Raw genomic sequence first — 230,686 nt, 5'->3', positions numbered from 1 at the left:
TACGCCGAGGCCGCCGCCGCGCTCGGCGTCCCCATCGGCACCGTGCGTTCCCGCCTCTCCCGGGCCCGTACGCGCCTGCGCAAACTCGCCGCACAGGAACTACAGAAGAACCGGGAACCGCTTCCGCGCCCCGGACAAGTACAGGGCGGCCGCACCCGCGCGGCCCGGTCGTACGAGTCGCACGAGGAGACGTACGGATGACCCGCAAGTTCTGGAAGCGGACCGAGCCCCTGGACCACACGGAGCCGGACCGCACGGAGCCGGACCACGCGGAGCCGGACCACGCGGAGCTCGCCCGGCTGCTGCCGGCCCCGTCCGCCCCCCGGATGCCGCTCGACCGTCAGCTGCTGTTCGAGGAGCACCTGTTGAACGAGATCCGCACCCACGACCCCGCTCCGGCGCCCGCTCCCGCACCCAAGGCCGCGAAGCGGCCGGTTCGGCGCACCCTGCTGATCGCCGTCCCGGTCACCGCCGCCGTGCTCACCGCCGTCGTCGCCGTCGGCACACTGACCAGCGGCATCGACAGGCCGCGTGCGGCGGCTTCGGTGGAGGCGCCCGTCGTGCCGGTCGAGGAGGGCAGCGCCCTCCAGCTCGTCTCGACCGTCCAGCAGCTCGCCGCCGCCGTGAGCACCCAGCAGATCCCGGTGCCGAAGCCGGGCCAGTTCATCTACGTCAAGAGCAAGGTCTCCTACCTGTCCTTCTCGCACAACGGCGACACCGACGAGCACCGGACGTGGGTGCAGCCGCTGCACCAGCGCGAGGTCTGGAAGTCCCCCGACGCGCTCAAGGGCTGGCTCGACGAGCCCGGCTACCAGGACGAGGGCGGTATCACCCTCGACAGCGACGGCCCCCACTCCAAGCCCGAGAACGGCCAGGACATCCCGGGCGAACCCCGCCGCCTCTCGTACAACTGGCTCAAGACCCAGCCGACCGACCCGGACCCGCTGCTGAAGTCGATCTACACGACCGTCAGCGGCCCGCGCGACCGGGACCAGCAGGCGTTCGAGACGATCAAGGAGATCATCAACGAACAGCTGGTGCCCGCCCCGAGCGCCGCCGCGCTCTACCGGGCCGCCGCGAACATCCCCGGCGTGGTCGTCGTCCAGAACTCCCAGGACGCCGTCGGCCGCACCGGCCTCGCCCTCGCCCGCCTGGACGAGCAGAGCGGCGAGCGCCTCGAACTCGTCTTCGACCGCACGAGCTTCACCTACCTGGGCAGCCGCGGTGTCCAGATCAGGCAGGTCGGCAGCATCAAGCCCGGCACCGTCACCGAGCGCACCGCCGTCCTGGAGCGCGCCGTCGTCGACGCCCGCAAGGAACGCCCCACGACGGGCGGCACCGCCTGAGCGGAGCCCACGGCGGGGGTCGGGGGACCGGTTTCCGGTCCCCCGACCGCCGGCCCCGGCCCTCGGCCGCTCCGGCAAGCGCGGCCGGACAACAAAAAAGCCGGTCGGCCCGACGTGGAGTCGGGCCGACCGGCCTCAATGGGTCGATTGACCTTTTGTGCGCGAGGGGGGAGTTGAACCCCCACGCCCTTTCGGGCACTGGAACCTGAATCCAGCGCGTCTGCCTATTCCGCCACCCGCGCATCTGGGTGATGAGCTAAAGCTTAGCCCATCCGCGAGGGTGCTCCGTACCGGGTTTCCGCGCAGGCCAGGGGCCGTCAGACGAGGCGGTCGACGATCCAGTCGATCAGCACACCGGAGATGTGACTGTGCTCGGTGTTGTCGGTGTCGAACGCGACCTCGTCGAGGTGACCGCGCTGGAGGTCGGCGTCGGTGATGGCGAGGTTCGGCTCGACGTCCCACTTGACCGGGTCGAAGGCCAGGGCCGCCGCGCTGACGGACGGCACGAAGGCGCCACTGCGGTACTCGTCGGCGATCTTGGCCTTCAGCGCGTCCGCGACCTTGCCGAAGGAGTCCAGCGTGCCGCCGGGCACACCGTCCAGCGCCGGGACCTCCGTCGTGGTGCTGCGGCGCAGCTCCAGACCGAGGTGCATGCCGCCGATCGCCTTCTTCTCGCCCCTGTCCGCCTGGAACCGGGCGGTGGCGCTGGCGATCAGGGCCTGCCAGTCGAACGCGACCTCGCCGGCCGGCAGCGGACGGCCGATCCCGTCGCGCCGGCCGTTGGAGACGCCCAGCTTGCGCGGGCGCTGCGGGAAGTTGCCGACGCGCTCCAGGTCCGCCAGGAACTCCTTGCGCAGCTCACTGGCCGTGGCCACCGGGCCGGAGTACTTGGAGTTCTCGACCCAGGCCCAGAGCAGCTGCTGTGCGGCGGGGCTCCGGATCAGGTCGGCCTGCTTGGCGCCGTCCGGCCCGGCCGGGGTGAAGTCCTCGAAGAAGTAAGCCATCTGCTGGAGGACCAGCGGGATCCAGGCGCCGTTGTGCGGGGAGTCGAAGGAGAGGTAGGTGGCGGTCTCGTGGTCGGCCTCGCCGGACTCCATCTTGGCGAGCGCGTAGCGGGTGATGATGCCGCCCATGCTCACCCCGCCGACGGTCAGCGGAATGTCGCTCTTGCGCTCCGCGATCGCCTGCCGGATCGCGGCGATCGCGACCTCGGCGTTGGCCTGAATGTGGGTGTGCCGCTCCGTGAAGCCGAGCACGATCACGTCGAAGCCCTGACGGAGCAGCTGGTCGAAGAAGCCGGCCTTGCCGTCGTAGGGCTGGTTGAAGTAGGCGAACAGGCCGGGGAGGTCACTCTCGCCGTAGTTGAAGCCGTCGGCGAAGATGAAGGGCCGATTGAGGCCGAACTTCGAGTTGGCGAGGTAGACCGCCGCCTTGCCCGTGGCGGTCTGACCCTGGTAGGGCGCGCCGGTGAGCTCCCAGGTGAAGTCGGGCTCGCGCCCGGCCGCGTTGGTGGCGCTCAGCGAGCTGGAGAACCAGACCTCGGGCTTGAGGGAGGCGGCAAGATCCGCCAGCTCCTCCCGCGAGGGCTCCGCGCCTCCGTCCCGGAGGGTGAGTGCAACGTCGATACGGGCTTCCTGTGCCATGTCTACCGCCTCGGTCGAGTCGAACAGGGGTCATTCGTGCACACCGAGTGAACGTAACGGTTTGATTACACACTCCGCCAGCACCGGACCGTTAGTGTTCGAAACTTGTTGGACGGGATCGCCGGCGACCGAAGTTGACAGGCCGGACGCGCCTGATGGGTCTGATGCGCCGAACGGGTCAGGAGGGGAGGTCACCGGCCCGGACGGCCGCGACGAAGGAGTGCCAGGCGGAGGCGGCGAAGACGAGGGCCGGGCCGGCCGGGTCCTTGGAGTCACGCACCGGAACGACGCCGGGGAACCCGGGGGCCACCTCGATGCACTCGCCGCCGTTGTCCCCGCTGTAGCTGCTCTTCAGCCAGACAACATTGTTGAGATCGGTCACGGTTCGTCCTTCGCAGGGAAGTCGCCGGCCCGGACGGCGGCGAGGAACGACTGCCACGCGGAGGTGGCGAAGACGAGGGCAGGGCCGTCGGGATCCTTCGAGTCACGCACCGGGACGAGACCGAGGAATCCTGGGGCCACCTCGATGCAGTTGCCGCCGTTGCCGCCGCTGTGACTGCTCTTCAGCCAGGCCGCCAAGTTGAGCTCGGCGTTCGGCATACCGGTACTCCTCCATCGCATCGGCGATCAGCACGCGAGAGTCGCGCACCGAGAGTACATCGCCGCGCACGAGGTCGAAGTCGCATCGATGTCCCGCCACGATCGCCGGCGCATCGCTGAAGTGCCCCCGATAGAGGCTCTCCGAGTAGATCCACTCCTTTCCGTCCGGCATCACCAACAGGAACATCGATGTCGTGGGCAACCGCGTCAAGGACATGCCGAAAGGCGCCACCTGAACGCTGACGTTGGAGGCTTCGCCCACCGAGAGCAGATGTTCCATCTGACGCCGCATGACTCCGGGGCCGCCGACGACGCTCCGAATCACGCTCTCGTGAAGAACCACGAGCAGCAGCGGGCCACCAGCCTGGAGATAGCGCCCCTGCCTACTCAGCCGGGCTGCCACCCTCTCCTTGACGAGAGCTGGGCTGTCGCGGACATCGCCGAGAGAGAACAGGGCATGCGCATAGTCCTCACACTGGAGCAGTCCATTGACCCTGGCGTACTGGAACGCCCTCACAGCCACCGCTTCGGCCTCCAGATCGACGTACTTCTGGAACCAGTCCGGGTGCTCGATGTCCGCCTGCCAGTCCACCCGGTCCCAGAGCTTGACCAACAGACCTCCCATCTGGAGCAGCTCGTCACAACTCGCCACCGTCTCGGCCTGCATCGGTCGCTGACCGCCCTCGGCACGGGTGACCACCGTGCGGTCGCAGTGGACCAGCTTGCCCAGTTCGGCCTGCGTGTAGCCGGCACGCTCCCTCGCGAATCGCAGGGCTTCACCGAACATCACCGCCGGGCTCGACGTGGGCCCGGCATCCGCCTTCCGATGTGACACGTCCTGCCCCCTCATGTGTCGCGCATCGCTGCACCTGGAATCGGCCGTCACCGTAACCCGCAGGCCCGATGATGGAGACCGGAACGCGATCGTTTGCTTGCGCAGCGTGAGGCCGTGCGCCCCTGTCGTGAGCCGCTTCCACTCCCCCACCAGCACCGGAGGTTGCCTCGCCATGCCCAAGAACTGCCCCGCCCCTCCCCCGGCCTTCCCCTCCCGCCGGCCGCGCGAGTTCGCCGCGCGGCTGGAGTCGCGGACCGGCTCCACCCCGCTCGCGCGGCTGCTGCTGCGGGCCTACCTTGCCGGGCTGCCGCGCGGTGAACGCTTCTGCGACGTCGGCGAGTTGCTCCTCGGGGAGCTGTTCGCCAACGCCGTGCAGCACAGTGAGGCGCCGCCGGACCGGCTGATCGAGGTGCGCTTCGCGGTGACCGGCGACCGGCTGCGGATCGAAGTGCACGACGCGGGTGCGGGCCGGCCGTCGGTCCGCGCCTCCTCCGCCGAGGAGGAGGGCGGTCGTGGCCTGTTCCTCGTCAACGAGCTGGCCGAGCGCTGGGGTTGCTGCCTGCGGGCCGGCGGCGTCGGCAAGTTCGTCTGGGCGCTGGTCGCTCCCGCCCCCGGCTTCACCGAACTCGCCTTCGGCCGCGCCGCCGGGGTCGTCGCGGTCTGACGCGCGGCGCACGCCGGGCCCGCGCGCATCACGTTCCCCCCAACGTGGGGTTTGGCTCAACCGACCCGCAGCAGCGCGCCGATACCCCGTCCGACGCAAGTCCCGGACGGGGTGGCGGCGCTGAGGGCTGCCACCCCGTCGACCGGCCGACGTTCTCCGGGCCCACCGGATTGAACGTGATCACCTTGGGTAGCACCGTCCCCACCGAACGTATCCAGTTGCAAGGGGACCCCGACCATGGCCGATCAGCAGCACACGACACCGGAGGCGCCGGCACCGTACGCGGAGGCCGATCTCCTCCTGCACGGCGGCGAGATCGTGACGGTCGCCGAGCCGCCCACCGCCGAGGCGGTGGCGGTGAAGGACGGCGTCATCGTCTTCGTCGGCGGCCACGCCGAGGCGGTCGACCGCTGGCACGGCCCCCGGACGAAGGTGCGCGACCTCGGAGGCCGGGCGCTGCTCCCCGGGTTCATCGATGCGCACGGCCATCTGGGCGGCATCGGGCTCCAGGCCACCATCGCCAACCTGCTGGCCGATCCGGACGGCGACGTCACCGACATCGCGTCCCTCCAGGAGAAGCTGCGGGCCTGGGCGGAGACGGAGGTCGGGCAGGAATCCGAGTGGATCATCGGCTTCGGCTACGACGACGCGATCCTCACCGACGGGCGGCACCCGACCCGGGACGACCTGGACGACGTGTCCACCACCCGGCCGGTGCTGGCGATCCACCAGTCCTTCCACCTGGGCGCGGTCAACTCCCTGGGGCTGGCGGCACTGGGCTACGGCGCGGACACCCCCGACCCCGAGGGCGGCGTCATCCGCCGCCGGGAGCTCGCCGTCGAACCGTCGCACGGCGAGCCGAACGGGGTGCTGGAGGAGACGGCCTTCAATCCCGCGTCAGCGGCGGCGCTGGGCGGTCTGCCGGAGGCCGTGCAGCTCGGGCTGTTCGCCAAGGGCGCGGAGTCGGCGGCGTCCTTCGGCTTCACCACCGTCCAGGAGGGCGGGACGACGCTGACCAACCTCGCCGCGCTGCGCGAGATCGCCGCCGCCGCGCCGTTCGAGATCGACGTCGTCGCCTACGCCCGCGCCGACCAGGCCACCGCGGCGGTGCTGGACCGGGATGCCGACCGGGACCCGGTCGGCGCGAGCCGGGAGTACGTGAACGGCGTGCGGGCGGCGGGCGTGAAGCTGTACCTCGACGGCTCCCCGCAGGGCCGGACGGCCTGGCTCACCAAGCCGTACAAGACGCCGCCGGACGGGCAGCCGGACGACTACTGCGGCTACCCGACCGTCCCGGACGACGCAGCCGTCGTCCGGCAGGTGCGGACGGCCTACGAGCAGGGCTGGCAGGTGCTCGCGCACGTCAACGGGGACGCCTCGATCGACCAGTTCATCGGCGCGGTCAGGGCCGCCACCGCGGCGGCCGGGCCCGGCGACCGGCGGACGGTCGCGATCCACGCGCAGACCGCCCGCGAGGACCAGATCAACGACTTCGCGTTGCTGCGGATCATCCCGTCGTTCTTCTCGATGCACACCTTCTACTGGGGCGACTGGTACCGGAAGACCGTCCTCGGCGAGGAGCGCGCGGCGACCATCTCCCCCGCCCGCTGGGCGCTCGACCGGCGGATCGCCTACACCTCGCACCACGACGCCCCGGTGGCGCTGCCCAACTCGATCGCGATCCTCGCCAGTCAGGTCACCCGCCGGACCCGCACCGACCAGGTCGTGCTCGGCCCGGAGCAGTGCGTGTCCGCGCTGGACGCCGTCCGCGCGATCACCATCAACGCCGCCCACCAGTACTTCGAGCAGGACAGCAAGGGCAGCATCGAGGTCGGCAAGCTGGCCGACCTGGTGGTCCTGAGCGCCAACCCGGTCACCGTCGACCCGGAGAAGATCCGGCACATCGAGGTCGCCGAGACGCTCAAGGCGGGCCGCACCGTCCACCCCGTCGACGCCGCACGTGCCACCGCCGCAACGCCGGAGCGGACTCCCCCGCTCGACCACCACTGGCACTGCAACTGCTGACCCGCGCGCGGACCGGCGGCGCAGCAGGGCGCCGCCGGTCCGCGCTGCGAGTCCGGCACCCTCAGTCGTCGCCCTTGATCTTCTTCATGGTCAGGTGGGAGTCGACCCGGGTCACGGCCGGCAGCCCCATCAGCCGGCCGGTGAGGAAGGTCTCGTAGGCGGCGTGGTCCGCCACCGCGACGCGGACGAAGTAGTCGGGGCGGCCGAAGAGCCGGCGGAACTCGACGACCTCCTCGTAGGAGGCCACCGTCGTCTCGAACTCCTCCACCGTCTGGAGGTCGTTGACGCCGATCTCGACCGCGACCACCACCTCGAAGCCGCGGCCGGCGGCCGCCGGGTCGATGCGGGCCCGGTAGCCGGCGATGATCCCCGTGTCCTCCAGCCGCTTGACCCGGCGCAGGCAGGGCGGCGGCGTGAGGCCGACCCGCCTGGCCAGCTCGACGTTGGTCAGCCGGCCGTCCTGGCGCAGATGGAACAAAATATCGCGATCGACGCTGTCGAGCGTCATTCTGTTGCTCATCGGGCCGCTCCCAGGCAATAATTGGAAACCATATTACCTGGATTTCGTTCTAGCATTTCTCTTATGGATTCCTCGCCCGCCGGACTGCTCACGCACCCGGCCCCACCCCCCGCGTCCGCTCCCGCGCCGACGCCACCGGCCCGCGCCGACCTGGTCGCGGCGCTCCGGGACTCCAGCTCGGTGGGCCTGGGCCTGTTCCCGCTCGGCATCGCCTTCGGCGTCCTCGTCGTCCACGCCGGCCTGAGCTGGTGGTGGGCCACCGCGTTCACCGCCCTGGTCTACGCCGGGTCGCTGGAATTCCTGCTCATCGGGCTGGTCGTCGCCGTCACCCCGCTCGCCCAGATCGCACTGACGGCGTTCCTGGTCAACTTCCGCCACGTGTTCTACGCGCTCTCGTTCCCCCTGCACCGGGTGCGGGGGCGGTTCGGCAAGGCGTACAGCACCTTCGGCATGACGGACGAGGCCTACGCCCTGACCACCGGCGAGACGGCGAAGTCCTGGAGCAGCCGGCGGATCATCCTGCTCCAGGTGCTCTGCCAGGTCTACTGGGTGGTCGGCGCCACGGCCGGCGCACTGTTCGGCGCGCTGGTGCCCGCACGGCTGGTCGGGCTGGACTTCGCGCTCACCGCGCTCTTCGTCGTCCTGTCCGTCGACGCCTACCGGGCGCGGCGCGACATCCCCACCCCGGCCCTGGCCCTGGTCTGCGCGCTCACCGCACGGTTCGTCCTCCCGGACCAGATGCTGCTGGCCGCCACCGGCCTGTTCACCGCCGGACTGCTGGCCCGGTACGCCCTCGCGCGGCGACGCCCGGCCACGGCCGCGGCGGTGCCCGCACCCGCACCCGCCACGAAGGAGCCGGCCCGTGCCTGACACGCCCTACCTGCTGGCCGCCATCGGCGTCTCGGCCGCCGTCACCTGGGGCCTGCGCGCCCTGCCCTTCGCCGCGCTGGCACCGCTGCGGGCCAGCGCCGTGCTCCACCACCTGAGCGCCCGCATGCCGGTCGGCGTGATGGTGATCCTCACCGTCTACTCGCTGCGCGCGCTGCCCCTCGGCAGCCCGTTCCGGGCCGCGCCCACCGTGCTCGCCCTGGCCGCGACGCTCGGTCTGCACCTGTGGCGGCGCAACGCCGTCCTGAGCATCCTGGGCGGCACCGCCGTGCACGTCGCCCTTGCGAGCACGCTCTTCGCCCACTCCTGACCGGAGCCCCTGAGGCCGAGCAGCACCGGAGCCCCGGGCGGGGCCCGTCCGCTACGTGGCGGCCGCCTCCAGCGCAGCACGCCACACCGGGCTGTCGACGTAGTGGTTGTCGTACTGCTCCGAGGAGTCCTTGATCTCCTGCGGGCTCGCCGCGCATCACGCGGCCGAGCAGGCGCAGGTAGTCGAAGCGCGGCATGCCGGGCGTGAAGGTGAACAGCACGTCGGCCACGGAGCCCGTGGAGGCCGCGAAGGCGTGCGGGGTGTGCGGAGGGACGAGCAGGAAGTCGCCCTCGCCCAGCACCTCGCCCTTCTCGTCCACCAGCACCCGGAGCGCGCCGCCGATGACGAAGAACATCTCCGAGGCCCGGGTGTGGAAGTGGGCGGGGGCACCGACCGCACCCTCGGCGAAGGAGGACCGGTAGCTCGTGAGCCCGCTGCCACCCGTACCGAAGTCGGCCAGCAGGGTCATCACACTGCTCGGGTCGCTGGCGGTCTCGGCCTCGGCGGCACGGGTCAGAACGGGCTTCGGCGTGGCGCTGCTCATGGTGTCTCCCCTGGCCATCGGCCGTTCCGACGTTCCCTCCCGGCCTTGTGATCACCACTCCAGGCTCATAAAAGACCCCGTACATGGTTCACTTTCAGGCCATGATCATGGGTCAATTACCGAGGGCGGCCCGCCTCGCGGCGAGGCTCCGCTCCAGGGCGGCACGGCGGTCCGGCCACTCCTCGGCCGTGATCGAGAAGATCGCGGAGTCCCGGAGGCGGCCGCCCTCGCCGGGGGCCCAGGAGCGCGACCAACTCCGCAGCACGCCCTCGAAGGTGGCCCCCGCCGCCTCGATCGCGGCGCGGGAGCGGGCGTTGCGGGCATCGGTCTTGAGATCCACGCGGCCCACCCCCCACTGCTCGAAGGCATGCCGGAAGAGCAGGTACTTGGCCTCCCGGTTGAGGCCGGTGCCCTGCGCCGAGGCGGCGAGCCAGGTGAAGCCGATCTCGACCGCGAACAGCCGGCCGTCGTCCGGGAGACGGCGCGGGCCCAGGAAGGCCGTGGCGCCCATGACGCGGCCGGACGCCCGGTCCACCTGCGCGTACGGGGCGACCTCCCCGGCGGCGGCGCGGGCGAGTTGGGCCTCGATGTAGCCGCGGGCCTCCCCGACGCCCGGCACCCAGGTGAAGTCGTACGACCGGCGGTCCTCCCCCGCCGCGGCGGCCAGCCCGGCCTCGTGGCGGTACTCCAGCGGCTCCAGGCGCACCAGGGCGCCCTCCAGCACCGGGCCCTCGAACGTCGGACTCATCACTCATCACTCCTTGCGCGCCGGCCAGATCGGCCACTTCGGCCACTTCGGCCACCGGAGCGGTAGCGTCCCAGAGCCTCCGCGCCCTGTCGCCCGCATTTCCGGCGGGCCTCGGACGACGCCCCGCGCGGCACGGCGCGGCAGGGCACGGCCGGGCACGGCAGGGCGTCGCAGGACCGTTCGGGCAACGGCTCCTGCCTTCGCGCACCTGCCCCGCTGCCCTGGCAACGGGGGGTATCCCCCCGGGCCGTTTCGGAGGCTTCCCTCAGCGCGCAGCCATGGAATCGCAGGCAATGATCAGTTCCACAAGGCAAGAAGCAAGCCGCAGTACGCAAGTTGAGGGGTAACAAGCATGACGAGGCACCGGAAGCGCATCGGCCGGCGGGGGCTGCTGGTCACGGCGGTCGTCGCCATGGGAGCGGTCCTCGCCCCCGTCGCGGCCCAGGCGGCCCCCGCCGACCCGGCGGACACCGCGGGCACGACGGGGGCGGGTAGGAGCCCGCTCCGCGCACTGGAGCAGGCGGCCCACCCGCTGCGCTCGACCGAACCCGGCGGGAGCACCGCCGACCTGCGGGCCCTGGGCGCCATGATCGGCGACGCCCAGGTGGTCGGACTCGGCGAGGCCACCCACGGCTCGCACGAGTTCTTCACCATGAAGGAGCGGATCTTCCGCTACCTCGTCGAGGAGAAGGGCTACACCACCTTCGCCCTGGAGCTGAGCTGGTCCGCCGGGCTGCAGATCGACGACTACCTCCAGACCGGCAAGGGCGGCGACGCCCGCAGCGTCGCCAAGAAGGCCCTCGCCAACTCCCCCTGGGACCGCGAGGAGTTCGTGAGCCTCATCGAGTGGATGCGCGACTACAACCGCCGCCACCCGGACCGCACCGTCCACTTCATGGGCGACGACCTCGGTGCGCCCTCCCTCGACGACGCGTTCTTCGCCCGGATCACCGACTACGTCCGGCAGAACCACCCGCAGGCGCTCGCGCGGCTCAACGAGCTCTACACCGGCCTGCGCCCGATCGACGACGCGTTCGCCTACCTGGGCAAGCCGCTCGCCGAGCGCCGGCAGCTCGCCGACCGGGCCCAGCAGGCCCTGGAGCTGGTCGGCAGCCTGCGGGGCTCCGGCGGGGCGGCCTTCGACTGGGCCGAGCAGAACGCCCGTTCCGTCGCCCAGACCACCAAGTTCTTCACCATCGACCCCGGCGACCAGGCGACGCTGCCCGACTTCGAGCGGTTCCGCGACGAGGTGATGGCCCAGAACGTCACCTGGTGGCGGCAGCACACCGGCCACAAGGTGCTGCTGTCCGCCCACAACGACCACGTCGGCCGTGCGTCCGGCGATCCCGGGCTCTACCCGAAGACCCAGGGGGCGTTCCTGCGGGACACGATGGGCCGCGCCTACGTCCCGATCGGATTCACCTTCTACCAGGGCTCGTTCCTGTCGAAGGACACCGCCGTGGGCGGCGAGTGGAAGAAGTTCACCGACGGGCCTGCCACGGCCGAGATGAACGAGTACACCCTCGACCAGGTCCGCGGGCGGGACTTCTACCTCGACACCCGGACCGCCCCGGCCGCCGCGAAGGCCTGGCTGAACGTCAACCGGCCCACGCGCAACTACGGCACGCAGGCCCCCTACCCGCCCGGGAACATCGCACTGGCCAAGTCCTTCGACGTCCTCATCCACCTCCACGACGTCCGCGAGGCCGACAGGACCCCGTGACGCCTCCGACCCCGCCGGGGCCCGGTGGCGCGGACGGTGGTCGCCCCCGCCGTCCGCGCCGGGCCCCGGCGGGGACCGCCCAGCCACCGGCATGCCGCCACCCGCTACTTGGCGGCCGCCTCCAGCGCGGCACGCCACACCGGGCTGTCGACGTAGTGGTTGTCGTACTGCTCCGAGGAGTCCTTGATCTCCTGCGGGCTCGCCTCGCCGCGCATCACGCGGTTGAGCAGGCGCAGGTAGTCGAAGCGCGGCATGCCGGGCGTGAAGGTGAACAGCACGTCGGCCACGGAGCCCGGGGCGGCCGCGAAGGCGTGCGGGGTGTGCGGCGGGACGAGCAGGAAGTCACCCTCGGTCAGCACCTTGACCTCGTCGTCGACGAGCACCTGGAGCGCGCCGCCGATGACGAAGAACATCTCCGAGGCCCGGGTGTGGAAGTGGGCGGGGGCACCGACCGCACCCTCGGCGAAGGTCGACCGGTAGCTCGTGAGCCCGCTGCCACCCGTACCGAAGTCGGCCAGCAGGGTCATCACACTGCTCGGGTCACTGGCGGTCTCGGCCTCGGCGGCGCGGGTCAGAACGGGCTTCGGTGCAACGGTGTTCACGATGATCTCCCCTGATCGAACAGCGGCCCCGGCATTCCCCCGCGGCCTTCTGTCTACGACTCTAGGCCTCTGAAAGACCTGGTTCATGGTGCAGTTTCCTGCGGAATTCATGGGTCAATTCCAGCTGGTCGGGCCTCGGCGCCGGGCGTCGGCGCCGGGCGTCGGCGCCGGGCGTCGACTCGGGTTCAGCGGTCCAGGGAGATGGCGTTCTTGGCCCGCTCGACGGACTCCTCCGACGCCGGCCCACCCGGGTTCTCGGTGGCGAGCGCCTGGTTGGCGAGGACGAAGGGGCGCATCCGCTCCTCGTACCGCTGGTACGCCGCCCGGTGGTCCTCGCCGGCGGTGCGGGCCCGGCCGAGCTCGTCCGCCAGCAGGTAGGCGCCGACCAGGGCGAGACTGGTGCCCTGGCCGGAGAGCGGCGAGGCGCAGTAGCCGGCATCCCCGAGCAGGACGGTACGGCCGGCCGACCAGTGCTCCAGGCGCACCTGGGCCATCGCGTCGGCGTAGAAGTCGGGGGCCCGGTCCAGCGCGGCCAGCATCCGGGGCGTCTCCCAGCGCAGGGCCGCCATCCGCTCGGCGACGAGCTTCCGGCTCTGCTCGGCATCCCGGACGGCCGGCTCGGGGCTCTCCCAGCCGAAGGTGACCCGCAACTCGCTGTTGCCGCGCACCGGGTAGATGCCGTAGCCGGCGTCGCCGTCGCGCTGCCAGACCTGCCAGTCCTCCAGGCCGAGGAAGTTGTCGGCGCTGAAAATGGCGATGTGCAGGCCGAGGTGGTGCAGGTACTGCTCCTCCGGGCCGAAGGCGAGCCTGCGGACGCGCGAGTGCAGGCCGTCGGCGCCGACCACCAGGTCGAAGGTGCGCGACTGCCCGTGCTCGAAGGTCACGTGGACGCCGTGCTCGTCCTCACGGAGGTCGGTGACGGTGTCGCCGTGGACGAACTCGACGCTGCGGTCGGTGTGGTCGTGCAGGATCTCGACGAGGTCCTCGCGGAGCAGCTCGACGTCGTCGCTGTCGAGCCGGCCGCTGCTGTAGGTGGCCTCGGTGGAGCGGTGCACCTCGTTGCCCTCGGGGTCGAGGACGGACATGCCGCGCATCCGGGTGCGGACGGCGCGGACCTGCTCGGTCACGCCCATCCGCCCGATCACGTCGAGGGCGACGCCCCTGATGTCGATCGCCTGGCCGCCGCGGCGCGGGGCGGGGGCGAGTTCGACGACGGTCGGTGCGAAGCCCTGGCGGTGCAGCCAGAAGGCAAGCGCGGTGCCGGCGATGCCGCCGCCGGAGATGAGGACGGTCTTCATGAGGGCTCCCCCGTTGATGGTGTTCGTACGTGATCGTGCGTGTTTGTGTGTGTCCGTGCGGCCGGGCCTGAGGGCTCCGCCTGTGCGGCGGTGCCTTCCCGGTCGTGCCTGTACGCTGTAAGCAAGGTGAATGTACGACGTAAATTCAGGCCTTCGCAAGGGCCTGACCAGCAGGAAAAGGGCCCATCTGCCCTAGCACAGAAGGCCTGTGGCGAGCATCGGCGCTGGTAGGGTCTGAACTAGTACAGGGGCGGACAGCCGCGAAAAAACATCCCCGGAGGAGTTCGGCAGCATGGCACCGCAGACGGATCCGCCCTTCCAGCGCATCGCCGCCGACCTGCGCCGGCGCATCACCTCCGGCGAGCTGGCCCCCGGCGACCGCGTGCCCTCGACCCGGCGGCTCGCCCAGGACTGGGGCGTCGCCCTGGCCACCGCCACCAAGGCGCTGACCGTGCTGCGCCTGGAGGGCACGGTCGAGGCCCGGGCGCGGATCGGCACCGTGGTCGCCGGGGGCGGCGCTCCCGCAGCGGGCAGCGCTCTTCCTGCGGTCGGTGACCGCTCCCCGCTCGTCGACCCGAGGGCGAGCACCGATCCGGGGCCGGGCGGTGCTCCGCTGCCGGGCGCCGCCCCCGAGGGAGAGTTGAGCCGCGAGCGGATCGTCCGCGCGGCCCTGGAGCTGGCCGACGCCGAGGGGCTGGCCGCGCTCTCGATGCGCGCCGTCGCGGCCCGGCTCGGAGTGTCCGCGATGTCCCCGTACCGCTACGTCACCAGCAAGGAGGAGCTCGTCCTGCTGGTGGCCGACGCGGCCTTCGGCGAGGCCGGCTACCCCGCCGAGCCGCCCGCCGGCTGGCGGCCGCGGCTGGAGCTGGGCGCCCGCACGCTCTGGTCGCTGTTCCGCCGCCACCCGTGGCTGGCCCAGATCAGCCCCGTCACCCGGCCGCTGGTGCTGCCCAACCTGATGGCCCACGCCGAGTGGGCGCTCGCCGCTCTGGAGGGCCGCGGTCTGGACGCCACGGCGGTACTGGACACCCACGTGCTGCTGTTCAGCTACATCGAGGGCATCGCCGTCAACCTGGAGCGCGAGACCCAGGCGCGGGCCACCACCGGGCTCTCCGAGGAGCAGTGGATGGACAGCCGGCTCCCCGCCCTCGGCGCGCTCGTCGCCTCGGGCCGCTTCCCCGCGTACAGCAGGCTGATGGCGGAGCTGGCGGACGGCTACGACCTGGACCTGGACGCCCTGTTCGAGTACGGCCTGACCAACCTGCTGGACGGGCTGGCCACCCGCCTCGGCCCCGCCGACCCGACCGCCGCCCAGGGCTGACCGGCCCGCCTCACCAGCCGCACCTCACCGCCCGCGCCTCACCGCCCGCCGTCGCGCAGCAGCAACAGCTCGCACCCCCGGCCCCGGGCACCGTCCACCCAGGCCGGAAGGAGCTCGGCGAGCAGCCACTCGGCCTCCTCGACGTCGTCCTCCCCGCCCGGCAGCACGGCGCTCCCGGCGTCGATCCCGCCCGGATCGAAGCCCGCCAACTCCTCGTGAATGAGGTCGAGTTCGGCGCGCCCGGCGAGTACGGGGAAGGGCCACGGATCGTGCCCGGGCGCCGCCTCCCGCCACGGGAACGGCCAGGGCCGCCCCCACAACCCGGCCAGGTTCACCAGCCCCCAGGCCCGGAACGCCCCCGCGAGACCGTCCCAGCCGCGCCCCGGCAGGACGGCCGAGCCGAGCGACTCCCCGAGCACCGGGCCCAGCAGCTCCAGCACGCCCGTGTACCGCGAGGGGAGCGCCGGGTCGAGCCGCCCGGCCACCAGCTCCCGCAGCACGGGCTCCGCCTCGCCGGGCCCCGCGACACGGAGCAGCCGGCCGCCCTCGCGCAGCTCCCCGACCGCGGTGAGCGCCCTGCGGACGAGTCGGTCGTCGCCGGAGCCGGCCACGGCGAGCAGGGCATCGGCATCCACCGCGAAGGCGGAGAGGTACTGGTCGGCCACGCCGCCAGTATGACGGCCGGTCACGACAGCGCCCTGGTCCCGCGCCCACGACGCCCCGGCCCGCACCCGGCCGGACGGACGGACGCAGAGACGCACGGACGGCAGGACGGACGCCGCGCTACCCCGCGTCGCGGCCGCGGAACGCCCTGCGGTACTCGCGCGGAGCCACGCCCACCCGCGCCACGAAGGCGGGCCGCAGGGACACTGCCGAGCCGAAGCCGCAGCGGACGGCGACGGTGTCCACCGGGAGGTCCGTCTCCTCCAGCAGGCGCTGGGCGGCGAGCACCCGCTGCTCCAGCAGCCAGCGCAGCGGCGTGGTGCCGGTCGCGGCGACGAAGCGGCGGGCGAAGGAGCGTTCCGACATCAGCGCCGCCCCGGCCATCCGGCGGACCGTCCACGGGCTGTCGAGTGCGGCCAGGATCTCGGCCCGGGCACCGGCCAGCGTGTCGTCCACCGCGTCCTCGGGGACGGGGGTGGGGATGAACTGGGCCTGGCCGCCGGTGCGGAACGGCGCGGTGACCATGCCGCGGGCGATGGTGGCGGCGGTCTGCTGGCCGTGCGCGGCCCGCACCAGGTGCAGGCAGAGGTCGATGCCGGCCGCCACCCCGGCGGAGGTCCAGAGGCCCTCCTCGCCGGTGAACAGCACCTCCGGGCGGACGTCCACCGCCGGGAACCGGCGGGCCAGTTCACCGGCGAGCGCCCAGTGGGTGGTGGCCGTGCGGCCGTCCAGCAGGCCCGCCTCGGCGAGCACGAAGGCGCCCGCGCAGAGCGAGGCCACGGTGATGCCCCGCCGGTGCACGGCGCGCAGCGCGTCCGCCACGGCGGGGTCGCGCGGCGGGCCGTGCAGGCTCTCCATGCCCGGCACGACGACGAGGTCGCAGTCGAGCAGCGCGTCGAGCCCGGAGTCCGGCACCCGTTCCAGCCCGCCGCCGAGCCGCACCCGCGCGCCCTCCGGCCCGCAGACCCGCAGGTCGAAGGAGGGCAGCCCGGGCCGGCTGATCCGGTTCGACCAGACCTCCCCGATCACCGCGTAGTCGAAGGCCCGGACACCGTCGAAGATCAGGCAACCCACCGTCCGCATGGCAGGATCGTATCGATGGGTGGCAGCAGCGCCCATCACGGCGTCCGGCCGGCCCGCCGCAGGATGGACGCATGACGAACACCAGTGCATTCGATGCCCCGCTGACCATCGACCCCGACGCCGTCCTGGTCGTCATCGACGTCCAGAAGGGCTTCGAGGACAGCGCGTTCTGGGGCGAGCGCGACAACCCCGATGCCGAGCAGCGGATCGGCGAGCTGATCACCGCCTGGGAGACCACCGGGCGCCCGATCGTGGTCGTGCAGCACGCCTCGGCGGGCGGCCCGCTCGCGCCCGGCACCCCCGGGTACGAACTGAAGGACTTCGTGGCCGCGGTCGAGCCCGCGCTGCACATCACCAAGCAGGTCAACAGCGCCTTCTACGGCACCCCGGACCTGCACGCCTGGCTCCAGGAGCAGGGCGCCCGGCAGGTGGTCGTCGCCGGGATCATCACCAACGTGTGCAACGAGACCACGGCCCGGATGGCCGGCAACCTCGGGTACGACGCGGTGTTCCCGGCCGACGCGATGCACGCCTTCGACCTGACCGGCCCCGACGGCGTCACCGTCCCCGCCGCCGAACTCGCCCGCGCCACCAGCGCGGTGCTGCACGCGATGCGGTTCGCCAAGGTGGTCACCACCGCGGACGTGGTGGCGGCGCAGGCCGCCCGGACCGGGGCGGTGGTCAGCTGAACAGCGCGTCGTAGGCGGTGCCCTCCGCCGCGTTGAGCAGCACGATGCCGTGGTCCGGCCCGGTGGCCACCTCCCGGAGCCGGGCCAGGGCCGCGGCCGCGGTGGGGAGTTCGAGCCCGAGGGCGGCGGCCGCGGCGTCCCGCTCGGCGAACAGCGCGGGCGCGTCCTCCAGGTACCACTCGCCCGCCTCGGCGCTCTCGTGCGCGCTGAAGGTCCGGCAGTCCCGCCACCACGGCACGGCCAGCAGCAGCCGGACCAGCTCGGGCACGCCGACGGCCACCAGCGCGGCGCAGCCCTCGGAGTCGGCGTAGAGGACGGGCCGCTCGTCGCCGCCCTCCCCGCAGAGGAAGTAGGTGCCGCCCGCGCCGTCCCCGCCGATCGGCTCCAGCGGCTCGCCGGACGCGAGGACGACCTCCTCGACGTGCTCGGTGCCGTCGAGGTCGAAGTCCGCCGTGCAGCGCAGGAATTCCTCGGCCGGATCGCTCTCCCGGACGGCCGCGAGCAGTGAGTTCGTCATGGCCGCCACCCTAGGACGCACGTCCGACACCCCGCGCGGGCCCCACCCATCGCAGCAGCGGCAGGACGTGGCCGTCCAGGGTGCCGGTGCCGCCGGTCACGAGGATCGCCGGGTTCGTCATGGTCGTCCCCGATTCGTCCCGGCCGGGAGTCGATCTCCCGGCCGCAGCCGTTAGGTTTCGTGGTTCTGCACGTTCGAGGTTCTGCACCTTCGAGGTCCTGCGACTCGCGTTCCTGCGACTTCGAGGTCCTGCGACTTCGAAGTCCTGCAGCTCCGACCCGCGGCGACGAAGGAATGTGACACGGTGGATGAAGACGTTGTGCCGGCCGGCCGCTCGGACCCCGGCCGCACCGAGCGGTTCGAGGAGCACCGGCCGCACCTGCGCGCGGTGGCGTACCGGATGCTCGGTTCGATCAGCGAGGCCGAGGACGCCGTCCAGGAGGCGTGGCTCCGCTACGACCGCACCGACACGACCGGCGTGGAGAACCTCGGCGGCTGGCTGACCACGGTGGTGAGCCGGGTCTGCCTGAACCTCCTGCGCTCGCGCGAGCAGCGCCGCGAGGACTCCCTGGAGCTGCGCATCCCCGATCCGCTGCTCGCCCGCGAGGGGGTGGTCGACCCGGAGCAGGAGGTGCTGCTGGCGGACTCGGTCGGACTGGCGCTGATGGTGGTCCTGGAGTCGCTGTCGCCCGCCGAGCGGGTGGCGTTCGTCCTGCACGACCTGTTCGCCGTGCCGTTCGAGGAGATCGCCCAGCTGATCGAGAAGACCGCGGCCGCCACCCGGCAGCTGGCCACCCGGGCCCGCCGCAAGGTGCAGGGGCAGGCGCCCGCGCCCGACCGGGACCTCGCCCGGCAGCGGGTGGCCGTCGACGCCTTCTTCGCCGCCACCCGCACCGGGGACTTGGAGGCGCTGCTCGCCCTGCTCGACCCCGAGGTCGTGCTGCGCTCCGACGGCGGGGCGGCCCGGGCCCGGCAGACCGTGGTGCTCACCGGCGCCCGGACGGTGGCCGGCCAGGCGGTCATGTTCCACGCGCTCGCGCCGTACGCGCGGCCGGCGCTGATCAACGGCGCCGCCGGCGTCGTGGTGATCGGCGCGGCCGGCCGGCCGGTATCGATCATGGCGTTCACCGTGGTGGACGGCTCGATCGTGGCGATCGACGTGCTGACCGACCCGGAGCGGCTGAACGGGCTCGACCTGACGGCCTTCCAGGAGTAGCCGGGCCGTCGCGAACGCGGACCGCCCCCGCACGGCATCCGTGCGGGGGCGGTCCGGGTCCGTCCGGCGGGGGCGGGCTCAGCCCTTCTTCGACAGGAAGTCGTAGGCCCCGGCGGCGACGTCGTCCAGGTACGGTCCGGCCTGGTACAGCGGGTCACCGGTGTGCTTGCCCACCGACACGTTGCTGACCAGGACGGGCTTGCCGTCCCGGACGGCCAGCCAGCCACCACCGCTGGATCCGGCGGTCATGCTGCACCCGATCACCAGCATCGGCGGGCGCGAGGGCTCGTACGAGAGCCGGCCCGGCCGGCCGCTCTCGCAGTGGTTCAGCTCCATGCCGTCGAACGGCGGGGCGGCCGGGTAGCCGTACTCGCTGATGCTCAGCTGGTCGCGCGGAGCGTTGAACCAGACCGGCAGCGCGCCGCCGACCGTCTCCTCCAGCGACTTGCCGCCCTCGGCGGGCTTCACCCGGACGATCCCGAAGTCGTAGTGGGTGGCCGCGTCGCCGCTCTTGCCGCCCTCGGCCTTCCACTGCGGGGAGGTGACGGCCTGCGTGCCGCTCCAGATGCCGAACGGCGCGTACTGGGACTCCGGCGCCTGCTTGCCGCCGCTCAGGGCGGCGCTGCTGTTGAACGCCGGGATGAAGCTGATGTTGCTGTAGAACGCGCCGCCCTTGCCCTGGTGGACGCAGTGGCCGGCGGTCCACACCAGGTTGCTCTTGCCGGGGTGGGCCGGGTCGGCCACCACGGTCGCGGAGCACTGGTAGTGGTTGAGGCCGGCGGCGGCGTTCGGGCCGCTGCCCGGCTCGTCGGCGAACAGCTTCCCGTGCACCGCGGACTTGGTGTACGGGTGCGCCACCGCCTGGGCGTTGACGGTCTTCGGCAGCGGGTCGTTGCCGTTGTCGGCAGGCTGGGCGGGCTGCTGAGCCGGCGGCTGCGCGGGCTGGGCCGGCGGCTGCGACGGCTGGGCCGGAGCCTGGGCGGGCTGCGACGGCTGCGCCGGCGCCTGCGACTTGGGCGGCGCGGCCGGCTGCGAGGCCGGCTGCTGGGTGCTGGACGGCTTCGGCGGCGCCGCCGGGGTGTTCGGGTGCCCCGGCTGGGTGGGCTGCCCGGCCGGCGGCTTGGCGCCCGGCGGCGTGCTCGCGGGCGCCGGGGCCGGCGGCTGGCCCGGCTGCGACGGCTGGGCGGGCGGCTGGGCGGGCGGGGCCGCCGGCGGCGCGATCGGCTCGTCCGGCTTCGCCTGGAGCAGCTTCTCCAGCGTCCAGAAGCCCTGGGCGGCGGCCGGGAGGGCGTAGTCCTTCGCCCACTTCTCCCAGTCGTCGAACTTCCACTTCTTCAGGTCGTCGAGATTGGCCGGGAGGCCGAGGTCGGGTGCGCCCGCCCCCGCGGTCGCGGCGGCGTCCGCCGAGCTGTTGTCCGGCCCGCAGGCCGAGGTGCCGAGCAGCGTGAGCGCGAGCACCGAGGCGCCGAGAACGGCCCGCACGGAACGCCTGGTTCTACCTGACGATGACATGAACTTCTGATCCCCCTGTGTGAAAACGCGCGGCGCCGTCAGAGCGGCGGCGCGGTGCGCGGGGGAGTATGCCACTGTCCGTCAGGGCCGGGGGTACCCGCCCCCGCTAGCGGCCGACCGAGCCGTCCAGCTGCTCCCGGATGATGTCGGCGTGGCCGGCGTGCCGGCCGGTCTCCTCGATCATGTGGACCAGCAGCCAACGCATCGACGGTGCTTCGGCGTTGGGCCGCAGCGAGCGGACGCCGGGCCGGTCCAGGTCGGCGGCGGCGGCGGCGACCTCGTCGGCGCGGGCGATCGCCGCCCGGTAGGCGGCGACCGACCCGGCCACCGTCTCGTCGCCGGGCGAGGGTGCGTCGTCGTCCCACAGCTCGACGTCGTCACCGCGGTAGGCCCAGAGGAACCAGTTGAGTTCGACCGCGGTGAGGTGCCGGACCAGCCAGAGCAGGCTGGTGCCGGAGGCCACACCGGGGCGGCGGGCCTCCTCGTCGGAGAGGCCCTCGGTCTTGCCGATGACCGCCTCGCGCAGGTAGCCGAGGAAGGTCAGCAGGGTGGTCGGCTCGTCCGCGTTGAGGCCGGGCGGGCGGACGTCGGAGCGCCGGCGCGCGGCATCGTTCTCGGTCACGCCGGCCAGGCTACCCACAGCGCGGCCCTGACGGTCCGTCCGCCCACCTGCCGGGCCGAAAACCGCCCCGGGGGACGCTCCGGGCGCGGCTCACCAGCCCTGGTTGTGCAGCCAGTCCGCGAGGTGGCGGGCGCACTCGTCGACCGACTCCTGCCAGGTGTGGACGGCACCGTCCCCGGCCTCGTCGCTGACGTGCTTGACCAGCCGGACCGGCAGGCCGGCCCGGTGGGCGACAGTGGCGACGGCGTACCCCTCCATGTCGACCAGGTCGGCGTGCTCGGCCAGCCGGTCGCGGGCGGCGGCGGAGGAGACGAAGAGGTCACCGGTGGCCAGGATCGGGCCGTCGCCCTTGCCGACCACCAGCGGGGCGCCGTAGGTGCGGCCGGTGAGCGCCAGCAGGGCGGGGCTGTCCAGGTCGTGCTGGATCACCTGGGTGACGGTGTGGGTGCCCTCCCAGCCGGGGCGCAGCGCGCCGGCGGTGCCGAGGTTGAGCACCTCGCACGGCCGCTCGCCCTGCGCCAGGACGGTCGCGAGCGCCGCCGCGGCGTTGACCTTGCCGATGCCGGTGAGCAGGACGGGAAGCCGGTCCCCGAGGTGGACGGCCTCCTCCCGGACGGCGACGACGACGAGCGGGCGGTCGGCTGAGATCGTTCCCATCAGGCGCATACCGCCATGGTACGGACGGCCCCCCGCCGGAGGCCCGCGGAACCGGACCCCTCCCCTCCGGCTGTCACGGGAACCGCATAGGGTGCATCCCGCGTCGACCCGATCGCCGCCCGCCCCGCGCCCGGGGAGGGAGGGGCGGCCGACCCCGCAGTCGCACCGAAGGACACCGCCGGACGGCGCCACCGGACGGCACCGCCGAAGGACACGACCGGACGGCACCGACCGCGGCCGGCGGCCGGGCACGGTGATCGACAAGCGGTACGCGCGCGCAGTACCCGGAGCCGGTGCCCGTCCACGGCACCCGGCGATGCTCAAGATCGGCGCAAGTGGGGTGTGGCCGCGGGGAGCGACGGCCATACTGCTGGCAACGGCCGGGCCCGGACGACGGGCCGGGCCACAGGGGAGGGTGAGGCAGGTGGCGACACCGGTACGTACGAAGGGGCCGGGCGCAGTGGTGCCGGCGGGGCCCGGCGGCACGGCCGCCGCGCGGGGGCGGGGCCCGGTGGCCCGGATCGGCCGGGCCACCCGGACGGCACCGGGCCGGCTGCGGCTGGCCGGCGCGCTGCTGGCCGTGGTCACCGTCGCGTTCGGCGTGCTCACCGCCTGGCAGGTCAACTCGCGGGCGCAGGCCGCCCAGCGGGTGGTCTCGTACAGCCAGCCGCTGAGCCAGGCGGCCGCCGACATCCACCGCTCGCTGGCCGACGCGGACACCACGGCGGCCACCGGCTTCCTGCTGGCCGGCGCCGAGCCGAAGGCCGTCCGGGACCGCTACGAGCAGGACCTCGCGACGGCGTCCCGGCTGATCGCCGAGGCCGCCGCGCGCACCACCGCCTCCTCCCCCGCCCAGGGCTGGCTGGCCACCCTCAACCAGCAGGTACCGGTCTACGCCGGCCTGGTGGAGACCGCGCGGGCCAACAACCGGCAGGGCTACCCGCTCGGCGGGGCCTACCTGCGGTACGCCTCGGACCAGATGCGCACCGTGCTGCTGCCGGCCGCCGCCCAGCTCACCGCCGCGGAGAACCAGGAGCTGGACGCCGACTACGCCGCGGCCAGGGCGATCCCGTGGGCCGCCTACGGCCTGGGGGCAGTGGCCCTCACCACGCTGGTCCTGGTGCAGATGGTGCTGTTCCGCCGGACCAACCGGGTGTTCAACCCGGGGCTGCTGGGTGCGACGGCCGCGGTACTGGCCGGGGTGCTCTGGCTGACCGTCGCCGGGCTCGGTGCGCGCGACGCGCTGCAGGACAGCGCCCGCAACGGCGCCACGCCGCTGAAGGCGCTCAACGCGGCCCGGGTGGACGTCCTGACCGCCCGGCTGGCGGAGAACCTGCACCTCGTCGCCCGGGGCTCCTCCGGCATCTACGCCGACCTCTGGGCGAAGACCACCACGCACCTGTCCGACGGCCAGGACCTCCCGGTCGACCGGCGCGGCGGCACCCTCCCGGAGGCCTTCCGGCTGGCCCCGGCCGATGCCCAGAAGGCCGTCACCGTCGCGTGGAGCAAGTACGACGAGTGGCGCGAACGGCACCTCGCGGCGAGCAAGCTGGAGAACGTCGACGCCGACTACCAGGCCGCGCTGGACGCGACGGTGACGGTGAAGGAGGCGGACGTGCCGAAGACCGCCGACGCCTCGTTCAACGTCGTCGACCAGCAGCTGGCGCTCGCCGCCGACACCGAACTGGAGCAGTTCCGGCGGGCGGCCGAGGGCACCGACGGGGATCTGCGCACCGCCGCCGTGGCGGTCGCGGTGCTGGCCCTGGTGGCGGCCGCCGCGGCGGCCCGCGGCCTCGGCCGACGACTGGCCGAGTACCGGTAGAGGGGGGACGGACACGATGCGCGAGGGAACGGCGAAGACCCGGTCGGCCGTGGCGGTGGCGCTGCTGGCGAGCTGCGCGGCGGTGCTCGGCGCGGGCGCCCCGCAGGGCGCGGCCCTGGCCGGCGCCCCGCTCCGGCCGGCGCAGGCACCGCAGCAGGAGCAGGCCGGCACCGACTGCGACGTCTACCAGAGCGTGCCGCCGAGCAGCGAGGACGGCCCGGCGGTGAAAGCGATCAAGGCGAAGCGGAGCCTGGTGATCGGCGTCGACCAGAACAGCTTCCGCTGGGGCGCCCGCAACCCCACCACCGGCCAGATCGAGGGCTTCGACATCGACCTCGCCCGGGCCATCGGCACCGCGATCATGGGCGACCCGGACAAGGTGACGCTCAAGGCGGTGCCCACCTCCGGGCGGATCGACTTCATCCAGCAGGGCCGGGTCGACCTGATCGTCCGGACCATGACGATCAACTGCGACCGGCTGCAGCAGGTCGCCTTCTCCAAGCCCTACTTCAACAGCAGCCAGCGGGTGGTGGTGCCGCGCACCTCCACGGCACGAACCATCGACGAGGCGGTGGACGGCAAGACCGTCTGCGCGGCGACGAGCTCCTCCGCCGAGATCGAGCTGAAGCGCCGCCCGAAGGTCGCGAAGATCGTCTCGGTGGAGAACCACCTGGACTGCCTGGTGCTGATGCAGCTGGGCAAGATCGACGCGACCATGACGGACGACGGTCTGGCGGCCAGCCAGGCGGCCCAGGACCAGACGGTCCGGGTGGTGGACGGCGAGGTCCAGCCCTCCGTGATGGGCGTCGCGATGCTCAAGAACAGCCCCGACCTGACGGCCCGGGTGAACCAGGTGCTCGCCGACTACCACGCGAACGGCGGCTGGCAGGCGAGCTACGACCGCTGGCTCAAGCCGTACATGCTGAACGACGCCGAGCACTACTGGCCGGTCCGGCGGTGACGGCGGCCGCGTCATGACGGGCCCTTGACGACCGGGCCCCGCCCCGCCGCGGGGACGCAGGCTAGGGTCGTCCGGGGCCACGCGGCCGGCCGGGCGGGCCCGGCGGTCCAGGGCCGCGGAGCCCCGCGGGACGGATCAGGACCAGGCAGCACCCAGCAGGGCCAGGCAGTACTCAGCAGCACCGGGCAACGCTCGACAGCACCCGGCAGCACCGCGCACGACCAGGACGCGACGAGGAGGGGGAGACGACGTTGGCAGCTTCGGCCGGCCCGGTACTGAGCCGGGAGGAGGTGGACCGCGCACTGACGCGCCTCGGCGCCGAACGCGACGCGGTCGAATCGGCACTGCTCTCGCTCCAGGACCACCCGGGCCTGCGGCTGATCGACGGCGCCGAGCTGGCGGGCCGCACCCAGGAGCGCTGGTCCGTCGCCGGGCAGGGCCTGCCGCTGCTCTGGGCGCTGTTCGACCGCTACTCGGAGGCGCTGGCCTCGGCCCGCGCCGTCCGCGCCCGCCGGGCCCGGCCCGGTTCGGCCGAACTCGCCGAGCTCAGCGAGCTGCTGACCGGTGACGCCGTCACCGTGCCCGGCGGCTCGCTGCCGGACGGCCCGCAACTGCTCGGCGCACCGGCCAAGCTCGTCCAGCGGGTCAGCCTGGACGAGCTGATGGCCCGGATGAACTCCTGGTACGCCACCGTGCTGGAGGTGGTCAGCGCCGCCGACGCCGTCTGGTCGGCGCTGCCCGCCCGGATCGACCTGCTGCTGGCCGAGCTGCGCCGGGTGCAGACGCTGGCGGGCTCGCTCGGCGTGCACCCGGGCAGCCACCCGCTCGCCGACGACCTCGCCGGGCTGGCGGCCGACCTCGCCGAGCTGCGGGCCGAGGTGCGCACCGACCCGCTGGCGCTCTGGCGGCCGGCCCGGGTGCCCGCGCAGCGCGGCACCGTGCCCGACGGCACCGCACTGGCCACGCCGTCCGGGGTGGTGGACACCGAGCGGTTCGACCGGGCCGGGCGGGCGCTGGACGGCGTCCGGCTGGAGCTGGAGGACGTGCTCCGCCTGCGCGACGACGCCGAGGAGCGCCTCCAGGGCGTCGGCGACCTGCTGCAACGGGCCGACGCCACGCTGGCCGAGGCCCGCCGGGCGCGCGGCGAGGTGCTGGCGAAGATCGCCGCCACCGAGGTGCCCGCGGTGCCCGGGCCGGCCTCGGCGCTGCGCGAACGGATCGTGCTGGCCCTGGAGTTGCGCCAGAGCGGGCAGTGGCACCGGCTGGCAACGCTGCTCGACGCCCTGGAGGACGCGGCAGCCAAGGAGCTGAACCGGGCCCGCCGCGCGCTCACCGAGGTGACGCAGCCGCTGGCCGTCCGGGCCGAGCTGCGCGGGCGGCTGGACGCCTACAAGGCGATGGCGGCGCGGCTGCGCGTCGCCGAGGACCCGGAAGTGGTCGAGCGGTACGAGAAGGCGCGCTGGCTGCTCTGGAGCGCGCCGTGCGACCTGCGGGCGGCGGCCGCGGCCGTGGCCCGCTTCCAGCAGTCGCTGCGGCCGGCCCCGGCCGGGCCGCCGCAGGCCGGGGGGCCGGTCGACGGGCAGGCACAGGAACAGGAACTGGGGAGCTGAGGTCATGGACGAGGCGTGCGGACGGCCGGAGTGCACCGGCGACGGGACGATCGACGAGGACGGCTACTGCACCGAGTGCGGGCTCGCGCCGGCGGGCGCGGTGTCCGTCCGGACCGGTGCCGGCTCCGGCACGACCGGCTCCGGCGCGACCGGCTCCGGCAGCGGCACCACCGGCTCCGCCACGCCCTCCGGGCCGGCGCCGGGCGCCGTCGGCCCCGGCTCGCCCTGCCCGCGCGACTGCACCGGCACCATCGACCCGGACGGCTACTGCGACGAGTGCGGCCTCACCGCCCCCGGCGGCGACACCGGGCTCACCCAGCCGTACATCCCCTCCGCCCGGCTCTCCGCGGACTCCTCACGCACCGGCTCCTCGCGCACCGGCTCGGCCCGCTCGATGTCCGGCCGGTCCCGCTCGCACCGCTCCACCCGGACCGGCAGCAGCCGTTCGGTGTCGGTGCGCAGCAGCCGCGGCAGCGTCAGCGCGGGCACCCGCAACCGGCTGGGCGCCGGCCTGGTGACGGTGCCCACCGTCCCGGCGGCCGACCCGACGCTGGCCGTCCTGACCGACCCGCAGGTGCCCGAGCGCAAGCGGTTCTGCTCCAAGTGCGACACCCCGGTGGGCCGGGAGAAGAACGGGCAGCCGGGCCGCCCCGACGGCTTCTGCACCAAGTGCGGCACCCCGTACTCGTTCACGCCCAAGCTGCGCCGGGGGGACTTGGTCGGCGGGCAGTACGAGGTGGTGGGCTGCCTCGCGCACGGCGGACTCGGCTGGATCTACCTGGCGGTGGACCGGCGGGTCAACGACAAGTGGGTGGTGCTGAAGGGCCTGCTCGACACCGGGGACGAGGACGCGCTCGCGGTGGCCGTCGCCGAGCGGCGGTTCCTGGCCGAGGTGGACCACCCGAACATCGTCCGCATCATCAACTTCGCCGAGCACCCGGACCTGCGGACCGGCTCCACCGACGGCTACATCGTGATGGAGTACGTCGGCGGCAAGTCGCTCAAGGACATCGCCAACGAGCGCCGCACACCGGACGGCCGGCGCGAGCCGCTGCCGGTGGAGCAGGCCATCGCGTACGCGCTGGAGGCGCTGCCCGCGCTCGGGTACCTGCACGGCCGGGGCCTGATCTACTGCGACTTCAAGATCGACAACGTGATCCAGAGCGGTGACGCGCTCAAGATCATCGACATGGGTGCCGTCCGCCGCCTCGACGACGACGGACCGATCTACGGCACCATCGGCTACCAGGCCCCCGAGATCGCCACCGAGGGCCCCTCCCCCGCCTCCGACCTCTACACCGTCGCCCGCACCCTCGCGGTGCTCAGCTTCGACTTCCAGGGCTACAGCACCACCTACCGCGACTCGCTGCCCGGCCCGGAGTCCGTCCCCGTCCTCGCCGCGTACGAGTCGTACTACCGCTTCCTGGTCCGCGCCACCGACCCGGACCCGGCCCGCCGGTTCGCCTCCGCCGAGGAGATGGCCGACCAGCTCACCGGCGTGCTGCGCGAGGTGCTGGCCCTCCAGGACGGCCGCCCGCGGCCCTCGCTCTCCACGCTGTTCGGCCCGGAGCTGCGCGTGGTGGACACCGAGCTCGTCCGGCCGGCCCTGCGGCCCGACGAACTGCGGGTCACCGCACTGGACCCGGCCGCCGCCGCACTGGCCCTGCCCGTCCCCCGGGTCGACCCGGCCGACCCGAACGCCGGCTTCCTCGCCACCCTGCTCGCCACCGACCCGCACGAGGCGCTCGCCGCCCTGGCCGGCGCCCCCGCCGACTCCGTCGAACGCCGGCTGCGCGAACTCCGCGCCCACCTCGAACTCGGCCACCGCGCCACCGCCGAGAAGGCACTCGCCGAGCTGGACCGCGACCACCCGGACGACTGGCGGGTGGTCTGGTACCGCGGACTGACCGCGCTGGTCGGCGCCGCCGACCCGGGGAGCAGCGCGGACGGACGCGGCGGATCCGCCGTGCCCGGGGAGGCCGGCCCCGCCGGGGAGGAGACCCCCGCCACCCGGGCGCTGCGCGCCGCCGCCGAGGCCTTCGACGCCGTCTACGACGCCTTCCCCGGCGAGAGCGCCCCGAAGCTGGCCCTCGGCATCTGCGCCGAGCTGCTCGACGACGGCGGCGACGCGGCCGAGTTCTACCGCCTGGTCTGGAGCACCGACCACGCGTACCTGAGCGCCGCCTTCGGGCTGGCCCGGGTCCGCCTCGCCGGCGACGACCGGGCCGGCGCCGTCGCCGTCCTCGAATCGGTGCCCGCCACCTCCAGCCAGTTCACCGCCGCCCGGATCGCCGCCGTCCGCGCCCGGCTGCGCGAACGGCCCGCCACCGACCCGCTGGGCGAGGACCTCGGCACCGGCTCCGAGCAGCTGACCGCGCTGCGGCTGGACGACCGCCGCCGCGAGGAGCTCTCCGTCGAGGTGCTCGGCACCGCCCTCCGCTGGGTCGTCGCCGGCTCGGCCGGGGCCGAGAAGGCCGGCGGGACGACCGTGCTCGGACGGCCGGCCGTCGAACGGGAACTGCGGTTCGCGCTGGAGCAGTCCTACCGGGTACTCGCCCGGTTGGCCGACCGGGCCGAGACCAGGATCGAGATGGTGGAGCGGGCCAACCGTGCCCGCCCCAGGACATGGGTGTGACCAATGCCGCAGCAGACCGTGTGCCAGAGCTGTGCCGAACCGCTGGAGCCGGAGGATTCCTATTGCGGCTCCTGCGGGGTGGGCCGGGACGGCCGGCCGGCCCCGGGCGCGATGCCCGCGGGCTGGTCCACCGCCCGGGGTGACGGCGGCGACCGCACCCCCGGCGGCCACCGCCCGGCGACCGGGCCGGACGGGCCCGCCGTCCCCGCCCAGGGCGGGCCCGCCTGCGTGCACTGCGGCCTGCCGCAGGTCTCCGGCGACGGCTACTGCGAGGCCTGCGGCGGCGCCCAGCCGCGCCCGCGCGACCACATGGAGAAGGCGCTGGCCGGCGTGGCCGGGGTCAGCGACCGCGGCGTGCGCCACCACCGCAACGAGGACTCGTTCACCGTCGCCGCCACCTCGCTGCCCGGCGGCGAACCCGTCGTGGTGGCCGTGGTCTGCGACGGTGTCTCCTCCTCCGACCGGCCCGACGAGGCCTCCGAGACCGCCGTCGATGCTGCCTCGGAGTCGCTGCTCACCGCGCTGGAGGCCGGCCAGGAGCCGACCGCGGCGATGCGCCGGGCGATCGCCGACGCGGCCGCCGCCGTCGCCGCCCTCGCGGTCGACGGCACCTCCCCCTACCGGCCCGACGTCAACGCCCCCGCCTGCACCTACGTCAGCGCGATAGCCGCGGGCGGCCGGGTCACCATCGGCTGGGTCGGCGACACCCGGGCGTACTGGATCCCGGACGACCGGGTCGCCGCCGAGCCGTTCCGGCTCACCCAGGACGACTCCTGGGCCGCCCGGATGGTCGAGGCCGGCCTGATGGGCGAGGCCGAGGCGTACGCGGACCCGCGGGCCCACGCCATCACCGGCTGGCTCGGCGCGGACGCCGAGGAGGTCGTCCCGCACACCCTCGACTTCACCCCGCACGTCCCCGGCGTGCTGCTGGTCTGCACCGACGGCCTCTGGAACTACGCCGAGGCCGCCACCGACCTCGCCTTCTACGTCCGCCCGGACGCCCGCACCGAGCCGCTCGCGGCCGCCCGGGCCCTGGTGAAGTTCGCCGTCGCGGCCGGCGGGCACGACAACATCACCGTCGCCGTGCTGCCGATCGACCCGCCCGCCGGGCCGGCCGGCGCGGACCGGGCCGACGACCCGGCGGCCGAGGACGCCCGCACCGCCACGGCGCTCGACCTGCCGGTGATCCGGCCGGGCGCGGCCGGTGGCGACGACGAGGAGGACCACGACCCGACGCTGCCGGACCTCCCGGTGATCGGCTCGCCCGCCGCCCCGCTGCCGCCCGCCGCCCCGCTGCCGCCCGCCGGGCCCGTGCCGCCCGCACCGCCGGCCCCGCCCGCGGTGCCGCCGCAGCCGCCGCGCCCGCCGCTGGGCTGACGCCCGCCCCCACCGACCGTACGCACCAACGACCACCCGACGGGAGCCACCGGCCCATGGCAACACTGGCTAAGCCGAACCTGCCCAGGTTCGACGTGGACATCTTCCAGAACGAGTACCTCGCCGACGGCGCCCGCGAGGTGAACGCCATCGTGACCGTCACCGCGACCGGCGGCGGCACCTCCGGCGGCCGTCCGCTCGGAGTCGCCGACGCGGGGCCGCTCGGGGCCGGTGCGCAGTCCGCCGCCGTGGTGATCATGGTGGACTGCTCCGGCTCGATGGACTACCCCGCCAGCAAGATGCGCGGCGCCCGGGAGGCCACCGCCGCCGCCATCGACACCGTCCGCGACGGCGTCGCCTTCGCCGTCGTGGCCGGCACCCACGAGGCCCGGGACATCTTCCCCGGTGACGGCACCCTCGCCATCGCCTCGGACGACACCCGCGGCCGGGCCAAGGAGGCGCTGCGGCGGCTCACCGCGGCCGGCGGCACCGCGATGGGCACCTGGCTCGCCAAGGCCGACCAGCTCTTCCTGACCCGCCGCGACATCGCCATCCGGCACGCCATCCTGCTCACCGACGGCAACAACGAGCACGAGTCGGCGGTCGACCTGGACCGCGCCATCGAGCGGGTCTCCGGCCACTTCACCGCCGACTGCCGCGGCGTCGGCACCGACTGGCGGGTCGACGAACTGCGCAAGATCTCCTCCGCGCTGCTCGGCACCGTCGACATCGTCGCCGAGCCCTCCGCACTCGCCGAGGACTTCCGCTCGATGATGACCGGCGCGATGGGCAAGCAGGTCGCCGATGTCGCCCTGCGGATCTGGACGCCCGCCAACGCGGTGGTGAAGTTCGTGAAGCAGGTCGCCCCCGCGGTGGAGGACCTCACCGGCCGCCGCACCGAGGCCGGGCCGCGGGCCGGCGACTACCCGACCGGCTCCTGGGGCGACGAGAGCCGCGACTACCACGTCTGCGTCGAGGTGCCGGCCGCCACCGTCGGCAACGAGATGCTCGCCGCCCGGGTCAGCCTCGTGCTGCCGCCGCAGACCGGCAGCACCCCCGAGGTGCTCTCGCAGGGCCTGGTCAAGGCGGTCTGGACCGACGACCTGGCCTCCTCCACCCGGATCAGCCCGCAGGTCGCCCACTACACCGGTCAGGCCGAGCTGGCCTCGTCCATCCAGGAGGGCCTGGAGGCCCACCGGGCCGGGGACGTCGACCGGGCGACCGCCAAGCTCGGCGCCGCCGTCCGGATCGCCCACGCGACCGGGAACGAGGGCACGTTCAAGCTGCTTCAGAAGGTGGTCGACGTCGTCGACCCCAAGGAGGGTACGGTTCGGTTCCGTAAGAACGTGAGCGAGGCCGACTCGATGACCCTTGAGACCCGGTCGACCAAGACCGTCCGTGTGAAGAAGTGACCGCTGAAGAAGCCGACCGGGCCGGGGCCCGGCCGGACGCTGCCCCAGCTGGCTGGAATTGAGGGGGACCTGATGCCGATCTGCCCGAGGGGGCATGAGTCGCAGGCCGAGGACTGGTGCGACTTCTGCGGCTTCCCGATGACGCCGCCGCCGCCCGTCCCGCCGCCGCCGGGCTCGCTCCCGGGCGCGCCCGGGGCGCACGGCACGCACGGCGCGCCCGCGCATCCCGGCCACGGCCCGCACGGCGGTCCGCCGTACGGCGGACCGGTGCAGCCGGGCCCCGCACCCGTGCCCGGACCGGTACCGCCCGGCCCGCCGCCCGCCGGCCAGGGCTTCCCGGACCTCACCGAGGGCCTGGTGGTCTGCCCGATCTGCCGCAGCCCGCAGACCGGGCGGTTCTGCGAGGAGTGCGGGTACGACTACGACCTCTCCGCGCCCTCGCACCGCCGGCCCCCGGCGGCCCCGGTGCCCGGGCCCGCCCCGGCGCCGGCCCCGCTGAACATCCCGGCCGCGTACGGCGGCCCGCAGCAGCCGGGCCCGGGCGCCCAGCAGCACGCGCCGCAGCCGTACCCGTCGGAGCAGCCGTACGCGCCGGAGCAGCCGTTCCCGCCGGCCCAGCCGCAGCACTCCCAGCAGCCGCAGCAGCACGCCCAGCCGCAGCCGGCCCAGGGCGGGGCGGCGTCCGGCTACGGCTACCCGCCGGCGGCCGGCTCGCCCTACCAGGAGACGCCCTACCAGGAGCCCGGCTACCCGGCCCCCTCGTACCCGGAGCCGTCCTACCCCGAGCCGTCCTACCCGGAGCCGCTGCCGCGCGAGGACTCCGGCCCGGTCTACGCGCAGCCGGGCCCGACCGGGCGCGGCGGTGAGTTCGGCACCTCGTTCAACCTGGCCCCGCCCGTCCCGCCGCAGCCGCAGCCGCAGTCGCCGCAGCAGGCCCAGCACCAGCAGGCCCAGCACCAGCAGGGTGCGCCGGGCCAGGGCGCGCCGCAGCCGGAGGCGGTCCGGGCCAACTGGATCGCCGTGGTCTCGGCCGACCGCGACTACTTCACCGACATGATGGCCCGCAGCGGGCCGGAGGCGGCGGGCCTGTTCTTCCCGCCGTACTGCCCCGAGCGGCGGATCCCGCTGACCGGCCGCGGCCAGCTGCGGATCGGCCGGCGCAGCCAGCACCGCGGCACCGTGCCCGAGATCGACCTCTCCGTCCCGCCGGAGGACCCGGGCGCCTCGCACCAGCACGCGCTGCTCGCCGAGCAGCCCGACGGCAGCTGGGTGCTGGTGGACCAGGACTCCACCAACGGCACCACGATGAACGGCGGCGGCGAGTCGGTCACCCCGCACACCGCGATCCCGCTGAACGACGGCGACCGGATCCACATCGGGGCGTGGACGACGATCACCCTGCACCGCGCCTGAGCCGTCCGCGCAGGCCACGCAAGTGCTCAGGGCCGGGCGGGAGTTCGACTCCCGCCCGGCCCTGCCGCGTCCCCCGCGCCGGCAGCATCCAGCCGGCCCGGACCGCGAATCGCGCGCGCGGACGTGCACAAGTCACCCCGCTGCCCCTACCCTCAGGGCACATGACTGCAGCTATATCCGCCGACGGTATCCGTCAGCGGTACGGGGATGTTCAAGCCGTTGACGGAGTGTCACTCACCGTCGAGGCCGGAGAGTTCTACGGAATCCTGGGGCCGAACGGCGCCGGGAAGACGACCACACTGGAGATCCTGGAGGGGATCCGCAAGCCCGACGAGGGCCGGATCGAACTCCTCGGGCTGGCGCCCTGGCCGCGCAACCCGAAACTGCTGCCGCGCATCGGCGTGCAGTTCCAGGCCTCCGCCTTCTTCAACAAACTGACGGCGCGGGAGACCATCCGTACCTTCGGCTCCTTCTACGGCGTCGGGCCCAGGCGGGCGGACGCCATGCTGGAGCGGGTCGGCCTGACCGAGTCGGCCGGCGTGATGACCGACAAGATGTCCGGCGGCCAGGCCCAGCGCCTCTCCATCGCCTGCGCGCTCGTCCACGACCCCGAGCTGGTCTTCCTGGACGAGCCCACCACCGGCCTCGACCCGCAGGCCCGGCGCAACCTCTGGGACCTCCTCCGGGCCATCAACGCCGAGGGCCGCACCGTCGTCCTGACCACCCACTACCTGGACGAGGCCGAGGTGCTCTGCGACCGCGTCTCGGTCATGGACCACGGCCGGATCCTGAAGACCGGCGCGCCGGCCGCTCTGATCCGCGAGATCGACGACACCGTGCGGATCAGCGTCGAGTCCGGCCTGCTGACCGCCGAGCGGGCCGGCGAACTGCTGACCGCCGTCGACGCCGAGGTCGTCTCGATCGAGGACGACGGCGTCTCGCTCGTCGTCGCCACCCACCTCCCGGCCCCGGTGCTCTCCGTGCTGGCCGAGCAGAACGCGCTGCGCGGCCTCGAAGTCCGCGGCGCCACCCTGGAGGACGTCTTCCTCCAGCTCACCGGACGGGAGTACCGCGCATGACCGCCGAACAGACCGGGACGGCGGCCGTGCCGTCCCAGCGGAAGCCCGCCACCACCCCCTCGGCGCCCGACGGGCAGCCGGAGCGCGAGCGGGTGAGCGCCTTCGCCAGTCTCTCCCGGGTGATGCTGGTCGCCTTCCTGCGCGACAAGTCCGCCGTCTTCTTCGTCCTGCTCTTCCCGCTGATGTTCCTGCTGCTGTTCGGCACCCTGCTCAAGGGCGCCAGCAGCCCGCACGCCAAGGTGGTGCAGGTCGGCTCCGTCCAGGTCCTGGACGCGGTGCAGGGCGACGGCCGGGCCGAGCTGGAGAAGGTCCTGACCATCAGCCGGAGCGACGACGAGGCCGCCTCGCTGGAGAAGGTCCGCAAGGGGGACCTCGACGCGCTGATCAAGCAGGGCCCGGACGGCAAGATCGAGCTTCGCTTCAGCGCCGCCGACCAGGTCCGGGCCGGCTCCGTCCAGGGCATCGTCAACTCGGTGGTCCAGCAGGCCAACCAGGCCGCCAGCGGAAAGCCGCCGGCCTTCACGCTGGACGCGAGCCGGGTCGAGGACGAGTCGCTGAAGCCGATCCAGTTCCTCACCCCGGGCCTGCTCGGCTGGGCGGTGGCCACCGGCGCGGTCTTCAGCGCCGCGCTGACCCTGGTGTCCTGGCGGCAGAAGAAGGTGCTGCGCCGGCTGCGGCTGGCCCCGGTCAGCGCCGGGGCGATCGTCTCCTCCCGGATCGCCGTCTCGGTGCTGACCGCGCTGACCCAGACGGCCATCTTCCTGGCGCTCGCCACCACGCCGTTCTTCGGGCTCAAGCTCACCGGCAACTGGTGGCTGATCATCCCGCTGGTGGTCTGCGCGACCGTCGCCTTCATGTCGATCGGCCTGCTCGCCGGGGCGATCGCCAAGACCGAGGAGGCGGCCAACGGCATCTCGCAGATCATCGTGCTGCCGATGTCGTTCCTCTCCGGCTCCTTCTTCCCGACCGACGGCATGCCGGGCTGGCTGAAGGCCGTCTCCGAGGCGCTGCCGCTCAAGCACCTGGTCAGCGCCTCGCAGACGGTGCTCTCCCGGGGCGGCGGCGTGATGGACGCGCTGCCGACCATGGGCGGCCTGCTGCTCTTCGCCGCCGTCTTCACCGCGATCGCCTGGCGGCTCTTCCGCTGGGAGGACGCGTAGCCACCACCGGCGCCTAGCGCACCCGCCGACGCGCGGCCCAGCCGCGAACGCGCAGCGGCCGCGCCCGCGCCCGCGCCCGCGCCACCGGCCCACATCACCGGCCCACATCACCGGCCCGCGGGGCCGTACGCCGGGAGTCCTGGTCCTCAGGCCCCGGTGTACGGCCCCGCCGGTGTCTGCGACCATGGTCGGGTGAAAGAGATCCGGCGTGGCACGCTCAGCGAGGAGACCTTCTTCGACCAGGTCGGCGGCGAGCCGACCTTCCGGCGGCTGGTGCACCGGTTCTACCAGGGCGTCGCCGAGGACGAGTTGCTGCGGCCGATGTACCCCGAGGAGGACCTCGGCCCCGCCGAGGAGCGCCTCGTCCTCTTCCTGATGCAGTACTGGGGCGGCCCGCGCACCTACAGCGAGCAGCGCGGTCACCCGCGGCTGCGGATGCGGCACGTGCCGTTCCGGGTGGACCGGGCGGCGCACGACGCCTGGCTGAAGCACATGCGGGCGGCGGTGGACGAGTTGGCGCTGCCGGCCGACGCCGAGCGTCAGCTCTGGGACTACCTCACCTACGCCGCCGCCTCGATGGTGAACACCGAGGGCTGAGCGGGCCGGGCACGGCAGCCCGGCGGCCGGGGCGGGCGCTGCGCGCCCGGGGTGTCCGGCTCAGCGCAGCGGGCTGAGCCCGAGGCCGGCACCGGGCGCGGCCGCCGTACGGACCGCCACCGAACCGGCCGGGGCGCTCAACCGCAGCCAGCCACCGGCCCGGTGCACGGTCAGCAGGGCGTCCGGGGTCAGGAAGCCGATCACGTAGGCCGCGTGCGCGGCCCGCAGCGGCAGCTCGGGCAGCACGGTCACCGGCCGCGACCAGATCTCGTCGGCGAGTGCGTCCAGCACCGCACGGGTCCGGTGGTGGGCCGGCACGGCCTCGCTGCGCTCGCGGAACTCCCGGACGGCGGCCATCAGTTCCGGGTGCACCCGCTCCACCGGCGGCTCGCCGAGCAGGCGCCAGCCGGTGCGCGGCGGGAGCAGACCGGCCCAGGCCGGGCCGGTGACGGGCGCGGGCAGGGCGACGGTGTTCGCCCGGTCGTCGAGGCCGTCCAGCAACTGTCCGGCGGAGACGGTCCGGTCGACCGGCCCGCCGAGCCCGGCCAGCCGTGCGGTGCGGATCGCCAGCGCGCCGGATCCGCCCAGCGGCAGCCGCCCGAAGACCGCCACCACGCCGTCGTCGCCGTCCGGCCGCGCCACTGCCTGCAGCCGTACCGCCGCCGCCCGGTCGAAGCGGAGCAGGCGGACCAGGAAGGCGCTCAGGTCGGCGGCCTCCCCGGTGTCGGCGAGGGCGAGGGGGGCGGTACCGGTCAACGCGTGTCAGCTCGAATCCGTTGTTGTCGGGTGGTCGTGAGGGGCCGGTGCGGGGACGGGGCCGGTGCGGGGCCGGCGCCGGGCCGGGCCCGCGGCCTCAGGCCGCCGCGCCGACCGGCTGCGCGTCCCGGCTGCGCTCGCCCTCGGCGCGCTCACCCCCGGCGCGCTGGTCGGTACCCCGCTCGTCCGTGTAGCGGCCGAGGAACTCCCGCTCCACGGCGCTGATCCGGCGCGGCCGGCCCTCGGCCAGGTCGTAGGGGACGACCACGGTGGACGCCCGGACGTAGACCGTCTCGGTGCCGTCCTCGGCGGTGTCCTTGATCTCGTAGGCGACGGTCAGCGAGGCGACGCCGATCTTGGTCACCCAGGTCTCGATGGTGACCGGCTCGGGCCGGTGCACCAGCGGACGCTTGTAGTCGATCTCGTGGCGGGCCACCACCGAGCCGCCCGCGAACTCCCCGGCACCGGCGGCGGCGGCCTGGGTGAACATGAAGTCGATCCGGGCCTCCTCCAGGTAGCGCAGGAAGACCACGTTGTTGACGTGCCCGAAGGCATCCATGTCGGACCAACGCAGCGGACAGGCGTAGATGTGGCGTGCCACGGGTGTTCTCCTCGACGTCCGGTGACCCGCCGCACGGCTGTGGCGGTGGGCCGCGGCCCGGCAGGCCGCCCCCGGGGGGGGCAGTCTGCCGGGCCGTTGTGACGGCTGGGTGTCAGCCTCGGGTCAGCTTCTTGTAGGTGGCCCGGTGCGGACGGGCGGCGTCGGCGCCCAGTCGCTCGATCTTGTTCTTCTCGTACGACTCGAAGTTGCCCTCGAACCAGAACCACTTGCTCTCGCCCTCGTAGGCGAGGATGTGGGTGGCCACCCGGTCCAGGAACCAGCGGTCGTGGGAGATGACCACGGCGCAGCCGGGGAACTCCAGCAGCGCGTTCTCCAGCGAGGAGAGGGTCTCGACGTCGAGGTCGTTGGTGGGCTCGTCGAGGAGCAGCAGGTTGCCGCCCTGCTTGAGGGTGAGCGCCAGGTTCAGGCGGTTGCGCTCACCGCCGGAGAGCACGCCGGCCGGCTTCTGCTGGTCCGGGCCCTTGAAGCCGAACGCCGAGACGTAGGCGCGGGACGGCATCTCGACCTGGCCGACGTTGATCCAGTCCAGGCCGTCGGAGACGACCTCCCAGAGCGTCTTCTTCGGGTCGATGTTGGCCCGGCTCTGGTCGACGTAGCTGATCTTGACCGTCTCGCCGATCTTGACCTTGCCCGAGTCCGGCGTCTCCATGTCCTGGAGCATCTTGAACAGGGTGGTCTTGCCGGCGCCGTTGGGGCCGATCACGCCGACGATGCCGTTGCGCGGCAGGGTGAAGCTCAGGTCGTCGATCAGGACCTTCTCGCCGAAGGCCTTGTTGAGGTTCTCCACCTCGACGACGATGCTGCCCAGACGCGGGCCCGGCGGGATCTGGATCTCCTCGAAGTCCAGCTTCCGCATCTTGTCGGCCTCGGCCGCCATCTCCTCGTAACGGGCGAGGCGTGCCTTGGACTTCACCTGACGGCCCTTGGCGTTGGAGCGGACCCACTCCAGCTCCTCGCGGAGCCGCTTGGCACGCTTCGCGTCCTTCTGGCCCTCGACCTTGAGGCGCGACTGCTTGCTCTCCAGGTAGGTGGAGTAGTTGCCCTCGTAGCCGATGGCGCGGCCGCGGTCGAGCTCCAGGATCCAGCCGGCCACGTTGTCCAGGAAGTACCGGTCGTGGGTGACGGCGACGACGGTGCCGGCGTACTTGGCCAGGTGCTGCTCCAGCCAGTTCACCGACTCGGCGTCCAGGTGGTTGGTGGGCTCGTCGAGCAGCAGCAGGTCAGGGGCCTCCAGCAGCAGCTTGCAGAGCGCCACGCGGCGCTTCTCGCCACCGGAGAGCTTGGTCACGGCCCAGTCGCCGGGCGGGCAGCCCAGCGCGTCCATGGCCTGCTCCAGCTGCGCCTCGAGGTCCCAGGCGTTCGCGTGGTCCAGCTCCTCCTGGAGCTTGCCCATCTCGTCGAGCAGGGCGTCCGAGTAGTCGGTGGCCATCAGCTCGGCGATCTCGTTGAAGCGGTCGAGCTTCCCCTTGACCTCCCGGACGCCGTCCTCGACGTTCTCCAGGACCGTCTTGGTCTCGTCGAGCGGCGGCTCCTGGAGGAGCATGCCGACGGTGTACCCGGGCGAGAGGAAGGCGTCGCCGTTGGAGGGCTGCTCCAGACCGGCCATCATCTTGAGCACAGTCGACTTGCCGGCGCCGTTGGGACCGAGGACGCCGATCTTCGCTCCGGGGAGGAAGCTGAGCGTCACGTCGTCAAGGATGACCTTGTCGCCATGCGCCTTGCGCACCTTGCGCATCGTGTAGATGTATTCCGCCACGTGAGATCGCTCCGGCGTCGTCGGGAGTTATTCGGCTTGCAGCCTTCCATTGTGCCGCACCCGGCCCGAACCCCCGAACCGCCTGCTTTGCCCCACTGGGGTATCCGGCCGTTCCCGACCGCGGCACCGCCCGGCCGCCCGGCCCCGGAGCGGGCCCGCCGCGGCCCCGCCCGCCGTGCGTCGCGCCCCCTCTCGTCGTGCGGGAGGGGGCGCGGGCGGTGGCGCAGAGCCTGCCCCGGACGCGACTCGGCCCGGCCCCCCGCAACAGGTGCGGGGAGCCGGGCCGGGGCGTTTCAGGCCCTCACCCGCTCAGGACCTCGGCGTGCGCGGTGTGCGCAGTGCCTCCAGTGGCGCAGTGCCTCAGGCGGCGCAGTGCCTCAGGCGGCGCTGCGACCGTGGCGGCCGCGGCGGCGCAGGACGAAGACCGCGGCACCGCCGGCCACGACCAGGGCACCGGCGACACCGGCGAGCACCGGGGTGGCGTCATTGCCACCGGTCTGGGCCAGACCGGTGGTGCCCGGGGCCGGGCTGGTGGCGGCCGGGGCCGGGTGGGCGGCCGTGCTGGTGGAGGTGGCCGACGGCGTGGCCGACGGGGTGCCGGTCGGGGCCGGCGTGCTCGGGGTCACCGAGGCCGACGGGGTACCGGTCGGCGTGGTCCCGCTGGTGACCTTGCAGTCCAGGATGCCCTTGAACTCCTTGGAGAAGCCGTTCGGGCCGGTGACGGTGATGTCGTAGGCGGTGTCCTCCGCGACCGGGACGACGACGCTCTCGACCTTGCCCGGCTGGACGGTGATCGTCTTGCCCGGCTTCACCGTGACGTCGGCGGCCTCGTCACCGCCGTTGGCGACGGAGACCTTGACGCCGTTGGCGTCGCACTCGACCTGCGCGGTGCTGTCCAGCAGCGCGCCCTTGCCCTGCTTCCAGGCGGCCTTGGCGGCGTCGACCACGCTCAGCTTGGTGGAGCCGGCCAGGATCATGGTCTGGCTGTGCTTCGCCGGGGTGTAGCCCTTGCTGAGGAAGACGCGGCCGCTGGGCACCACGGTCTCGGCGTTGGCGGTCACGGTGGCCGTGCCGTCCGGGGTGCCGGCCGGCACGTCCAGGAACAGCTGGGTGTCCTTGGCGATCGGGCCGGTCAGGTCGTTGACCGCCTTGCCGTCCTTGTCGACCAGCTTCACCTTGTCCTTGGCGTCACCGGTGACGGCCAGCTTCACCTCGGAGGCGCTGGAGTTCACGGTGAACGGACCGAGCTTGTTGCCCGGCTTGCCCGACACCGAGTCCGGCGTGAGGCTCAGCGAGGGCTTGGGCTCGGCGGCGATGCCCTTGTTGTTGTCGCTGACCAGGTAGTCGCGCAGCTGCTTGGCCTGCGGGTCCTTCGGGACGGCGTTCTTGCCGTCCGAGAACTGCCAGATCGCGGCCTGGGTGCCGGCGGCGGCGTCCTCCTTGGTGAACTCGCCCTTGACGCCGGCCGCGGCGGCCAGCTTCGTCAGGTCGGTGACCTGCGGGTACGAGTTCTCCAGGATCCAGCGGATCTTGGCGGCCGCCGGGGCCTTGTCCTTGCCGCCGAGCGAGCTCGACTTCCAGTCCGACTCCTGGTACTCGACCCCACTGGTGATGTCCACCGGGTGGTCGATGTCGATGCAGTACGTCCGGATCTCGCCGTTGGGCGTCTTGAGGGTGAACAGACCACCCTGGAGGCCGTGACCGTCGACGGAGATCTCGCCGGACTCCATGGTGGGCTGGATCACTGCCGTGACGCCTGCACCCGGCGCGTCGGCCGCGGTCGCCGTACCGGCCGCGAACAGGCCTCCGGCCAGCGCAATGCTGGTCGTGAGCATGACAGTGGAGATGCGGGGAAGACTCCGCCCCTGACTCTGGAACATCTGTGATCCCTCCGGGCCGGGCCTTGCCGATGGGCAGCCCGCCTTGCATTGCCGCGCCCCCTGTGGCGCTGCTGCACGTGTGTGAACCAGACGAATCCTATTGAGCCCCGGAGTCCCGCAAACCCCCATGCGAAATCAGGACGATACCGTATCTGTATCGTTATCAACCCTCCCACTATCGTCACAAGCTGACGATCTGCCAGAAAGTCTCGAAGTTTCGGTTATCCGATCCGGGATTGCCGCGTACGGGCACAACAACCGTCTCGACCAACATATTTGTCGACAGTTGAGACGCCTTCCGGTCAGGCCGGGGCCACCAGGACGTCACTGCCGATACCCCCACCGTCCACCCGGACCTCCGGCTCCGCGCCCCCGGCCTTGACGCCCGCCGTGACGCCCGCCGTGACACCTGCCGACGCCAACGCCGAGGCCTTCCGGGCGTGCAGTACGTTGGCGATCCACCCCGGCACCGCCTCGTCGGCGACCCCCTCGCCACCTCCCGGAGACCCGCCCCGCATGCTCGCCGCCCACGTGAAGGCCGCGGTGCCGCGGCTGAGATCGTGCCCGACCGACCGGGCGTCGATCTCGACCCGGCTGCGCCTGGCCGAGCCCTCCGTCCACTCGCGCACCCGCAGACGACCGCTCACCAGCACCGGATCGCCCTTCGACAACGAGTCGTTCAGATGACCCGCCAGCGCCCGCCACGCCGTCACCGTCACCCACTGCGTCTCGCCGTCCACCCACCCCGCCTTCTCCCGGTCGTACCGCCGCTCCGTCGACGCCAGCCGGAAGGTGGCCATCGGCACCCCGCCGGCCGTCTCCGCGTAGCTCACCTCGGTCGCGACATTGCCGATCACCGTCACCCGGGTCTCGTTCACAGAACACGCTCCGTTCTCTCCGATGCACCGTACGGAATCGACCGGTGCGAGTTGAGAGTGCGCTTCCCGGGAAATTCGCACCAGGGAGTTCGGAAATGCTGTGGACAACTCGGGCCTGTGGAAAACCGGCGTCACTCGCAGGGGTGAATTTCAGCCTTCCGGCGCCAGTTTCGTCCGGGTTCCGCCCCAGATCCTACGGGGCCATGACAACAAACGATCCGGACCCCGCCCCGCCCGGACACCCCCAGGGGTGGACCGATCGACCGTCCCCGCACGTCATCCGACCGAACGAACCCGAATAGGACCCCCCACCCGCTGTGACGGTGACACTTTCTCCGTGCCGAATCCATAACGGGTGAGGCGGCAGCCCCGTAACGACTGCACAACGTCCGGCGCCGAAGACCGTCAGACCGCTGCACGTACGGCCTTCACCTGCGATTATCGGACCGCTCCACCGAGGCCGACACACCCGCAACGGTGTTGTTACGCCCGGCCGAGGAACTGGACACCCTTATCCTGTCCCCTGACAGGGCAAGGGCCCCAACCCCCAACCCCCACCCTCAGGTACGGGGCCGGACAGCGGACGCCGCACGCGCTCGCCGCCCGACCCCGGCAACGGTCACGCCCGCCAGGGCGCCGTCCGTCCCGCCCCCATAGCTCAGCGGATAGAGCACCCGCCTTCTAAGCGGTAGGTCGCAGGTTCGAATCCTGCTGGGGGCGCACTGCCCGAATTCCCGCAGGCCACCACCCCGGTGGGGCCTATGCCCGGCCCCGTCACCGGGAAGCCGAACGGAAAAGGCCGCACACCGAACGCACATAACTCGTGACAATGCGTGGTGCACCCCGCCGGAATCGTTCCCGCAGGAAACACCGGCACCTCCCGCCCGAACCACCGGGCCCGGCGAACGAGTCGGCCCCGAACGGAATCCCCCGGCGAATCCGCCGGACCGCCCGCGCCCCGCACAGCCACCCCGTACAGCCACCCCGCGCACCGCACCCCGCACCGGGCCCGGCGGGCGTTCGCGCAACTCCGCCCGCCGAACCGGCAGTGAATCGCCGGACCGCCCGCTCCGGCGGCCGTGGCAGGATGCCCGCATGACGTCAATCCGAAAGGGCCATGCCGCGTAGGCGCCCGAGGGCCGTCCGCGTCGAGCGGTGGCGGCCGACGAGAACAGGTGCGCCGACCCCCGGGGTTCGGGGGGTGTCCGCACCGACCCGGGCGGCCGTTCGCCGGACGGAGGAGCGGTACCTGTGGCCCGGTGCCGTCGCCACGGCGCTCGCCCGGTACGCGCACCACGTCCGGGCGCCCGGCTCACTCCTGATCACGGACGAACGGCACCTGTGGCCCGGGGCGGTGTCACTGGCCCGCGACCGGGAACAACGGGCACCGGACCCCGGGCCGGTCCTGTTCGCGCCGTGCCGGTGCACCGGGTGCGGTCTGCTCGAAGCGCGCGACACCCTGGAGGAGGCACTGCGCCGGCTGCCCGGTGGAGCCCGACGGGATCTGGCCCGCGTCGTCGGGCAGTTGGACCGCCGGCTCCTGCGGCGCACGCTCCACGGCCCGCGGGGCGATGTCGTCCTCGCCTGGACGACGGAGGCCTGGTGGTGGCAGTTCCGCTCCTGACGGCGCCGCCCCGCGGGCGGGCCCCGGACGGACCCGCGGACGGACCACCGCGGGCGGGCCTACGGGAGCGGGACGGCCAGGCCCGCGAGGTAGGCGTCGAGCAGTTCCTCCTGCCGGGCCGGCGGGAACTCCTCCGGCGCGAACAGGACCTGCACCACCAGCCCCAGGACGAAGGCCTGCGCCCCCGCCGCGAGCTGCGCCGCGGGCGGTGCGGCAGGCAGCTCCCCGAGCTGCTGCGCGGTCGCGACGTGCTCGGCCAGCAACGCGCGGGACCGGGCGTACCGCGCGGCGTGCGCCGCGGCCAGCTCCGGGTCGGCCAGGGCGACGTCCCACGAGCCGACCCAGATCCGGTTACCGGCGGTGGCCGGCCCGTCCAGCGGGAGGATGTCGAGCAGGGCCGCCCGCAGCCGGGGCAGCCCGGCCGGCGGCGGGGCGCTGCCGTCGACGGGTGCGGTGCGCCGCGGCCGGGCGAGCGAACGCCGGTCCAGCTCGTCGAGCGCATAGGCCACCAGGGCCCGCTTGTGGGGGAAGTAATGGGTCAGCAGCCCGGTCGAGGCGCTCATTTCGGCGGCCACCGCGCGGAGCGTCAGCCCCTCGAAGCCCCGCGAGGAGAGCACCCGCCAGACCGCCTCGGAGACCTCCAGGCGCCGGGCTTCATGGTCTCCACGGGCTGGCGTCATAGGGGCTATCGTACATACCAAACGTTTGTTATGTATGTAGCGACCACCACGCAAGCCCTCGCCCGAAAGGCCCGCCGATGTTCTCCGTCCCGCTCGCCGACAACGCCGAGCTGCGCCCCCTGGAACCGTGGCAGGCCGCCGAGTTCCTCGCCAACATGGACCGCGCCCGCGACCACATGAACCCGTGGATCACCTGGGCGCACCGCTCCACCGATCTGGAGTCCGCCCGCGCCACCCTGCAGGGCTACGCCGACCGGCAGGCCGCCGACAGCGGCCGGCTCTTCGGGATCTGGCTGGACGGCACGCTGATCGGCGGCACGATGTTCGTGAGCTTCAGCGAGGCGAGCGGCGTCGCCGAGATCGGGGTCTGGACCGAGCCCGCCGGCCAGGGCCGGGGGCTGGTCGCGGCCGCCGTCCGCCACCTGATCGACTACGCCTTCACCACCCGCGGCCTGCACCGGATCGAGTGGCACACCTCCCCGGCCAACCTCCGCAGCCGGGGGCTCGCCCAGCGGCTGGGCATGACGCTGGACGGCACGCTGCGGGAGACCTTCAAGGTCAACGGCGTCTTCCAGGACTCGGAGATCTGGTCGATCCTCGCCCACGAGTGGAAGCCCGCCACGCCGACCGCCTGACCCGCAGCCCGTGCACCCGGCGCGCCCGGACCGCCCCCGGTGCACCGCACCGGCCGCCCGGCGCAGCGCAGGGGGCCCGGCGGACCGAAGTCCGCCGGGCCCCGTGCCGACCGGCCCCCGACCGGCCGGGCTCAGGCGGCGAGCGCCTGCTTCTCGGCCTGGTCATCCGCCGCCCGGTCCTCCGCCACCGGCGCCACCGCCGCCCGCGGCAGCCGGAGCGCGAGCACCAGGACCAGCGCCATCACCCCGGCCGCCGAGCAGAAGACCACGTCCACCGCGTCGACGAAGCTGCCGACCGCGTGCACCCGGGCGGCGCCGGTCAGCCGGCCGACCGAGCTGAGCGTGGTGCCGGGCTCGCCGTTCTCGAAGACCCGGGCCAGCACGGTGCCGAAGAGCGCCGCGCCGAGCGCGCTGCCGAGCGTCTGGAAGAACCGGATGCCGGTGGTGGCGACGCCCAGCTGGTGGGCCGGGGCGGAGTCCTGGACGACGCTGACGAGCTGGCCGATCAGCTGCCCGAGGCCGACGCCGAGCAGCACCAGCTCGGCCCGCACCAGCCAGAGCGAGGTCTCCGGGCCGCTGAACCCGAGCAGCAGCAGGGCCACGGTGGCACAGGCCGCACCGGAGGCCAGGATCGTCCGCACCTGCACGCCCCGCCCGGTGAGCCGGTTGACCACCAGACCGATCACCGTCATGCCGAGCGCCATCGGGAGCAGGTAGAGGCTGGCCGAGGTGGCGGCGACGCCGCGGGCGATCTGCAGGTAGAGCATCACGTACATGATCGCGCCCATCAGGCCCATCCCGACCAGGCCCTGGACCGCGAAGCCGATCCGGATCTCCGGGATGCGGAAGAGCGAGAGCGGCAGCACCGGGTCGGCGGCGGTGGCCTGCCGCCGGAGGAAGAGCCCGAACGAGGCCAGCGTCCCCAGGCCCAGCAGGACGATCTGCGGCGACGTCCAGCCGTAGTCCTTGCCGCCCCACTCGGTGACCAGCAGCAGCCCGGTGGCGAACGCGGCGGCGAGGGTGGCACCGAGGAAGTCCAGGCCGCGACGGCCGGCGCCCTTCGGGAGCTTGAGCAGCACCGCGGCACCGATCAGGACGAGCAGGCCGAACGGCAGGTTGACGTAGAAGATCCAGCGCCAGTCGAGGTGGTCGGCGAGCAGCGCGCCGATCAGCGGGCCGAGGGCCATGCCGGCGCCGCCGACGATGCCGCCCATGCCTCCGCCGCCGCCCTTCTCCTCCTCCGGGTCCTTGAGCTGGGCCATCACCACCATGGTGACGCTCATCAGCCCGCCACCGCCGATGCCCTGGAGGGCCCGGAAGGCGATCAGCTGCTCCATCGACTGCGCGGCCCCGCAGAGTGCCGAGCCGACCAGGAAGGTGCCGACGGCGCCGAGCAGCACCCGCTTCGCGCCGTACAGGTCGCAGAGCTTGCCGTAGAGCGGCAGCAGTGCGGTGGCGGCCAGCGCGAAGGCGCTGACCAGCCAGGGCAGCCGGTCGACGCCGTGGACGGGGTCGAGGTCCCGGACGATCGGCACGGTGGCCGCCGAGACGATGTTCATGTCGAGCACGGCCAGGACGATCGTGATCAGGCAGAGCAGCATGCCCAGTTTGCGCTGCGGCTCCGTCATCAGCGCTGCTGTCGGCGCGGTTGCGGCCATCGGAAGTCCCCCCACGGGTCGCGGAATTCGGGTGATCGGGCAGAGGCGGAGCCGCACCGGGTGGGGCGCTGCTCGGTGGCACGGCTTCACCATGACAGGGTTTTTTGACTCGGTCAATTCTTTGCCCTGACCAATCTTCCGACCCAGTACATGCTTCTACCGGGTCAATGTTTGATCCTGGTACAGTCAGCCCATGGTGAAGAGCAACGGGGCCGCCGCCGACGACGGGCTGGGCCTGCGCGAGCGCAAGAAGCGTCAGACCGCCATCCGGATCTGGCGCAGTGCGATCACCCTGTTCGCCGAGCGGAGCTTCGACGAGGTCTCGGTCGCCGAGATCGCCGCCGCCGCCGACGTCTCGAAGATGACCGTCTTCAACTACTTCCCGTCCAAGGAAGACCTGGTCATGTCGCCGATGGAGCAGCACGCCGGCGAGCCCGCCCAGGTGGTCCGCGAGCGCGACCCCGGCACCTCGGTGGTGGCCGCGCTGCGGGCCCACTACCTGGCGGCGCTGGCCGCCTTCGACCCGGCCACCGGCCTCAACGACGACCGGTTCACCCTCGACGTGGTCCGGCTGATCCACCGGACGCCCAGTCTGGCGCTGCGCGCCACCACCTCGTTCAACCACACCGCGAGCCGGCTGCTGGCCGACGAACTGCTCGCCCAGGACCCGGACGGCGACCGGATCCGCGCCCGGGCGGCCGCCGCGCTGCTGCTCGGCGTCCGGACGACGCTGACCACCGAGAACCAGCGCCGGGTGCTGGCGGGCGAGCCGGCCGCGGAGGTGCTGCCGGAGGCCGTCGAGAACGCCCGCCGCGTCTTCGGCCTGGTCGAGCACGGCCTCGGCGACTACGGCGCCGGCCCCGCCTGAGAGAGTGTCCGCACCACGAACTCCGGAGGTGCGCATGGACCAGCCGCTGCTCACGCGGGACCGCTCCCCGCTGCCCACCCACGTCGACGGGCTGAACGCCTGGACCGGCGAGGACGGCGTCGCGGTGCTGGCCTTCGCCCGCCCGCACCGGCGCAACGCCGTCACCCTGGCGATCTGGCACGCCCTGCCCAAGGTGCTGCTCCGACTGGCCGAGCAGCCCGGCGTGCGCGCCCTGCTGGTGACCGGCGAGGGCGGCACCTTCAGCGCGGGCGCGGACATCGAGGAGCTGGCCGCGGTCTACGCCGAGCCGGACCGGGCCGACGACTACCACGCGGTGAACGTGGCCGCCGAGGAGGCGCTGGCCGCGTTCCCGCACCCCACCGTCGCGGTGGTCCAGGGGGCCTGCGTCGGTGGCGGGTGCCAGCTGGCCGTCGCCTGCGACCTGCGGTTCGTGGCCGAGGACGCCCGGCTGGGCATCACCCCCGCCAAGCTCGGCGTGGTCTACCCGGCCGTCCCGACCCTGCGGCTGGCCCGGCTGGTGGGCCCGGCCCGCGCCAAGTACCTGCTGTTCTCGGGCGAGTTGGTGAGCGGCCGGGAGGCGGTCGGGCTCGGGCTCGCCGAACGCGCCCTGCCCGGCGCCGAACTGGACGCCGGGGCCCTGGAGTTCGCCCGGCTGCTGACCCGGCGCTCGCCGCAGACGATCGGCGCGGTCAAGGCCGCGCTGGGCGTCCCGCCGGAGCAGGCCGCCGAGGCGCTGCAGCCGTGGGAGCGCCGTTCGCGCGAGGCCCCGGACGTCCACGAGGGTCTCGGCGCGTTCCTGGAGGGGCGCCCGCCCCGGTTCTGACCCTCGCGCCCGCCCCGGTTCTGACCCTCGCGCACGGCCCATGACGATCGTCCGATCGACGGTCCCGGCCGGCCCACCGACCCGATCCACCAGGAGCGCCGCGCACGATGACCACGCCGACGACCGCACCGACCACCACACCGATGACCCCGCCGATGACCCCGCCGACACGCAGCACTGTCTGGGCCCGCCGGGTCACCGACGGCATCGAGCCGAAGAACGTGATCATCGCGATGCTGCCGCTGCTCGGCGTCCTGCGCCACGGCTGGCGGGGGCTCGGCTGGGCGCTGTTCGCAGCGGTGTTCACCGCCGTCGTCCCGACCCTGTTCATCCGGCGCGGAATGCGCAGGGGCACCCTGGAGGACCGGCACGTCGGCCACCGGCAGCGGCGGCTGACGGTGCTCCCGTTCATCATGGGGTCGGTCCTGATCTGCTTCGCGGTGATGCTCGGGCTGGACGCCCCGGCCGACCTCACCGCGATGGTGCTGGCGATGTTCGCCTCACTGGTGCCGATCCTGGTGATCACCGTGTGGTGGAAGGTCTCCGTCCACACCGCGGTGGCGAGCGGCGCCGTCGTCTGCCTGGCGATCGCGCTGGGCCCGTGGTGGCTGCTGCTCGCGCCGGTGGTCGCGCTGATCGGCTGGTCCCGGGTGGCGCTGCGGGACCACACCACCGCGCAGACGATCGTCGGCGCGGTGGTGGGCGCCCTCACCGCCGGGCTCACCTTCTGGGCCGCCCGCTAGGTCCTGTCGAGCCCTGGGGACGGCCGCCGGGGACGGCCCGGCGCGGCCGGGGCGGGTCAGCGGATCGGCATCCCCGAGACCGCCCGGGCGATCACCAGCCGCTGGATCTCACTGGTGCCCTCGAAGATCGTGTAGATCGCGCTGTCCCGGTGCATCCGCTCCACCGGGTACTCGCGGGTGAAGCCGTTCCCGCCGAGGATCTGCATCGCCTGCGTGGTGACCCACTTGGCGGTCTCGCCCGCGTACAGCTTGGACATCGAGCCCTCGGCGGCGGTGAACGGCCGGTTGTTGGCGGCCATCCAGGACGCCCGCCAGACCAGCAGCCGGGCCGCGTCGATCCGGGTCTTCATGTCGGCCAGCTGGAAGGCCACGCCCTGGTTGTCGATGATCGGGCGGCCGAACTGCTCCCGGGTCTTCGCGTAGTCGAGCGCCACCTCGTACGCGGCCCGGGCGATCCCGATCGCCTGCGCGCCGACGGCCGGCCGGGAGGCCTCGAAGGTGGCCATCGCGGCGTTGCCCCGGCCGCCCGCCCGCTTGACGCCCTCGCGGGCCCGGGCCAGCCGCTCGTCGAGCTTCTCCTTGCCGCCGAGCAGGCAGTGGCCGGGCACCCGGACGCCGTCCAGCACCACCTCCGCGGTGTGCGAGGCGCGGATGCCGTGCTTCTTGAACTTCTGGCCCGGGGAGAGGCCGGGGGTGCCCGGCGGCACCACGAAGGAGGCCTGGCCGCGCGCGCCGAGTGCCGGGTCGACGGTGGCCACCACCACGTGGACGGCGGCGATCCCGCCGTTGGTGGCCCAGGTCTTGGTGCCGTTCAGGACCCACTCGCCGGCGGCCTCGTCGTACACGGCCCGGGTGCGCAGCGCGGAGACGTCGGAGCCGGCGTCGGGCTCGGAGGAGCAGAACGCGGCCACCTTGACGTCGTCCGGGGTGCCGAACATCTGCGGCGCCCAGGTGCCGATCTGCTCGTCGGTGCCGTTGGCGAGCACCGCGACGGCGGCCAGCGTGGTGCCGACGATGGAGAGGCCGATGCCGGCGTCGCCCCAGAACAGCTCCTCCATGGCGATCGGGATGCCGACGCCGGACGGGTCGAAGTACTGCTGGGCGTAGAAGTCCACGGAGTAGATGCCGAGTTTGGCGGCCTCCTGGATGACCGGCCAGGGCGTCTCCTCCCGCTCGTCCCACTCGGCGGCGGCGGGGCGCATGACGTCGGCGGCGAAGCCGTGCAGCCAGTCGCGTACGGCGAGCTGGTCCTCGCCCGGGTCCAACGAGAACGTGCTCATGAGGCATACCTCCGGTGCAAGGGGCGACCGCGGAAAAGCGTGGCCACGCCGGGTGTTACCCCGGGTAACATCGAGGGAGTCTGCTACTGATTGGTAACCGATGTCAACGCCCAGGACCAGGAGCAGCGCATGTCCGCAGAGCCCCGCCGCGAGCAACTGCTCAACGCCGCCGACCGGGTCGTCCAGCGGGACGGTCCGGGCGCCAGCATGAACGCCATCGCCGCCGAGGCCGGGATCACCAAGCCGATCCTCTACCGCCACTTCGGCGACCGGAACGGCCTGATCCGCGCCCTGACCGAGCGTCACACCGGCGGTCTGCTGGCCGCCGTCCGGGCCGCGCTCAACGAACCGCTGGAGCGCCGGGACCGGGTCGAACACGTGCTGGACACCTACCTGGCCGGGATCGAGGCCCGCCCGCAGGTCTACCGGCTGCTCACCCACCCCGAACCGGGCGACCCGAGCGGCATCGGCCACGCGCTCGCCCCTGCGCTGCGGCAGATCGCGGAGGAGATCACCCGCGCCGTCGACAGCCAGGTGGACCTCGGCGCCGATCGCGAACTCCTCGCCGAGGCCTGGGGCCGGGGCATCACCGGCATGGTGCTGGCCGCCGGGGACTGGTGGCTGGAGTCCAGACCCTGCTCGCGCACCCGGATGGTCCAGGCCCTCGCCGACCTGCTCTGGGGCCGGCTGGCGGCCGCCGCCGACCTGCCGACCGCCGTCCTGCCCGCCCCGGCCGCCGAGGCCCCGCCGGGCACCGGCTCCACCGGCTGAGCCCCGGCCCCGGCCCCGTCCCCGGCTCCGGCCCCAGCCCCGGAGCCGCGTCCGCACCCCGCGCCGGCCCCGGCGGGGCAGCACCGGCCCGCACCCCGGCCGGTCGGTCCTCTTGTGCCGTCCATGGCAAGCCGGGCATCATCGGGCCCCACCCCCAGCCCGCGAGGCTCCGCCCGCGAGACCCTGTGAGGTCCCGATGCGCCTGCGCCGCACCGCCGTTGCCCTCCTGCTCGCCGCCACCACCGCCGTCGCCGGCGTCGTCACGGCCCCACTCGGAGCCACTCCCGCCGGCGCCGCCCCCACCGGCTCCACGGCCCCCGCCGACGACCGGCCCGGGGGCGACCGCGCCGCGTTCCCCACCGGGACGACCACCGCCGCCGACGGCCGGACCGACCTCACCGACGCGGCCGGCCGCACCCTGCGGCTGCGCGGCTTCAACCTCGACAAGTACGCCGAGGTCACCGAGCAGGACGTCAGGGCCCTGGCCGCCCAGGGCTTCACGCTGATCCGGGTGGCCGTCTCCTGGACGCGGCTGGAGCCCGAACGCGGCCGGCTCGACCGCGCCGAGCTGGCCCGGCTGCAACGCGTGCTCGGCTGGGCCGACCGGTACGGCGTACTGGCCCTGGTCGACTTCCACCAGGACGTCTACGGGCCGAAGTTCGGCGGCGGCGACCGGGGCATCCCGCTCTGGGCCACCCGCGACGACGGCCTGCCCTTCGAGAGCGACCCGGCCGACTGGTTCGCCGGCTACTTCCAGCCGGCCGTCCAGGCCGCCTTCCGGCACCTCTACGACGACCCCGACCTGCGCGCCTGGCAGGCCGACTTCTACACCCGGCTGGCCCGCGAACTGCGCGGCCACCGCTCACTGCTGGGCTACGACCTGTTCAACGAGCCGTTCGGCCCGGTGGACGGCGACCCGACCGACCCGGCCGTGCTCGCCGCCGCCTCCGCCGCCCTCGAACAGGGCCGGCTCGCCGACATGTACCGCCGGCTGATCACCGCCGTCCGCCGGGCGGACACCCGGTCCTGGCTGTTCGTCGAGCCGACCGTGCTGGTCGGCCAGGGCGTGCCCACCCGGCTGCCCGGCTTCACCGACCCCCGCCCCGGCGGCCCCCGGCTCGGCTACGCCCCGCACTTCTACGACACCGCCGTCGAGTCCGGCGCCGACTGGGATCCGGCCGGCGGCTTCGTGGAGGCCTACACGGCGGCGGTCACCGCCTACCCGGCCGCGCACCGGCTGCCGGTGCTGGTCGGCGAGTGGGGCCCGCCGAGCGCCCGGACGCCGGGCAACGCCCAGCTGGTCCGCCGGCAGGTCGCGGCGATGGAGGGCTTCGCCGCCGGCTGGACGATGTGGTACTGGTGCCGCGGCACCGGCGGTTACTGCGCGCTCGACCCGGCCGGCCACCCCGCGCCCGGGGACGAACCGGCCTTCGGCCCGTACCCGACGGCGGTCGCCGGGACGGACCCGCACACCACCGCGGACGCCGCCGGCCCCACCGTCCGGTGGACCTCCGACGGCACCGGCCGGACCACCGTGATCGCCCTGCCCGCCGCCGCGTTCCCCACCGGGGTCCGGGTCGCCGTCACCCCGGCCGGCGCCCGCGTCGAGCTCGACCAGCCGGCCGGCGAGCGGGCCGGCACCGCCCGGATCCGCCTCCCGCACACCCGTCCGGGCACCCCGGTCACCGTCACCCTCACGCCGCGCTGACCCGCTGACGCACCCCGCCGACACACCCCCCGAGGCCCGCACCGCGCCCTGGGCGGCCCGCCGTACGAGCGGGCCGCCCAGGGCCGGGCGTCAGGCCAGACCGCGGCGCGCCAGCAGCGGGCCGGTCTGCGGATCGCGCCCGACCACCGCGCGGAAGGAGTCCAGCGCGTCCCGGCTGTCCCCGCGCGAGAGCAGCTCGCGGCGGAACACCTCACCGCTCTCCCGCACGCCGCGGCCGTTGCCCGCGAACCACTCCACCGTCTCGGCGTCCAGCACCTCCGACCAGATGTACGCGTAGTAACCCGCGCTGTACCCGCCGGAGAAGATGTGCGAGAAGTACGCCGTCCGGTAGCGCGGCGGGATCGCCGCCACCGAGAGCCCCGCCTTCGCCAGCGCCGCCGCCTCGAACTCCTCGGCGTCCTCGATCTCCTGGCCCGCCGGCACGGTGTGCCAGGCCCAGTCCAGCAGTGTCGCCGCCAGGTACTCGACGGTGCGGAAGCCCTGCCCGAAGCCCTCCGCCGCGGCCATCCGCGCGACCTGCTCGGCCGGCAGCGGCTCCCCCGTCACGTGGTGCTTGGCGTAGTTGGCCAGCACCTCCGGCCGGACCATCCACATCTCGTTGACCTGCGACGGGAACTCGACGAAGTCCCGCGGCACGGCCGGGCCCGCGAAGTACGCGTAGCGGACGTCCGAGAAGAGCCCGTGCAGCGCGTGCCCGAACTCGTGGAACAGGACGCGCACCTCGTCCCAGGAGAGCAGCACCGGCTCGCCGGCCGCCGGCTTGGCGATGTTCAGGTTGTTCATCACCACCGGCCGGTGGCCCAGCAGCCGCGACTGGGTGACCAGTTCGTCCATCCAGGCCCCGCCGCGCTTGGACGCCCGGGCGTGGAAGTCCCCGAGGAAGAGCCCGAGCGAGCCGCCGTCCTCCTCGAACACCTCGAAGACCCGCACGTCGGGGTGGTACGCCACGAGGTCCGGCCGCTCGGTGAACGTCACCCCGTACGCCAGGCCCGCGGCGAAGAAGACGCCGTCCCGCAGCACCCGCTCCAGCTCGAAGTACGGGCGCAGCGCGGCCGCGTCGACCTGGTAGGAGGCCTGCCGGACCTGCTCCGAGTAGTACGCCCAGTCGTGCGCGGCGATCTCCTCGACGCCGTCGGCGGCCGCCAGCCTCGCCAGCTCCGCCGCCTCCCGCCGGGCGTTGGCCACCGCCGGCGGCACCAGCCGGGACAGCAGGGCGTCCACCGCCCCGACGGTGCCGGCGGTCTCGTCCGCCACCACGTACGCGGCGTGCGTGTCGTACCCGAGCAGGCGCGCCCGCTCGGCCCGCAGCGCGGCCATCCGGATCGCCAGCGGGCCGTTGGTGCCGGCCGCGCGCCCCAGCGAGGCGGCGAGCAGGCGCTCGCGCACCGAGCGGTCGGTGAGGGAGGCCAGCTCGGTCTGGTTGGAGAAGTTCTTGAGGCTGAGCACGTACGTGCCCTCGCGCCCGAGCGCCCGGCCGTTCTCGGCGGCGGCGGCGATCTCGTCCGGCGAGAGCCCGGCGAGCTGCTCGGCGGAGTCGAGCACCAGCGCCCGGGCCTTCGAGTCGGCGGCCACGTTCTGCCGGAACGACGCCGAGGCGGTGGCCAGTTCGGCGTTGATCCCGCGCAGCCGCTGCTGCTCGGCGGCGCCCAGCCGGGCACCGGCCCGGACGAAGGCGGTGTGCCACCGCTCCAGGAGACGCAGCGACTCGGCGTCCAGCTCCAGTTCGGCGCGCCGTCCGTGCAGGTCCTCGATCCGGGCGAAGAGCGCCGCGTCGAGGTGGATCGCGTCCCGGTGCGCCGCCAGCCGCGGGCTCGTCTCGGCGTCCACCTCGTCCACCAGCGGCGTGGTGTCGGCGGCGCACTGGTTGTCGAAGACCGCCCGGACCCGCCGCAGCAGGCCGCCGGAGCGCTCCAGCGCGATCAGCGTGTTCTCGAAGGTCGGCGGCTCCGGGTCGGCCGCGATGGCGGCGATCTCCGCGAGCTGCTCGGCCATCCCGCGCTCGAAGGCGGGCCGGTAGTGCTCTTCCCGGATCTCGGTGAAGGGCGGCAGTTCGTGGACCAGGGTGCTGGGTGTGAAGAAGGGATTCTCGGTCACTTCGCGAACCCTACGCGGTGTCACCGGCGCTGCCTACGGCCACCGGCCCGGCCGGACGGCGCACCGCGCGGGCCCCGGGCGCACCGCCCGGCCCGCGCGCCCGGGGAGCATTGTCGGACCCACCGGATACCGTCGAGGTCCCTGCCCGTCCGCCCGAGAGGAGGAGCCCCCATGGCACCCCGGATCGCCCTCGTCCCCGACCCGCACGGCCCGGGCGGCCGGCTCCAGCCCCTCGACGAGGCCGGCGCCCCGCTCGGCCCGCCCACCACCGCCCCGGACCTCGCACCCGCCGTCGCCGCCGCCGAGCGGGCGGGCACCGTGCGCTGGGTCTGGGCGGCCACCGAGAGCGCCTACGCGCCGCTGCTCCCCCGGCTCCCGGACCGCCTCGCCCGCTGCCACGACCTGCGGCTGGTCGAGGCCCTGCTGCTCTCCCACGAGGGAAGGTTCGGTGCGCCGCGCTCGCTCGGCGCCGCCTGGGCCCGGCTGCGCGGCCTGCCCGTCCCGGCCGACCTCCCCGAGCCCGGCTCCGCCGAGTCCGACGACGGCCAGGACAGCCTGTTCGCCCCCGACCGCCTGCAACTGCCGCCCGGCGCCGACCCGCTGGCCGCCGTGGTCGCCGTCCACGCCGAGCAGCAGCGCCGGCTGGCGGCGATCGACGATCCGGCCGCGCGCTCCCGGTTCCGGCTGCTCGTCGCCGCCGAGTCCGCCGGCGCGCTGGTCGCCGCCGAGATGGCGCACGACGGCCTGCCCTGGCGCGCGGACGTCCACGACCGGCTGCTCACCGAGCTGCTCGGCCCCCGCCCCACCGTTCCCGGCAGCCGGCCCCGGCTGCTCGCCGAGCTCGCCGTCGAGCTCCAGCAGTCGCTCGGCGGCAAGCCGTTCAACCCCGACTCGCACACCCAGGTGCTGCGCGCCTTCGCCGACCGCGGCATCCAGCTCGCCTCCACCCGCTCCTGGGAGCTCAAGGCGGTGGACCACCCCGCCGCGCACCTGCTCGTCCGCTACAAGGAGCTGTCCCGGATCCACACCGCGCACGGCTGGGCCTGGCAGGACGCCTGGGCCCGCGGCGGCCGGTTCCGGCCCGAGTACGTGGTCGGCGGCGTCGTCTCCGGCCGCTGGGCCAGCCGCGGCGGCGGCGCCCTGCAGATCCCGCGCATCCTGCGCCGCGCCGTGGTCGCCGACCCGGGCTGGCTGCTGGTGGTCGCCGACGCCGCCCAGCTGGAGCCGCGCGTCCTCGCCGCCCTCTCCCAGGACGCCGGCCTGGCCCGCACCGCGGCCGGCGGCGACCTCTACGAGGCGCTCGCCGCCTCCGCCTTCCAGGGGGACCGCGACAAGGCCAAACTCGGCCTGCTCGGCGCCATGTACGGCCAGACCAGCGGAGACATCGGCCCGCTGCTCGCCACCCTGCGCCGCCGCTACCCGGCCGCCATGGGCTACGTCGAGGCGGCCGCCCGCACCGGCGAGGACGGCGGGCTCGTCGCCTCCCGGCTGGGCCGGGTCTGCCCACCGCCCTCCGCCGACTGGCTGGACCTCACCGAGTCCCCGGACACCGCGGGCGAGGCCGGCGGCCGCTCGGCCCGCGCCCGGGGCCGGTTCACCCGCAACTTCGTCATCCAGGCCAGCGCCGCCGACTGGGCGCTGGCCCTGCTCGCGGCGCTGCGCCGCCGGCTCGCCGCGCTGCCGGTGGCCGGCCCCGGCGAACGGCCGCACCTGGTGTTCTTCCAGCACGACGAGGTGATGGTGCACACCCCGGCCAACCTGGCCGACGCGGTGGCCGCGGCCGTCGCCGAGTCGGCGGACGAGGCCCGGCGGCTGGTGTTCGGGGACACCCCGGTCCGGTTCCCGCTCAGCACCGCCGTGGTGGACTGCTACGCCGACGCCAAGTGACGCCGGGCCGACGGGGACCGGACCGACGGGGACCGGACCGACGGCCCGCCGCCGCTCAGAGCTTGCGGAAGCCGCGCGCCTCCTCGGCCGCCGCCACCACCTCGGCCAGCGACGCACCGGTGGCCGCCGTCACCGCCGCCGAGACGGCGCCCTCCACGAAGGGCGCGTCCACCAGCACCACGCCGGGCCGCGGCTCGTCCTCCAGCACCGTGACGGCGGTCAGCACCGAACTGCCGAGGTCCGGCAGCACCACCACACCCGCCCCGCCGTCCGCCTCCGTGACGGCCCGCGCGATCAGGTCGTAACTGGTGCCGAGCCCGCCCTCCTCCGTCCCGGCCGCCACCACCACCCGCACCGCGTCCGAAGCGAGTTCCCCCAGCAGCTCGCGCAACCCGGCGGCCAGTTGCGCACTGTGCGAGACCAGGACGATGCCCACGTAGTCGCTCATGCCCCCGACCCTACGACCGCCCGGCCGCTCCGCACGAGTGGCCCGCCGCCGGCCCGCCGCCCGCGAGCCCGGGCCGCCCGGAGCGGCGGGGCCCGGGAGGATCCGCGGCCGCCCGGCCGTGTCGCAACCCCTGCCCCCGCCCCCCGTCCGGCGTAGCGTCGGGTCAGCATCGTCTGCCGAGGGAGCGAAGCGCCGTGAAGAAACTGATCAACACTCCGGAGAGCGTGCTGTCGGACGCCCTGGCCGGAGTCGCCGCCGCCCACCCGGAGTTGACGGTGGACGTGGTGAACCGGGTGATCACCCGCGCCGCCCGGCCACCGGCGGCCAAGGTCGCGCTGGTCTCCGGCGGCGGCTCGGGCCACGAGCCGCTGCACGGCGGTTTCGTCGGCCCGGGCATGCTGGACGCCGCCTGCCCGGGCGAGATCTTCACCTCCCCGGTGCCGGACCAACTGCTGGCCGCCGCCAAGGCCGTGGACTCGGGCGCGGGTGTGGTCTTCGTGGTGAAGAACTACACCGGTGACGTGATGAACTTCGAACTCGCCGCCGAGCTGGCCGCCGAGGAGGGCATCGAGGTCCGGACGGTACTGGTCGACGACGACGTCGCGGTCGAGGACTCGACCTGGACGGCCGGCCGCCGCGGCACCGGCGCGACGGTGCTGGTGGAGAAGATCGCCGGCGCACTGGCCGAACGCGGCGCCCCGCTGGCCGAGGTCGCCGCGCTCGGCGAGCAGGTGAACGCCGCCTCCCGCTCGTTCGCGATCGCCCTGACCGCCGCGACCGTCCCGGCCGCCGGCAAGCCGGGCTTCGACCTGCCGGAGGACGAGATCGAGGTCGGCGTCGGCATCCACGGCGAGCCCGGACGACGCCGGGAGAAGCTCCGCCCGGCCCGTGAGCTGGTCGCCGAGGTGGTGGAGACGATCCTGGCCGACCACCACCTGGCCGCCGGCGACGAGGTGATCGCCCTGGTGAACGGCCTGGGCGGCACCCCGCTGCTGGAGCTCTACATCGTCTTCGGCGAGGTGACCGCCCGGCTGGCCGAGCGCGGCATCACCGTGGCCCGCAGCCTGGTCGGCAACTACGTGACGAGCCTGGACATGGCGGGCTTCTCGCTCACGCTGGCCAAGGCCGACGCCCGGCTGCTGGGGCTCTGGGACGCCCCGGTGGACACCCCCGCCCTGCGGCGGGGCTGAGAGGAGGGACCGGCATGGAATTCGACACCACGCTCGCCGAGGCCTGGGTCCGCGCGACGGCCGCCGCCGTGGAGCAGGAGCAGCAGCGGCTCACCGAACTGGACTCCGCGATCGGCGACGGCGACCACGGCAGCAATCTGCAGCGCGGCTTCACCGCCGTGCTGACCGCACTGGACGGCCTCGACCCGGCCGGCCCCGGGGAGGTGCTCAGCAGGACCGGCAGCACGCTGATCTCCAAGGTCGGCGGCGCCTCCGGCCCGCTGTACGGGAAGGCGTTCCGGGCACTGGGCTCTGCCCTGCCCGGGCCGGCCGGCCCGGCCGCGCTCGGCGAGGCCCTGGCCGCGGGCCTGCAGGCCGTCCGGGACCTCGGCAGGGCGGAGCCGGGCGACAAGACCATCGTGGACGCCTGGACCCCGGCGCTGGCGGCCTACCGCGCCGCGGTGGCGGACGGCGCCGACCTGCCACGGGCGGCCGCGGCGGCGGCGGACGCGGCCGGGCAGGGGGCGTTGGACACCGTCCCGCTCCAGGCCCGCAAGGGCCGCGCCTCGTACCTGGGCCCGCGCAGCGTCGGCCACCAGGACCCGGGCGCGACCTCCACCGCCCTGCTGTTCCGCGCCCTCGCCGAGGTCACCGCGCACTGAGGCGGGCCCGGCAGGGCACCGCACCGGCCGGGCCGGCCCGCCACGGCGTACTACGGCGGCCGGTCGGTCCGGGTGATCAGGAGCAGCAGGGCGTCGTCCCGCAGCTCCCCGCCGGTGTGCTCCAAGAGGTCCGCGTACACCCGGCCGACCGCCGCCTCCAGCTCCGCCGCGGAGCGGGCCGCGCCCTGCACCAGCGGGCCGACCCGCTCCGCCAGCGGGTAGAACTCGCCGTTGCGGCGGTGCTTGGCCTCGATCACGCCGTCCGTGCAGAGCACCAGCACGTCCTCGTCGCCGAACGGCTGCCCCCAGCTGGTGGGCTCGCCGACGGCCAGCCGGCCCAGCCCGAGCGGCACCCACGGGTCGGGCGCGTCGAGGACGTGCGCCCGGCCGTCCGGGTCCACCCGGATCGGCGGCACGTGCCCGTACTGCAACAGCTCCATCACCCCGGGTGTGCGGAACTCCGCGAAGAGCGCCGTGGTGAACTCGCCGTCCGGCGCGTGCCGCTCGACGCTGGCCTCGATCCGGGCGGCCACCCCGCGCAGTCCGGCCTCGTCGTAGGCCGCCTCGCGGAAGGCGCCGAGCACGACGGCGGCGGTCTGCACCGCGCCCAGCCCCTTGCCGCGGACGTCGCCGACGGCCACCCGGGTGCCGTGCGGGGTCTCCAGCACGGAGTAGAGGTCCCCGCCGATCCGTGAGGCGTCGGCGGCGGAGACGTAGCGCACCGCGAGGTGCAGGGGGCCGACGACCGGGCCCGGCAGCCGGAGCAGGGCCCGCTGGGCGGCCTCCGCGACGGAGCTGACCGCCGCGAAGGCCGCGGCGCGCCGCATCCTGATGTGGGCGACCCAGGCGGAGAAGACCGTGAGCAGCAGGTAGCTGACCATCGCGCCGTAGAGGAAGCGTTCGTCGTTGACGTTGTCGACCTCGTCGTAGTGGCTGAGGCCGAACACCGCGACGAGCCCGAAGAAGCAGACCACCAGCAGTTCGAGCGGCCGCAGGGTGAGCGCGGCGATGGTGGGGACGACCGTCATCAGCGGCGCGAGGTAGCGGTCCTTGCCGGAGAGCAGATCGGCCAGCCCGACCAGGAGGATCGCGACGGCGGCCGGGGTGGCCCGCCGCCAGAACGGCACGTCCTGGAGGTCTGCGGCCAGCAGTGCGCCGCGGCGCCGGCCGGGCGGCAGCGCGTCGGCCGTCGGGACCGCGGGCGACTGGGCTCGGCGGATCGGGAACACATATCGAACATAACGGACGATCAACCACCCCACCCCCGCACCGGCCGCTCCCGCCCCCGCCGACCGCCCGTGCCCGGCCCACGGCCCGTCCGCCCTCGACCCGTCCACTGGGACATTCGGTACCTGTATGCCCTATTTGTCATACAGTGCGACCAAAGCGGCTACGCAAGGGAGGCCCTCACCGGTGTCCGGATACCGCAACACCCCCCGCATCTCCGACCGGCCGGCGCGCACGGCGGCCCGCCCCGCCCAGTGGCCCAGGATCTTCCTGATCGGCCTACTGCTCTGGCTCGCCACCGTCGCCGTCACCTTCGCGACCGGCAACAGCAACCTCGTCCCCACCATCGTGCTGCTCGGCAGCTTCCTCGTCCCGGCGACGATGGTGGTGTGGGCCTACGAGCGCTACGCCGCCGACCTCGGCGCGGACCGGATCCTCGCCTGCTTCGGCATCGGCGGCATCATCGGCGTGCTCGGCGCCTCCGTCCTGGAGACGTACCTGCTCTCCCCCTCCGTCTGGATGTACGTCGGGGTCGGCCTGATCGAGGAGGCGGTCAAGCTCGCCGCCCTGGTCATGGTCTGCCGCCGGCTGCGCGTGGGCGGGCTGCGGCACGGCCTGGTCCTGGGCGCCACCGTCGGCGCCGGGTTCGCCGCCTTCGAGAGCGCCGGCTACGCCTTCAACGCCGTCCTCAGCATCCAGGGCCTGTCCCTGCGGAACCTGGTCGAGACGGAGATCCTGCGCGGGGTCCTGGCGCCGGTCGGCCACATCCTGTGGACGGCCATCCTGGGCGGGGTGCTGTTCCGCGAGCGGCGCCGGGGCCACTTCCGGTTCACCCTTCCGGTCGCACTCACCTACCTCGGGGTCTCCCTGCTGCACGCGCTCTGGGACTCGACGGGCGGCATCGCGGTCTGGCTGGTGGCCCGGACCACCAGCACCGACTGGCAGCGTGCCCTCTTCGACCTCGGATACATGCCGGACCCGACGAGCCGGCAGGTCCACCTCTACACGCTGTACGACACCCTGGGGCTGGTCGTGGTCGCGCTCGGCGGCCTGCTCTGGCTGCGGATGCTGGTCCGCCGCGAACGGGCCACCCCGATCCCGGCCCAGTACCCGTCGGCGCCCGCCTGATCCGCACCCGCCCGCCTGCTCCCACCCGCCCGCACCCGCCCGCGCCGCGGCTCCCGCAGCACCGCAGCAGCGCCCCGTCCCGCGCCGCACCGCGGCACCGTGCAGCACCGCGCCCGAATCCGCCCCGCCACCCGGCGCGGATTCGGGCGCAGCGTGTTCAGGCGCATACGCTCTGCTCTCGGACCGCGCCCGCGACGCCCCGCGCCGGGGTGCGATCCACGCCACATCACCCCTCCCCTTGCGAAATACCCCGCAGGGGTATGGTGTTATCACCACAACAGCCCGGGCACGCGCCCGCGGCCGTACAGACATCCCGGAGGCCCCGATGTCCAGCACCATCACCTACACCGTGACCGGCATGAGCTGCGGCCACTGCGAGAGCTCGGTCAGCAAGGAGCTCTCCGCGCTGACCGGCGTCACCGAGGTGGCGGCCGACGCCAAGACCGGCACGGTGACGGTCTCCTCCGCCGCGCCGCTGGACGACGACCAGATCCGCGCCGCCGTGGACGAGGCCGGCTACGAGCTGGTCGGCCGGTCCGTCTGAGCCCCGGCCGGACGGCGGGGGCCGGCACCACCGCGCCCCCGCCGTCCGCCACGACCTAGGAGCTGATCCGCATGAGCACCTCCACCCCGGGCTCGACCGCCCCGGGCCCCGCCGCGACGGACGGCTCCGCGGCCGTGCGGGACCGCGTCGAGCTGTCCATCGGCGGAATGACGTGCGCCTCCTGCGCGGCCCGCATCGAGAAGAAGCTCAACCGGATGGACGGCGTCGAGGCCACGGTCAACTACGCCACCGAGAAGGCCCGGGTCGACTTCGGGCCCGGCGTGAGCGTGACCGACCTGATCGCCACCGTCGAGCGCACCGGGTACACCGCGGAGCTCCCCCCGCCGCCCGCCGCCCCCGTCGCCCCGGCCGGCGAGGCCGGCACCGGCCCGGAGCACGCCCCGGCCGACCCCCTGCTGGACCGGCTGCTGATCAGCGCCGTGCTGTCCGTCCCGGTGGTCATGCTGTCGATGATCCCGTCGCTGCAGTTCGCCAACTGGCAGTGGCTGGCCTTCGCGCTCACCGGCCCGGTGGTCGTCCACGGCGGGCTGCCGTTCCACCGCGCGGCCTGGACCAACCTCAAGCACGGCGCGGCGACCATGGACACCCTGGTCTCGCTCGGCACCCTGGCCGCCTTCGGCTGGTCGTGCTGGGCCCTGTTCTGGGGCGACGCGGGCAGGCCCGGGATGCGGCACTCCTTCTCGCTCACGGTCGGCGACACCGCCGCCTCGTCCAGCCTGTACCTGGAGACGGCCGCCGCCGTCACCGTCCTGATCCTGCTCGGCCGCTACCTGGAGGCCCACTCGAAGCGCCGCGCCGGCGCCGCCCTGCACGCGCTGCTCGACCTCGGCGCCAAGGACGTCGCCGTCCTCCAGGGCGGTCGCGAGCTGCGGCTGCCGGTGGACCGGCTCGCCGTCGGCATGCGCTTCGTGGTCCGCCCCGGCGAGAAGATCGCCACCGACGGCGTGGTCGTCGAGGGGGCCTCCGCCGTGGACGCCTCGATGCTGACCGGCGAGTCCGTCCCGGCCGAGGTCGCGGTCGGCGACGCCGTCACCGGCGCCACCGTCAACGCCGGCGGCCGCCTGGTGGTCGAGGCCACCCGGGTCGGTGCCGACACCCGGCTCGCCCGGATGGCCCGGCTGGTCGAGGAGGCGCAGAACGGCAAGGCCGCCGCGCAGCGGCTCGCCGACCGGATCTCCGCCGTCTTCGTGCCGCTGGTCATCCTGATCGCCCTGGGCACCCTGGTCGGGTGGCTGCTCGCCTCGAACAGCCCCACCCAGGCCTTCACCGCGGCGGTGGCGGTGCTGATCATCGCCTGCCCGTGCGCGCTCGGCCTGGCCACCCCGACCGCCCTGATGGTCGGCACCGGCCGCGGTGCCCAGCTCGGCATCCTCATCAAGGGCCCCGAAGTCCTGGAGACCACCCGCCGGATCGACACCGTCGTCCTCGACAAGACCGGCACCGTCACCACCGGACAGATGACCCTCCTCGCCGTCCGCACCACCGACGACACCACCGAGAACGAAGCCCTCCGCCTCGCCGGCGCCCTCGAACACGCCTCCGAACACCCCATCGCCACCGCCATCGCCACCGCCGCCACCGAGAAGTTCGGCACCCTGCCCGCAGTCGACGGCTTCGAGAACATCCCCGGCCTCGGCGTCCAGGGCCTGGTGGACGGCCACACCGTCGTCGCCGGCCGCGAGCAACTGCTCGCCGACCGGGCGCAGCACCTGCCGGAGCCGCTCGCCGAGGCCAAGCGCACCGCCGAGGCCGCCGGACGCACCGTCGTCGCCGTCGCCTGGGACGGCACCACCCGCGCCATCCTCGAAGTCGCCGACGCCGTCAAACCCACCAGCACCGAAGCCATCACCCGGCTGCGCGCCCTCGGCCTGCGACCCATCCTGCTCACCGGCGACAACGCCACCGTCGCCGCCACCGTCGCCGCCGAGATCGGCATCGCGGCGGAGGACGTGATCGCCGACGTCCTCCCCGAGGACAAAGCCACCACCGTCCGCCGCCTCCAGCACGAAGGCCACCACGTCGCCATGGTCGGCGACGGTGTCAACGATGCCGCCGCCCTCGCCCAGGCCGACCTCGGCCTGGCCATGGGCACCGGCACCGACGCCGCCATCGAGGCCGCCGACCTCACCCTCGTCCGCGGCGACCTGCGCGCCGCCGCCGACGCCATCCGCCTCTCCCGCCGCACCCTCGCCACCATCCACGGCAACCTCTTCTGGGCCTTCGGCTACAACATCGCCGCCCTCCCCCTCGCCGCCACCGGCCTCCTCAACCCCATGATCGCCGGCGCCGCCATGGCCTTCTCCTCCGTCTTCGTAGTGACCAACAGCCTGCGCCTGCGCCGCTTCCGGGCGGCCTGAGCCGGCCGGCACGCACGACGAAGGGCCCGTACCGGTACGGGCCCTTCGTCGTGCGGACGTCCCCGTCCGGCCCCGCGGCGCGTGCGGCGCCCCCGCCGACCGCCGCCGGCCGCGGAGCGGTCAGCGGCCGAGCAGCTCGCCGCCGTTGCAGTGCAGGATCTCGCCGGTGACGAACCCGGCCTCCGCCGAGGCCAGGAAGTAGACCGCGGCCGCCACTTCACCCGCCTCCCCGATCCGGCCCAGCAGCGTCCGGGCCGCCCGGCGGGACACCTCGGCCTCGTCCAGCCGCGGGCCGAAGAACTCGGTGCCCGCCACGGTGCCCGGGGCGACGATGTTGGCGGTGATGCCGGAGGTGCCGAGCTGGGCGGCCAGGAAGTGGTTCCAGGCGTGCAGCGAGGCCTTCGCGGCCCCGTACGAGCCGGCGCCGCGCAGGGCGGCGATCGAGCTGACGGTGACCACGCGGCCGGAGCCCGGCGTGAGCCGGTCGCGGACGGACTCGGTGAGCAGCACCACGGTGAGCACGTTGCGCTCGAAGTCGCCGCGCCAGCGGGCCAGCAGGGCGTGCGGCCCGCCGCCGATCACCGTCTCCCGGCTGCCGGCGTTGTTCACCAGCACGTCGATCCGCTCGGGCAGTTCGGCGAGCGCGGCCTCGACGTCGTCCGGGTCGGCGAGGTCGCGGACCAGGGGGGTGACGTTCGGCCCGAGGTCGGCCGCGGCCTGTTCGAGCACCGCCCGCCGGCGGCCGACGATCACGACCTGTTCGCCCGCCTCGGCGAACCGGCGCGCCACCTCGTACCCGATCCCCGTGCCGCCACCGGTGACTACGACGTTCCTGGCCATCTGCGCACTCCCTCCCCAGTTCCGCCGCCACGCTGCGAGGGTGCGGGGCGGTCCGTACCGGAATGCCACGATTCCTATCACGCTCGGTTGCCGTGACTGCGGGGAGGGTGACGTCACCGCCGGCGGAAGGTGTGATATGGGCCGGGCACCGCCCGCACACGGAGCGTGGCGAGAGGCAGCTCACACCCCCCGGGCGTAACTTCTCGCACCCTGATACGTCTTAGGTTGGTAGTGCGGCATTTTTTCGGTGGACGGGGACGTGACGAACGGCTTCACGTCGCCACACCCCACCACTGCCGCCGACGGGGCTCCGGCGGGCCCCGGGACGGTCGTCGACTGTTGGCGGCCTCGCGCACGGCGCCGGGGAGTGGCGAGTCTGGGACGCTTTGAGCGGCCGTCCCGGGCTGCGGCCGCCCCCGGAGTCGTGCGCCGTACACCTTCCGTCCCCGCCCGCGCGGGGACGGCGAAGGGCCCGGCCGCGTGATGCGGCCGGGCCCTTCGAGGTCCTGCACCGGTCGGTCGCCGGCGACCGTGCGCCGGCGGACCGCCCCGGGTCAGCGGGCGTCGAGCTCCACGTAGTCGCGGATCGCGGTGCCGGTGTAGATCTGGCGCGGACGGCCGATCCGGCTGGTCGGGTCGTTGATCATCTCGTGCCAGTGGGCGATCCAGCCCGGCAGCCGGCCGAGGGCGAAGAGCACGGTGAACATGCTCGTCGGGAAGCCCATGGCGCGGTAGATCAGGCCAGTGTAGAAGTCCACGTTCGGGTAGAGCTTGCGCGAGACGAAGAAGTCGTCCTGGAGCGCGTGCTCCTCCAGCTTGAGGGCGATGTCGAGCAGCTCGTCGGACTTGCCGAGCTGGCCGAGCACCTCGTGGGCCAGGATCTTGACCTGCGCGGCGCGCGGGTCGAACGCCTTGTACACGCGGTGGCCGAAGCCCATCAGCTTGACGCCGTCCTCGCGGTTCTTCACCTTGCGGATGAAGCCGTCGACGTCACCGCCGTCCTTCTGGATGCTCTCCAGCATCTCCAGGACGGCCTGGTTGGCGCCGCCGTGCAGCGGGCCCCAGAGCGCCGAGATGCCGGCCGAGATCGAGGCGAACTGGTTGGCGTGGCTGGAGCCCACCAGGCGCACGGTGGACGTCGAGCAGTTCTGCTCGTGGTCCGCGTGCAGGATGAGCAGCTTGTCCAGGGCGTTGACCACGACCGGGTTGAGCTCGTAGTCCTCGGCGGGCACCGCGAAGGTCATCCGCAGGAAGTTCTCGACGTAGCTCAGGTCGTTGCGCGGGTAGACGAACGGCTGGCCGACCGACTTCTTGTACGCGTAGGCCGCGATGGTCGGGAGCTTCGCCAGCAGGCGGACCGTCGACAGGTGACGCTGGGCGGCGTCGAACGGGTTGTGGCTGTCCTGGTAGAAGGTGGACAGCGCACCGACCACCGACGACAGCATCGCCATCGGGTGGGCGTCGCGCGGGAAGCCCTGGTAGAAGCGCTTGACGTCCTCGTGCAGCAGGGTGTGCTGGGTGATCTCGCGGTTGAACTCCGCCAGCTGGTCGGCCGTCGGCAGCTCACCGTTGATCAGGAGGTACGCGGTCTCGATGAAGCTGCCCTGCTCGGCGAGCTGCTCGATCGGGTAGCCGCGGTACCGCAGGATGCCGTTGTCGCCGTCCACGAAGGTGATCGCGGACTTGTACGCGGCGGTGTTACCGAAGCCGTTGTCCAGGGTGACCAGGCCGGTCTGCGGGAGCAGCTTCGAGATGTCGAAGCCGGCGTTGCCCGCAGTGCTCTCGACGACGGGGTACTCGTACTCGCCGTCCTGGTACCGCAGTACTACCGAGTTGTCGCTCACGTCTTCCTCACCGACGAAATGAATCCTCTTCCAAGGTGCCCTGACTGTCTCTACCATCCCCCATCTGGCGGACAGCCGCGCACCCGGGGTGGCCCGAAAGGGACCACCCCTACAAAACCTGCCGCCGCAGCCGGTACGAACCGGACAAGATCGGCACCACCCCAGGCTCTGCCGTAAATCTCTTCACGTCAAGAGAACAATAGAGGCAACCATCCGTTGGAGAATCATCCAGTGGCCAGCCGGTGATCGAGCGCGGCGTGCCTCCGACCTGCGCTGACGGTCCGAACGGCCTGCCCGATCGCCTTCCGTGACCCGACCAGCACAACCAGTTTCCGTGCCCTGGTCACAGCCGTGTAGAGCAGATTCCGCTGGAGCATCGTCCAGGCGGAGGTGGTGACCGGAATCACCACCACGGGGTACTCGCTTCCCTGCGACCGGTGGATCGTCACCGCGTACGCGTGCGACAACTCGTCCAACTCGTCGAAGTCGTACGGCACCTCCTCGTCCTCGTCGGTGAGCACGGTCAGCCGCTGGTCGTCCACGCTGAGCGCGGTCACCACCCCCACGGTGCCGTTGAAGACGCCGTTCTGTCCCTTGTCGTAGTTGTTCCTGATCTGGGTCACCTTGTCCCCCACCCGGAACGTCCGCCCGCCGAACCGCCGCTCCGCCAGCCCCTCCCGGGCCGGCGTCACCGCCGCCTGCAGCAGCGTGTTCAGACTCCCCGCGCCGGCCGGCCCCCGGTGCATCGGCGCCAGCACCTGGATGTCCCGCCGCGGGTCGAAGCCGAACCGCTGCGGGATCCGCCGCGCCACCACGTCCACCGTCAGCCCGGCCGCCCGCTCGGTGTCGTCCTCCACGAACAGGAAGAAGTCCGCCAGCCCCTCCGTCAGCGGTGGCAGCCCCTCGTTGATCCGGTGCGCGTTGGTCACCACCCCGGACTGCTGGGCCTGCCGGAAGATCCTCGTCAGCCGCACCGACGGGATCGGCCCGCCGTCCGCCAGGAGGTCCCGCAGCACCTCACCGGCACCGACCGACGGCAGCTGGTCCACGTCCCCCACGAACAGCAGGTGCGCCCCCGGCGCCACCGCCTTGACCAGCTTGTTCGCCAGGATCAGATCCAGCATCGACGCCTCGTCCACCACCACCAGGTCCGCGTCCAACGGCCGGTCCCGGTCGTACGCGGCGTCCCCGCCCGGCCTCAGCTCCAGCAGCCGGTGGACGGTCGACGCCTCCACCCCGGTCAGCTCCGCCAGCCGCTTCGCCGCCCGGCCGGTCGGCGCCGCCAGCACCACCTTGGCCCGCTTCGCCAGCGCCAGCGTCACGATCGACTTCACCGTGAACGACTTGCCGCAGCCCGGCCCGCCCGTCAGCACCGCGACCTTCTCGGTCAGCGCCAGCCGGACGGACTGCTCCTGCTCCGGTGCCAGCTCTGCCCCCGTCCGCTTCGCCAGCCAGGCCAGCGCCGCCGGCCAGTCGACGTCCGAGAACCACGGCATCCGGTCCGACTCCGCCCGCAGCAGCCGCAGCAACTGGTTCGCCAGCGAGATCTCCGCCCGGTGGAACGGCACCAGGTACACCGCGGTGATCGGCTCGCCGGCGTCCCCCGGCACCGACTCGCGCACCACTCCCTCCGTCGCGACCAGCTCCGCCAGGCAGTCGATCACCAGGCCGACGTCCACCTGGAGCAGCTTCACCCCGTCCGCGATCAGCCGCTCCTCCGGCAGGTAGCAGTGCCCCTGGTCACTGCTCTGCGACAGCGCGTACTGCAGCCCCGCCTTCACCCGCTCCGGACTGTCGTGCGGGATCCCCACCGCCTGCGCGATCCGGTCCGCCGTCAGGAAGCCGATGCCCCAGACGTCCGACGCCAGCCGGTACGGCTCGTTCTTCACCACCCCGATCGAGCCGTCCCCGTACTGCTTGTAGATCCGCACCGCCAGCGAGGTCGAGACGCCGACCCCCTGCAGGAAGACCATCACCTCCTTGATGGACTTCTGCTCCTCCCACGCCACCGCGATCTTCTTCGTCCGCTTCGGCCCCAGCCCAGGCACCTCGATCAGCCGGCCCGGCTCGTTCTCGATCACCTCCAGGGTGTCCACCCCGAAGCGCTCGACGATCCGCTCGGCGAACCGGGGCCCGATCCCCTTGATCAGCCCCGACCCCAGGTACCGCTGGATGCCCTGGATCGTCGCCGGCAGCACCGTCGTGTAGTTCTCCACCACGAACTGCTTGCCGTACTGCGGGTGCGAGCCCCACCGGCCGTGCAACCGCAGCGACTCCCCCGGCTGGGCCCCCAGCAGCGCGCCGACCACCGTCAGCAGGTCGTTGCCACCCCGGCCGGTGTCCACCCGGGCGACCGTGTAGCCGGTCTCCTCGTTGGCGTAGGTGATCCGCTCCAGCACGCCGTCCACCTGGGCCAGCTGGCGCGGCGGGCTCGCCTGAGCCGCCGGCGACTGCTGCGTCTGCCTGGCCACCGGGCCCCCTTCGTCCGTACGGGTGCAGTTACGCTCCGCACCGTACCGTCTGCATCGGACACCGGTTGCGCCGGTCGCGCGGGGCACGGTACGGGCGGGGCACGGTACGGGCGGTGGCCCGCCCGGCCCAGCGGGTGCGGCCCCCGCGGGAGCAGTGCCAGGCTGGTGGCGGATTCCACCCCGACCGCGCCCCGGACCCGACCGCGCCCCGACCGCGACGGGCAGCGGCCAAGGAGCAGTGCCGCCGTGCTCACCACCGCCTTCACCCCCGGCTCCCCCAACTGGCTCGACCTGACCAGCCCGGACACCGACGCCTCGGTCGCCTTCTACGCGACGGTGTTCGGCTGGACCTTCGCCCCCACCGAGCTGCCCGGCCCCGACCCCGACGCGTCCGACAGTCGCGGCGGCTCCTCGTCCGACGGCTCCGGACTCTTCCGCCACGACGGCCGGACCGTCGCCGCCCTGACCCCGCTCACCGGCTCCGGCTCCGGCTCCGGCTCCGGCTCCGGCTGGACGATCCACTTCTGCACGCCCGACGCGGGCCGGACCGCCCGACTCGTCGAGGCCGCCGGCGGCACCGTCCGCCCCGCTCCGCCCGGCGCCCGGGCAACCGGGTTCACCGACCCCACCGGCGCCGGGTTCGCCGTCCGGGAGCCCTTCGCCGTACCCGGCCTGGAGGCGGTCGACGGGGAGGGCGCCCTCTGCTGGGCGGAGTGCCACAGCATCGACGCCGAGGCGGCGAAGGTGTTCTACCGGGCCGTCCTCTCCTGGCAGGAGCAGGACGTCCCGCTCGGCGAGGCGATGTACACCGTCCTCACCCCCGCCGGCGGCGGCACGGACGACGCGCTCGGCGGCATCACGCAGCTCGGCCCGGAGCAGACCGCCGCCGGCACCGCCTCGCACTGGCTGCCGTACATCGAAGTCCCCGATGTGGACGCCGCCGTCGCACTCGCCGGGCAGCTCGGCGCGACCGTCCGCGTTCCCGCTACGGACGTGCACGGCGTCGGCCGGCTCGCGCAGCTGATCGACCCGCACGGTGCCGCCTTCGCCGTCATCACCAGCACGCCGAGGGACGGGTGACGACGGGTCACCGCAGGGCGACCGGGCCCGCGGGAGGCCGTCGACATGGCCCCGCACGGGGCCTGGAGGGCCGCAGGAGGCCACCGGGGCCGCATCGGGCGGCGGAAGGTCCAGCAGTCCCCTCGCTCGGGCAAGGCGGCCCCGCGCGGGCCGCCTAGGCTGTGATCATGACCGATCTGACGATCCGCCGGGCCACCGCCGACGACCTGCCGGCGATAGTGGCCATGCTCGCCGACGACCCCCTGGGCGCCGCCCGGGAGAGCCCCGACGACCTCACCCCCTACCGCGCCGCCTTCACCCGCATCGACACCGACCCGCACCAGCACCTGGTCGTCGCCGATCGCGCCGGCCGGACGGTAGGCACCCTCCAGCTGACCATCGTCCCCGGGCTCTCCCGGAAGGGCTCCACCCGGACCATCATCGAGGCCGTCCGGATCCACGCCGACGAACGCGGCAGCGGGCTCGGCACCGAGCTGATCCACTGGGCGATCGACCGCTCCCGCGAGCTCGACGCCCACCTCGTGCAGCTCACCTCCGACACCACCCGCACCGACGCCCACCGCTTCTACGAGCGGCTCGGCTTCGTCGCCTCGCACCTCGGCTTCAAGCTCACGCTGTAGTGCCGTCCTCCCGGCCTGCCGGGCCGGCCGGGAAGGCAGAGAGCCCCGCCCGGGACCCGGACGGGGCTCTCTGTCCATCTGCCTACCTGTATCCGGGCATGTTATGTGCCCGTACATGCAGAAAGACCCCCTCCGGAATCCGGAGGGGGTCTTTCTGGAATGATTGTTCGGCGGCGTCCTACTCTCCCACAGGGTCCCCCCTGCAGTACCATCGGCGCTGTGAGGCTTAGCTTCCGGGTTCGGAATGTAACCGGGCGTTTCCCTCACGCTATGACCACCGAAACACTATGAAACTTATCACCGCACCCATACCGTGACCTGGCATGGGGGTCGTTGTTTCAGAACAACACAGTGGACGCGAGCAACTGAGGACAAGCCCTCGGCCTATTAGTACCGGTCAACTCCACCCCTTACAGGGCTTCCATATCCGGCCTATCAACCCAGTCGTCTACTGGGAGCCTTACCCTCTCAAGGAGGTGGGAGTGCTCATCTCGAAGCAGGCTTCCCGCTTAGATGCTTTCAGCGGTTATCCCTCCCGAACGTAGCCAACCAGCCATGCCCTTGGCAGGACAACTGGCACACCAGAGGTTCGTCCGTCCCGGTCCTCTCGTACTAGGGACAGCCCTTCTCAACACTCCTACGCGCACAGCGGATAGGGACCGAACTGTCTCACGACGTTCTAAACCCAGCTCGCGTACCGCTTTAATGGGCGAACAGCCCAACCCTTGGGACCTACTCCAGCCCCAGGATGCGACGAGCCGACATCGAGGTGCCAAACCATCCCGTCGATATGGACTCTTGGGGAAGATCAGCCTGTTATCCCCGGGGTACCTTTTATCCGTTGAGCGACGGCGCTTCCACAAGCCACCGCCGGATCACTAGTCCCGACTTTCGTCCCTGCTCGACCCGTCAGTCTCACAGTCAAGCTCCCTTGTGCACTTACACTCAACACCTGATTGCCAACCAGGCTGAGGGAACCTTTGGGCGCCTCCGTTACTCTTTAGGAGGCAACCGCCCCAGTTAAACTACCCACCAGACACTGTCCCTGATCCGGATCACGGACCCAGGTTAGACATCCAGCACGACCAGAGTGGTATTTCAACGACGACTCCACAACAACTGGCGTTGCTGCTTCAAAGTCTCCCACCTATCCTACACAAGCCGAACCGAACACCAATATCAAGCTATAGTAAAGGTCCCGGGGTCTTTCCGTCCTGCTGCGCGAAACGAGCATCTTTACTCGTAATGCAATTTCACCGGGCCTATGGTTGAGACAGTCGAGAAGTCGTTACGCCATTCGTGCAGGTCGGAACTTACCCGACAAGGAATTTCGCTACCTTAGGATGGTTATAGTTACCACCGCCGTTTACTGGCGCTTAAGTTCTCAGCTTCGCCCCGACGAATCAGAGCTAACCGGTCCCCTTAACGTTCCAGCACCGGGCAGGCGTCAGTCCGTATACATCGCCTTACGGCTTCGCACGGACCTGTGTTTTTAGTAAACAGTCGCTTCTCGCTGGTCTCTGCGGCCACCCCCAGCTCGGAGTGCAAGACTCTCCACCAGGAATGGCCCCCTTCTCCCGAAGTTACGGGGGCATTTTGCCGAGTTCCTTAACCATAGTTCACCCGAACGCCTCGGTATTCTCTACCTGACCACCTGAGTCGGTTTGGGGTACGGGCCGCCATGAAACTCGCTAGAGGCTTTTCTCGACAGCATAGGATCATCCACTTCACCACAATCGGCTCGGCATCAGGTCTCAGCCTCAATGAGTGACGGATTTGCCTATCACTCGGCCTACACCCTTACCCCGGGACAACCACCGCCCGGGCTGGACTACCTTCCTGCGTCACCCCATCGCTCACCTAATACAGACTTGGTCCGGCGGCTCCACCACGTCCCTTTGTCCGAAGACTCCGGGCCGGCTTCACGGCCTTAGCATCACCTGGTTCAGCGTTGGCGCTTCAAAGCGGGTACGGGAATATCAACCCGTTGTCCATCGACTACGCCTGTCGGCCTCGCCTTAGGTCCCGACTTACCCTGGGCAGATCAGCTTGACCCAGGAACCCTTGGTCAATCGGCGCAAGAGTTTCTCACTCTTGTATCGCTACTCATGCCTGCATTCTCACTCGTGTACCGTCCACGACTGGTTTCCACCGCCGCTTCACCCGGCACACGACGCTCCCCTACCCATCACAGCAGGCGTTGGCCCTATATGCTGCAATGACACGACTTCGGTGATGTGCTTGAGCCCCGCTACATTGTCGGCGCGGAATCACTTGACCAGTGAGCTATTACGCACTCTTTCAAGGGTGGCTGCTTCTAAGCCAACCTCCTGGTTGTCTCTGCGACTCCACATCCTTTCCCACTTAGCACACGCTTAGGGACCTTAGTCGGTGTTCTGGGCTGTTTCCCTCTCGACCATGGAGCTTATCCCCCACAGTCTCACTGCCACGCTCTCACTTACCGGCATTCGGAGTTTGGCTAAGGTCAGTAACCCGGTGAGGCCCATCGCCTATCCAGTGCTCTACCTCCGGCAAGAAACACGTGACGCTGCACCTAAATGCATTTCGGGGAGAACCAGCTATCACGGAGTTTGATTGGCCTTTCACCCCTAACCACAGGTCATCCCCCAGGTTTTCAACCCTGGTGGGTTCGGTCCTCCACGAAGTCTTACCTCCGCTTCAACCTGCCCATGGCTAGATCACTCCGCTTCGGGTCTTGGGCATGCAACTGAAACGCCCTATTCGGACTCGCTTTCGCTACGGCTACCCCACACGGGTTAACCTCGCTACACACCGCAAACTCGCAGGCTCATTCTTCAAAAGGCACGCAGTCACGAGACACACAGCAAGCTGCATGTCCGACGCTCCCACGGCTTGTAGGCACACGGTTTCAGGTACTATTTCACTCCGCTCCCGCGGTACTTTTCACCATTCCCTCACGGTACTATCCGCTATCGGTCACCAGGGAATATTTAGGCTTAGCGGGTGGTCCCGCCAGATTCACACGGGATTTCTCGGGCCCCGTGCTACTTGGGAGTTCTTCAAACGAGCCGTACAGATTTCGTCTACGGGGGTCTTACCCTCTACGCCGGACCTTTCGCATGTCCTTCGACTACCCATACGGTTTCTGACTCGTCGACCGGCCGGCAGACCGATCAAGAAAAATCCCACGACCCCACCAGCGCAACCCCTGCCGGGTCTCACACGCTGATGGTTTAGCCTCATCCGGTTTCGCTCGCCACTACTCCCGGAATCACGGTTGTTTTCTCTTCCTGCGGGTACTGAGATGTTTCACTTCCCCGCGTTCCCTCCACATACCCTATGTGTTCAGGTATGGGTGACAGCCCATGACGACTGCCGGGTTTCCCCATTCGGAAACCCCCGGATCAAAGCCTGGTTGACGGCTCCCCGGGGACTATCGTGGCCTCCCACGTCCTTCATCGGTTCCTGGTGCCAAGGCATCCACCGTGCGCCCTTAAAAACTTGGCCACAGATGCTCGCGTCCACTGTGCAGTTCTCAAACAACGACCAGTCACCCACCATCAACAACCCGAAACGGGCTGCCTCAAGTGAGACCGGCATCTCTGAAGCAACGACCATACGGCCGTTCCCTCAGGACCCAACAACGTGCCCGACCCATCATGCGGTGCTCTGTTTTCCACGCCGAAGCAGTACTCACAGGCCCATACCTGATGTGCCGAATAGTCAACGTTCCACCCATGAGCGACCGTGCAGAACATTCGCCTGCAAGCGGCCATGTGCTCCTTAGAAAGGAGGTGATCCAGCCGCACCTTCCGGTACGGCTACCTTGTTACGACTTCGTCCCAATCGCTGGTCCCACCTTCGACGGCTCCTCCCCTTACGGGTTAGGCCACCGGCTTCGGGTGTTACCGACTTTCGTGACGTGACGGGCGGTGTGTACAAGGCCCGGGAACGTATTCACCGCAGCATGCTGATCTGCGATTACTAGCAACTCCAACTTCATGGGGTCGAGTTGCAGACCCCAATCCGAACTGAGGCCGGCTTTTTGGGATTCGCTCCGCCTCGCGGCATCGCAGCCCTTTGTACCGACCATTGTAGCACGTGTGCAGCCCAAGACATAAGGGGCATGATGATTTGACGTCGTCCCCACCTTCCTCCGAGTTGACCCCGGCAGTCTCCTGTGAGTCCCCATCACCCCGAAAGGCATGCTGGCAACACAGAACAAGGGTTGCGCTCGTTGCGGGACTTAACCCAACATCTCACGACACGAGCTGACGACAACCATGCACCACCTGTATACCGACCACAAGGGGGCGACCATCTCTGGCCGTTTCCGGCATATGTCAAGCCTTGGTAAGGTTCTTCGCGTTGCGTCGAATTAAGCCACATGCTCCGCTGCTTGTGCGGGCCCCCGTCAATTCCTTTGAGTTTTAGCCTTGCGGCCGTACTCCCCAGGCGGGGAACTTAATGCGTTAGCTGCGGCACCGACGACGTGGAATGTCGCCAACACCTAGTTCCCAACGTTTACGGCGTGGACTACCAGGGTATCTAATCCTGTTCGCTCCCCACGCTTTCGCTCCTCAGCGTCAGTAATGGCCCAGAGATCCGCCTTCGCCACCGGTGTTCCTCCTGATATCTGCGCATTTCACCGCTACACCAGGAATTCCGATCTCCCCTACCACACTCTAGCCTGCCCGTATCGAATGCAGACCCGGGGTTAAGCCCCGGGCTTTCACATCCGACGCGACAGGCCGCCTACGAGCTCTTTACGCCCAATAATTCCGGACAACGCTCGCACCCTACGTATTACCGCGGCTGCTGGCACGTAGTTAGCCGGTGCTTCTTCTGCAGGTACCGTCACTTGCGCTTCTTCCCTGCTGAAAGAGGTTTACAACCCGAAGGCCGTCATCCCTCACGCGGCGTCGCTGCATCAGGCTTTCGCCCATTGTGCAATATTCCCCACTGCTGCCTCCCGTAGGAGTCTGGGCCGTGTCTCAGTCCCAGTGTGGCCGGTCGCCCTCTCAGGCCGGCTACCCGTCGTCGCCTTGGTAGGCCATTACCCCACCAACAAGCTGATAGGCCGCGGGCTCATCCTGCACCGCCGGAGCTTTACACCACAGTCCATGCGGACCGTGGTCATATCCGGTATTAGACCCCGTTTCCAGGGCTTGTCCCAGAGTGCAGGGCAGATTGCCCACGTGTTACTCACCCGTTCGCCACTGATCCACCCCGAAGGGCTTCACCGTTCGACTTGCATGTGTTAAGCACGCCGCCAGCGTTCGTCCTGAGCCAGGATCAAACTCTCCGTGAATGTCTTCTCGACAGTGCTTAATGAAAAGCAGTCGAGCTGCACTCGCGTCGAGCGGCACGGCAACCACCGGAATAGGGCGGCCCCGCGCACTGCGTCCTCGCTAGTGTTTTACTTCAAAAGGAATCTCCAACCCCGATCAAACGATCGAGGCCGGGGATGTCAACATATCTGGCGTTGACTTTTGGCACGCTGTTGAGTTCTCAAGGAACGGACACTTCCTTCAGGCGGCTTTCACACCGGCCCTCCGGGCGCTTCGTTCTTTCGTGTTTCCAGCTTACCAGATGTTTTCGCTCCGTTTTTCCGGAGTTTCATTCATCGGATTTGCTTTCCGCGTTGTCCCCGCTCTCTCGCGGCGACTCCGAAACTGTACGGGGACGGGCCCGCCACATGCAAATCGCCCCCGCCCGGGCATCCGGGCGGGGGCGACGGGCGAGCCGTGCAGCCGGCTCAGCGGACCTCGGTGATCTCCGGGCCGCGGGCGAACGGGTCGAGCGCGGTGCCGCCGAAGCGGTTGTCGGTCTCGTCGGCGGTGGCGGCCGCCCCGCCACCGTCGGCGACCATCTGCGCGTCCTCGGGGAGCTTCAGGACGATCGGGTCCCGGGGCGCCATCGGGATCTCGCCGCGGACGACGACCGTCTGCTGGAAGACCTGCTCCAGGATCCCGGCCATCTCGGGCTGCACCGCAGCCTGGCCCGAAATGACACCGCGGAGGAACCAGCGCGGCCCGTCGCAGCCGACGAAGCGCACCAGCTGGACGCCCTGCGTGCCGTCCGGCAGCTGCACGGGGACCTGGGCCCGGAGGTGCCAGCCGAGCGGGCCCTCCTCCTCCTCGATGATGCCGCCCTGGGAGGTGATGCCGTTGGCGATCTCCTCGCGGACCTCGCCCCAGATGCCCTCCGACTTGGGGGCCGCGAAGGCCTGGAGCTGGATGGCGCTGTTGCCGAGGACCAGGGTCGCCGCGACGATCGCGTCGCCGGCCACCTCCACGCGCAGCTCCATGCCCTCGACACCGGGGACCAGCAGGCCCCCGAGGTCGACCCGGCCCTCCTCGGGGTTCTCCAGCTCGGAGTGGTCCCACGGTCCGTCCGGACGCGGGGCCGGCGGGAGCCCGACCCGGTCGGTCGGGTCCAGGTCGGTCTCGTTCTCGCTCTCGGCGGAACCTTCGACGTCATCGGCCGTCTCGTCGGCGCTGATGGCGTCGTCGGCGAGCTGCTCGACAGCGTCCTCGCTCTTCTGGCGACGACGGAACACGGTCACTGTCCTTCCCGGTCCAAGACCGATGCGAATACCTGCTCGGCTTCCTGCGAGGCCGCGGGCAGCCTAGACCGCGGCGTGGCCGCCGGTCGACCCGAACCCGCCCTCGGCTCGCGCCGACCCGGGCAGTTCGGCCACCTCGTGGAAGCGGGCCTTCTCGACCTGCTGGATGACCAGCTGGGCGATCCGGTCCCCTCGGCGGAAGCTCACCGCCTCGCGCGGGTCCAGGTTGACGACGATCACCTTGATCTCTCCACGGTACCCGGCATCGACCGTCCCTGGGGCGTTCACCAGAGCAACTCCGCAACGAGCTGCCAGGCCGGACCGGGGGTGGACGAAGGCCGCGTAGCCGTCGGGCAGCGCGATGGCGATCCCGGTCGGGAGCACGGCGCGCTCGCCGGGGGCCAGCTCGGCGTCGACGGTGGTCCGCAGGTCGGCACCGGCGTCACCGGGCTGCGCGTACGCGGGCAGCGGCAGCTCGGCGTCGATTCGCCTGATCAGAACGTCGACGGGAGGACGGGGGGTGCTGCTCAAGGGTTCACCTCAAAGGCTCGGGCGCGCTTCATCAGATCCGGGTCGTCGAGGACCTTCTCGATGTCCTCGGGCCGACCGTGCGTGGTGAAGTGTTCCAGCTTCACCTGGATGAAGAGTGCCTGCGCACGCACGGCGACCGGTCCGTCCGGGCCGCCGATCCGCGCCTCGGCGGCGCTGTAGATCTTGCGGCCGTGCACGCCGGTGATCCAGGCGCGCAGGTGCAGCACCGAGCCGACGGGCACCGGGCGGACGAAGTCGGTCTCCAGCCGGCCGGTGACGGCCGGGGCGTGCAGCAGCCAGTTCAGCGTCCCGAGCGTCTCGTCCATCGCCGTGGTCAGCAGGCCCCCGTGGGCCAGGCCGGGGCCGCCCTGGTGGGTCGGGCGGACGGTGATCTCGGCGGTGACGTCGAGCCCCTCGCCGGCCACCGCGTCGATCCGCAGGCCGCCGGGGTGTGCCGGGCCGCAGCCGAAGCAGTGCTCGTAGTGCGAGCCGAGCCGGCTGCCCGGCGCCGGGGCCTCGGGGGCCCGGGGCGGCAGCACCGCGTCCGGCGGGGGCGTGGTCGGCGACGGCGGGCGCGGCGGGGCCGTCGGCGTGGTCGGCGACGGCGCGGTGCTCGGCGCCGGCGGGGCGGACGGGGAGGCGGGGGCGGTGGAACCGGTCACGCCGCCCGACCCTACCCGCCGGTAGCCGCGCGGGGAGCGGGGGTGCCGTCCCTGCGCCGGCGTAACGGCGCCCACAATGGGGGCATGTACGACGAACGCCTCACCGTGCCGCGCTCCTGGTGGTTGCTCCCGGTCGCGATCGGGCTCACGCTCGCGTTGATCCTGCTGCGTCTCAGCGCGGTGGGCGCGCTGGTCGGGCTGGTGGTCGGCATCGCGGCCGGCGCGGCCGCGATCAGCAGCTACGGCTCCGCCCGGATCCGCGTGGTTCAGGGATCGCTGGTCGCGGGCCAGGCCCGGATCCCGGTCGACGCCCTCGGCACCGCGCACCCGCTGAGCCCCGCCGAGGCGGTGGCCTGGCGCGGCCGCAGCGCGGATCCGCGCGCCTTCATGCTGCTGCGCAGCTACGTCCCGACCGCGCTGCGGGTCGAGGTCAGTGATCCGGCCGACCCGACGCCGTACCTGTACCTGTCGACCCGCTCGCCGATGAAGCTGGCCGAGGCGCTGGAGGCGGCCCGCCGCGGCGCCCGCACCTGACGCGCTGCCGGGCAGTCCGCCCGGCAGCGCCGCAGCGAGGGCCCGGGGCGCGAGAGACCCGGCGAACGGAGAGGGACGGTTCCGCCGAAGCGGGACCGTCCCTCTTGTCTCCGTACTCCGCGAGGTGCCGCTCGAGGTGCGGCACGACACGCGTACAAGGTGCTGCGCTGGCTACTGCCTGACTCCGTACTGCCGGTGCGTCCGCCTCGACGGTCGCCGGAGCTGCCGTCCGGCCCCGCTGCCCGGGGCCGGAAGGGACGGTGTGCCGGTCTCGCTGGCTGCGAGGCCCGGGCCATGACCGCCCTCGTGCTCAGGCGCCGCAGTCCCGGCAGATCGGGTTGCCGTTCTTCTCGCTGTACAGCTGGCTGCGGTGGTGCACCAGGAAGCAGCTCATGCAGGTGAACTCGTCGGCCTGGCGCGGCAGCACCCGGACGGAAAGCTCCTCGTTCGAGAGGTCGGCGCCGGGAAGCTCCAGGCCCTCGGCCGCCTCGAACTCGTCGACGTCGACCGAGCTACCGGTCTTCTCGTTACGCCGAGCCTTCAGTTCCTCGATGCTGTCCTCGTTGAGGTCGTCATCGGTCTTGCGTGGGGTGTCGTAGTCCGTTGCCATTTTTTCGCTCTCCCCCTCCGGGTTGTGCGGTGTGTGCGGGTATCTCCAGCGCACGTAACGCATGGGGGGTCGGTCTTGTGCCCGACCCGAGGCGGAGATTTTGCCTTACTTCAAGCCCTGTTACTCAATCGACACTCAGCCAGGGGTCCGTTGGGGTGATCCGATCAAGGGCCGGAGGCCTCACGCTGGGCCATCGCCGGCCCGTGCGCGGGGCCGTCCGGCGGGCACGCACAGTGACCAATGGCCGCCCCACCGGCCGCCCGCTCCCTTGCCCACCAGGGGCGGGCGCCGATCCACCGGGCCGGATCCGATGGCCGATTCGCTCACGGACGGCAACCGGAGCGACGTCGGCCATGATCACGCTCCGAGGTCGGGCCAACCCTTGCAGCGACACGGTGTGACCTTCGTCACGTTCCGAATCTTCCGGGGCAAACCACGGAAAATCCACCCAAGCGGAGCGGCCTGATCCACGCTGTGCCGCCCCCGCCGGTTCGTGTCCGGCCGCTACCGGTCCCGGACCGGCCCACCACCGGTCCGCCACCGGCGCGCGTCGCCGGCGGACGGCGCGTGCCGCCCGCCGGCCGCCCCCGCGGCCACTCCGCCACCGGGAGACCTACCGGGAGGCCTACCGGGCGGCCTGCCGGGCCGCACGGCGGGCGAGCAGGGCCGCCTGCCGCTCGTCGAACTTGGTCGCCTGGGCGTCCAGGCCGCCGAGGAAGACGCCGAGCTCGTCCTGGGCCTGCAGGCCGTCGGGGCCGAGGCCGGAGACCTCCATGACCTTGAGGTGGCGCAGCACCGGCTGCAGCACGTCGTCGTGGTGGATGCGCAGGTTGTAGACCCCGCCGATGGCGATCTGCGCGGCGGCCCGCTCGAAGCCGGGGATGCCGTGGCCGGGCATCCGGAAGTCGGTGACCACGTCGGAGATGGCCCGCATGGCCTGGTCGGGGGCGATCTCCAGGGCGGCCTTGAGCAGGTTCCGGTAGAAGATCATGTGCAGGTTCTCGTCGTTGGCGATCTTCGCCAGCAGCTGGTCGCAGAGCGGGTCGCCGGCGTGGTGGCCGGTGTTGCGGTGCGAGATGCGGGTGGCGAGCTCCTGGAAGGCCACGTAGGCCACCGAGTGCAGCATGCTGTGCGAGTTGTCGGACTCGAAGCCCTCCGACATGTGGCTCATCCGGGCCCGCTCCAGCTCGTTCGGGTCGACGGCCCGGGTGGCGAGCAGGAAGTCGCGGATCGCTATGCCGTGCCGGCCCTCCTCGGCCGTCCAGCGGTGCACCCAGGTGCCCCAGGCGCCCTCGCGGCCGAACATGGTGGCGATCTCGTGGTGGTAGCTGGGGAGGTTGTCCTCGGTCAGCAGGTTGACCACCAGCGCGACCCGGCCGAGCGGGGTCACCTGGGACTGCTCCAGGGACCAGGCCTCGCCGCCCAGCACGCCCTCGAAGTCGCGGCCCTGGCTCCACGGGACGAACTCGTGGGGCATCCAGTCCTTGGCGACCTTGAGGTGGCGGTTGAGCTCCTGCTCCACCACCTCTTCGAGGGCCATGATCAGTCGCGCGTCGGTCCAGGCGCTGGATCCGAGCGAGGCGGTCCGCTGCACGGGGGCGATGGTCACGATCAGGCTCCTGGGGGCACTGGCACGCGCGGGACGGGCGCGCTGGGCGGGCACGTCGGGGACGCACGGTCGGGTTCACCTACGGTTGCGTAGGTTACGACACCGTAAGTTGCTCGGACCGGAAATGACAAGCCGCCCCCGCCAGGGCTTATGTCGTCTTGACAGGCCCGGCGGGGGCGGCTCGGAACGGTCGGCGCACGGAGTGCGGCCGACCCGGTCGGCGCAAGGGGGGCGAGAAGGCCCTGCGCGGGTGGTCAGGCGCCCGGAACACGCACCCGCATGGTCAGGCCCCCTCCGGCACGCGGGGTGGCCTCGACGGTGCCTCCGTGCGCCCGGACCACCGAGCGGACGATCGACAGGCCGAGCCCGACCCCCTTGTCGCTGCGGGTGCGGTCGGCGCCCTTGACCCGGCGGAACGGCTCGAAGATGTGCTCCAGCTCGTAGCCGGGGACGACCGGGCCGGTGTTCGAGACCACCAGCTCGCCGCCGCCCGGCACCTCGGCGGTGGTGATCTCGACCCAGCCGCCGGCGACGTTGTAGCGCACCGCGTTCTGCAGCAGGTTCAGCGCGAGCCGCTCCAGCAGGACGCCGTTGCCGCCGACCACGACCGGCGTGAGCGTGGCGCGCAGCTCGACCTCGCGCCGGCCGGCCTCGGCCCGGGTCTGCTCCAGGGCCCGGGCGGCCACCTCGGAGAGCTCCACCGCGCGGCGGTCGGTCAGCTCGTTCTCGCTGCGGGCGAGCAGCAGCAGGCCCTCGACCAGCTGCTCGCTGCGCTCGTTGGTGGCCAGCAGGGTCTTGCCGAGCTGCTGGAGGTCGGCCGAGGCGGCCGGGTCGGAGAGCTGGACCTCCAGCAGCGTCCGGTTGATCGCCAGCGGGGTTCTCAGCTCGTGCGAGGCGTTGGCGACGAAGCGGCGCTGGGAGTCGAAGGAGCGGTCCAACCGGTCGAGCATGTCGTCGAAGGTGTCGGCGAGCTCCTTCAGCTCGTCGTCCGGCCCGTCCAGCTCGATCCGCCGGTGCAGGTCGGAGGAGGCCACCTCGCGGGCGGTGCGGGTGATCCGGCCGAGCGGGCGCAGCACCCGGCCGGCCATCGCGTAGCCGGCGATGAAGGCGATCACCGCGAGGCAGACCAGCATGGTGAGGGACTTGCGCAGCAGCGTGTTGAGGGCGGCGTTGGAGGCCACCTCGTGCCGGCCGGCCAGCATCTGGTTGAGCTGGTCGCTGCTCATCGGGACGCCGCCGACCATGAACACCGAGGAGACGTTCCCGTTGCGGTCGAGCACGCTGAAGTCGAGCTTGGGCGGCGCCACGTCGTGCAGGGCCTGCCGGACGAAGAAGTACATCAGCAGCAGCAGCACCACGCCCGCCATCAGGAACATCCCGCCGTAGAGCAGGGTGAGGCGCATCCGGATGGTCGGGCGGAACGGCAGCCAGGCGAGCATGCCGTCACCGGGGACGTAGGTCTCGTGCGAGGCGTGGTGCAGCCGGGGCGCGCGCGGCGGGTGCTCGGGCTTCGGCGGTACGGGCCTGGACGGTACGGCGCGCGGGCCGCCGGCGGGCGCGCCGGAGGGCCCGCCGGCCGGGGGCGGGGTGGTCATGATGGTCCTCTCGGAGCGCGTCCGCCGGGCGGGCGGGCGCGGTGGGCCGGCCGCGGGGGCCGGCGGGGGTCAGATCCGGTAGCCGGAGCCGGGGACGGTGACGATCACCGGCGGGTCGCCGAGCTTGCGGCGGAGCGTCATCACGGTGACCCGCACGACGTTGGTGAACGGGTCGGTGTGCTCGTCCCAGGCCTTCTCCAGCAGCTGCTCGGCGGAGACGACGGCGCCGCCCGCCCGCATCAGCACCTCCAGGACGGCGAACTCCTTGGGGGCGAGCTGGACGGTCCGCCCGTCGCGGATCACCTCGCGGCGGCCGGGGTCGAGCGAGATGCCCGCGCGCTCCAGCACCGGGGGCAGCGGGACGGTCGCCCGACGGCCCAGCGCCCTGACCCGGGCGACGAGTTCGCTGAAGGCGAACGGCTTGGGAAGGTAGTCGTCGGCGCCGATCTCCAGGCCCTCGACCCGGTCGCTGATGTCGCCGGAGGCGGTCAGCATGATCACCCGGGTGGCCAGCCCCTGCTCCACCACGCTGCGGCAGACGTCGTCCCCGTGGACCAGCGGCAGGTCGCGGTCCAGGACCACGACGTCGTAGTCGTTGACCGCGATGCGCTGGAGCGCGGCCTCCCCGTCGTACACCACGTCGACAGCCATGGCCTCGCGGCGCAGGCCGGTGGCCACGGCCTCGGCGAGCAGCTGCTCGTCCTCGACGACGAGAACCCGCACGGTCGTTGTCCCTTCTCCAGGCCGGCCCCGGAAGCGGACGCGCGGCTCCGACGGTGGTCCCCATCCTGCCTGGTCGGGCGGTAAAGCAGCGATAAGCTGCCCCGGAGGCACGTTCGCACCGGGCGGCGCGGCGGCGGCGGGGCACGGTTCGTGGCGGGAACACTCCGCTTGGACTGTGACACAGGCAACTTTCTCGCCCGGGGAGGTTTCCTCCGCCCGGGGGCGGGGAGGACAGGTGCACACCCGCGATCTGGCTGTTGGCCGATCGCACCCACCCGCCGTGCGTTCATCCGCGCCGGCCCTGGGGCTGGGGCGTCACGGGAGCGGCCGAGGGCCGTCTCCGCGCCCGACCGGAGATCTCGACCTGCCGGATCGGACGCTTCCGCTGACCTTCGCATCCCGGGGCGGGGGACGCACGAACGTGCACGTCCGACACAGTAAGGGGGCCCGTATGGACGCCTTCACCGCCGGAATCCTGCAGCGCATAGCCAACGCCGAGCAGGACCTGCACCGCGCGATCGAGGCCGGGGACGAATTCCTGGCCGAGGTGGAGCAGTCCGAGCTGGACGATCTCCGCCGGCTCGCCGCCGAGCACGGCGTGGACACGGTGCTGGAGCGCCACCGCACCGCTGCCTGAGCCACCCGACCGACCCGACGCCGGACCTCCGGCACCAGCGGCCCTGCGGGGGCCGTGCGAAACCCAAGCCCTGGCATCCGTCGTGTGTGCCAGGGCTCTTCGCTGCCCGGGGCCGGGCCCGCCCGCAGGCGGGCCCGGCCCCGGGCCGGGTCTGCCGGTCAGCCCCGGTCCGCCCAGGCCCGCAGCCCGGCCAGCCGCTCCTGGAGCGGCTCGTAGACGCCCGGGGCGGCGGCGACGGTCAGCTCACCGTCCGGACCGTGCCCGGGGCGGCCGCCGACCAGCGCGCCCGCCTCGGCGGCGATCAGGCAGCCGGCCGCCCGGTCCCAGGGCGCCAGCCCGCGCTCGTAGTACCCGTCCAGCCGCCCGGCCGCGACGTCGCAGAGGTCCACCGCGGCGGCCCCGCCCCGGCGGATGTCGCGGACCTCCGGCATCAGCGCAAGCAGCACCTCGGCCTGCCGGACCCGCACCTGCTGCACGTAGTTGAAGCCCGTGCCGATCAGCGCCTGCCCCCACGGCGGGGCCGCGCGGACGGCGAGCGGCCGGCCGTCCAGCCGGGCGCCACGGCCCCGCACCGCCTGGAACAGCTCCCCGCGCGCCGGGGCGTACACCACGCCGACGACCGCCTCGCCGTCCAGCTCGGCGGCCACGCTGACGGCCCACGAGGGCAGCCCGTACAGGTAGTTGACCGTGCCGTCGAGCGGGTCGACCACCCAGCGGACCCCGCTCGTGCCGGGCCGGTCGGCGCCCTCCTCACCGAGGTAGCCGTCGGCCGGGCGGCGGGTGCCGATCAGCTCCACGACCAGCTTCTCGGAGGCGAGGTCCATCTCGGTGACGACGTCGACCGGGCTGCTCTTGGTGCCCGCGACGCCCAGGTCGGCGGGCCGGCCGTCGCGCAGCAGCGCGCCCGCCCGCCGGGCGGCGTCCAGGGCGACGTCGAGCAGTTCGTCGAGCAGTTCGGGGCTGGGCACGGGCTCTCCTCGGGGCGGGATCAGCGCTCGGCGGCGGCCGGGCGGGGGGCGCGCGGGTTGGGGCAGCAGGCCACCGCGCAGACGTCGTGGGCGGGGCCGAGAGCACCCAGGGCGCAGCGGGTGACGGCCTCACCGCGCTCGGTCGCGGCGCGTTCCAGGACGAGCTCGCGCACGGCGGCGGTGAACCGCGGGTCGGCGCCGACGGTGGCGGCGCGGGCGACCGGCAGGCCGAGCTCGGCGGCCCTGGCCACCGCCTCGGTGTCCAGGTCGTACTTGACCTCCATGTGGTCGGAGACGAAGCCGATCGGGACCATCACCACGGCGGGCGCGCCGTCGGCCCGCTGCGCCTCCAGGTGGTCGCAGATGTCGGGCTCCAGCCACGGGACGTGCGGGGCGCCGCTGCGGCTCTGGTAGACCAGCTCCCAGGGGCGGTCCGGCACGCCGGTGCGCCCGGCGACGGCGTCGGCGATCAGCCGGGCCACCTCCAGGTGCTGGGCGACGTAGGCGCCGCCGGGCCGGCCGCGGGCCGGGTCGTCCGGTGCGCCGGAGGCCTCGGCCATGCCGTCCGGGATCGAGTGGGTGGTGAACGCCAGCCGGGCGCCGGCCCGGGCCTGCTCGGGCAGCGCGTGCAGGGCGGCCACGGTGGCGTCGATCATCGGCTCGACGAAGCCCGGGTGGTTGAAGAAGTGCCGCAGCTTGTCCACCCGCAGGGCCGGCTGCCCCTCCGCGGCGAGCGCCGCGAGGGCGTCGGCGAGGTTCTCCCGGTACTGGCGGCAGCCCGAGTAGCCGGCGTAGGCGCTGGTGGCGAGGACGGCGATGCGGCGGTGCCCGTCGGCGGCGATCTCGCGCAGCGCGTCGACCAGGTAGGGCGCCCAGTTGCGGTTGCCCCAGTAGACCGGCAGGTCGAGGCCGTGCTCGGCGAAGTCCTTGCGCAGTGCGGCCAGCAGCTCACGGTTCTGCTCGTTGATCGGGCTCACCCCGCCGAACATGAAGTAGTGCTTGCCCACCTCCTTGAGCCGCTCCTTCGGGATGCCCCGGCCGCGGGTGACGTTCTCCAGGAAGGGGACGACGTCCTCGGGGGCCTCGGGCCCGCCGAAGGAGAGCAACAGCAGGGCGTCGTACGGCCGGGCGGCGATCGGAGCGGCGCCGGGAGGTGAGGGATTGCGCACGTCGGACATGGCACCGATCCTGCCACTGAGGGGCCGGACGGCGCCGTCGGGGCGGCACCGGGTGTCCGGAAAATACTGTTCGCCAAGGTACGTAAGCTGTGTTGACCAGCCTTGTTCCTTACCCCACGGAGCTCCCCCGTGCTCTCCACTTACCGCCAGATATTCACCGCCCCCGGCAGTCTGGCCTTCTCCTCGGCCGGCTTCATAGCCCGGCTGCCGATCTCGATGACCGGCATCGGCATCGTGACCATGCTCTCCCAGTTGAGAGGGTCGTACGGGCTGGCGGGCGCGGTGTCGGCCACCCTGGCGGTGGCCGCCGGCGCACTGGGGCCGCTGGTCTCCTGGCTGGTCGACCGCCACGGGCAGCGCCGGGTGGCCCTCCCCGCCGCCGCGATCACGCTGGCCGCCGGGGCCGGGCTGCTGCTCTGCGCCCACTTCGGCGCGCCGTCCTGGACGCTGTTCGTGTTCGCCGTCGGGATGGGCGCGATGCCCAGTGCGGGCGCCATGGTCCGCGCCCGCTGGGCCCACCTCTACCGGGACGACGCGCCCAGGCTGCACACCGCCTACTCCTTCGAGGCCGTGGTCGACGAGTTCTGCTTCATCGTCGGCCCGATCCTCGCCGTCGGGCTGGCCACCACCGTGTTCCCGGAGGCCGGCGTGCTGGCCGCCGCCGTCGCACTCGCCGTCGGCACCGTGCTGTTCACCGCCCAGCGCCGCACCGAGCCGCCGGTCCACCCCGCCGCCACCCGCGGCGGCGGCAGTGCCATCGCCAACGGCGGCCTGGTCGTCCTGGTGCTCACCTTCATCGCCACCGGCGCGATCTTCGGCTCGGTCGAGATCGTCACCGTCGCCTTCGCCGACGCCCAGGGGCACAAGGAGCTGGCCAGCTTCGTCCTCGCCGTGTGGGCGCTCGGCTCCGGCCTGGCCGGCCTCGTCTACGGCGCGCTCAAGCCGCAGGGCTCGCTGGCCAACCGGTTCTTCGCCGGGGTGGTGATGATGGCGCTCAGCATGATCCCGATCCTGCTCGTCGCCTCGACCGTGCACGGCCCGGGCGGGCTGATCGCGGCCGGCGCGGCCCTGCTGGTCGCCGGCGTCGCCATCTCCCCCACCCTGATCTCCGCGATGGCCCTGGTCGAGCGGCTCGTCCCGGCCTCCCAGCTCACCGAGGGCATGGCCTGGACCACCACCGGGCTCGCCATCGGCGTCGCCCTCGGCTCCTCCGCCGGCGGCTGGGTGGTCGACGCCTCCGGCGCCTCCGCCGGATACTGGGTACCGCTGGTCGCCGGGGTGTTCGGCGTGCTCGTCGCCCTGGCCGGGCTGCGCCGCCTGCGGGCCGGAATCGCCGGCCCCGGGACGGCCCGGTCCAGCGGGCAGACCGCCGGCGCCGAACACTGAACCCGGCACCTGCGGGCGGCGGACCGTAGACCTCGAACGGCCGACTGACTACTCTCCTCCCTACCCGCGGCCTACCCGCGGGTAGGGAGACCGCAGGGCGGGCCGGCCGCCCCGGAGCGAGCCGACGCGTTCGGCCACGGAGCAGGAGGCACCGCATGCCCCAGGCCAGTACCGCACCCCGCACCCGCTGGACCAACTGGGCGGGCAACCAGAGCGCCCACCCGGCCCGGGTGGTCACGCCGGGCACCGCGGAGGAACTGGCCAAGGAGATCCTGCGCGCAGCCGACGCGGGCCGCACCGTCAAGGCCGTCGGCTCCGGCCACTCCTTCACCTCGATCGCCTCCGCCGGCGACGGCGTCCTCGTCCGCCCGCACGCCCTCACCGCCGTCCGCGGCATCGACCGCGAGGCCGGCACCATCACCGTCGAGGCCGGCCTCCCGCTCTCCCGGCTCAACCGCGTGCTCGCCGCCGCCGGGCTCTCGCTCACCAACATGGGCGACATCGAGGTGCAGACCGTGGCCGGCGCGACCAGCACCGGCACCCACGGCACCGGCCGGGACTCCGGCTCGCTCGCCGCCCAGATCCGAGCCCTGGAGATCGTCCTCGCCGACGGCAGCGTCCGGCACTGCTCCCCCACCGAGAACCCGCAGCTCTTCCAGGGCGCCCGGCTCGGCCTCGGCGCGCTCGGCGTGATCACCGCGCTCACCTTCGCCGTCGAACCGGCCTTCCTGCTCACCGCCCACGAGCAGCCGATGCGCTTCGACGAGGTGCTGGACCGCCTCGACGACCTCACCGCCGTCAACGAGCACTTCGAGTTCTACTGGTTCCCGCACACCGACCGCTGCTCCACCAAGCGCAACAACCGCAGCCAGGGGCCGGCCGCCCCGCTGCCCCGGTTCAAGGAGTGGCTGGAGGACGACTTCCTCTCCAACATCGTCTGGGAGGGCGCCTGCCGGGTCGGCCGGCGCTTCCCCGGCGCCGTGCCCACCATCGCCTCGCTGGCCAGCCGCGCCTGGTCGGACCGCAGCTACACCGACACCGCCCACCGGGTGTTCACCAGCCCGCGCAAGGTCCGCTTCCTGGAGATGGAGTACGCGGTGCCGCGCGCGGAGGTGGCCGGGGTGCTGCGCGAGCTGCGGGCCATGGTGGAGCGCTCCGACTGGCGGATCAGCTTCCCCGTCGAGGTGCGCTTCGCCCCCGCCGACGACATCTGGCTCTCCACCGCCAACGGCCGGGACAGCGCCTACATCGCCGTCCACCTCTACCGCGGCACCGCCGAGCAGGGCTACTTCACCGAGGTGGAGAAGCTGATGGCCGCCCACCACGGCCGGCCGCACTGGGGCAAGCTGCACACCCGCGACGCCGGCCACCTCGCCGAGGTCTACCCGCACTTCGCCGACTTCACGGCGCTGCGGGACGAGGTCGACCCGCAGCGCCGCTTCGGCAACGACTACCTGCGGCGGGTCCTGGGCGCCTGAGGCCGGTCCGGCGGCCCCGGCCCGCAGCGACACCCGGACCGGCTAGCCGACCGTCGCGCCCGAGGGGGCGGCGGCCGGCGCACCGGTCGGGGCCGGCGGGTTCGGGCTCGCCGCGCCGGACGGTTCGGCGGCGCCCCCGCTCGCGGTCGCCCCGCCGGACGGCCCGGCCGAGGACCCCGCGGAGGGGCCGGCGGACGCACCCGAGGAGACTCCGGCGGACGGCGTCGGCCCCGGGCTCTGCGACGGCGAGGCCCCGCCGCTGCTCCCGGCGCCCGGGCTGCGATCCGGAACGGCCGGCGCCGAGGCACCGCCGTCCTTCCCCGGCGAGGCCGACGCGCCGCCCGTCGGTGCGCCGGTGGGGCCGCCGGACGGCCGGCCGGCCGGGGCGGACGGGTCCGCGGGCTTCGGGCGCACCGTGCCGCCCAGCGAGGTGCCGCTGCCCGCCTCGCCCTTCACCGTCGCCGACACCGGCTGCCCGGTGGCCAGTTCGAAGCCGACGATCGGCACCATCGCCAGGACGAAGACCAGCCCGGACACCGCCGTGTACGTCTTCCACGTCCACCGGCGGCGCACCCGGACCACCTGCGGTGCGTTCCACTCCGGGGAGAGCGCCGGGGAGCCCACCGGGGAGACCGGCCCGGCCGGGGCCGCTGCGTCCGCCGCGCCGGCCGGGGCCGGGAGGTCGCCCGGCACCTGGCGGAGCCCGTTCACCGCCGCCCCCGGACCGGTCCGCTCCACCGCGCCGCGCCATTGTTCGCCGGTGCGCCGGAAAACGTGCTGGAACACCGCACTTCCGGTGGTCGCCCCGACACTCACCACCGCCGCGCCCAGAATGGTTCCGTAGACGCCGAGTTCGGAGGCGAGCACTGCCCCCACCACGGTGGCGAGTGCACTGGCCGCGACCTGAGCCACACTCAGGTCAATTCGCCTGCGACCTTCCTCCTCGACCTCCCCGGCCGGCTTCGCGGCAGTCTTCTGCTCCGGCATCAACATCCCTCGGTTCGTACGACTGTTCTTCGAACAAGTCACTCCATCTTGCCCAAAGAAGGACACAAGGGACGAAAATGCGGTTCTGCGCGGGGGATATATGTGAAGATGATCACCGTGCCCCGGTCGATCGTCCTCCATCGGGGGAGCGCGCTCTTGAGATTCCCGTGAATCGCGGGAGACTTGAGCGGCGAGCCGCCCCTTTGGATGCCACGAATGGAGTACTGTTCGTAAAGCCCGAGCCCTGGGTCGACTTGTCGACTGGCCATCACCTGGCAGATCGACAAAGAGCCACGGCGCAGGCACGCACGGCGACGCCCGTCCCGGACCGTCGCGAAACACTTCGCGTGCGAGTACGGCCGGGACACCCAGGCGCGACGTCAACAGGTGACGTGGCAAAAAGGCAACCGTGCCACAGCGGCGAGCCCGGGCGTAAGCCCGACACGCCGGGGAACTCAGCAAGGTTGTGGCCAGTCGCGAGCGGGCAGGCCACACTCAGTACGGGAGCAGCGACGCAGGTGACGTCGGCAGGCACCACCCGGGAGGTAACCGTGCCCGAACTGCGGGTTGTGGCCGTCAGCAACGACGGCACACGGCTGGTGCTCAAGGCTGCCGACAGCACGGAGTACACCCTCCCCATCGACGAGCGGCTGCGCGCCGCCATCCGGGGTGACCGTCCGCGCCTCGGCCAGATCGAGATCGAGGTCGAGAGCCACCTCCGGCCGCGTGACATCCAGGCGCGGATACGAGCCGGTGCCTCCGCCGAGGAGGTCGCCCAGGCCGCCGGCATCTCCGTCGACCGCGTCCGCCGCTTCGAAGGACCGGTACTCGCCGAGCGCGCCTTCATGGCCGAGCGCGCCCGCAAGACCGCCATCCGCCGGCACGGCGAGTCCACCGGACCGCAGCTGGGCGAGGCCGTCGCCGAGCGGCTCGCGCTGCGCGGCGCCGAGAAGGACACCGAACGCTGGGACTCCTGGCGGCGCGACGACGGCACCTGGGAGGTCATCCTCTCCTACCGGGCCGACGGCGAGGGCCGCAGCGCGTCCTGGACGTACGACCCGCCGCGCCGCCTCGTCCAGCCCAACGACGACGAGGCCCGCGCGCTGATCGGCGAGAACGTCGAGCGCGAGGAGGAGTCGATCTTCCCGTTCATCCCGCGGATCGCCCGGCTCCCCCAGGACCGGCCGCTGCGCCCGATGATCGACCGACCGTCCGCCGACCGCATCATGTCCTCCCGCGAGGTGCGGGAGTCCCGCGAGGCCACCGCCGACGCGCGCGACTCCCTGACCAGCCTGCTCGACGTCGTCCCCGCCTTCCGCGGCGACCTCGCCGTCGGCGCCCCGCCGTCGATCGAACCGGTGCCCGCCGAGGTCGCCGAGGAGACCGAGGAGCCGGCCGCCGCCGCACCCGCCGTCGGAGCCGGCTCGGCCTACGCGGACATCCTGATGCCGCGCGCCGTCGCCCCGCACCGCGAACGCCTGGTCGGCACGACCGACCGGCAGGCCGAGGCGGACGGCGTCCGCCCCGGGCGCCGGGCCACCGTGCCGAGCTGGGACGAGATCGTCTTCGGCAGCCGGCGCAAGAAGCAGGAATAGCCGTCCTCGGCGAAGGGGCGGGAGGCCGGCCTCCCGCCCCTTCGCCGTGCCCGGGCTCCGGCCGCGCCCCGCCCCGCCCCGGTCTCAGCCCGGCAGGCCGGTGACCGCCACCGGTCGCCCCCCGTCGCTCGACCACTCGCTCCACGACCCCGGGTACAGCGTGGCCGGCAGGCCCGCCACCGCGAGCGCCAGGATCTCGTGCGCCGCCGTCACCCCCGAACCGCAGTACACCGCCGTCTCCCGCTCACCCGCACCCAACGCGCGGAACCGCTCGGCCAGTTCGCCGGCCGGCCGGAACCGCCCGTCCGGGCCGACGTTCTCGGTGGTCGGCGCGGACACCGCACCCGGGACGTGCCCCGCCCGCGGGTCGATCGGCTCGGTCTCGCCGCGGTAGCGCTCACCGGCCCGCGCGTCCAGCAGCAGACCCGACCGGGCCCAGGCCGCGGCGCCGTCGCCGTCCACCGTCGGCAGCTGCCCCGGCACCGGCACGAAGTCCCCGGCCTCCGGCGCCGGCACCACCTCGGTCACCGGCAGCCCGGCCTCCTGCCAGGCCGCGAACCCGCCGTCCAGCACCCGCACGTCGGGGTGCCCGGCCCAGCGCAGCAGCCACCACGCCCGGGCCGCGGCCAGCGAGGTCGCACCGTCGTAGACCACCACCGGCCGGTCCGCGCGGACCCCGGCGCGGCGCATCGCGGCCCCGAACTCCGCCGGCTCCGGCAGCGGGTGCCGGCCACCACGCCCCGGCGGACCGGCCGGCGCGGCCAACTCCGTGTCCAACGCGACGAAGTGGGCGCCGGGCAGGTGACCCACCGTGTAGTCCTCGATCCCGGGCGGGCCGCCGAGCTGCCAGCGCACGTCGAGCAGGACCGGCGGACGGTCCGAACCGAGCGCCTCCCGCAGGCCGGCCACCGAGACCAGCGGGGAGTCGTGAGAAGTCGTCATGGCGGTCATTCTCGCGCAGCACCACCACCCCGACGCTCTTTGTGCGGTCTTTGCCGGACTTTCCGCGCGGCCCGAGGGTTCGGCGCGCGCCAGGGTGGAACCATCACCCTCACGTGCACAGCTCCGTGCGCCGACCGCCCCTGAGGAGGCCCGCATGCCCGCGGTGCAACTCCGGCTCGCCCAGGGCACACCGTGCTGGGTGAGCCTGATGACCGACGACCTGGCCGGCGCCCGCGCCTTCTACGCCGAGCTGCTCGGCTGGACGTACACGCCCGGCCCCGCCCAGCTCGGCGACTACGTCCGGGCCGAACTCGACGGCGCCCCGGTCGCCGGGCTCGGCGTCCTCGCCGCGACCGGCTTCCCGGTGCAGTGGACCACCTACTTCGCGGTGGACGACGCCGACCGCACGGCCCAGCTCGTCCGCGAGTGCGGCGGCACGGTCGCCGTCGGCCCGCTGCAGGCCGAACGGGCCGGGCGCCTCGCGATCGCCGCCGACGTGTCCGGCGCGGTCTTCGGCCTCTGGCAGGGCGAGGAGCACCCCGGCCGGGAGGCCGGCCCCGAACCGGGCGGGCCCGCCTGGGCCGAACTGCTCACCCCCGACGAGTCGGGCGCCGCGGGCTTCTACGGCGCCGTCCTCGGACGGCCCGTCGCCGCGGACGGCGGCGCATCCGCCCTGCTGGTGGACGGCCGGCCGGTCGCCGGCATCCGGCCCGGCGCCGAACTGCGCGGGCACCCGCCCCGCTGGCGCGTCCACTTCGCCGTCCGGGACGCCGACCTGACGGCCCGTCGCACGGTCGAACTGGGCGGCCGGGTCCTGGTGGGCCCGCACGACGCCGGGCGCGGCCGCCAGGCCCGGCTGGCCGACCCGCAGGGCGGCCACTTCTCCGTCCTCGAAGCGGCCTGACGGCCCCCGGTCAGGCCTGCTGCTCCTCGAAGGGCAGCACGTCCGGGGAGAGCACCGAGGCACGGGCGGTCGCGGCCGTCAGCCGGCGGCGGTGGTGCCGGCGGCAGAGCACCTCGTAGCCGACCTCGTCCTCGCGCACCGAGATGTCGCCGATCACGACCTGGGCCCCCTCGACCACCATCACGCCGCCGACCGTGCGGGCGTTGTGGGTGGCCCGCGCGCCGCACCAGCAGAGCGCCTCGACCTGGAGCACCTCGACCCGGTCGGCGAGCTCGATCAGCCGCTGCGAGCCGGGGAAGAGCCTCGTCCGGAAGTCCGTGGTGATGCCGAAGGTGAAGACGTCGATGCCGAGTTCGTCGACCACCCGGGCCAGCTGGTCGACCTGCTCGGCGGCGAAGAACTGGGCCTCGTCGCAGATCAGGTAGTCCACCCGGCCGCCGGCCGACAGCCGGTGCACCACGTGCGCGTGGAAGTCGAAGCCGTCCGCCACCTCGACCGCCTCGGCACGCAGACCGAGCCGGCTGGAGATGGTCGCCGCACCCGCCCGGTCGTTGCGGGTGAGGATGATCCCCTGCCGGCCGCGGGCGGCGTGGTTGTGGTCCATCTGGAGCGCGAGCGTCGACTTCCCGCAGTCCATCGTGCCCGAGAAGAACACCAGTTCAGCCATGGGTGGAGCAGAGGCCTTTCAGAGAGGGGGAGTTCGCGCGGAGCGGGGGGTTCACGCGCGGACTTCGAGCAGGGGCACGAACTGCTCGACCGGGGTCATCGAGCCGTGCAGGCCGATCATCGCGGACTCGCCGGGCTCGTTGCGGGAGGCGACCACGGCCACGTCGTCCCGCGCGGCGGCGACCACGTCGCCGATCCGGTGGTAGACCCGGTCGTCCACCGACGGGCCGAACCAGCCGGCCGCGATCGCCTCGTCCCGGGTCGCGACCCACATCCGGTCGCCGAGCACCTCGCTCCACACCGTGTACACGTCGGCGGCAGCCCCCGGCACGGCGTACACGTGCCGGGCCCGGCCCTCGCCACCGAGCAGCGCGACGCCCGCACCGAGCTCCCAGTCCTCGTCGAAGTCGATCCGGTCCTCGGGGGCGATGTCGATCATGCCGTGGTCGGCGGTCACGTACATCGCCGAACGCGGCGGCAGCTGCCGGGCCAGCCGGCGGGCGAGCCGGTCCACCGCGTCGAGCGTCATCCGCCACTCGTCGGAGTCCACCCCGAACCGGTGCCCGGCACCGTCCAGCTCACTCACGTACGTGTAGACGAGGGCGCGGTCGTGCTCCGCCAGCCAGGCGGCGGCCCGGTCCATCCGCTCCTCACCGGTGGTGCGGCCCATGAACGTGCCGCCGGAGAGCGCCACCCGGGTCAGCGGCGTCTGGGCGAACAGCGGCGAGGACACCTGCGCCGTCGCCACCCCGGCCGCCTGCGTCCGCTCGAACACCGTCGGGTACGGCTGCCAGAGCGCCGGATCGGTGTGCGGCTGCCAACGCAGCTGGTTCATCAGGTAGCCGGCGCCCGGCACCGCCACCGTGTAACCGGCCAGGCCGTGCAGACCCGGCGGGGTGCCCGTGCCGACCGAGGCCAGCGAAGTGGCGGTGGTCGACGGGAAACCGGCGGTCAGCGGGCGGCCGGAGCCGCCGAGCGAGCTGCCGGCCAGCGAGGAGAGGAACGGCGCGTACTCGGGGTGGCGCAGCAGCAGCTCCCAGCCGAGACCGTCGACCAGGAACACCACCACCCGGTCGGCGGGCTCGATCGGCAGCGTCGCGGTGAACCCGGGCACCTCCAGGCCGGCCGCCACCGACGGCAGCAGGTCGCAGAGCGAACCGGCGCCGTACGGGGGCGCCGGAGCGGTGGCGGGGTCGAGGATCTCGAAGGCGTCGTGGCCGTCAGGGGCGAAGGACATGGCTGAGGGGCAGGCTTCCTGGCTTCGGTGGCGTCGTCGTGCGTCGGGTCTCGGCGCACGTCGCCGTGCGTCGCCGGATCAGGCCCGCGGGCCGTTGCTGATCGTCGCGTCGGACAGCGCCCGGGCGAACACCAGGGCCTGCGCGACCGTCTCCGGACCGTCACCGGCCTCGCTGACCCGCAGGGAGAGGTCGTCGGCGGTGGCCGACCCGGTGTAGCCGTGGTCCGCCTCGCAGTTCGGGTCCGAGCAGCCGGCCGGCTCCAGGTCCAGGCGCTGCACGGCGCCCCAGCCGATCGTCAGCACGACCTCGCGCGGCAGCGTGCCCGGCGTGTACGTCTCCGGGTTGGCGACCATCCGGCTCACCACCACCGAGCCGATCCGGTCCAGCCGGACGCTCTCGGTCGAGGTGGTCGCGAACGGCACCGCCGGAGCAGCGCCGTCGCCGGACTGCTCGTCGGTGTGGCTCACCACGAAACGGGTCGGGGTCAGCACCAGCACGGTCACGTGCCGGCGGACCTCATTGGCGTCGAACGTGGTCTCCTGGTGCACCAGGTAGGAGCTGATCGGCTCGGGACCCACCGCGGACTCGACCGCCTCGGACACCAGGGCCGGGTAGTAACCGCTGCGCTCGATCGCCGAGCGCAGGTCCTGAGTGGTGGTGGTACCGGTCTTCGCCATAACTCCATCCTGGCATGGTCCGCCGACGAAGCGGGCGGCACGGCGCCGAGCTTCCGGACAACAGCGCCCCCGGACAGGGCGCAACCAACGAAGGTTACAGCGTGCTCATGGCGCGCGGGCCCAGATCGCTGCGGACGGGCAGGGGCGCGATCCGCACCCGCGCCCCCAGGATCGCCAGTCCGTGCGGGGCCACGACCACGGGTTCGAGATCCACCGAGGCCACCTCCGGCAGGTCGTCCACCAGCCGGGAGACCCTCAGCAGCACCTCCTCCAGCGCCGCGGTGTCCACCGCCTCGGCACCCCGCCAGCCGAACAGCAGCGGCGCCGCCCGCACCTCGCGGATCAGTCCGGCGACGTCCTGGTCGGTGGCCGGAACCAGCCGGTGAGCCACATCACCGAGCAGCTCGGCCGGCGCACCCGCCAGACCGAAGGAGAGAATCGCGCCGACCGCCGGGTCGACGGTGGCGCCGATCACGGTGTCCACCCCGCGCGGGGCCAGCCGCTGGACCACCAGCTCGGCCTGGGCGGCCCCGCCGAGCAGCACGTCCAGCTCCCGGTGCGCCCGGCGCAGCCCCGGCTCGCCCGTGAGGTCCAGCCGGACACTGCCGAGATCCGGGCGGTGGCGCAGGTGCGGCGCGGTCGCCTTCAGCGCGACGGGGTAGCCGAGCGCCCCCGCCGCCCGGACGGCGGTCTCCTCGTCCGGGGCCGGCCGGGCCGGCGAGACGTCGATGCCGTAGTGGGCGAGCAGCGCGGCGGCGTCCGCGTCCGGCAGGGTGATCCGGGCGCCGCCCGGCTGGGTCCGCGCCGCGACGGCGGCCCGGGTGGAGAGCGCGGCCTCGACCAGGGCGCGGGCCCCGGCCTCGTCGATCCGGTCCAGCTCCGGCACCCGGGCGGTCTCCTCCGCCTCGGCCGTGCGGCGGCGCCACTGCGCGTAGTGGACGGCATGCGCCAGGGCGCGGACGGCCCGCTCGGGCGCCGGGTAGGCGGGGATGCCGCCCGGCCGCAGCCGGCTCGGCAGGCCGGTCAGCGCCAGGTGGGTGAGCATCAGCGGCTTGCCCAACTCCCTTGCCCGCTCGCCCGCTTCGAGCAGTGCGGCGGCGATCTCCGGATCGTCCGACCCCAGCTCCGGATCGTCCGGACCCGCCGGCCGGCCCCCCGCCGCAACACCCCACATCCCGGTGCCGATCGGCGGAATCGCCACGGCGATCACCGCGTCCACCGCCGGATCGTCCAGCGCCACGTTCAGCGCGATCCGGAAGTTCTCGCCGGTCGCGGCGGTCGTGAGGTCCACCGGGGTGCGCGGGCGCAGCCCGGCGCCGAGGCAGGCGTCGTGCGTCAGCAGCCCGAGCGAATCGGAGTTGCCGACCACCGCCACCCGCGGCCCGGCGGGCAGCGGCTGCTGGGCGAGCAGCTCACCGGTGTCGTACAGCTCGGTGATCGTCTCCACCCGCGTCACGCCGGCCTGTTCGAACAGCGCGTCCACGGTCGCGTCGCGCAGCCCGGTCGCGGTCGGCGGGACGGCGTGGCCCGGGGGCAGACTGCCGGTGTGCCGGGCGCCCTTGACCACCACGATCGGCTTGGCGGTCGCCAGCCGGCGGGCGATCCGGGTGAACTTGCGCGGATTGCCGAAGGACTCCAGGTAGAGCAGCACCACCTCGGTGGCCGGATCCTCCGCCCAGTACTGGAGGAGGTCGTTGCCGGAGACGTCCGCCCGGTTGCCGACCGAGGCGAAGGAGGAGACACCGAGGCCCCGGCGGTGGGCGGCCTCCAGCAGGGCGACACCGATCGCGCCGGACTGGCAGAAGATGCCGAAGCCGCCGCGCCGCGGCAGGACCGGCGCCAGCGAGGCGTTCAGCGGCCGGTCGGCGTCGGTGCTGATCAGACCGAAGGCGTTCGGGCCGACCACCCGCATGCCGGCCGCGCGGGCCTGGCGGATCAGCGCCCGCTGCCGGTCCCGGCCCTCCGGCCCGGTCTCCGCGTACCCGGCGGTGACCACCACCAGCCCCTGCACACCGTGCGCGCCGCACTCGGCGACGGCGGCCGGCACGGCGGCGGCCGGCACCGCGATCACCGCGAGGTCCACCGGGCCCGGGATCTCCAGGATCGACCGGTGCACCACCACACCGTCCAGCTCGGTGCCGGGCGGGGCGTTGCGGTTCACCGCGTAGACCCGGCGGTCGTCGTCCTTCCCGCCCGCCTCGAAACCGGCCAGCAGGTCGCGCAGCAGCGCCCGGCCGACCGTCTGCGGATGGCGCGACACCCCGAGCACGGCGACGGAGCGCGGGGTGAGCAGGCGCTGCACCGACCTCGCCTCGGCCCGGTGCTCGCGCGCCCGCATCACCGCCAGCGAGGCGGCGGTCGGCTCCAGGTCGAACTCCAGGTGCACCACGCCGTCCGCGAAACTGCGGTGCTGGGTGTAGCCGGCATCGGTGAAGACCTTCACCATCTTGCGGTTCTCCGGCAGCACCTCCGCCTGGAACCGGCGGATGCCGCGCTCCTGCGCCACCGCCGCGATGTGCTCCAGCAGGGCGGACGCCACCCCGCGGCCCTGGTGGGCGTCCTGCACCAGGAAGGCCACCTCGGCGTCGGTCCCGGTCTCCGAGGGGCGCCCGTCGGCGTCGATCCGGTCGTAGCGGACGGTCGCGATGAAGCGGTCGCGAATCACCACGGCCAGGCCGACCCGGTTGACGAAGTCGTGGTGGGTGAAGCGCCGGACGTCCTTGTCGGAGAGCCGGGGGTAGGGCGCGAAGAAGCGGAAGTACTTGGACTGGTCCGACACCTGCTCGTAGAACTCGACCAGCCGGCCCGCGTCGGCGGGCGTGATCGGCCGGATCCGCGCCGTGCCGCCGTCCCGGAGCAGGATGTCGGCCTCCCAGTGCTGGGGGTAGTCCGGCCCGGCCTGCTCGGGGTGGTGCGCGGAGGGCGGCGCCGCACCCTGCTTCGTGCCCTGCCCGGGGGTCTGCTTCGCGCCCTGCCGGGGGCTCGGCTCGGGGTGCGGTACCGCGGAGTCGTCCACATTCGTCAGGTTATCCGGCGGCGAGCCGAATGGCGTCGGACCTGCGCCCACGGCAGGGTGGAGACCGCCGCCGGCCGGGGGTTATGCCCCCGAAAGAAACAATCACAACTCCCGAACGCGGCGGCTCGAAGGGGTTGCCCCCATGCAACACTGGTCTAGACAACATGGCCGTAACCCCCGATCCGGCCATGACCAGCTTCACCGGAAAGGCACGTCTCATGGCTGAGCGCCGCGTCACCATCGGTTGGGCCGAGGGCCTGCACGCCCGTCCCGCCTCCGTCTTCGTCAAGGCCGTCACGGCCACCGGCGTGCCGATCACCATCGCCAAGCCCGGCGGCAAGCCGGTCAACGCCGCCTCCATGCTCGGCCTGCTCGGCCTCGGCGCCCAGGGCGGCGAGGAGGTCGTCCTCGCCTCCGACGCCGAGGGCGCCGACGAGGCCCTGGACCGCCTCGCCAAGCTGGTCACCGAAGGCCTCGACGAGCTCCCGGCCGCCGCCTGAGCCGTTCGTACCGACAGAAGCGCCCGGCAGTCATAGCACTGCCGGGCGCTTCTTTTCGCACATTCGATCGTATCCACACCATCGGGCGAACCGGCGAGCGAACGAGCCCCCGGACGGCGACACCGGCGGATGCTCACGGCATGACCTTCTTCGACCTCGAACGACCCGAGCACGCCTACCTGTTCGCCTTCCTCCAGGCGGACGGACACCTCGCCCGGGGAGTGGGCCACAAAGGCCGGCTCACCGTGGAGATCTCGGCGCGCGACGCCCCGATCCTCGAAGAGTTCCAGCGGATCTGCCCGTACTACAGCAGCATCCGCCAACGGACTCGCAGCACCAATTTCACGGCCTCACACACCTCCGCCGTATGGACCGTCAGCGCCCGCGCGTTCCGCGAGGAACTCCAGGCCCTCGGCATGCCGGCCGGCCGGAAGTCGGAGATCGTCGCTCCCCCGACAGTGCCGTTCTCCGAACGCGACTACCTTCGGGGCCTGATCGACGCGGACGGCTCCGTGGGGCACTATGCGGGAGGCCTCCCGTTCGTCAGCCTGACCACTCAGAGCAACGCCATCGCGATGTTCTTCCAGGCCTATGCCGAACACCTCACCGGGGCCAGTCGCACCTTCGGTCGCAACCAGCGGGACGGCATCTACAACCTCTTCTTCTCTCGCGAGCACGCCATCGCGATCCTCAGGGACCTGTACTACCCCGACTGCCTGGCACTCGCCCGGAAGCGGGCCTCCGCGGAAGACGCGACCGCTTGGGTTCGGCCACCCCACATGAGAAGGATCATCAAGCGGTCCTGGGACAGGGCCCAGGACGAGATCCTCATGGCAGCCCCGAGCATCAGGGCGGCCGCAGAACAGCTGGGCAGAACGGAACAGAGCTGCAACGTCCGCCGATGGCGGCTCAATCGCGTCGTGCCGCGACAAGAGCGTCTCCCGACAACCGGTGGGCGTGACGCCTCCGAGTGACTCGGAGGCCTCACACTCCTCGTCAGCCCTTGACGCAGACGACCTGCTTCAGGTGGGCGACGACCTCGACGAGGTCCGTCTGCTGCTCGATGACCTTCTCGATCGACTTGTAGGCGCCCGGGATCTCGTCCACGACGCCGCTGTCCTTGCGGCATTCCACGCCCTTGGTCTGCTCGACCAGGTCACTCGTGGTGAACCGCTTCTTCGCCGCCGTCCGGCTCATCTTCCGACCGGCGCCGTGCGAGGCCGAGTTGAACGCCGCCTCGTTGCCGAGGCCGCGCACGATGTACGAGCCGGTACCCATCGAGCCAGGGATGATCCCGTAGTCGCCGGAGCCCGCCCGGATCGCGCCCTTGCGGGTCACCAGCAGGTCGACGCCGTCGTACCGCTCCTCCGCCACGTAGTTGTGGTGGCAGCTGATCACCCCGTCGAAGGTGACCTTCGCCTTGGCGAACTCACGGCGGACGACGTCCTGGAGGAGCGCCATCATGACCGCGCGGTTCCTCTTGGCGTACTCCTGTGCCCAGAAGAGGTCCTGACGGTAGGCATCCATCTGCGGCGTGGCCGCGATGAACACCGCGAGATCGCGGTCGACCAGCCCCTGGTTGTGCGGCAGCGAGCGGGCCACGCCCATGTGGTGCTCAGCCAGCTCCTTGCCGATGTTGCGCGATCCGGAGTGCAGCATCAGCCACACCGAACCGGACATGTCTACACAAATCTCCGTAAAGTGGTTGCCGGCGCCAAGCGTCCCCATCTGCTGCATGGCCCGCTCGCGGCGCCACTTCACCTCGTGGGCGACGCCGTCGAAGCGCTCCCAGAAGTCGTCCCAGCCCGCCGTGGCGAAGCCGTGGAGCTTGGTGGGGTCGACCGGCTCGGCGTGGAGGCCGCGGCCGACCGGGATGGCCTGCTCGATCTTGGAGCGGAGGCGGGAGAGGTCCTCGGGGAGGTCGCCGGCGGTCAGCGACGTCTTCACGGCGCTCATCCCGCAGCCGATGTCCACGCCGACCGCCGCCGGGCAGACGGCGCCGTTCATCGCGATGACGGAGCCGACCGTCGCGCCCTTGCCCAGGTGGACGTCGGGCATCACGGCGAGGCCGTGCAGCCAGGGCAGCGAGCTGATGTTGCGCAGCTGCTGCATGGCCTGGCCCTCGACGGTGGCCGGGTCGGTCCACATCCGGATCGGGACCCGGACGCCGGGTACCTCGGTGTACGACATGGTGGCACGACCTCCAAAGGTCGGTTGGTTCAAGCCTAGGTGTGCTGCCGCGCGAAGAGTCCCGGTGCGGCTCGGGGAAGTTCTGGGGGTGGCGGCGCTCAGGCGGCCAAGAGACACAGGGCGAACAGGGAGAACGGCCTTGGGGAGCGTCGTATGGTTCGCTCGACCCGCATGGTGACCGCCTCCTCTCGTCCGTGTGTGCCGGGGACCATCTACCCACGGGCGCGGAGGGCGCTGCAAGGGGTTTAACGACGGCGGGCCCGGCGGAGCGGAGTGCTCCACCGGGCCCGGCCCGTACGGGGGTTCAGGCACCCCGGGTTCGGATCCCGCTCAGGCGCCGACCACGGTGACCTCGCCGATGCCGAGGGCGCGGACGTCGTCGGCGATGGCGGCGGCGTCGCCGACCAGGACGGTGACCAGGCGCTCCGGCGGGAAGGCCGCGACGACGGCCTCGGTGGCGGCGGCGGTCGGGAGCACCGCGAGCTTGCGGTACACCTCGGCCTGGTAGTCGTCGGGCAGCTGCTGCTCGACCTGGTCGGCCAGGGTGCCGGCGACGGAGCCCGCGGTCTCGTACTTGAGCGGGGCGACGCCGACCAGGAACTGCACGGCCTCGTCGCGCTCGGCGTCGGTGAGGCCCTCGGCGGCGAGGGTGCGCAGGATGGTCCAGGTGTCGGCGAGGGCGGGGGCGGTGGACGCGGTGTCCACCGAGCCGCTGATCGCGAGCATCGCGCGGCCGCTGCCGTCGGCGGCGGAGCGCAGCGGCTGGGCGAAGGCCCGGACGCCGTAGGTGTAGCCCTTCTCCTCGCGCAGGACGCGGTCGAGGCGGGAGGTGAGGGTGCCGCCGAGGCAGTAGGTGCCGAGGATCTGGGCGGCCCAGGCGGGGTCGTGCCGGTCGGGGCCGATCCGGCCGATGAGCAGCTGGGTCTGGACGGAGCCGGGGCGGTCGACGATGACGACGCGGCCGGTGTCGGTGGCGGTCACCGGGGCGTGGCTGCTGGGGGCGGCGTCGGTGCCGGTCCAGGCGCCGAGGGTCGCTTCGAGCAGGGCGGGCAGGTCGGTGCCGGTGAGGTCGCCGACCACGACGACGGTGGCGGTGGCGGGCCGGATGTGGGCGTCGTAGAAGGCCTTGACGGCGGCCCGGTCGATGGACTTGACCGTGTCGGCGGTGCCGCCGCGGGGGCGGGAGAGCCGGTCGGCGCCGTCGAAGAGTTCGGCGTAGAGGGCCTTGGCGGCGCGGCGGGCGGGGTTGGCCTGCTCGTGGACGATCTCGTCGAGCCGGTTGGCGACGAGGCGCTCGATCTCGTCCTCGGGGAGGGCGGGGGCGCGCAGGGCGTCGGCGAGGAGGCCGAGGCCGCGCGGGAGGCGGCTGGCGGGGACTTCGAGGGAGACCCGGATGCAGGGGTGGTCGGCGTGCGCGTCGAGGGTGGCGCCGGCGCGCTCCAGCTCGGCGGCGAACTCCTCGGCGGTGAGGGTGTCGGTGCCTTCGCTGAGGGCGCGCGCGAGGATGCCGGCGATGCCGTCGAGGCCGTCGGGCTCGGCGGCGAGCGGGGCGTCGAGGAGGACGTCGACGGCGATCAGCTGCTGGCCGGGGCGGTCGCAGTGCAGGACGGTGATGCCGTTGCCGAGGGCGGTGCGCCCGGGGGCGGGGAACGCCCACGGGCTGGGGGTGCCGGGCTCGGGCTGGGGGTGGAACGTCATGGCGGGGACGTAGTCGGTGCTCATGCGGCAGCGCCCTCCTCTTCGGTGTCGGCGGCGGTCTGGTCGTCGGCGTCGTCGGTGTCGCCGGGGGTGGGCTCGTAGACGAGGACGGCCCGGTTCTGCGGGTGCAGGCGGGCCTGGGCGACGGCCCGGACCTCCTCGGCGGTGACGTCGAGCACCTTGGGGAGGGCGTCGGCGAGCAGCTTGGGGTCGCCGAACAGGACGGCGAAGCGGCAGAGTTCGTCGGCGCGGCCGGCGACGGTGGTGAGCCGGTCGAGCCATTCGCGCTCGATCTGGGCCTGGGCTCGTTCGAGTTCGGCGGCGGTGGGGCCCTCGGCGGCGAAGCGGGCGAGCTCCTCGTCGACGGCGGTGTCGATCTGCTCGATGGTGGCGTCGCCGGAGGTCTTGACGTCGAGCCAGCCGAGGCTGGGGGCGCCGGCGAGGCGGAGCAGGCCGAAGCCGGCGGCGACGGCGGTGCGGTCGCGGCGGACGAGGCGGTTGTAGAGCCGGCTGGACTCGCCGCTGCCGAGGATGGTGAGGGCGAGGTCGGCGGCGTCGGCCTCGCGGGTGCCGTCGTGCGGGAGGCGGTAGGCGGCCATCAGGGCGCGGGAGGGGACGTCCTCGTCGATGTGCTCGCGGAGTTCGCGGCCGATGGTGTCGGGGAGGGTGCCGTCGCGCGGGGGCTGCTTGCCGTCGTGGGCGGGGATGGTGCCGAAGTACTTCTCGACCCAGGCGACGGTCTGCTCGGGGTCGATGTCGCCGACGACGGAGAGGACGGCGTTGTTGGGCGCGTAGTAGGTGCGGAAGAACGCGCGGGCGTCGTCGAGGGTGGCGGCGTCGAGGTCGGCCATCGAGCCGATGGGGGTGTGGTGGTAGGGGTGGCCGTCGGGGAAGGAGAGCGCGGTGAGCTTCTCGAACGCGGTGCCGTAGGGCACGTTGTCGTAGCGCTGGCGGCGCTCGTTCTTGACGACGTCGCGCTGGTTCTCCATCGACGCGTCGTCGAGGGCGGCGAGCAGCGAGCCCATCCGGTCGGCTTCCAGCCAGAGGGCGAGTTCGAGCTGGTGGGCCGGCATCGTCTCGAAGTAGTTGGTGCGCTCGAAGCTCGTGGTGCCGTTGAGCGAGCCGCCGGCTCCCTGCACGAGTTCGAAGTGGCCGTTGTTGGAGACGTTGGCGGAGCCCTGGAACATCAGGTGCTCGAACAGGTGGGCCAGCCCGGTGCGGCCCTTGACCTCGTGGCGGGAGCCGACGTCGTACCAGAGGCAGACGGCGGCGACCGGGGTGAGGTGGTCCTCGGAGAGGACGACCCGCAGGCCGTTGGCCAGGCGGTGCTCGGTGATGGCGATGGCAGCGCCAGTGCCTCCGGTGGAGGCGGCTGCGGGGGCCGGGTTGGCCATGCGCTCGGGTCCTTCCCGTCGTCGTTGTCGGGGGTTCGTGTGGCGTCCCCATTGTGGTGCAACGCGTGGGGGGCGCGGATGTGTCCGCGCGGACGGGGCGTTCGCCAGGGGCGGAAGAGGGGCGCTGGCCGGGACTGTCGGCGCGAGGGTCCACAATGGGGGCGCTGAGCCGTGATTCGACGCAGAGCAGAACGCAGAAGCAGACAAGACGCAAGGGAGCCCCGCCGCGATGGCCCGCCGCAGTTCGCAGACCCCGCCGCCCGGAGATTTCGAGGAGCGGATCCTCGATGTCGACGTTGTGGACGAGATGCAGGGCTCCTTCCTGGAGTACGCCTACTCGGTGATCTACTCGCGTGCGCTCCCCGACGCGCGGGACGGTCTGAAGCCGGTGCACCGCCGGATCCTTTACCAGGCCAACGAGATGGGCCTGCGGCCGGAGCGCGGGCACGTCAAGTGCGCGCGCCTGGTCGGCGAGGTGATGGGCCGGCTGCACCCGCACGGTGACGCGTCGATCTACGACTCGGTCGTGCGGATGGCGCAGCCGTTCTCGATGCGCCTCCCGCTGATCGACGGCCACGGGAACTTCGGTTCGCTGGGCAACGACGATCCGCCGGCCGCGATGCGGTACACGGAGTCGCGGCTGACGGCCGCGTCGATGGCCATGGTGGAGTCGATCCACGAGGACACCGTGGACTTCGGCCCGAACTACGACGGCAGTGAGCAGGAGCCGCTGGCGCTGCCGGCGGCGTTCCCGAACCTGCTGGTGAACGGCGCGACGGGCATCGCGGTCGGGATGGCGACGAACATGCCGCCGCACAACCTGTCCGAGGTGGTGGCGGCGGCCCGGCACCTGATCAAGCACCCGGGTGCGGACCTCGACACGCTGATGCGGTTCGTGCCCGGTCCGGACCTGCCGACGGGCGGCCGGATCGTGGGTCTGGCGGGGATCCGCGACGCGTACGAGTCGGGGCGCGGCACGTTCCGGATCCGGGCGACGACGTCGGTGGAGAACGTGACGGCCCGTCGCAAGGGCATCGTGGTCACCGAGCTGCCGTACAACGTCGGCCCGGAGAAGGTGATCGCGAAGATCAAGGACCTCGTCAACGCGAAGAAGCTGCAGGGCATCGCGGACGTCAAGGACCTGACCGACCGCGAGCACGGGCTGCGGCTGGTGATCGAGGTGAAGAACGGCTTCGTGCCGGAGGCGCTGCTGGAGCAGCTCTACAAGCTGACGCCGATGGAGGAGACCTTCGGCATCAACAACGTGGCGCTGGTCGACGGCCAGCCGCTGACGCTGGGGCTGCGGGAGCTGCTGGAGGTGTACGTCGACCACCGCTTCGAGGTGGTCCGCCGGCGCAGCGACTTCCGCCGGCGCAAGCGCCAGGAGCGGCTGCACCTGGTCGAGGGCCTGCTGGTGGCGCTGGTCGACATCGACGAGGTCATCGCGCTCATCCGGTCGAGCGACAACGCGGCTCAGGCGAAGGAGCGCCTGATGGAGCGCTTCTCGCTGTCGGAGACGCAGACGGCGTACATCCTGGACACTCCGCTGCGGCGGCTGACCCGGTTCGACCGGGTGGAGCTGGAGGCGGAGCAGGCGAAGCTGAACGCGGAGATCGCGGAGCTGACGGAGATCCTGGAGTCGGACGCGCGGCTGCGCAGCGTGGTGTCGGCGGAGCTGGCCGCGGTGTCGAAGCAGTTCGGCACGGAGCGGCGCACGGTGCTGCTGGAGGCGGGTTCGGTGCCGTCGGCGTCGCTGGCGGTGCCGCTGGAGGTGGCGGACGATCCGTGCCGGGTGCTGCTGTCGTCGACGGGTCTGCTGGCGCGGACGGCGGACGGTGAGCCGTTCGAGCTGTCGGAGAAGCGGGCGAAGAACGACGTGATCGTGTCGGCGGTGCCGGCGACGGCGCGGGCGGACGTGGGTGTGGTGACGTCGGCGGGCCGGGTGCTGCGGCTGCCGGTGATCGATCTGCCGGCGTTGCCGCCGACGCCTTCGCCGACGCTGGCGGGTGGTGCGGCGGTGGGCGAGTTCCTGCGGCTGGAGGCGGGTGAGCGCGTCCTGGCGCTGACCACGCTGGACGAGTCGTCGCCGGGTCTGGCGCTGGGGACGGCGCAGGGTGTGGTGAAGCGGGTGGTGCCCGAGTGGCCGGCCAACAAGGACGAGTTCGAGGTGATCGCGCTGAAGGACGGGGACGAGCTGGTCGGCGCGGTGGAGCTGCGGACGGGCGAGGAGGACTTGGTCTTCGTCGCGTCGGACGCGCAGCTGTTGCGCTACCCGGCGGGTCAGGTCCGTCCGCAGGGCCGTCCGGCGGGGGGCATGGCGGGCATCAAGTTGTCGGACGGGGCCCGGGTGCTGTCGTTCACGGCGGTGGATCCGGCGGTGGACGCGGTGGTGGTCTCGGTGGCGGGTGCGGGCGGCACGTTGACCGGTGAGGAGCAGAGCTCCTGGAAGGTGACGCCGTTCGAGCAGTACCCGCGCAAGGGTCGGGCCACCGGCGGGGTCCGTTGCCAGCGGTTCCTGCGCGGTGAGGACGCGCTGTCGTTCGCGTGGGCGGGCCCGGCGCCGGCCCGGGCGGCGACGGCGAAGGGCGTGCCGGTCGACCTGCCGGAGCTCGACCCGCGGCGGGACGGCTCGGGCACGCCGCTGACGACGCCGATCGCGGTGGTGGCCGGCCCGGCGTAGCCGTCCGGGGGACGTGCGGAGCCCGGGGCGGGACACCGAGTGGTGTCCCGCCCCGGGCGTTTTTGGTGAGGGTAGCCTGGCCCGCGTGAGCACCTGTGCGTCGTTGTCGAGTGAACTGTCGGAGCCGCTGGTCGCCACCGCGGCGACGGCGACCAGCTGGCTGCTGGTCGAGCAGAACGGGCCGTGGGGGGCGAAGGCGCTCGGCGAGAGCCATCTGGACGCGGCGGTGGGGCGGGCGCTGGAGGCGGCCGCGGCGGGGACGGGTGTGCGGGTGGCGCTGATCCGGCGGCCGGGGCGGCATGCGGACTGCCTGCCGGCGGCGGGGCACGAGGTGATCGTGGCGCACACGGTGCCGGGGCGGGGCTGGGTGCGGCGGGCGTCGGTGGCCGGTCCGGCGGAGCTGCTGGGGCTGGACTTCGCGGCGCTGGGCGTCGGTGACCACGGCGGGTTCGGGGCGGAGCACGTCGGCGGGCCGGTGGCGCTGGTCTGCACGAACGGGCGGCGGGACCGCTGCTGCGCGCTGCTGGGCCGCCCGTTGGCGGCGGAGCTGGCCGCGGCCGGGCACAGCGAGGTGTGGGAGGTGACGCATCTGGGCGGGCACCGCTTCTCCCCCACCATGCTGGTGCTGCCGTACGGCTACGCGTACGGGCGGCTGACGGCGGAGAGCGCCAAGGAGGTGCTGGCGGCGACGGCGGCCGGGCACATGGTGCCGGCGCGGGCGCGGGGGTGTTCGGGCTGGGAGCGCCCGGGACAGGCGGCCGAGCACGCGGTGCGGGAGGCCACCGGGGAGACCAGGGTCGACGCGCTGACGCTGGCGCAGCGGCCGGACGGCGAGGGCCGCTGGCTGGTGACGGTGCTGCACGAGGACGGCCGGGCCTGGGAGGTGGACGTGATCGAGGGGGCGAGCGAACCGGCGCGGCCGGAGAGTTGTGGCAAGGCGGCGGGGATGCCGTCGCGGATGGACGTGCTCTCGGTGCGCGGGCTGTAGCGGTCCGGGCGCACCGGCTTCGGGGGCGCGGCGGTCCCGACGGCGCGCGGGCCGCGGACGCGCGCGGGCGGCCCCGCGCCCGTGGGGGTGGGCGCGGGACCGGTGCGCGTGGGCGGCCCCGCGCCGCTGTCCACGGAGGTGCGCGGGGCCGTCACGTCGGGCGTCGGCTCAGCCGGTGGCGGCCTTGGCGACGAACTCGGTGGTGTAGGTGCGGGCGAGGTCGATGGTGGCCTCCTTGCCCTTGACGTCGGGGTGGAAGGCGGCGAGCACGGCGAGGACGGTCTTCGGGCCGTCGGCCGGCATCACGCCGTCGGTGGTGAACATCGGCAGGGTCGCCCCGATCGCGGCCGCGTACTGGTCGGCGCCGCCCTGGGCGTAGTCGGCGGGCATCTTCGCGGCGATCTCGGCGGGGGTGTGGGCGGCCATCCACCCGAGGGTCTTCACGAAGGCGTTGGCGAGCTTCTGGGTGGTGTCCTTGTTCTTCGCCACCCAGTCGGTGTTCATGTAGAGCGAGGACGAGGGGTAGAGCCCGCCGAGTGCGTCGCGCGACCCCTGCGGGGTGCGCAGGTCGTAGAGGATCTTGCCGAGGCCCTTGTCGAGGATGTTCGCGACGGTCGGATCGGTCGTCATGCCGGCGTCGATGGAGCCCTGCTGGAGGGCGGCGATGAAGGTCTGGCCGGCGCCGACGGCGATCGGGCTGAACTGGTCCACCGGGGTGCCGTTCTTGACGGCGAGGTACTTGGTGAGGAAGTCGGTGGAGGAGCCGAGGCTGGTGACACCGAGCTTCTTCCCCTTGAAGTCGGCGCCGGAGGTGATGGCGTCGGCCTGCTTGGCGGAGACGATCTCGACCTCGCCGGGGGCCTGCGAGAACTGCACCACCGACTGGACGTTCTTGCCCTTGGCCTGGAGGTCGATGGTGTGGTCGTAGAAGCCGACCGCTCCCTGGACGTCGCCGGCGAGCAGCGCGGTGGTGGCGTTGACGCCGGCCGGCTCGCTCATCAGCTCGACGTTGACGCCGGCGTCGGCGAAGAAGCCGAGGCGCTGGGTGAGCATGGCAGGCAGGTAGATGACCTTGTCCAGGCCGCCGACCATGATCTTGACCTTCGGTCCGTCGACCTTCTGCCCGGCGGGGGCGGCGCCGTTGTGGGAGGTGGAGGCGGCGTCGTTGGCGCAGGCGGTGAGCGGGAGGAGCAGGACGGCGGCGAGGGCGGCGGCAGCGGCTCTGCCGCTCGGGTTCGGGCGCATGGGTGGGGGGTGCCTCTCTGCTGCGGAACGGGGTGGGGGTCAGCGGCCGTCGCCGGAGTCGGCGGGCTTCCAGCGGAACAGCTTCTTCTCGGCGAAGGTCAGCAGCCCCTCGGTGCAGAGCGCGACGACGGCGAGGATGGTCATGGCGGCGTACACGCCGGCGGCGTTGAAGGTGCCCTGGGCGGCGGCGACGAGCAGGCCGAGGCCCTTGGTGGCACCGATGTACTCGCCGACGATGGCGCCGATCAGCGCGAAGCCGAAGCTGACGTGCAGGCTGGTGAAGATCCAGGTGGTGGCGGCGGGAATGACCACCTGGAGAGTGACCTTGCGGTTGTTCGCGCCCAGGATGCGGGCATTGGCGACGAGGTTGCGGTCCACCTCGCGGGCGCCCTGGAAGGCGTTGAAGAAGACCGGGAAGAAGACCAGTACGACGGCGGAGGCGACCTTGGAGGCCGGGCCGAGGCCGAACCAGATCAGGAAGATCGGGGCGAGCACGATCCGCGGGATGGCGTTCAGCACCTTGATGTAGGGCCCGAACACGTCGGCGAGGAAGCGGATCCGGCCGAGCGCGATGCCCAGCAGCACACCGCCGGTGACGCCGATCACCCAGCCGGTGAGGGCCTCGTAGAGGGTGTAGCCGATCTGCTCCCCCAAGGAGCCCTGGGCGGTGCCGTGGGTGATCCACTGCCAGATCTGCGCCCAGATCCTCGACGGCTGGGAGAAGTTGAACGGGTCGACGACCTCGGTGCGGGCGCACAGCTCCCAGAGCCCGAGGAAGGCGACGAGCACCGCGACCCGGGCCCCGTGGACCCGCAGTCTGCGGTGGCGGGCGGCCCGTTCGCGGGCCTCGGTCCTGGTGGCGGCGGGCACGACGGGCGTCCCGGCGACGGCCGGTGCGGTGCCGGCGGTGCCGGCGGTGTCAGCAGTGCCGGCGGTGTCAGCGGTCTCAAGCGGCACGACCCGCTCCTCTCTCGCGGGTGATGCGCACCTCTTCGCCGAGCGAGGCCCAGATCTCGCGGTACAGCTCGACGAACCGCGGCTCCAGGCGGACGGCCTCGACGGTGCGCGGGCGGGGCAGGTCGACGGTGAAGACCTGCTTGACGGTGGCCGGGCCGGCCGTCATCACCACGACCCGGTCGGCGAGCGCGATCGCCTCGTCCAGGTCGTGGGTGACGAAGACGACGGAGGAGCCCGTGCCGGCCCAGAGCTCCAGCAGCTGGTCGGACATCAGGGCCCGGGTCTGCACGTCCAGCGCCGAGAACGGCTCGTCCATCAGCAGGATCTTCGGGTCGTTGACGAAGGTCTGGGCGAGCGCGACGCGCTTGCGCATGCCGCCGGAGAGCTGGTGCGGGTAGCGGTCCTCGAAGGCTCCGAGGCCGACCCGGGCCAGCCAGTCCCGGGCCCGTTCCCGCGCCTCGGCGGCCGGGACGCCGCGGAACCGCGGACCGGCCGTGACGTTGGACAGGACGGTCCGCCAGGGGAAGACGGCGTCCTGCTGGAAGACGAAGCCGACCTTCGGGTCGATCCCGGTGACCGGCTCGCCGTACACCCGGACGTCGCCCTCGGTGGGCTCCTCCAGGCCGCTGACCAGCGTCAGGGTGGTGGACTTGCCGCAGCCGGTGGGGCCGACGACGGCGACGAACTCGCCCTGCGCCACGGTCAGGTCGAGGTCGCGGACGGCGGTGTGCAGGGCGCCGGACGGGGTGCGGAACCGCTTGGTCGCTCCGGCCAGCTCGATCGCCGGGACGGCCGGCGGGCCCGGCACCGGGGCGGCGCTCATGCGCGCACCTCGCTGCGCCCGGCGCGTGCTCGGCTGCACGCGCTCCTCCTCGTCGATCGCTCGCATCGCTCGGCCGATCGCTCGGATCGCTCGCATCGCTCGCTCATGGGTCCTCCCGGTCTGTGCTTGCTCCGGGAGGCTAGGAGCGGGCCGGGCCCCGGCGGGAGCCTTCTCGGCGTAGTGCGGGTTCTCCGCGTTGAGGGCTGTTCTGCTCCTTTTGCTTCCGCTACAACAGCGGGGGACACGGCTGACAGAAACACCTCGGAAACATAGGGTGTGCCGACCACCCACCCTGTCCGCCCGGAGACCGGCCCGCCGGCCCGCCGGCCCGCCGGCCCGCCGGCCACTGCCGAGAGGAGGCCCGGATGAAGCACCCGCGTCGCCCCCGCCGGGTCTTCGCCCAGCTGCTGCTGAGCCAGACCGTGGTCACCGTCGGCGTCACCGTGGTGACCGCCGGCCTGTTCCTGGCGCCGGTCAGCTCCGAGCTGGACCACGACGCGATGCAGCGCGCGCTGTCGATCGCCCGGGCCACCGCCGCGGACGAGGCGATCGCCCGGGCCGCCGAGGCCCGCGACTCCGTGACGGCGCAGCGCAACGCCGAGCAGATCCGGCTGGCGACCGGCGCCAGCTTCGTGGTGGTCACCGACCTGGACGGGATCCGGCTCTCGCACACCGACCCGGGCCGGATCGGCCAGCGGGTCTCGACCGACCCCGAGCCGGCGCTCGGCGGCCGGAGCGTCACCGCCATCCAGGAGGGCACCCTGGGCCGCACCGCGCGCGGCAAGGTGCCGTTGCGGCTCGCGGACGGGCGGATCGTCGGCGAGGTGTCGGTCGGCATCAGCGACGACTCGATCCGCCGGCGGCTGCTGAAGATGCTCACCGGGATCCTGCTCTGCGCGGGCGCGGGCCTGGCCGCCGGCACCGTCGCCACCCTGGTCCTGGCCCGGCGGCTGAAGCGGCGCACCCACAACATCGCGCTGGCGGACATCTCGGCGCTGCTGGTGGAGCGCGAGGCGATGCTGCACGGCATCCGCGAGGGCATGGTGGCGCTGGACGAGCGCGGCCGGATCCGGCTCGCCAACGACGAGGCGGTCCGGCTGCTCGGCCTGCCCGACGGCTGCACCGGCCGGCCGATCGACGCCGTGCTGCCACCGGGCCGGCTGGCCGACGTGCTGGCCGGGCGGATCACCGGCACCGACCTGCCGGCCGTCCGGGACGACCGGGTGCTGGTGGTCAACCGGATGGCCACCGCCGAGGGCGGCGCGGTGGTGACCCTGCGCGACCGGACCGAGCTGGAGTCGCTGGTCCGCGAGCTCGACACCACCCGCAGCCTCACCGAGGCGCTGCGGGCCCAGGACCACGAGCACGCCAATCGGATGCACACCCTGCTGGGGCTGCTGGAGCTCGGCCGGCACGAGCAGGCGGTGGCGTTCATCTCCGAGCAGTCGGGTTCGCACGCGGCGGTCGCGGCGCGGATCGCCGAGCAGGTGCAGGATCCGCACGTCGCCGCGCTGCTCGCGGGCAAGACCGCGGTGGCGGGCGAGCGCGGCGTCCGGCTGGTGGTGGCCCCGGCCGCGCACCTGCCGGACGCGGTGGTGGACCCGCGGACCCTGGTCACGGTGCTCGGCAACCTGGTCGACAACGCCGTGGACGCCCTCGCGCCGGGCGGCGGGCGGGTGGAGGTGACGCTGGCCGCGGCCGGCTCCACCCTGCTGGTCGAGGTCGCGGACAGCGGCCCGGGCGTGCCGGAGGGCCTGCGCGAGCTGGTCTTCGAGGAGGGGTGGAGCAGCAAGGACGCGCCCGCGCACCGGCCGCGCGGGCTGGGGCTGGCGATGGTGCGGCGGCTGGTCGAACGGACCGGCGGCCGGATCGTGCTCGACGACGGCCCGCTCGGCGGCGCCCGGTTCACCGTCGGGCTGCCCGAGGCACTGCATCCGGGGGTCACCGACGGCCGCACGGCCGCACCGCTCGTGGAGGCGTGATGATCGACGTACTCGTGGTGGACGACGACTTCCGGGTGGCCGACGTGCACGCCGCGTACGTGGCCAAGGTGCCGGGTTTCCGGGTCACCGGCACCGCGCACTCGGCCGGTGAGGCCCTGGCCGCGCTGGAGCGCCGCCCGGTGGACCTGCTGCTGCTCGACCACCACCTGCCGGACGAGACCGGCCTCGCGCTGGTCCGCCGGCTGCGTGACCGGCAGGTGGCCTGCGACGTGATGATGGTGACGGCGGCCCGGGACGTCTCCACCGTGCACGCGGCGATGCAGCACGGCGCCCTGCAGTACCTGGTCAAGCCGTTCACGTTCGCCGGGCTGCGGGAGAAGCTGGTCGCCTACGCACAGCTGCGGCACGCGCTGGCCGGTCCGGCCGCCCGCGAGGCCGGGCAGGACGAGGTGGACCGGCTGTTCGCCACCCTGCGCAGCACCGCGGCCCCGGCTGCCGCGCTGCCGAAGGGCCACTCGGCGCCCACCACCGATCTGGTCCTCGGGGTGCTGCGGCGGGCCGGCCGGCCGCTGTCGGCCCAGGAGGTCGCGGACGGCACGGGGCTGAGCCGCTCCACCGCGCAGCGCTACCTCAAGCAGCTGGAGCGTGACAGCCGGCTGCGGCTCACCCTGCGGTACGGCGACACCGGCCGGCCCGAGCACCGCTACGGGCTGGCCGCGCGGGCCTGACCGCCCCGGACGCGCCGGTCCCCGGCGTGCCCGTCCCCTACGTGCCGAACCCGGATGCGCCGAACCCCGGCGGGTACCGGACCGGCCGGGGTTCGGGTGCGGGGCCGCTCTGGCCGCTCAGGCCGCTCAGGCCGCGCCGGCTCCGGTGAGGGAGCGCACCTCCAGCTCGGCGTAGCGGTCCGCGTCGGCCGGCTCGGAGGAGGTGACCGTGCCGATCCAGCCGGCCAGGAAGCCGAGCGGGATGGAGACGATGCCGGGGTTCTCCAGCGGGAACCAGTGGAAGTCCACCCCGGGGAAGAGCGCCGCCTTGCCGCCGGAGACGACCGGGGAGAAGGCCACCAGCAGGACGGCCGGGAGCAGCCCACCGTAGACCGACCAGACCGCGCCGCGCGGGGTGAAGCGCCGCCAGAACAGGCTGTACAGCAGCACCGGCAGGTTGGCCGAGGCAGCGACGGCGAAGGCGAGGCCGACCAGGAAGGCGACGTTCATCTGCTGGGCGAAGAGGCTGAGCGCGATCGCGACCGCCCCGATCCCCACCGCCGCGATCCGGGCGACCCCGACCTCCTCCCGCTCGGCGGCCTGGCCGCTCGCGCCGCCGCCGCGTGCCCGCCGGGAGGCCGGGACGGCGGCCCGCCGGCCGCGGGGGCGGCGGCGCGGCCGGCCACGCCAGGCACCGGCCCAGATGTCGTGGGCGAAGGCGGCCGAGGAGGCCAGCGTCAGCCCGGCGACGACGGCGAGGATGGTGGCGAAGGCGATGGCGGAGATCAGGGCGAACAGCACCACGCCGCCGGTGCTGCCGTTCCCGCCGCCGAGCACCAGGGCCAGCAGCGGGACGGCGGTGTTCCCCGCCGGGTTGGCGTGCCGGACCTCGGCCGAGCCGACCAGGGCGGTGGCGCCCAGGCCGAGCGCGATCGCCATCAGGTAGAAGCCGCCGACCAGCCCGATCGCCCACATCGTGGAGCGCCGGGCGGCCCGGGCGGTGGGCACCGTGTAGAAGCGGGACAGGATGTGCGGCAGGCCGGCGGTGCCGAGGACGAGGGCCAGGCCGAGGCTGAAGAAGTCGAGCCGGCTGGTGAAGCTGTGGCCGTACTTGAGCCCCGGTTCCAGGTACCGCTGTCCGGCGCCGCTGTGCTGGGCGGCCTGCCGCATCAGCTCGGCGACGTCCCCGTGGAAGCGGATCATCAGCAGCACGGTGAGCAGTACCGAGCCGGCCACCAGCAGGACGGCCTTGACGATCTGGATCCAGGTGGTGGCGCGCATCCCGCCGATCGTGACGTAGATGATCATCAGGCCGCCGACCGCGACGATGGTCCAGGTGCGGGCCTCGGAGCTGTTGGTGCCGAGCAGCAGGGCGACCAGGCTGCCCGCGCCGACCATCTGGGCGACGAGGTAGAACAGCGTGACGACGATGCTGGCGCCGCCGGCCGCCGCCCGGACCTTGCGGCGGCGCAGCCGCAGCGCCAGGACGTCGGCGAGGGTGTACCGGCCGGCGTTGCGGACCAGTTCGGCGACGAGCATCAGCACGACCAGCCAGGCCACCAGGAAGCCGATGCTGTAGAGCACGCCGTCGTAGCCGTACAGCGCGATGAGCCCGGCGACGCCCAGGAACGAGGCGGCGGAGAGGTAGTCGCCGGAGAGCGCGAAGCCGTTCTGCAGCGGCGTGAAGTCGCGGCCGCCGGCGTAGAAGTCCTCGGCGGCGCTGCCCCGGCGACCCACCCAGAGGGTGATGCCCAGGGTGACCAGGACGATGACGGCGAACAGCACGATGGCGAGGTCGTGGTGGTCGCCGGTGGGGGCGACGGGGGGCGGGGTGGCGGTCCTCATCGCAACGCGTCCTGGGTGTCCCAGCGGAGCTCCAGGGCGGCCCGGTCCCGCTTGGTGCGGGCGTTGCGGGCGTAGAGCCAGGTGAGCAGGAAGGTCGAGGCGAACTGCAGCAGGCCGAGCAGCCAGGCCACGTTGACCGGGCCGGCGACCTGGCTGCGCATCACGCCGGGCGCCGCGGCCTGGGCGGCGACGTAGAGCAGGTACCAGCCGAGGAAGGCACCGCTGACGGGGAAGACGAAGGCCCGGTAGCCGAGCTTGATCGCCTGGAACGCCTCGCTGGCCTGGACGGCGCGGTACACCTCGGTGCTGCTGTCGACGACCGCGGGGGCGGCGTCCGGCAGGACGGTCACCGGCAGTACGGGCGCGACCGGCGCCGCGGCGGCCGCCGGGGCGGGCGCCACCGGCTGCGGGGGCACGGCGTCCGCGTGCGCCGACCGGGCCGCCGGGGTGTGCACCGGTGGCGGCGGCGGTGCCGGCCGGCCGGGCTGGGAGGCGGCGGCGGGAGCGGCCCACCAGTCGAATCGCTGCCCCTGGCCGGGGCTGCTCGTCTGCGGCTGTGGCACTACTGCTCCTGGACCGAGGGGTGTGCTGACCGAACCATGATGGAGGCCGGAAAACCCCGCCAACTCCCTTTGCAGATACGTTCACTCGATGAGGTGATCGATGATCCGACAGACACTCATGCGACTACTGCTGCGTACCGGTGATTCCGTGTCGGAACGCGTAGGCGACCGCCTGCGCGCGGTCCCGGACGGCGGTCTTGGCGAACAGGTTGTTGATGTGCGTCTTCACCGTGGCCGGGCTGACGAAGAGCCGGCGGGCGATCTCGGTGTTGGAGAGGCCCTCGGCGATCAGTGCCAGCACCTCGGCCTCACGGGCGGTCAGTCCGTCCGGCAGCGCGTCTGCGGCCGAACCCGGGGGGCCGGCGGCGGGGGCGGCGGACGACGGACCGGCCGCCGGGCCGGAGGCGGCGGGCCGCACCGGCGCCTGCCCCGCCAGCCGCTCCAGCAGCCGCAGCTGCACCTGGGGCGAGAGCCCGGCGGCGCCCGAGCGGACGTCCGCGACGGCCCGGGCGATCTCCTCGCCGCCCGCGTCCTTGGTGAGGTAGCCGCGCGCCCCGGCCTGCAGGGCGGGGAAGAGCGAGTCGTCGTCGGCGTACGTGGTGAGCACCACCACCTCGGTCTCCGGGTGGGCGGCCCGGATCCGGCGGGTCGCCTCGACGCCGTCCACCCGTGGCATCCGCAGGTCCATCAGCACCACGTCCGGGCGGTGCCGTTCCACCAGGGCGACGGCCTCCTCGCCGTCGGCGGCCGCGCCGACCACCTCGATGCCCGGCAGCAGCCCGAGCAGCATCACGATGCCCTCGCGCACCACCGTCTGGTCGTCGGCGACCAGCACCCTGGTCACGCCGGTGATCCGCCCGTTCACGCCGGCACCCGAAGCAGCACGCGCCACCCTCCGTCCTCCGGGCCCGCCAGCAGGGTGCCGCCGAGCAGTTCCGCGCGTTCGCGCATCCCCAGCAGACCGTACCCGCTGCCGCTGGCGGCGAGGTCCACCGCGGGTTCGCGGCGGACCGGGCGGGTGTTGCGCACCTCCAGCTCCACGTCCTCGGCCAGGTAGCGCAGTTCGACGGAGCAGCGTGCGCCGGGGGCGTGCTTGCGGACGTTCGTCAGCGCCTCCTGCGCCGTGCGCCGGACGGCGAGCCCCGCCTCGGCGGCCAGCGGGCGCGGGGTGCCCGTGACGGAGAGCCCGGCCCGCTCACGGCCCGCCAGCTCCACCAGGAACTCCCCGACCGGGGTGAACTCGCCGCGCAGCGCGGAGAGCGCCTGCCTGGTCCCGGCCAGACCGTCCTGCGCCATCCGCCGGGCGGCCACGACCCGTTCCCGGACCTGCTGCCGGTCGGTTCCGGCGTCGAGCATCAGCCGGGCGGCCTCCAGGTGGACCAGCTGGGCGGAGAGGCTGTGCGCCAGCACGTCGTGGATCTCCCGGGCGATCCTGGCCCGTTCGGCGAGCGCCGCGCTCTCCGCCTCGGCGGCCCGGGCGGCGCGCTCCTGGACGAGCAGCCGCCGGGCGGTGCCGCGCGCCTCGATGTCCAGCCGCAGCAGGTAGCCGAGCAGGACGAGCCCGCCGGCGGTGGCGATGATGCTCAGCCAGCTCGCCCAGCTGGCCGCGGTGTACGAGCCGAGGGCGGCCAGCGCGGTGAGCAGTGCGGGTGCGGGCGGCAGCCTGACCAGGGCGGTCACGGCCAGCCCGTACCAGAGCACGTCGGCGAGCAGGAAGGCGTGCCCCCCGTTGGCCAGCCAGGCCGCACCGAGCACCCCGGCGGCCAGGCAGAGCGCCGCCGCCAGGTGCTGCTCCCGGCTGGCGTGCAGGTACCCGGCGGCCAGGGCGACGGCGGCGACCAGCCCGGCCACCGCGGCCACCACCGCCCAGCCGGTGTACCTGTTGTCGGAGAACGTCCCCCAGCAGACGGTGACCAGCAGAATGGACCGGCCGAGCGCGGTGAGGATCCGCCGCGGCCGGCTGTCGGCATCGCGCTCCAGCCCCTCGCGGGAGGGCCAACGGGTCCAGTACCACCCGGCCACGGGTGCCTCCTCGAAGCTCACGGCGGTGGGTCAGCGCAGCCCTGCGGCCTGCTCCGGGGCGTCCAGCGTCCGGGCCCTCCAGTTCACCACGAGTGAGCGGACCAGCAGCAGCACCGCCAGGCCGAGCAGCAGCACGCTCCCCGGCTGGTGGACGTGCAGCGCCGAGCCGGTCCCGTAGATGCTCAGCCGGATGACGATCATCCCGGCCCAGGCGGCCACCGTGGCCCTGGTGCCCCGGGCCCAGAGCGCGCCGTCCGCGGCCCGCCAGAGCCGGACGGTCCAGCCCCAGACGGAGCCCATCGCGAGCACCGCGACCAGTCCGCAGCCGAGCAGGACGGCGGACTCCGCGGTGTGCCCGCGGTCGATCAGCTGCGGGTCGCGCAGCGCGAGCGCGCCGAGGACCAGCGGCAGCACCCAGAACCGGCGGTCGGTGTCCAGGCGCCGGGGGCGCATCTGGCGCCCGACGACCAGGGCCATCACCGCGATGACCACGGCGACGTTGAGAAAGGTGCTCATCGGACTCTCCGTCCCGAGGCTGCTGCTGACCTCTCCGACGCTACGGATCCGGCGCCTGCGGGTGATCGGAGCCCGGGTGGACCGGCGGGTGGACCCCACGGCGAAGGGCCCTCCACCCGTGGGTGGAGGGCCCTCGTCGCGCGGGGGGGCGTCAGGCGTCGATGCGCGAGCGGTCCAGGGTGGCCGCCGAGTCCACGATGAACTCCTTGCGCGGGGCGACGTCGTTGCCCATCAGCAGGTCGAAGATCTTCTCGGCCTGTTCGAGGTCGCCCAGGTTGATCCGGCGCAGCGTGCGGTGGCGCGGGTCCATGGTGGTCTCGGCCAGCTGGTCGGCGTCCATCTCGCCGAGGCCCTTGTAGCGCTGGATCGGGTCCTTCCAGCGCAGGCCCTTGCGCTGGAACTCCAGCAGGGTGGAGCGCAGTTCGGTGTCGGAGTAGGTGTAGTGGAACTTCTCCTGGCCGCGCTTGGGGTTGGTGAGCTCGATCCGGTGCAGCGGCGGCACGGCGGCGAAGACCCGCCCCTGCTCGACCATCGGGCGCATGTAGCGCTGGAAGAGCGTCAGCAGCAGGCAGCGGATGTGCGAACCGTCGACGTCGGCGTCGGCCATGAAGATGACGCGGCCGTAGCGGGCCTGGTCGATGTCGAAGGTGCGGCCCGAACCGGCCCCTATCACCTGGATGATCGCGGCGCACTCGGTGTTCTTGAGCATGTCGCTCACGGACGCCTTCTGCACGTTCAGGATCTTGCCGCGGATCGGCAGCAGGGCCTGGAACTCCGAGTTGCGCGCCAGCTTGGCCGTGCCGAGCGCGGAGTCCCCCTCGACGATGAAGAGTTCGCTGCGGTCGACGTCGTCGCTGCGGCAGTCGGCCAGCTTGGCCGGCAGCGAGCTGGTCTCCAGCGCGGTCTTCCGGCGCTGGGCCTCCTTGTGCTGGCGGGCCGCGACCCGGGTGCGGGCGGCCGCGACGATCTTCTCCAGCAGGGCCCGGGCCTGGACCTTCTCGTCCTTCTTGGCGGAGGTCAGGAAGGCCTTGAGCTCCTTGGCGACGACGGCGGCGACGATCCGGTTGGCCGCCGAGGTGCCCAGCACCTCCTTGGTCTGGCCCTCGAACTGCGGCTCGGCCAGCCGGACGGTGACGATGGCGGTCAGGCCCTCGGTGGCGTCGTCCTTGGTGACGTCGTCCTCGGCGACGCGCAGCAGCTTGCCGGCGCGGAGCGCTTCGTTGACCGTCTTGGCGAGCGAGCGCTCGAAGCCGGTGATGTGGGTGCCGCCCTTGGGCGTGGCGATGATGTTGACGAAGGAGCGCAGCGTGGTGTCGTAGCCGGCGCCCCAGCGCAGCGCGATGTCCACCCCGAGCTCCCGGGTGACCTCGGTGGGCGTCATGTGACCGAGTTCGTCCAGGACGGGCACGGTCTCCTTGAAGGTGCCCTCGCCGCGCAGCCGCAGCACGTCGCAGACCGGCTTGTCGGGCGCCAGGAACTCGCAGAACTCGGCGATGCCGCCGTCGTAGCGGAAGGTCGACTCCTCGACCTTGTCGCTCTCGGTCAGCCGCTCGTCACGGACCACGATGGTGAGGCCGGGGACGAGGAAGGCGGTCTGCCGGGCCCGGTTGTGCAGGTGCTCCAGCGAGAGCTTGGCGTCCTTGAGGAAGATCTGCCGGTCGGCCCAGTAGCGGATCCGGGTACCGGTGCGGGCCTTCGGGACCTTGCGGCCCCTGGTCAGGCCGTTGGCCGGCTCGAAGGGCGCGTCCGGGCTCGTCTCGGTGAAGATGCCGGGAGTGCCGCGGCGGAAGCTGATCGCGTGGGTGTGGCCGCTGCGGTCCACCTCGACGTCCAGCCGCGCGGAGAGCGCGTTCACCACGGAGGCGCCGACGCCGTGCAGGCCGCCGGAGGCCGCGTAGGAGCCACCGCCGAACTTGCCGCCGGCGTGCAGCTTGGTCATCACGACCTCGACCCCGGACAGCCCGGTCTTGGGCTCGACGTCGACCGGGATGCCCCGGCCGTTGTCGCGCACCTCCACGGAGGAGTCGTCGTGCAGGACGACGTCGATCCTGTCGCAGTAGCCGCCGAGCGCCTCGTCGACGGAGTTGTCGATGATCTCCCAGAGGCAGTGCATCAGGCCACGGCTGTCGGTCGAGCCGATGTACATGCCGGGCCGCTTGCGGACCGCCTCCAGACCCTCCAGGACGAGCAGGTGCCGAGCGGTGTAGTTGGAACCGTCGTCGCCGGCCAGCAGTGCGGACGGCACGGTCGTTTCGGCACTCACGCGGCACACTCCTCAGATCAAGTTCTGTCTCGTCGGTCACACCGGCCGCAGCCGGATCGTCCGCCAGTGCAGCACACCGCACCGACAGCTGTTCCCCTGCGTGTACACACCCCTCCGCTGCGTACGCAGCACGGCGGGCCGGTCCCGCGCAGCTTGTACGCGCTGCGCGAACAAGCACCGCGCCGGGCAACGGACGCCGGGGGGCCATCTCCTCCCGGTACCAGCGGTCCTGGCGGATCGTGGGGCCGGGTACAGGCTCCGGAACTGCCGTTATGCAGGCTACCGGGGCCCGGGACGGGGCTTATGCTCCAACCCAACGGAGGATTATGCTACGCGGACCTCGCACCCCATCCCGATCGGGCGTTCGAGCGACAGGCGAATCCTGGGATTCGGTAGGCATGAACCACCGGCCCCCGGGGCACGTCCTCATCAACACAGCAGAATCCTCAAAGAAGAAAAGCCACGAGCGGGAACGTTTTCGGCCTGGTTGGATGTTGACCCTGGTACGACAGCTCGTCGAGCTAGAGAAGAGGCGACGTGACTACTGTTCTGACCCCTGCGAGCCCGCTCACCGCGGCTGACCGCTGCGACCGCTGCGGCGCCCAGGCCTACCTGCGCGTCGTACTCGCCAGCGGCGGAGAGCTGCTCTTCTGCGCCCACCACGGCCGGAAGTTCGAGCCCGAGCTCAAGAAGATCGCCGTCGAAATACAGGACGAGAGCAACCGGCTCGACGGCACTGCGGCCACGGCCACCACCGACGAGCGCTGACTCGGAGCGCCGCCACAGCAACCAGCAACGGGCTGCGTCCGGTCGGGCACGACGCGCGACCGGTGGGCCGGGCGACAGGTCCCCTTCGGGGGGCCGGTCGCCCGGCTCTGCTGTTTCCGGCCCGCCCGCCGCCGAGTGCGGCGGCCGGCCGGGAGCCGCGCCGGCGCCGCCGTGCGCGCCCCCTGCGACGGGCCCGGCGGCGCGACACGGCGTCAGAACGTGACCGGACGACTACAGCGCGGAACGGATCGCGTCCGCGACCGAGCCCACCCGGGTGTAGACGCCGGGGTGCGCCGCCTCCGCGCAGCCCGTCCCCCAGGAGACCAGCCCGGCCAGCCGGCCGGCGACGACCAGCGGCCCACCGCTGTCCCCCTGGCAGGCATCCTTGCCGCCCTTCTCCTCACCGGCGCAGACCATGCCCCGGGCATCGAAGCGCCCGTCCGGACCGCCCGGGTACGCCTGCGCACAGGTCTGGTCCGGGACGACCGACACGTCGACACCACGCAGGGTGGGTGAGTAGTCACCCCTGCCGGTGGTGTCCCCCCAGCCGTAGACCCGCGCCGCGGTCCCCGCCAGGTACGGCTCCGTCTCGCCCTGGCCGACCAGCTCGATCACCGGCCGGGCGCCCTCCGACCCGCTCAGCGTGAGCACCGCCACGTCGTTCATGTTGGCGGCGAAGGCGTAGTCGGGGTGGATCCAGACGGACTGGACGGCCACCTCGTGACCGGCCGAACCACGCAGGTCGTCCCGGCCGACCACCACCTTCAGGCCCGGCCGGTCGACCCGGCGGCCCTTGGACTCGTCGTAGAAGCAGTGCGCCGCCGTCACCACCTTGGTCGGCGTGACGAGTGCGCCACCGCAGAACTGGCCCGAGCGGCCGCTGCCGAACTGCTGGCGGCTGGCGAGCGCGACCAGCCACGGGTGCTCGCCGGTGGTCACCGCCGCCCCGCCGACGATCCGCCCCTGCGCCTGGGCCGGGGCCGCGCCGGGGCCGAGCACCACCAGCGGCGCGGGCAGTGCCGCCAGCAGGGCCAGCGCCGCGGCCCGGTGGCGGCGGCGCGCCTGCCGGGCGGCCGGCCGGGCCGGGGGCGGGGCGAGCGGCAGGTCCGCGCGGTCCGGGTTGGGCAACACCGTGTCTCCAGTTGGCTCGGCAGCAGGCAACCGGCACAGCGTAGGTGACCGACTACTTCCGGCGACCGTTTCCGGCCGGACGCCACCCGGACGGGCGACAACCGCCACCCGGACGCTGACGGACCCGGCGGCGGACCTGCCCGGAGGCGCCGGCCCATGGGTGGGGGCCGGGACACGAAGGGACGGCAGGCGACGGAGCGGCCGCGGGCGGGCTGCGGGCATGCGGAAGAGGCCCGGAGCACCATGCTCCGGGCCTCTCCACGGGCCGGCCGGGCCTACCGCCCTACCGGCTCGCGCCGATCATCAGTCCAGGTAGTCGCGCAGCACCTGGGAACGGGACGGGTGGCGCAGCTTCGACATGGTCTTGGACTCGATCTGGCGGATGCGCTCACGGGTGACCCCGTACACCTTGCCGATCTCGTCCAGCGTCTTCGGCTGACCGTCCGTCAGGCCGAAGCGCATCGACACGACGCCCGCCTCGCGCTCGGACAGCGTGTCCAGCACCGAGTGCAGCTGCTCCTGGAGCAGGGTGAAGGAGACCGCGTCGGCCGGCACGACCGCCTCGGAGTCCTCGATCAGGTCACCGAACTCGCTGTCGCCGTCCTCACCCAGGGGGGTGTGCAGCGAGATGGGCTCGCGACCGTACTTCTGGACCTCGATGACCTTCTCCGGGGTCATGTCGAGTTCCTTGGCCAGCTCCTCCGGGGTGGGCTCGCGGCCCAGGTCCTGGAGCATCTGGCGCTGGACGCGGGCCAGCTTGTTGATGACCTCGACCATGTGCACCGGGATACGGATGGTGCGGGCCTGGTCGGCCATCGCGCGGGTGATCGCCTGGCGGATCCACCACGTGGCATAGGTCGAGAACTTGTAGCCCTTGGTGTAGTCGAACTTCTCGACCGCACGGATCAGACCGAGGTTGCCCTCCTGGATCAGGTCCAGGAAGAGCATGCCGCGACCGGTGTAGCGCTTGGCCAGCGAGACCACCAGGCGGAGGTTGGCCTCCAGCAGGTGGTTCTTGGCCCGGCGGCCGTCCTCGGCGATGATCTCCAGCTCGCGCTTGAGCTTGGGAGCGAGCTTGTCGGCGGCCGAGAGCTTGTCCTCGGCGAACAGGCCGGCCTCGATGCGCTTGGCGAGCTCGACCTCCTGCTCGGCGTTGAGCAGCGGGACCTTGCCGATCTGCTTCAGGTAGTCCTTGACCGGGTCGGCGGTGGCACCCGCGACGGCGACCTGCTGGGCCGGGGCGTCGTCCTCGTCGTCGTCGGAGAGCACAAAGCCCTGCGACTCCTCCTCGGGCTCCGCCTCGCCCTCCGGCTTGTCACCGGGCAGCGCAACGTCCTCAAGGACCTCTTCCTCGCCGCCGAGCTCCTCGTCGCCCTTGCCCTTGGCGGCGGTGGTCTTCTTGGCGGCGGTCTTCTTGGCCGGCGCGGTGGTCTTCTTGGCGGCGGTCTTCTTGGCCGGGGCGGCCTTCTTCGCCGCGACCGCCTTCACCTCGGTGACGACCGTGGTCGTCTCCCCGACGGTGATCTCGGCGGACACGGTGTTGACCTGGGCCGCAGCAGCCGCGACCGCCGGGGCGGAGACGGGGGCGCCGGGCGCGATCCGCACGGGCGGCTTGGTCGGGGCGGACGGGGTCCGGGTGGTGACCGCCTTGGTGGCGGTGCGCTTGGTGGGGCTCTTGGCAGCAACGCTCTTGCGCTTGGCGCCGGCCGGTTCGGCCGCGCTGACCATGAGATCCACCCCCTCCTCAATCAGTACCTGGTTGAGGCTGCGCATGACGTTCTTCCACTTGGTGACCGGGATCTGGTCCGCCTCGAACGCCTGGCGTACGTCGTCACCGGCGATCTGCCCCTGGGCCTTGCCCCGCTCGATGAGCGCCAGCAGAGCCGCGGACTCGGCGATCTCGGGGGGAAGTGAACGGGATGTGCTGGCCGACACGAACAACCTCTCGGACGATGAGTGGACTCGAACCCGTACCGGCCGCCCGAGCGGGCGGGGAAGGAAATCGCGCGTCGGGCGCGCGGTGTCGATTCCGACCGACTCGGGTTTGAGGACTGGGTTTGCAGGACGGCAGCAGCGCCGCAGACCAACACAGCATTCTGACATGTTGGGGTATTCCGGAGCTGCTTCCGCTCAGGAGACATCGCTGCTACTCGTCAAGTGTTACGCATGGCCTTCGTGTCGCGGGTCACACCACTCGGCGCCCGCGGCCCGGGGCCGGCTTCCATCATCGCGCACTCGCGCCGAAGTCGGTTGTCATGCGCAGGACGCTGCCCTCGCGCCGGGCCGGGCGGGCGGGAGCGGGTCGGAGGTCGGGGCGGGTCGGGGGCCGGGCGGGAGTGGGCCTGCGGTGGCTCGGGGGCGGGCCTGCGGCGGGTCTGCGGCGGGTCTACGGCGGTCAGGTCGGGCCGGGGACGGCCTCGGGACGAGCCGGAGGAGGGCCGGGAGCGGCGGGGCGGCGTGCGGGCGGGCTGCTTGGCCGGGCCGGCGCCACAGGAGGGCGTACAAGGGCCCTCCGGCCGCGCCGTGGGGTGCAGCCGGAGGGCCTGGGTTCGCGGGGTCGCCCGGTCGCCGACAGGTGGGCCGCTCAGTGCTCCCGGGGGGCCGGGACGGACGGCTCGATCTCCGGGTGGACGGTGAGCAGCGCCCGCATCGCGACCTCGCCCGCGGTGCCGTCACCGGTGCCGAGCGCGTCGACCAGCCGGGCGTGCAGGCTGACCGAGGCCTCGGAGGGCCGCTCGCAGGAGATCGCCGGGCCGCCGGAGACCTGGAGCGCGCAGGAGACGATCCCGGAGAGGTGCTCCAGCATCCGGTTCCCGGCCATCTGCAGGATGAGGACGTGCAGCTCGGTGTCGGCGCGCGAGTAGGTGGAGAGGTCGGCCTGGGCGGAGGCGTGGCCCATGATCTCGACCAGCTCGACCAGTCGCTGCTGGACGTCCTCGCGGCCGTGGCCGGCCGCGAGGCGGACCGCCAGCGGCTCGATCGCCCAGCGGAGCTCGAACAGCTCCCGGCGCTGCTCGTCGCGCTGCGGGCCGAAGGCGCGCCACTCGATGATGTCCGGGTCGAGCAGGTTCCAGTCACTGACCGGGCGGACCCGGGTGCCGACGTTCGGGCGGGCGCTGACCAGGCCCTTGGCCTCCAGCACGCGCAGCGACTCCCGGACAACCGTCCGGGAGACCTCGAAGCGCTGGCCGATCTCCTCGGGGACGAGCGGGCGGTCGGCGCCGAGATCACCCGAGACGATCATCTGGCCGAGCTGCTGCACGAGCTGACCGTGCAGCCCTCGGCCGCGACTGCTGGTGGTCTTGCGGCCGACCCGGGCCAGATCCGACTCGGCGCCCTCCCAGCGGGGCGCCGGCGGGACCGGCCGGTCGGCGTACGAGAAACGGTCCAGATCGCCGTGGCCGGGGATGGCGCTTTCGGCGGAACGGGCGGGGGTCATGGTGGGGTGCGCAAGGGTACTCACAGCTCCTTTGTCGGCGATCGGCGGGCCCAGCTTGAGAATTCTCGTGAAAAGCACACGAAAGGGTGATCGACCGTGACTGGATAATTGACTTCTTATCAGGAAGAACCGCGCATTACGGTCACAGCTGGTCGATCTTGGCAGACCGTCAGTGACGGCCGGAGGCACGGGGGTTGGTCCCGGGTTGCTCCGGAGGTGATCCGGCAGGGGTCCGGCGGTGGTCCGGCAGGGGTCGCCGAGCCCGGTGGGCCAGGAGCGTCAGAGCTCGCGGCGACGGGCCTGGACCAGAAGCGTGGCGAGCAGCAGCACCAGGGCCGGCGCCGCCACCGCGGCCAACAGCACGGGGTCGGTGAGCATCGAACCGCCCGCCGCAACCCGGCGGTCCCCGCCGTACACCCATCCGTACGCCCACTCGATGCCGGACTGGAACGGCAGCAGCTCCGCCGCGCGCGACGGCCAGGCCGTCCCGGTCTGCCGGAGGAACAGCGCCACCCCGGACTCCAGCAGGGGCGGCAGCGCACAGAGCAGCAGCACACCGGCGGCGGCACTGCGGGTCAGCGAGGCCGTCAGCACGCCCGTCCAGGCCGCCACGACCGTCAGCAGCACGAAGGCCAGCAACGCCACCGGCACCCCGTGCCCGGCACCGAGCGCCGCCGGGGCGAGCGCCCCCGGCAGGTCCGCGAACCCGGTGAGGCCGGCCGACGCGAGCGCCTGCGAGACCCGGTCCGAGAGCGCGGCCGGCTCCGACCAGGCGGCCACCGTCACCCCCGCCGGGAGCGCGAGGTGCACGGCCACCGCGTCCACCAGCAGCGTGGCCAGCGCCAGCAACCCGGCCACCGGAGCGACCACCGCCAGCTTGGCCAGCAACGCCCGGACCCGGCGCAGGTACGACACCTGCGAGGCCGGCAGACCGGGGTACCGCACCTCGTGCCCGTACGAGAGGGCGCCGAGCACCCCGGCGGCCAGCGCCGCGAACGGCAGCGGGATCAGCGGGACGGTCGCCGTCAGCAGCCGCACTCCGGCCGGCCCGGACAGTACGCCGGCCGGCGCCTGGGCGGCCAGCACGGCGGCCACCACGGCGTCGCAGAGCAGCACGCCGACGAGGAGCAGCCAGGTGGAACGGAGGCCGCGCAGCCGGCGCAGCTCATAGGCCAGGACGCGCACGGTTCACTCGCTCCGGTGGTCGGGGGTCGGGACGGGGGTGGGGGCGGGGGCGGAGCTGTGGGAGGGGGCGGGGCTGTGGGCAGGGGCGGGGTCGGCCTGGTTCAGGCGGCCGAGCCGGACGGTGTCGGCGGTCAGCAAGTCCCCCTCGGCGGCCTCCTGCCCGGCCCGGGACGTGCCCGTGCCGCTGCCGACCGACCGGGCGAGCCCCCGGAGACCGTCCCGGAAGAGGCGGTCCACGGCGACGGTCGGGGAGGTCTCCGCGAGATCGAGCGCGTCCGGCTCCTCCGGGATCGCCGGTGCGGGGGTGCCGGTCGCCGCGGTGACGGCCGCCTGGGTGATGGGCTCGTGGCCCGGGGCCTTCGGGGCCGACGCCTCCGGTCGCGGCTGTCGGGGCGCGAGCCCGGGCGTGGACCGGGAGGTGGACCAGGGTGTCCGCGCGGTGGCCGGCAGTGCGGTGGCTGCCGAGACGGCGGTGGCACCGGTCGAAGGGGCGGACGGGGTGGAGGGCAGCGCGAGGGCGGGCAACGCCCCGGTGGCCGGCGCCCGGTCCGCAGACCGGGGCAGCTCTGCCTCCGCGGCTCCGGCGGGCTCCGACTCCGACTCCGGTCCGTACTGCGGCCCGTACTGTCCTCCGTGCTGTGCTCCGTGCTGCGGCCCGGTCCCGGAGCCTGCGGTCGCCCTTGGCATCAGCTGGGTCGTCGGCCCGCCCGCCGCCGAGTCGTCGGCCGCCTGCCGGGCCTTCACCGCCCGGGCCCTGACCGGACGGTCCGGTGCCGGGCCTTCCGATGCCGGACTGCCCGGCGCCCGTCCTGCCGGCGACGCCTCGGCCCCCGCCTGCCGGACCTGGCCCGAACGGCCCGAGGCCACCGGCAGCGTGGCCCGCGGAACCGGCTGCTCCACCACCCGGTCGGCGAGTTCGTGCAACAGAATGCCGTGCTGGTAGGCGAGTTCACCGATCTCGGTGCGGCCGATCCCCGCCACCGCGAGACCCGCCCCGCCGTCGCGGCGCACCTGCGCGCCCTGGCCGACCAGCAGGTCGGCCAGCCGGGCCATCTGCGGCCCGCGCACGGCGACCTCCGGGCTGAGCCTCGTCCGGCAGAACTCCGTCACGGGCTGGTCGGCCAGCATCCGGCCCTGGTCGAGCGTGACCACCCGGTCCGCGAGCCGGGCGGCCTCCTGCGGGGTGCGGGTGGTCACCAGGACCGTCCCGCCCGCGACGGCGAAGGAGCGCAGGAAGGAGTGGAACCACTCCACGTTGCGTGGCGACAGGCCCTCGGTCGGCGCGTCGAGGACGAGCGTGCCCGGATCCCCGAGCAGCGCGGTGGCGAGTGCCAGCCGGCGGTGCATGCCGGGTGAGAAACTGCGCAGCCGCTGCCCGGCGACGGTGGCGAGCCGGGTCTGCTCCAGCAGTTCGTCGGCCCTCCGGGCGGGGACCCCGGCGGCCGCCGCCAGCATCCTGAGGTGGCTCAGTGCCCTCCGGCCCGGGTGCCCCGCGACCGCGCCGTCGGTCCCGCCGGGACCGGACATCAGCAGGACACCGACCTCCCGCTCGGGGCGCCGCAGGCGGCGGTAGGTGCGGCCGCCGAAGAGCGTGACGCCGTGGCCCCGTTCGAGTTCGAGCATGAGCCGCAGCGCGGTGGACTTGCCCGCGCCCTCGGGGCCGAGCAGCGCCGTCACCGCCCCCGGCCGGGCGTCGAAGGTCAGATCGAGCACCGCCGGTGGCTCACCCCGGCGGTAGACCTTGGTCAGTCCGGTGATCTGGATCATCGCTGGCTGCTCCCATGCCCTCGGCCGACCTGCGTCTGCGCGGTGCGGGGCCGTGCCCGCACGGCCCCGCGCCAGCACATTAGGGGTCGGCCGCGGCGATTCCGGGCATTACGGGAGCGGCACGGGGACGCCGCCCACACACCTCACCCGATCAGGGGAAAATCCGATCCTGCGACGGTCCGCGGTGACGGCGGACGGCGCCTCGGCAGGGCGGGGCGGGCCGCCCCGCCACGGCCGCAGGACGGCCGGGCCGGGTCGGGGAGCCGGGTCGGGGGCGCGGGGTGCTCAGGACTCCGGGCGGAGCATGGGCGGGTTGAGCACGGTGGCCCCGCCGGCGGTGAAGAGCTGGGCCGGGCGGCCACCCTGACGGGTCGTGGTGCCGCCGGAGGGCAGCAGGAAGCCGGGGGTGCCGGTGACCTTGCGGTGGAAGTTCCGCGGGTCGAGCACCACGCCCCAGACGGCCTCGTAGACCCGGCGCAGCTCACCGACGGTGAACTCGGGCGGGCAGAAGGCGGTGGCCAGCGAGGAGTACTCGATCTTCGAGCGGGCGCGCTCGACCCCCTCGGCGAGGATCAGCCCGTGGTCGAAGGCGAGCGGGACCTCGTCGGCCGGGGTCTTCCCGAGCAGTTCGGTGACCGGGGCCCAGCGGGCGCTGCTGGCGTCGCCGCCGGCGCGCGGGGTCGGCAGGTCCGGCGCGAGGACGAGGTAGGCGACGCTGACCACCCTCATCCGGGGGTCGCGCTGGGGGTGGCCGTAGGTCGCGAGCTGCTCCAGGTGGGCACCGGCCGTACCGGGGCCGGCCGCGTCGTGTCCGGGGGCGGAGTAGGCGCGCAGGCCGGTCTCCTCCGCCAGCTCCCGGGAGGCCGCCTCGGCCAGGCCCTCGTCAGGGCGGACGAAGCCGCCGGGCAGGGCCCAGTAGCCCTGGAAGGGCGGCTCGCCCCGTCTGACCAGCAGGGCGCACAGCGCGTGGTCGCGCACCGTCAGCACCACCAGGTCAACCGTGACAGCGAACGGGGGGAAGGCCGACGGGTCATAACGCGACATGGCGACGATCATAGTCGTCTCTCTGACGATAAGCACAGGCCCGTGCACGGACCGTGCGCCGCCGCCCCGGCCCGGCCCGGAGTGCCCCTGCCCGGGCCGGAGTGCCCCGGGACCGTGACCTGGGGACGGTGCCCCAGGGCGGTAAGCCGGAGCGCACGGCGACGTACGGGCCGACGCTCCGGGACCCGGCCCGGAGACGGCGTCAGCGGGCGACGAGCTGAAGGTCCGCGGACGCCTCCTCGACCATCGCCACGCCGATCCGGCTCACCCGGACCGAGAAGGGCTCGCCGGCCACCCGGAGGCCGGTCAGTTGCAGCTCGCCGAGCGGCGCGGTGCTGGCCGGGCGGACCATCACCCGGCCGCCCGGGACGTCCGGGCGGACTCCGGCGAGCGCGAACACGGCGTGCACCGCACCGGCCGCCGAGACCGCCGCCGGGTGGCAGGCGGCCGGGTGCGGCACGGGCGGGCAGCCGAGCGTGCGCTGCTCCCCCGCGTACATCTCGGGGAGCCGGCCGTCGAAGTGGGCCGCCGCCCCGAGCAGGCCCTCCAGCAGGGCACCGGCCTCGTTCTCGTGGCCGGCCTCGGCGAGCCCGGCGACGGCGAGTGCGGTCTCGTGCACCCGCACCGCTCCGCTGCGGTGGCCCAGCGGGTTGAACCGCGACGACTTGGCACTGAGGGTGCGCAGCCCCCAGCCGCTGTCCAGCTCGGGTGCGGCCAGGCGCTGGGCGAGCAGCCTGGTCTGCTCGCGGTCCAGCAGGCTCTCGTGCCGCCCGCCGTCGGCGGAGAGCCCGAGGTCCAGGAGGTGGACGAGGGAGGAGGCGACGGCGGGGAGCGGCTGGCCGCCGGGGGCGAGACCGGCTGCCGGGCGCCCGCCGGAGAGGTCGTCGATCCAGAACTGCTCGCGGAAGCGGCCGCGCAGGGCGGCTGCCCAGCTGCGCCATTCTCCGGCGCCGGGCCGGCCGAAGGCCTCCAGCAGTTCGGCGCCGTGCAGGGCGGCCCGGTGTGCCTGGGCCTGGACCTCGGCCCGGGCCGGCACCGGGTGGGCGGCGCGCTCCTCCACCGGGCGGCCGAGGTCGGTGACGAAGCCGTCCACCAGGCCCTCGCGGAGGGCTCCGAGCGCACGCTCGGCGGCCGGGAGCAGCTCGGCGACCTCCTGCCGGGGCAGGCCCCAGCGCCAGGCCTCGGCCAGCACGGTGACGAACAGCAGGGTGGCCTCGGTGGCGGTGCAGGTGGGCGGGAGCTCCGGTCCGCCGTGCCGCAGTGCACCGGGCAGCAGCCCGTCCGGGCGGCGTCCGGGCTGATCGGGCCGGCCCGCGGCGGGGCCGGCCTGCTGACGGCGGGCCAGCGCCCGGAGGGTGCCGGCGGCGAGCCGGGTGCCGAGCGGGAGGGTCAGCCGGGCCGCCCAGAGCGCGTCGGCCGGGGCGAGGCCGAAGCGCCAGGGCGCGCCGGAGGCCGGGTAGAGGTCGGTGGGGCGGTCCGGGTCGGCGAACAGCAGGCCGCCGAGGGCGTTCAGTGAGCGCGGCACCAGCAGCCCGACTCTTGGGTCGTCGCTGCGGACCTCCGGCTCCGACCAGGGCAGCGGGACGCCGGTGCCGCGCCCGCCCGGGGGTCTGGGCCCGGGGACGGTGCTCTCCAGCTCCGTCCGCAGCTCGACCGACCAGCGGGCCCCGGGCTGCACCTCCAAGTCCCAGCGCAGCACGCCGGCACCGGCCAGGACGGCGTGCGGCGACGGCTTGGCGCTGACCACCGCACTGTGGGTGGGGCCGGCCCAGCGCAGCCCGGCGGACTGCACCTGACCGGGCAGGTCGGGCGGCCGGTGTCCGGCGGCGATCTCGCCGACCGGGCCGAGGTCCGTGCCGAGGGCGATCTCCAGCGGCAGCCGGGCGGGCCTGCTGCCGGTGTTGCGGACGGTGACCGTCTCGACGCCGTCGGCGTGCCGCAGCCGCTCGACCGTGAGCGCGGGGTCGGGGTCGGGGTCACCGGGGATACGCACGGCGCCGAGGAACCGGGCCTGCGCCGCCGTGGTCAGGGTGCCCTGGAGCGGCAGCGGTTCCATCCCGCCGAGCCGCAACTCCATCCGGGCCAGCACCCGGACGCCGGAGCGGTAGAAGCCGTGGAGGCCGTGGCCGCGGAGCTGCCCGTCGGGGCCGGAGGCGGCCATGGCGGGGGCGTTGACGCAGAGCACCGCGTGGTGGACCGCGGCGGGCTGCGGCCGGGCCGGCGCCACCGGCCGGGCCGCCCCGGCGGGTGCACCGCCGGGGCCGTGGTCGGGCCGGCCGGCCGGCCTCGGCGCGCCGACCACGCTCTCGGCCGGCATGGCCTGTGGTGGCCTCATGGCGGTCACCGGACTCTCCTCCCCTCGGCGGTCCGGTGGCCGGTCAGGCCGGTGGGCCGCGAGCATGCTCGATCGCGTGCTGATGGTGCCTGGCCGGCGGGGGCTCCCGTCGGCCTCTGTGCCGTGTCTGGCCGTACCCGGTGCCGGGTCGTGCCATGCGGCGCCCGGTACCACTCCGGTACCGGTCCTGCCTCGCCCCGGACATATCCTCGGGCCGCCGGGGCCGTCACCTGCTCCGTGGCCCGGCCGTCCGCGGTGGCGCCGGGCCCTGCCCGGTGCCCCGGGCCGTTCGCCGGACGGGCCGTGAGCGGCGGCGCCGGCCTCCTCGTGGGCGCCCTGCGGCCCGGCGCCCGGGGCGCCGCCCGTACTCCGACCGCTCCGGCACGCCAGCCACTCCGGCAGCGGGCGCGCCGCGTCTGCGTCGTCCCGGTCGTCTCCGTCCGCCTCCGGGGGCCCCGAGGCCATCCGGGTGCAGCACCCCCGGGGTGAACGCCGCCGACCGGTCACAGGTAACGCCCGCGGCGCTCATTCGGCCGTCCGGCCCGGGGTGCCGGGCCGTCGTACCGCCGTCGCCGCCGGGGTTTCGCCGCCCCCGGCAGGTGTCGTTCAGGGACGAACCGATCCGGCCGGGGTTTCGGCCGGATCCGCCCGGCCCGGTGGGCAGGACGGCTCGGCCGGCGGGTGGCGCGGACGGCAACCGCCCGGCCGGTTCCCGGCCGCCGCCAGGATACGGTGCGAGGGTCGCGGCGCCCGCACCGGCAACACCGTGAGCGGCGACGCGACCGCTGTGACCTGCACATACCGAGGAGTTGTATGTCCACCGCCAGCCGGCTGCCCGGGATCGTCACGACCGACCACCTCTTCCAGCTGCCCCTGGACCACGCCGCCCCGCAGGGCGAGCAGATCGAGGTGTACGCCCGCGAGGTGGTGGCGCCGGGCCGGGAGAAGGACGACCTGCCCTGGCTGCTCTTCCTCCAGGGCGGCCCCGGTGGCAAGGCCGGGCGCCCGCTCGGCCGCGACGGGTGGCTGGAGCGCGCGCTCGACGACTACCGGGTGCTCCTGCTCGACCAGCGCGGCACCGGGCGGTCCACGCCCGCGAACCGGCAGAGCCTCGCCCGGCGCGGCGGCGCCGCCCAGCAGGCGGACTACCTGACGCACTTCCGCGCGGACTCCATCGTGCGGGACGCCGAGCTGATCCGCCGCCGGCTGCTCGGCGAGGACCGCCGCTGGAGCGTGCTCGGGCAGAGCTTCGGCGGCTTCTGCACCCTCACCTACCTCTCCATCGCGCCCGAGGGCCTGCACGAGGCGTTCATCACCGGTGGCCTGGCCGGCCTGCGCAGCTCGGCCGACGACGTCTACCGGGCCGCCTGCCCCCGGGTCGTCGGCAAGAACGAGGGGCACTACCGCCGCTACCCGCAGGACGTCGAGGCGGTACGGCGGATCGCCGCGCACCTGGCCGCCTCGCCCGCCGTCCTGCCCGGCGGCGGCCTGCTCACCGTGCGGGCGTTCCAGGCCCTCGGACTGCTGCTCGGCGGCGGCAGCGGTTCCGGCACCCTGCACTACCTCCTGGAGGAGGCCTGGATCGAGGGCGCGGCGGGGCCCGAACTGTCCGACACCTTCCTGGCCGAGGCGCAGGCGAAGCTCTCCTTCGCCGAGGGGCCGCTGTACGCCGTGCTGCACGAGTCGATCTACGGTCAGCGGTCGGTGGACCGGACCGGGACGGCGTGGTCGGCCGAGCGCGTCCGCAAGGAGTTCCCGGAGTTCGACGCCGAGGCGGCGCTGGAGTCCGGAGCACCGGTGCTGTTCACCGGCGAGATGATCTACCCCTGGATGTTCGACACCGACCCCGCACTGCGGCCGCTCAAGGAGACCGCGGAGCTGCTCGCCGCCCGCACCGACTGGGCCGACCTGTACGACCCGGCCCGGCTGTCCGCCAACGAGGTGCCGGTCGTGGCGGCGGTCTACCACGACGACATGTACGTCGACACCGCCGACTCGCTCGCGACCGCCCGGGCCGTACGCGGCCTGCGGACGTGGATCACCAACGAGTGGGAGCACGACGGCCTGCGGGTGAGCGGCGGCAAGGTGCTCGACCGTCTGATCGCGATGGCCCACGGCGAGGCGTAGCCGGCCGAACCACCGCGCCCCGGGCCGCCGCGAGCCGAACCGCAGTGAGCCGGGTCGCAGCCGGCCGCGTCGGCGCAGGGCCGAGCGGACGGCACCCCGGGCCCGGCCCGGGGTGCACCCGGTGCCCCCGCCGGCCGCCCGGGGCGGCTGCCCCGGGCGGCCGGCGGGCGGTGGGAGCGGGCGCGCCCGATCGCCCGCGAGGTCACCCTGCATACCGCGGTCCGATCGCCGCACCGCGGAGCCCCCGGCAGCGGCCGCGCCGGCCGACCGGCCCCCGTACCCGTCCGCCCGAGAGCCTGGACCCGGTCGAGGCCCAGGGCGACGGGCGGGCCGGCCGGAGCCTGCGCGCCGGGCGCGGCTGCGCCGCCGGCCGGCACCCCGTGAGGCCGTCCGTCCACCGTCGGGCCCGCGGGCCCGGGCCGCCCTCACCCGGGCGGGCTGTGCCGGCCCCGGGCTCGCGCCTGCCCTCGGCCGGGCGGTCGGGCGGCGCGGCGTCCGGCAGAGCGGGCCCGGCCTGCCCGCGCCGGGCCCGCCGCCGTCGTTCCCCGGCCGGGGGCGGACCGGACGCCCGCCCCGGCGCGCGCGCCGGATCCGCGGACGGGCCGTTCGCCGGGCGGTCCGAGCCGTCCGGACCGCCGACCGGGCCCGCGGCCTCCGCCGTCTCCGCCACCGCTTCCTCCACTCCCGCCGTCGTCCCGGCCCGGCGGCGGCGCTCGGCGTCCGCCCGGGCGAGCAGCGGGGCCGGCGAGAGCCCGCCGTTCAGCGACTCGTAGAGCAGCTGGGCCAGCAGGTAGGAGGGATCGAGCCGGAGGGTGTGGGCGAGCACGACGCGGGCCGTCGCGGTGTCCCCCGCCACCCAGGAGACCCAGGCCAGCAGGGTGAGCGGGGGCGGGGCGCAGCCCGTGTGGGGCGGCACGCAGCGCCGGGCGAGGAAGCGCCAGAGCCGCTGGGCGGGGGCGAGCTCGTCGGGCCGGGCGAACTCGGCCGCGCGGTCCCGGATGCGCCGGTCCCGCAGGGCGACGAGCAGCTGGGCCGTCCGCTGCTCGTCGAGCCCGCGGGCGCCGGCCATGAACTCGGCCACGGCCTGTTCGAGCAGCTCGACCCCCTGCTCCGGGGAGAGCACCGACCCGCCACCGGCTCCCCCACCCCCGTCGGCCCGGACCAACGCGAGACGCTGGGCCTCCGCCCCGGGCGGGCCGATCGGTGCCAGCCCGGCCACGATCGACTTGCGGCTGCCCCGCGGGACGAGGCCCGCGAAGGTGGCCGCGACGGCCACCGGCCCGGGGCCGGGCGTGTGCCGGACGGGGTGGCCCGCCGGATCGCAGCAGCCCTCCCGGCGGCAGAGGAAGGACCACCAGCGGCCCGCGGAGACGCAGAGCGACTCCTTCACCCCCACACCACGGCTCTCGAACTCCGCCCGCAGCTCGGCCGCGAGCGGTCTGAGCCGGTCGGGCACGGGCGGACCATGCTCGCCACCGGGGTCCTGACAGAGATAGAGGAGCACCTGGGCCGGGCGGCGGTCCCGCTGCTCGGAGAGGCCGACGAGCAGCGCGGCCGTCTCCTCGGCGGCGGCCGGCCACTGGGCGGTGTCCTCCGGGATGTCCAGCCGGATCACCCCGCCCTGGTGCAGCTCCGGCCCCTGGAGGCCGACGGCGACGATGCTGTCGTCGGGGAAGAAGCCCAACAGGTAGGGCAGCAGCTCGGCCATGTCGGCCGGGCCCCGCATGGTGACCGGGCGCGGACCGGAGGGGCCGCCGGAGGGAAGCGCAATGCGTTCGTTGTTCATGGCCGGAAGACTCCCGCAATTCGTGAACGCCCCCGGATTTTCTGCTTTTCCCTGTGGATAAACCCCGCCTGTGGATAAAACCTCCTCCTTTCGGGGCATATCGAGCCACTCTCCCGGGGGATATTTGACGGCCGTTCGGCCCCGGAGCAGGCGGAATACGCCCCCGCTCCACCCGGCCGTGGACAGGCCCGTTCGCCCGTTGTCGGCCCTTCGGGGTTACATGGACGCCATGCAGCAGCCGCAGAGCAACCCCCAGGCCTCCGAGGCCCCCGCCACGCCCGGCACCGGCGACGCGACGGCCGCCGACCGCGCCGAGGTCCGGGCCCGGGCCGAGGCCGTCCTGCGCGAGCTCGCGGGGCCCGCCGCCACGCTCCGCGACGACCAGTGGAAGGCCATCGAGGCCCTGGTCGTCGACCACCGCCGGGCCCTCGTGGTGCAGCGCACCGGCTGGGGGAAGTCCGCCGTCTACTTCATCGCCACCGCCCTGCTGCGGGCGCGCGGCGCCGGGCCGACGGTGATCGTCTCCCCGCTGCTCGCCCTGATGCGCAACCAGGTGGAGTCGGCCGCCCGGGCCGGCATCCAGGCCCGCACCATCAACTCGGCCAACACCGACGAGTGGGACGCCGTCCAGGCCGAGGTCGCGGCCGGCGCGGTGGACATCCTGCTGGTCAGCCCCGAGCGGCTGAACAACCCCGACTTCCGCGACCAGGTGCTGCCCAAGCTCGCCGCCTCCACCGGCCTGCTGGTGGTCGACGAGGCGCACTGCATCTCCGACTGGGGCCACGACTTCCGCCCCGACTACCGACGGCTGCGCACCATGCTCGCCGACCTCTCGCCGGGCGTCCCGGTGCTGGCCACCACCGCCACGGCCAACGCAAGGGTCACCGCCGACGTCGCCGAGCAGCTCGGCACCGGCACCACCGACGCGCACGCCCTGGTGCTGCGCGGCCCGCTCGACCGCGAGAGCCTCACGCTCGGCGTGCTCGACCTGCCCGATCCGGCGCACCGGCTGGCCTGGCTGGCCGACCACCTCGACCGACTGCCCGGCTCCGGGATCGTCTACACCCTGACGGTCGCGGCAGCCGACGAGGTGACGGCCTTCCTGCGCGAGCGCGGCTTCCCGGTCGCCGCCTACTCGGGCCGCACCGAGGACGCCGAGCGCCGGACCGCCGAGGCCGACCTGCTGGCCAACCGGGTGAAGGCGCTGGTCGCGACCTCCGCCCTCGGCATGGGCTTCGACAAGCCCGACCTCGGCTTCGTGGTGCACCTGGGCTCGCCCAGCTCGCCGATCGCCTACTACCAGCAGGTGGGCCGCGCCGGGCGTGGCGTCGACAAGGCCGAGGTGCTGCTGCTGCCCGGGCGCGAGGACGAGGCGATCTGGCGCTACTTCGCCTCGCTGGCCTTCCCCCCGGAGGAGCAGGTGCGCCGCACCATCGACGCGCTCGCGGAGGCCGGCCGGCCGCTCTCCACCGCGGCCCTGGAGCCCCGGGTGGACCTCCGCCGCGCCCGGCTGGAGACCATGCTGAAGGTCCTCGACGTCGACGGCGCGGTGCGCCGCGTCAAGGGCGGCTGGACGGCCACCGGGCAGAGCTGGGCGTACGACGCCGCGCGGTACGCCAAGGTCGCCGCCTCCCGCGAGGCGGAGCAGCGGGCCATGCGCGAGTACGCGGCGGGCTCCGGCTGCCGGATGGAGTTCCTGCGCCGCCAGCTCGACGACGACCGGGCCGCGCCCTGCGGGCGCTGCGACAACTGCGCCGGGCCGCTGCACACCGCGGAGGTCTCGACCGAGGCACTGAACGCGGCCCGGGCCTCGCTCGGCCGGCCCGGCGTCGGCTTCGAGCCGCGGCGGCTCTGGCCCACCGGCATGGACGCCCTGGGCGTGCCGCTCAAGGGCCGCATCCCGGCCGGTGAGCAGGCCGAGACCGGCCGGGCGCTCGGCCGGCTCTCCGACATCGGCTGGGGCAACCGGCTGCGCGCGCTGCTGGCCGACCACGCACCCGACGGGCCCGTTCCCGCCGAGGTGGTGGACGCGCTGGTCGCGGTGCTCGCCGACTGGGCGCGCGGCCCGGGCGGCTGGGCCGGGCCCGCGACCGGCGAGGAGGCCCGGCTGGACCGGCCCGTCGGCGTGGTCACGATGGCCTCGTCCACCAGGCCGCAGCTGGTCGGCAGCCTCGGCGCCCGGATCGCCGAGATCGGCCGGCTGCCCCTGCTCGGGCAGATCGAGTACGCGGCCGGGCGACCGCCGCACGGCGCCCGCAGCAACAGCGCCCAGCGGCTGCACTCGCTGGCCGGCGCACTCGTCCTCCCGCCCGGGCTGACGGACGCGGTGGCCGGGGCCGGCGGTCCGGTGCTGCTGGTGGACGACCTGGTCGACTCGGGGTGGACGGTGACGGTCGCGGCCCGGCTGCTGCGCAAGGCCGGGGCGAGTGCGGTGCTGCCGCTGGTGCTGGCCGTGCAGGGCTGAACCGCCGGGCCGGAGCAGCCGGACGGGGCCGCCGGTGCCGCAGCACCAACAGCGGCGGCAGCGGCCGGAGGGGCCGGGCGGGCGGCGATGGGGGGTCGGTCGGCTCGCCCGGCCCGGCGAGGAACGGACGGATCCGGCACCGACCGTCACTCGAATGGAGTAACGGAGGCGATCACCCGAGGATCCGGCGTTCCCGAAGGCACCACGCGCGACAAAAAGCGGTCAGAGTTGCCGAAGGTGCTTCGCAGGAGCCTTCCGGGGGCTCGGATCACGATCCGGCAGCACACGAGTGCCGTGCGCGCGACCGTGGAATATATCCGGCAGAACGTTGGCTTTCGGGCGGCGTTCATCATTTCATCGTTGCCGCTCCGGCCCTTCTGCCCCGAGAATTGGACCGTACCCCGACCCCGGTCCGACGGACCACGGTTTCGGCGTACCTGCGCACCCGCGCCTCCGTGGGTCGGGAAGGAGGATCGTGATCAACGGTATCGGCCGAGGTCAGTATCCCCTCGCCCGGAGTTCGTCGCCCAGACGGGTGCTCGACCTGGAAGCGTGGGCTGCCACGGGGGTGCCGTTGCTGCGCGATCCGCGCGACTTCGTCCTGGAGCTGCACCAGCGCCACCTGCCCCAGCCGGGCACGGTCGTGCTCGCCGTGCTGGACGCCTCGAACCGGCTCACCGCCTCGGCGTCCTTCGTGCCCTGGGCCCACCACACCGACGGCTGGCAGCACCGCAACGCGATCCTCAGCCACCTGCGCCAGGTCACCCCGCACGACCTGCGGCAGGCCGCCCCCACCCGGACGGCCGTGCTGCTGCGCTGCCGCGAGGGCGCGGCCGGCTGGACCGAGCAGGACGGCGCCTGGATGTGGGCCCTGCAGGACGCGGCGGTACTGCACGGGCTGCGCTGCGGCTCCTTCATCGCCCTGACCCCGACGGGCTGGCAGATCCTCGGCCACGAACGCGGCGGGCGCACGCCCCACGCCGGATCGTGGGCGGACGGCCCGGTCCACACCGTCACGGAGCTGCCGCCCCGCTCGGCGCGGCGCCGGACGGCGGAGCCGGACCAGCACGGCGAACGGTCGCCGCGCACCCGGCCGGCCGAGCTCCCGTGGGCTCCGACACGGGTCGCCGCCATCGAGCCGGCCCGGCGTACCGGCACCTGCTGACCGGCGGCCAGGCCCGGCCGCCGACGGACCACGGTCACGGCCGACGGCACCGGCGCCGACGGCGCGCAGCCGGACTCACCCGGCACGCCGGAACTGTCGGGGTGGCACCGACACGTCGGCGCCACCCCGACAGCAGCCGGGCCCGGCAGCGTCCGGTCACGACAGCAGCCGGGCCCGGCACCGAATGGCGAACGGCGCCGGGCCCGCGCCGGCCTCGGGCCGGCCTCGGACGTGACCGGACGCAGCCGGCCTCGGACGTGACTCAGGCAGGCACCGGGCGGCCGGCAGCTGCTCCGGCGGCGGCCGAAGCGGCGGGGCCGGCGTCGCCGCAGACCACCACCAGCTCGGTCGCGTGGCCGAGCGCCGTGCGATAGGCCTCGGCGGCGCCGTCGACCGTCCCGCCGTTGACGACCAGCACGACCACCTCGCGGCGGGCCGGGCGGGTCAGCGCGGCATCGGCGTAGAACACGTCGCCGCCCTCGGCGAGTTGCGCCCAGTAGCGCTCCTCCCCGAAGGAGAGCTCGTGCTGCTGCCACGGGTGCGGCTCACCGGTCGTCAGCACCAGGACGGCGCTCGGGTCACGCCCGGACTCCAGCAGGCGGTCGACGGCTTCGTCGGCGCGCTCCAGGGCCCGGGCGGCCGTCGCGGCGACCTGCTGGACCGCGACCTGCGGTGCGGCGGGCTCCGGTCGGCGCGGACCGGGCTTGGGGATCTGGGCCGTCCGCGCCGGCGGGCCCGGGCGGCCGGCACGCTGCGGCGCCGGTCGCGGGGGTGCGGAACGGGGGCCCGGCACCGGGGCCGGTGCGGTGGTGGCGACCGGCGGCGCGGCCGTGGTCGGGGTCGTGGCAGCGGTCGAGCTGCCGGCGGCAGGCGTACGAAGGGCTTGTGCGTCCGACTCGCGGGGGAAGGGAACGCCGGGGCCCGGAAGGCTCTCGTGAATCTCCGGCTCCTCGGGGAAGGCAGGCATACCCGGATATCTATCAAATGCCGGCTGAACGCGCACGGGCGCCCCACCTGTTGGGCACCATGAACCTTCCACGGCGACCCGGCAATTCCCGACGGAACATCAGAAACCGAGCGTCAACTGTTCGTCGGCCGGTCCGTCCGCGCCCGCCCCGGCCGTGTCGAAGCGGTCCCGCTTCAGGTGGCGCCACTTGGGCAGCCCGTCCAGGTACGACCAGGAGAGCCGGTGCTGTCCGGTCGGGCCGAACTCCTCCAGCGCGGCCCGGTGCACCGGGGAGGGGTAGCCCGCGTTGTCGGCGAAGCCGTACTCGGGGTGCTCCTCGCCCAGTTCGGCCATCAGGCCGTCGCGGTGCACCTTGGCGAGCACCGAGGCGGCCGAGACGCAGATGCAGGACTGGTCACCCTTGATCACGGTGCGTACCCGCCAGGGGCCGCCGAGGTAGTCGTGCTTGCCGTCGAGGATCACCGCGTCCGGCTCCACCGGCAGCGCCTCCAGGGCCCGGACCGCGGCCAGCCGGAGGGCGGCGGTCATCCCGAGCTCGTCGCACTCCAGCGCCGAGGCGTGACCGAGCGCGTACGCGCCGACCCAGTCGGCGAGCACCGGGGCGAGTGCCCGGCGGCGCAGCTCGGTGAGCAGCTTGGAATCGGTGAGGCCCTCCGGGGGTCGGCGCAGCCCGGTCACGGCCGCGCCCACGGTGACCGGACCGGCCCAGGCGCCGCGCCCGACCTCGTCGAGGCCGACCACGATCTTGGCGCCGGCCCGGCGGAGCGAGCGCTCGACGGAGTGCGTCGGCGGGACGATGGGCATCACGGTGTCCTTCAGCTGGGGCACCTCCAGCCTAAGCCCCGGCCGCCGGCGCCCCGACCACCCACGGCGGCCCCGCCGCACCCCGTCCCGACCTGCGGCGACACCACTGCCGACACCACTGCCGACACCGCCGGCCACCACCGACACCGACCGTCCGACCAGCCGGGCCCGCGGCGGGTCGGGCAACCCACCACCCAGCAGGCCCGGCCCGGCCCGAATCAGACCGGATCAGGCCCGAACCAGACCGGATCAGGCCCGGATCAGGCCCGGATCAGCGGGACGAGCACCTCGTCCACCAGCTCGGTCGCGAAGTCCGGACCGAACTGCCGGCCGTGGCTCTTCGCCCGGTACATCAGCATCGCCGGTGCCACGTCGGCGACCAGCGGGTTGACCGCGCCGGGGCGGACGTCGCCGCGCTCGGCACCCCGGCCGAGGATGTCCAGGATGGTGTCCTTGGTCGGACCGATCACCCGCCGGACGATGAAGTCCTTGAACACCTCGGCCTGTTCGTGGTCCAGCTCGGACATCAGCGCGTGCATGGCGCTGCCCGCCCGGGAGTCCATCGCCACGGCGAAACCCTCGATGAGCAGCAGCAATTCGTCGCGGGCCGACCCGAGGTCCGGGGTGTCGGCGGGGCGTGGCAGAGTGGAGTCCAGGGCGTCGACGACGAGCTCCACCTTGGACGCCCAACGCCGGTACAGCGCAGCCTTTCCGGTCCGCGCGGCGCCGGCGACGCCTTCCATCGTCAGCCGTGCGAATCCGCCGGAGGTGAGCTGGTCGAGCGCGGCCTCGAAGATCGCCTGTTCCAGCTCCTTGCCCCGGCGGCGGATCGGCCGGGACAGCACCTCGGCGGCCGCCCTGACCGGACAGTGCGCCGCGGACCTCGCCACGGGAACGGCAGACCTCTCCCCGGCGGTGGCCGGACGTTCGCCGGGCGGGCTCCCGGCCCGGCCCGCCGACTGCTCCACCCCTCGCTCGGTCGCCCCTGTGGCCGCCTGGCGCCGCACCAACTGATCCATTGTCACCAACCTTAGAGAACGCTTGCGTTCATAATCTCGCCCGAGCTATGGTCCAGAGTAGTGAACGATCCCGTTCCTTCATAGCCCGCGGGACGCCGTAGGGCGACGCCGGATCCCGGCTCCACAGCATACGAAGCAATAGCCAGCAGGGGGCATCAACTTGGCTATCTCCGACACACTCAGCAAGAACTCTCCGCCGCAGGGCAACCAGAGCCGGGGCAAGGGCATCACCCTGACCGTCATCGCGGCCACCCAGCTCATGGTGGTCCTCGACGCGACGATCGTGAACATCGCGTTGCCGCAGATCAGGGACGCGCTGAACTTCTCCACCACCAACCTGTCCTGGGTGATCAACGCCTACACCCTGACCTTCGGCGGCCTGCTGCTGCTCGGCGGCCGCGCGGGCGACATCCTCGGCCGCCGCCGGGTGTTCATCGCCGGCACGCTGCTGTTCGGCCTGGCCTCGCTGCTGGGCGGCTTCGCGCAGGACGGCGGCATGCTGCTGGCCGCCCGTGCGCTCCAGGGCATCGGCGGCGCGATCTGTTCGCCGACCGCCTTCGCGCTGATCGCGACCAACTTCGACGAAGGACCCGAACGCAACAAGGCGTTCGGCGTCTTCTCGGCGGTGGCCGGCTCGGGCGCCGCGATCGGCCTGCTGGCCGGCGGCATCCTGACCGAGTACCTCGACTGGCGCTGGGTGTTCTTCGTGAACGTCCCGATCGCGATCCTCATCGCGATCGCCGCCCCGCGCTACATCGCCGAGTCGGAGCGCCACGAGGGCCGCTTCGACCTGCCGGGCGCGCTCACCTCCACCCTCGGCCTGGTCGGCCTGGTGTACGGGTTCATCCGCGCGGCCTCGGACGGCTGGACGGACCCGGTGACGCTCGGATCGTTCGCGGGCGGCGTCCTGCTGCTGGCCGCGTTCCTGGTGGTCGAGAAGCGCACCGCGCAGCCGATCACGCCGCTGCACCTGTTCGCCGACCGGAACCGCACCGGTGGCCTGGTGATGATGCTCTGCCTGGCCGCGGCCATGTTCGGCATCTTCTTCTACATCACCCTGTTCGTACAGGGACCCCTCGGGTACAGCCCGCTGAAGGCCGGCTTCGCCTTCCTGCCGATCAGCGTGTCGATCATCATCGCCGCGCAGATCGCGTCCACCCTGCAGGTCAAGTACGGCCCGAAGCCGTTCATGGCCGGCGGCGCGCTCCTGGTCACGATCGGACTCACCTGGCTGACCCAGATGAGCTCGGACAGCGGCTACCTGGACGGGGTGCTCGCCCCCACGGTGATCTTCGGCTTCGGGATGGGCCTGGTCTTCGTCCCGGTGATGCTGCTCTCCGTGGCCGGCGTCGCCTCCGAGGACACCGGCGCCGCCTCCGGTCTGCTCAACTCGATGCAGCAGATCGGCGGTTCCCTCGGCCTCTCGATCCTGACCACGGTGTTCGCGCACTACGCGACCGCCGAGGCCAAGGTCCAGCTGCCCGGCTTCATGGCCACGGCCACGCCGGAGCAGAAGGCCGAGTTCCTGGAGAAGCACGAGTTCCCCAAGGGCACGGGCGCGGCCAACGAGGTGCTCGCGCAGGGCATCTCGCACGGCTTCATCGTCGGCGCGGTGCTCGCCGCTCTGGCACTGGTGATCGCGGCCGTCGTGATCAAGGCCAAGGCCGACGACCTGGCGACCAACACCACGGGCATCGCGATGCACTGAGCCCGGCAGCGGGCACGGAACGGAACGGAACGGCGAGGGCCGGCCGGGAGCAGCACGCTCCCGGCCGGCCCTCACGGCTTCCCCGCCGCACCTCCGCGCCTCTCCCGTCAGCCCGCCCCCGTCCACCTTCCCCCGTCGGCCCCGATCGGCCCGGCGCCGGCCCCGTCCCGTCCCGTCCCGTCCGGCTCAGTCGCGCTCGGCGTAGTCGGACTCGTGCAACCCCGCCCGGTCGCAGGCGTTGCCGGCCGTCAATACGCCGTCGGGCAGCGGACGCGCAACGAGGATCTCCCGCGCCCGGGACTCCGCGAGGCTGGTCCGGTACCAGGGGCCCGAGGCGTCGCCCAGCTCGATCCGCATGAGGTCCAGCGCACAGGTCCGCTGGTCCCCGGGCAGCCGGTCCAGGGCGGGGACGGCGTCCACCGAGAGGTCACGGACGTTGCGCAGGTCGATCCGACCGGTGCGCTCGAAGCGGGCGACGTTCTGCTCGGCGACGATCGCGTCCGGCCCCATCAGGCCGTACACGGCGGCGGCGATCATGCCGCTGAGCACCACGGACCGCGGCAGCCAGGCGGCGGAACGCACCAGCCCGGCCGTGATCAGCATCAGGAGGACGACGCCGAGCCAGACCTCGACGACGAGCACCCAGAGCCGCAGCCTGGTCAGCCCGGAGGCATCGACGTAGTACCACATCCGGCCGAGGGCCGAGGCCACCACGACGAGGGCGAGGAGGCAGAGCAGGCCGAGCAGGATCCGCGCCAGCCGGTGGTCCGCCTCGGTGGTGCGCGGCGCCCAGCGCTTGGCGACGGCGACCACCACGAGGGTCAGCACGGTGACGGCCATCAGCTGCCAGAAGCCCTGCCGGGCGTACTCGGAGCGGCTCATGCCGGTCTTCTCCATGATGGAGTCCCGGCCGCCGAGCACCACCACGGCCTGGACCACCGCGAAGCCGCCGAACATCAGGTTCAGCGCGACCAGCGGCAGCGCCCACTCGACCCGGCCGCGCTCCCGGCCCGGGCGGACCACCGTGCGGTCCCAGCGGCGCGGGCCCGCCGCGATGTGGGCGAATCCCAGCGCGGTGATCAGGCCGAGCACGAACAGCGCCAGGCGCATCGGGATCTCGCCGGGGTCGATGCTGGGGCCGAGGCCGCCCAGGACATCGGCCATGGCCGCGTCCGCACTGGCGAACAGCCAGCCGAAGACGGTCAGCAGGACGACGGCGACCAGCACGGCACGCAGCACCGGGGCCACCTTGGCGCGACCGGGCAGACTGAGGCCGCGCAGCCCCGCCCGGGCCCAGAGCACACCCGGTCCGAGCTGCCAGACGATGCCGGGCAGGGCCAGCAGGACACCCGCCCAGCGACGGCCGCCGTGCAGCGCGAGCGAGGCCAGGGCCAGGGCGCAGACGATGGACAGCAGCGTGGGCCAGCCGGCGTCGAAGAGCGCGGGGACGGCGAGCATGGCCAGCGCGAGCACGCTCCACACCACCGTCCAGGGCCGCACCCGCCGGCCCGCCGAGCGGGCGGCGAGACCGGCGCCGACGGCGGCGACCGCGCCGCAGATCAGCAGGTTGACGCCGAGGCCGCCCTCCAGCAGCCAGGCCGTCAGCAGGCCGGTCAGCACCGCGGCCAGCAGGGCCCGCGGCGGGGCCGGCGCCTTGGCGGGCGGATCGCTCGGGCGCAGCCACGGCGCGGGCTGCGGGATCGGGCGCACCGGCGGGCGGTAGGGGTCGGCCGGCCCGCGGTTCAGGTCGAAACCGGCCGCCGGGTCGAAACCGGCCGCCGGGCCGGGGGTACCGGCGAAGCCGGCCGCGGGGCCGGGAGCACCGGCGAAACCGGGCGCGCCGTGAGCACCCGGTCCACCCGGTCCACCCGGGGCGCCGTGAGCCCCGCCGGCCGCCCACCCAGGACCGCCGCCGGCTCCGGCAGCGTCGGACACACCCGGGTCGGACGGCCCGGCGCCCGGTGCGGGCCTGCTGGGTCCGGACATGAGTTCCCCCTCGAAGGTCGGTGGGTGTCGACGGGCATGCGGAAGCAGCCCTGGGGGCAGTCCGCCGGCCGGCGCGCACAGCGCCTCGACTGCAGCCGACTGTAGACCATTCTGAACAAGTTCAAATACGCCGGGGGCGCCCCTGTCGCCAGGCTGTGACAGGGGCGCCCCGGGGCTCTGCGAGGGAGGACGTGAGGGAAGGTGAGGGCGGGTCAGCGGATCAGTAGGAGCCGTACAGCGAGTAGAGCAGCGTGTCCTTCACCGCCGGCCCGAAGGTGGCCGGCCAGGTACCGAAGGGCACCACGGCGTTGCTGTAGGCGCCGGAGCCGGCCGGGCCGGTCGAGTAGTTCATGTTGTTGACCGTGGCGCCCGTCCCGTTGCTGTTGTAGACCAGCCAGTACGCGGTGTTGGCGCTCAGCGTGACGTTCACCGGCAGCACGTTCCAGGCATTGGCGGTCAGCGTGCCGGAGCCGGTGGACGCGACCAGGGTGCCCGGCGAGCCGCCCGCGTCGGTGTACACCGCCAGCTGGAACTGGTTGTCGGGCGCCGCGCTGACCGGGCCGACGTGCACGCTCAGCGCGGTGAGCGGGGCCGCCGACGCCCCCGTGGTGATCCGACTGCCGTTGAGGTGGTGGGAGTCGGTGTCGTCGACCGACGCGCCCACCACCGTGTTGCCGAGCGTTCGGGGCGGCGCTCCCCCGGTGGTGAACGAGACTGTGACCGGGCCCGCCTGCACGTTGCCCGAGGTGTCGCGGACGCCCTGGACCGTGGCGGTGTAGCCGGTGCTCAGCGCCAGCGGCGCAGTCGGCGTGAGGACGACGCCGTTGGCCGCCCCGTCGTACGCCACCGTGCCCGCGACCGCGGCGCCGCCGGCGGTGCGCAGGGTGGCGGTCGCGGCGGTGACGCTCGCCTGGTCCAGCGGCTCGCCGAACGAGAAGCGCACCGCGCTCCCGGCGGCCACCCCGGTGGCACCGGCCGCCGGGCTGGTGCCGATCACGGCGGGCGGCGTGGTGTCCCGGCCGTAGGAGGCGGTGTAGGAGCCGACCGCGCCGTCGAAGAACGCGTAGGACACGCCCTTGACGGTCTCGATCCGGTACGGGACGGCCCGGCCGCCGGAGGTGATGCCGGTCAGCGTGCCGGAGGCGGCGGATACCGGCAGCATCGCCCGCAGGCCGTTGGCCCCGCCGGTGATGTCGAAGCCGAGCGAGCTCCCGCTCCAGGCGAGCTTGGTGAAGGCCGAGCCGTTGCGCGCGTCCAGCCAGGTGAGCATCTGCCGCCCGGAGACCACCGGTACCCCGCGGGCCCGGGCGGCGGCGATGATCGCGTCCGAGGCCGAGGAGGCGGCGAAGTCGGTGTGGATGTTGGCGGTCAGCGCCGCGTAGTAGCCCTGGGCACCGTAGGCGGCGTCGAGCAGCGTGCTGATGGTGCCCGGGTAGGACTGGCCGGACTCGTCGGTGAGCTGGGTGGTGGCCTGGTACTCGTCGATCACGCTGCCGTCGGTGTCGGCGAAGCGCATGATCTGGGCCGTGCCGTTGAAGTAGCCGGGCCGGTCCTTGGTGAAGTTGGAGGGGTAGAAGTAGTAGTCGGTGTCCAGCCGGATGCCGTTGGCCAGCTTGGTCCTCGCCTGGGTCGCCCAGTCGTCCCACTCCACGCAGTGCGTGCGGCTGCTCGAAGGGCCGGGGAGCGACGGGTACTTGGCCCGCCAGTTGGCCAACTGGTCGCGGTAGTAGCCCTGGAGCGCCGCGGTGGTGCCCCAGGGGCGGCAGTTGGTGGTGACGTGCACGCCCACCTCGAAGCCCTGGTCGGTGTAGGCCTGGGCCTGCGCCGGGGTGAGCGGGTCGTCGGTGTAGATGTACGAGGAGCCGCGCACGCACTCCCAGTTGGCGACGTTGCAGCCGGGCGGGCTCTGCGCGATGTAGCCGTCCCAGCGGCCGGCGGTGCCGCCGACGCCGTGGTCGTCGCCGGTCATCACCACGACGGCCTTGACGTCCCGCGGGAAGTACCAGAACCGCGGGAGCGGCTTGTTGGCGGCGTCGACCAGGGTGATCAGGTTGGCCAGCAGCCGCTGCTGCTCGTCGGCGACCGGGATGAGCGCCTTGTCCAGGTTGTTCCAGTCGGGCTGGCCGCCGGTGCCGAAGAACATCTCGCCGGCCTCGTACCCGTCGGTGCCGTCGCGCTGCTGGCCGGCCCAGGCGGCGTTGCCCTGCCGGGTCTGCACCACCGACCTGGCCAGGTCGTAGCTGAACGCGGCGGCCCGCCCGCTGCCGGCCGTCCGCAGGGTGACGGCCGGGTTGGCGGTGGCGGTGCCGGCGTCGCTGTAGAGCGTCGCGACGGCGGTGGCGCCGCTGAGCGTGTAGAGGTCGGCCGGCCCGTGGTAGCCCATGGTGTCACCGGTGATCCCGGCGCCCGGGGCGGCGCCGGTGTCCACCTTGAGGTAGGCGTCCGCGCGGGTGCCGGTGGCCGGGGTGAGGCCGAACAGCGGCGCGAGCTGCTTGTCCGGGCGCATCGCGACCAGCCGCCCGCCGCCGTTGGTCCAGCTGGTGAAGGTCGCGGCCTGCGCGGCGGTGAGCGGCATCTCGCCGAGCAGCACCACGTCGTAGGAGGCGAGCAGCGTGGCCGTCACCGCCGAGATGTCCACCGTGCGGTAGGCGTTGAGGCCCTCGGCCTTGAGGATCTCGGCGAGGTAGCGGGTGTACGGGTTGGCCTGGCTGGTGACCAGCAGGACCGGCCCCTCGCTGCCCGGGCCGGAGCCCGGCGGCGGGGGCGGCGGGGCGTCCTCCGTGGTGTACGTCGCGTAGATCGAGAAGCTCAGGCCGCTGGTCGTGGTGGCCCCGAAGTCGGCCGGCCAACTGCCGAACGTCCGGCCGCCGTTGCCGTACACGCTGGTGCCGCCGGGGCTGTAGTGCAGGTTGTTGACGGCCGGGCCGCCGCCGTTGCTGTTGTAGGCCAGCCAGTACGGCGTGTTGGCGCTGAGCGCGGCCGTCAGCGGCACCGTGTTCCAGCTGTTCGCGGTGAGCCGGGCGGAGGCGCTGGTGGCCAGCAGGGCGCCCGGGCTGCCGCCGTTGTCGCGGTAGACCGCCGCCTGGAACTGGTCGGCGGGCGCGGCGTCCACCGCGCCCACGTACACGCTGATGCTGCTGACGGTGCCGCCGGCCGCCCCGGTGACGTACCGGGAGGCGTTCAGGTAGTGGGAGTCGCCGGAGTCGGTCGACGGGCCGGCCGTCGTGCTGCCCAGGGTCGCCGTGGCGGCCGCCGCCGGGGCGGCCCCCGGGCCGGCGGCCAGCGCCGCCGCCGTGCTCAGGGCGGCCAGCAGGCCCGCGATCCGTCTCCGCCACCGGACGCCCGGGCGCCTGCCCGCAGCCGAAACCGCAGCCGACACCGCGCCCGAAGCCACACTCGAAGCCCCAGCCGAAGCCGCTCCTGCGCCCGTCCCCTCGTCCGCCCCTGCCCCTGCTCCTGCTTCTGCTCCTGCTCCTGCCATGACCGCCCCCTGCCCGTTTCGGCCAACTACCCCTAACGGTGTACCGGTTGCGCAGCGAGCGTGTCCACGGAACCGCCACAATCCCCCGCCGGACCGGTCAACCCTTGACGGATCCGGCCAGCAGACCGCGGACGAAGTACCGCTGGAGGCCGAAGAAGACCGCCAGCGGGATGACGATCGAGAGGAACGCCCCGGCGGTGAGCAGCTCCCAGCGCCCGCCGAAGGAGCCGGAGAGCTGGGCCAGGCGCACCGTCATCGGCGCCACCTCCGGCGTCCCGCCGGCGAAGGTCAGCGCCACCAGCAGGTCGTTCCAGACCCAGAGGAACTGGAAGATGGCGAACGAGGCCAGCGCCGGCGCGCAGAGCGGCAGCACGATCGAGCGGAAGATCTTGAAGTGCGAGGCGCCGTCCACCACGGCCGCCTCCATCAGGTCACGCGGCAGCTGGGCGATGAAGTTGTGCAGCAGGAAGATCGCCAGCGGCAGCGCGAACATCGTGTGCGCCAGCCAGACCGGCGCGTAGGTGCCCTTGAGGTCCACCGCGGGGATCAGCGTCAACGGGCCCAGGTGCGCGCCGCCGGAGAACAGCCGCAGCAGCGGGATCAGCGCCATCTGGATCGGCACCACCTGGAGCGCGAAGATCACGAAGAACACCGTGTCACTGCCCCGGAACCGCACCCAGGCCAGCCCGTACGCGGCCATCGCCGCCAGCACCAGCGGGAACACCGTGGCCGGGATGCTGATCGCCAGCGAGTTCACCAGGAACGGCATCAGGCCGGTGGAGACGCCGGATCCGCCCTCGAACAGCACCGTGTGGTAGTTGGACAGGCCGAGGTCCGGGTGCAGGAAGACGTTCCACCAGCCGTTCGCGGTGACGTCCTGCTTGGGGCGCAGCGAGGTGGCGAGCAGCCCGAAGGTCGGAATCGTCCACAGCACGGTCACCGCGACCACGAAGACGGAGGCGAGCCGGCTGCCGAAGGCCTCCCGGACGGGGTTGCGGCGCGGACCCAGCGGACGCCCGCTCATCGGACCCCACGCTCCTTCCTCAGCTGGACGATGTTGTAGGCCACCAGCGGCAGCACCGCGAGGAAGAGGATCACTGCGAGTGCGCTGCCCCGCCCGGTGTTGAACTGCACGAACGACTGCGAGTACATCTCGTTGGCCAGCACCTGGGTGCCGAAGTTGCCGCCGGTCATGGTGCGGACGATGTCGAAGGCCTTCAGCGTGGTGATCATGACGGTGGTCAGCACCACCACCACCGTCGTGCGGATCATCGGCACGGTGACGTACCAGAACAGCCGTACCCCGCCCGCGCCGTCGAGCCGGGCCGCCTCGGTGACCTCGTCCGGGATCGCCTTGATCGCGGCCGAGAGCACCACCATCGCGAAGCCGGTCTGCACCCAGACCATCACCGCCATCAGCAGGAAGGTGTTCAGCGGCTGCGAGAGCATCCAGTTCGGCGGATGCTCCCAGCCCAGCCCCATCACCACCTGGCTGAGCAGGCCGATCTGCTGCTGCGAGGCGTCCCGGGACTCGTAGACGAACTTGAAGATGATCGAGGCGCCGACCAGCGAGATCGCCATCGGCATGAAGATCAGCGACTTGTAGACCGCCTGACCCCGCATCCGGTCCACCAGCAGCGCCAGCACCAAGCCCAGCCCGGTGGCGGCCAGCGGTGCGACCACCAGCCAGACGAGGGTGGTGCCGAGGATCTTCTGCACGAAGTCGGTGCTGAAGGCCCAGCCGAAGTTCTCGCCGCCGACGAACCGGCTGCTGTCGTCGTTGTACAGGCTCAGGTAGACGGTGCGGACCAGCGGGACGACCAGGCCGACCAGCAGCAGCACCGCCGCCGGGCCGAGGAAGACCGCCACCGTCAGCGGGCGGGCGAACCGGCCCGAGGCCAGGCCGGCGGCCAGCAGGACGAGCAGGACCAGCACCAGGACGCCGAGGAACAGCGCGACGGACAGCTGGTTGGTGAAGCGGACGGCGACCCGGGCGGCGGCCAGGAAGGCCAGCACCAGGACGCCGACGCCGCCCGCGACGGTCAGCGGGCGGGCGAACCGGCCGGAGGCCCGGTCGGCGACCAGGGAGACCAGCAGCAGGATGACGAGGAAGCCGGCGACGGCACCGAAGGCGTTGCCGAACTTGACGGCCGCGTCGCCCCAGGCTCCGCCGGCGGGGGTGCCTGCCGCGAGCGCGGTGGCGGTCAGGGACATGGCTGCGCGTCCTTTCCCTGCCGCGGGCAGAGAGGAGGGGCGGGCGGTGCGGGTGGGTGGCCCCGCACCGCCCTCGGCGGATGGTCCTCGGACGGTGCCCGGCGGGCTGCTACTGCGGCCAGGCCGCGTCGATGTCGGCGGCGGTCTTCTGGATCGACTGCCCCTCGGCGAACCAGGCGGTCAGCGACTTCCACTCCTGCCCCGCGCCGACCGCGGCCGGCATGAGGTCCGACCCGTCGAAGCGGAAGGTGGCCGCCGGGTCGGTGAGCGCGTCGGCGGAGAGCCGGTCGATCGGATCCGTGTACAGGGCCTTGTCCACGCCCTGGTTGGCGGAGACCCAGCCGCCGGCCGTCCGCACCCGGCTGCTCGCCCACTCCGCGCTGGACAGGTAGTTCTGGACCGCCTGCACCTCGGGCCGGCTCGCGAACGCCGTCACGAACTCCCCGCCGCCCTCGACCGGGTTGGGGACCTGCGGGTTCACCGCCGGGAGCCGGAAGGCGAAGATGTCGCCGTCCGGGCCGACCTTGGTCTCCTTGGGCCACTGCGCCTTGTAGAACGACGCCTGCTGGAGCATGAAGCACTTGCCGGTGAGGACGGGCGCCCCGGCGTCCTGGAAGGTCGTGGTGGCGATCGACTTCACGTCGCCGTAGCCGCCGTTCACCCAGGCCGGGTTCTGCAGCCAGTCCGCGACGGTCTTCATCGCCGTGGTGATCTTCTCGTCCGAGAACTTCACCCGGTGGCTCACCCACTGGTCGTACACGTCACCGCCGTACGAGCCCAGTACCACCTCCTCCAGCCAGTCGGTGGCCGGCCAGCCGGTGGCCGTCCCGGAGGCGATGCCGCCGCACCACGGCTTGCCGCCGCCGGCCTTGGCGATCCGGTCGCTCAGCGCCATGAGGTCGGCCCAGGTCTTCGGCACCTCGTAGCCGGCCTGCTGGAAGGCCTTCGGCGAGTACCAGACCAGGGACTTCATGTTGGCGCTCATCGGCGCCGCGTAGAAGGTGCCGTTCACCGAGCCGTAGCTCTTCCAGACCGGGCTCCACTTCGCCTGGTTGGCGACGGTCTGCTCGGGCGGCTTCGCGACCTTGCCGCTCTTCACCATCTGCGCCAGCAGACCGGGCTGCGGGATGATCGCGAAGTCCGGGGCGTTGCCGCCGGCCACCCGGACGGGCAGCTGGGACTCGAAGTCGTTGCTGCCCTCGTAGCTGATCCTGATGCCGGTACAGGAACTGAACTCGGACCAGGACTTCTCCAGGTTGTCCGACTCCGGGCTGAGGATCGACGCGAACATCGTCACCGTGGTGCCCGAATGCCCCGCGTACGGCTGGTACTTGGCGCAGTCCCCGGCGAGCGCGGACGCCCCGCCGCCGGAACCGTCACCGGAGCCGCCCGAGCTGTTCGAACAGGCCGCGGTCAGCGCCAGCACCGCCAGCAGGGCGGGCAGCGCGACCAGCCGGCGGGACCGGGCGGCGGGCGGGCTCGACGGCGGACTCGTGGGCGACGCGGTCGGGGTGGGGGTCAATGCGGTCCTCCTCGCCAGGGCGCGAAGCGCCGGCCGTACGACAGAACGACATTGCGCTGTACCGGAGATCGACATGGACGCGGCAAGGGCCGGTTTGACGACGTTAACGCAGAGCACACCTGTCGCCAAGGTCCCCGTTCGACCTTCATCCGCACATGCCCCAGTTGTGACCTCGACGGCCGGCCGGAAAGCCGCCGGCCCCGCCCGGGAGAGGGCGGGGCCGGGGCGGAGCCGTGGGAGGAAGTGGTGGGCGCGGAGCCGTGGGCGGAAATGACCGGCACCGGCCCGGAGCTCAGGAGAGCCGGACCGGCAGCTCCCGCAGCGAGTTCACCACCAGCGAGGGGCTCGGGCGCAGCTCCTCGTCCGGCACCGCCAGCGCCAGCCCGGGGAACCGCTCGAACAGCGCCGGCAGCGCGACCCCGGCCTCCAGCCGGGCCAGCGGCGAACCCGGGCAGACGTGCGGGCCGTGGCCGAAGGAGAGGTGGCGGATCGGATCCCGGGTGATGTCGAACAGCTCGGCCGTCACCCCGTGCTGCGCCGGGTCCCGGCCGATCGCGTTGTACGAGATCAGCACCGGCTCGCCCCGGGGGATCACCACCCCGCCCACCTCGACGTCCTCGGTGGTGAAGCGGAACAGGAAGTTGCTGGTCGGCGGCGTCCAGCGGAGCGACTCCTCCACCACCGCGTCCCAGCCGACCCGGCCCGAACGCACCAGCTCCAGCTGGTCCGGGTGGGCGAGCAGGGCCCGGACGGCGTTGCCGATCAGGTTGACCGTCGTCTCGTGCCCCGCCGCGATGATCACCCGCAGGGTGGCCGCCGCCTCCGCGTCGCTCAGCGCGCCGCCCTCGGTGTCGGCCGCCAGCAGCACACTGGCCAGGTCCTCGCCGGGCGCCGAACGGCGCTGCGCCACCAGGTCGTTGACGAAGGCGTTCAGCCCGGCGACGGTCGCCTGGATGCCCTCGGGATTCGGCCGGATGCCGAAGAACCGCTCGTAGAGGTCGCGCAGGTGGCCGTGGTCCGACTCCGGGACGCCGAGCAGCGAGCAGATCACCGTCATCGGCAGCGGGAAGGCGAACGCCGTCTTGAGGTCCACCTCGCGCTCGCCGGCCGCCAGTGCGTCCAGCAGGCCGTGGGTGATCTCCTCCACGCGCGGGCGCATCAGCTCCACCCGGCGGGGCGTGAACGCCTGCGCCACCAGGGACCGCAGCCGCCGGTGCTCGGCGCCGTCGGTGGTCACCATGCTCGGGCCGGGCACCGCCAGGCCGATCAGCGGCCAGGCCTTCGGTACGTCGCCGCGCTGGAAGGCCGCCCAGTGCGCGGCGTCCTTCACCAGCCGGGCATCGGTCAGCAGGTCGCGGGCGGCCGCGTGCCGGGTCACCGCCCAGGCGGCCACGCCGCCGGGCAGCTCCACCGCCACCGCGCCACCGGCGGCGCGCAGCAGCGCGCCCTCGGCGGCGTTGTCGCGCGCCAGCGGGTCGAGGGCAATCGGGGCGGTCATCGGTACAACACTCCTTGGGTTCCTGGTTCTTGAACGCCCCGGGCGGCGCTCGGACGGTACGGAGCCGGGCGGGGCCGGGCGGGGCCGGGCGGGGCCGGGCCAGCTCAGGCCCGGCCCGGGTCCGACTCAAGCCCGGCCCGGCTCAGGTCTGGTAGCCCGGGGAGAACGACACCGGCAGCGCCACCAACCCGCGCACCCACGCCGACGGTCGCCAGACCAGCGCGTGCTCCGCCACCGCCAGCCGCAGGTCCGGCAGCCGGTCCAGCAGCACCTCGATCGCGGTGGTCGCGATCACCTCGGCCGCCTCCTGCGCGGGGAACGGGCAGCCGTGCTCGCCGTACGAGTAGCTCAGGTGCGCCCGGTTGCCCTCCGCCGGCCGGCCGTCCGGCCGGCGCACCGACGGGTCCGCGTTCGCGCCCGCGAAGCCCAGCAGCACCATGTCCCCGGCGGCGATCCGCTGCCCGGCCAGCTGGGTGTCCCGGGTCGCCCAGCGGCCCGCGAAGATCTGCGTCGGGGTGTCCTCCCAGAGCGCCTCGTTCAGCGCCTGGCTGATGCTGCGCCGGCCGCCCGAGAGCGAGGCGGCGAACCGCTCGTCGGTGAGCATCAGCCGCAACGCGTTGGAGATCCAGTACGAGCTGGGCTGGTGGCCGGCGATCAGGAGGACGCGGAGGTCCCGCATGATCTCGTCGTGGGACAGGCCCGCCTCGTGCCCGAGCATCCGCGAGGCCACGTCGTCGGTGGGGTGCTCGGCCTTCTCCCGCACCAGGTCCAGCATCACGGCGAGCAGCCGCTGCGCACCGGCGGGCGCGTCCGGGCCGCCGTCCAGCATGGTGAGCAGCCCGTCGATCAGGACCGGCGCCTGCTCCTCGCTGAGCCCGAGCACCCGGCAGAGCACCAGCAGCGGCATCCGGTGGGCGTACTCGGCGACGAGGTCGGCCTCGCCCCGGCCGGCGAACCCGTCGATCAGCCGGTCCGCGATCTCCTCGGCGTACTTGCGCAGCTCGTACGGGTCGATCGCGGCCAGCGCGTCGGTGACGGCCCGCGAGCGGCGGACGTGCTCCTCGCCCTCGGCGTAGAGGATCGAGGGCACCGGGGCCATCATCGGCCGGAGCGGCCAGTCCTCCGCGATGGTCTCCCAGGCGTTCCAGCGGGTGGAGTCGCGGCCGAACAACTGCGGCTGCCCGGTGACGAGTTGCAGCTCGCGGTAGCCGATCACCAGCCAGGCCGGGACCCCGCCGGCCAGCTCGACCGGCGCGACCGGACCGTGCGCCGTCCGCAGCTCGCGGTAGAGCTGGGCCGGGTCGGTCTGGAAGCGCGGCCCGTACAGCGGGGTGGCGCCGGCGTGCGCCGGGCAGCCCGGCGGCGGGGTGGCGGCGGGCTCGGTCACGGGGTGCTCTCCTCGTACGGGGACGGGTCGGTGGGGCCGGCGGCCGCGGCGGCCCCTGCGGTGACGGCACCGGTGGCGGCGGTCGCGGACCGGGGGGCCGGGATCCCGGCGGCGGCCTCCACCCGGGCTGCCAGGTGGCGGACCAGGCCGATCAGCACCTGCTTGCACGACTCCCGGTCACGCGCGTCGCAGTCCACCAGCGGGACGTCGGCGGGCAGGTCGAGCGCCTCGCGGACCTGCTCCAGGGTGTGGGTCGGCTCACCGAAGTTGTTCCGGGCCACGATGAACGGCGTGCCGTGGTGCTCCAGCCGGTCGATCGCGTACCAGGACTCCTCCAGCCGCCGGGTGTCCACCAGGACGACCGCGCCGAGCGCACCGCTGAACAGCCGGTCCCAGAGGAACCAGAAACGTTCCTGCCCCGGCGCACCGAACAGGTACAGCACCTGGCTGGCGGAGAGCGTGATCCGGCCGAAGTCGAACGCCACCGTGGTGGAGCGCTTGCCCCAGGCCGCCGAGGGGTCGTCGATCCCCTCGCCCGCCCGGGTCATGGTCTCCTCGGTGTTCAGCGGACGGATCTCGCTGACCGCACCGACCAGCGTGGTCTTGCCCACGCCGAAGCCGCCGACCACGACGATCTTCAGCGCGTTGTCGGCGGTGCCGCGCAGCGGGGTGCGCCCGGCCGCCAGGGCCTCAGAGCCGTTGGAGTCCATGCAGCACCTGCTTCAGCGTGTCGAGATCGGGCAACCGGGCCTTGGTGGGCGCGAACCGGGGGTGGCGGGCGGTGACCGCTCCGGTCTCCAGCAGGTCACCGAGCAGGATCTTCACCACGGAGATCGGCAGCCCGAGGACGGCGGCGACCTCCACGACGGCGGTCGGGGCCTCGCACAGCTGCAGGATGCGGGCGTGCTCCGACTGCATGCCCGGCGCCGGGCCCCGCTCGGCCACGATCAGCGTGACCAGGTCGAAGGCGTTCTCCGGGGAGCGACTGCGGCCCCGGGTGATGGTGTAGAGGCGGTCCGGGTCGTCGTCACGGCCTGCCACGACCGGCCGGCCGGTCATGCCCGGGCGCTCTCTCGGGCCGCCCCCGCCGGGCCCACGTCCTCGCGGGCCGGAGCACTGAGGTGGACGCCGATCTGCTCGATCAGGCCGTGCATGTTGTGGCCGACCACGCCCACGTCCGCGTCGTCGTCGGTCACCACGGCGAGGTGGGCGCCCTCGCCCGCGGCCACGATGCAGAGGATGCCGCCGTGGAACTCGGTCATCGACTGCCGCACCCCGCCACTGCCGTCGCCGAACTCGATCGAGGCGCCGTGCGCCAGGCTCTGCAGCCCGGAGGCGATCGCCGCCAGCTGGTCCGCCTGGTCCGTGCTGAGACCGGGGGTGTGGCAGAGCTTCAGCCCGTCGGCGGAGAGCACCAGGGCGTGCCGGGTGCCGGGGGTGGCCGTCAGCAGGTTCTCCAGCAGCCAGTCGAGGTCACGGTCGGTCACACTGCTCATGAGGGGTCCTTCTCGGTGGCGGGGGCGGCGTCGGGCGTGTTGTCCGTGGTCGGTGCGCCGCCGCTCCTCGCCTGCTGGGAGGCGCGGCGGAAGGCGCCGAACCGGGCGGCGGCGCTCGCCGCATCGGCCCGGGCGGGCTCGGCGGCGGGGGCCGCCGGGGCACTCGTGGCGAGTGTCTGGCCGCGACGGCGCTGCGGCAGGCCGCTCTCGGTGACCTGCGCCGGGACGGCGGGGGCCGGGGCCGCGGGGGCGGGGACAGCGGGGGCCGGGGCCGCGGGAACGGCCGGGGCTGCCGGAGCGGGCGCTGCCGGCGCAGGGCGCGCGGTGACGAGGGCGGGCGCTGCCGGCGCAGGGCGCGCGGTGACGAGGGCGGGCGCGAGGGCGGGCGTCAGCGCCGGGCGCGCAGGAGCCGGGACGGCCGCCCGGGCCACCACGGGCGCCGGGGCGGGCTCCGGCGCGGCGTGCGTCACCAGCTGCTGCGGGATCAGCATCACCACCCCGGTACCGCCGCGCGCCGACGGCCGGAAGGAGATCTGCAAACCGTGCTTGCGGGCCAGCGCACCGACCACCGCGAGGCCGAGCCGCGTCCCCGCCGACAGCACGGTGAGGTCCAGCGGCTCGGCGGAGACGGCCCGTTCGGCCCGGCGCAGCCAGCTGTCGCTCAGCCCGAGGCCACTGTCCTCGACGGTGACGACCAGCCCGGCCGGCACCTCCTCGACGTAGACGTGCACCTCGGACGGCGGGGCGGAGAAGTTGGTGGCGTTGTCGAGCAGTTCGGCGAGCGCGTGCATCACACCCTCGGCCGCGAAACCGACCACGGCGGCCGTGCTGGCGTTGTGCAGCCGCACGCGCTGGTACGCGCCGATCCGGCCGAGCGCACCTCGCAGCACCGACTCCACCGCGATCGGCTTGGCCCAGCGCCGGCCCGACCGGGCGCCGGTCAGCACCGCGATGCCGTCGGCCATCCGGCCCGCCTGCGCCGTCGAGTGGTCGAGCCGGAGCAGGTCACCGAGGACCTCCTCGTCGTGCCGGTGCTGCATCTCCCGCAGCTCGGCGTGCATGCTCGTGGCCAGCGCCTGCACCCGCCCGGCCGCGGTCGCGCAGACCGCGAGGGCCGCACCGCGCAGCCGCTCGCCCCGGCCGACCTCCTCGGCCACCGCACGCAGCAGCGCGTACTGGGGGTGCTCGCGGTGGGCGGCCAGCGCACTGTCGACGGACGCGCCGCCACGGAGCTTCTTCACCACCTCGGGCAGCACTTCGTCGGCCAGCCGGTCCAGCCGCGCCCGGTCCTCCTGCGCCGCCGCGGCCTCGGCCCGGACGTGGGCCAGTTCCGCCTGCGCGGCGGCCGCCGCGGCCTCGGCCCGCTCCTGCTCGCTCCGGGCCCGGTCCCGCTCGGCCTCCGCCGCCGTGACTCGGTCCAGGGCCGCCGCCTCGCCCTGCTTCGCCGCACCGGCCACGCCGAGCGCCGCCACGGCCTCGTCGTCCTTCCCGGCGAGCTGCTCGGCCAGCCGGCCGGCCCGCTCGGTGGCGCTCGCCGCCAGGCCGACCGCGATCAGCCAGAGCACCCCGACCGCGGCGATGGCCACGGCCGTGAGCGGTTGCCGGGCCGCCGCCGCCCGGCCGATCCCGACCGGGGTGACGACCAGCGCCAGGATCAGGGCCGCTCCCGCGAGGGCCACGGTGCGCACGGCGGGTCGTCGGCGCGGCCCGCCGTCGGGGCTGGTGGGTTCTCTCATCGGTGCGTCCTCGGCAGCGGCGGGCGTCGACGGGCGGACGCCGACAGCGGGGCGGGCGAACGCGCGACCGCCCGGCCGACGTGATGAAACGTCTCCGGGCGGCTGATCGGTTCACGCTTTCGGCCGATCATATCCATTCAGCTCTTGGTCTCAACCGGTGAGTTGACGCACAGTCTCGTTCCCGCACGCTCCGTACACAGAGCCGCCCCCGTTCCCCCACCGACGTTCAGCCGGTGTTCGCCTCGACCGCCCGACGCAGCTCCGCGAAGTCCAGCCCGTGGCCCGCGACGACCCTCGCCCCCAGCCCCTCACCCTCCCGCAGCACCCCGAGCAGCAGATGCCCGATGCCGATGTGACCGGACTTCAGGCGCAGCGACTCCCGCAGCGACAGCTCCAGCACCTTCTTCGCCCGGGCCGTGAACGGGCTGCGCCGCTCCTTCGCGCCGAGCCGCAGCCGGCCGCGCCGCCGCGCTTCCGGCTCCTCCGGCGCGGCGTCCAGCGCCCCCTCGCCGAACACGGACTCCACCGCCTCCCGGACGGCCTCCAGATCCACCCCGATCGCCGCCAGCGCCTGCGCGTCGTTCCCCTCCCCCAGCAGCCGCCGCACCTCCCGCAGGGCGGTCTCGTGGTCCAGGCCCGCGTCGATCAGCACCGCGGCCGCCGGGTCGTCCCGCTCCGCGAGGATCGCCAGCAGCAGGTGCTCCGTCCCCACGTACCCGTGCCGCAGCTCCCGGGCCTCCTCCTGGGCCCGGCCCACCGCACGCCGCGCACTCTCGGTGAAACGCTCGAACATCGCTCAGCCTCCGTCCTTGTCGGCTCCGGCCCCGCGCCGGGCGTACTTCTTGTGCACCGCCTGCCGGCTCACCCCGAGACAGACCGCGATGTCCTGCCAGGACCACCCCTGCCCCCGGGCATTGCCCACCTGCAGGGCCTCCAGCCGGTCCGCCAGGTCGCGCAGCGCCCGCACCGACCGAAGGCCCACCGCCGGATCACGACTGCTCGCCGCAGCCGCCAGCTCTCCGCTCTCGCTCATGCTGTCAACCTAGGTTGACACTCGGCACCTGTCAACCCTGGTTGACAAGGACCATGCAGAAGAGGCGGGGCGAGGACTCGAAGTCCTCGCCCCGCCCACCTTCTCGCCGGTCAGAGCTCAGTCTCCCCGACACGGGCACGCCGTTCCCGATCAGCAGCCTCGCGATCGCGCCTCTCAGCCGTACGGATACGGTGGCAGTTCGCGCAGACAACCTCGCATTTGGCGATCTCGGCCTCGACCTCGTGCCAGGGCCTGCGATCGGCAATCAACTGAGACACGCTGGCCACCTTCGTGCCCCTGACGTGATCCCAGTCCAGCCCACGCGCCAACTTGTTCCACCCGCAATCGCAGCAACCGCGCCCGAGCTTCGTCGCGTCGTTCCGGCGCTGTCCATCCACCACGCGCTGCCAGGAGGGCGGAAGGCCTTCCAGAATGGCTCGCGGGCGCTGCCGCATCGTTCTCGCTCGATGACAACAGGCGCATCGAACGTCACACTTGGCCAACTCTGCGACCAACCGAGCTCGTGAAACGCAGAGCTGAACGAGCCTGGAGATCGTTCCCGTTTTCTCCACGGGATCCCGGTGGTCGGGGTCGAGCGCTCGCACGTCGGAGTAGCCACAATCCACACACCCGGTGGACTTCCACTCCGTCACCACCGCCCGCAGCCTGGCCCTCGACCGGGTGAGATCATGGCCGGCGCCGAGCTTCGCTCTCCGCGCCCGTTGGCGTTCCCGGGCCACGGCCCGCACCTCGGGGTCATTCCACCTCTCCCGCCGAGCACGGTTGGCAGCGTCCCGCGCTTCTGCGGTCCGTGCCCTGGCTCGCACCGCGCGCTTGCATTCCCCCTGCAGGCCGCTCGGCTTGCTGGAGTTCTTCGGGAACTCGGCGGCCGGGTGCACCTCCTGGCACGCAGGGCACCAGATCGGCGTGGCCGGACTGATCTCTGCTGCAGGCGGGCGACGCGGCGCCCTGCTCCTCGGTCTGTCTGACATGAGGGCACCGAAACATCTGCCACTGACAAAAAGACGGGGCGAGGACCCGAAGTCCTCGCCCCGTCTCACACATTCACCCAAGCGGGTGACGGGCATTCACTCGATTCAGCTGCAGCCGCTGGTGGAGCCGCAGCCCTCGCAGAGGTAGCAGCTGCCGGCACGGCGCATCTTGGTGCCGCAGGAGAAGCAGAGCGGTGCGTCGGCGTTGAGGCCGAGCTGGATCTCCATCAGCTCCGTCGAGTTGTGGGCCTGGGCCGGGGCCTTCGGCGCCGCGACCGCCGGGGCGGGCTTGGCGACCGGGGCCGCCGGGGCGACCGGAGCCGACTGGGCGAGCGTCTCGGTGTCCAGCTGCTCGGCCTCCAGCGGCTCGTAGAAGCCGGTCTCCAGGTGGCGCTGGCGCTCGTCGACGGAGTGGATGCCGAGCGCGGAGCGGGTCTCGAACGGCAGGAAGTCCAGCGCCAGGCGGCGGAAGATGTAGTCGACGATCGACTGGGCCATCCGCACGTCCGGGTCGTCGGTCAGACCGGCCGGCTCGAAGCGCATGTTGGTGAACTTCGAGACGTACGTCTCCAGCGGCACGCCGTACTGGAGGCCGACCGAGACGGCGATGGAGAAGGCGTCCATCATGCCCGCGAGGGTCGAGCCCTGCTTGGACATCTTGAGGAAGACCTCGCCGAGGCCGTCGTCCGGGTAGGAGTTGGCCGTCATGTAGCCCTCGGCGCCACCGACCGTGAAGGAGGTGGTGATGCCCGGGCGGCCCTTGGGCAGGCGCTTGCGGACGGGGCGGTACTCGACGACCTTCTCGACCGCGGCCGGGGCCGGGGCCTCGGCGACGGCCTTCGCCTCGTCCTTCTTCTTGGCCGAGAGCGGCTGGCCGACCTTCGAGTTTTCGCGGTAGATGGCGAGCGCCTTGACGCCCATCTTCCACGCCTCGAAGTAGATCTCCTCGACGTCCTCGACGGTCGCGGCGACCGGCATGTTGACCGTCTTGGAGATGGCGCCGGAGATCCACGGCTGGATCGCCGCCATCATCCGCACGTGGCCCATCGGCGAGATGGAGCGCTCGCCCATCGCGCAGTCGAAGACCTCGTAGTGCTCGGTCTTCAGGCCGGGCGCGTCCACCACGTTGCCGTGCTCGGCGATGTGGGCGACGACCGCCTCGATCTGCTCGTCCTGGTAGCCGAGGCGCTTCAGGGCGCGCGGCACGGTGCCGTTGACGATCTGCATCGAGCCGCCGCCGACGAGCTTCTTGAACTTGACCAGGGCGAGGTCGGGCTCGACGCCGGTGGTGTCGCAGTCCATCATCAGGCCGATGGTGCCGGTCGGCGCGAGCACCGACGCCTGCGCGTTGCGGAAGCCGTTCTCGGCGCCGATCCGCAGCACGTCCTGCCAGGTCTCGGTGGCGGCGGCCCAGACGGGCGCGTCCAGCTCGTCGACCGCGACGGCCGCGACCGAGGCGTCGGCGTGCTGCTGCATGACCCGCCGGTGCGGGGCCGCGTTGCGGGCGTAGCCGTCGTACGCGCCGACGACACCGGCGAGTTCGGCGCCGCGGCGGTAGGCGGTGCCGGTCATCAGGGAGGTGATGGCGCCGGCCAGGGCGCGGCCGCCCTCGCTGTCGTAGGCGTGGCCGGTGGCCATCAGCAGGGCGCCGAGGTTGGCGTAGCCGATGCCGAGCTGGCGGTAGGCGCGGGTGGTCTCGCCGATCTTCTCGGTGGGGAAGTCGGCGAAGCAGATGGAGATGTCCATCGCGGTGATGACCAGCTCGACGACCTTGGCGAAGCGCTCGGCGTCGAAGGAGTCGTCGTCGCGGAGGAACTTCATCAGGTTGAGCGAGGCGAGGTTGCAGCTGGAGTTGTCCAGGTGCATGTACTCGGAGCAGGGGTTGGACGCGTTGATGCGGCCGGACTCCGGGCAGGTGTGCCAGTGGTTGATGGTGGAGTCGTACTGGATGCCGGGGTCGGCGCAGGCCCAGGCGGCCTCGGCCATCTTGCGGAAGAGCTTCTTCGCGTCGACGGTCTCGATGACCTCGCCGGTCATCCGGGCCCGGAGGCCGAATTCGGTGCCGTTCTCGACGGCGGTCATGAATTCGTCGTTGACGCGGACCGAGTTGTTGGCGTTCTGGTACTGGACGGAGGTGATGTCGTCCCCGCCGAGGTCCATGTCGAAGCCCGCGTCGCGCAGGGCGCGGATCTTCTCCTCCTCCTTCACCTTGGTCTCGATGAAGGCCTCGACGTCCGGGTGGTCGACGTCCAGGACGACCATCTTGGCCGCTCGGCGGGTGGCGCCGCCGGACTTGATGGTGCCGGCGGAGGCGTCGGCGCCGCGCATGAAGGAGACCGGACCGGAGGCGTTGCCGCCGGAGGAGAGCAGCTCCTTGGAGGAGCGGATCCGGGAGAGGTTGAGGCCGGCGCCGGAGCCGCCCTTGAAGATCATGCCCTCTTCCTTGTACCAGTCGAGGATCGACTCCATGGAGTCGTCGACGGACAGGATGAAGCAGGCGCTGACCTGCTGGGGCTGCTTGGTGCCGACGTTGAACCAGACCGGCGAGTTGAAGCTGAACACCTGGTGGAGGAGGGCGTGGGTCAGCTCGTGCTCGAAGACCTCGGCGTCGCCGGGGGCGGCGAAGTAGCCGTTCTTCTCGCCGGCGGCGCGGTAGGTGAGCACCACCCGGTCGATGATCTGCTTGAGGCTCCACTCGCGCTGCGGGGTGCCGACCGCGCCGCGGAAGTACTTGGACGTCACGATGTTGACGGCGTTGACCGACCAGAAGTCGGGGAACTCGACGCCGCGCTGCTCGAAGTTGATCGAGCCGTCCCGCCAGTTGGTCATGACGACGTCGCGCCGCTCCCAGCGGACCTCGTCATAGGGGTGGACGCCAGGGGTGGTGTGGATGCGCTCGATCCGCAGCCCGCCCTTGGGCGCCTTGCCGGCTCCCTTGGTCGCGGTCTTGTCGGACTTCGACCCGCGTGCGGAACCGCTCGTGGTGTCTGTCACTTCTCGCTCCTCCTCCTAGGCAAACGCCCAAAGTGCCCTGAAAAGTCCGGGCACCGCTGGCTCGCTTCTCCGGTGTGCGGACAGGCGACGACCTGCCTGTTTCCGCACGGTTTGTGGTGTTCTGTGCACCGTTTCCGGGCACGCGTCGGCCCCGGGGGGCCGGTGGGACGATTCGGCCCCGGGGGGCCGGTGTGCTGAGCCGGCCTCCTAGGGCGCGGCGGCGGGGACGGGCACGCAGGTGCCGTCCGCCTCGGGGACGGGCCGCTCGGCGCGGAGTTCCGCGATGGCGGCCTCGAAGTCTTCCAGTCCGTCGTAGGCCTGGTACACGCTGGCGAACCGCAGGAAGGCGACCACGTCGAGGTCCTTCAGCGGTCCCAGTATGGCCAGCCCGACGTCGTGGGTGGTGAGCTCGGACTTGCCGGTGGCCCGCACGCACTCCTCGACCCGCTGGCCGAGCTGGGCGAGGGCGTCCTCGGTGACCGGGCGGCCCTGACAGGCCTTGCGGACTCCGGAGATGACCTTCTCCCGGGAGAACGGCTCGGTGACGCCGCTGCGCTTGATGACCATCAGTGCGGCCGTCTCCACCGTGGTGAAGCGGCGACTGCAGTCCGGGCACTGCCGGCGGCGTCGAATGGAGCTGCCGTCCTCGGTGGTCCGACTGTCGACGACGCGGCTGTCGGAGTGCCGGCAGAACGGGCAGTGCACCTGAGGATCCCTCCATGGCAGGACGTGCGGACTGAGTCGAGTCTATGCGATGACGACCGGCTCTCGGCAAGCTGATCATGCGACGTGACCACTAGTACTGGGCACGGTGTGGACTGTAGCCACTAGATGTAGGCCTTCGGGGGACGCAGCACCCCTGGCGTGTCGGACCGGATTAGACTGCCGGGAGCGACTTCGAGTCGAACATTTAATCGATGTACAACAAAGCCTTGATCGAGTCAGCCAACTCCCGAATAATTCACTCGAACGTGTGTTTGGCGCAACCTTTCGATAGGAGGTGCCGTTGGGCTGGAAAAGGGAGAGGACAGCCGTCGAGAGGGGCCGCCGTGAACACCGTCGAAACCAACACCATCCCGGTGCAGGAACACTCCCAGCTCAAGGTGGGGCAGCGCACCACGAATCAGCAGAGTGTGGACGTCAGCATGGACCGCAGTGAAGAGCACCGCTTCCCCGGCCCGGGCATTCCCGGCACGGGCCGCGTCCCCGACCAGGCGATCGAGCATTCGCCCGTGCTGGACGACGCCCATCCCGCCCCCGCGCGGGCGATGCCGGGGCGCCCCCCCGGCATCCGCACCGACGAGGCCGGGCTCACCGAGCGCCAGCGCCGGGTGATCGAGGTCATCCGGGACTCCGTCCAGCGCCGCGGCTACCCGCCGTCCATGCGCGAGATCGGCCAGGCCGTCGGCCTGTCCAGCACCTCCTCGGTGGCGCACCAGCTGATGGCCCTGGAGCGCAAGGGCTTCCTCCGGCGGGATCCGCACCGCCCGCGCGCCTACGAGGTCCGCGGCGTCGAGGTGGCCCGCCCGAACACCGCGGAGACGGCCGGGCGCCCGTCCACCTCGTACGTGCCGCTGGTCGGCCGGATCGCCGCGGGCGGTCCGATCCTGGCCGAGCAGACCGTCGAGGACGTCTTCCCGCTGCCGCGCCAGCTGGTCGGCGAGGGCGAGCTGTTCGCGCTCACCGTCCGCGGCGACTCGATGATCGAGGCGGCCATCTGCGACGGGGACTGGGTCACCGTCCGCCGCCAGCCGGTCGCCGAGAACGGCGACATCGTGGCCGCGATGATCGACGGCGAGGCCACCGTGAAGCGGCTCAAGCGCGAGGACGGCCGGATCTGGCTGATGCCGCACAACCCGGCCTACGAACCGATCAACGGCGACAACGCGACCATCCTGGGCAAGGTCGTCGCGGTCCTGCGCCGCCTCTGAGCGGCCCGCCGCGGCACACACCGGGAAGCGGCACACACCGGGAAGGGGCTCCACCGCACGGCGCGGGGAGCCCCTCCGGCGTTCCGGGAGCTCGGGCGGGGCCGCCCGGACGCCCCGCCACCCTGCCGGCCCCGCCGCCGTCAGCCCCGCTTCACCACCGGCCGGACCGGCTCGGCCGCGGCGTCGATGGCCGCCAGCGAACGCCGCACCTGGTTGCGGTCGGTGGTGTACCAGAACTCCGGCATCGAGGAGCGGAAGAAGCCCCCGTAGCGCTTGGTCTCGACCCGCGGGTCCAGCACCGCCACCACGCCCCGGTCGTCCGCCGCGCGCACCAGCCGGCCCGCCCCCTGCGCCATCAGCAGCGCCGCGTGGGTGGCCGCGACGGCCATGAAGCCGTTCCCGCCGCGCTGTTCGACGTCCTTCTGCCGGGCGCTCATCAGCGGGTCGTCCGGGCGCGGGAAGGGGATCCGGTCCATCACCACCAGCTGGCAGGCCGAACCGGGCACGTCCACGCCCTGCCAGAGCGAGAGCGTGCCGAACAGGCAGGTGGTGGCGTCCGAGGCGAACTCCCGGATCAGCTCGCCCAGGGTGTCCTCGCCCTGGAGCAGGATCCGGTTGTCCAGCCGCTCGCGCATCGCCTCGGCGGCCGTCTGGGCGCCGCGCATCGAGGAGAACAGGCCCAGCGTCCGCCCGCCGGCCGCGCCGATCAGCTCGGCCAGTTCGTCCAGCATGTCCGGGCGCGCCGGGTCGCGGCCCGGGTCGGCCAGGTGCTTGGCGACGTAGAGGATGCCCTGCTTGGGGTACTTGAACGGCGAGCCGACGTCGATGCCCCGCCAGTGCGGCACCGGCTCGTCCCCGAGGCCGGCGGCCGGCTCCGGGGTGTCCCCCTGGGTGCGGACGTCCGGCAGCCGGGCCTCCGAGGGCAGGCCCACCGAGGCGGCGACGCCGTTGAAGTCCCCACCGAGCTTGAGGGTGGCCGAGGTGAGCACCACCGAGCGCTCCTTGTACAGGCCCTCGCGCAGCAGCCCCGAGACGCTCAGCGGGGCGACCCGCAGCGAGGCGGTGCCCATGCCGAACCGGTCGCTGCGCTCGATCCAGACCACGTCGTACTCGGAGTCGCCGAGCAGCCGCTCGGCCGTCTCGTGCAGCGCCTCGGCGGAGGCCATCGCCTGCTTGCGCACCGCGTCCTCGTCGCTGAGCGCCTTGTCCCTGGTCTCGCCGAGCGAGGTGATCACCTGGCGGCTGGCGTCCCGGATCGCGGTGACCGCGTACGCGAGGTACTCGGGCAGCTCCTCGACCCGGCCGGGCTGGGCCGTCTCCATCAGGCCGTGGAAGTTCTCCGCGGCCCCCTGGAGGGCGTCGACGGCCTTCTCGTTGGCCAGCCGGGCGGCCCGCTTCACCGCACGGTTGACGGCGCCGACGGTCAGCTCGGCGGTGGCCGCGCCGGTGACCCGGTTGACCAACTCGTGCGCCTCGTCCACGATCAGCAGCCCGTGCTCGGGCAGCACCGGGGCGCCCTCGATGGCGTCGATCGCCAGCATCGCGTGGTTGGTGACCACCACGTCCGCGAGCTTGGCCCGCTCGCGGGCCTTCTCCGCGAAGCACTCCTGCCCGTACGCGCAGCGGGTGGCGCCCAGGCACTCCTTGGAGGTGACGGCGAGCTGGGCCCAGGCCTTGTCGGAGACGCCGGGGCTGAGGTCGTCCCGGTCCCCCGTCTCGGTCTCGTCCGCCCAGTCGCGCAGCCGCAGCACGTCCTTGCCGAGCTTGCCGGTCGGGCCGCCCAGCGCGTCCACCGGGTCGAACAGGCCCTCGCCCTCCTCGCTCGGGGTGCCCTCGTTGGCCCGGTGCAGGCACAGGTAGTTCGAGCGACCCTTGAGCATCGCGAAGAGCGGCCGGCGGCGCAGCACCGGGTGCAGCGCATCCACCGTACGCGGCAAGTCCCGCTCGACCAGCTGGCGTTGGAGCGCCAGGGTGGCGGTGGCGACCACCACGCGGTCCCCGTGGGCGAGCGCCGGGACGAGGTAGGCGAGGGACTTCCCGGTGCCGGTGCCGGCCTGCACGAGCAGGTGCTCGTTGTGGTCGACGGCGTCGGCCACGGCCTCGGCCATCCGGGCCTGGCCGGGGCGCTCGACGCCGCCGACGGAGGCCACGGCGGCGTGCAGCAGCTCGGGGAGGCGGGCGCGCGGAACGGCGTCGACCGCGGCCGAATCGTCGGCGGCGTCCTCGGCGGCGTCGGCGGGGAGCTGGGATTCGGAGTCGTTCGTCATGACGCTCCCAGCCTACGGGGCGGGGGTGACAATCCGGTCCCGTTGCCCGGGCAGTGCGGCTGCCCCCTCGGGGGTCAGGGCGTTCGGGACGGTGCCGTGCCGGGCGGCGTGCGGGCGCTGCGGGCGGTCGCGGTAACCGTCCAGGAGCAGCCGGTTGCGGTTGAGGCAGAGCCGGTCGATCTCCGGGCGGAAGAGGTCGAAGAGCGCGAACCGCTCCTTCAGCCCGGGGAAGCGCTCCTGGTACCGGAGGATCTCCGCCCGGAGCAGGGCCCAGAAGTCCGCCTCGGCCAGGCCGGTCTGGGCCTCCAGGAGCGGGGCGAGGTAGCGCAGGACGCCGATGAAGAGGCCGGAGTGGAGGAACTGGCAGAGGCCCTCGGGGTCCTCGCGCAGCAGCACGCCGGCCACCTCGGCGGGCAGGTCGCGCAGCTCGGGGAGGTCCTGGTCGGTGAGGTTGACGTCGTCGACGAAGTCCTTGACCGCGAGCCGGGCCGGGGTGTCCCGCTCGTCGAAGACCAGGATGGCGTTCTCGCCGTGCGGGGAGAAGACCAGGCCGTAGCGGTAGAGGAAGTGCAGCAGCGGCGGCAGCACCGCGGTGAACAGCCGGGCCGTCCACTCCGCGGGGGTGAGCCCGGAGCGGGCGACCAGCTCGGCGGCCAGTGCCCGGCCGTCGGCGCCGGTCTGCAGCAGCGCGGCCAGGGTGCGGCCGCGCTCGCCGCGGTCCAGGGCCGGGCCGAGCGGTTCGCGCCAGATCGCGCCGAGCAGCTCCTTGTACTGGTAGGGCGCCTCGGGCAGCTCGCGGTAGAGCGGGTGGTCGACGGTGACGGAGGCGATCTCGCCGAGCAGCACCACCCGGCACTCGTCGCGCAGGAACGGGTCGGCCTCGCGGAGGCCGTGGATCCAGGCGGTGACGGCGGGGGCGGCGAGGGTGCGTTCGGTCGGGAGGCCGCGCCAGACGAGGGTGTTGAGGATGGCGAGCGGGAGCTTGACGGTGCAGCGGTCGGGGCGGCTCTCGTTGAAGAAGGAGCGGATCGACTGCTGGGGCAGCCGGAGGTCGCCGTCGGAGGGCAGCGGGACGATCTCGCCGGACGCGATCCACGGGGCGAACAGCGGGACGACGGTCTCGTCCCACTGCCAGGGGTGGACGGGCAGCAGCAGGTAGTCGTCGGCGTCGGGGCCGAGTGCGGCGCGCAGGGCCTGCGGGTCGTCCAGCTCGCGGGCGTAGAGCTGCTCGGGCTCGGCCAGGCCGGGGACGCCGCGGTACTGGGCGAGCCGCCGGTGGACGGCGATCCAGGGCAGCGGCTGCGGGGTGCGCGCCTCCGGGGTCCAGCGGGCGGCGTCGGTGGCGGAGAAGCCGATCCGGCCCTTGTTCGGGACGATCCAGGGGTGGCCGCCCTGCCGGCCCTCCAGTTCGCTGTGGCCGAGGTCGGCCAGTTCGGCGGCGGAGAGGGCGGTGGCGAGCTGGTGGGCGTCGGCGATCAGGGTGGCGGTGAGTTCGCGGACGAGGTGGCCGGTGGTCTCGCCGCGCAGGCCGAGGGTGTGCCGGGCATAGGCGAGGAAGCGCAGCGGGTCGAGGCCGTCCGGCCGGGAGCAGCGCATCGAGTCCTGGTCGACCTGCCAGCCGCCGTAGGCGCCGCGGCGGGCGGTGAAGCGGTACTCGGCCTCGGGCAGCCGGAGCAGGTACGCGCCGACGGCGGCCGAGGGGGCCGCGGTGCCGGGGGCCGGAGCGCCGCCGGCCGTGGTGGCGGGGACGGGGACCGGGACCGGGGTGATCAGCTCCTCGTAGGCGAACTCGCCGAGCATCTTGGCCAGCAGCGCGCGACCGGCCCGCTGCCAGTGCGCGGCGGTGAGCTGCGGGGGCAGGTACAGCGGCGGTTCAGCGGCCGGCGGTTGCGGCACGGGTCAGCTCCTGGGGGCGCGGGACGGTGGTGGTAGGTGTGGTGCCGGTGGCAGGTGTGGTGCCGGTGACAGGTGCGGTGGCGGGGCCGGTGCGGGGCGGGGCGAAGCCGGTCCAGGCGGTACGGGTGGGCAGCCGGTGGACGGTCCGGCCGGTGACGGCGTTGAGGATCACGGCGGCCCGGTGGGCACCGAGGCCCAGGTCGGGCGTACCGACGCCGTGGGTGTGCAGCTCGGCGTTCTGGACGTACAGCCCGCCGGTGAGCCCGGGCGCGGTCGCCACCCGGTGGTCGAGGTCGGTCCGGTAGCGCCCGGCCTCGTCCCAGTCGATCAGGTCGGCGATCGGCTCCAGGGCGGCCGGGCGGGCGGCGCGGTAGCCGGTGGCGAGCACCACGGCGTCGGTGCGCAGCACGTGCTCGGTGCCGGAGTCGGTGTGCCGGCAGCGCAGTTCGAGGCCGCCGCAGGGGCCGGGCCGGGCGTCGGTGACGGCGGTGCCGGGGGTGATCTCGACCGGGTCGGCGTCGATCGGCCGGCCGATGGTCCGCTCGTAGAGGTGGTCGTGGATCTCGGCGAGGGTCTCGGCACTGGCGGCCTTGTGCAGCTGCCACTGGGCCTCGACGAGGGTGTCGCGGACCGGCGCGGGCAGGCCGTGGAAGTACCGGGTGTAGTCGGGGGTGAAGTGCTCCAGGCCGAGCTTGGAGTACTCCATCGGCGCGAGCGCCCTCGTCCGGGTGAGCCAGCGCAGCCGGACGCCGTCGCCGGCGTGGCGGCGCAGCAGGTCGAGGAAGACCTCGGCGCCGGACTGTCCGCTGCCGACCACGGTGATGTCGCGGGCGCCGTCGAGGGCGGAGCGGCGGTCCAGGTAGTCGGCGGAGTGGAAGGCCAGCGGGTGGCCGGCCAGGGCGGCGAAGGCCTCGGGGCGGACCGGCCGGGTGCCGACGCCGAGCGCGAGGTTGCGGGCGTACACCTGCTCGCGCCGGCCGGTGGCGGTGTCGGTCAGTTCGGCGCGGTAGCGGTCCCCCTCCCAGTGCAGCGCCGTCACTTCGGTGCCGAACCGGCAGTTGGCGAGCCGCTCGGCCGCCCAGCGGCAGTAGTGGTCGTACTCGCGGCGGGGCAGCTGGAAGCGCTCGGCGAAGTAGAACGGGAAGAGCCGGTCCTGCTCGCGCAGGTAGTTGAGGAAGGACCAGCGGTTGGTCGGGTCGACCAGGGAGACCAGGTCGGCGAGGAAGGGCACCTGCATCCGAGCCCCGTCGACCAGCATCCCCGGGTGCCAGTGGAACTCCGGGCGCTGGTCGCAGAAGAGGGCGCGCAGGCCCGGCACGGGTTCGGCGAGCGCGGCGAGCGAGAGGTTGAAGGGGCCGATGCCGATGCCGAGCAGGTCGTACGGCGCTGGCTGGGGTGCGGGGGTGTCCATGGGGTCGGCGGTGTCCTAGGCGGGGTCGGGGAGCAGCGGGGTCGGCGGTCGGGGGGCAGCGGTCACGATCGGGGGATCGGCGGTCGGGGTCAGTCGGGGGTGGGCGGGCCCGGCCGGAGGCCGTCCCGGTCGCGGACCATCAGGGCGGCCCGCTTGTCGGGCAGGTCGAGTTCGGCCGTCACCCGGAACCCGGCGCGTTCGAAGGCGCGGACCGAGCGCCGGTTGCGGACGTCGGGTTCGGCCACCACCCGTCCGCAGTGCGGCCGGTCCCGCAGGATGCATTCGGCGAGCGCGGCGAGCAGGGTGGCTCCCAGGCCCCGCCCCCGGCGGTCGGCGGGGCCGATCAGCAGGTGGAGGCCGGTGTCGTGCGGGCGGGCGGGGTAGTGCGCGGCGAGCGGGTCGAGGTCGGCGCGGTAGACCTCCCAGTAGCTCATCGGGGTGCCGTCGAGCAGGCCGAGGACGGGTTCGCTGTGCCCGGCGCCGTCGAGCTGGGCCCGGACGTGCCGCGCGGTGGTGGCGGGCGGCCCGGCGAGGTCCCAGAAGGCGGCGGTCTCCGGGTCGTTCATCCACCCGGTGAGCAGTTCCAGATCCTCGGGCAGGCGGACCGGCCGGAGCCGGAACTCACCGGCGGCGGTGGGCATGACGCCCCAGCCCGCACCCGTATCGGCACCCTCACCCTCACCGGCACCGGCACCGGCACCGGCACCGGCAGAGCCAGCACCCGCACCGGCCGGGCGTGCCGCGGTGGTCACCGGCCGGCCACCGGGTTGGGAATGTCGACGTAGACGGACTGCGTGGCCACCGGCCCGACCAGCTCGTCCAGGCCGTTGATCCGGGTGAGCAGGTTGGCCTTGCAGGGCAGGGCGGCCGCGTCCAGCAGCAGGGCGGGCAGCCCGGAGCCGGTGGCCGCGACCCGCGGGCTGCCGAGGAAGCCGCGCAGTGCGGCCAGCAGCACCGCCTCGTCGGCCAGCCGCTGGGAGCCGAGGGCACCGATCAGGCCGAGGATGTGGTTGATGCCGAGGTAGTAGGCGAAGTGGTGGTCGATCACCTCGTCGTCGAGGAAGGTGTCGCTGCGGCGGCCGAGGCCGGGCAGCCGGGCGGTGAGCCGCTCGGCCGCGCTCTGCCGGTAGTAGAAGCCCTGGTTGTCGCGGTAGCGCCCGCCGGTCGGCCAGCCGTCGGCGTCGAGCAGGACGAGGCTGTTCTGCTGGTGGGCCTCCAGGGCGATGCCGGCCCGTCCGTCGAGCCAGAGGACGGGCAGCACGACGGCGTCCAGGTAGCGCAGGAACCATTCGGCGGTCACCGTCGCGGTCGGCCGGCCGCAGCGGGCGGCGAGGGCGCGCAGGGTGTCGCCGAGCCGGGAGGGCACGGTCTCGCCGGTGCCGAGCGGCTGTTCGGCGACGAACCCGGCCAGGCAGAGCGCCCGGTCGGCGGGGGCGAAGGGCTGGGCGCGCAACACGGTGTCCAGCCCGCCGGGGTCGCCGAGGGCCGGGTGGTCGACGCCGATCCAGGCGGGGTCGCGGACGATGTCGAAGCCGGGGTGGGCGGCCCGCCACTCCGCGCCCAGGCCGCTCTCCAGCAACCGGTGCATCTCCAGGCCCCGGTGCAGTTCCTTGCGGAGGTTCTCCCGGCGGGAGTTGGTGATCCGCAGGCCGAGCGAGAGCTTGAGCATCCAGGGGGTGCCGGGCCGGTAGACGGTGCGCACCGAGGAGGTGGGGTACCAGGGTTCGCCGGCCGGGCCGAGGTCGTGCAGCAGGCCGTCGGCGAGCAGCTCGGCGACGGCCGGGCGCAGCGCCAGTTCGCGGGCCTGCCAGGGGTGCAGCGGCAGGGCGGCCGTGCCGGGCGGGAACGGGGCGTGGTCGCCGAGCAGCCCGGCGGTGATCCGGTCGGCGCTCTCGGTCAGCGCGGAGCCGGCCGCGAGCAGCTCGCGGTCGACGGCGTACCAGTGCAGGCGGAACGAGCCGTGCAGTTCCGGGGAGTAGGCGGCGCTCTGCGCGGGGCCGAGGCCGTCGCGGCTCTTGGGGGTCGGGTGCAGCGGGTGGCCGAGCAGCAGGGACTGTTCGGCGGCGAGGAAGTGCGAGCCCTCGGGCCCGCCGGGGGCGGCGGCGGTGCGGCGGTGGGCGAGGATGTCGGCGGTGCGGACGACGGAGTCGGCGACCCGGCCGGCGAGGTCGGCGACCTGGCCCGGGTCGGGGCGGTCGGCGGCCGCGGCGGCCAGCAGCGCGGCCGTGGTGACGGCGTCCACGGGGGCGCCGGCGGTGCCGTCACCGGCCGCGAGGGTCGCCGGGCCGAAGCGGTGCCAGCCGGCCGGCGACCAGTAGCGGACGGGGGCGCTGAGCCGGGCCGCGCCGCCGAGCACGGCGATCCGCAGCCGGCCGTCGGGCCCGGGGGTGGCGCCGGTCTCGCGCGCCCAGCAGCGCAGCAGGGCTTCCAGGGCGGCCTGTTCGGCGGCGACGGCCGGCTCCGGGTGCAGCAGCAGGTCGGGCCCGGCCGGGGCGGCCGCGGTGGCCCCGGCGGGGCGGGCGGCCGGGGTGGCGCGGCAGGCCGGGAGGTCGGGCGGGGCTCCGGTGAGGGCGGTGCTCAAGACTGCTCCTTGGGGCGCGTGAGGTGCGGACGCGCGCGGGTGGTGGAGAGGTCTGGCGGGCGCTCGCACCGTCGCGTCAGGTAAGGGTTACCTATCCCTGGCGGGTGATCACAAGAACGGCTCACTCGTACGGGTGAAGCGCGGCGATTGTTCACCCCTGGGGAGGGAGGCCCTGCCGTGGCAACGGGACAACCGGGGCTTCGTCACAGATCGGTGACCTCCGGTCAGCCGCGCAACCCGGGGGTCGGCCGGTGCCGTCCTGATGGCCAGTGGGAGACTCCAGGACGGCGAGCGGCCGGACACGAACCACCAGGGGGAAGCGAACACCATGCCATCGATCCACCGGTCAGCCACGGCCGCGGCCCTCGCCGCCGGCGCCCTGCTCGCCGTGACCGCCTGCGGCCCGGACGGCCCCGCGGGGGACGGCGGCACCGCCGCACCGCCACCGGCCTCGGCGGCGGCCACCGGCGCGGCCGCCGCGGGGGGCGGCCTGATAGGCGGCCTCAACCTGCCCTCGGGCATCCCGACCAGTCTGCTGGAGGGGCTCCCGAAGAGCTGGGACGACCTGAAGAAGTGGAAGTTCGAGGACTGGGACAACTGGGCGTCCAAGCACGTCTTCAACAACCCGGTCGTCAAGGACTTCTGGAACCCGGACAAGATGGGCGACTCCAAGCCCGCCGACCCTGCGCCGCCCACCGCGAAGCCGGCCGGGGACGCCGGGGTCACCGACCCCGAGCCGCCGGTGGTCAAGGCGACGCCGGTGACCCGCCCGTACACCAAGCAGCCCTCCGGGAAGGTGTTCTTCAGCGCCGAGGGCGGCCGGGGGAACTGCTCGGCGACCGTGATCGCCGACCCGGCGCACCCGGGGAAGAGCAACCTGGTCTGGACGGCGGGGCACTGCGTCCACCCGGGCAAGGGCGGCAACTTCTTCAAGGACCTCGTCTTCGTCCCGGCGTACAACAACTCCGGTGCTTCCAGCGGCGGCAAGAAGGCCCCGCTGGCGGAGCTGGCGCCGCTCGGCACCTGGTGGGCCAAGGACGTGGTGACCTCCCCGCAGTGGACGGTCGAGGGCGGCGGCACCGGTGACGCCGCCAGCCAGTACGACTTCGCGGTGATGCGGGTGCAGAACCAGAACGACACCGGCAAGTCGCTGGAGGAGACGGTCGGTGCGGCCGTCCCGGTCTGGTTCGACGCCCCGCGCGACCAGCTCAACGTCTCGGCCGTCGGCTACCCGCTCTACAAGCCCTTCGACGGGCAGGAGCTGTACAAGTGCGACGGCGGCAAGCCCGTCCGGCTCTCCTTCGACCCGAAGCGCCCGTCGATGCACACCATCGGCTGCACCATGACCCAGGGGTCCAGCGGCGGCGGCTGGTTCGCCCCGATGCCGGACGGCAGGCTCGCCCTGGTCAGCAACACCTCGATCGGGACGCAGGACCACACCTCGCTGAGCGGCCCGTACCTGGAGACGGTCGCCAAGCAGGCGCTGGACTACATCTCGCGGAAGCAGAAGTAGCCGCGCCCGCCGGACCGACCGAAGCCGACCCAGGGGGACGTACCACCATGCCGCCGACGACCACGGCCCGCACCGGCCGCAGCACACGGACGACCACGGCCCGCACCGGCCGCAGCACCGCCACGGCGGGCGCCGCGGTGCTCGCCGTGCTCGCCCTCACCGCGACCGCCTGCGGGCCGGACACCGCGGACAGCACCGACACCGCGGCCACCACGGCCCCGGCCACCCTCGCGGCGTCCGCCTCCGGCAGGCCGGGCGCCCGGCTGCCCGGCAGCCTCCAGGACCTCGCCGACTGGAAGCTCGACGACTGGGCGCGGTTCGTGGGCGACAACGCCTTCGTCAACGAGGTCGCCCAGGGCTTCTGGTCGATCGCCAAGATGGAGAACGCCAAGGGCCGGGCCACCCCGGAGTACTCGCACAAGACGGCCGGCAGCACGGTCGAGCGGGACGCACCGCCGGCCGCCGTCCCGGCCAGGCCGCAGGCACACCCGTACAGCCCGGCGACGGCGGTGGTCGGCAAGATCTTCATGACCGCACCCGAGGGCGACTCGATGTGCTCCGGCACCCTCGTCTCGGACCCGGCCAACCCGGGGCGGAGCAACCTCGTCTACACCGCCGCGCACTGCCTGCACGACGGCAAGGGCGGCGGCTGGCTGAAGGACATCGTCTTCGTCCCCGGCTACAACCGGGACGGCCAGGCGAGCCGGGGCAAGCAGTACACCGAGCAGCAGGTCTCCCCGTACGGCCGGTGGACGGCCGTGAAGGCCCTGGTCCCGCCGACCTGGGTGAAGGAGAGCGGCGTCGGCCCGAACTCCCAGTTCGACTACGGGATCATCCGGGTCCGCAACGAGAACGGCTCCGGCAAGTCGCTGGAGGAGACCGTCGGCAGCTCCGTCCCGGTCTGGTTCAACGCCCCGCGCGAGCAGATCACCTCGGCGTTCTCCTACGGCTACCCCGCCGAGCGGCCGTTCGACGGCATGGAGCTCAACCACTGCGACTCCGCGATCCGGCCGGCCAGGCTCTCCTTCGACCCGGCCCGACCGCCGATGTACGTGATCGGCTGCACCATGACCGGCGGCTCCAGCGGCGGCGGCTGGTTCATCACCAAGGACGGCAAGCCGAACCTGATCAGCGTCAACTCGATCGGCAACCGCAACCCGTCCGAGTACATGGCGGGTCCGTCGCTCCAGGAGCAGGCCAAGCAGGCCTTCGACTACTTCTCCAAGAACCCGAAGTAGTCCTTCCGGCAACGCCGCGGGCCCCGGCCTCCCCGAAGGGGGACCGGGGCCCGCGGGCGTCGTGCTCGGGCGTGCTCAGCCCCGCGGCGTCAGCGCGACCGTGAAGCGCTCCAGCTCGGCGGCCAGCTCGGCGGCGACCTTGGCGTGCAGCAGGGTGCCCTCCGCGGTGTGCTCGGTGGAGAGCAGCTCGCCCTCGGCGTGCACCCGGGAGACCAGGCCGCCGTGGGTGTACGGGACGAGCGCCTGCAGCTCGATCGCGGGGCGCGGCAGCTCGTCGTCGATGAGCTTCAGCAGCTCCTCGATGCCCAGGCCGCTGCGGGCCGACACCACGATGGCGTGCGGCTCGCGGCGCAGCAGTCGCTGCAGCACGTGCGGGTCGGCCGCGTCGGCCTTGTTGATCACCACGATCTCCGGCACGTTCTGGGCGTCGACCGAGACGATGACCTCGCGGACGGCGGCCAGCTGCGTCTCCGGCTCGGGGTGCGAACCGTCCACCACGTGCAGGATGAGGTCCGCGTCGGCGACCTCCTCCATGGTCGAACGGAACGCCTCGACCAGGTGGTGCGGCAGGTGCCGGACGAAGCCGACGGTGTCGGCCAGCGTGTAGAGCCGGCCGCTCGGGGTCTGCGCCCGGCGGACGGTCGGGTCCAGGGTGGCGAACAGCGAGTTCTCCACCAGGACGCCCGCACCGGTGAGCCGGTTGAGCAGGGAGGACTTGCCGGCGTTGGTGTAGCCGGCGATGGCCACGGACGGCACCTGGTGGCGCTTGCGCTCCTGGCGCTTGGTGTCGCGGCCCTTCTTCATGTCGGCGATCTCCTTGCGGAGCTTCGCCATCTTCTCGCGGATCCGGCGCCGGTCGGTCTCGATCTTGGTCTCACCGGGACCACGGGTGGCCATGCCGCCGCCGGACGAGCCGGAGCCGCCACCACCCATCTGCCGGGACAGCGACGCGCCCCAGCCGCGCAGCCGCGGCAGCATGTACTGCATCTGCGCGAGCGAGACCTGCGCCTTGCCCTCCCGGGACTTGGCGTGCTGGGCGAAGATGTCCAGGATCAGGGCCGTCCGGTCGACGACCTTGACCTTGACCACGTCCTCCAGGTGGATCAGCTGGCCGGGGGTGAGCTCACCGTCGCAGACCACGGTGTCGGCGCCGGTGGCGGCGACGATGTCACGCAGGTCCTTCGCCTTGCCGGAGCCGATGTAGGTGGCCGCGTCGGGCTTGTCCCGGCGCTGGATGAGACCGTCCAGCACCTGGGAGCCGGCGGTCTCGGCGAGGGCGGCGAGCTCGGCCATCGAGTTCTCCGCCTCCTCCAGCGTCCCGTCGGTCCAGACACCGACGAGCACCACGCGCTCCAGGCGGAGCTGGCGGTACTCGACCTCGGTGACGTCCTCGAGTTCGGTGGAGAGACCGGCGACCCGGCGCAGGGCGGCGCGCTCGCTGCGGTCGTACTGGTCGCCGTCGTAGTCGTGGTGGCCGCGGTCCTCGTCGATGGCCGCGAGGTCCTCGTCCATGAGGGCTTCCGCCCGCAGACCGTCGATGCGGCGCGGGGCGTCGGCGTGGTCGCGGGTGTCGAACGTGGAGGTCATTCTGTCCTTAGGCTGCTGGTACGGAAGGCCTGTCTGCGTGACCGTACCCGACGGTCACACCTGGAGTCTGCCCAGCTGCCGCCCCGTCTACCGCTCGGGCGAGGTGCGAGCTACCCCTCGGGACCGCGGCCCCACACAGGCGTACTTCTCATTGCCCGGTGAACGCCGCGGACCGGCCGTGAATTCCCCACGATGGTCGCACGCCCGGTGCGGGCGGGGCATCCCCATTTTCCGTGTCCGGCAGCGGCCCGGGGCCCTCGGCGGGCTCCTGGGCGGCCTCCCCGGCGGGCTCTGCGCCGGGGTCCGGGCCCGATCCGGCACCGACCGCCGCCGCCCCCTCCCCCGGGGCGCGCGTGCCACCGCCCTCCGGGGCGTGCGGGCGGCCCACGTCGTACACCCCCGAGACCCGCAGCATCGCCCGCATCACCGCGGCCAGCGCGGCCGGCTCGGGCAGCTCGACGGTGTAGGTGTGCCGCACCCGCAGCTCCTGCGGCGGCTCGACCTCCGCCGAGACGATCCCGACCCCCTCCCCCGAGATCGCCGCGGTGAGGTCGGCCAGCAGCCGGGGCCGGTTGAGCGCCTCGGCCCGCAGCGTGGCCCGGTAGCCGGCCGGCGGTGCGCCGCCGGGCTGCCAGTGGATCTCCAGCGCGCCGCGCCCGTCCGCGCGCATCCGCTCCCCGGCCGGGCAGCCGGTGCGGTGCACGGCGACGGCGCCGCCGCGGATCGCGAAGCCGCTGACCTCGTCCGGCGGCACCGGGGTGCAGCAGCGGGCCAGCCGGACCGCCGCCCCGGGCCGGCCGGCCACCGCCACCGGGGCGGCGCCGCGTTCGGCGGTCCGGAGTGCGGGCGGGGCCGGCTGGCCGGCGGCGGCGGGGGCGGCGCGGACCACCGGCGGCCGCGCCGGGGGGTCGGCCAGCCAGCGTTCGATGGCCAGCCGGGCGGCGGCCGTCCGGGCGTGCGCGAGCCATTCGGGGGCCGGGCCCGAGGGGCGGGCCGCCGGGTCGCCCTGCTCGGTGAGGATGGCCACCCGGTCGCCGTCCTGGAGGACGGTGGAGAGCGCGGTGAGCCGGCCGTTGACCCGGGCTCCGATACATCGGTGGCCGGTCTCCTCGCCGAGCAGGTAGGCGGCGTCCACGCAGCTGGCCCCGGCGCGCAGCTGGAGCGTCTCGCCGCTCTCGGTGACGACGGTGATCTCGCGGTCCCCGGCCAGGTCGGCGGTGAGCGCGGACCAGAAGGCGTCCGGGTCGGGCGTCTCCTGCTGCCACTCCAGCAGCCGGCTGAGCCAGCCGGGGCGGGCCGGGTCGGTGCGGTCCAGCTCGTCCCCGGCCTGGTCGGAGCCGTTCGCCCCGGGCTGGCGGGGGTCGCCGAGGGCGACCACGCCGGTCTCCGCGATCTCGTGCATCCGCCTGGTCCGGACGAGCACCTCGACCACCTCGCCGCCGGCCAGCGCGACTGCGGTGTGCAGCGACTGGTAGAGGTTGAACTTGGGGGCGGCCACGAAGTCCTTGAACTCGCCGGGCAGCGGCGTCCAGCAGGTGTGCAGCTCGCCGAGGACGGCGTAGCAGTCGGCGTTCTCCTCGACCACCACCAGCAGCCGCCCGAAGTCGGCGGGCTGCGGCTCCTGCGGCTGCCCGTCGCGGCCCGGCGCGGCGGCCCGCTTCAGCAGCACCCGGTGCAGCGAGACGCAGTGCCGGGGCCGGACGGTGACCTCGGCGGCCACCCCGGCCTCGGCGAGCTGGCGGGCCAGGGTCCGCGCGAAGGGCTCGAACAGGGCGTCCGGTACGGTCTCGTGACCGGCCAGCAGGGCGCGGGTCCGGGCGTGCTCCTCCGGGTGCAGGGTGGCGAAGACGATGTCCTCCAGCTCGGCCTTGAGCACCTGGATGCCGAGCCGCTCGGCCAGCGGGATGAGGACGTCCCGGGTGACCTTGGCGATCCGGATCCGGCTGGCCGGCTTCATGTGCCGGATGGTGCGCATGTTGTGCAGCCGGTCGGCGAGCTTGATCACCATCACCCGGACGTCGTCCCCGGTGGCGACCAGCATCTTGCGGAAGGTCTCCGCCTCGGCGGCCGCACCGAAGTCGACCTTCTCCAGTTTCGTCACCCCGTCGACCAGATAGGCGACTTCGGGCCCGAACTCCTCACTCACCTGCGCCAGCGTCAGCTCCGTGTCCTCGACCGTGTCGTGGAGCAGCGAGGAGACCAACGTCGTCGTCCCGGCGCCGAGTTGGGCCAGGATCATGGTGACGGCGAGCGGGTGGGTGATGTACGGCTCACCACTCTTGCGCTTCTGCCCGCGGTGGCTGGCCTCGGCCAGCCGGTAGGCACGGCCGAGCAGGCCGAGGTCGGCCTGCGGGTGGTGGCGGCGGTGGGCCTGGACGAGCGGTTCGAGGGCGTCCGGCACCGGCGTTCGGCCGGTGGCGAGCAGGGCGGCACGCCCGGCCCGGCCGAGCGCGGCCCGGCCCAACCCCCCCAGGGGCCGCTTGGGCCCGGCTTGCCGTACGGACGTCGGCTGCCCCGCGAGGGGCTGCCCGGCTTCGATGGTCATCGGCACCTCCGGCAGCGGTCACCGGTGGCTACCCCGCCGAGGGGCGATCGACCCGGTGGTCCATGCTACCGAGCAGAGCACGTTCCGCGACGCCCTGCTTCCCGTCTGTCAGCCGGATCACCCGAACGGGGGGATTCGGCGGCGTACGAATTGGGCAGAACGCTCGCGCCCGACCGGCAGACGGCCGCCTCACGCCGCCGGCCGGCAGGCGGCGGCACCACCCCGCCGGCCGGCCGGACGCCCACGCTCACCGGCCGAGGAAGGCCGCCGTCCACCGCGGGTCGAGCTCGCCGCGGGCCACGATCACCGCGGGCCCGGTCTTCTCCACCCGGCCGTCCGGGTACTCGGTGATCACCAGTCGGCCGCCGAGCACGTCCACGGTGCAGGTGAAGGCCTCGCCGGTGACCGCCGGGTCCACGCCGTCCCGGCGGGCGGTGGCGACGGCGACGGCGCAGGCGCCGGTGCCGCAGGAGCGGGTCTCGCCGGAGCCGCGCTCGTGCACCCGCATCGCGACGTGCCGCGGCCCGCGGTCCACCACGAACTCGACGTTGACGCCCTGCGGGTAGGCCCCGGCGGGGCTGGTGAGCGGCGCGTGCAGCAGGTCGCCCGCGTGGTCCAGGCTCTCGACGAAGGCGACGGCGTGCGGGTTGCCCATGTTGACGTTGCGGGCCGGCCAGCGGTGCTCGCCGACCGCGACCTCGATCCCGTCCGGGCCGGGCAGCAGCGCGCGCCCCATGTCGACGGTGACCTCGCCGGGCGTGCCGTCCTCGGCGTCCTCGGCGACCCGCACCGTCCGCACGCCGGCGCGGGTGGCGACGGGCAGCTCGCCCGGCTTCGCGAGCCCGGCCTCGACCAGGTAGCGCGCGAAGACCCGGACGCCGTTGCCGCACATCTCGCCGATCGAGCCGTCGGAGTTGCGGTAGTCCATGAACCACTCGGCCCGGTCGGCCTGGCCGGCCGCGGCGGGGTCGGCGGCCGAGCGCACCACGCGCAGCAGCCCGTCACCGCCGATGCCGGCCCGGCGGTCGCAGAGCTCGGCGACGGCCTCGGGGCCGATCGTCAGCAGGCCGTCCGGGTCGGGCAGGATGACGAAGTCGTTCTGGGTGCCGTGCCCCTTGAGGAAGGGCAGGCCGGCGGGCTGCGGGGTGGTTTCGCTCACCCTGTCGATGATACTGAGCCGCCCCTCGGACCGGCCCGGCGGACCAGCAGGCGGACGCGCCCGCGAGGGTGGCCGGGGGGGCGTCGGGGGCCGGCGTCAGCGCAGGTGGACGACGCGCCAGAGCGCCAGGGCGCAGGCGGCCAGCGCGATCAGGGTGTAGATCACGATCGCCTTCCACCCGGCCCGGCGGCCGGAGCCGCGGCGCGGCAGGCCCGGCCACTTGTACCCGGCGTGCCGGGCGGCCATCGCGCCCCAGCCGACCGAGGCGGCGGTGAGCAGCAGACCGAGCATCCCGACCATCGCCGAGCCGGCCCCGGCCGAGCCGAAGGCCAGCGGGAAGGCGAACATCAGCGAGCCGGCGGTGCCCAGCAGGGCTATCGGCAGCGTCTGCCACCAGCGGAGCCGGCGGCGCGGGCGGATCTCCCGCTCGTGCACGGCGCCGGCGGGGGCGCGGGTGTCCAGCGCGGGGAGTGCGACCGCGTACGAGGTCGGGCCGTCGAGGCCGGGCAGCACGGGCAGGTCCTGGACGGCCGACGCGTCGAGGTCGTCGGCCTGCGCGGTGGCGCTCCGCCTCTGACCGGTTTCGGGGCCGGTACCCGTCGACACGCGGCCTCCCCTGACAGTTCGACACGAGTGCGGACTCGCGGCCGGGCACGGCCGGCCCGCCCGGGCCGGCCCTTATGACCTCGATGATGGCATGTCCAGGGAGGCGTTCCGGGCCTGACCGGGGTCGTCGGGTGATCCGTGGCCATCACGTGATCCGGCCGTAACCGCGGGTTCTTCCTGCACGCCCGGCTGCGCGCGCAAGTGCACCGCCGGAATGGCCGGATAGCGTCTACGGGGCGGCGGATTCCTGACGTTCGATCAGCTCCAGCGAGCGGGCGAGCAGCTCGGCGGGGTCGGCGCCGGCCGGGCGGGAGAGCCAGTGGATCCGGTCGTCGCGGCGGAACCAGGACTCCTGACGGCGGGCGAACCGCTTGGTGGCCCGCACGGTTTCGGCCCGCGCCTCGTCCTCGGTGCAGTCCCCGGCGAAGTGGTCGAGCACCTGCTGGTAGCCGAGGGCCCGGGCGGCGGTCCGCCCCTCGCGCAGGCCCGCCTTCTCCAGCTCCCGGACTTCGTCCAGCAGTCCGGCCTCCCACATCCGGTCGACCCGCAGGGTGATCCGCTCGTCCAGTTCGGGCCGCGGCACGGCCACCCCGATCTGCACCGCGTCGTAGACGGCGGTGTTGCTCGGCAGGTTGGCGGTGAACGGCTGCCCGGTGATCTCGATGACCTCCAGCGCCCGGACGATCCGCCGGCCGTTGCTGGTCAGGATCGCCTCGGCGGCGGCCGGGTCGAGCTCCGCCAGCCGCCGGTGCAGCGCGTACGGGCCGGCCTCGTCGAGCTCGGCCTCCAGCCGGGCCCGGACGGCCGGGTCCGTCCCGGGGAACTCCATCTCGTCGATCGCGGCCCGGACGTACAGCCCGGAGCCGCCGACCAGGACGGGGGTGCGGCCGGCCGCGAGCAGCCGGTCGATCTCGGCGCGGGCGAGCCGCTGGTACTCGGCGACGCTGGCGGCCTCGGTGACCGGCCAGATGTCCAGCAGGTGGTGCGGGACGCCGCCGCGCTCGTCCGGGGTGAGCTTCGCGGTGCCGATGTCCATGCCCCGGTAGAGCTGCATCGAGTCGGTGTTGATCACCTCGCCGTCGAGGCTGCGGGCGATGGCGACGGCCAGGTCGGACTTGCCGGCGGCGGTCGCGCCCACCACGGAGACGACACGGGGCCGGACGGTACCTGGCTGAACGGTGCTGGAGCTGCTCACCGGACCAGTCTCGCAAAACCGCCGCCGCGCCGGGGACCTCCCCGCCCGCCTTGTTCTACTACGGGAAGATATGACCGATTCCGGCCATTCCTGCGCCACCGCGAACGGTCCGGCCGTGTGCGGCGTTGAGCAGGGAGAACGGCGCCGAGCAGCAGCAACAGCGAGAAGGGCGAGGACAGCATGGGTCTGATGGACAACCTCAAGGGCAAGGCCGAGGAGCTCAAGGAGAAGGCGAGCGAGCTCGCCGGCAAGCACAACGCCCAGATCGACCAGGTGGTGGACAAGGCCGGCGGCGCGATCGACAAGGCCACCAAGGGCAAGTACAGCGAGAAGATCGAGCACGGCGCGAGCAGGGCCAAGGGCGCGGTGGACGACTTCGCCCAGCAGCCGAAGCCCGGCGAGGGCCCCGCCGCGCCGGGCGACGGGCGGACCCCGCCGGCCTGACCCGCCGGCCCGGCCCGCCCTCGGGAGCTCAGCTCCAGGAGGCCACGACGTACCCGACGCCGTACGGGGCGTCCCGGTAGCCCAGCCGTGCTGTGAGGCCGGCGCCCTCCGCGGCGCCGGCCAGCACCTGCCAGGGGGCCCGGCCCCCGGCCATCAGCTCGGTGGCCAGGCCCTCGTCCAGGGCGGCCAGCGCGGCCAGGTCGGCCGAGCCCAGCGCGTCGGCCAGCGCCGCGTCGAAGCCCTCGGCCCGCTCGTCCAGGTAGCCGGGCGCCTTCAGCGAGCGGCGGGCACTGCCGTCGCCCATCACCAGCAGGCCCACCCGGTCGGCCAGCCCGGCCAGCCCCTGGCCCAGGCCCAGCATCCGGTCGGCGGGGGCGTCGGCGGGCACCGCGCAAGCGTGCGCCGGCACCGTCACCCCGGCCCGCTCCAGCAGCCAGGCGCCGACGGTCAGCGAGGGCGCCAGCTCCGGGCCCTCGACCCGGCCGGCCGGCAGCCGGACCACCAGCGGCACCCCGTAGCGGTGGAAGGAGCCGGCCCCGCCCTCGGTCCACACCTCGGCCTCCGGCCCGGTACCGACCACCACGAGCAGCTCGGGCCCGGCCGCGAGCAGCGCGGCCAGCGCCTCGTCGCAGGCCGCGCGCAGCGGCTCCAGCTCGGCCGCGGCGCCGGCGGCGACCTCGGGGACGAGCAGCGGCGGACAGGGGCAGACGGCGGCGGCAACCAGCATGTGGATCACTCTAGCCAAGAACGGCGCCGGCCCGGCGGGAGCGATTCCCACCGGGCCGGCGCACGGAGCGGGGCGGTCAGTCGCCGCAGCAGCCGCCCGCCGGGGCCGCGAGCGGCAGCGCCGCCGGGGCGCCGATGGTCGGCAGGCCGAGCATCACGCCGGCCGGCTTGGCGGCCGGCTTCGCCTGGCGCTTCTCCCAGGCGTCGCCGGCCCGGGTGCGGCGCACCGCGAGCGTCGGGCCCTCGGCCAGCAGGTGGTGCGGGGCGGCGTAGGTGATCTCGACGGTCACCATGTCGCCCGGGCGCACCGGCTCGGCGGGACGGCTGAAGTGCACCAGCCGGTTGTCGGGGGCGCGGCCGGAGAGCCGGTCCGTCCGGTCGTCCTTCTTGCCCTCGCCCTCGGCGACCAGCACCTCCAGGGTCCGGCCGACCTGCTTCTTGTTCTCCTCCCAGGAGATCTCCTCCTGGAGGGCGATCAGCCGGTCGTAGCGGGCCTGCACGACGGCCTTCGGCACCTGGTCGGCCATCTCGGCGGCCGGGGTGCCGGGGCGCTTGGAGTACTGGAAGGTGAAGGCGTTGGTGAAGCGGGCCTCGCGGACGGCGTGCATGGTCTGCTCGAAGTCCTCCTCGGTCTCGCCGGGGAAGCCCACGATGATGTCGGTGGAGATCGCGGCGTCCGGCATCGCCTCGCGCACCTTGCGGATGATGCCGAGGAAGCGCTCCTGCCGGTACGAGCGGCGCATCGCCTTGAGCACGGTGTCCGAGCCGGACTGCAGCGGCATGTGCAGCTGGTGCATCACGTTCGGGGTCTCGGCCATCGCGGCGATCACGTCGTCGGTGAAGTCGCGCGGGTGCGGCGAGGTGAAGCGGATCCGCTCCAGGCCCTCGATCTGGCCGGCGGCGCGCAGCAGCTTCGAGAAGGCCTCGCGGTCGCCCAGGTCGGAGCCGTAGGCGTTGACGTTCTGGCCGAGCAGGGTGACCTCGATGACGCCCTCGTCGACCAGCGCCTCGATCTCGGCGAGGACGTCGCCGGGGCGGCGGTCCTCCTCCTTGCCGCGCAGCGCCGGGACGATGCAGAAGGTGCAGGTGTTGTTGCAGCCGACCGAGATGGCGACCCACGCGGCGTACGCGGACTCGCGGCGGGTGGGCAGCGTGGAGGGGAAGGTCTCCAGCGACTCCAGGATCTCCACCTGGGCCCTGCGCTCGACCGCGGCGCGCTCCAGCAACGCGGGCAGGTGCCCGATGTTGTGGGTGCCGAACACCACGTCGACCCAGGGGGCCTTCCGGACGATGGTGTCGCGGTCCTTCTGCGCCAGGCAGCCGCCGACGGCGATCTGCATGCCCTTGTGGCGGCTCTTGACCGGCGCCAGCTGCCCGAGGTTGCCGTACAGCTTGTTGTCGGCGTTCTCGCGCACCGCGCAGGTGTTGAACACGACCAGGTCCGGGTCGCCGTCCTGCCCGGCCTTCACGTATCCGGCGTCCTCCAGCAGGCCCGACAGCCGCTCGGAGTCGTGGACGTTCATCTGGCAGCCGTAGGTCACGACCTTGTAGCTCTTCAATCCGCTCTCACCGCTCACCAGACCAGGGTACGGGCAGCCGCGAACGGCTTTTCCCCCGCCGGTGCCCGCCGGCCCCGGGGGTTCCCCGCCCACGGACGGGCGTCCGCCCCTCCCGTTCGGTCCGCGCGCCTGGCACTATCCCTGCATGGCCCCCCGTTCCGCGTCCCGAGTCGGCGCCGCCCTCCGTGCGGCGGCGCGCAGCCCGCTCTGGCGGACGCTGCTGGTCCTGGTGCTGGTGGCGACGGGTTTCGGCGGCTGGTGGCTCTCGGCGAGCCACTCACCGGCGTACCCGACCGGTGAGACCGGCTTCGCCACCGGGGTGCAGCGCGGCGTCTACGACCGGTACGGGCAGCTGCTGGAGAACCACGTCGCCAAGGCGATGCCGGGGGTCCGGCTGCGGCTGGACAACTCGGAGGGCTCGATCGACAACCTGGCCCGGGTGACGAGCGGCCAGGACGACTTCGCGATCGCCACGGCCGACGCCGTCGCCCAGTACTCCGGCCCCGGCCGGGACCGCCTGCGGGCGATCGCCCGGCTCTACGACGACTACCTCCAGCTGATCGTGCCCGCCTCCTCGACGGTGCGCCGGACGGCCGACCTCAAGGGCCTGCGGGTCGGCGTCGGGCAGGCGAAGTCCGGGGTGAACCTGGTGACCAGGCGGCTGCTGTCGTCCGCCGGGCTGGACCCGGACCGCGACATCCGGCCGGCCATGCTGGGCGTCGGCGACGCGGCCGACCAGCTGCGGGCCGGCAAGCTGGACGCCTTCTTCTGGTCCGGCGGGCTGCCGACCAGCGCCCTCACCGACCTCTCCGACCACGTCCGGATCCGGATCGTGCCGCTCGGGGACCTCGCCGAGGCGGTGCACAAGGTCGAGGGCGGCGGCACCGACGCCTACCGGGCGGCCACCATGCCGAAGGGCACCTACCCGAACGCCGAGCCGCAGGACGCGGTCGCCACCGTGGCCGTGCCCAACCTGCTGATCACCCGGGACGACGTGGACACCGACCTGGTCCAGGGGATGACGAAGGTGGTGATAGACAGCCGCGACCAGATCGGGGCCCAGGTGCACGCCGCCCAGCTGGTCGACCTGCGCACCGCCGTCTACACCGATCCGCTCCCGCTGCACGAGGGCGCGGCCCGCTACTACCGCTCGGTCAAACCCTGAGACCTGCCGCCGGGCCCTCCGCCGCCGGGCCCGCTCCGGCCTTCCCGCCGCGCTCCTCGCCCCTGCTCTCCGCCCGCGGCACCGCCAGGGTGACGGCGAGGCCGGTCGGCTGCACCGGGGCGAAGGTGAGCGAGCCGCCGGCCGCCTGGAGCAGGGTGCGGGCGATCGAGAGGCCCAGGCCCGAGCCGTCCACGTTCTGATGGCGCGCGCTGCGCCAGAAGCGGTCGCCGGCCCGGGCCAGCTCCTCCGCGGTGAGGCCGGGCCCGGCGTCCGAGACGGTCACCGCGACCTCGCTGCGCCGCACCGCGACCAGCACCCGCACCCGGCTGTCCTCGGGGCCGAACTTGAGCGCGTTGTCGATCACCGCGTCCAGGGCGCTGCCGAAGCCGATCGGGTCGGCCATGCCGCGCGCCACGGCCGGGCCCTCCCAGGCGAGGTCGATCCCGCGCCGGGCCGCCACCGGCCGCCAGGCGTCCGCCCGGGCCAGGGCGAGCACGGCGAGGTCGGTCGGCTCGGGCTCCGGGCGGGCGTGCTCGGCGGTGGCCAGGCCGAGCAGGTCGTCCAGGACGCGGGCCAGCCGGACCCCCTCCTCGCGGACGCCGCCGAGCTCCTCGTCGTGCCCGTCGGGCAGTTCCAGGCCCAGCACCTCGACCCGCAGCAGCAGGGCGGCGAGCGGATTGCGCAGCTGGTGCGAGGCGTCCGCGACGAAGGCCTTCTGCTGGTCCAGTGCGAGTACCACGTGATCGGCCATCTCGTTGAACGATCGGGCCAGCCGCTGGAGTTCGGGCGGGCCGCCGCCGGGTGCCACCCGGGCGTTCATCCGCCCGGTGGCGATGTCGTGGGTGGCCCGGTCCAGAGTGCGGACGGGCCGCAGCACCCATTCGGTGAGCCGGACGGCCAGCAGCACGGCGACGATCATCGCGGCGGCCTCGCCGGCCCCGATCACCAGCCAGCGGTGCCACATCCGGGTGCGCAGCGCACCCGTCGGGGACTCACTGAGCACCACCGCGACCACGTCGCCGTCCCGGACCACGGGGGTGGCGACGGTGAGCGTCCGGTCGGAGGTCCACGGCCAGACCTGCGGCGGGTTGTGGCTGCGCCGCCCGTCCAGCGCCTCCTGGAAGGCCTGCCCGCCCCAGCCGGCGGCCGGCACCCGCCAGTCCGCCGGGGCGGCGGCGATCGGGACGCCGTCGCGCTGGAAGATGCCGAGCCGGACGCCGTACAGCTCGTGGTACCGGGCGACCTCGGCGTCCAGGGCGTGCCGGCGGCTGAGGTCGCCGGGGGCCGGCTGCAGCTCGCCCTTGAGCGCGGACTCCAGGCCGGAGACGCCGGAGGTGGGCAGGTCCTGCGCGAACCGGGCGGCGTCGTCGAGCCGGTCGACGACCACCCGGCTCTGCTCGGCGGCCGCGACGGCCGCGGCGAGCGGCAGCCCGAGGGCGGCCAGGACGCAGAGCATCAGGGCGATCAGGATGCCGAGCAGGCGGGTGCGCACGTGCGGTCAGTGCTCCGCGGGGGCCTGGGGGGCGTCCGCGGCGGCGGCCGGGGACTCGGGGATCAGCCGGTAGCCGACGCCCCGGACGGCCTCGACGAGTCCGGGCAGCGCCAGCTTGGTGCGCAGCGAGCCGATGTGCACCTCCAGCGTCCGGCCGTTGCCCTCCCAGCCGCTGCGCCAGACCTCGCTGAAGATCTGCTCGCGGCGGTAGACCACGCCGGGGCTCTGCGCCAGCAGCGCGAGCAGGTCGAACTCCTTGCGGGTGAGCGGGACATCGCGGCCGTCGACACTGACCCGGCGGCGCTCGCGGTCGATCGTGATGCCGCGCGACTCCAGCGGCCCGCGCGGCTGCGGCACGCTGTCGTCGGGCGCGGGAGCCGCGGCGGCGGGCGCCGCGCCGCGCCGGGCCACGGCGTGGATCCGGGCGAGCAGCTCGCCCATGTCGTAGGGCTTGGTGACGTAGTCGTCGGCGCCGAGGTTGAGGCCGTGGATGCGGGAACGGATGTCGGCGCGCGCGGTCACCATGATCACGGGCACGCCGCTGCCGGCCCGGATCCGGCTGCAGACCTCGAAGCCGTCCCGGTCGGGCAGGCCGAGGTCGAGCAGGACCACCCGGTACGGCTCGTTGCCGTCCGGCACCAGCGCGTCGAGCGCCTCGTGGCCGCTGCGGGCGTGCCTGACCTGGAAGCCGTGCCGTCCCAGCACCGCGACCAGCGCGGCGGCCACGCGTTCGTCGTCCTCGACGAGCAGTAGTCGCATCGTTCCTCCTCCCCCCGATGTTCCCCGGGGTTTCGTGTGGCGTTCACGGGCCCCACCGGGCACCTCCCGGTTCTGCGCAGTATGAGCCAGCGGAGCGCCGGACGCCAGGCTCGGCCAGGCTCCGGAACCCTCCGGGACGGCCTGCGGCGGGGCGGGTGCCCGCTGTCACCTGCCCCCGTGGGAGGGCCGTGAACAGTGCGCGCGGGGCGTGTGGCCGGATCGTGATGCTCAAGTTCCGCTCAGATCGGCTGACGTGGCATCGTCATCGCTCCTATGGTCGGCGCACCGGGGGCCGAGGCTCCGCCGGCCGAGGCCCCCGGCTTTCCATCACCATTGCCGCCCAAGGGAGTTAAGCTCTCGGGCCGTTACCAGGGAGCAGGCGCGATGACCGAGAGCCTCACCAAGGACTCCAGCGCCGCCGCCCCCCTGGTGGTGCTGAGCGGGGTGAACAAGCACTTCGGCGCCCTGCACGTGCTCCAGGACATCGAGCTGGAGATCAAGCAGGGCGAGGTCGTCGTCCTGATCGGGCCCTCCGGCTCCGGCAAGTCCACGCTGTGCCGGACGATCAACCGGCTGGAGACCATCGACTCCGGGACGATCACCATCGACGGCCGGCCGCTGCCCGCCGAGGGCCGCGAGCTGGCCCGGCTCCGGGCCGAGGTCGGCATGGTGTTCCAGAGCTTCAACCTGTTCGCCCACAAGACGGTGCTGGACAACGTGGTGCTCGGCCAGGTCAAGGTCCGCGGGATCGCCCGCGACCAGGCCGTGCGGACCGCCAAGGAGCTGCTGGACCGGGTCGGTGTCGGCGCGCAGGCCGGGAAGTTCCCGGCCCAGCTGTCCGGCGGGCAGCAGCAGCGCGTCGCGATCGCCCGGGCCCTGGCGATGAACCCCAAGGTGATGCTCTTCGACGAGCCCACCTCGGCGCTCGATCCGGAGATGATCAACGAGGTGCTGGAGGTCATGCGCCAGCTGGCCGCCGACGGCATGACGATGGTCGTCGTCACGCACGAAATGGGCTTCGCCCGCTCCGCCGCCAACCGCGTGCTCTTCATGGCGGACGGCCGGATCGTCGAGCAGAACACCCCCGAGGCCTTCTTCACCGCGCCGCGCAGCGACCGCGCGAAGGACTTCCTCTCCAAGATCCTGCAGCACTGACCGCCCGCGGGGCGCCCCGGTCCGCCCGGGTGCCCCCGACGGTCCGGACCGCACCGGGCCGGCCTGCGGTCCGCAACGGCGAGGACGCCGTCGCAGACCCCCGCCGACCCGGCCACCTTCCTGTCGCCAGAGCCCGGTTGACCCGTGGCCGCCAGCCCGAGGAGAGCTACCCTCATGAGGACCAGTCGCACCTTCGCCGTCGCGCTCTGTGCCGTCGCACTCACCGCCACCGCCGCCTGCGGCAAGGACGGCACGCCCGGCGCCGCCGCCACCGCGAGCAACGCCCCGCAGCTGCCCACCTACACGGTCAAGACCGACGCCAAGGTGGACTCGCAGATCCTGGCCACCGCCAAGAAGCGCGGCCAGCTGATCATCGGCGCCAAGGCCGACCAGCCGTTCCTCGGCTTCGAGGACGTCGCCAGCGGCGACCGCAGCGGCTTCGACATCGAGATCGCCAAGATGGTCGCCGCCGACCTCGGCTTCACCCCGCAGCAGATCAAGTGGGTCACCCTGGTCTCCTCGCAGCGCGAGCCGGCCATCGCCAACGGCCAGATCGACTTCTACGTCGGCACCTACAGCATCAACGACGAGCGCAAGAAGTCGGTCTCCTTCGCCGGCCCGTACTACGTCGCCGGCCAGGACCTCCTGGTGAAGTCCGACAACACCGCGATCACCGGCCCGGAGACGGTCAACGGCAAGAACGTCTGCACCGCCACCGGCTCGACGTCGATCAAGAACATCCAGCAGTACTCGCCGAAGATCACCCAGTTCGACACCTACTCGGCCTGCGTCGAGAAGCTGATGTCGGGCGAGGTCGACGCCGTCACCACCGACGACGCGATCCTCAAGGGCTACGCCTCCAAGTTCGCCCCCAAGCTCAAGGTGGTCGGCAAGCCGTTCACCAAGGAGAACTACGGCGTCGGCCTGAACAAGGACGACGCGACGCTGCGCGGCGCGATCAGCGACGCCCTCAAGGCCCACCAGGACAACGGCGACTGGAAGAAGGCGTACGACGCCACCCTCGGCCTCTCCGGCTCGGCCGCGCCCACGCCGCCGGCCCTGGAGCGGTACTGATCCTCCCCGCCGACCGACGTTCCTGACCACCCCTGAGAGGAGGGCCGCCGAATGGGTTTCATGTTCGAGGACGGCAACTTCGCGCTGTTCCGCGACGGCTTCCTGCAGACGATCGAGCTGAGCGCACTCAGCGCGCTGCTCGCCCTGCTGCTGGGCACCCTGCTGGCGGCCTTCCGGGTCTCCCCCGTCCCGGTGCTGCGCGGATTCGGCACCGGCTGGGTGACGCTCTTCCGCAACACCCCGCTCACCGTGCTGTTCTTCGCCGTGACCTTCGGGCTGCCGCCGCTCGGCGTGCACTTCAGCCACCTCACCTTCGCGGTGCTGGCGCTCGGCGCGTACACCGCGTCGTTCGTCTGCGAGGTGCTGCGCTCGGGCATCAACACCGTGCCGCTGGGCCAGGCGGAGGCCGCCCGCAGCCTGGGCATGACCTTCGGCCAGACGCTGTTCAGCATCGTCCTGCCGCAGGCCGGCCGGACGGTGCTGGCGCCGATGAGCAGCGTGTTCATCGCCCTGCCGAGGAACTCCGCCATCGCCGGCGCGTTCAGCGTGAGCGAGCTGTACAGCGCGCAGCAGACGTTCTCCGAGCGCGGCTACTCGATCTTCGCGATCTTCTTCTGGGTGGCCTGCGCCTACCTGGTGATCAGCGCCACCGTCGCCCTGCTGTTCCGCTTCCTGGAAGACCGACTGGCGGTGGCCCGATGAGCTCCCTCTTCACCCGTGGTTCGACGGCCAGCGTCCTCTACGACGCACCGGGCCCGCGGGCCCGCTCGCGCTACCGGATCTTCGGGGTGCTGTCGGTCCTCGGCATCGCCGGGCTGCTCTGGTACGCCGTCACCGCGCTCGCCGACAACGGCCAGTTCGACGCCCAGCTGTGGGACGTCTTCCAGTACACGGCCGTCCAGCAGCGGATCGTCGACGGCCTGCTCTCCACCCTGGAGGCCTTCGGGCTGGCGGCCGTGTTCTCGCTCGCGCTGGGCGCACTCCTGGCGGCCGGCCAGCTCTCCGACCACACGGCGGTGCGCCGGGCCGCGGTCTCCTTCGTCCAGTTCTTCCGGGCGATGCCGCTGCTGATCCTGATCGTCGCGCTCTACTACGCGTTCTTCGCGAAGGAGCCGATGTGGGCGCTGGTGCTCGGGCTCACCCTCTACAACGGCTCCGTCCAGGCCGAGATCATCCGCAGCGGCGTCAACGCCGTCCCGCGCGGGCAGAGCGAGGCCGCGTACGCGCTCGGCCTGCGCAAGACCCAGGTGATGACCGTCATCCTGGTGCCGCAGGCGGTCCGCTCGATGCTGCCCACGATGATCGGCCAGCTGGTCGTCACCCTGAAGGACACCTCGCTCGGCTTCATCATCACCTATCACGAGCTGCTGTTCGTCGGTAAGGCCATCGCCAGTCAGCCGATCAACGCCGCGGGCTTCCCCTACATCCCGGTCGTCCTGGTGATCGGACCGATCTACGTGCTGATGTGCCTGCTCCTCACGGCGCTCGCCCGGTGGATCGAAGCACGCGGCCGTCGCGGCGCGAACCGGCGCACATCGGCTGCTGCTTGACGGACACGCAGGTGAACTGTTGCATTGCTCTTCGTGACACCATCCGGGACCATCCTCGCGGCATATGACGCCACCCCGTCGGCCCGCCCATGCCCGGAGGTCCCGGCATGGACCCGGTGATCGTGGTCGGGGCCGGGCCGGTCGGCCTGGCCCTGGCCCTCGCGCTCGCCCGGCACGAGGTGCCGACCATAGTCCTGGACGAGGGCTCCGGGCTCTGCCCGGAAGGCCCGCGCAGCGTCGTCCTCGGCGCCGACACCGCCGCCTTCCTGACCCGGATCGGCTACCCGCGGGCCGTCTCCGACGCCGCCCGGTGGGACGCCTTCACCGTCTGGCGCCGCCGCCAGGAGGTGCTCCGCTTCGACCTCGCCGACACCCCGGTCCTCCACCTGCCCCAGCACCGGCTGCAGCGCGGCCTGCGCGACGCCCTCACCGGCACGCCGCTGGTCCGCCTCGTCCCGCTGAGCCGGGTGACCCGGCTCGAACAGGACCGGGACGGCGTCAGCGTCCACACCCGCAACCCGCAGAACGGCACCGAGACCTGGTGGCGCGGCAGCCACCTGGTCGGCTGCGACGGCGCCCGCTCCACCGTCCGCAAGCTGCTGAAGATCCGCTTCCCCGGCCGGCCGGCGGTCGACCGCAACGCCATCGCCACCGTCCGGGTCGACCTGCCCTTCACCGAGGCCCGGCTGCACCGCGAGCCGCCGTGGCGCGGCGACCGCGAGGCCTCCGCCCGCCCGCTGCCGGACGGCGTCTGGCGCCTGGACTGGCGGCTGCCCCCGGGCAGACCGGCCCCCACCGAAGCCGTCGACCCGCACGCCACCTGGCCCGGCATCGTCACCGGTGACACCCTGCTCACGCGCGTCACCGCCACCCTCACCGGGTGGTGCGGCGAACTGCCCCGGTACGAGCTGCTCGCCGCCGCCGACCACACCGCCCAGCAGCGCCTCGCCGCGCGCTTCCGCAGCGGCCGCTGCTTCCTCGCCGGCGACGCCGCCCACCTGCACGGCGCGCTCGGCATGCAGAACCTCGCCGACGGCCTGCGCGACGCCGACAACCTCGCCTGGCGCCTCGCACTCGCCTGGCACCTCCACTCCGGCGGCCCGCAGCCCGGCGGCTCGCTGCTCGACGGCTACGAGGCCGAACGCCGCGGCGCGGTCGGCGCCCGGCTGCGCGCCGTCGACCAGGCCATGCCGCTGCTGCGCCCACTGCGCGGCTGGCCGGCCACCCGGCGCTCGCTGTTCACCGGCTCCTTCCGCAAGCACGCGCCGCTGCTCGCCGACGGCCTGCTCGGCACCGGCCGCTTCGGCGGGGCCCCGGCCTACCCGGCCGCCCCCTCCGGCGTGCCCGGGCGGGTGCCGGTCCAGCGCGGCATGCGCGGTAGCACCGCGCTCAGCGAACTGCTGCCCGCCACCGCCCCCGGCGTCCTGGTGCCGGACGTCCCGGTGCTCGCCACCGACGGCACGCCGGACCAGCTGCACGCCCGGCTCGGATCGACCTTCCTGCTGCTGCTGGTCGCCCCCGGCACCGCGGTCTGGTCCGCCGAGCACTGGCTCGGCGCCGGGCTGATGCCCCGGCTGGCCGAGGTCGCCGCGGCGCTGCCGGTGCCGGCCGAGGTCCTGGTCACCGAGGAGTACCCGGGCGCCGGGCCGCACACGGTGCTGCTGATCCGGCCCGACGGGCACCTGGTCGGCGTCACCCAGGGCGCGGCCGCCGAGGACCTCCAGGCCCTCGCCGACGCGGCCCGGGGCGGGCCGCAGCCGCTCACCGGCAGCGCCGATCCGGAACCGTCGGCCCCGGCAGCGCCCGGCTGCGGCAGCGGCCCGGAGACCGCGCCGACGGCCCCGGCCGCGGTGGCCGCCCCGGTGTCCGCCCCGCCGGTGGACTCGGCTAGCGCGCCACCTCGGTGACCCGGCTCTCCCGGACCACCGTGACCCGGATCTGCCCCGGGTAGGTCAGCTCCGCCGCCACCTGCTTGGCGACCTCGCGGGCGATCACCTGCGCCCCGAGGTCGTCCACCACCTCCGGCCGCACCATCACCCGCACCTCGCGGCCGGCCTGCATCGCGTAGACCTTCGCCACCCCGTCGTGCGCCCGGGCGATCTCCTCCAGCCGCTCCAGCCGGCGCACGTACAGCTCCAGGGACTCCTTGCGGGCCCCCGGCCGGCCGCCCGAACACGCGTCGGCGGCCTGGGTCAGCACCGCCTCCACCGTGCGCGGCTCCACCTCGCCGTGGTGCGCCGCAATGGCGTGCACGACGTCGGCCGACTCGCCGTACCGGCGGGCGAGCTCCGCCCCGACCGCCGCATGGCTGCCCTCGGCCTCGTGCGTCAGCGCCTTGCCGATGTCGTGCAGCAGCGCCGAGCGCCGCACCGGCTCCGGATCCACCCCGAGCTCGGCGGCCATCATCCCGGCCAGGTGCGCCGACTCCACCAGGTGCCCCAGCACGTTCTGCCCGTACGAGGCCCGGTAGCGCAGCGTGCCCAGGGTGCGGACCAGCTCCGGGTGCATCCCGGTGACCCGCACCGCCAGCAGCGCGTCCTCACCGGCCCGCACGCAGCGCCGCTCGACCTCCTCGCGGCTGCGCTCGTGCACGTGCTCGATCCGCACGGGGTGGATCCGGCCGTCCTCGACCAGCTGCTCCAGGGTGAGCCGCGCGGTCTCGCGGCGGACCGGGTCGAAACAGGAGAGCTGCACCGAGGCGGGGGTGTCGTCGATGATCAGGTTGACCCCGGTGACCGCCTCGAAGGTCCGGATGTTGCGGCCCTCACGGCCGATGATCCGGCCCTTCATCTCCTCGTTCGGCAGCCGGAAGAGCGACACGGCCGTCTCGGCGGTCTGCTCGGCAGCCAGCCGCTGGATCGCCCCGGCGACGATCCGCCGGGCCCGGCCCTCGCCCTCCTCCTTGGCCGCCCGCTCGATCTCCCGGACGGTGACGGCCGCCTCGCGCCGGGCCTGCGCCTCGGCCTCCCGGACGAGTTGGGCCCGGGCCTGGCCCGCGGAGAGCCCGGCCACCCGCTCCAGCGCCGCCGCCCGACGCCGCAGCAGCGCCTCGGCCTCGCCGTGGGCCTGCTCCAACGCGGCCGAGCGCTCGGCGAGTTCGCCCTCGCGGGCGCGGAGCCGGTCCAACTCCTCGGTCAACCGCTCCTCGCGCCGGTCGAGTTCGGCCCGCAGCTGCTCCGCCTGCTGCTCGTCCCGGCGCCGGGCCCGCTCGGTCTCGGCCACCACCCGCCGCTGCGCGGAGCGCAGGCGCCGGACGGTCAGCCAGGCCGACACCACGACGGCGGCCAGCACGGCCGGCGAGAGCAGGAGGGCGACCGTTCCGGTGCTCAGCGCGATGCTCATCCTGACCACTCCCCGTCCCTGTACGGCACGCCGTCCGGGACCGGCTGCGACCGGGCCCGGGCATGCCTGCCCGAGGCGTGGCCGAGGAGTGATCGACGCGCTCCCGCACTGAGTGCGAGGCTAAGCGCAGGTTACGAAACGGTCAAGACTGGCCTGGTACTTGGCCAACTTACGTACCGGGACGCCGTCAGTCCCACTCGTCGGCGGGTGCTCCGTCCACGTCCTCTTCCGCCGGGCCGGTACCGGCCTCCTCGTCCAGCGCCTCGCGGACCACTCGGTAGGCCAGACCCTCGGAGTAGCCGCGGCGGGCCAGCACACCGACCAGCCGGCGTGTCCGGGCCTGGCGCTCCAGCCCGCGCGTGGTCCGGAGCTTGCGCTCGACCAGCGCCCTGGCCGCCTCGGTCTCGTCGTCCTGGTCGACCTGCGCGAGGGCCTGCTCGGCCCGCTCGCCGGTCACGCCCTTGGTCCGCAACTCCTGGGCCAGCGCCCGCCGGGAGAGTCCCCGGACGGCGTGCCGGGACTCCACCCAGGCCTGTGCGAAGGCGGCGTCGTCGATCAGCCCGACCTCCTCCAGCCGGGTCAGTACCTGCTCGGCGACCTCGTCGGGGATCTCCCGCTTGCGCAGGGCGTCCGCGAGCTGCTTGCGGGACTTGGCGGCGCCGGTCAGCAGCCGAAGGCAGATGTCGCGCGCGCGGGTCTCCGGGTCGGCCTGGTCCTCGGCGCGGGCCGCCCGCCCCGCGCGGCGCGGCTTCCCGGCCCGGCCGGCACCGTCCTGGTCCCCGGCCGGCCCGTGCTCCGAACCGTGCTCAAGCCCGTGCTCCGGGCCGTACTCGGCACCGGTCGTGCGCCCGGTACGGTCCGCCCGGGTCCGGGTCCGGGTGCGGGCGCGGCGGCTGTCCGGCCCGATGGTCGAGGACGGGGCGGCCGCACCCCCGTGACCGGCCGCTCCGCTCCCGGTCCACCGGCCCGGGTCCTCCTCCTCCAGCGCCGAGCGGCGCCGGCGCCGCCCGGTGGGCAGCTCGGAGGCGGAGACCAGCCCGAGCCCGCCGTCCGGCCCCTCGAACCCGTCCGACCCCTGGAACCCTGGGGCCCCCTCGGATCCGCGCGGACCCCCGGCCCCGGTGGGGCCCGCTGCCGGCCGCCGGGCCGAGGCCCGCCGCCGGGCGGGCTCCGGAGCGGGCCCGGCCACGAACGGGGCCGGTTCCGGCTCCGCCACCGCGGCGAGCCAGTCCGGCGGTCCGTGGTCGTCGTCCTCCGGGCCCACCGGGTCACCGTCCATCGCCGTGTCGTGCTGCATCAACGGGTCAGGCCTTGGCGGCCGCCGCCGTCTTCTTCGCCGCGGCCGTCTTGGCGGCGGTCGCGGTGATCGGCTTGACGGTGCCGTCAGCAGCTCCGGCCGTGGCCGCCGCAGCGGCCTGGTCCGCGCCCTCGGCCTCGGCCGGCTCCTCGATCTTCGGGCCGATGCCCAGCTTGCTCTTGAGCTTCCGCTCGATCTCGTCGGCCAGCTGCGGGTTGTCCCGCAGGAAGTTGCGGGCGTTCTCCTTGCCCTGGCCGAGCTGGTCGCCCTCGTAGGTGTACCAGGCGCCCGACTTGCGGATGAACCCGTGCTCGACGCCCATGTCGATCAGGCCGCCCTCGCGGCTGATGCCCACGCCGTACAGGATGTCGAACTCGGCCTGCTTGAACGGCGCGGCGACCTTGTTCTTGACGACCTTGACGCGGGTGCGGTTGCCGACCGCCTCGGTGCCGTCCTTCAGGGTCTCGATCCGGCGGATGTCCAGCCGGACGGAGGCGTAGAACTTCAGCGCCCGGCCACCGGTCGTGGTCTCCGGCGAGCCGAACATGACGCCGATCTTCTCGCGGAGCTGGTTGATGAACACCGCGGTGGTGTTCGACTGGTTCAGCGCGCCGGCGATCTTGCGCAGCGCCTGGCTCATCAGCCGGGCCTGCAGACCGACGTGCGAGTCGCCCATCTCGCCCTCGATCTCCGCGCGCGGGACGAGTGCCGCGACGGAGTCGATGATCACCAGGTCGATCGCGCCGGAGCGGATCAGCATGTCGGTGATCTCCAGGGCCTGCTCGCCGGTGTCCGGCTGGCTGACCAGCAGGGCGTCGGTGTCCACGCCGAGCTTCTTGGCGTACTCCGGGTCGAGCGCGTGCTCCGCGTCGACGAAGGCGACCGTGCCGCCGGCCCGCTGGGCGTTGGCCGCCAGGTGCAGGGTCAGCGTGGTCTTTCCGGAGGACTCGGGGCCGTAGATCTCGACCACGCGGCCACGCGGAATGCCGCCGACCCCGAGGGCGACGTCCAGGGCGGTGGACCCGGTGGGGATCACCTCGATCGGCTCGTTGGCCTTCTCGCCGAGGCGCATCACCGAGCCCTTGCCGAACTGCCGCTCGATCTGAGCGAGCGCGGTCTCAAGGGCCTTCTCGCGGTCCGTACCTGCCATGGCTTCCACCCTCGGGTTCTGTGCTGTGCGCTTCATCGTCCTCGACGCTAGCGCGTCCCACTGACAAACGGCCCAGACCGGGCTCGGCCTGTGGAAAACTCCTCGCCGGAGAGTACAAAGAACATCTGTTCGATTCAAGCCCGGCCCGTTCGGCTACTCCCCGCCCTCCGGGCCGCCGGTCCGCCCCGCCGCGCCCCCGCCGCTCCCGCCGTCCGCCCCCCGACCTGCGCCGGCGCCCGGCCCCCGACCAGCGCCGGCGCCCGGCCCCGAGCCCGCCCCGACCATCCGCCGCAGCCGTCGCGCCGCCTCCCGGCGCAGCTCACGCCGGGCGCGCCGCTGCGCCCCCCGGTCGATCCGCGGGTCGGTGGTCACCTCGTACCGGCGCACGTAGGTGCCGACGAAGCCCTGGAGGGTGGCCGCCGCCGGGATCGCGATCAGCGCGCCCACCGCGCCGAGCAGCGCCGCGCCCGCGATCACCGAGCCGAACGCCACCGCGGGGTGCACGTCCACCGTCCTCGCGGTGATCCGCGGGTGCAGCAGGTAGTTCTCGATCTGCTGGTAGACCACCACGAAGACCAGCACCCAGAGCGCGTCCACCGGCTCCACGGTGAGCGCGACCAGCACCGGCAGCGCACCCGCCAGGTACGTCCCGATGGTCGGCACGAACTGCGACATGACGCCGACCCAGACCGCCAGCGCGGCGGAGTAGGGCAGGTCCAGCAGGGCGAACATCACCCAGTGCGCGAGCGCCGACGCCACCGCGAGCAGGGCCCGCGAGTACAGGTAGCCGCCGGTCTTGGCCAGCGCGATCTCCCAGGCCCGCAGCACCTCGCCCTGCCGGGCCGGCGGCAGCATCGAGCAGACCGTCCGGCGGACGCGGGGGCCGTCGGCGGTGAAGTAGAAGGTGAAGAGGCCGACCGTGAAGGCCTGGAAGAGCCCGCCGATCAGGGTGGAGGAGACGCCCCAGACGTTGTCGGCGGCCTGCTGGGCGTAGGTCTCGATGGCGCCGGAGTCCTTGAGCAGCTTCTTCTGCAACTCGTCCAGCGAGAGGTCCTGGTGGAAGGTCCGGTTGACCCAGTTGATCAGGTTGTCGAGCAGGTGCGGCAGGTCGCCCGCGATCTTCGCCACCTGGTCGACCAGCAGGGTGCCGAGCGCGGCCAGGAAGCCGGCCACCGCGACGGCCAGCGCCACGAACACCAGGAAGGTGCCGACCCCGCGGCGCACCCCGCGGGCCGCCATCCGGTCCACGGCCGGCTCCAGGGCCAGCGAGAGGAAGAAGGAGACCAGCAGCATCACGAAGAGGTCGATCAGCTGGTGGAAGGCCCAGTCGGCGAGCTTGAACAGCCCGACCAGGGCGAGCGCCATGACCATCGCACGGGGGAGCCAGCGCGGCATCCCCGAGCCCCGGAGGCCGCCGGCCGCGTCACGGCCCGGCTCCGGCGGGCCCGCGTCCGCCGGCGCGGGGGCCGACCCCGAGGCGGCCGAGGATGCGGATGCGGGAGCGGGCTGCGGGCCCGCGGCCTCGTCGACGACTCGCGCCGACCTGTCCGAATTCTGCGCTTCTGGGCTGCTTGTCACCCGGACAGTCTGTCCCATGCCCGTTGCCCGTCCGCGCACCGGGCGCCGGCCGGCGGACGCGGGACACCGCTCAGCGCAGTACGGCCGACACGCCCTGCGTCTCGCAGACCACCCGCCAGACGTCCTTGGCCTCCAGGCCCGCCTCCAGCGCCTGCTGCACCGTCCGCCCGCCCAGCTCCGCCATCACGTGATCGGTGGCGAACGACTCCGCGTAGGCCGCGCCGAAGTGCTCGTACATCCGCCGCCAGAACTCGGTCAACCTCATGCCCACCAGTATCCCGGACCGGGCCCGCGGACCGCTCAGGGTTTCCGGTCGGCAGGCTCCCGGCCGGCGGGCTTCCGGTCGGCGGGCTTCCGGTCGGCCGCCGCCAGGGCGTACTCGACCTCGCCCAGCTCACTGCCGGGGATCGGATCCGGGTACTCCTCCTGGAAGGTCCGCACGTAGCTCAGCCCGGCCTTCTCCATCACCCGCCGCGAGCCGGTGTTGACCGCCATCGTGTACGCCACCACCCGGCGCACGCCCAGCTCCTCGAAGCCCGCCCGGATCAGCGCCCGCGCCCCCTCGGTGGCGTAGCCGCGACCCCAGGCCGCCCGGCGCAGCCGGTAGCCGAGCTCGACCTCGCCGCGGTCGGCCGGATCGGTCGGGCGGAACTCGAACCAGCCCAGGAAGGCCCCGCCGGCCCGCTCCTCGGCCGCCCACCAGCCGAGGTCGCCGTACCGCTCGTAGTGGTCGAAGTAGAGCGGCAGCAGCTGCCCCACGACGTCCGCGCGCGGGGTGGCCCGGCCGCCCGTGAGGTAGCGCATCACCTCAGGGTCGGCGTCCAGCTCCACCAGGTGGTCGACGTCGGCATCGGTGAAGCGGCGCAGCACCAGCCGCTCGGTGGTGAGGTGGACGGTCATGCCCCGATCCTGCCCCGCCCCGGGGCGGCGGTCACCCGGTTTTCCGCGGCGGCCCGGGCGGGCCGCAGCGGGCCGCGGCCGTCAGTGCGGCAGCGCCAGCGTCCCCGCGCCGTAGTACTGCCGGTCCCCGCAGCCGACCGGCCCGGGCGGGCAGGCGGCCGCGGCGGTGGAGGCCAGCAGGTCGGCGAGCCGGTCGGAGTCCCAGTCCGGGTGGAGGGCGGCGGCCACCGCGACCGCGCCGGTGACGTGCGCCGCGGCCATCGAGGTGCCGGCCAGCGCCGCGTACTGCCCGCCGGGCCAGTCGGAGACGATCGCGCCCCGGGCGCCGCCGTCCGGGTCCCCGCCGGGCGCGGCCAGCGAGACCTTGCCCCGCCCGTAGTTGGAGTACGCGGACGGCCGGCCGTCCCGGTTGACGGCGGTCACCGTGACCACCCCGGGCAGCTCGCCGGGCAGCCGGACGCACTCGGTGCCGAGGTACCGGGACTGCGGGGGGCCGGAGGTCCGGTCGTTGGGGCTGCGCTCGTCGGTGCGCGGGGCGCCGAGGTCCTGTCCGTCGTTGCCGGCCGAGGCCACCACCACGGCGCCGTGCCGCCGGGCGTAGCCGACCGCCCGGTCGACCGCCGCGGTCAGCGCGGCCTGGTCGCGGTCCTGCGGGCAGTTGTACTTCCACGGGTCGGCGAAGTAGCTGTTGTTGATCGCCCGGGCGCCGTGGTCGGCGGCCCAGAGCATGCCGCAGACGATGTTCTCCGCGTAGTACTGGCCGAGCGGGCCGAGCAGCCGGACGGCGGCGATCCGGACGCCGGGCGCCACGCCGCTGACGCCGTGGCCGTCCCGGGCGGCGCCGACGATCCCGGCGACGTGCGTGCCGTGACCGCTCTCCCCCACCCCGGCGTCGGGCCGCCAGGCACCGGTGCGGGCGTCGGGGCGGCCGTCGGCGCAGGAGGCGGAGCTCTTCGGGTCGACGGCGGCGCGCAGGTCCGGGTGGGCGTCGTCGACGCCGGAGTCGAGCACCGCGACCAGTACCTTGCGCAGCCCGTCGGCCGGGGGCGCGCCCGGGTCGGCGGAGGGGCTGCGCAGCAGGGTGGGCGAGGAGTCGCCGGCCGTGCCGGCGCCGGGGGCCAGCATGGCGAGGTTCCAGGCGTCCTGCTCGGCCGGGTCGGCCACGGTGGCGGTGGCGTCGTCGGCCCGGTCGGTGCTGCGGCCGCCGGCCCGGTCGGCGGAGGGGCCGAACGCCCCGGCGCCGGCCAGCGGCCGGGGCGGGCTCGGGACCGGGGCCGTGCGGGTGGCTCCCGCCGCGGCCACTCCGGGGCGGGCCCGGACCTTGTCGGCGAAGCCGCCGCCGGCGTACACGAGCACGGCCCCGATCTGCGGGTACTCCTGGACGACCTCGCCGCCGACGGCGCGCGCCTCGGCCCCGGCCCGGGCGGCGCCGGCGGCGTCCTCCTGCTCGGCCAGGACGAGGTAGCTCAGGTAGGACCGGCCGGGCCCGGAGACGTACGGGACGGCGCCACCGACCACCAGGGCGGTGAGCAGCATCGCGAGCAGGGCCCGGAGCGGGCCGCGGGCCGGGTGCGGGCGGGGCCGGTCGGGACCGCTGCCGGACGGGTGTGCCTGCGGCATCGCACGGTCTCCGCTCGTCGGTCCCGGTCGGTCGCGGGAGCTCCGGTGGTCGCGGGAGCTCCTGTGGTCACGGGGGCTCCGGTGGTCACGGGGGCTGCTGGTCGGGGAGGGAATCGCCACCCGAACACTCACCATATGAGTGGATTGTCCGCTTTGCCTTTTCAGTTGCCCCGGACGGCAGGAGCCGACGCCGCGCCCGCCCGTTGTCGGTGGCACCCGGCACCATGGGGGCATGGCGCCGCAGACCCATCCCCAGCCGCCCGCCGACCGGCCCGACGACCCGCTGGCCGGATTCGCCCCGGCCACCCGGGCCTGGTTCACGGGCGCCTTCCACGCGCCCACCACCGCCCAGGCCCGGGCCTGGCAGGCCATCGGCCGGGGGACGGACGTCCTGGTGGTGGCCCCCACCGGCTCCGGCAAGACCCTCGCGGCCTTCCTCTCCGCACTGGACCGCCTCAGCAGCACGCCGGTGCCCGCCGAGCCGAAGCGCCGCTGCCGGGTCCTCTACATCTCGCCGCTCAAGGCCCTCGCCGTCGACGTCGAGCGCAACCTCCGCGCCCCGCTGGCCGGCCTGCGCCAGGCCGCCGTCCGGCTCGGCCTGCCCGAGCCCGACGTCCAGGTCGGCATCCGCTCCGGCGACACCCCGGCCGCCGACCGCCGCCGCTTCGCCGGCCACCCGCCGGACATCCTGATCACCACCCCCGAGTCGCTCTTCCTGCTGCTCACCTCCGCCTCCCGGGAGGCCCTGCGCGGCATCGACACGGTGATCCTGGACGAGGTGCACGCCGTCGCCGGCACCAAGCGCGGCGCCCACCTCGCGCTCTCGCTGGAGCGGCTGGACGAGCTGCTGGAGCGCCCCGCCCGCCGGATCGGCCTCTCCGCCACCGTGCGCCCGGTCGAGGAGGTCGCCCGCTTCCTCAGCCCGCAGCGCGGCGCCGTCGTCGTCCAGCCGCCCGCCGAGAAGGAGTTCGACCTCTCGGTGGTCGTCCCCGTCCCCGACCTCGACGACCTGCCCGCCGCTCCCCCCGGCCCGGCCGCCGGCGGCGACGACACCACCCGCAAGGCGTCGATCTGGCCGCACGTCGAGGAGCGGATCGTCGACCTGGTCCAGGCCCACCGCTCGACCATCGTCTTCGCCAACTCCCGCCGGCTCGCCGAGCGGCTCTGCAACCGCCTCAACGAGATCGCCCTGGAACGGGCCGCCGGCGAGCCGCTGCCCGAGGCGCACTCCCCTGCACAGCTGATGGCCGCGTCCGGCGCCGCCAAGGGCGCCCCACCGGTCATCGCCCGGGCCCACCACGGCTCCGTCTCCAAGGAGCAGCGCGCCCTGGTCGAGGAGGAGCTGAAGGCCGGCCGGCTGCCCGCCGTGGTCGCCACCTCCAGCCTGGAGCTCGGGATCGACATGGGCGCCGTCGAGCTGGTCGTCCAGGTGGAGTCCCCGCCGTCGGTCGCCTCCGGCCTCCAGCGGGTCGGCCGGGCCGGCCACCAGGTCGGCGCCGTCTCCACCGGCGTCTTCTTCCCCAAGTACCGGGGGGACCTCGTCCAGTCCGCCGTGGTCACCGAGCGGATGCGGGCCGGCCGGATCGAGGCGCTGCGCATCCCGCGCAACCCGCTGGACGTCCTGGCGCAGCAGCTGGTCGCGATCACGGCACTGGACACCTGGCCGGTCGACGACCTGCTCGCGCTGGTCCGCCGGGCCGCGCCGTTCGCCACCCTGCCGCAGTCCGCCTTCGACGCGGTGCTCGACATGCTGGCCGGCCGCTACCCCTCGGACGCCTTCGCCGAGCTGCGCCCCCGCCTGGTCTGGGACCGCGTCGCGGGCACCGTCACCGGCCGCCCCGGCGCCCAGCGGCTCGCCGTCACCTCCGGCGGCACCATCCCCGACCGGGGCCTGTTCGGCGTCTTCATCGCCGGCAGCACCGACGGCCCCGCCGACGGGAAGAAGGGCGGCGGGCGGCGGGTCGGCGAGCTGGACGAGGAGATGGTCTACGAGTCCCGCGTCGGCGACGTCTTCACCCTCGGCACCACCTCCTGGCGGATCGAGGAGATCACCCACGACAAGGTGCTGGTCACCCCCGCGCCCGGGATCCCCGGCCGGCTCCCGTTCTGGAAGGGCGACACCCTCGGCCGCCCGCTCGAACTCGGCCGCGCCCTCGGCGCCTTCACCCGGGAGCTGGGCGCGCTGGAGCCCGCGGCCGCCACCGCACGGCTGCGGCAGGCCGGCCTGGACGACTGGGCCGCCGGCAACCTCCTCGACTACCTCGCCGAGCAGCGCGCCGCCTGCGGCCACCTCCCGGACGACCGCACCATCGTGGTCGAGCGCTTCCGGGACGAACTGGGCGACTGGCGGATCGTCATCCACTCCCCCTTCGGCGCCCAGGTGCACGCCCCCTGGGCGCTCGCACTCGGCGCCCGGCTGCGCGAGAAGCACGGCCTCGACCCCCAGGTCATGCACGCCGACGACGGCATCGTGCTGCGCCTGCCCGACGCCGATCTGCTCGCCCCCGACTTCGACTTCGCCGCCCCCGCCGCCCGGCCGGCCCCGGACGACCGGGCGGCCGCCGACGACGCCCCGGTCGGCGCCGACGCCGCCGTGTTCGAATCCGGCGAGATCGAGCAGCTCGTCACCGACCAGGTCGGCGGGTCCGCACTGTTCGCCTCCCGCTTCCGCGAGTGCGCCGGCCGCGCCCTGCTGCTGCCCCGCCGCAACCCGGGCCGGCGCACCCCGCTCTGGCAGCAGCGCCAGCGCGCCGCCCAGCTCCTGGAGGTCGCGTCCGAGTACGGCTCCTTCCCGATCGTGCTGGAGGCCGTCCGGGAGTGCCTGCAGGACGTCTTCGACGTCCCCGGCCTGGTCGAGCTGATGAAGGACCTCGAATCCCGGGCCGTCCGGCTGGTCGAGGTCACCACCCAGGAGCCCTCCCCGTTCGCCCGCTCACTGCTCTTCGGGTACGTCGCCCAGTTCCTCTACGAGGGGGACTCCCCGCTCGCCGAGCGCCGCGCCGCCGCCCTCTCGCTCGACTCCCGCCTGCTCTCCGAGCTGCTCGGCCAGGCCGAGCTGCGCGAACTGCTCGACCCGCAGGTGCTCGCCGAGCTCGAGGCCGAGCTCCAGCGCCTCACCCCGGAGCGGAGGATCAAGGACGCCGAGGGGGTCGCCGACGCACTGCGCCTGCTCGGCCCGCTCACCGAGGCCGAGCTCGCCGCCCGCGGCGCCGAACCGCTCTGGGCCCTGGAGCTGGAGGCCGCCCGCCGGGTGATCGCGGTCCGGATCGCCGGCGAGCAGCGCTGGGCCGCCGTCGAGGACGCCGGGCGGCTGCGCGACGCCCTCGGCACCCCGCTGCCGGTGGGCGTCCCCGAGGCCTTCACCGAGCCCGTGAAGGACCCCCTGGGGGATCTCCTCGCCCGCCACGCCCGCACCCACGGCCCGTTCACCTCCGGCGGGGCCGCCGCCCGCTTCGGCCTCGGCACCGCCGTGGTCACCGGCACGCTGCAGCGGCTGACCGCCGCCGGCCGCCTGGTCCAGGGCGAGTTCAGCCCGCCCGGCGCCGGCCTCCCCTCCGCACCGGCAGCCGGCGCCGCGCTCCCGGACGGCCACGGCGCCACCGTCGAGTGGTGCGACGCCGAGGTGCTGCGCCGGCTGCGCCGCCGCTCGCTGGCCGCCCTGCGGCACGAGGTCGAGGCCGTCCCGCCGCGCGCGCTGGCCGCCTTCCTCCCGCAGTGGCAGCACCTGGCCGGGCACCGGCTGCGCGGCCCAGACGGGCTGCTCCGGGTGGTCGAACAGCTCCAGGGCACCGCGCTGCCCGCCTCCGCCCTGGAGCGGCTGATCCTCCCGGCCCGGCTCGCCGACTACTCCCCCAACCTGCTGGACGAGCTGATGGCGGCGGGCGAGATCGGCTGGTCCGGCGCCGGCGCCCTGCCCGGCAAGGACGGCTGGATCAGCCTGCACCTCGCCGAGAACGCCCACCTGCTGCGCCCCGAGCCCGTGCCACCCGCCGTCACCCCCGTGCACACCGCCCTGCTGGAGGCCCTGGCGGGCGGCTACGGGCTGTTCTTCCGCCAGCTCGTCGCCCACCTTCCGGAGACCCCGGAGGCCGAGCTGGTCGAGGCCCTCTGGGACTTGGTCTGGGCCGGCTACGTCAGCAACGACACGCTGGCCCCGCTGCGCGCCCTGCTCGGCTCGGGCCGGACGGCCGGCGCGACCGCCCACCGGGCGCCCCGGGCCACTCCGCGCGGCCGCTACGGCGGCGCGGGCCGCCCGTTCGGCCGGATCGGCGGCGCCCTGCGCAGCGGCCCGCCGACGGTCGCCGGGCGCTGGTCCCTGCTGCCCGCCCCCGACGCCGACCCGACCGTCCGGGCCACCGCCCGGGCGCAGAGCCTGCTGGACCGGCACGGCCTGGTCACCCGGGGCACGGTGGTGGCCGAGCGGGTCCCGGGCGGCTTCGCCGGGGTGTACCGGGTGCTGGCCGCGATGGAGGAGCGCGGCCGGGCCCGCCGGGGGTACTTCGTGGAGGGGCTGGGCGGTGCCCAGTTCGCCATGGAGGGCGCCGCGGACCGGCTGCGTTCGGTCAGCGGCCGGCTGGACCGGGCGCGGGCGGCCACCGAGTGGGGCGCCGGGCCGGGGGCCGAGCCGCCGCAGGTCCTGGTGCTGGCCGCCGCGGACCCCGCCAACGCCTACGGCGCCGCGCTGCCCTGGCCCGAGCCGCCCGGCGGGCCCGGACCGGCCGGGCCGCTGCCCGGCGACGCCCGGCCCGCCGGGGAGGCGGCCTCCGCGGGCGCCGCCACCGGCCGGGAGGGGCGGGCCGCCAAGGCCCACCGGCCGGGCCGCAAGGCGGGCGCCCTGGTGGTCCTGGTCGACGGCGATCCGGTCCTGTACGTCGAGCGCGGCGGCAAGTCCCTGCTGGCCTGGCGGGAGGAGGGCGCCGCCCTCGCCCCGGCCGCCGCGGCGCTGGCGTCGGCGGTCCGCGCGGGTGCGCTCGGCAGTGTCACCGTCGAACGGGCGAACGGCGAGCCCGCCCTCGGCTCGGCGATCGGCGCCGCCCTGGAGGAGGCCGGCTTCCATGCCACCCCCCGCGGCCTCCGGCTGCGCCCCTGACGGGCCCGGGACGCGCAGCCGCCCCCGGACACGGCGAAGGCCGCGAAGCGGGTGTCCCGCTCCGCGGCCTTCGCACCGCACGGCTCGTCGCCCGGGAGGGCGCCGTCACCCGATCGGAGGCTCTGCCTCCGTCCGGGTCACCGGCTCACCCGTTCGGCGTCGCACCGGCCCGGTGGACCACCGGTCGGCGTGGACCGGGATCAGGCCGAGGCCCCACCCGCCGGCCGCCAGCAGCCCCAGGACGGCCCCGTCGGTCAGTTGCCCGCGGACCGCCGGCAGCCACCAGGCGAGCCCGCCCGCAGCCAGGAGCAGCCCCACGCGAAACGGCCGGGGCACCAGGCGCCCCAGCCGTATTCGGGCTTCGGCGTACGCCGTCGCTGGTCTCCGCACGACCGCCCTCCTTCGCTCGCCCCGGGCACCGAGCGCCCGGGTGTCGAGGCCGGATCAGGCGGCGACCACGTCCATCGCGGCGGTCTTGGGCGAGAGGTTCGCCCGGTCGGCGCCGGGGGCGGGCAGCGGTACCGGTTCGAGTACCGGCCTCAGCAGTTCACCTTCGGAGAGGGTGGCCATCGCCGCAAGTTCGGCGAGCGAGAGTTCGTCGCTGACCTCGCGCATGACCTCGGACATACGGACGTCGAGTGCGTCGCAGATCGCGGAGAGCAGCTCCGAGGAGGCCTCCTTCTGACCCCGCTCGACCTCGGAGAGGTAACCGAGCGAAACCCTGGCGGCTGCCGACACCTCGCGGAGTGTGCGGCCCTGGCGCTGGCGCTGCCGACGCAGTACATCGCCCAGTAGGCGACGGAGCAGGATCATCGGTGCCTCCCTCCTCGGACTGCGGATCGAGATGTCACGTCCCCACCGTACCGCCTTGCCCGCTTCGTGTGCGGGGACCATGGTCGTGTTCACTCTGGGCTGCAAGGCTGTCCCCTCCCCAATTTCGGTGTCTCATCCGGGTCCGCGGGCACCGCGTCGTGCCCTCCGTGCGGCCCCCGGTCACCGTCGGGCCACTCGTTCGCCACCTGGTTTCTGCCCAACCAGGACCCTCGATGTAACACGATCCTCCAGCTACGCCATACCCGTACGCCAGTTCGGCAGATCTCGGTTCTGTGGAGATCTGCCCGAACGGGGCCCCGGAGGCACCCCGGTGGCGCCCCGGCAGCACCGCTGCGGCGGGCGGACGGCGGGTCAGTGCGCGGACGCACCGGCCGGGAGCCGCCCCAGGAGCAGCTCCAGAGCGGCGGTCACGGCTCTGTGACGGATTGTGGCACGCTCCCCCGACAGCCGGGGCGAACTGACCAGAGTTCCACCCGGACCGGCCACCGCGAGGTGTACGGTGCCCACCGGCTGCCCGTCCTGGGGGTCCGGCCCGGCCACCCCGGTCGTCGCGACCCCGTAGGTGGCGCCCAGCAGCCGGCGCACGCCCTCGGCCATCTGCCGCGCCACCACCGGGTGGACGGGCCCGTGCACGGCGAGCAGCCCCTCGTCCACCCCGAGCACCGAGGCCTTCAGTTCGGTCGCGTACGCGGTGACCGAACCGCGGAAGGTCGCGGAGGCCCCGGGGACGTCCACCAGCGCCGCGGCGAGCAGTCCGCCGGTGAGCGACTCCGCGACGGCCACCGTGCTGCCCTCCGCGCGCAGCGCCGCGTGCACGCGGGCGGCGAGCCCGCCGCCCCCCGCCGCGCCCGCCGTCTCCACCCCGTTCGCTCCCGTCTCCGCCCCGGTCACCCCCGTCACCGCCCGGCGCGCTCCGCCGCCAGCCCCTCGCGGCGCAGGCGCAGCGCCTGGCCGACGTAGTCCAGCGCGGTGCCGACGGTCAGCAGCACCGCCAGCCCCATCAGCACGGCCCGCCCGGTGGCGAGCCAGCCGGTGAGCACCAGCACGTACATGCCGACGGCGATGCCCTGGGTGAGCGTCTTCAGCTTGCCGCCCCGGCTGGCCGGGATGACGCCGTACCGGATCACCCAGAACCGCATCACGGTGATGCCGAGCTCGCGGGCGAGGATCACCGCGGTGACCCACCACGGCAGGTCGCCGAGCATCGAGAGGCCGATCAGCGCCGCGCCCATGATCGCCTTGTCCGCGATCGGGTCGGCGATCTTGCCGAAGTCGGTGACCAGGCCCTTGCGCCGGGCCAGCTCGCCGTCGAACAGGTCCGTGATCATCGCGATCGCGAACGAGGCCCACGCCACCGCGCGCCACTTCGGGTCGTGCCCGCCGTTGGCGAAGAGCAGCGCCACGAAGACCGGCACCAGCAGCAGCCGGAGCATCGTGAGCATGTTGGCGATGTTCCAGATCCCCGGCGCCGGCGGCACCGCGGCCACCGGTCGGTCCGGGTGGGCCGCGGCCGGGGCGCCGGGCCCCTTGGTCATTCTCCGGCTCCCGGGGCGTCGGCCCCCGAGGACTTGGGCAGCCGGACCTGCTCGATCGCCTCGGCGATCAGGTCGACGCCCTCGCTGGCCACCACCCGGGCCCGGTAGAACCGGCCGACCTCCGGGTCCTCGACGCCGGTGAGCGTGGTGAGGCCGTCCGTCTCGGGCGCCTGGTGGGCCGAGCGGCCCTCGACCAGGTCGCCCTCCACGGACTCGATCATGACCTCGACCTCGGTGCCGATCCGCTGCTCGGCCCGCTGGGCGGTCATCTCCTCGGCGAGCCGGGTCAGCCGGTCCAGCCGGTCCGCCACCACGTCCTCGGGCAGCTTGCCGTCGTAGCCGGCGGCCTCGGTGCCGTCCTCGTCGGAGTAGCCGAAGACGCCGATCGCGTCCAGGCCGGCGTGCGTGACGAAGCGCTCCAGCTCGGCGAAGTCCTCCTCGGTCTCCCCGGGGAAGCCCACGATGAAGTTGGAGCGGGCACCGGCCTGCGGGGCCTTGCCGCGGATGGTGCCGAGCAGCTCCAGGAACTGGTCGGTGGAGCCGAAGCGGCGCATCCGGCGCAGCACGGCGGGCGCCGAGTGCTGGAAGGAGAGGTCGAAGTAGGGCACCACGTCGGTGGTGCCGGTCATCGCGTCGATCAGACCGGGCCGCATCTCGGCGGGCTGCAGGTACGAGACCCGGACGCGCTCGACGCCCTCGGTCACCGCGATCTCGCCGAGCAGCGTCTCCAGCAGCCGGATGTCGCCGAGGTCCTTGCCGTACGAGGTGTTGTTCTCGCTGACCAGCACCACCTCGCGGACGCCCTGCGAGGCCAGCCACTGGGCCTCCTGCAGCACGTCGGAGGGGCGGCGCGAGATGAAGGAGCCGCGGAAGGCCGGGATGGCGCAGAAGGAGCACCGCCGGTCGCAGCCGGAGGCGAGCTTCACCGAGGCCACCGGGCTGTCGTCGAGCCGCTTGCGCAGCGTGCGCGGCCCGGAGGCGGGCGCGACGCCGTCCGGCAGGTCGGCGATGGGCGCCGCGTCCGGGTCGGCGGCGCCGTGGCCCGGCAGAGCCACCTCGGCGGCGGCGGCCTGGCGCTCGACCGGGCTCAGCGGCAGCAGCTTGCGGCGGTCGCGCGGGAGGTGCGGGGCGTGGTGGCCGCCGGACAGGATGGTCTGCAGCCGGTCGGAGATGTCGGCGTAGTCGTCGAAGCCGAGCACACCGTCCGCCTCGGGCAGCGCGTCGGCCAGCTCCTTGCCGTACCGCTCGGCCATGCAGCCGACCGCGACGACGGCCTGGGTGCGGCCGTGACCCTTGAGGTCGTTGGCCTCCAGCAGGGCGTCGACCGAGTCCTTCTTGGCGGCCTCGACGAAGCCGCAGGTGTTGACGACGGCGACATCGGCTTCGGCGGCGTCGTCGACCAGCGACCAGCCGTCGGCCTCCAGTCGCCCGGCGAGTTCCTCGGAGTCCACCTCGTTGCGGGCGCATCCGAGCGTGACAAGGGCGACAGTACGGCGTTCAGGCATAGGGCCAAGATTAACGCGCGGCCGCCGGGGCCGTTCGCCCCGGCGGCCGTGTGCCCCGGATTACCGGATCTTCACCGGTCCTTCAACGGGCCGCAGCCCGCCCGTGGTCAGCCCGCCTGCGGGTCGCCGGGGGTGTACGTGACGTGCACCACCTGGCCGTTCTTGCCCGCCGGACCGAGGTCCTTGCCGTTGACGTACACGTGCACGGCACCGGCGTTGCCGATCACCAACTTGATCTGCTTGGGGTCGGTGAAGGTCTGGTCCTGGCCTTCCTCGATGTTGTTCTGGAACAGCGACTTTCCGGTGCCGTCCAGCGCCGAGACCCAGCTGGTGTCCTTCTCGGCCACCAGCTTCACGGTGACCTTGTCGGCGGGCGCGGCCGCGATCGCCGCGGCGCTGGGCGCCGGGGCGGGCGGCTGCACGCTCGGCGAGGCCGGCGGGGCGACCGAGCCGGTGCCGGACCCGCTGGGCAGCGGTGCGCTGGCCGAGCCGGTGGTCGAGCTGCCGGTCTTGCCGCTGACCAGGTTGAACCCGATCAGCGCGACCACCGCGAAGATCGCGGCGACCATCGCCGCGGTCCAGTTCGGCCGGCCGCGGCCGGGCACCTTGATCGGGCCGCTCTCGATCAGCTGGGCCGGGCGCCGGGCGGCCGGGGCGCCGCCGTGCGCGGCGTCGTAGCGGGCCACCAGGGGCTCGCCGTCGACGCCGACCGCGCGGGCGATCGACCGGATGTGGCCACGGGCGTAGAAGTCACCGCCGCAGCGGTCGAAATCGTCCTCCTCAATGGCATGCACGATCGGCACCCGCACTCGGGTGGCGGTACTCACCTGATCCACCGTGAGTCCGGCGTCGATCCGGGCAGCGGACAGCACACGACCGATGCTCACGGCATCGGCCGTCTGCTCCGCGCCGCCGGACGGCTGGGCGGACGACGGGGCGTTCTCGCGATCGGGGGACTTGCCGATGGTCACGGGGCACGCCTTTCGAGCGGATGGCCACCTGCTGGAGAACAGTCTAGGGGCGGGAGCGGATCGTTTCTCAAGCGGAACAGGCCCGAATGCGCGCACCCGCCCCGAGCCGGTTCCGGGTGTCCGCCGACCGGCCCCCGGGGCGGGGGCCGCCGTTCACGGAGACCTCTTCTTCCGGCCTGTGACGCCGTGCACGTCCGATCGGTTCCGTGCACGGCGCCTACCCCTCTCCGAACGGGTGAACACCCATGGGGCGGGGTGCGGTCAGCCGCGGATGTCGACGATCACGCCGTCCAGTTCGTCCGGTTTCACCAGGACGTCACGGGCCTTGGATCCTTCACTCGGACCGACGATCCCGCGCGACTCCATCAGGTCCATCAGCCGGCCGGCCTTGGCGAAGCCGACCCGCAGCTTGCGCTGGAGCATCGAGGTGGAGCCGAACTGCGTGGAGACCACCAGCTCGACCGCCTGGATCAGCAGGTCCAGGTCGTCGCCGATCTCCTCGTCGATCTCCTTGCGCGGCCCGCCGCCGACCGTCACGTCGTCCCGGTAGGCGGCCGCCATCTGGTCCTTGCAGTGCTGCACCACCGCGGCGATCTCCGCCTCGGTGACGAACGCGCCCTGCATCCGGACCGCCTTGCTGGCGCCCATCGGCAGGAACAGCGCGTCGCCCTTGCCGATCAGCTTCTCGGCGCCCGGCTGGTCCAGGATGACCCGCGAGTCGGCCATCGCCGAGGTCGCGAAGGCCAGCCGGGACGGCACGTTGGCCTTGATCAGACCGGTCACGACGTCCACCGAGGGCCGCTGGGTCGCCAGCACCAGGTGGATGCCGGCGGCCCGGGCGAGCTGGGTGATCCGGACCACCGAGTCCTCGACGTCGCGCGGGGCGACCATCATCAGGTCGGCCAGCTCGTCGACGATCACCAGCAGGTACGGGTACGGGGTCAGCTCGCGCTCGCTGCCGAGCGGCGCGGTGACCTTGCCGGCCTTCACGGCCGCGTTGAAGTCGTCCACGTGCCGGAACCCGAACGCGGCCAGGTCGTCGTAGCGCAGGTCCATCTCGCGCACCACCCACTGGAGGGCCTCGGCGGCCTTCTTCGGGTTGGTGATGATCGGCGTGATCAGGTGCGGGATGCCCTCGTACGCGGTCAGCTCGACCCGCTTGGGGTCGACCAGCACCATCCGCACCTCGTCCGGCGTGGCCCGGGCCAGCACCGAGGTGATCAGGCAGTTGATGCAGGAGGACTTGCCCGCCCCGGTCGCGCCGGCGACCAGGATGTGCGGCATCTTGGCGAGGTTGGCCATCACGGTGTGGCCCTCGACGTCCTTGCCCATGCCGACGACCATCGGGTGGGTGTCCTCGGCGGCCGTGCGCGAGCGCAGCAGGTCGCCGAGGTTGACCATCTCGCGGTCCCGGTTGGGGATCTCGATGCCGACGGCGGACTTCCCCGGGATCGGACTGATGATCCGGACGTCCGCGCTGGCGACGGCGTACGCGATGTTCTTCGCGAGTGCCGTGATCCGCTCCACCTTGACGGCCGGGCCCAGCTCGACCTCGTACCGGGTGACCGTCGGGCCCCGGGTGAAGCCGGTGACCTTGGCGTCCACCTTGAACTCGGCGAACGTACTGGTGAGCTGGGCCACCACCTCGTCGTTGAGCGCGCTGCGGGCCTTGGCCGGGCCGCCGCGCTCCAGCAGGTCGAGCGGGGGCAGCGTGTACGTGACGTCGCCGGAGAGCTGGAGCTGCTCCATCCGTACCGGCGCCGGGCCGTGCTCCTCCGGGGCGCCCGGGCCCGCGGCGGCGCTGCGGGCGGCCGGCACGGCGGCCTCCTCGGGCGGGGCGGTACGGTCCTGCACCTGGTGCATCATGTTCGCCACCGCCGAGGAGGCGGGGACGCCGTAGACCAGCGCACCGTCGAGGTCGGCGGCGGCGCCCGCGGCGAGGTCACGGGTCGCGAACGGGTCCTCCGGCTCCGCGCCGAACGGGCCCTTGGTGAACGGATCCCTGCCGAACGGACCCTCGGCGAGCGGCCCGGAGGCGGCGGAGTCCGCCTCCCCGTCGTCCGGCCGCTTGCGGCGGCGGCGCCGGCGGGCGGCGACCTCGTCCTGCGGGGTGCCGCCCTCGCTCTCCACCGTGTACGGCAGCGCCGACGGGTCGGCGTCCTCCGGCGGCTCGGTGGACAGCTCGCGCTCCGGCGTACGCCCGGCAGGACCGTCCTGCGGCCCCGGTTCGACCACACCGAGCCGCACCCCGGCCGCGCGCAGCCGCTCGGGGATCCGGTTGACCGGGGTGGCGGTGGTCACCAGCAGACCGAAGAAGGCCAGCAGCAGCAGGAGCGGCACCGCGAGCAGCGGGCCGGCGGCGGCCATCATCGGGGTGGAGACGGCCCAGCCGACGATGCCGCCGGCCGCCCTTATCCGGGTCGCGCCGCTGCCCATCATGGGGGCGCCGCAGCCGATGTGGACCAGGCCGAGCACGCCGACCAGCAGCGCGCTCAGGCCGATCATGATCCGCCCGTTGGCCTCGGGCAGATCCGGGTGGCGCATCAGCCGGACGGCGACCACCGCGAGCAGAAAGGGCATCAGCACGTCCAGGCGGCCGAACAGGCCGGACACCACGTAGGTGGCGGCCTCGCCCAGCCAGCCCTGCGGCCGGGACCACGTGCCGACCGCGGTGACCAGGGCCAGCCCGAACAACAGGAGCCCGACGCCGTCCTTGCGGTGCGCCGGGTCCAGGTTCTTCGCGCCGTCGCCGAAGCCGCGGAATATCGCGCCGAAGCCGTGCGCGATTCCGCTCCCGACCCCGAGGACGAGGCGGAAGAGCACCGGGCGCGGGGGCGGCGGCGGAGCCGGCCTGGCCGCCGCCTTCTTCGCCGGGGCGGCCTTCCCCGCGGGCGCCTTCTTCGCTGGCGGCTTGGCCGGAGCCTTCGCCGCGGCCTTCTTGGACGGTCCCGGACTCGAATTGCGTGCCGCGCTTCCGGGCGTACGTGTGGCCATGGCTCAGCAGCCTACCGGGGCCGACCAGCTGTGCCCATGCGCCCCGGTCCGGCGGCCCGGACGTGTCGCAGACACTCCGTCACGCCGGTCCGGTTCACCCGGACGGGGCAGTCGGGCGGCGGTCAGTCCGTGCCGGGACGCAGCGCGTCCAGGGCCCGGCGCAGGCCGGTCAGCTTCCGCTCCAGGTGGGCCGCGGTGGCGGCGATCCCGCCGTCCTCGGTGCCGTCGAGCTGCTTGACCAGCGCCTCGGCCTGCTCCTCCACGGATGCCAGCCGGGCCGACAGCTCGCCGAGCAGCGCGCCGCCGATCTCCGGCTGCGCAGCGCCCGCCTCGAGCTGCAGCCGCAACAGCGCGGCCTGCTCCTTGAGCTGGCAGTTCTTCATGTAGAGGTCGACGAAGACCGAGACCTTCGCGCGCAGCACCCACGGGTCGAAGGGCTTGGAGATGTAGTCCACCGCGCCGGCCGCGTAGCCGCGGAAGGTGTGGTGCGGCCCGTGGTTGATGGCGGTCAGGAAGATGATCGGGATGTCCCGGGTGCGTTCGCGCCGCTTGATGTGCGCGGCCGTCTCGAAGCCGTCCATGCCGGGCATCTGGACGTCCAGCAGGATCACCGCGAAGTCGTCGGTGAGCAGCGCCTTGAGCGCCTCCTCGCCGGAGACCGCGCGCACCAGCGTCTGGTCCAGCGCGGAGAGGATCGCCTCCAGCGCCAGCAGGTTCTCCGGCCGGTCGTCGACCAGGAGGATCTTCGCCTTCTGCATTACGACCCGCCCTCCTGTCGCCTGCCTGCCTGGGGAGGGCATCCGCGTACTGCTGCCCACCATTACCCCGGTCATGCTAGCCGCACCCCCTCGCCCGGCACACCGCTCCGTCGCGAGCCGATCCGGAACAGCGCGCAGCCAGTGCCCCGGCGCACGCTGAGCAGCGAGTCGCCGTCCGGTCACTGTTCGCAACGATCGGTGACCCTACCGGGTTCCCGCCCCTCCCCGCCAGCAAACCGCTCCGGCCTCGGGCGCGAACCCCGGAGCGGGCGGTCCGCCGCACGCCCCCGCCGTCCCTGCCGCGCGGGCGGCAGGTCGGCCCGAACGGGCAACCGCGCAGGTGGCGGCGGGTGCGGCCGGCCGTTCGGCGCGGGTGCCCAGTGGCGGGCCAACAGTGGCGGGTACTCAGTGGCGGGCGGTCAGTGGCGGGCCGTCAACCACTCGTGCATCACCGTCAGCAGGTGGTCGGTCTCCACCGGCTTGGTGATGTGATCGGTGGCCCCGGCCTCCAGCGACTTCTCCTTGTCGCCCTTCATCGCCTTCGCCGTGAGCGCGATGATCGGCAGCCCGGCGAACTGGGGCATCCGGCGGATCGCCTCGGTGGTCGCGTAGCCGTCCATCTCCGGCATCATGATGTCCATCAGGACCAGCGCGACGTTCTCGTGCTGCTCCAGCATCTCGATGCCCTCGCGACCGTTCTCCGCGTAGAGGACGGTCAGACCGTGCTGCTCCAGGACGCTGGTCAGCGCGAAGACGTTGCGGACGTCGTCGTCCACGATCAGCACCTGCTGGCCGGCGAACCGGGTGTCCACCCGGGTGCTCGGGCGGACGGTGGCACCGACGGCCGGCGGGCGGCCCTCCGCGGGGGCCTCCAGGGCCGCGGCGCGGCGCCGCTCGACGGCGCCCCGGCGGCGCTCCTCGGCGAGCTCACGGACCTCCTGGGCCCAGTGGTCGGCCGGGTTCTCGCCGACCGGGACGGGCGTACCGGCCGGGGTCACACCGACCGCGGCACGGACCACCGGCGCGCTCGGGGCGGGCGCCGGCCCGGCACCCGGGGCCGCGGCGGCCTCGGTGCGCAGCGGCAGGTAGAGCGTGAAGGTGGAGCCCTTGCCGAGCTCGCTCTCGGCGTGGATCTCGCCGCCGAGCAGCCGGGCGATCTCCCGGCTGATCGAGAGCCCGAGACCGGTGCCGCCGTACTTGCGGCTGGTGGTGCCGTCGGCCTGCTTGAAGGCCTCGAAGATCTCCCGCAGCTTGTTGCCGGGGATGCCGATGCCGGTGTCGGAGACCGCGAAGGCGATCAGCTCGTCGTCCGGGTCCTGGATCGCCCCGGCCTCCAGCAGCCGTTCCCGGACGTGCTGCGGGACGGCGGGCCCGGCCGGGCTGATCGAGAAGTCGACCGCCCCGGAGTCGGTGAACTTGACCGCGTTGGAGATCAGGTTGCGCAGCACCTGCTGGAGCCGCTGCTCGTCGGTGTGCAGGGTCACCGGCAGCGCGGGCGAGACCCGGACGCCGAACTCCAGGTTCTTGTCGAGCGCGACCGGCTGGAAGGTGGCCTCCACGTAGTCGACCAGCTGCACCAGGGCGATCCGCGCCGGGCGGACGTCCATCTTGCCGGCCTCGACCTTGGAGAGGTCCAGGATGTCGTTGATCAGCTGGAGCAGGTCGGAGCCGGCGCCGTGGATGGTGTCGGCGAACTCGACCTGCTTGGGCGAGAGGTTGCCCTCGTTGTTGTCGGAGAGCAGCTTGGCCAGGATCAGCAGCGAGTTGAGCGGGGTGCGCAGCTCGTGCGACATGTTGGCGAGGAACTCGCTCTTGTACCGGGAGGCCAGGGCGAGCTGCTCGGCGCGCTCCTCCAGGACCTGCCGGGCCTCCTCGATCTCGCTGTTCTTGATCTCGATGTCACGGTTCTGCTGGGCGAGCTGCGAGGCCTTCTCCTGCAACTCCTCGTTGGTGCGCTCCAGTTCCTCCTGGCGCGCCTCCAACTCGGCCGACCGCATCGAGAGTTCGGCGGTCAGCCGCTGGGACTCCAGCAGCAGGCCCTCGGTCTTGGTGTTGACGCTGATGGTGTTGACGGTGACGCCGATCAGGTCGGCGATCTGGTTGAGGAAGTCCAGCGCGACGGTGGTGAAGGAGCTGAAGGTCGCCAGCTCGATCACACCCAGCAGCCGGCCCTCGAACAGCACCGGCAGCACCACGATGTGGGCCGGCGAGGCCTCGCCCAGGCCCGAGGCGATCTTGAGGTACCCGGGCGGCGCCTCCTTGAGGATGATCGAGCGCTTCTCCACCGCGGCCTGGCCGATCAGCGACTCGCCCGGCCGGAAGGTGGTCGGCATCGCCCGCCGCTGGTAGCCGTAGCTGCCGATCAGCCGCAGCACGGTGTCGTTCTCGTCGTCGTCCTCGGTGATCAGCTCGGCCGTGCGGCCGGCCGGCTGGGCGAGGAAGAAGGCGCCGTGCTGGGCCGAGACCACCGGCGTCAGCTCGGTCATGATCAGCGAGGCGACCGCCTCCAGGTCCCGGCGGCCCTGGAGCAGGCCGGAGATCCGGGCCAGGTTGGTCTTCAGCCAGTCCTGTTCCTGGTTGGTTCGGGTCGTCTCGCGCAGGTTGGCGATCATCTGGTTGATGTTGTCCTTGAGCTCGTCGAGCTCGCCGGACGCGTCCACGTCGATCCGCAGCGAGAGGTCGCCCCTGGTCACCGCGGTGGCGACCTGCGCGATCGCACGCACCTGCCGGGTCAGGTTGTTGGCCAGCTCGTTCACCGACTCGGTGAGGTCCTGCCAGGTGCCGTCCACCCCGGGCACCCGGGCCTGGCCGCCGAGGCGGCCGTCGGTGCCCACCTCGCGCGCCACCCGGGTCACCTCGTCGGCGAACGCCGACAGCTGGTCGACCATCGTGTTGATGCTGGTCTTGAGCTCCAGGATCTCCCCGCGCGCGTCCACGTCGATCTTCTGCGAGAGGTCCCCGCGGGCCACCGCCGTGATCACCAGGGCGATGTTGCGGACCTGGCCGGTGAGGTTGTTGGCCATCAGGTTGACGTTGTCGGTCAGGTCCTTCCAGATCCCGGCCACGCCCGGCACCCCGGCCTGGCCGCCCAGGATGCCGTCGGTACCGACCTCGCGGGCCACCCGGGTCACCTGCACCGCGAAGGCGGAGAGCTGGTCGACCATCGTGTTCAGGGTGCCGGCCAGCGCCGCCACCTCGCCCTGCGCCTCGATGTCGATCTTCTTCGAGAGGTCGCCGCGGGCCACCGCCGTCGCCACCTCGGCGATGTTGCGGACCTGACTGGTCAGGTTGGACGCCATGAAGTTGACGTTGTCCGTCAGGTCCTTCCAGATGCCCGACACCCCGCGCACCCGGGCCTGGCCGCCGAGGATCCCCTCGGTACCCACCTCGCGCGCCACCCGGGTCACCTCGTCGGCGAACGCCGACAGCTGGTCGACCATGGTGTTGACGGTGGTGACCAGCTCCAGGATCTCCCCGCGGGCGTCCACGGTGATCTTCTTGGAGACGTCACCGCGGGCCACCGCCGTGGTGACCTCCGCGATGTTGCGCACCTGGCTGGTCAGGTTGTTGGCCATCAGGTTGACGCTGTTGGTCAGGTCCTTCCAGGTGCCGGAGACCCCCGGCACACTCGCCTGACCACCGAGGATGCCCTCGGTACCGACGTCCCGGGCGACCCTCGTCACCTCGTCCGCGAACGCACCGAGCTGGTCCACCATCGTGTTGATGGTGTTCTTCAACTCCAGGATCTCGCCCCGCGCGTCCACCTGGATCTTCTGCGAGAGGTCGCCCCGGGCGACCGCGGTCGTCACCTGCGCGATGTTGCGCACCTGGTCGGTGAGGTTGTTCGCCATGAAGTTGACGTTGTCGGTGAGGTCGCGCCACACCCCGGCGGCGCCCGGCACCTGCGCCTGGCCGCCCAGCCGCCCCTCCGTGCCGACCTGACGGGCCACCCGGGTCACCTGCTCGGCGAAGCCCGAGAGCTGGTCCACCATCGTGTTGATGGTGTTCTTCAACTCCAGGATCTCGCCCCGCGCATCGACCTCGATCTTCTGCGAGAGGTCGCCGCGCGCCACCGCCGTGGTCACCTGGGCGATGTTGCGGACCTGACCGGTCAGGTTGTCGGCCATGAAGTTCACCGAGTCGGTGAGGTCGCGCCACACCCCGGCCACGCCCGGCACCTGCGCCTGGCCGCCGAGCCGCCCCTCCGTGCCCACGTCCCGGGCCACCCCGGTCACCTGCGCCGCGAAGCCGTTCAGCTGGTCCACCATCGTGTTGACGGTGTTCTTCAGCTCCAGCATCTCGCCGGCCACCTCGACGGTGACCTTGCGCGAGAGGTCGCCCTTGGCCACCGCGGTGGTCACCTGCGCGATGTTGCGCACCTGCGCGGTCAGCCGGCCCGCCATGGTGTTGACCGAGTCCGCCAGGTCCTTCCAGCTGCCCGAGACGCTGCGCACCTTGGCCTGGCCGCCGAGCTTGCCCTCGGTCCCGACCTCGCGGGCCACCCGGGTCACCTCGTCGGTGAACTCCGACAACTGGTCCACCAGGCCGTTCACCGTCCGGCCGATCTTCAGGTACTCGCCGCGCAGCGGGTGGCTCACCCCGTTGCTGTGCAGCGAGCGCAGCTCCATCTTCTGGTCCAGGTCGCCCTCGGCGATCGAGGCCAGCACCCGGCCCACCTCGGCCATCGGCCGGGCCAGATCGTCGATCAGCGCGTTGCAGTTGTCGACCGCCGCCATCCAGGCGCCCTCGCCGGCGCCCGTCTCCAGGCGCTCGTTCAGCCGGCCCTCCCGGCCCACCGCCCGCCGCACCCGGGCCAGTTCCCCGGTCAGGTGCTGGTTGCGCTCGGCGACCTCGTTGAACACCGCGGCGATCTCGGCCAGCGGCCCGTCACCCGGCACGGTCAGCCTGCGGCGGAAGTTGCCGTCCCGCATCGCGGTCAGCGCGGCCAGCAGCTTGCGCAGCTCGGCCGGCTCGGCCCCCCGGCTGTGGCTCGCTCGCCGGCCGGCCGCGCCCCGCGGCGCGGCCCCGGAGCGCACCCCACGCTGAGCGGGCGGCGTCGTACCGGTTGCGTCCTTGGTCGCCGAACTCAACGGGGCCCTCCCAGATCGTGAACTGTCCGGCACCCGGCCGCACCCCCTGCGGGGCCCGGCACCCGGACACCGGCCCGGCGCAACTGCGTCCCGACAGCCTCACGGCCGAGCGGAACCCACACGACCGTACTGCTCCCGCCGGCCGTCGCGGACCCCCCAGTCTGGCAGCACCGGCCCCGGGTATACGGCCGGTTGCGCTCGGTTGGTGGCCCCCCGGCCGAAACAGGTGGGCAGAATCACCCTCTGGTGCCTGTTTCGACGCCCCGCCCCCACGGGGAACCAAGCGGAAAGTAGGGTGGAGCGCTGCACCCGGGCCACGACCCGACCCAGCGCCGCCGCTCACCCCGCCGGCGCGCACGGGGAAGTCGGCGCCGCACCCCGGACAGCCAGAGCCAGAGCAGAGGAGAAGTGGCAACGTGGTCACCGCGCGCGCAGCCGCCACCTTCGAACCCGTCGGGAGGTCGGCCGGCGCTGCCCGCGCCTTCGTCCGGGACGCACTGCTCGGCTGGGGGCTGCCCGAGGTCGTCGACGACGCCGTGGTCCTGGTCAGCGAACTCGTCACCAACGCCGTCGTGCACGCCGGCACCGCCGCCGAGGTCTGTTGCCTGCGCGAGGACGGAACCGTCCGGATCGAGGTCACCGACCACCACCCCGAGCGGAGCCTGCCCACCTTCCCCGACGTCCCCGTCACCGCCTCCGAGCGCTACGCCGACCCGGACGGCGAGGGCGGCCGCGGCCTCCTGATGTGCTCCGCCCTGGCCGAACGCTGGGGCGTCGAGTACGCGGCGGGCGGCAAGACCGTCTGGTTCCGCCTGGCCCTGCCCGCACACGTCGCCGGCACCCGCTACGCCGTCCCCGCCGCCCCCGGCGGCGAACTCCCCCGCAGCACCGGCCCGGTCCACGTCGCCGTCGTCCAACTCGACGACGACGGCTGCGTCCTGGCCTGGAACGCCGACGCCGAAGCGCTCTTCCGCCACTCCGCCGACACCGTCCTCGGCCGCCCCTGGGCCGACCTCGCCGTCTGGCCCCAGGGCCCCGGCCTCGGCCTCGGCCTGGCCGCGACGCTGCGCCTGGCCCGCTGGGAGGGCAGCTACGGCCTGCGCCACGCCGACGGCCGGACCGTCGACGTCTACGGCCTCCAAGTCCGGATCCGGGACACCGAGGGCACCCCGTCCACGCTCTGCCTGCTCGTCCTCGACGGCGACCGGGCCGTGCTCCGCTCCCCCGCCCGCGCCCTGCCCGGCGACAAGTCCGACCAGGCCGCCCCACGGCTCGACCTGCTGGCCGGCCCGACCGCCGGCGACGACCTCGACACCCTGCTCCAGCGCACCGTCGAACGCGCCCGCGACCTGCTCGACGCCGACGCGGCGTACGTCCTGCTCACCACCGAGGACGAGAGCGAGTTCGAGGTCCGCGCCGCCACCGGCCTCACCACCGGCCACCGCCGGCACAGCCGCTTCCCCGTCGAGACCGGCAACCGCTACGACTCCGCCCGGCTGCCCTCCGTCCACGAGGACCTCGCCACCCGCCCCACCGGCCTCGCCCTGCTCGCCGACAGCGGCCTGCGCTCCCTGCTGACCGTCCCGCTCAAGGTCGAGGGCCGGCTGATCGGCTCCCTCGGCATCGCCTCCGCCGCCCCGGGCCGCTACGACAACGAGGACGCACTGCGCCTCCAGTTCGCCGCCGACCGGGTCGCACTCGCCGTCGAGAGCACCCGGCTCACCGAACTCGACCGGCTGCGCCGCGGCTCGCTCTCCTTCCTCGTCGAGGCCTCCGACCTGCTGGCCGGCACCCTCGAACACGAGCAGACCCTCGCCCTGATGGCCCAGATGGCCGTCCCCACCCTCGCCTCCTGGTGCGCCGTCTACACCAACGGCGACCACGGCGCCCCGGCCTCGGTCGCCTTCGTCCTGCACGAGGACGAGGACCGGATCGACCCGCTTCGCGCCCTGCTGGAGAAGACCCCCGCGCCGGAGTCCGGCCCCACCTCCGGCGTCCGATTCTGGACCGCCCCGGCCGAGACCGCACGGACCGGCGGCCTCGCCGGCAACCCCGAACTCGCCGGTCTGCTGGGCGAGACGGTCGTCCTGCCGCTCACCGCACGCAACCGCGTCATCGGGCTGCTCGCCCTCGGCGTCCCCGCGAACGTCCGGTTCCGCCAGGAGATCCTGGAGCTCGCCGAGGACCTCTCCCGCCGGGCGGCCCTGGCCCTCGACAACTCCCGCCTCTACTCCGAGCGCACCGCCACCAGCCAGGCCCTCCAGCGCAGCCTGCTGCCGCCCGACCTGCCCGAGATCCCCGGCGTCGAGGTCGACGTCTACTACCAGGCCGCCGGCGAGGGCAACGAGGTCGGCGGCGACTTCTACGACCTCTTCACCATCCGCGAGGGCACCTACGGCTTCGCCATCGGCGACGTCTGCGGCACCGGCCCCGAGGCAGCCTCCGTCACCGGCCTCGCCCGGCACTCGCTGCGCCTGCTCGCCCGCGAGGGCCTGGACGCCCCGCAGGTCCTCAGCCGGCTCAACGCGGCCATCCTGGACGAGGGTTCGCGCAGCCGCTTCCTGACCCTGCTGTACGGCGAGCTGACGCCCAGGCCGGACGGCAGCACCGAGCTCTCGCTGGTCTGCGCCGGGCACCCGCTGCCGCTGCGGCTGCGCACCGACGGCCAGGTCGACCAGGCCGCGACCCCGCAGCCGCTGCTCGGGGTGATGGACGAACTCGATCTCACCGCCGAGCACTTGGTGCTCGCCCCCGGCGAGGTGCTGCTCTGCGTCACCGACGGCGTCACCGAACGCCGGGAGGGCCTGCGGATGCTGGGCGAGGACGGCCTCGCCGAGGTGCTCACCGGGTGCACCGGGCTGACCGCCGGCGCGGTGGCCATGCGGGTCCAGCGGGCGGTCGAGCGGTTCGCCCCCGAGCCGCCGTCCGACGACATGGCGATCCTGACCCTGCGGGTGCCCGCGCAGCGGGTGGGCTGAGCGCACGGGCCGAGCACCGCCGCGCGCACTGCTGCGCGGTCCTGGCCGTCCCGGCGCCCGATCGTGAGCGTTCCACAGCTGACGGCGCCACAAATTGTGCGATTCACAAGGGTACAAGGTTGTGCGGCCGGGTACACCGATCTCACCGGGGAATCCCCCGGCGGGGCCACGACCAGCGGTTCTCCGCTGGACCGTCATTCTGACCGCAGCCGTCGCACGCTCCAGCCGTGCGCCCTCGGCGCGGTTGCGCGCATCCTCCTCATCGAACACCCCCCGTGCGGTCGACCGCGCCCTGCGCGCGCCCGAAGCGAAAGGAGCCTCCGGTGAGCAACGACGCTTCCGGGGCACAGAACGCCCGTTCCTCCGGGGCCGACGCGGGTAACCTCGGTTACCTCGCCCTCGGCCTGACCCTCCTCGCCTACGGTCTTCTCTCCACCGGCATCTTCAGTGGCACCGGAGTCGGGGACTCAGCACATCTCGCCCACCTCGTCGGTGGCCTCACCCTCTTCGTCGCCGGCCTCTGGCAGTTCCGCAGCGGCGAGGGCTTCACCGGCACCGCCTTCACCAGCCTCGGCGCCTTCTGGGCCACCTGGTCCGCGGCCGGTGGCGCCGGCAAGAACGCAGCGGGCCTGTTCCTGCTGCTGTGGGCCCTGCTCGCCCTCACCCTCACCGCGGCGAGCTGGAACAGCGGTCTGCTCAGCCGTGCCGTCTACGGCCTGCTGACCGTCTCGCTGGTGCTCTCCGCCATCGCCACGTTCGGCAGCTCCGGCGGCCTCGCCAAGGTCGCCGGCTGGATCGCCGCGGCCTCCGGGCTGGCCGCCTGGTACTGGGCCACCGCGTCGCTGACCAACAGCGCGTGGGGCCGGGCCGCACTGCCGGTCAAGTAAGTCCACCGGCCGCAACGCAGGCGGGCCGGCCCTCCCCGGGTGGGGAGGACCGGCCCGTCGCGGTGTCCGTCACCGGGTCCGTCCGATCCGCGGGTCAGCCCCGCCGGTGGCTGCCGGCCCGTTCCCCGGCTGCCGCTGCGTCCGCACCCCCGGCCGTACCCCCGCCAGCTCCTCCAGCGGCACCTCCAGCGGTTCCTCCGCCCGGAGCGGCCGCGTTCCGGGCGGCCGCTCTGCGGACCCGGCGGGCGAACGCCTCCTGCACCGCGTACGCGAAGAGCAGGATCGCCACGGCGACCAGGCCGTCCGCCCAGAAGTGGTTGGCCGTGACCACCACGACCGCCACGGTCAGCACCGGGTGCAGCACCACCAGCCAGCGCAGCGAGCTCGTCGACACCTTGATCACCGCCACCGCCGCGAGCACGCACCAGGCCACGTGCACCGAGGGCATCGCGGAGAGCTGCGCGGCCACCACGACGCCGCCGACCGCGCCTCCGTACACCGACTGCCCGTACTCGGCCGCGACGTCCACGAAGCCGTTCTGCGGCAGCATCCGGGGCGGCGCCACCGGGATGAACTGGATCAGCAGGCAGATCGCCGTCGTGATCACCACCGTGTTCCGCACCCACGCGTACCGCGCGCGGTGCCGGACGAACACCCAGGCCAGGACGGCGATCATCACCGCGAAGTGCATCGAGGCGTAGTAGTAGTTCGCGGCTTTCACCGCCACCGGGTACGGCGTGACCGCCGCCTGCCAGGAGGCTTCGTCCGGCAGTCCGACCGCCAACTCCGTCCGGTGGATCCAACTTGCCCGGTCGAGCGCGTGCTCGGCACTCATCAGGGAGAGGCTGCCCACCAGCTGCCAGAGCGCGAACAGCGCGAGCAGCGTGCCGGCCTCCCGCAACAGCGCCGGCAGCGGGCCGCGCCGCCACCAGCGCGAGACGGCGTACGAACCCCCGTGGAGAGCCGCTGCGGTGCCCCCGGCGGACTGCCAGGTCAGGGTCAGATTCTGCAACGGTTCGTGCCTTCCGCCGAGCCGGGATGTGCTGGCAGAGACGTTAACGCAAAAAGACCCCCTTCCGAATGGAAGGGGGTCTTTTTGGAATGATTGTTCGGCGGCGTCCTACTCTCCCACAGGGTCCCCCCTGCAGTACCATCGGCGCTGTGAGGCTTAGCTTCCGGGTTCGGAATGTAACCGGGCGTTTCCCTCACGCTATGACCACCGAAACACTATGAAACTGTCAACCGCACCCATACCGTGACCTGGCATGGGGGTCGTTGTTTCAGAACAACACAGTGGACGCGAGCAACTGAGGACAAGCCCTCGGCCTATTAGTACCGGTCAACTCCACCCCTTACAGGGCTTCCATATCCGGCCTATCAACCCAGTCGTCTACTGGGAGCCTTACCCTCTCAAGGAGGTGGGAGTGCTCATCTCGAAGCAGGCTTCCCGCTTAGATGCTTTCAGCGGTTATCCCTCCCGAACGTAGCCAACCAGCCATGCCCTTGGCAGGACAACTGGCACACCAGAGGTTCGTCCGTCCCGGTCCTCTCGTACTAGGGACAGCCCTTCTCAACACTCCTACGCGCACAGCGGATAGGGACCGAACTGTCTCACGACGTTCTAAACCCAGCTCGCGTACCGCTTTAATGGGCGAACAGCCCAACCCTTGGGACCTACTCCAGCCCCAGGATGCGACGAGCCGACATCGAGGTGCCAAACCATCCCGTCGATATGGACTCTTGGGGAAGATCAGCCTGTTATCCCCGGGGTACCTTTTATCCGTTGAGCGACGGCGCTTCCACAAGCCACCGCCGGATCACTAGTCCCGACTTTCGTCCCTGCTCGACCCGTCAGTCTCACAGTCAAGCTCCCTTGTGCACTTACACTCAACACCTGATTGCCAACCAGGCTGAGGGAACCTTTGGGCGCCTCCGTTACTCTTTAGGAGGCAACCGCCCCAGTTAAACTACCCACCAGACACTGTCCCTGATCCGGATCACGGACCCAGGTTAGACATCCAGCACGACCAGAGTGGTATTTCAACGACGACTCCACAACAACTGGCGTTGCTGCTTCAAAGTCTCCCACCTATCCTACACAAGCCGAACCGAACACCAATATCAAGCTATAGTAAAGGTCCCGGGGTCTTTCCGTCCTGCTGCGCGAAACGAGCATCTTTACTCGTAATGCAATTTCACCGGGCCTATGGTTGAGACAGTCGAGAAGTC

At 73.3% G+C, this 230,686-nt stretch carries 176 protein-coding genes, 2 tRNA genes, 5 rRNA genes and 1 pseudogene (2 of these 184 running past the window's edge); 66 read left to right on the top strand and 118 right to left on the bottom strand.

Features of this window, described 5'->3' with window-relative positions; translation table 11 throughout:
• Together OH807_RS28470 and OH807_RS28465 are read left to right on the top strand one after the other, a co-directional pair.
• Nucleotides 1–201, top strand: partial view of an RNA polymerase sigma factor gene (locus OH807_RS28470; protein WP_406204227.1) — the 3' end only. 438 nt of this gene lie to the left of the window's left edge; 201 of the gene's 639 nt are visible here — the last part of the coding sequence; its start codon lies off the left edge, out of view; its stop codon occupies nt 199–201.
• The gene (locus tag OH807_RS28465; protein ID WP_406204224.1) at nt 198–1,346 is read left to right on the top strand and encodes a CU044_5270 family protein; all 1,149 of its coding nucleotides are present in this window, start codon (nt 198–200) and stop codon (nt 1,344–1,346) included. The genes OH807_RS28470 and OH807_RS28465 overlap by 4 nt, the downstream gene beginning before the upstream one ends.
• A gap of 158 nt (nt 1,347–1,504) precedes the next feature.
• Here the strand turns inward: OH807_RS28465 and OH807_RS28460 are convergent.
• The 5 genes from OH807_RS28460 to OH807_RS28440 all read right to left on the bottom strand — a co-directional run bounded on the left by OH807_RS28460 (nt 1,505) and on the right by OH807_RS28440 (nt 4,580).
• A tRNA-Leu gene (locus OH807_RS28460) sits at nt 1,505–1,588 on the bottom strand.
• 75 nt (nt 1,589–1,663) lie between these two features.
• Nucleotides 1,664–2,989 (bottom strand): hypothetical protein, encoded by a 1,326-nt coding sequence (locus tag OH807_RS28455; RefSeq protein ID WP_406204221.1) that lies wholly within the window; start codon nt 2,987–2,989, stop codon nt 1,664–1,666.
• A gap of 178 nt (nt 2,990–3,167) precedes the next feature.
• Nucleotides 3,168–3,371, bottom strand: a complete 204-nt coding sequence (locus tag OH807_RS28450; protein ID WP_406204218.1) for a DUF397 domain-containing protein — start codon at nt 3,369–3,371, stop codon at nt 3,168–3,170.
• Nucleotides 3,368–3,511, bottom strand: coding sequence for a DUF397 domain-containing protein (locus OH807_RS28445; protein WP_406204216.1), 144 nt, complete (start codon nt 3,509–3,511; stop codon nt 3,368–3,370). The genes OH807_RS28450 and OH807_RS28445 overlap by 4 nt, the downstream gene beginning before the upstream one ends.
• Complete coding sequence (locus OH807_RS28440; RefSeq protein ID WP_406204213.1) at nt 3,474–4,580, bottom strand: Scr1 family TA system antitoxin-like transcriptional regulator; 1,107 nt, start codon at nt 4,578–4,580, stop codon at nt 3,474–3,476. Before OH807_RS28440 ends, OH807_RS28445 begins: the two co-directional genes overlap by 38 nt.
• A 16-nt stretch (nt 4,581–4,596) precedes the next feature.
• Here OH807_RS28440 and OH807_RS28435 point away from each other — a divergent pair, with 16 nt between their 5' ends.
• Together OH807_RS28435 and OH807_RS28430 are read left to right on the top strand one after the other, a co-directional pair.
• On the top strand, nt 4,597–5,088 hold the full coding sequence (locus OH807_RS28435) for an ATP-binding protein (RefSeq protein WP_406204211.1): 492 nt from the start codon (nt 4,597–4,599) through the stop codon (nt 5,086–5,088).
• Nucleotides 5,089–5,325: 237 nt separating this feature from the next.
• Complete coding sequence (locus tag OH807_RS28430) at nt 5,326–7,113, top strand: amidohydrolase (protein ID WP_406204208.1); 1,788 nt, start codon at nt 5,326–5,328, stop codon at nt 7,111–7,113.
• Between the two features lie 61 nt (nt 7,114–7,174).
• On the opposite strand, the gene OH807_RS28425 is transcribed toward OH807_RS28430, so the two are convergent.
• On the bottom strand, nt 7,175–7,633 hold the full coding sequence (locus OH807_RS28425; protein WP_406204205.1) for an Lrp/AsnC family transcriptional regulator: 459 nt from the start codon (nt 7,631–7,633) through the stop codon (nt 7,175–7,177).
• A gap of 63 nt (nt 7,634–7,696) precedes the next feature.
• Between OH807_RS28425 and OH807_RS28420 the strand changes: the two genes are divergently transcribed.
• Nucleotides 7,697–8,503 (top strand): AzlC family ABC transporter permease, encoded by an 807-nt coding sequence (locus tag OH807_RS28420; protein WP_406204202.1) that lies wholly within the window; start codon nt 7,697–7,699, stop codon nt 8,501–8,503.
• On the top strand, nt 8,496–8,831 hold the full coding sequence (locus OH807_RS28415) for a branched-chain amino acid transporter permease (RefSeq protein WP_406204199.1): 336 nt from the start codon (nt 8,496–8,498) through the stop codon (nt 8,829–8,831). The genes OH807_RS28420 and OH807_RS28415 overlap by 8 nt, the downstream gene beginning before the upstream one ends.
• 51 nt (nt 8,832–8,882) lie before the next feature.
• Here the strand turns inward: OH807_RS28415 and OH807_RS28410 are convergent.
• Both OH807_RS28410 and OH807_RS28405 read right to left on the bottom strand, forming a co-directional pair.
• A pseudogene (locus OH807_RS28410) lies at nt 8,883–9,375 on the bottom strand (cupin domain-containing protein).
• Nucleotides 9,376–9,487: 112 nt separating this feature from the next.
• Nucleotides 9,488–10,123, bottom strand: coding sequence for a GNAT family N-acetyltransferase (locus OH807_RS28405; RefSeq protein ID WP_406204196.1), 636 nt, complete (start codon nt 10,121–10,123; stop codon nt 9,488–9,490).
• Between the two features lie 352 nt (nt 10,124–10,475).
• On the opposite strand from OH807_RS28405, the gene OH807_RS28400 reads away from it, so the two are divergent.
• Entirely contained in the window at nt 10,476–11,846 is a 1,371-nt protein-coding gene (locus OH807_RS28400) for an erythromycin esterase family protein (protein WP_406204192.1), read from the top strand.
• A 104-nt stretch (nt 11,847–11,950) separates the two neighbouring features.
• On the opposite strand, the gene OH807_RS28395 is transcribed toward OH807_RS28400, so the two are convergent.
• Nucleotides 11,951–12,448: a cupin domain-containing protein gene (locus OH807_RS28395; RefSeq protein WP_406204189.1), complete on the bottom strand. Its 498-nt coding sequence runs from the start codon at nt 12,446–12,448 to the stop codon at nt 11,951–11,953.
• Nucleotides 12,449–12,633: 185 nt separating this feature from the next.
• The gene (locus tag OH807_RS28390; protein ID WP_406204186.1) at nt 12,634–13,746 is read right to left on the bottom strand and encodes an FAD-dependent monooxygenase; all 1,113 of its coding nucleotides are present in this window, start codon (nt 13,744–13,746) and stop codon (nt 12,634–12,636) included.
• Between the two features lie 292 nt (nt 13,747–14,038).
• Here OH807_RS28390 and OH807_RS28385 point away from each other — a divergent pair, with 292 nt between their 5' ends.
• Nucleotides 14,039–15,067 (top strand): TetR/AcrR family transcriptional regulator C-terminal domain-containing protein, encoded by a 1,029-nt coding sequence (locus tag OH807_RS28385; RefSeq protein WP_406204183.1) that lies wholly within the window; start codon nt 14,039–14,041, stop codon nt 15,065–15,067.
• A gap of 38 nt (nt 15,068–15,105) precedes the next feature.
• On the opposite strand, the gene OH807_RS28380 is transcribed toward OH807_RS28385, so the two are convergent.
• Nucleotides 15,106–15,732, bottom strand: coding sequence for a hypothetical protein (locus OH807_RS28380; RefSeq protein WP_406204180.1), 627 nt, complete (start codon nt 15,730–15,732; stop codon nt 15,106–15,108).
• A gap of 118 nt (nt 15,733–15,850) precedes the next feature.
• Complete coding sequence (locus OH807_RS28375; protein ID WP_406204177.1) at nt 15,851–16,813, bottom strand: GlxA family transcriptional regulator; 963 nt, start codon at nt 16,811–16,813, stop codon at nt 15,851–15,853.
• 71 nt (nt 16,814–16,884) lie between these two features.
• On the opposite strand from OH807_RS28375, the gene OH807_RS28370 reads away from it, so the two are divergent.
• Nucleotides 16,885–17,502 (top strand): cysteine hydrolase family protein, encoded by a 618-nt coding sequence (locus tag OH807_RS28370; RefSeq protein WP_406204174.1) that lies wholly within the window; start codon nt 16,885–16,887, stop codon nt 17,500–17,502.
• Here the strand turns inward: OH807_RS28370 and OH807_RS28365 are convergent.
• Nucleotides 17,495–18,019 (bottom strand): hypothetical protein, encoded by a 525-nt coding sequence (locus tag OH807_RS28365; RefSeq protein WP_406204171.1) that lies wholly within the window; start codon nt 18,017–18,019, stop codon nt 17,495–17,497. The genes OH807_RS28370 and OH807_RS28365 overlap by 8 nt on opposite strands.
• Before the next feature lie 304 nt (nt 18,020–18,323).
• Here OH807_RS28365 and sigJ point away from each other — a divergent pair, with 304 nt between their 5' ends.
• Nucleotides 18,324–19,235, top strand: a complete 912-nt coding sequence (gene sigJ / locus OH807_RS28360; RefSeq protein WP_406204168.1) for an RNA polymerase sigma factor SigJ — start codon at nt 18,324–18,326, stop codon at nt 19,233–19,235.
• A gap of 78 nt (nt 19,236–19,313) precedes the next feature.
• Here sigJ and OH807_RS28355 read toward each other — a convergent pair whose 3' ends face one another.
• The 3 genes from OH807_RS28355 to OH807_RS28345 all read right to left on the bottom strand — a co-directional run bounded on the left by OH807_RS28355 (nt 19,314) and on the right by OH807_RS28345 (nt 22,035).
• A complete protein-coding gene (locus tag OH807_RS28355; protein ID WP_406204166.1) occupies nt 19,314–20,717 on the bottom strand; it encodes a trypsin-like serine peptidase in 1,404 nt (467 codons plus the stop codon).
• Between the two features lie 136 nt (nt 20,718–20,853).
• Nucleotides 20,854–21,369 (bottom strand): DinB family protein, encoded by a 516-nt coding sequence (locus OH807_RS28350; RefSeq protein WP_406204163.1) that lies wholly within the window; start codon nt 21,367–21,369, stop codon nt 20,854–20,856.
• A gap of 90 nt (nt 21,370–21,459) precedes the next feature.
• Complete coding sequence (locus tag OH807_RS28345; protein WP_406204160.1) at nt 21,460–22,035, bottom strand: nucleosidase; 576 nt, start codon at nt 22,033–22,035, stop codon at nt 21,460–21,462.
• Nucleotides 22,036–22,450: 415 nt separating this feature from the next.
• Here OH807_RS28345 and OH807_RS28340 point away from each other — a divergent pair, with 415 nt between their 5' ends.
• The 10 genes from OH807_RS28340 (at nt 22,451) to OH807_RS28295 (ending at nt 36,092) form a co-directional block, all read left to right on the top strand.
• Nucleotides 22,451–23,848 (top strand): hypothetical protein, encoded by a 1,398-nt coding sequence (locus tag OH807_RS28340; protein ID WP_406204157.1) that lies wholly within the window; start codon nt 22,451–22,453, stop codon nt 23,846–23,848.
• A gap of 16 nt (nt 23,849–23,864) precedes the next feature.
• Nucleotides 23,865–24,809 carry a glutamate ABC transporter substrate-binding protein gene (locus OH807_RS28335; protein WP_406204154.1) on the top strand — a complete coding sequence of 315 codons (945 nt, stop codon included), beginning with the start codon at nt 23,865–23,867 and terminating at the stop codon, nt 24,807–24,809.
• 251 nt (nt 24,810–25,060) lie between these two features.
• Nucleotides 25,061–26,419 (top strand): hypothetical protein, encoded by a 1,359-nt coding sequence (locus tag OH807_RS28330; RefSeq protein ID WP_406204151.1) that lies wholly within the window; start codon nt 25,061–25,063, stop codon nt 26,417–26,419.
• A gap of 4 nt (nt 26,420–26,423) precedes the next feature.
• Nucleotides 26,424–29,054 (top strand): tetratricopeptide repeat protein, encoded by a 2,631-nt coding sequence (locus OH807_RS28325; protein ID WP_406204148.1) that lies wholly within the window; start codon nt 26,424–26,426, stop codon nt 29,052–29,054.
• 3 nt (nt 29,055–29,057) lie between these two features.
• The gene (locus tag OH807_RS28320; protein WP_406204145.1) at nt 29,058–30,431 is read left to right on the top strand and encodes a PP2C family protein-serine/threonine phosphatase; all 1,374 of its coding nucleotides are present in this window, start codon (nt 29,058–29,060) and stop codon (nt 30,429–30,431) included.
• Nucleotides 30,432–30,487: 56 nt separating this feature from the next.
• Nucleotides 30,488–31,843, top strand: coding sequence for a vWA domain-containing protein (locus tag OH807_RS28315; RefSeq protein WP_406204142.1), 1,356 nt, complete (start codon nt 30,488–30,490; stop codon nt 31,841–31,843).
• Between the two features lie 72 nt (nt 31,844–31,915).
• Nucleotides 31,916–33,256 carry an FHA domain-containing protein gene (locus tag OH807_RS28310; RefSeq protein WP_406204140.1) on the top strand — a complete coding sequence of 447 codons (1,341 nt, stop codon included), beginning with the start codon at nt 31,916–31,918 and terminating at the stop codon, nt 33,254–33,256.
• Nucleotides 33,257–33,483: 227 nt separating this feature from the next.
• Nucleotides 33,484–34,335, top strand: a complete 852-nt coding sequence (locus tag OH807_RS28305) for an ATP-binding cassette domain-containing protein (RefSeq protein ID WP_406204137.1) — start codon at nt 33,484–33,486, stop codon at nt 34,333–34,335.
• Nucleotides 34,332–35,495, top strand: coding sequence for an ABC transporter permease (locus OH807_RS28300; RefSeq protein ID WP_406204134.1), 1,164 nt, complete (start codon nt 34,332–34,334; stop codon nt 35,493–35,495). Before OH807_RS28305 ends, OH807_RS28300 begins: the two co-directional genes overlap by 4 nt.
• A gap of 192 nt (nt 35,496–35,687) precedes the next feature.
• Nucleotides 35,688–36,092 carry a globin gene (locus tag OH807_RS28295; RefSeq protein ID WP_406204131.1) on the top strand — a complete coding sequence of 135 codons (405 nt, stop codon included), beginning with the start codon at nt 35,688–35,690 and terminating at the stop codon, nt 36,090–36,092.
• A gap of 60 nt (nt 36,093–36,152) precedes the next feature.
• Here the strand turns inward: OH807_RS28295 and OH807_RS28290 are convergent, their stop codons facing one another.
• The 5 genes from OH807_RS28290 to OH807_RS28270 form a co-directional block, all read right to left on the bottom strand.
• On the bottom strand, nt 36,153–36,848 hold the full coding sequence (locus OH807_RS28290; protein WP_406204129.1) for a hypothetical protein: 696 nt from the start codon (nt 36,846–36,848) through the stop codon (nt 36,153–36,155).
• Nucleotides 36,849–36,945: 97 nt separating this feature from the next.
• Nucleotides 36,946–37,449, bottom strand: coding sequence for an acyl-CoA thioesterase (locus tag OH807_RS28285; RefSeq protein ID WP_406204126.1), 504 nt, complete (start codon nt 37,447–37,449; stop codon nt 36,946–36,948).
• A gap of 112 nt (nt 37,450–37,561) precedes the next feature.
• Nucleotides 37,562–39,226, bottom strand: coding sequence for an energy-dependent translational throttle protein EttA (ettA, locus tag OH807_RS28280; protein ID WP_406204123.1), 1,665 nt, complete (start codon nt 39,224–39,226; stop codon nt 37,562–37,564).
• A 377-nt stretch (nt 39,227–39,603) separates the two neighbouring features.
• Nucleotides 39,604–41,061: a Cys-Gln thioester bond-forming surface protein gene (locus tag OH807_RS28275; RefSeq protein ID WP_406204120.1), complete on the bottom strand. Its 1,458-nt coding sequence runs from the start codon at nt 41,059–41,061 to the stop codon at nt 39,604–39,606.
• Between the two features lie 347 nt (nt 41,062–41,408).
• Complete coding sequence (locus OH807_RS28270) at nt 41,409–41,984, bottom strand: single-stranded DNA-binding protein (RefSeq protein WP_406204117.1); 576 nt, start codon at nt 41,982–41,984, stop codon at nt 41,409–41,411.
• A gap of 647 nt (nt 41,985–42,631) precedes the next feature.
• On the opposite strand from OH807_RS28270, the gene OH807_RS28265 reads away from it, so the two are divergent.
• A tRNA-Arg gene (locus tag OH807_RS28265) sits at nt 42,632–42,704 on the top strand.
• A 481-nt stretch (nt 42,705–43,185) separates the two neighbouring features.
• Entirely contained in the window at nt 43,186–43,608 is a 423-nt protein-coding gene (locus OH807_RS28260) for a hypothetical protein (protein ID WP_406204114.1), read from the top strand.
• 59 nt (nt 43,609–43,667) lie between these two features.
• On the opposite strand, the gene OH807_RS28255 is transcribed toward OH807_RS28260, so the two are convergent.
• Nucleotides 43,668–44,288 carry a TetR/AcrR family transcriptional regulator gene (locus OH807_RS28255; RefSeq protein WP_406204111.1) on the bottom strand — a complete coding sequence of 207 codons (621 nt, stop codon included), beginning with the start codon at nt 44,286–44,288 and terminating at the stop codon, nt 43,668–43,670.
• Between the two features lie 77 nt (nt 44,289–44,365).
• On the opposite strand from OH807_RS28255, the gene OH807_RS28250 reads away from it, so the two are divergent.
• Entirely contained in the window at nt 44,366–44,923 is a 558-nt protein-coding gene (locus OH807_RS28250; protein WP_406204108.1) for a GNAT family N-acetyltransferase, read from the top strand.
• Nucleotides 44,924–45,054: 131 nt separating this feature from the next.
• On the opposite strand, the gene OH807_RS28245 is transcribed toward OH807_RS28250, so the two are convergent.
• Nucleotides 45,055–46,581: an MFS transporter gene (locus OH807_RS28245; RefSeq protein ID WP_406204105.1), complete on the bottom strand. Its 1,527-nt coding sequence runs from the start codon at nt 46,579–46,581 to the stop codon at nt 45,055–45,057.
• Nucleotides 46,582–46,774: 193 nt separating this feature from the next.
• Here OH807_RS28245 and OH807_RS28240 point away from each other — a divergent pair, with 193 nt between their 5' ends.
• The 3 genes from OH807_RS28240 (at nt 46,775) to OH807_RS28230 (ending at nt 49,036) form a co-directional block, all read left to right on the top strand.
• Nucleotides 46,775–47,449 carry a TetR/AcrR family transcriptional regulator gene (locus tag OH807_RS28240; protein ID WP_406204102.1) on the top strand — a complete coding sequence of 225 codons (675 nt, stop codon included), beginning with the start codon at nt 46,775–46,777 and terminating at the stop codon, nt 47,447–47,449.
• Between the two features lie 34 nt (nt 47,450–47,483).
• The gene (locus OH807_RS28235; RefSeq protein ID WP_406204099.1) at nt 47,484–48,293 is read left to right on the top strand and encodes an enoyl-CoA hydratase/isomerase family protein; all 810 of its coding nucleotides are present in this window, start codon (nt 47,484–47,486) and stop codon (nt 48,291–48,293) included.
• Nucleotides 48,294–48,400: 107 nt separating this feature from the next.
• Nucleotides 48,401–49,036 (top strand): phosphatase PAP2 family protein, encoded by a 636-nt coding sequence (locus OH807_RS28230; protein ID WP_406204096.1) that lies wholly within the window; start codon nt 48,401–48,403, stop codon nt 49,034–49,036.
• A 56-nt stretch (nt 49,037–49,092) separates the two neighbouring features.
• Here OH807_RS28230 and OH807_RS28225 read toward each other — a convergent pair whose 3' ends face one another.
• On the bottom strand, nt 49,093–50,316 hold the full coding sequence (locus OH807_RS28225) for an acyl-CoA dehydrogenase family protein (protein WP_406204094.1): 1,224 nt from the start codon (nt 50,314–50,316) through the stop codon (nt 49,093–49,095).
• 129 nt (nt 50,317–50,445) lie between these two features.
• Between OH807_RS28225 and OH807_RS28220 the strand changes: the two genes are divergently transcribed.
• Nucleotides 50,446–51,087 carry a TetR family transcriptional regulator gene (locus OH807_RS28220; RefSeq protein WP_406204091.1) on the top strand — a complete coding sequence of 214 codons (642 nt, stop codon included), beginning with the start codon at nt 50,446–50,448 and terminating at the stop codon, nt 51,085–51,087.
• A gap of 196 nt (nt 51,088–51,283) precedes the next feature.
• Complete coding sequence (locus tag OH807_RS28215) at nt 51,284–52,795, top strand: cellulase family glycosylhydrolase (protein WP_406204088.1); 1,512 nt, start codon at nt 51,284–51,286, stop codon at nt 52,793–52,795.
• A 90-nt stretch (nt 52,796–52,885) separates the two neighbouring features.
• Here OH807_RS28215 and OH807_RS28210 read toward each other — a convergent pair whose 3' ends face one another.
• Nucleotides 52,886–54,910, bottom strand: a complete 2,025-nt coding sequence (locus OH807_RS28210; protein ID WP_406204085.1) for a M3 family metallopeptidase — start codon at nt 54,908–54,910, stop codon at nt 52,886–52,888.
• A 171-nt stretch (nt 54,911–55,081) separates the two neighbouring features.
• On the opposite strand from OH807_RS28210, the gene OH807_RS28205 reads away from it, so the two are divergent.
• Nucleotides 55,082–56,797 (top strand): bifunctional 3'-5' exonuclease/DNA polymerase, encoded by a 1,716-nt coding sequence (locus OH807_RS28205; RefSeq protein ID WP_406204082.1) that lies wholly within the window; start codon nt 55,082–55,084, stop codon nt 56,795–56,797.
• Between the two features lie 55 nt (nt 56,798–56,852).
• Here the strand turns inward: OH807_RS28205 and dhaM are convergent, their stop codons facing one another.
• The gene (gene dhaM, locus OH807_RS28200; RefSeq protein WP_406204079.1) at nt 56,853–57,245 is read right to left on the bottom strand and encodes a dihydroxyacetone kinase phosphoryl donor subunit DhaM; all 393 of its coding nucleotides are present in this window, start codon (nt 57,243–57,245) and stop codon (nt 56,853–56,855) included.
• 194 nt (nt 57,246–57,439) lie between these two features.
• Here dhaM and dhaK point away from each other — a divergent pair, with 194 nt between their 5' ends.
• Both dhaK and dhaL read left to right on the top strand, forming a co-directional pair.
• Nucleotides 57,440–58,435: a dihydroxyacetone kinase subunit DhaK gene (dhaK, locus tag OH807_RS28195; protein ID WP_406204076.1), complete on the top strand. Its 996-nt coding sequence runs from the start codon at nt 57,440–57,442 to the stop codon at nt 58,433–58,435.
• A 14-nt stretch (nt 58,436–58,449) separates the two neighbouring features.
• Nucleotides 58,450–59,076 (top strand): dihydroxyacetone kinase subunit DhaL, encoded by a 627-nt coding sequence (dhaL, locus tag OH807_RS28190; RefSeq protein ID WP_406204073.1) that lies wholly within the window; start codon nt 58,450–58,452, stop codon nt 59,074–59,076.
• 50 nt (nt 59,077–59,126) lie between these two features.
• On the opposite strand, the gene OH807_RS28185 is transcribed toward dhaL, so the two are convergent.
• Nucleotides 59,127–60,305 (bottom strand): PP2C family protein-serine/threonine phosphatase, encoded by a 1,179-nt coding sequence (locus OH807_RS28185; RefSeq protein ID WP_406204070.1) that lies wholly within the window; start codon nt 60,303–60,305, stop codon nt 59,127–59,129.
• A 136-nt stretch (nt 60,306–60,441) separates the two neighbouring features.
• Here OH807_RS28185 and OH807_RS28180 point away from each other — a divergent pair, with 136 nt between their 5' ends.
• The 3 genes from OH807_RS28180 (at nt 60,442) to OH807_RS28170 (ending at nt 64,353) form a co-directional block, all read left to right on the top strand.
• A complete protein-coding gene (locus tag OH807_RS28180) occupies nt 60,442–61,431 on the top strand; it encodes a PrsW family intramembrane metalloprotease (protein ID WP_406211247.1) in 990 nt (329 codons plus the stop codon).
• Between the two features lie 325 nt (nt 61,432–61,756).
• Entirely contained in the window at nt 61,757–61,975 is a 219-nt protein-coding gene (locus tag OH807_RS28175) for a heavy-metal-associated domain-containing protein (RefSeq protein ID WP_406204067.1), read from the top strand.
• A gap of 71 nt (nt 61,976–62,046) precedes the next feature.
• Nucleotides 62,047–64,353, top strand: a complete 2,307-nt coding sequence (locus OH807_RS28170; protein ID WP_406204064.1) for a heavy metal translocating P-type ATPase — start codon at nt 62,047–62,049, stop codon at nt 64,351–64,353.
• Between the two features lie 120 nt (nt 64,354–64,473).
• Here the strand turns inward: OH807_RS28170 and OH807_RS28165 are convergent, their stop codons facing one another.
• The 3 genes from OH807_RS28165 to OH807_RS28155 all read right to left on the bottom strand — a co-directional run bounded on the left by OH807_RS28165 (nt 64,474) and on the right by OH807_RS28155 (nt 69,454).
• Nucleotides 64,474–65,193, bottom strand: a complete 720-nt coding sequence (locus OH807_RS28165) for an SDR family NAD(P)-dependent oxidoreductase (protein ID WP_406204061.1) — start codon at nt 65,191–65,193, stop codon at nt 64,474–64,476.
• Nucleotides 65,194–65,747: 554 nt separating this feature from the next.
• Nucleotides 65,748–67,037: a citrate synthase gene (locus OH807_RS28160; RefSeq protein ID WP_406204058.1), complete on the bottom strand. Its 1,290-nt coding sequence runs from the start codon at nt 67,035–67,037 to the stop codon at nt 65,748–65,750.
• A gap of 224 nt (nt 67,038–67,261) precedes the next feature.
• Entirely contained in the window at nt 67,262–69,454 is a 2,193-nt protein-coding gene (locus OH807_RS28155) for an ATP-dependent RecD-like DNA helicase (RefSeq protein ID WP_406211245.1), read from the bottom strand.
• Nucleotides 69,455–69,754: 300 nt separating this feature from the next.
• Between OH807_RS28155 and OH807_RS28150 the strand changes: the two genes are divergently transcribed.
• Complete coding sequence (locus tag OH807_RS28150) at nt 69,755–70,588, top strand: VOC family protein (protein WP_406204055.1); 834 nt, start codon at nt 69,755–69,757, stop codon at nt 70,586–70,588.
• Between the two features lie 167 nt (nt 70,589–70,755).
• On the top strand, nt 70,756–71,208 hold the full coding sequence (locus tag OH807_RS28145; RefSeq protein ID WP_406204052.1) for a GNAT family N-acetyltransferase: 453 nt from the start codon (nt 70,756–70,758) through the stop codon (nt 71,206–71,208).
• Nucleotides 71,209–71,373: 165 nt separating this feature from the next.
• On the opposite strand, the gene rrf (OH807_RS28140) is transcribed toward OH807_RS28145, so the two are convergent.
• From rrf (OH807_RS28140) to OH807_RS28115, 6 genes are all read right to left on the bottom strand, one after another.
• Nucleotides 71,374–71,490 (bottom strand): 5S ribosomal RNA (rrf, locus tag OH807_RS28140).
• Between the two features lie 85 nt (nt 71,491–71,575).
• Nucleotides 71,576–74,697: ribosomal RNA gene (locus OH807_RS28135) — 23S ribosomal RNA — on the bottom strand.
• Nucleotides 74,698–74,977: 280 nt separating this feature from the next.
• A 16S ribosomal RNA gene (locus OH807_RS28130) occupies nt 74,978–76,501 on the bottom strand.
• The 16S, 23S and 5S rRNA genes sit together here, the layout of an rRNA operon.
• A 447-nt stretch (nt 76,502–76,948) precedes the next feature.
• On the bottom strand, nt 76,949–77,752 hold the full coding sequence (locus OH807_RS28125) for a DUF3710 domain-containing protein (RefSeq protein WP_406204050.1): 804 nt from the start codon (nt 77,750–77,752) through the stop codon (nt 76,949–76,951).
• Between the two features lie 69 nt (nt 77,753–77,821).
• Nucleotides 77,822–78,289, bottom strand: coding sequence for a dUTP diphosphatase (gene dut, locus OH807_RS28120; RefSeq protein WP_406204047.1), 468 nt, complete (start codon nt 78,287–78,289; stop codon nt 77,822–77,824).
• Nucleotides 78,286–78,828, bottom strand: coding sequence for a PaaI family thioesterase (locus tag OH807_RS28115; RefSeq protein WP_406211243.1), 543 nt, complete (start codon nt 78,826–78,828; stop codon nt 78,286–78,288). Before OH807_RS28115 ends, dut begins: the two co-directional genes overlap by 4 nt.
• 207 nt (nt 78,829–79,035) lie before the next feature.
• On the opposite strand from OH807_RS28115, the gene OH807_RS28110 reads away from it, so the two are divergent.
• Complete coding sequence (locus OH807_RS28110) at nt 79,036–79,485, top strand: DUF3093 domain-containing protein (RefSeq protein WP_406204044.1); 450 nt, start codon at nt 79,036–79,038, stop codon at nt 79,483–79,485.
• A 310-nt stretch (nt 79,486–79,795) separates the two neighbouring features.
• Here the strand turns inward: OH807_RS28110 and OH807_RS28105 are convergent, their stop codons facing one another.
• The 4 genes from OH807_RS28105 to OH807_RS28090 form a co-directional block, all read right to left on the bottom strand.
• Nucleotides 79,796–80,095: a DUF4193 domain-containing protein gene (locus OH807_RS28105; protein WP_148642658.1), complete on the bottom strand. Its 300-nt coding sequence runs from the start codon at nt 80,093–80,095 to the stop codon at nt 79,796–79,798.
• Between the two features lie 625 nt (nt 80,096–80,720).
• Complete coding sequence (locus OH807_RS28100) at nt 80,721–81,704, bottom strand: acyl-ACP desaturase (protein WP_406204041.1); 984 nt, start codon at nt 81,702–81,704, stop codon at nt 80,721–80,723.
• 254 nt (nt 81,705–81,958) lie between these two features.
• A complete protein-coding gene (locus tag OH807_RS28095) occupies nt 81,959–83,299 on the bottom strand; it encodes a sensor histidine kinase (protein WP_406204039.1) in 1,341 nt (446 codons plus the stop codon).
• Nucleotides 83,300–83,368: 69 nt separating this feature from the next.
• A complete protein-coding gene (locus OH807_RS28090; protein ID WP_400830078.1) occupies nt 83,369–84,022 on the bottom strand; it encodes a response regulator transcription factor in 654 nt (217 codons plus the stop codon).
• Between the two features lie 451 nt (nt 84,023–84,473).
• Between OH807_RS28090 and OH807_RS28085 the strand changes: the two genes are divergently transcribed.
• On the top strand, nt 84,474–84,659 hold the full coding sequence (locus OH807_RS28085; protein ID WP_030301315.1) for a hypothetical protein: 186 nt from the start codon (nt 84,474–84,476) through the stop codon (nt 84,657–84,659).
• Between the two features lie 158 nt (nt 84,660–84,817).
• On the opposite strand, the gene OH807_RS28080 is transcribed toward OH807_RS28085, so the two are convergent.
• Both OH807_RS28080 and OH807_RS28075 read right to left on the bottom strand, forming a co-directional pair.
• Complete coding sequence (locus OH807_RS28080; protein WP_406204035.1) at nt 84,818–85,627, bottom strand: inositol monophosphatase family protein; 810 nt, start codon at nt 85,625–85,627, stop codon at nt 84,818–84,820.
• A 20-nt stretch (nt 85,628–85,647) separates the two neighbouring features.
• A complete protein-coding gene (locus OH807_RS28075; RefSeq protein WP_406204032.1) occupies nt 85,648–86,805 on the bottom strand; it encodes a ferrochelatase in 1,158 nt (385 codons plus the stop codon).
• A gap of 129 nt (nt 86,806–86,934) precedes the next feature.
• On the opposite strand from OH807_RS28075, the gene OH807_RS28070 reads away from it, so the two are divergent.
• A complete protein-coding gene (locus OH807_RS28070; protein WP_406204029.1) occupies nt 86,935–88,191 on the top strand; it encodes an MFS transporter in 1,257 nt (418 codons plus the stop codon).
• Nucleotides 88,192–88,346: 155 nt separating this feature from the next.
• Nucleotides 88,347–89,669: a D-arabinono-1,4-lactone oxidase gene (locus OH807_RS28065; RefSeq protein WP_406204027.1), complete on the top strand. Its 1,323-nt coding sequence runs from the start codon at nt 88,347–88,349 to the stop codon at nt 89,667–89,669.
• Between the two features lie 42 nt (nt 89,670–89,711).
• Here OH807_RS28065 and OH807_RS28060 read toward each other — a convergent pair whose 3' ends face one another.
• Complete coding sequence (locus OH807_RS28060) at nt 89,712–90,656, bottom strand: hypothetical protein (RefSeq protein WP_406204024.1); 945 nt, start codon at nt 90,654–90,656, stop codon at nt 89,712–89,714.
• A 518-nt stretch (nt 90,657–91,174) separates the two neighbouring features.
• On the opposite strand from OH807_RS28060, the gene sepH reads away from it, so the two are divergent.
• The gene (gene sepH, locus OH807_RS28055; protein ID WP_406204021.1) at nt 91,175–92,251 is read left to right on the top strand and encodes a septation protein SepH; all 1,077 of its coding nucleotides are present in this window, start codon (nt 91,175–91,177) and stop codon (nt 92,249–92,251) included.
• A gap of 84 nt (nt 92,252–92,335) precedes the next feature.
• Here the strand turns inward: sepH and OH807_RS28050 are convergent, their stop codons facing one another.
• Entirely contained in the window at nt 92,336–93,193 is an 858-nt protein-coding gene (locus OH807_RS28050; RefSeq protein ID WP_406204018.1) for a sulfurtransferase, read from the bottom strand.
• Between the two features lie 154 nt (nt 93,194–93,347).
• Here OH807_RS28050 and OH807_RS28045 point away from each other — a divergent pair, with 154 nt between their 5' ends.
• Nucleotides 93,348–94,097 (top strand): VOC family protein, encoded by a 750-nt coding sequence (locus OH807_RS28045; RefSeq protein WP_406204015.1) that lies wholly within the window; start codon nt 93,348–93,350, stop codon nt 94,095–94,097.
• Between the two features lie 10 nt (nt 94,098–94,107).
• Here OH807_RS28045 and OH807_RS28040 read toward each other — a convergent pair whose 3' ends face one another.
• The 4 genes from OH807_RS28040 to OH807_RS28025 all read right to left on the bottom strand — a co-directional run bounded on the left by OH807_RS28040 (nt 94,108) and on the right by OH807_RS28025 (nt 99,541).
• Nucleotides 94,108–94,764: a thymidine kinase gene (locus tag OH807_RS28040; RefSeq protein ID WP_406204013.1), complete on the bottom strand. Its 657-nt coding sequence runs from the start codon at nt 94,762–94,764 to the stop codon at nt 94,108–94,110.
• Nucleotides 94,765–94,815: 51 nt separating this feature from the next.
• Nucleotides 94,816–96,000 carry an alkaline phosphatase family protein gene (locus OH807_RS28035; RefSeq protein ID WP_406204010.1) on the bottom strand — a complete coding sequence of 395 codons (1,185 nt, stop codon included), beginning with the start codon at nt 95,998–96,000 and terminating at the stop codon, nt 94,816–94,818.
• A gap of 78 nt (nt 96,001–96,078) precedes the next feature.
• Nucleotides 96,079–96,678, bottom strand: coding sequence for a DUF5998 family protein (locus OH807_RS28030; protein WP_406204008.1), 600 nt, complete (start codon nt 96,676–96,678; stop codon nt 96,079–96,081).
• A 94-nt stretch (nt 96,679–96,772) separates the two neighbouring features.
• Nucleotides 96,773–99,541, bottom strand: coding sequence for a GNAT family N-acetyltransferase (locus OH807_RS28025; protein ID WP_406211241.1), 2,769 nt, complete (start codon nt 99,539–99,541; stop codon nt 96,773–96,775).
• A 371-nt stretch (nt 99,542–99,912) separates the two neighbouring features.
• On the opposite strand from OH807_RS28025, the gene OH807_RS28020 reads away from it, so the two are divergent.
• Nucleotides 99,913–100,194, top strand: coding sequence for an HPr family phosphocarrier protein (locus OH807_RS28020; protein WP_406204005.1), 282 nt, complete (start codon nt 99,913–99,915; stop codon nt 100,192–100,194).
• 140 nt (nt 100,195–100,334) lie between these two features.
• Nucleotides 100,335–101,168, top strand: coding sequence for an LAGLIDADG family homing endonuclease (locus tag OH807_RS28015; RefSeq protein ID WP_406204002.1), 834 nt, complete (start codon nt 100,335–100,337; stop codon nt 101,166–101,168).
• A gap of 22 nt (nt 101,169–101,190) precedes the next feature.
• Here the strand turns inward: OH807_RS28015 and OH807_RS28010 are convergent, their stop codons facing one another.
• The 3 genes from OH807_RS28010 to OH807_RS28000 form a co-directional block, all read right to left on the bottom strand.
• Nucleotides 101,191–102,384, bottom strand: a complete 1,194-nt coding sequence (locus OH807_RS28010; RefSeq protein WP_406203999.1) for an RtcB family protein — start codon at nt 102,382–102,384, stop codon at nt 101,191–101,193.
• A gap of 330 nt (nt 102,385–102,714) precedes the next feature.
• Entirely contained in the window at nt 102,715–104,106 is a 1,392-nt protein-coding gene (locus tag OH807_RS28005) for a M16 family metallopeptidase (protein ID WP_406203996.1), read from the bottom strand.
• Nucleotides 104,103–105,476, bottom strand: coding sequence for a M16 family metallopeptidase (locus tag OH807_RS28000; RefSeq protein WP_406203993.1), 1,374 nt, complete (start codon nt 105,474–105,476; stop codon nt 104,103–104,105). The genes OH807_RS28005 and OH807_RS28000 overlap by 4 nt, the downstream gene beginning before the upstream one ends.
• 229 nt (nt 105,477–105,705) lie before the next feature.
• Between OH807_RS28000 and OH807_RS27995 the strand changes: the two genes are divergently transcribed.
• Nucleotides 105,706–108,156 carry a DNA topoisomerase (ATP-hydrolyzing) subunit A gene (locus tag OH807_RS27995; protein WP_406203990.1) on the top strand — a complete coding sequence of 817 codons (2,451 nt, stop codon included), beginning with the start codon at nt 105,706–105,708 and terminating at the stop codon, nt 108,154–108,156.
• Nucleotides 108,157–108,241: 85 nt separating this feature from the next.
• Entirely contained in the window at nt 108,242–109,144 is a 903-nt protein-coding gene (locus OH807_RS27990; protein WP_406203987.1) for a sucrase ferredoxin, read from the top strand.
• A 168-nt stretch (nt 109,145–109,312) separates the two neighbouring features.
• Here OH807_RS27990 and OH807_RS27985 read toward each other — a convergent pair whose 3' ends face one another.
• Genes OH807_RS27985 through OH807_RS27975 form a run of 3 tightly spaced genes read right to left on the bottom strand, consistent with a single transcriptional unit; the run spans nt 109,313 to nt 112,169 of the window.
• A complete protein-coding gene (locus OH807_RS27985) occupies nt 109,313–110,389 on the bottom strand; it encodes an ABC transporter substrate-binding protein (RefSeq protein ID WP_406203984.1) in 1,077 nt (358 codons plus the stop codon).
• A gap of 39 nt (nt 110,390–110,428) precedes the next feature.
• Complete coding sequence (locus OH807_RS27980) at nt 110,429–111,346, bottom strand: ABC transporter permease (protein ID WP_406203981.1); 918 nt, start codon at nt 111,344–111,346, stop codon at nt 110,429–110,431.
• Nucleotides 111,336–112,169 (bottom strand): ABC transporter ATP-binding protein, encoded by an 834-nt coding sequence (locus tag OH807_RS27975; RefSeq protein WP_406203979.1) that lies wholly within the window; start codon nt 112,167–112,169, stop codon nt 111,336–111,338. Before OH807_RS27975 ends, OH807_RS27980 begins: the two co-directional genes overlap by 11 nt.
• A 365-nt stretch (nt 112,170–112,534) precedes the next feature.
• On the opposite strand from OH807_RS27975, the gene OH807_RS27970 reads away from it, so the two are divergent.
• Nucleotides 112,535–114,151 (top strand): ATP-binding protein, encoded by a 1,617-nt coding sequence (locus tag OH807_RS27970; RefSeq protein ID WP_406203976.1) that lies wholly within the window; start codon nt 112,535–112,537, stop codon nt 114,149–114,151.
• Entirely contained in the window at nt 114,151–114,840 is a 690-nt protein-coding gene (locus OH807_RS27965; protein ID WP_406203975.1) for a response regulator, read from the top strand. Before OH807_RS27970 ends, OH807_RS27965 begins: the two co-directional genes overlap by 1 nt.
• A 126-nt stretch (nt 114,841–114,966) precedes the next feature.
• Here the strand turns inward: OH807_RS27965 and OH807_RS27960 are convergent, their stop codons facing one another.
• The 6 genes from OH807_RS27960 to OH807_RS27935 form a co-directional block, all read right to left on the bottom strand.
• On the bottom strand, nt 114,967–116,664 hold the full coding sequence (locus OH807_RS27960) for a cation acetate symporter (RefSeq protein ID WP_406203972.1): 1,698 nt from the start codon (nt 116,662–116,664) through the stop codon (nt 114,967–114,969).
• Nucleotides 116,661–117,227, bottom strand: a complete 567-nt coding sequence (locus OH807_RS27955) for a DUF485 domain-containing protein (protein ID WP_406203969.1) — start codon at nt 117,225–117,227, stop codon at nt 116,661–116,663. The genes OH807_RS27960 and OH807_RS27955 overlap by 4 nt, the downstream gene beginning before the upstream one ends.
• Before the next feature lie 124 nt (nt 117,228–117,351).
• Nucleotides 117,352–118,017 (bottom strand): response regulator, encoded by a 666-nt coding sequence (locus tag OH807_RS27950; RefSeq protein WP_406211239.1) that lies wholly within the window; start codon nt 118,015–118,017, stop codon nt 117,352–117,354.
• A 71-nt stretch (nt 118,018–118,088) separates the two neighbouring features.
• Nucleotides 118,089–119,249: a sensor histidine kinase gene (locus OH807_RS27945; RefSeq protein ID WP_406203967.1), complete on the bottom strand. Its 1,161-nt coding sequence runs from the start codon at nt 119,247–119,249 to the stop codon at nt 118,089–118,091.
• Nucleotides 119,250–119,279: 30 nt separating this feature from the next.
• A complete protein-coding gene (locus OH807_RS27940) occupies nt 119,280–119,765 on the bottom strand; it encodes a DUF1453 domain-containing protein (protein WP_406203964.1) in 486 nt (161 codons plus the stop codon).
• A gap of 151 nt (nt 119,766–119,916) precedes the next feature.
• Nucleotides 119,917–122,028, bottom strand: coding sequence for a type IIA DNA topoisomerase subunit B (locus OH807_RS27935; protein ID WP_406203961.1), 2,112 nt, complete (start codon nt 122,026–122,028; stop codon nt 119,917–119,919).
• A 537-nt stretch (nt 122,029–122,565) separates the two neighbouring features.
• On the opposite strand from OH807_RS27935, the gene OH807_RS27930 reads away from it, so the two are divergent.
• Nucleotides 122,566–122,796: a hypothetical protein gene (locus OH807_RS27930; protein WP_406203958.1), complete on the top strand. Its 231-nt coding sequence runs from the start codon at nt 122,566–122,568 to the stop codon at nt 122,794–122,796.
• A gap of 231 nt (nt 122,797–123,027) precedes the next feature.
• Here OH807_RS27930 and OH807_RS27925 read toward each other — a convergent pair whose 3' ends face one another.
• The 7 genes from OH807_RS27925 to OH807_RS27895 form a co-directional block, all read right to left on the bottom strand.
• The gene (locus OH807_RS27925) at nt 123,028–123,825 is read right to left on the bottom strand and encodes a S1 family peptidase (protein WP_406211237.1); all 798 of its coding nucleotides are present in this window, start codon (nt 123,823–123,825) and stop codon (nt 123,028–123,030) included.
• Between the two features lie 405 nt (nt 123,826–124,230).
• Entirely contained in the window at nt 124,231–125,868 is a 1,638-nt protein-coding gene (locus OH807_RS27920) for an RNA polymerase sigma factor (RefSeq protein WP_406203955.1), read from the bottom strand.
• A gap of 643 nt (nt 125,869–126,511) precedes the next feature.
• A complete protein-coding gene (locus OH807_RS27915) occupies nt 126,512–127,390 on the bottom strand; it encodes a FadR/GntR family transcriptional regulator (RefSeq protein WP_406203952.1) in 879 nt (292 codons plus the stop codon).
• Nucleotides 127,391–127,645: 255 nt separating this feature from the next.
• A complete protein-coding gene (locus tag OH807_RS27910) occupies nt 127,646–128,551 on the bottom strand; it encodes a hypothetical protein (RefSeq protein ID WP_406203949.1) in 906 nt (301 codons plus the stop codon).
• A 3-nt stretch (nt 128,552–128,554) separates the two neighbouring features.
• A complete protein-coding gene (locus tag OH807_RS27905) occupies nt 128,555–130,318 on the bottom strand; it encodes an ATP-binding cassette domain-containing protein (protein ID WP_406203946.1) in 1,764 nt (587 codons plus the stop codon).
• Between the two features lie 285 nt (nt 130,319–130,603).
• Nucleotides 130,604–131,362, bottom strand: a complete 759-nt coding sequence (locus OH807_RS27900) for an NUDIX domain-containing protein (protein WP_406203943.1) — start codon at nt 131,360–131,362, stop codon at nt 130,604–130,606.
• Nucleotides 131,363–131,564: 202 nt separating this feature from the next.
• A complete protein-coding gene (locus OH807_RS27895; RefSeq protein ID WP_406211235.1) occupies nt 131,565–133,697 on the bottom strand; it encodes a glycogen debranching N-terminal domain-containing protein in 2,133 nt (710 codons plus the stop codon).
• An 813-nt stretch (nt 133,698–134,510) separates the two neighbouring features.
• Between OH807_RS27895 and OH807_RS27890 the strand changes: the two genes are divergently transcribed.
• Nucleotides 134,511–135,824, top strand: a complete 1,314-nt coding sequence (locus OH807_RS27890; protein ID WP_406203940.1) for an alpha/beta fold hydrolase — start codon at nt 134,511–134,513, stop codon at nt 135,822–135,824.
• A 202-nt stretch (nt 135,825–136,026) separates the two neighbouring features.
• Here OH807_RS27890 and OH807_RS27885 read toward each other — a convergent pair whose 3' ends face one another.
• On the bottom strand, nt 136,027–137,610 hold the full coding sequence (locus OH807_RS27885; protein ID WP_406203937.1) for a DUF4192 domain-containing protein: 1,584 nt from the start codon (nt 137,608–137,610) through the stop codon (nt 136,027–136,029).
• A gap of 229 nt (nt 137,611–137,839) precedes the next feature.
• Between OH807_RS27885 and OH807_RS27880 the strand changes: the two genes are divergently transcribed.
• Nucleotides 137,840–140,074 carry a RecQ family ATP-dependent DNA helicase gene (locus OH807_RS27880; RefSeq protein ID WP_406203934.1) on the top strand — a complete coding sequence of 745 codons (2,235 nt, stop codon included), beginning with the start codon at nt 137,840–137,842 and terminating at the stop codon, nt 140,072–140,074.
• A 535-nt stretch (nt 140,075–140,609) separates the two neighbouring features.
• On the top strand, nt 140,610–141,239 hold the full coding sequence (locus OH807_RS27875; RefSeq protein WP_406203931.1) for a hypothetical protein: 630 nt from the start codon (nt 140,610–140,612) through the stop codon (nt 141,237–141,239).
• Nucleotides 141,240–141,501: 262 nt separating this feature from the next.
• Here OH807_RS27875 and OH807_RS27870 read toward each other — a convergent pair whose 3' ends face one another.
• From OH807_RS27870 to OH807_RS27860, 3 genes are all read right to left on the bottom strand, one after another.
• Nucleotides 141,502–142,206 carry a hypothetical protein gene (locus OH807_RS27870; RefSeq protein WP_406203928.1) on the bottom strand — a complete coding sequence of 235 codons (705 nt, stop codon included), beginning with the start codon at nt 142,204–142,206 and terminating at the stop codon, nt 141,502–141,504.
• 99 nt (nt 142,207–142,305) lie between these two features.
• Entirely contained in the window at nt 142,306–143,010 is a 705-nt protein-coding gene (locus OH807_RS27865; protein WP_406211233.1) for a ribonuclease HII, read from the bottom strand.
• Nucleotides 143,011–143,270: 260 nt separating this feature from the next.
• Nucleotides 143,271–143,900: a TetR/AcrR family transcriptional regulator gene (locus tag OH807_RS27860; RefSeq protein ID WP_406203925.1), complete on the bottom strand. Its 630-nt coding sequence runs from the start codon at nt 143,898–143,900 to the stop codon at nt 143,271–143,273.
• 289 nt (nt 143,901–144,189) lie between these two features.
• On the opposite strand from OH807_RS27860, the gene OH807_RS27855 reads away from it, so the two are divergent.
• A complete protein-coding gene (locus OH807_RS27855) occupies nt 144,190–145,737 on the top strand; it encodes an MFS transporter (protein ID WP_406203922.1) in 1,548 nt (515 codons plus the stop codon).
• 186 nt (nt 145,738–145,923) lie between these two features.
• Here the strand turns inward: OH807_RS27855 and OH807_RS27850 are convergent, their stop codons facing one another.
• The 15 genes from OH807_RS27850 to nrdR all read right to left on the bottom strand — a co-directional run bounded on the left by OH807_RS27850 (nt 145,924) and on the right by nrdR (nt 166,781).
• Nucleotides 145,924–147,447, bottom strand: coding sequence for a DUF4153 domain-containing protein (locus tag OH807_RS27850; protein ID WP_406203919.1), 1,524 nt, complete (start codon nt 147,445–147,447; stop codon nt 145,924–145,926).
• A gap of 496 nt (nt 147,448–147,943) precedes the next feature.
• Nucleotides 147,944–151,102: an Ig-like domain-containing protein gene (locus tag OH807_RS27845; protein ID WP_406203916.1), complete on the bottom strand. Its 3,159-nt coding sequence runs from the start codon at nt 151,100–151,102 to the stop codon at nt 147,944–147,946.
• A gap of 199 nt (nt 151,103–151,301) precedes the next feature.
• Complete coding sequence (locus OH807_RS27840) at nt 151,302–152,228, bottom strand: carbohydrate ABC transporter permease (protein ID WP_406203913.1); 927 nt, start codon at nt 152,226–152,228, stop codon at nt 151,302–151,304.
• Nucleotides 152,225–153,418, bottom strand: a complete 1,194-nt coding sequence (locus tag OH807_RS27835; RefSeq protein WP_406203910.1) for a carbohydrate ABC transporter permease — start codon at nt 153,416–153,418, stop codon at nt 152,225–152,227. The genes OH807_RS27840 and OH807_RS27835 overlap by 4 nt, the downstream gene beginning before the upstream one ends.
• A gap of 109 nt (nt 153,419–153,527) precedes the next feature.
• Entirely contained in the window at nt 153,528–154,940 is a 1,413-nt protein-coding gene (locus OH807_RS27830) for an ABC transporter substrate-binding protein (RefSeq protein ID WP_406203907.1), read from the bottom strand.
• 292 nt (nt 154,941–155,232) lie between these two features.
• Entirely contained in the window at nt 155,233–156,438 is a 1,206-nt protein-coding gene (locus OH807_RS27825) for a cytochrome P450 (RefSeq protein ID WP_406203904.1), read from the bottom strand.
• A 142-nt stretch (nt 156,439–156,580) separates the two neighbouring features.
• Nucleotides 156,581–157,825, bottom strand: coding sequence for a cytochrome P450 (locus tag OH807_RS27820; protein WP_406203901.1), 1,245 nt, complete (start codon nt 157,823–157,825; stop codon nt 156,581–156,583).
• Nucleotides 157,822–158,535, bottom strand: a complete 714-nt coding sequence (locus OH807_RS27815) for a GTP-binding protein (protein WP_406203898.1) — start codon at nt 158,533–158,535, stop codon at nt 157,822–157,824. The genes OH807_RS27820 and OH807_RS27815 overlap by 4 nt, the downstream gene beginning before the upstream one ends.
• Entirely contained in the window at nt 158,516–158,884 is a 369-nt protein-coding gene (locus tag OH807_RS27810; protein ID WP_406203895.1) for a DUF742 domain-containing protein, read from the bottom strand. Before OH807_RS27810 ends, OH807_RS27815 begins: the two co-directional genes overlap by 20 nt.
• A complete protein-coding gene (locus tag OH807_RS27805) occupies nt 158,881–159,321 on the bottom strand; it encodes a roadblock/LC7 domain-containing protein (protein ID WP_406203892.1) in 441 nt (146 codons plus the stop codon). Before OH807_RS27805 ends, OH807_RS27810 begins: the two co-directional genes overlap by 4 nt.
• Entirely contained in the window at nt 159,318–161,057 is a 1,740-nt protein-coding gene (locus OH807_RS27800; protein WP_406203889.1) for a sensor histidine kinase, read from the bottom strand. Before OH807_RS27800 ends, OH807_RS27805 begins: the two co-directional genes overlap by 4 nt.
• Nucleotides 161,058–161,283: 226 nt before the next feature.
• Nucleotides 161,284–161,850 (bottom strand): Clp protease N-terminal domain-containing protein, encoded by a 567-nt coding sequence (locus tag OH807_RS27795; protein ID WP_406203886.1) that lies wholly within the window; start codon nt 161,848–161,850, stop codon nt 161,284–161,286.
• 3 nt (nt 161,851–161,853) lie between these two features.
• Nucleotides 161,854–162,090, bottom strand: a complete 237-nt coding sequence (locus OH807_RS27790) for an RNA polymerase subunit sigma-70 (RefSeq protein ID WP_406203883.1) — start codon at nt 162,088–162,090, stop codon at nt 161,854–161,856.
• Between the two features lie 1,097 nt (nt 162,091–163,187).
• Nucleotides 163,188–166,076 (bottom strand): vitamin B12-dependent ribonucleotide reductase, encoded by a 2,889-nt coding sequence (locus OH807_RS27785; RefSeq protein WP_406203881.1) that lies wholly within the window; start codon nt 166,074–166,076, stop codon nt 163,188–163,190.
• A 207-nt stretch (nt 166,077–166,283) separates the two neighbouring features.
• Nucleotides 166,284–166,781, bottom strand: coding sequence for a transcriptional regulator NrdR (gene nrdR / locus OH807_RS27780; RefSeq protein WP_406203878.1), 498 nt, complete (start codon nt 166,779–166,781; stop codon nt 166,284–166,286).
• A 344-nt stretch (nt 166,782–167,125) separates the two neighbouring features.
• On the opposite strand from nrdR, the gene lexA reads away from it, so the two are divergent.
• Nucleotides 167,126–168,007 carry a transcriptional repressor LexA gene (lexA, locus tag OH807_RS27775; RefSeq protein WP_406203875.1) on the top strand — a complete coding sequence of 294 codons (882 nt, stop codon included), beginning with the start codon at nt 167,126–167,128 and terminating at the stop codon, nt 168,005–168,007.
• Nucleotides 168,008–168,147: 140 nt separating this feature from the next.
• Here lexA and OH807_RS27770 read toward each other — a convergent pair whose 3' ends face one another.
• The 5 genes from OH807_RS27770 to OH807_RS27750 form a co-directional block, all read right to left on the bottom strand.
• Nucleotides 168,148–170,274, bottom strand: a complete 2,127-nt coding sequence (locus tag OH807_RS27770) for an ATP-dependent DNA helicase (protein WP_406203871.1) — start codon at nt 170,272–170,274, stop codon at nt 168,148–168,150.
• A 12-nt stretch (nt 170,275–170,286) separates the two neighbouring features.
• Entirely contained in the window at nt 170,287–172,170 is a 1,884-nt protein-coding gene (locus OH807_RS27765) for an IucA/IucC family protein (RefSeq protein ID WP_406203869.1), read from the bottom strand.
• Nucleotides 172,148–173,581 (bottom strand): lysine N(6)-hydroxylase/L-ornithine N(5)-oxygenase family protein, encoded by a 1,434-nt coding sequence (locus OH807_RS27760; protein ID WP_406203866.1) that lies wholly within the window; start codon nt 173,579–173,581, stop codon nt 172,148–172,150. The genes OH807_RS27765 and OH807_RS27760 overlap by 23 nt, the downstream gene beginning before the upstream one ends.
• Before the next feature lie 89 nt (nt 173,582–173,670).
• Nucleotides 173,671–174,438: a GNAT family N-acetyltransferase gene (locus OH807_RS27755; protein WP_406211231.1), complete on the bottom strand. Its 768-nt coding sequence runs from the start codon at nt 174,436–174,438 to the stop codon at nt 173,671–173,673.
• Nucleotides 174,330–176,162, bottom strand: coding sequence for an IucA/IucC family protein (locus OH807_RS27750; RefSeq protein WP_406203863.1), 1,833 nt, complete (start codon nt 176,160–176,162; stop codon nt 174,330–174,332). Before OH807_RS27750 ends, OH807_RS27755 begins: the two co-directional genes overlap by 109 nt.
• Nucleotides 176,163–176,490: 328 nt before the next feature.
• Between OH807_RS27750 and OH807_RS27745 the strand changes: the two genes are divergently transcribed.
• A complete protein-coding gene (locus OH807_RS27745; protein WP_406203860.1) occupies nt 176,491–177,675 on the top strand; it encodes a hypothetical protein in 1,185 nt (394 codons plus the stop codon).
• Between the two features lie 47 nt (nt 177,676–177,722).
• Nucleotides 177,723–178,913 carry a trypsin-like serine peptidase gene (locus tag OH807_RS27740; RefSeq protein WP_406203857.1) on the top strand — a complete coding sequence of 397 codons (1,191 nt, stop codon included), beginning with the start codon at nt 177,723–177,725 and terminating at the stop codon, nt 178,911–178,913.
• Nucleotides 178,914–178,988: 75 nt separating this feature from the next.
• Here OH807_RS27740 and hflX read toward each other — a convergent pair whose 3' ends face one another.
• The 5 genes from hflX to miaA form a co-directional block, all read right to left on the bottom strand.
• A complete protein-coding gene (gene hflX / locus OH807_RS27735; protein WP_406203854.1) occupies nt 178,989–180,500 on the bottom strand; it encodes a GTPase HflX in 1,512 nt (503 codons plus the stop codon).
• 148 nt (nt 180,501–180,648) lie between these two features.
• Nucleotides 180,649–183,045, bottom strand: a complete 2,397-nt coding sequence (locus OH807_RS27730; RefSeq protein ID WP_406203851.1) for a RelA/SpoT family protein — start codon at nt 183,043–183,045, stop codon at nt 180,649–180,651.
• Nucleotides 183,046–183,292: 247 nt separating this feature from the next.
• Nucleotides 183,293–184,204, bottom strand: coding sequence for a diaminopimelate epimerase (gene dapF / locus OH807_RS27725; RefSeq protein ID WP_406203848.1), 912 nt, complete (start codon nt 184,202–184,204; stop codon nt 183,293–183,295).
• A gap of 96 nt (nt 184,205–184,300) precedes the next feature.
• A complete protein-coding gene (locus OH807_RS27720; protein WP_406203846.1) occupies nt 184,301–184,810 on the bottom strand; it encodes a hypothetical protein in 510 nt (169 codons plus the stop codon).
• A gap of 229 nt (nt 184,811–185,039) precedes the next feature.
• Nucleotides 185,040–186,005, bottom strand: a complete 966-nt coding sequence (miaA, locus tag OH807_RS27715; protein ID WP_406203843.1) for a tRNA (adenosine(37)-N6)-dimethylallyltransferase MiaA — start codon at nt 186,003–186,005, stop codon at nt 185,040–185,042.
• A 189-nt stretch (nt 186,006–186,194) separates the two neighbouring features.
• On the opposite strand from miaA, the gene OH807_RS27710 reads away from it, so the two are divergent.
• Nucleotides 186,195–186,449, top strand: coding sequence for an antitoxin (locus tag OH807_RS27710; protein ID WP_406203840.1), 255 nt, complete (start codon nt 186,195–186,197; stop codon nt 186,447–186,449).
• A gap of 28 nt (nt 186,450–186,477) precedes the next feature.
• Here the strand turns inward: OH807_RS27710 and OH807_RS27705 are convergent, their stop codons facing one another.
• Together OH807_RS27705 and miaB are read right to left on the bottom strand one after the other, a co-directional pair.
• The gene (locus OH807_RS27705; RefSeq protein ID WP_406203837.1) at nt 186,478–187,176 is read right to left on the bottom strand and encodes a hypothetical protein; all 699 of its coding nucleotides are present in this window, start codon (nt 187,174–187,176) and stop codon (nt 186,478–186,480) included.
• 76 nt (nt 187,177–187,252) lie between these two features.
• On the bottom strand, nt 187,253–188,752 hold the full coding sequence (gene miaB / locus OH807_RS27700) for a tRNA (N6-isopentenyl adenosine(37)-C2)-methylthiotransferase MiaB (protein WP_406203834.1): 1,500 nt from the start codon (nt 188,750–188,752) through the stop codon (nt 187,253–187,255).
• 127 nt (nt 188,753–188,879) lie between these two features.
• On the opposite strand from miaB, the gene OH807_RS27695 reads away from it, so the two are divergent.
• Nucleotides 188,880–189,899 (top strand): TAXI family TRAP transporter solute-binding subunit, encoded by a 1,020-nt coding sequence (locus OH807_RS27695; protein ID WP_406203831.1) that lies wholly within the window; start codon nt 188,880–188,882, stop codon nt 189,897–189,899.
• Here OH807_RS27695 and OH807_RS27690 read toward each other — a convergent pair.
• Together OH807_RS27690 and OH807_RS27685 are read right to left on the bottom strand one after the other, a co-directional pair.
• On the bottom strand, nt 189,889–191,391 hold the full coding sequence (locus tag OH807_RS27690; protein WP_406203828.1) for a sensor histidine kinase: 1,503 nt from the start codon (nt 191,389–191,391) through the stop codon (nt 189,889–189,891). The two genes, OH807_RS27695 and OH807_RS27690, sit on opposite strands and share 11 nt — an antisense overlap.
• Nucleotides 191,392–191,397: 6 nt before the next feature.
• Nucleotides 191,398–192,150 carry a response regulator transcription factor gene (locus OH807_RS27685; RefSeq protein ID WP_406203825.1) on the bottom strand — a complete coding sequence of 251 codons (753 nt, stop codon included), beginning with the start codon at nt 192,148–192,150 and terminating at the stop codon, nt 191,398–191,400.
• A gap of 384 nt (nt 192,151–192,534) precedes the next feature.
• Between OH807_RS27685 and OH807_RS27680 the strand changes: the two genes are divergently transcribed.
• The 5 genes from OH807_RS27680 (at nt 192,535) to OH807_RS27660 (ending at nt 197,836) form a co-directional block, all read left to right on the top strand.
• Nucleotides 192,535–193,305: an amino acid ABC transporter ATP-binding protein gene (locus OH807_RS27680; protein WP_406203822.1), complete on the top strand. Its 771-nt coding sequence runs from the start codon at nt 192,535–192,537 to the stop codon at nt 193,303–193,305.
• A 174-nt stretch (nt 193,306–193,479) separates the two neighbouring features.
• A complete protein-coding gene (locus OH807_RS27675) occupies nt 193,480–194,379 on the top strand; it encodes a glutamate ABC transporter substrate-binding protein (protein ID WP_406203819.1) in 900 nt (299 codons plus the stop codon).
• Between the two features lie 51 nt (nt 194,380–194,430).
• Nucleotides 194,431–195,081 carry an amino acid ABC transporter permease gene (locus OH807_RS27670; protein ID WP_406203816.1) on the top strand — a complete coding sequence of 217 codons (651 nt, stop codon included), beginning with the start codon at nt 194,431–194,433 and terminating at the stop codon, nt 195,079–195,081.
• The gene (locus OH807_RS27665; RefSeq protein WP_406203813.1) at nt 195,078–195,929 is read left to right on the top strand and encodes an amino acid ABC transporter permease; all 852 of its coding nucleotides are present in this window, start codon (nt 195,078–195,080) and stop codon (nt 195,927–195,929) included. The genes OH807_RS27670 and OH807_RS27665 overlap by 4 nt, the downstream gene beginning before the upstream one ends.
• Before the next feature lie 107 nt (nt 195,930–196,036).
• Nucleotides 196,037–197,836 (top strand): FAD-dependent monooxygenase, encoded by a 1,800-nt coding sequence (locus tag OH807_RS27660; RefSeq protein WP_406203810.1) that lies wholly within the window; start codon nt 196,037–196,039, stop codon nt 197,834–197,836.
• Here OH807_RS27660 and rny read toward each other — a convergent pair.
• The 7 genes from rny to OH807_RS27625 form a co-directional block, all read right to left on the bottom strand.
• The gene (gene rny, locus OH807_RS27655) at nt 197,817–199,271 is read right to left on the bottom strand and encodes a ribonuclease Y (RefSeq protein ID WP_406203807.1); all 1,455 of its coding nucleotides are present in this window, start codon (nt 199,269–199,271) and stop codon (nt 197,817–197,819) included. The genes OH807_RS27660 and rny overlap by 20 nt on opposite strands.
• Before the next feature lie 187 nt (nt 199,272–199,458).
• The gene (locus OH807_RS27650; protein WP_406203804.1) at nt 199,459–200,568 is read right to left on the bottom strand and encodes a regulatory protein RecX; all 1,110 of its coding nucleotides are present in this window, start codon (nt 200,566–200,568) and stop codon (nt 199,459–199,461) included.
• Nucleotides 200,569–200,575: 7 nt separating this feature from the next.
• Nucleotides 200,576–201,718, bottom strand: a complete 1,143-nt coding sequence (recA, locus tag OH807_RS27645) for a recombinase RecA (protein WP_406203801.1) — start codon at nt 201,716–201,718, stop codon at nt 200,576–200,578.
• Between the two features lie 153 nt (nt 201,719–201,871).
• A complete protein-coding gene (locus OH807_RS27640) occupies nt 201,872–203,113 on the bottom strand; it encodes an AI-2E family transporter (protein ID WP_406203798.1) in 1,242 nt (413 codons plus the stop codon).
• Between the two features lie 253 nt (nt 203,114–203,366).
• Nucleotides 203,367–203,561 carry a DUF3046 domain-containing protein gene (locus tag OH807_RS27635; protein ID WP_406203795.1) on the bottom strand — a complete coding sequence of 65 codons (195 nt, stop codon included), beginning with the start codon at nt 203,559–203,561 and terminating at the stop codon, nt 203,367–203,369.
• Between the two features lie 35 nt (nt 203,562–203,596).
• On the bottom strand, nt 203,597–204,196 hold the full coding sequence (locus OH807_RS27630) for a GNAT family N-acetyltransferase (protein ID WP_406203792.1): 600 nt from the start codon (nt 204,194–204,196) through the stop codon (nt 203,597–203,599).
• An 81-nt stretch (nt 204,197–204,277) separates the two neighbouring features.
• Nucleotides 204,278–205,816, bottom strand: a complete 1,539-nt coding sequence (locus OH807_RS27625) for a S8 family peptidase (protein ID WP_406203790.1) — start codon at nt 205,814–205,816, stop codon at nt 204,278–204,280.
• 232 nt (nt 205,817–206,048) lie between these two features.
• Here OH807_RS27625 and OH807_RS27620 point away from each other — a divergent pair, with 232 nt between their 5' ends.
• Complete coding sequence (locus OH807_RS27620) at nt 206,049–210,905, top strand: ATP-dependent helicase (protein WP_406203787.1); 4,857 nt, start codon at nt 206,049–206,051, stop codon at nt 210,903–210,905.
• A gap of 444 nt (nt 210,906–211,349) precedes the next feature.
• On the opposite strand, the gene OH807_RS27615 is transcribed toward OH807_RS27620, so the two are convergent.
• The 8 genes from OH807_RS27615 to OH807_RS27580 all read right to left on the bottom strand — a co-directional run bounded on the left by OH807_RS27615 (nt 211,350) and on the right by OH807_RS27580 (nt 224,433).
• Complete coding sequence (locus OH807_RS27615) at nt 211,350–211,718, bottom strand: helix-turn-helix transcriptional regulator (protein ID WP_313765720.1); 369 nt, start codon at nt 211,716–211,718, stop codon at nt 211,350–211,352.
• Nucleotides 211,719–212,090: 372 nt separating this feature from the next.
• Complete coding sequence (locus OH807_RS27610; protein WP_406211229.1) at nt 212,091–212,600, bottom strand: CinA family protein; 510 nt, start codon at nt 212,598–212,600, stop codon at nt 212,091–212,093.
• A 35-nt stretch (nt 212,601–212,635) separates the two neighbouring features.
• A complete protein-coding gene (pgsA, locus tag OH807_RS27605; protein ID WP_406203783.1) occupies nt 212,636–213,274 on the bottom strand; it encodes a CDP-diacylglycerol--glycerol-3-phosphate 3-phosphatidyltransferase in 639 nt (212 codons plus the stop codon).
• On the bottom strand, nt 213,271–214,779 hold the full coding sequence (rimO, locus tag OH807_RS27600) for a 30S ribosomal protein S12 methylthiotransferase RimO (protein ID WP_406203780.1): 1,509 nt from the start codon (nt 214,777–214,779) through the stop codon (nt 213,271–213,273). The genes pgsA and rimO overlap by 4 nt, the downstream gene beginning before the upstream one ends.
• A 107-nt stretch (nt 214,780–214,886) precedes the next feature.
• Nucleotides 214,887–215,750 (bottom strand): helix-turn-helix domain-containing protein, encoded by an 864-nt coding sequence (locus OH807_RS27595; protein ID WP_406203777.1) that lies wholly within the window; start codon nt 215,748–215,750, stop codon nt 214,887–214,889.
• A 261-nt stretch (nt 215,751–216,011) separates the two neighbouring features.
• Nucleotides 216,012–218,744, bottom strand: a complete 2,733-nt coding sequence (locus tag OH807_RS27590) for a DNA translocase FtsK (protein ID WP_406203774.1) — start codon at nt 218,742–218,744, stop codon at nt 216,012–216,014.
• Nucleotides 218,745–218,866: 122 nt separating this feature from the next.
• On the bottom strand, nt 218,867–219,502 hold the full coding sequence (locus tag OH807_RS27585) for a two-component system response regulator (RefSeq protein WP_406203771.1): 636 nt from the start codon (nt 219,500–219,502) through the stop codon (nt 218,867–218,869).
• A 419-nt stretch (nt 219,503–219,921) separates the two neighbouring features.
• Entirely contained in the window at nt 219,922–224,433 is a 4,512-nt protein-coding gene (locus OH807_RS27580) for a HAMP domain-containing protein (protein ID WP_406211227.1), read from the bottom strand.
• Between the two features lie 575 nt (nt 224,434–225,008).
• Between OH807_RS27580 and OH807_RS27575 the strand changes: the two genes are divergently transcribed.
• Nucleotides 225,009–227,570, top strand: a complete 2,562-nt coding sequence (locus OH807_RS27575; RefSeq protein ID WP_406203768.1) for a SpoIIE family protein phosphatase — start codon at nt 225,009–225,011, stop codon at nt 227,568–227,570.
• A 323-nt stretch (nt 227,571–227,893) separates the two neighbouring features.
• A complete protein-coding gene (locus tag OH807_RS27570; protein ID WP_406203765.1) occupies nt 227,894–228,457 on the top strand; it encodes an acetate uptake transporter in 564 nt (187 codons plus the stop codon).
• 94 nt (nt 228,458–228,551) lie between these two features.
• On the opposite strand, the gene OH807_RS27565 is transcribed toward OH807_RS27570, so the two are convergent.
• The 3 genes from OH807_RS27565 to OH807_RS27555 all read right to left on the bottom strand — a co-directional run.
• Nucleotides 228,552–229,469 (bottom strand): phosphatase PAP2 family protein, encoded by a 918-nt coding sequence (locus OH807_RS27565; protein WP_406203762.1) that lies wholly within the window; start codon nt 229,467–229,469, stop codon nt 228,552–228,554.
• 95 nt (nt 229,470–229,564) lie between these two features.
• Nucleotides 229,565–229,681: ribosomal RNA gene (gene rrf, locus OH807_RS27560) — 5S ribosomal RNA — on the bottom strand.
• Between the two features lie 85 nt (nt 229,682–229,766).
• Nucleotides 229,767–230,686 (bottom strand): 23S ribosomal RNA (locus OH807_RS27555) (it continues 2,202 nt past the right edge of the window).

The organism is Kitasatospora sp. NBC_01560 (assembly GCF_045208415.1).
GTDB lineage: Bacteria > Actinomycetota > Actinomycetes > Streptomycetales > Streptomycetaceae > Kitasatospora.
The sequence above is the reverse complement of the archived record's forward strand: the minus strand, read 5'-3'. Positions and strand labels throughout refer to the sequence as shown.

Bases quoted from the DNA above. Each gene is read 5' to 3' on its own strand.
- OH807_RS27880 (WP_406203934.1), top strand. From the start codon at position 137,840: ATGCAGCAGCCGCAGAGCAACCCCCAGGCCTCCGAGGCCCCCGCCACG.
- OH807_RS28105 (WP_148642658.1), bottom strand. From the start codon at position 80,095: ATGGCAACGGACTACGACACCCCACGCAAGACCGATGACGACCTCAAC.
- OH807_RS28255 (WP_406204111.1), bottom strand. From the start codon at position 44,288: ATGACGCCAGCCCGTGGAGACCATGAAGCCCGGCGCCTGGAGGTCTCC.
- OH807_RS28065 (WP_406204027.1), top strand. From the start codon at position 88,347: ATGCCCCAGGCCAGTACCGCACCCCGCACCCGCTGGACCAACTGGGCG.
- OH807_RS28020 (WP_406204005.1), top strand. From the start codon at position 99,913: ATGGCTGAGCGCCGCGTCACCATCGGTTGGGCCGAGGGCCTGCACGCC.
- OH807_RS27835 (WP_406203910.1), bottom strand. From the start codon at position 153,418: ATGTCCCTGACCGCCACCGCGCTCGCGGCAGGCACCCCCGCCGGCGGA.
- OH807_RS27900 (WP_406203943.1), bottom strand. From the start codon at position 131,362: ATGTCGCGTTATGACCCGTCGGCCTTCCCCCCGTTCGCTGTCACGGTT.
- OH807_RS28385 (WP_406204183.1), top strand. From the start codon at position 14,039: ATGGCACCGCAGACGGATCCGCCCTTCCAGCGCATCGCCGCCGACCTG.
- OH807_RS27960 (WP_406203972.1), bottom strand. From the start codon at position 116,664: ATGAGGACCGCCACCCCGCCCCCCGTCGCCCCCACCGGCGACCACCAC.
- OH807_RS28375 (WP_406204177.1), bottom strand. From the start codon at position 16,813: ATGCGGACGGTGGGTTGCCTGATCTTCGACGGTGTCCGGGCCTTCGAC.
- OH807_RS28035 (WP_406204010.1), bottom strand. From the start codon at position 96,000: ATGTCCTTCGCCCCTGACGGCCACGACGCCTTCGAGATCCTCGACCCC.
- OH807_RS27985 (WP_406203984.1), bottom strand. From the start codon at position 110,389: ATGCGCCCGAACCCGAGCGGCAGAGCCGCTGCCGCCGCCCTCGCCGCC.
- OH807_RS28335 (WP_406204154.1), top strand. From the start codon at position 23,865: ATGCGCGAGGGAACGGCGAAGACCCGGTCGGCCGTGGCGGTGGCGCTG.
- OH807_RS28310 (WP_406204140.1), top strand. From the start codon at position 31,916: ATGCCGATCTGCCCGAGGGGGCATGAGTCGCAGGCCGAGGACTGGTGC.
- OH807_RS28420 (WP_406204202.1), top strand. From the start codon at position 7,697: ATGGATTCCTCGCCCGCCGGACTGCTCACGCACCCGGCCCCACCCCCC.
- OH807_RS27805 (WP_406203892.1), bottom strand. From the start codon at position 159,321: ATGAGCAGTGTGACCGACCGTGACCTCGACTGGCTGCTGGAGAACCTG.
- OH807_RS27905 (WP_406203946.1), bottom strand. From the start codon at position 130,318: ATGATCCAGATCACCGGACTGACCAAGGTCTACCGCCGGGGTGAGCCA.
- OH807_RS28170 (WP_406204064.1), top strand. From the start codon at position 62,047: ATGAGCACCTCCACCCCGGGCTCGACCGCCCCGGGCCCCGCCGCGACG.
- OH807_RS27675 (WP_406203819.1), top strand. From the start codon at position 193,480: ATGAGGACCAGTCGCACCTTCGCCGTCGCGCTCTGTGCCGTCGCACTC.
- OH807_RS27970 (WP_406203976.1), top strand. From the start codon at position 112,535: ATGAAGCACCCGCGTCGCCCCCGCCGGGTCTTCGCCCAGCTGCTGCTG.
- OH807_RS27795 (WP_406203886.1), bottom strand. From the start codon at position 161,850: ATGTTCGAGCGTTTCACCGAGAGTGCGCGGCGTGCGGTGGGCCGGGCC.
- OH807_RS28365 (WP_406204171.1), bottom strand. From the start codon at position 18,019: ATGACGAACTCACTGCTCGCGGCCGTCCGGGAGAGCGATCCGGCCGAG.
- OH807_RS27665 (WP_406203813.1), top strand. From the start codon at position 195,078: ATGAGCTCCCTCTTCACCCGTGGTTCGACGGCCAGCGTCCTCTACGAC.
- OH807_RS28005 (WP_406203996.1), bottom strand. From the start codon at position 104,106: ATGAGCACCGACTACGTCCCCGCCATGACGTTCCACCCCCAGCCCGAG.
- recA (WP_406203801.1), bottom strand. From the start codon at position 201,718: ATGGCAGGTACGGACCGCGAGAAGGCCCTTGAGACCGCGCTCGCTCAG.
- OH807_RS27740 (WP_406203857.1), top strand. From the start codon at position 177,723: ATGCCGCCGACGACCACGGCCCGCACCGGCCGCAGCACACGGACGACC.
- OH807_RS28220 (WP_406204091.1), top strand. From the start codon at position 50,446: ATGTCCGCAGAGCCCCGCCGCGAGCAACTGCTCAACGCCGCCGACCGG.
- OH807_RS27895 (WP_406211235.1), bottom strand. From the start codon at position 133,697: ATGAGGCCACCACAGGCCATGCCGGCCGAGAGCGTGGTCGGCGCGCCG.
- OH807_RS27705 (WP_406203837.1), bottom strand. From the start codon at position 187,176: ATGCTGGTTGCCGCCGCCGTCTGCCCCTGTCCGCCGCTGCTCGTCCCC.
- OH807_RS27620 (WP_406203787.1), top strand. From the start codon at position 206,049: ATGGCGCCGCAGACCCATCCCCAGCCGCCCGCCGACCGGCCCGACGAC.
- OH807_RS28230 (WP_406204096.1), top strand. From the start codon at position 48,401: ATGACCACGCCGACGACCGCACCGACCACCACACCGATGACCCCGCCG.
- OH807_RS28030 (WP_406204008.1), bottom strand. From the start codon at position 96,678: ATGGCGAAGACCGGTACCACCACCACTCAGGACCTGCGCTCGGCGATC.
- OH807_RS28315 (WP_406204142.1), top strand. From the start codon at position 30,488: ATGGCAACACTGGCTAAGCCGAACCTGCCCAGGTTCGACGTGGACATC.
- OH807_RS28040 (WP_406204013.1), bottom strand. From the start codon at position 94,764: ATGGCTGAACTGGTGTTCTTCTCGGGCACGATGGACTGCGGGAAGTCG.
- OH807_RS27790 (WP_406203883.1), bottom strand. From the start codon at position 162,090: ATGAGCGAGAGCGGAGAGCTGGCGGCTGCGGCGAGCAGTCGTGATCCG.
- OH807_RS28060 (WP_406204024.1), bottom strand. From the start codon at position 90,656: ATGCCGGAGCAGAAGACTGCCGCGAAGCCGGCCGGGGAGGTCGAGGAG.
- OH807_RS27630 (WP_406203792.1), bottom strand. From the start codon at position 204,196: ATGACCGTCCACCTCACCACCGAGCGGCTGGTGCTGCGCCGCTTCACC.
- OH807_RS27585 (WP_406203771.1), bottom strand. From the start codon at position 219,502: ATGCAGAAGGCGAAGATCCTCCTGGTCGACGACCGGCCGGAGAACCTG.
- OH807_RS28430 (WP_406204208.1), top strand. From the start codon at position 5,326: ATGGCCGATCAGCAGCACACGACACCGGAGGCGCCGGCACCGTACGCG.
- hflX (WP_406203854.1), bottom strand. From the start codon at position 180,500: ATGACCTCCACGTTCGACACCCGCGACCACGCCGACGCCCCGCGCCGC.
- OH807_RS28275 (WP_406204120.1), bottom strand. From the start codon at position 41,061: ATGCTCACGACCAGCATTGCGCTGGCCGGAGGCCTGTTCGCGGCCGGT.
- OH807_RS27760 (WP_406203866.1), bottom strand. From the start codon at position 173,581: ATGGACACCCCCGCACCCCAGCCAGCGCCGTACGACCTGCTCGGCATC.
- OH807_RS28345 (WP_406204160.1), bottom strand. From the start codon at position 22,035: ATGCGCCTGATGGGAACGATCTCAGCCGACCGCCCGCTCGTCGTCGTC.
- OH807_RS27730 (WP_406203851.1), bottom strand. From the start codon at position 183,045: ATGACCATCGAAGCCGGGCAGCCCCTCGCGGGGCAGCCGACGTCCGTA.
- OH807_RS28245 (WP_406204105.1), bottom strand. From the start codon at position 46,581: ATGGCCGCAACCGCGCCGACAGCAGCGCTGATGACGGAGCCGCAGCGC.
- OH807_RS27745 (WP_406203860.1), top strand. From the start codon at position 176,491: ATGCCATCGATCCACCGGTCAGCCACGGCCGCGGCCCTCGCCGCCGGC.
- OH807_RS28075 (WP_406204032.1), bottom strand. From the start codon at position 86,805: ATGTCCGACGTGCGCAATCCCTCACCTCCCGGCGCCGCTCCGATCGCC.
- OH807_RS27580 (WP_406211227.1), bottom strand. From the start codon at position 224,433: ATGCGGGACGGCAACTTCCGCCGCAGGCTGACCGTGCCGGGTGACGGG.
- rimO (WP_406203780.1), bottom strand. From the start codon at position 214,779: ATGCCTGAACGCCGTACTGTCGCCCTTGTCACGCTCGGATGCGCCCGC.
- OH807_RS28250 (WP_406204108.1), top strand. From the start codon at position 44,366: ATGTTCTCCGTCCCGCTCGCCGACAACGCCGAGCTGCGCCCCCTGGAA.
- pgsA (WP_406203783.1), bottom strand. From the start codon at position 213,274: ATGACCAAGGGGCCCGGCGCCCCGGCCGCGGCCCACCCGGACCGACCG.
- OH807_RS28165 (WP_406204061.1), bottom strand. From the start codon at position 65,193: ATGGCCAGGAACGTCGTAGTCACCGGTGGCGGCACGGGGATCGGGTAC.
- OH807_RS27800 (WP_406203889.1), bottom strand. From the start codon at position 161,057: ATGAGAGAACCCACCAGCCCCGACGGCGGGCCGCGCCGACGACCCGCC.
- OH807_RS28010 (WP_406203999.1), bottom strand. From the start codon at position 102,384: ATGTCGTACACCGAGGTACCCGGCGTCCGGGTCCCGATCCGGATGTGG.
- OH807_RS27660 (WP_406203810.1), top strand. From the start codon at position 196,037: ATGGACCCGGTGATCGTGGTCGGGGCCGGGCCGGTCGGCCTGGCCCTG.
- OH807_RS27615 (WP_313765720.1), bottom strand. From the start codon at position 211,718: ATGATCCTGCTCCGTCGCCTACTGGGCGATGTACTGCGTCGGCAGCGC.
- OH807_RS28390 (WP_406204186.1), bottom strand. From the start codon at position 13,746: ATGAAGACCGTCCTCATCTCCGGCGGCGGCATCGCCGGCACCGCGCTT.
- OH807_RS28425 (WP_406204205.1), bottom strand. From the start codon at position 7,633: ATGAGCAACAGAATGACGCTCGACAGCGTCGATCGCGATATTTTGTTC.
- OH807_RS27680 (WP_406203822.1), top strand. From the start codon at position 192,535: ATGACCGAGAGCCTCACCAAGGACTCCAGCGCCGCCGCCCCCCTGGTG.
- OH807_RS27840 (WP_406203913.1), bottom strand. From the start codon at position 152,228: ATGAGCGGGCGTCCGCTGGGTCCGCGCCGCAACCCCGTCCGGGAGGCC.
- OH807_RS27825 (WP_406203904.1), bottom strand. From the start codon at position 156,438: ATGACCGCCCCGATTGCCCTCGACCCGCTGGCGCGCGACAACGCCGCC.
- OH807_RS27590 (WP_406203774.1), bottom strand. From the start codon at position 218,744: ATGGCCACACGTACGCCCGGAAGCGCGGCACGCAATTCGAGTCCGGGA.
- OH807_RS28045 (WP_406204015.1), top strand. From the start codon at position 93,348: ATGCCCGCGGTGCAACTCCGGCTCGCCCAGGGCACACCGTGCTGGGTG.
- OH807_RS27625 (WP_406203790.1), bottom strand. From the start codon at position 205,816: ATGCCGCAGGCACACCCGTCCGGCAGCGGTCCCGACCGGCCCCGCCCG.
- OH807_RS27885 (WP_406203937.1), bottom strand. From the start codon at position 137,610: ATGAACAACGAACGCATTGCGCTTCCCTCCGGCGGCCCCTCCGGTCCG.
- OH807_RS27810 (WP_406203895.1), bottom strand. From the start codon at position 158,884: ATGACCGGCCGGCCGGTCGTGGCAGGCCGTGACGACGACCCGGACCGC.
- OH807_RS27950 (WP_406211239.1), bottom strand. From the start codon at position 118,017: ATGCTGCTCGGGCTGCTGCCGGGCATCGAGGTGGTCGGCGCGGCCGCC.
- OH807_RS27815 (WP_406203898.1), bottom strand. From the start codon at position 158,535: ATGGACTCCAACGGCTCTGAGGCCCTGGCGGCCGGGCGCACCCCGCTG.
- dhaM (WP_406204079.1), bottom strand. From the start codon at position 57,245: ATGAGCGACTACGTGGGCATCGTCCTGGTCTCGCACAGTGCGCAACTG.
- OH807_RS28145 (WP_406204052.1), top strand. From the start codon at position 70,756: ATGACCGATCTGACGATCCGCCGGGCCACCGCCGACGACCTGCCGGCG.
- OH807_RS28405 (WP_406204196.1), bottom strand. From the start codon at position 10,123: ATGAGTCCGACGTTCGAGGGCCCGGTGCTGGAGGGCGCCCTGGTGCGC.
- dhaL (WP_406204073.1), top strand. From the start codon at position 58,450: ATGGAATTCGACACCACGCTCGCCGAGGCCTGGGTCCGCGCGACGGCC.
- OH807_RS28050 (WP_406204018.1), bottom strand. From the start codon at position 93,193: ATGACGACTTCTCACGACTCCCCGCTGGTCTCGGTGGCCGGCCTGCGG.
- OH807_RS28240 (WP_406204102.1), top strand. From the start codon at position 46,775: ATGGTGAAGAGCAACGGGGCCGCCGCCGACGACGGGCTGGGCCTGCGC.
- OH807_RS28235 (WP_406204099.1), top strand. From the start codon at position 47,484: ATGGACCAGCCGCTGCTCACGCGGGACCGCTCCCCGCTGCCCACCCAC.
- OH807_RS27890 (WP_406203940.1), top strand. From the start codon at position 134,511: ATGTCCACCGCCAGCCGGCTGCCCGGGATCGTCACGACCGACCACCTC.
- OH807_RS27870 (WP_406203928.1), bottom strand. From the start codon at position 142,206: ATGCCTGCCTTCCCCGAGGAGCCGGAGATTCACGAGAGCCTTCCGGGC.
- OH807_RS28205 (WP_406204082.1), top strand. From the start codon at position 55,082: ATGGCACCCCGGATCGCCCTCGTCCCCGACCCGCACGGCCCGGGCGGC.
- OH807_RS28225 (WP_406204094.1), bottom strand. From the start codon at position 50,316: ATGAGCACGTTCTCGTTGGACCCGGGCGAGGACCAGCTCGCCGTACGC.
- OH807_RS27650 (WP_406203804.1), bottom strand. From the start codon at position 200,568: ATGCAGCACGACACGGCGATGGACGGTGACCCGGTGGGCCCGGAGGAC.
- OH807_RS28320 (WP_406204145.1), top strand. From the start codon at position 29,058: ATGCCGCAGCAGACCGTGTGCCAGAGCTGTGCCGAACCGCTGGAGCCG.
- OH807_RS28300 (WP_406204134.1), top strand. From the start codon at position 34,332: ATGACCGCCGAACAGACCGGGACGGCGGCCGTGCCGTCCCAGCGGAAG.
- OH807_RS28000 (WP_406203993.1), bottom strand. From the start codon at position 105,476: ATGGCCAACCCGGCCCCCGCAGCCGCCTCCACCGGAGGCACTGGCGCT.
- OH807_RS27710 (WP_406203840.1), top strand. From the start codon at position 186,195: ATGGACAACCTCAAGGGCAAGGCCGAGGAGCTCAAGGAGAAGGCGAGC.
- OH807_RS28455 (WP_406204221.1), bottom strand. From the start codon at position 2,989: ATGGCACAGGAAGCCCGTATCGACGTTGCACTCACCCTCCGGGACGGA.
- OH807_RS27635 (WP_406203795.1), bottom strand. From the start codon at position 203,561: ATGAGGTTGACCGAGTTCTGGCGGCGGATGTACGAGCACTTCGGCGCG.
- OH807_RS27670 (WP_406203816.1), top strand. From the start codon at position 194,431: ATGGGTTTCATGTTCGAGGACGGCAACTTCGCGCTGTTCCGCGACGGC.
- OH807_RS27685 (WP_406203825.1), bottom strand. From the start codon at position 192,150: ATGCGACTACTGCTCGTCGAGGACGACGAACGCGTGGCCGCCGCGCTG.
- OH807_RS27975 (WP_406203979.1), bottom strand. From the start codon at position 112,169: ATGAGCGCCGCCCCGGTGCCGGGCCCGCCGGCCGTCCCGGCGATCGAG.
- OH807_RS28370 (WP_406204174.1), top strand. From the start codon at position 16,885: ATGACGAACACCAGTGCATTCGATGCCCCGCTGACCATCGACCCCGAC.
- OH807_RS27940 (WP_406203964.1), bottom strand. From the start codon at position 119,765: ATGAGCACCTTTCTCAACGTCGCCGTGGTCATCGCGGTGATGGCCCTG.
- rny (WP_406203807.1), bottom strand. From the start codon at position 199,271: ATGAGCATCGCGCTGAGCACCGGAACGGTCGCCCTCCTGCTCTCGCCG.
- OH807_RS28325 (WP_406204148.1), top strand. From the start codon at position 26,424: ATGGACGAGGCGTGCGGACGGCCGGAGTGCACCGGCGACGGGACGATC.
- OH807_RS28435 (WP_406204211.1), top strand. From the start codon at position 4,597: ATGCCCAAGAACTGCCCCGCCCCTCCCCCGGCCTTCCCCTCCCGCCGG.
- OH807_RS28175 (WP_406204067.1), top strand. From the start codon at position 61,757: ATGTCCAGCACCATCACCTACACCGTGACCGGCATGAGCTGCGGCCAC.
- OH807_RS27995 (WP_406203990.1), top strand. From the start codon at position 105,706: ATGGCCCGCCGCAGTTCGCAGACCCCGCCGCCCGGAGATTTCGAGGAG.
- OH807_RS27770 (WP_406203871.1), bottom strand. From the start codon at position 170,274: ATGACGAACGACTCCGAATCCCAGCTCCCCGCCGACGCCGCCGAGGAC.
- OH807_RS27695 (WP_406203831.1), top strand. From the start codon at position 188,880: ATGGCCCCCCGTTCCGCGTCCCGAGTCGGCGCCGCCCTCCGTGCGGCG.
- OH807_RS28465 (WP_406204224.1), top strand. From the start codon at position 198: ATGACCCGCAAGTTCTGGAAGCGGACCGAGCCCCTGGACCACACGGAG.
- OH807_RS28015 (WP_406204002.1), top strand. From the start codon at position 100,335: ATGACCTTCTTCGACCTCGAACGACCCGAGCACGCCTACCTGTTCGCC.
- OH807_RS27640 (WP_406203798.1), bottom strand. From the start codon at position 203,113: ATGCCGCGCTGGCTCCCCCGTGCGATGGTCATGGCGCTCGCCCTGGTC.
- OH807_RS28215 (WP_406204088.1), top strand. From the start codon at position 51,284: ATGCGCCTGCGCCGCACCGCCGTTGCCCTCCTGCTCGCCGCCACCACC.
- OH807_RS28095 (WP_406204039.1), bottom strand. From the start codon at position 83,299: ATGACCACCCCGCCCCCGGCCGGCGGGCCCTCCGGCGCGCCCGCCGGC.
- OH807_RS27865 (WP_406211233.1), bottom strand. From the start codon at position 143,010: ATGCCCATCGTCCCGCCGACGCACTCCGTCGAGCGCTCGCTCCGCCGG.
- OH807_RS28085 (WP_030301315.1), top strand. From the start codon at position 84,474: ATGGACGCCTTCACCGCCGGAATCCTGCAGCGCATAGCCAACGCCGAG.
- OH807_RS28400 (WP_406204192.1), top strand. From the start codon at position 10,476: ATGACGAGGCACCGGAAGCGCATCGGCCGGCGGGGGCTGCTGGTCACG.
- OH807_RS28110 (WP_406204044.1), top strand. From the start codon at position 79,036: ATGTACGACGAACGCCTCACCGTGCCGCGCTCCTGGTGGTTGCTCCCG.
- OH807_RS27965 (WP_406203975.1), top strand. From the start codon at position 114,151: ATGATCGACGTACTCGTGGTGGACGACGACTTCCGGGTGGCCGACGTG.